This window comes from Erythrobacter sp. SG61-1L (genome assembly GCF_001305965.1).
Classification (GTDB): domain Bacteria; phylum Pseudomonadota; class Alphaproteobacteria; order Sphingomonadales; family Sphingomonadaceae; genus Andeanibacterium.
In genome coordinates, this window is the sequence record NZ_JXQC01000003.1 from 1,688,229 (window position 1) to 1,918,914 (window position 230,686).

201 protein-coding genes and 1 tRNA gene (2 of these 202 only partly in view) are annotated in these 230,686 nt (G+C 62.8%); 110 read left to right on the forward strand and 92 right to left on the reverse strand.

Annotated features, from left to right (window positions below; genetic code table 11):
* The 7 genes from SZ64_RS08670 to SZ64_RS08700 form a co-directional block, all read right to left on the reverse strand.
* A protein-coding gene (locus SZ64_RS08670) for a LuxR C-terminal-related transcriptional regulator (protein WP_054530447.1) crosses the window boundary here: on the reverse strand, nt 1–276 show its 5' portion. 366 nt of this gene lie to the left of the window's left edge; 276 of the gene's 642 nt are visible here — the first part of the coding sequence; its start codon is at nt 274–276; its stop codon lies beyond the left edge, outside the window.
* 195 nt (nt 277–471) lie between these two features.
* Nucleotides 472–1,212: a proteasome-type protease gene (locus tag SZ64_RS08675; RefSeq protein WP_054530448.1), complete on the reverse strand. Its 741-nt coding sequence runs from the start codon at nt 1,210–1,212 to the stop codon at nt 472–474.
* A 77-nt stretch (nt 1,213–1,289) separates the two neighbouring features.
* Nucleotides 1,290–2,105: a transglutaminase family protein gene (locus SZ64_RS08680; RefSeq protein ID WP_054530449.1), complete on the reverse strand. Its 816-nt coding sequence runs from the start codon at nt 2,103–2,105 to the stop codon at nt 1,290–1,292.
* 5 nt (nt 2,106–2,110) lie between these two features.
* Nucleotides 2,111–3,055 (reverse strand): alpha-E domain-containing protein, encoded by a 945-nt coding sequence (locus tag SZ64_RS08685; RefSeq protein WP_054530450.1) that lies wholly within the window; start codon nt 3,053–3,055, stop codon nt 2,111–2,113.
* Between the two features lie 17 nt (nt 3,056–3,072).
* Nucleotides 3,073–4,470, reverse strand: a complete 1,398-nt coding sequence (locus tag SZ64_RS08690; protein WP_054530451.1) for a circularly permuted type 2 ATP-grasp protein — start codon at nt 4,468–4,470, stop codon at nt 3,073–3,075.
* A gap of 103 nt (nt 4,471–4,573) precedes the next feature.
* Nucleotides 4,574–5,320: an alpha/beta fold hydrolase gene (locus SZ64_RS08695; protein WP_054530452.1), complete on the reverse strand. Its 747-nt coding sequence runs from the start codon at nt 5,318–5,320 to the stop codon at nt 4,574–4,576.
* 465 nt (nt 5,321–5,785) lie between these two features.
* Nucleotides 5,786–6,343, reverse strand: coding sequence for a DUF3617 domain-containing protein (locus tag SZ64_RS08700; protein WP_162225088.1), 558 nt, complete (start codon nt 6,341–6,343; stop codon nt 5,786–5,788).
* Between the two features lie 122 nt (nt 6,344–6,465).
* Between SZ64_RS08700 and uvrB the strand changes: the two genes are divergently transcribed.
* The 3 genes from uvrB to SZ64_RS08715 are packed head-to-tail and all read left to right on the forward strand — an operon-like array spanning nt 6,466 to nt 9,901.
* On the forward strand, nt 6,466–8,655 hold the full coding sequence (gene uvrB, locus SZ64_RS08705; RefSeq protein WP_054530454.1) for an excinuclease ABC subunit UvrB: 2,190 nt from the start codon (nt 6,466–6,468) through the stop codon (nt 8,653–8,655).
* The gene (locus SZ64_RS08710; RefSeq protein WP_054530455.1) at nt 8,643–9,317 is read left to right on the forward strand and encodes a hypothetical protein; all 675 of its coding nucleotides are present in this window, start codon (nt 8,643–8,645) and stop codon (nt 9,315–9,317) included. Before uvrB ends, SZ64_RS08710 begins: the two co-directional genes overlap by 13 nt.
* A 59-nt stretch (nt 9,318–9,376) precedes the next feature.
* Nucleotides 9,377–9,901 carry a hypothetical protein gene (locus SZ64_RS08715; RefSeq protein WP_162225089.1) on the forward strand — a complete coding sequence of 175 codons (525 nt, stop codon included), beginning with the start codon at nt 9,377–9,379 and terminating at the stop codon, nt 9,899–9,901.
* Here SZ64_RS08715 and SZ64_RS08720 read toward each other — a convergent pair.
* Nucleotides 9,876–11,954: a thioredoxin family protein gene (locus tag SZ64_RS08720; RefSeq protein ID WP_082384491.1), complete on the reverse strand. Its 2,079-nt coding sequence runs from the start codon at nt 11,952–11,954 to the stop codon at nt 9,876–9,878. The genes SZ64_RS08715 and SZ64_RS08720 overlap by 26 nt on opposite strands.
* Before the next feature lie 48 nt (nt 11,955–12,002).
* Between SZ64_RS08720 and SZ64_RS08725 the strand changes: the two genes are divergently transcribed.
* The 3 genes from SZ64_RS08725 to SZ64_RS18800 all read left to right on the forward strand — a co-directional run bounded on the left by SZ64_RS08725 (nt 12,003) and on the right by SZ64_RS18800 (nt 14,783).
* The gene (locus tag SZ64_RS08725) at nt 12,003–13,217 is read left to right on the forward strand and encodes an FAD-dependent monooxygenase (RefSeq protein WP_054530458.1); all 1,215 of its coding nucleotides are present in this window, start codon (nt 12,003–12,005) and stop codon (nt 13,215–13,217) included.
* 258 nt (nt 13,218–13,475) lie between these two features.
* Nucleotides 13,476–14,555 carry an MBL fold metallo-hydrolase gene (locus SZ64_RS08730; protein ID WP_054530459.1) on the forward strand — a complete coding sequence of 360 codons (1,080 nt, stop codon included), beginning with the start codon at nt 13,476–13,478 and terminating at the stop codon, nt 14,553–14,555.
* A 51-nt stretch (nt 14,556–14,606) separates the two neighbouring features.
* Nucleotides 14,607–14,783 carry a hypothetical protein gene (locus SZ64_RS18800; RefSeq protein ID WP_193391517.1) on the forward strand — a complete coding sequence of 59 codons (177 nt, stop codon included), beginning with the start codon at nt 14,607–14,609 and terminating at the stop codon, nt 14,781–14,783.
* A gap of 120 nt (nt 14,784–14,903) precedes the next feature.
* Here the strand turns inward: SZ64_RS18800 and SZ64_RS08735 are convergent, their stop codons facing one another.
* The 6 genes from SZ64_RS08735 to hemC form a co-directional block, all read right to left on the reverse strand.
* The gene (locus SZ64_RS08735) at nt 14,904–15,164 is read right to left on the reverse strand and encodes a hypothetical protein (protein WP_054530460.1); all 261 of its coding nucleotides are present in this window, start codon (nt 15,162–15,164) and stop codon (nt 14,904–14,906) included.
* A 174-nt stretch (nt 15,165–15,338) separates the two neighbouring features.
* The gene (gene map / locus SZ64_RS08740; protein ID WP_054530461.1) at nt 15,339–16,115 is read right to left on the reverse strand and encodes a type I methionyl aminopeptidase; all 777 of its coding nucleotides are present in this window, start codon (nt 16,113–16,115) and stop codon (nt 15,339–15,341) included.
* Entirely contained in the window at nt 16,112–16,339 is a 228-nt protein-coding gene (locus SZ64_RS08745) for a ParD-like family protein (protein ID WP_054530462.1), read from the reverse strand. Before SZ64_RS08745 ends, map begins: the two co-directional genes overlap by 4 nt.
* 83 nt (nt 16,340–16,422) lie before the next feature.
* A complete protein-coding gene (locus SZ64_RS08750) occupies nt 16,423–17,352 on the reverse strand; it encodes a hypothetical protein (RefSeq protein ID WP_054530463.1) in 930 nt (309 codons plus the stop codon).
* A 64-nt stretch (nt 17,353–17,416) separates the two neighbouring features.
* A complete protein-coding gene (locus SZ64_RS08755; RefSeq protein WP_054530464.1) occupies nt 17,417–18,109 on the reverse strand; it encodes a uroporphyrinogen-III synthase in 693 nt (230 codons plus the stop codon).
* 5 nt (nt 18,110–18,114) lie between these two features.
* Nucleotides 18,115–19,059: a hydroxymethylbilane synthase gene (gene hemC / locus SZ64_RS08760; protein WP_082384492.1), complete on the reverse strand. Its 945-nt coding sequence runs from the start codon at nt 19,057–19,059 to the stop codon at nt 18,115–18,117.
* A gap of 46 nt (nt 19,060–19,105) precedes the next feature.
* Here hemC and tsaD point away from each other — a divergent pair, with 46 nt between their 5' ends.
* The 8 genes from tsaD to recQ all read left to right on the forward strand — a co-directional run bounded on the left by tsaD (nt 19,106) and on the right by recQ (nt 29,232).
* On the forward strand, nt 19,106–20,140 hold the full coding sequence (gene tsaD / locus SZ64_RS08765; RefSeq protein ID WP_054530466.1) for a tRNA (adenosine(37)-N6)-threonylcarbamoyltransferase complex transferase subunit TsaD: 1,035 nt from the start codon (nt 19,106–19,108) through the stop codon (nt 20,138–20,140).
* Entirely contained in the window at nt 20,137–21,150 is a 1,014-nt protein-coding gene (locus SZ64_RS08770; RefSeq protein ID WP_054530467.1) for an NAD(P)H-dependent glycerol-3-phosphate dehydrogenase, read from the forward strand. The genes tsaD and SZ64_RS08770 overlap by 4 nt, the downstream gene beginning before the upstream one ends.
* Entirely contained in the window at nt 21,147–22,667 is a 1,521-nt protein-coding gene (locus SZ64_RS08775; protein WP_054530468.1) for a polysaccharide biosynthesis protein, read from the forward strand. The genes SZ64_RS08770 and SZ64_RS08775 overlap by 4 nt, the downstream gene beginning before the upstream one ends.
* Nucleotides 22,668–22,765: 98 nt before the next feature.
* A complete protein-coding gene (locus SZ64_RS08780) occupies nt 22,766–24,583 on the forward strand; it encodes a VWA domain-containing protein (protein ID WP_054530469.1) in 1,818 nt (605 codons plus the stop codon).
* Nucleotides 24,584–24,605: 22 nt separating this feature from the next.
* Nucleotides 24,606–25,346 carry an OmpA family protein gene (locus SZ64_RS08785; protein ID WP_054532174.1) on the forward strand — a complete coding sequence of 247 codons (741 nt, stop codon included), beginning with the start codon at nt 24,606–24,608 and terminating at the stop codon, nt 25,344–25,346.
* Nucleotides 25,347–25,517: 171 nt separating this feature from the next.
* Complete coding sequence (locus SZ64_RS08790; protein WP_054530470.1) at nt 25,518–26,006, forward strand: hypothetical protein; 489 nt, start codon at nt 25,518–25,520, stop codon at nt 26,004–26,006.
* Between the two features lie 74 nt (nt 26,007–26,080).
* Nucleotides 26,081–27,256, forward strand: a complete 1,176-nt coding sequence (locus SZ64_RS08795) for an acyl-CoA dehydrogenase (RefSeq protein ID WP_054530471.1) — start codon at nt 26,081–26,083, stop codon at nt 27,254–27,256.
* A gap of 206 nt (nt 27,257–27,462) precedes the next feature.
* Nucleotides 27,463–29,232: a DNA helicase RecQ gene (recQ, locus tag SZ64_RS08800; RefSeq protein ID WP_054530472.1), complete on the forward strand. Its 1,770-nt coding sequence runs from the start codon at nt 27,463–27,465 to the stop codon at nt 29,230–29,232.
* A gap of 22 nt (nt 29,233–29,254) precedes the next feature.
* Here the strand turns inward: recQ and SZ64_RS08805 are convergent, their stop codons facing one another.
* From SZ64_RS08805 to SZ64_RS08815, 3 genes are read right to left on the reverse strand one after another with little or no spacing between them, the layout of a single operon-like run.
* On the reverse strand, nt 29,255–29,788 hold the full coding sequence (locus SZ64_RS08805; protein ID WP_162225090.1) for an OmpA family protein: 534 nt from the start codon (nt 29,786–29,788) through the stop codon (nt 29,255–29,257).
* Complete coding sequence (locus SZ64_RS08810) at nt 29,775–30,992, reverse strand: diguanylate cyclase (protein ID WP_054530474.1); 1,218 nt, start codon at nt 30,990–30,992, stop codon at nt 29,775–29,777. The genes SZ64_RS08805 and SZ64_RS08810 overlap by 14 nt, the downstream gene beginning before the upstream one ends.
* Before the next feature lie 3 nt (nt 30,993–30,995).
* Nucleotides 30,996–31,478 (reverse strand): YfiR family protein, encoded by a 483-nt coding sequence (locus SZ64_RS08815; protein WP_162225091.1) that lies wholly within the window; start codon nt 31,476–31,478, stop codon nt 30,996–30,998.
* Between the two features lie 340 nt (nt 31,479–31,818).
* Here SZ64_RS08815 and SZ64_RS08820 point away from each other — a divergent pair, with 340 nt between their 5' ends.
* Complete coding sequence (locus tag SZ64_RS08820) at nt 31,819–32,610, forward strand: hypothetical protein (protein WP_054530476.1); 792 nt, start codon at nt 31,819–31,821, stop codon at nt 32,608–32,610.
* Nucleotides 32,611–32,697: 87 nt separating this feature from the next.
* Complete coding sequence (locus tag SZ64_RS08825) at nt 32,698–33,558, forward strand: hypothetical protein (protein WP_054530477.1); 861 nt, start codon at nt 32,698–32,700, stop codon at nt 33,556–33,558.
* Nucleotides 33,559–33,571: 13 nt separating this feature from the next.
* Here the strand turns inward: SZ64_RS08825 and SZ64_RS08830 are convergent, their stop codons facing one another.
* The 4 genes from SZ64_RS08830 to SZ64_RS08845 all read right to left on the reverse strand — a co-directional run bounded on the left by SZ64_RS08830 (nt 33,572) and on the right by SZ64_RS08845 (nt 39,114).
* Nucleotides 33,572–34,453 (reverse strand): alpha/beta hydrolase, encoded by an 882-nt coding sequence (locus tag SZ64_RS08830; RefSeq protein WP_162225092.1) that lies wholly within the window; start codon nt 34,451–34,453, stop codon nt 33,572–33,574.
* Between the two features lie 162 nt (nt 34,454–34,615).
* Nucleotides 34,616–35,818, reverse strand: a complete 1,203-nt coding sequence (locus SZ64_RS08835) for a transaldolase family protein (protein ID WP_054530479.1) — start codon at nt 35,816–35,818, stop codon at nt 34,616–34,618.
* Between the two features lie 184 nt (nt 35,819–36,002).
* A complete protein-coding gene (locus SZ64_RS08840) occupies nt 36,003–38,126 on the reverse strand; it encodes an acetate--CoA ligase family protein (protein ID WP_054530480.1) in 2,124 nt (707 codons plus the stop codon).
* 127 nt (nt 38,127–38,253) lie between these two features.
* A complete protein-coding gene (locus SZ64_RS08845) occupies nt 38,254–39,114 on the reverse strand; it encodes a p-hydroxycinnamoyl CoA hydratase/lyase (protein WP_054530481.1) in 861 nt (286 codons plus the stop codon).
* Between the two features lie 104 nt (nt 39,115–39,218).
* Between SZ64_RS08845 and SZ64_RS08850 the strand changes: the two genes are divergently transcribed.
* From SZ64_RS08850 to SZ64_RS08885, 7 genes are all read left to right on the forward strand, one after another.
* Complete coding sequence (locus tag SZ64_RS08850; RefSeq protein WP_054532175.1) at nt 39,219–39,629, forward strand: MarR family transcriptional regulator; 411 nt, start codon at nt 39,219–39,221, stop codon at nt 39,627–39,629.
* A gap of 51 nt (nt 39,630–39,680) precedes the next feature.
* Nucleotides 39,681–41,648: an acetate--CoA ligase gene (acs, locus tag SZ64_RS08855; protein WP_054532176.1), complete on the forward strand. Its 1,968-nt coding sequence runs from the start codon at nt 39,681–39,683 to the stop codon at nt 41,646–41,648.
* Nucleotides 41,649–42,081: 433 nt separating this feature from the next.
* Nucleotides 42,082–42,735 (forward strand): hypothetical protein, encoded by a 654-nt coding sequence (locus SZ64_RS08865; RefSeq protein ID WP_156313586.1) that lies wholly within the window; start codon nt 42,082–42,084, stop codon nt 42,733–42,735.
* A gap of 69 nt (nt 42,736–42,804) precedes the next feature.
* A complete protein-coding gene (gene ligA, locus SZ64_RS08870; protein ID WP_054530484.1) occupies nt 42,805–43,206 on the forward strand; it encodes a protocatechuate 4,5-dioxygenase subunit alpha in 402 nt (133 codons plus the stop codon).
* A 2-nt stretch (nt 43,207–43,208) separates the two neighbouring features.
* Nucleotides 43,209–44,051 carry a class III extradiol dioxygenase subunit beta gene (locus SZ64_RS08875; protein ID WP_054530485.1) on the forward strand — a complete coding sequence of 281 codons (843 nt, stop codon included), beginning with the start codon at nt 43,209–43,211 and terminating at the stop codon, nt 44,049–44,051.
* Between the two features lie 71 nt (nt 44,052–44,122).
* Nucleotides 44,123–45,163 (forward strand): hypothetical protein, encoded by a 1,041-nt coding sequence (locus SZ64_RS08880; protein WP_054530486.1) that lies wholly within the window; start codon nt 44,123–44,125, stop codon nt 45,161–45,163.
* A gap of 133 nt (nt 45,164–45,296) precedes the next feature.
* Nucleotides 45,297–46,196: a hypothetical protein gene (locus SZ64_RS08885; RefSeq protein ID WP_054530487.1), complete on the forward strand. Its 900-nt coding sequence runs from the start codon at nt 45,297–45,299 to the stop codon at nt 46,194–46,196.
* Between the two features lie 121 nt (nt 46,197–46,317).
* Here SZ64_RS08885 and SZ64_RS08890 read toward each other — a convergent pair whose 3' ends face one another.
* A complete protein-coding gene (locus tag SZ64_RS08890) occupies nt 46,318–47,442 on the reverse strand; it encodes a CaiB/BaiF CoA-transferase family protein (RefSeq protein ID WP_054530488.1) in 1,125 nt (374 codons plus the stop codon).
* A gap of 115 nt (nt 47,443–47,557) precedes the next feature.
* On the reverse strand, nt 47,558–48,592 hold the full coding sequence (locus SZ64_RS08895) for an amidohydrolase family protein (protein ID WP_054530489.1): 1,035 nt from the start codon (nt 48,590–48,592) through the stop codon (nt 47,558–47,560).
* A gap of 125 nt (nt 48,593–48,717) precedes the next feature.
* On the opposite strand from SZ64_RS08895, the gene SZ64_RS08900 reads away from it, so the two are divergent.
* The 3 genes from SZ64_RS08900 (at nt 48,718) to SZ64_RS08910 (ending at nt 51,730) form a co-directional block, all read left to right on the forward strand.
* Nucleotides 48,718–50,175: an NAD-dependent succinate-semialdehyde dehydrogenase gene (locus SZ64_RS08900; protein ID WP_054530490.1), complete on the forward strand. Its 1,458-nt coding sequence runs from the start codon at nt 48,718–48,720 to the stop codon at nt 50,173–50,175.
* 86 nt (nt 50,176–50,261) lie between these two features.
* The gene (locus SZ64_RS08905) at nt 50,262–51,137 is read left to right on the forward strand and encodes an XdhC family protein (protein WP_054530491.1); all 876 of its coding nucleotides are present in this window, start codon (nt 50,262–50,264) and stop codon (nt 51,135–51,137) included.
* Complete coding sequence (locus tag SZ64_RS08910) at nt 51,134–51,730, forward strand: NTP transferase domain-containing protein (protein WP_054530492.1); 597 nt, start codon at nt 51,134–51,136, stop codon at nt 51,728–51,730. Before SZ64_RS08905 ends, SZ64_RS08910 begins: the two co-directional genes overlap by 4 nt.
* Nucleotides 51,731–51,833: 103 nt before the next feature.
* Here SZ64_RS08910 and SZ64_RS08915 read toward each other — a convergent pair whose 3' ends face one another.
* Nucleotides 51,834–54,044 carry a molybdopterin cofactor-binding domain-containing protein gene (locus SZ64_RS08915; RefSeq protein ID WP_054530493.1) on the reverse strand — a complete coding sequence of 737 codons (2,211 nt, stop codon included), beginning with the start codon at nt 54,042–54,044 and terminating at the stop codon, nt 51,834–51,836.
* Nucleotides 54,037–54,522, reverse strand: coding sequence for a (2Fe-2S)-binding protein (locus SZ64_RS08920; protein WP_054530494.1), 486 nt, complete (start codon nt 54,520–54,522; stop codon nt 54,037–54,039). The genes SZ64_RS08915 and SZ64_RS08920 overlap by 8 nt, the downstream gene beginning before the upstream one ends.
* A 304-nt stretch (nt 54,523–54,826) precedes the next feature.
* Here SZ64_RS08920 and SZ64_RS08925 point away from each other — a divergent pair, with 304 nt between their 5' ends.
* Genes SZ64_RS08925 through dhaK form a run of 4 tightly spaced genes read left to right on the forward strand, consistent with a single transcriptional unit; the run spans nt 54,827 to nt 58,154 of the window.
* Complete coding sequence (locus SZ64_RS08925) at nt 54,827–55,705, forward strand: class II fructose-bisphosphate aldolase (protein ID WP_054530495.1); 879 nt, start codon at nt 54,827–54,829, stop codon at nt 55,703–55,705.
* Between the two features lie 12 nt (nt 55,706–55,717).
* Nucleotides 55,718–56,443: an HAD-IA family hydrolase gene (locus SZ64_RS08930; RefSeq protein WP_054530496.1), complete on the forward strand. Its 726-nt coding sequence runs from the start codon at nt 55,718–55,720 to the stop codon at nt 56,441–56,443.
* 15 nt (nt 56,444–56,458) lie between these two features.
* On the forward strand, nt 56,459–57,124 hold the full coding sequence (gene dhaL / locus SZ64_RS08935) for a dihydroxyacetone kinase subunit DhaL (protein WP_054530497.1): 666 nt from the start codon (nt 56,459–56,461) through the stop codon (nt 57,122–57,124).
* 34 nt (nt 57,125–57,158) lie between these two features.
* Nucleotides 57,159–58,154 carry a dihydroxyacetone kinase subunit DhaK gene (gene dhaK / locus SZ64_RS08940; RefSeq protein WP_054530498.1) on the forward strand — a complete coding sequence of 332 codons (996 nt, stop codon included), beginning with the start codon at nt 57,159–57,161 and terminating at the stop codon, nt 58,152–58,154.
* Between the two features lie 86 nt (nt 58,155–58,240).
* Here dhaK and SZ64_RS18565 read toward each other — a convergent pair whose 3' ends face one another.
* Complete coding sequence (locus tag SZ64_RS18565) at nt 58,241–58,711, reverse strand: HNH endonuclease (RefSeq protein WP_199797071.1); 471 nt, start codon at nt 58,709–58,711, stop codon at nt 58,241–58,243.
* 199 nt (nt 58,712–58,910) lie between these two features.
* Here SZ64_RS18565 and SZ64_RS08945 point away from each other — a divergent pair, with 199 nt between their 5' ends.
* Nucleotides 58,911–59,999: an FUSC family protein gene (locus tag SZ64_RS08945; RefSeq protein ID WP_054530499.1), complete on the forward strand. Its 1,089-nt coding sequence runs from the start codon at nt 58,911–58,913 to the stop codon at nt 59,997–59,999.
* A gap of 9 nt (nt 60,000–60,008) precedes the next feature.
* Here the strand turns inward: SZ64_RS08945 and SZ64_RS08950 are convergent, their stop codons facing one another.
* Together SZ64_RS08950 and SZ64_RS08955 are read right to left on the reverse strand one after the other, a co-directional pair.
* Complete coding sequence (locus SZ64_RS08950) at nt 60,009–60,848, reverse strand: hypothetical protein (RefSeq protein ID WP_054530500.1); 840 nt, start codon at nt 60,846–60,848, stop codon at nt 60,009–60,011.
* 56 nt (nt 60,849–60,904) lie between these two features.
* Complete coding sequence (locus SZ64_RS08955; protein WP_156313587.1) at nt 60,905–61,924, reverse strand: hypothetical protein; 1,020 nt, start codon at nt 61,922–61,924, stop codon at nt 60,905–60,907.
* Between the two features lie 155 nt (nt 61,925–62,079).
* On the opposite strand from SZ64_RS08955, the gene SZ64_RS08960 reads away from it, so the two are divergent.
* Together SZ64_RS08960 and SZ64_RS08965 are read left to right on the forward strand one after the other, a co-directional pair.
* Nucleotides 62,080–63,360, forward strand: coding sequence for an amidohydrolase family protein (locus SZ64_RS08960; protein WP_054530502.1), 1,281 nt, complete (start codon nt 62,080–62,082; stop codon nt 63,358–63,360).
* 319 nt (nt 63,361–63,679) lie between these two features.
* Entirely contained in the window at nt 63,680–64,219 is a 540-nt protein-coding gene (locus SZ64_RS08965; protein ID WP_054530503.1) for a hypothetical protein, read from the forward strand.
* Here SZ64_RS08965 and SZ64_RS08970 read toward each other — a convergent pair.
* Together SZ64_RS08970 and SZ64_RS08975 are read right to left on the reverse strand one after the other, a co-directional pair.
* On the reverse strand, nt 64,201–65,802 hold the full coding sequence (locus SZ64_RS08970) for an NAD(P)/FAD-dependent oxidoreductase (protein ID WP_054530504.1): 1,602 nt from the start codon (nt 65,800–65,802) through the stop codon (nt 64,201–64,203). The genes SZ64_RS08965 and SZ64_RS08970 overlap by 19 nt on opposite strands.
* 24 nt (nt 65,803–65,826) lie before the next feature.
* Nucleotides 65,827–66,996 carry an aromatic ring-hydroxylating dioxygenase subunit alpha gene (locus tag SZ64_RS08975; RefSeq protein WP_054530505.1) on the reverse strand — a complete coding sequence of 390 codons (1,170 nt, stop codon included), beginning with the start codon at nt 66,994–66,996 and terminating at the stop codon, nt 65,827–65,829.
* 36 nt (nt 66,997–67,032) lie between these two features.
* Here SZ64_RS08975 and SZ64_RS08980 point away from each other — a divergent pair, with 36 nt between their 5' ends.
* Nucleotides 67,033–67,632, forward strand: a complete 600-nt coding sequence (locus SZ64_RS08980) for a TetR family transcriptional regulator C-terminal domain-containing protein (protein ID WP_054530506.1) — start codon at nt 67,033–67,035, stop codon at nt 67,630–67,632.
* 61 nt (nt 67,633–67,693) lie between these two features.
* Here SZ64_RS08980 and SZ64_RS08985 read toward each other — a convergent pair whose 3' ends face one another.
* The 7 genes from SZ64_RS08985 to SZ64_RS09015 form a co-directional block, all read right to left on the reverse strand.
* Nucleotides 67,694–68,980: an amino acid permease gene (locus SZ64_RS08985; RefSeq protein WP_054530507.1), complete on the reverse strand. Its 1,287-nt coding sequence runs from the start codon at nt 68,978–68,980 to the stop codon at nt 67,694–67,696.
* A 23-nt stretch (nt 68,981–69,003) separates the two neighbouring features.
* Nucleotides 69,004–71,406 carry a TonB-dependent receptor gene (locus SZ64_RS08990; protein ID WP_054530508.1) on the reverse strand — a complete coding sequence of 801 codons (2,403 nt, stop codon included), beginning with the start codon at nt 71,404–71,406 and terminating at the stop codon, nt 69,004–69,006.
* A 137-nt stretch (nt 71,407–71,543) separates the two neighbouring features.
* Nucleotides 71,544–73,343: a tetratricopeptide repeat-containing sulfotransferase family protein gene (locus SZ64_RS08995; protein ID WP_054530509.1), complete on the reverse strand. Its 1,800-nt coding sequence runs from the start codon at nt 73,341–73,343 to the stop codon at nt 71,544–71,546.
* Nucleotides 73,344–73,389: 46 nt separating this feature from the next.
* Nucleotides 73,390–74,016 (reverse strand): response regulator transcription factor, encoded by a 627-nt coding sequence (locus SZ64_RS09000; protein WP_054530510.1) that lies wholly within the window; start codon nt 74,014–74,016, stop codon nt 73,390–73,392.
* Nucleotides 74,013–75,704, reverse strand: a complete 1,692-nt coding sequence (locus tag SZ64_RS09005) for a histidine kinase (protein ID WP_054530511.1) — start codon at nt 75,702–75,704, stop codon at nt 74,013–74,015. The genes SZ64_RS09000 and SZ64_RS09005 overlap by 4 nt, the downstream gene beginning before the upstream one ends.
* Nucleotides 75,705–75,737: 33 nt before the next feature.
* Entirely contained in the window at nt 75,738–77,105 is a 1,368-nt protein-coding gene (locus tag SZ64_RS09010) for an MFS transporter (protein ID WP_054530512.1), read from the reverse strand.
* A 49-nt stretch (nt 77,106–77,154) separates the two neighbouring features.
* Nucleotides 77,155–77,358 carry a hypothetical protein gene (locus SZ64_RS09015; RefSeq protein WP_054530513.1) on the reverse strand — a complete coding sequence of 68 codons (204 nt, stop codon included), beginning with the start codon at nt 77,356–77,358 and terminating at the stop codon, nt 77,155–77,157.
* A gap of 151 nt (nt 77,359–77,509) precedes the next feature.
* On the opposite strand from SZ64_RS09015, the gene SZ64_RS09020 reads away from it, so the two are divergent.
* The 23 genes from SZ64_RS09020 (at nt 77,510) to SZ64_RS09130 (ending at nt 92,604) form a co-directional block, all read left to right on the forward strand.
* Nucleotides 77,510–78,220: a flagellar hook basal-body protein gene (locus SZ64_RS09020; RefSeq protein WP_082384494.1), complete on the forward strand. Its 711-nt coding sequence runs from the start codon at nt 77,510–77,512 to the stop codon at nt 78,218–78,220.
* A complete protein-coding gene (locus SZ64_RS09025; RefSeq protein WP_054530515.1) occupies nt 78,217–78,999 on the forward strand; it encodes a flagellar hook-basal body protein in 783 nt (260 codons plus the stop codon). The genes SZ64_RS09020 and SZ64_RS09025 overlap by 4 nt, the downstream gene beginning before the upstream one ends.
* A 3-nt stretch (nt 79,000–79,002) precedes the next feature.
* Nucleotides 79,003–79,440: a hypothetical protein gene (locus tag SZ64_RS09030; protein ID WP_054530516.1), complete on the forward strand. Its 438-nt coding sequence runs from the start codon at nt 79,003–79,005 to the stop codon at nt 79,438–79,440.
* Nucleotides 79,437–80,012: a flagellar basal body L-ring protein FlgH gene (locus SZ64_RS09035; RefSeq protein WP_054530517.1), complete on the forward strand. Its 576-nt coding sequence runs from the start codon at nt 79,437–79,439 to the stop codon at nt 80,010–80,012. Before SZ64_RS09030 ends, SZ64_RS09035 begins: the two co-directional genes overlap by 4 nt.
* Entirely contained in the window at nt 80,012–81,133 is a 1,122-nt protein-coding gene (locus SZ64_RS09040; protein ID WP_054530518.1) for a flagellar basal body P-ring protein FlgI, read from the forward strand. The genes SZ64_RS09035 and SZ64_RS09040 overlap by 1 nt, the downstream gene beginning before the upstream one ends.
* A gap of 11 nt (nt 81,134–81,144) precedes the next feature.
* On the forward strand, nt 81,145–81,489 hold the full coding sequence (locus tag SZ64_RS09045) for a hypothetical protein (RefSeq protein ID WP_054530519.1): 345 nt from the start codon (nt 81,145–81,147) through the stop codon (nt 81,487–81,489).
* Nucleotides 81,489–81,908 carry a flagellar basal body rod protein FlgC gene (gene flgC / locus SZ64_RS09050; RefSeq protein WP_054530520.1) on the forward strand — a complete coding sequence of 140 codons (420 nt, stop codon included), beginning with the start codon at nt 81,489–81,491 and terminating at the stop codon, nt 81,906–81,908. Before SZ64_RS09045 ends, flgC begins: the two co-directional genes overlap by 1 nt.
* Nucleotides 81,905–82,225, forward strand: a complete 321-nt coding sequence (gene fliE, locus SZ64_RS09055; protein WP_054530521.1) for a flagellar hook-basal body complex protein FliE — start codon at nt 81,905–81,907, stop codon at nt 82,223–82,225. Before flgC ends, fliE begins: the two co-directional genes overlap by 4 nt.
* A gap of 3 nt (nt 82,226–82,228) precedes the next feature.
* Nucleotides 82,229–83,413, forward strand: coding sequence for a flagellar basal-body MS-ring/collar protein FliF (gene fliF / locus SZ64_RS09060; RefSeq protein WP_054530522.1), 1,185 nt, complete (start codon nt 82,229–82,231; stop codon nt 83,411–83,413).
* A 10-nt stretch (nt 83,414–83,423) separates the two neighbouring features.
* The gene (locus SZ64_RS09065; RefSeq protein WP_206742903.1) at nt 83,424–83,783 is read left to right on the forward strand and encodes a hypothetical protein; all 360 of its coding nucleotides are present in this window, start codon (nt 83,424–83,426) and stop codon (nt 83,781–83,783) included.
* Complete coding sequence (locus SZ64_RS09070; RefSeq protein ID WP_054530524.1) at nt 83,780–84,487, forward strand: hypothetical protein; 708 nt, start codon at nt 83,780–83,782, stop codon at nt 84,485–84,487. The genes SZ64_RS09065 and SZ64_RS09070 overlap by 4 nt, the downstream gene beginning before the upstream one ends.
* Nucleotides 84,484–85,806, forward strand: a complete 1,323-nt coding sequence (locus SZ64_RS09075; protein WP_054530525.1) for a FliI/YscN family ATPase — start codon at nt 84,484–84,486, stop codon at nt 85,804–85,806. The genes SZ64_RS09070 and SZ64_RS09075 overlap by 4 nt, the downstream gene beginning before the upstream one ends.
* Nucleotides 85,799–86,254, forward strand: a complete 456-nt coding sequence (locus SZ64_RS09080) for a hypothetical protein (protein WP_054530526.1) — start codon at nt 85,799–85,801, stop codon at nt 86,252–86,254. The genes SZ64_RS09075 and SZ64_RS09080 overlap by 8 nt, the downstream gene beginning before the upstream one ends.
* Nucleotides 86,251–87,177, forward strand: a complete 927-nt coding sequence (locus SZ64_RS09085; protein WP_054530527.1) for a hypothetical protein — start codon at nt 86,251–86,253, stop codon at nt 87,175–87,177. The genes SZ64_RS09080 and SZ64_RS09085 overlap by 4 nt, the downstream gene beginning before the upstream one ends.
* Entirely contained in the window at nt 87,177–87,623 is a 447-nt protein-coding gene (locus SZ64_RS09090; protein WP_054530528.1) for a flagellar hook capping FlgD N-terminal domain-containing protein, read from the forward strand. The genes SZ64_RS09085 and SZ64_RS09090 overlap by 1 nt, the downstream gene beginning before the upstream one ends.
* 1 nt (nt 87,624) lies before the next feature.
* Nucleotides 87,625–88,800, forward strand: a complete 1,176-nt coding sequence (gene flgF / locus SZ64_RS09095) for a flagellar basal-body rod protein FlgF (RefSeq protein ID WP_054530529.1) — start codon at nt 87,625–87,627, stop codon at nt 88,798–88,800.
* Nucleotides 88,797–89,549 (forward strand): FliM/FliN family flagellar motor C-terminal domain-containing protein, encoded by a 753-nt coding sequence (locus SZ64_RS09100; protein WP_054530530.1) that lies wholly within the window; start codon nt 88,797–88,799, stop codon nt 89,547–89,549. The genes flgF and SZ64_RS09100 overlap by 4 nt, the downstream gene beginning before the upstream one ends.
* Nucleotides 89,543–89,821 carry a FliM/FliN family flagellar motor switch protein gene (locus SZ64_RS09105; protein WP_054530531.1) on the forward strand — a complete coding sequence of 93 codons (279 nt, stop codon included), beginning with the start codon at nt 89,543–89,545 and terminating at the stop codon, nt 89,819–89,821. The genes SZ64_RS09100 and SZ64_RS09105 overlap by 7 nt, the downstream gene beginning before the upstream one ends.
* 1 nt (nt 89,822) lies before the next feature.
* Nucleotides 89,823–90,185 carry a hypothetical protein gene (locus SZ64_RS09110; RefSeq protein ID WP_054530532.1) on the forward strand — a complete coding sequence of 121 codons (363 nt, stop codon included), beginning with the start codon at nt 89,823–89,825 and terminating at the stop codon, nt 90,183–90,185.
* Between the two features lie 104 nt (nt 90,186–90,289).
* Nucleotides 90,290–90,901 (forward strand): flagellar type III secretion system pore protein FliP, encoded by a 612-nt coding sequence (gene fliP, locus SZ64_RS09115; protein ID WP_241773013.1) that lies wholly within the window; start codon nt 90,290–90,292, stop codon nt 90,899–90,901.
* Nucleotides 90,898–91,659 (forward strand): sigma-70 family RNA polymerase sigma factor, encoded by a 762-nt coding sequence (locus SZ64_RS09120; RefSeq protein WP_054530533.1) that lies wholly within the window; start codon nt 90,898–90,900, stop codon nt 91,657–91,659. The genes fliP and SZ64_RS09120 overlap by 4 nt, the downstream gene beginning before the upstream one ends.
* An 11-nt stretch (nt 91,660–91,670) precedes the next feature.
* A complete protein-coding gene (locus tag SZ64_RS09125; protein ID WP_156313588.1) occupies nt 91,671–92,240 on the forward strand; it encodes a hypothetical protein in 570 nt (189 codons plus the stop codon).
* 13 nt (nt 92,241–92,253) lie between these two features.
* Entirely contained in the window at nt 92,254–92,604 is a 351-nt protein-coding gene (locus tag SZ64_RS09130) for a hypothetical protein (protein ID WP_054530535.1), read from the forward strand.
* Between the two features lie 26 nt (nt 92,605–92,630).
* Here the strand turns inward: SZ64_RS09130 and SZ64_RS18570 are convergent, their stop codons facing one another.
* From SZ64_RS18570 to SZ64_RS09150, 5 genes are all read right to left on the reverse strand, one after another.
* A complete protein-coding gene (locus SZ64_RS18570) occupies nt 92,631–92,924 on the reverse strand; it encodes a hypothetical protein (protein WP_156313589.1) in 294 nt (97 codons plus the stop codon).
* Nucleotides 92,925–93,065: 141 nt separating this feature from the next.
* Nucleotides 93,066–93,833 carry an arsenical resistance protein ArsH gene (gene arsH, locus SZ64_RS09135; protein ID WP_054530536.1) on the reverse strand — a complete coding sequence of 256 codons (768 nt, stop codon included), beginning with the start codon at nt 93,831–93,833 and terminating at the stop codon, nt 93,066–93,068.
* Nucleotides 93,833–94,906, reverse strand: a complete 1,074-nt coding sequence (arsB, locus tag SZ64_RS09140) for an ACR3 family arsenite efflux transporter (RefSeq protein ID WP_054530537.1) — start codon at nt 94,904–94,906, stop codon at nt 93,833–93,835. Before arsB ends, arsH begins: the two co-directional genes overlap by 1 nt.
* 10 nt (nt 94,907–94,916) lie before the next feature.
* Nucleotides 94,917–95,339 carry an arsenate reductase (glutaredoxin) gene (gene arsC / locus SZ64_RS09145; protein ID WP_054530538.1) on the reverse strand — a complete coding sequence of 141 codons (423 nt, stop codon included), beginning with the start codon at nt 95,337–95,339 and terminating at the stop codon, nt 94,917–94,919.
* A gap of 15 nt (nt 95,340–95,354) precedes the next feature.
* Nucleotides 95,355–95,684, reverse strand: a complete 330-nt coding sequence (locus tag SZ64_RS09150) for a metalloregulator ArsR/SmtB family transcription factor (RefSeq protein WP_054530539.1) — start codon at nt 95,682–95,684, stop codon at nt 95,355–95,357.
* Between the two features lie 130 nt (nt 95,685–95,814).
* Here SZ64_RS09150 and SZ64_RS09155 point away from each other — a divergent pair, with 130 nt between their 5' ends.
* Both SZ64_RS09155 and SZ64_RS09160 read left to right on the forward strand, forming a co-directional pair.
* The gene (locus tag SZ64_RS09155) at nt 95,815–96,627 is read left to right on the forward strand and encodes a TauD/TfdA family dioxygenase (protein WP_054530540.1); all 813 of its coding nucleotides are present in this window, start codon (nt 95,815–95,817) and stop codon (nt 96,625–96,627) included.
* Entirely contained in the window at nt 96,627–98,051 is a 1,425-nt protein-coding gene (locus SZ64_RS09160; protein WP_054530541.1) for an amidohydrolase family protein, read from the forward strand. Before SZ64_RS09155 ends, SZ64_RS09160 begins: the two co-directional genes overlap by 1 nt.
* An 858-nt stretch (nt 98,052–98,909) precedes the next feature.
* Here SZ64_RS09160 and SZ64_RS09165 read toward each other — a convergent pair.
* From SZ64_RS09165 to fliQ, 7 genes are all read right to left on the reverse strand, one after another.
* Nucleotides 98,910–99,842, reverse strand: coding sequence for a hypothetical protein (locus SZ64_RS09165; protein WP_054530542.1), 933 nt, complete (start codon nt 99,840–99,842; stop codon nt 98,910–98,912).
* Nucleotides 99,843–99,895: 53 nt separating this feature from the next.
* Complete coding sequence (locus tag SZ64_RS09170; RefSeq protein ID WP_054530543.1) at nt 99,896–100,591, reverse strand: hypothetical protein; 696 nt, start codon at nt 100,589–100,591, stop codon at nt 99,896–99,898.
* Nucleotides 100,592–100,982: 391 nt separating this feature from the next.
* Complete coding sequence (locus tag SZ64_RS09175) at nt 100,983–102,095, reverse strand: tetratricopeptide repeat protein (RefSeq protein WP_054530544.1); 1,113 nt, start codon at nt 102,093–102,095, stop codon at nt 100,983–100,985.
* Between the two features lie 11 nt (nt 102,096–102,106).
* Nucleotides 102,107–104,131: a flagellar biosynthesis protein FlhA gene (locus tag SZ64_RS09180; protein ID WP_054530545.1), complete on the reverse strand. Its 2,025-nt coding sequence runs from the start codon at nt 104,129–104,131 to the stop codon at nt 102,107–102,109.
* On the reverse strand, nt 104,124–105,212 hold the full coding sequence (locus tag SZ64_RS09185; RefSeq protein WP_054530546.1) for an EscU/YscU/HrcU family type III secretion system export apparatus switch protein: 1,089 nt from the start codon (nt 105,210–105,212) through the stop codon (nt 104,124–104,126). Before SZ64_RS09185 ends, SZ64_RS09180 begins: the two co-directional genes overlap by 8 nt.
* A 2-nt stretch (nt 105,213–105,214) precedes the next feature.
* A complete protein-coding gene (locus tag SZ64_RS09190; RefSeq protein WP_082384497.1) occupies nt 105,215–105,982 on the reverse strand; it encodes a flagellar biosynthetic protein FliR in 768 nt (255 codons plus the stop codon).
* Between the two features lie 9 nt (nt 105,983–105,991).
* A complete protein-coding gene (gene fliQ / locus SZ64_RS09195) occupies nt 105,992–106,261 on the reverse strand; it encodes a flagellar biosynthesis protein FliQ (RefSeq protein WP_054530548.1) in 270 nt (89 codons plus the stop codon).
* Between the two features lie 216 nt (nt 106,262–106,477).
* Between fliQ and SZ64_RS09200 the strand changes: the two genes are divergently transcribed.
* Genes SZ64_RS09200 through SZ64_RS09210 form a run of 3 tightly spaced genes read left to right on the forward strand, consistent with a single transcriptional unit; the run spans nt 106,478 to nt 110,803 of the window.
* Nucleotides 106,478–108,079 (forward strand): carotenoid oxygenase family protein, encoded by a 1,602-nt coding sequence (locus SZ64_RS09200; RefSeq protein WP_054530549.1) that lies wholly within the window; start codon nt 106,478–106,480, stop codon nt 108,077–108,079.
* Nucleotides 108,076–110,175, forward strand: a complete 2,100-nt coding sequence (locus tag SZ64_RS09205) for a PQQ-dependent dehydrogenase, methanol/ethanol family (RefSeq protein WP_054530550.1) — start codon at nt 108,076–108,078, stop codon at nt 110,173–110,175. The genes SZ64_RS09200 and SZ64_RS09205 overlap by 4 nt, the downstream gene beginning before the upstream one ends.
* A gap of 19 nt (nt 110,176–110,194) precedes the next feature.
* The gene (locus SZ64_RS09210; protein ID WP_054530551.1) at nt 110,195–110,803 is read left to right on the forward strand and encodes a nuclear transport factor 2 family protein; all 609 of its coding nucleotides are present in this window, start codon (nt 110,195–110,197) and stop codon (nt 110,801–110,803) included.
* Nucleotides 110,804–110,854: 51 nt separating this feature from the next.
* Here the strand turns inward: SZ64_RS09210 and SZ64_RS09215 are convergent, their stop codons facing one another.
* Complete coding sequence (locus SZ64_RS09215; RefSeq protein ID WP_054530552.1) at nt 110,855–112,147, reverse strand: sugar MFS transporter; 1,293 nt, start codon at nt 112,145–112,147, stop codon at nt 110,855–110,857.
* Nucleotides 112,148–112,602: 455 nt separating this feature from the next.
* Here SZ64_RS09215 and SZ64_RS09220 point away from each other — a divergent pair, with 455 nt between their 5' ends.
* The 3 genes from SZ64_RS09220 to SZ64_RS09230 are packed head-to-tail and all read left to right on the forward strand — an operon-like array spanning nt 112,603 to nt 118,442.
* Nucleotides 112,603–113,805: an efflux RND transporter periplasmic adaptor subunit gene (locus tag SZ64_RS09220; RefSeq protein ID WP_054532178.1), complete on the forward strand. Its 1,203-nt coding sequence runs from the start codon at nt 112,603–112,605 to the stop codon at nt 113,803–113,805.
* Between the two features lie 6 nt (nt 113,806–113,811).
* Nucleotides 113,812–117,009, forward strand: a complete 3,198-nt coding sequence (locus SZ64_RS09225; RefSeq protein ID WP_054530553.1) for an efflux RND transporter permease subunit — start codon at nt 113,812–113,814, stop codon at nt 117,007–117,009.
* On the forward strand, nt 117,006–118,442 hold the full coding sequence (locus SZ64_RS09230; protein WP_241773014.1) for an efflux transporter outer membrane subunit: 1,437 nt from the start codon (nt 117,006–117,008) through the stop codon (nt 118,440–118,442). The genes SZ64_RS09225 and SZ64_RS09230 overlap by 4 nt, the downstream gene beginning before the upstream one ends.
* A 26-nt stretch (nt 118,443–118,468) precedes the next feature.
* Here the strand turns inward: SZ64_RS09230 and SZ64_RS09235 are convergent, their stop codons facing one another.
* From SZ64_RS09235 to SZ64_RS09255, 5 genes are all read right to left on the reverse strand, one after another.
* On the reverse strand, nt 118,469–119,518 hold the full coding sequence (locus tag SZ64_RS09235) for a LacI family DNA-binding transcriptional regulator (protein WP_054530554.1): 1,050 nt from the start codon (nt 119,516–119,518) through the stop codon (nt 118,469–118,471).
* Nucleotides 119,519–119,626: 108 nt separating this feature from the next.
* Nucleotides 119,627–120,070 carry a response regulator gene (locus SZ64_RS09240; protein ID WP_054530555.1) on the reverse strand — a complete coding sequence of 148 codons (444 nt, stop codon included), beginning with the start codon at nt 120,068–120,070 and terminating at the stop codon, nt 119,627–119,629.
* Nucleotides 120,070–122,412 (reverse strand): ATP-binding protein, encoded by a 2,343-nt coding sequence (locus SZ64_RS18580; protein ID WP_156313591.1) that lies wholly within the window; start codon nt 122,410–122,412, stop codon nt 120,070–120,072. Before SZ64_RS18580 ends, SZ64_RS09240 begins: the two co-directional genes overlap by 1 nt.
* 7 nt (nt 122,413–122,419) lie before the next feature.
* Nucleotides 122,420–124,240, reverse strand: coding sequence for an EAL domain-containing protein (locus SZ64_RS09250; protein WP_054530556.1), 1,821 nt, complete (start codon nt 124,238–124,240; stop codon nt 122,420–122,422).
* A gap of 213 nt (nt 124,241–124,453) precedes the next feature.
* Nucleotides 124,454–126,949 (reverse strand): EAL domain-containing protein, encoded by a 2,496-nt coding sequence (locus SZ64_RS09255; protein WP_162225096.1) that lies wholly within the window; start codon nt 126,947–126,949, stop codon nt 124,454–124,456.
* A 504-nt stretch (nt 126,950–127,453) separates the two neighbouring features.
* On the opposite strand from SZ64_RS09255, the gene SZ64_RS09260 reads away from it, so the two are divergent.
* Nucleotides 127,454–128,077, forward strand: coding sequence for a GAF domain-containing protein (locus tag SZ64_RS09260; protein ID WP_054530558.1), 624 nt, complete (start codon nt 127,454–127,456; stop codon nt 128,075–128,077).
* Nucleotides 128,078–128,085: 8 nt separating this feature from the next.
* Here the strand turns inward: SZ64_RS09260 and SZ64_RS09265 are convergent, their stop codons facing one another.
* Nucleotides 128,086–128,556 (reverse strand): Lrp/AsnC family transcriptional regulator, encoded by a 471-nt coding sequence (locus SZ64_RS09265; RefSeq protein ID WP_054530559.1) that lies wholly within the window; start codon nt 128,554–128,556, stop codon nt 128,086–128,088.
* 95 nt (nt 128,557–128,651) lie between these two features.
* Here SZ64_RS09265 and SZ64_RS09270 point away from each other — a divergent pair, with 95 nt between their 5' ends.
* Entirely contained in the window at nt 128,652–129,236 is a 585-nt protein-coding gene (locus SZ64_RS09270) for a MarR family transcriptional regulator (protein ID WP_054530560.1), read from the forward strand.
* Nucleotides 129,237–129,353: 117 nt separating this feature from the next.
* On the opposite strand, the gene SZ64_RS09275 is transcribed toward SZ64_RS09270, so the two are convergent.
* Entirely contained in the window at nt 129,354–132,512 is a 3,159-nt protein-coding gene (locus SZ64_RS09275; protein WP_054530561.1) for an autotransporter outer membrane beta-barrel domain-containing protein, read from the reverse strand.
* Between the two features lie 327 nt (nt 132,513–132,839).
* On the opposite strand from SZ64_RS09275, the gene SZ64_RS18745 reads away from it, so the two are divergent.
* The 6 genes from SZ64_RS18745 (at nt 132,840) to SZ64_RS18250 (ending at nt 138,161) form a co-directional block, all read left to right on the forward strand.
* The gene (locus SZ64_RS18745; RefSeq protein WP_162225097.1) at nt 132,840–133,439 is read left to right on the forward strand and encodes a sigma-70 family RNA polymerase sigma factor; all 600 of its coding nucleotides are present in this window, start codon (nt 132,840–132,842) and stop codon (nt 133,437–133,439) included.
* Nucleotides 133,436–134,206 (forward strand): hypothetical protein, encoded by a 771-nt coding sequence (locus tag SZ64_RS09285; RefSeq protein WP_054530563.1) that lies wholly within the window; start codon nt 133,436–133,438, stop codon nt 134,204–134,206. The genes SZ64_RS18745 and SZ64_RS09285 overlap by 4 nt, the downstream gene beginning before the upstream one ends.
* A gap of 98 nt (nt 134,207–134,304) precedes the next feature.
* Nucleotides 134,305–134,391, forward strand: a tRNA-Leu gene (locus SZ64_RS09290).
* A gap of 121 nt (nt 134,392–134,512) precedes the next feature.
* On the forward strand, nt 134,513–136,342 hold the full coding sequence (locus tag SZ64_RS09295) for a DUF6538 domain-containing protein (protein ID WP_054530564.1): 1,830 nt from the start codon (nt 134,513–134,515) through the stop codon (nt 136,340–136,342).
* A gap of 143 nt (nt 136,343–136,485) precedes the next feature.
* The gene (locus SZ64_RS09300; RefSeq protein WP_054530565.1) at nt 136,486–137,073 is read left to right on the forward strand and encodes a hypothetical protein; all 588 of its coding nucleotides are present in this window, start codon (nt 136,486–136,488) and stop codon (nt 137,071–137,073) included.
* Nucleotides 137,074–137,097: 24 nt separating this feature from the next.
* Nucleotides 137,098–138,161 (forward strand): IS630 family transposase gene (locus tag SZ64_RS18250; protein ID WP_193391501.1). Its coding sequence is split into 2 segments (ribosomal slippage): nt 137,098–137,589 and nt 137,592–138,161, totalling 1,062 coding nucleotides; the frame shifts between segments, so codons are not numbered across the junction.
* A gap of 164 nt (nt 138,162–138,325) precedes the next feature.
* On the opposite strand, the gene SZ64_RS18255 is transcribed toward SZ64_RS18250, so the two are convergent.
* Entirely contained in the window at nt 138,326–138,676 is a 351-nt protein-coding gene (locus tag SZ64_RS18255; protein ID WP_082384500.1) for an excalibur calcium-binding domain-containing protein, read from the reverse strand.
* A gap of 3 nt (nt 138,677–138,679) precedes the next feature.
* Nucleotides 138,680–139,162: a hypothetical protein gene (locus SZ64_RS09315; protein ID WP_054530566.1), complete on the reverse strand. Its 483-nt coding sequence runs from the start codon at nt 139,160–139,162 to the stop codon at nt 138,680–138,682.
* 897 nt (nt 139,163–140,059) lie between these two features.
* Here SZ64_RS09315 and SZ64_RS09320 point away from each other — a divergent pair.
* The 3 genes from SZ64_RS09320 (at nt 140,060) to SZ64_RS09325 (ending at nt 143,282) form a co-directional block, all read left to right on the forward strand.
* Complete coding sequence (locus SZ64_RS09320; protein WP_162225098.1) at nt 140,060–140,350, forward strand: hypothetical protein; 291 nt, start codon at nt 140,060–140,062, stop codon at nt 140,348–140,350.
* Between the two features lie 311 nt (nt 140,351–140,661).
* Entirely contained in the window at nt 140,662–140,820 is a 159-nt protein-coding gene (locus tag SZ64_RS18920) for a hypothetical protein (protein WP_241773016.1), read from the forward strand.
* Between the two features lie 317 nt (nt 140,821–141,137).
* Nucleotides 141,138–143,282, forward strand: coding sequence for a hypothetical protein (locus SZ64_RS09325; protein ID WP_156313594.1), 2,145 nt, complete (start codon nt 141,138–141,140; stop codon nt 143,280–143,282).
* A gap of 441 nt (nt 143,283–143,723) precedes the next feature.
* Here SZ64_RS09325 and SZ64_RS09330 read toward each other — a convergent pair whose 3' ends face one another.
* From SZ64_RS09330 to SZ64_RS09340, 3 genes are all read right to left on the reverse strand, one after another.
* Nucleotides 143,724–144,221, reverse strand: a complete 498-nt coding sequence (locus SZ64_RS09330) for a hypothetical protein (RefSeq protein ID WP_156313595.1) — start codon at nt 144,219–144,221, stop codon at nt 143,724–143,726.
* 2 nt (nt 144,222–144,223) lie between these two features.
* Nucleotides 144,224–144,484, reverse strand: coding sequence for a hypothetical protein (locus tag SZ64_RS09335; protein ID WP_156313596.1), 261 nt, complete (start codon nt 144,482–144,484; stop codon nt 144,224–144,226).
* A gap of 725 nt (nt 144,485–145,209) precedes the next feature.
* Nucleotides 145,210–145,890: a recombinase family protein gene (locus SZ64_RS09340; RefSeq protein ID WP_082384735.1), complete on the reverse strand. Its 681-nt coding sequence runs from the start codon at nt 145,888–145,890 to the stop codon at nt 145,210–145,212.
* Between the two features lie 400 nt (nt 145,891–146,290).
* Between SZ64_RS09340 and SZ64_RS18260 the strand changes: the two genes are divergently transcribed.
* From SZ64_RS18260 to pal, 6 genes are all read left to right on the forward strand, one after another.
* Nucleotides 146,291–147,163 carry a restriction endonuclease gene (locus tag SZ64_RS18260; protein WP_082384501.1) on the forward strand — a complete coding sequence of 291 codons (873 nt, stop codon included), beginning with the start codon at nt 146,291–146,293 and terminating at the stop codon, nt 147,161–147,163.
* A gap of 640 nt (nt 147,164–147,803) precedes the next feature.
* Complete coding sequence (locus tag SZ64_RS09350) at nt 147,804–151,019, forward strand: type ISP restriction/modification enzyme (RefSeq protein ID WP_054530573.1); 3,216 nt, start codon at nt 147,804–147,806, stop codon at nt 151,017–151,019.
* A 73-nt stretch (nt 151,020–151,092) separates the two neighbouring features.
* Complete coding sequence (locus SZ64_RS09355; protein WP_054530574.1) at nt 151,093–152,115, forward strand: restriction endonuclease; 1,023 nt, start codon at nt 151,093–151,095, stop codon at nt 152,113–152,115.
* A gap of 303 nt (nt 152,116–152,418) precedes the next feature.
* Complete coding sequence (locus tag SZ64_RS09360) at nt 152,419–153,882, forward strand: ATP-binding protein (protein ID WP_054530575.1); 1,464 nt, start codon at nt 152,419–152,421, stop codon at nt 153,880–153,882.
* Nucleotides 153,873–154,565 carry a response regulator transcription factor gene (locus SZ64_RS09365; protein ID WP_054530576.1) on the forward strand — a complete coding sequence of 231 codons (693 nt, stop codon included), beginning with the start codon at nt 153,873–153,875 and terminating at the stop codon, nt 154,563–154,565. The genes SZ64_RS09360 and SZ64_RS09365 overlap by 10 nt, the downstream gene beginning before the upstream one ends.
* 124 nt (nt 154,566–154,689) lie before the next feature.
* Nucleotides 154,690–155,211, forward strand: coding sequence for a peptidoglycan-associated lipoprotein Pal (gene pal, locus SZ64_RS09370; RefSeq protein ID WP_054530577.1), 522 nt, complete (start codon nt 154,690–154,692; stop codon nt 155,209–155,211).
* A 169-nt stretch (nt 155,212–155,380) separates the two neighbouring features.
* Here the strand turns inward: pal and SZ64_RS09375 are convergent, their stop codons facing one another.
* The 3 genes from SZ64_RS09375 to SZ64_RS09385 are packed head-to-tail and all read right to left on the reverse strand — an operon-like array spanning nt 155,381 to nt 159,369.
* Nucleotides 155,381–156,877, reverse strand: a complete 1,497-nt coding sequence (locus tag SZ64_RS09375) for a CoA-acylating methylmalonate-semialdehyde dehydrogenase (RefSeq protein WP_054530578.1) — start codon at nt 156,875–156,877, stop codon at nt 155,381–155,383.
* 20 nt (nt 156,878–156,897) lie between these two features.
* Entirely contained in the window at nt 156,898–158,016 is a 1,119-nt protein-coding gene (gene ald / locus SZ64_RS09380) for an alanine dehydrogenase (protein WP_054530579.1), read from the reverse strand.
* Between the two features lie 36 nt (nt 158,017–158,052).
* Nucleotides 158,053–159,369 (reverse strand): aspartate aminotransferase family protein, encoded by a 1,317-nt coding sequence (locus SZ64_RS09385; RefSeq protein ID WP_054530580.1) that lies wholly within the window; start codon nt 159,367–159,369, stop codon nt 158,053–158,055.
* 267 nt (nt 159,370–159,636) lie between these two features.
* Between SZ64_RS09385 and SZ64_RS09390 the strand changes: the two genes are divergently transcribed.
* Genes SZ64_RS09390 through SZ64_RS09410 form a run of 5 tightly spaced genes read left to right on the forward strand, consistent with a single transcriptional unit; the run spans nt 159,637 to nt 165,748 of the window.
* On the forward strand, nt 159,637–160,341 hold the full coding sequence (locus tag SZ64_RS09390; RefSeq protein WP_054530581.1) for a TorF family putative porin: 705 nt from the start codon (nt 159,637–159,639) through the stop codon (nt 160,339–160,341).
* Between the two features lie 47 nt (nt 160,342–160,388).
* On the forward strand, nt 160,389–161,738 hold the full coding sequence (locus SZ64_RS09395) for a glutamine synthetase family protein (RefSeq protein WP_054530582.1): 1,350 nt from the start codon (nt 160,389–160,391) through the stop codon (nt 161,736–161,738).
* A 1-nt stretch (nt 161,739) separates the two neighbouring features.
* On the forward strand, nt 161,740–163,011 hold the full coding sequence (locus tag SZ64_RS09400) for an FAD-binding oxidoreductase (protein ID WP_054530583.1): 1,272 nt from the start codon (nt 161,740–161,742) through the stop codon (nt 163,009–163,011).
* Nucleotides 163,008–164,354, forward strand: a complete 1,347-nt coding sequence (locus SZ64_RS09405; RefSeq protein WP_054530584.1) for an aspartate aminotransferase family protein — start codon at nt 163,008–163,010, stop codon at nt 164,352–164,354. Before SZ64_RS09400 ends, SZ64_RS09405 begins: the two co-directional genes overlap by 4 nt.
* A 5-nt stretch (nt 164,355–164,359) precedes the next feature.
* The gene (locus SZ64_RS09410) at nt 164,360–165,748 is read left to right on the forward strand and encodes a glutamine synthetase family protein (RefSeq protein WP_054532181.1); all 1,389 of its coding nucleotides are present in this window, start codon (nt 164,360–164,362) and stop codon (nt 165,746–165,748) included.
* Between the two features lie 12 nt (nt 165,749–165,760).
* On the opposite strand, the gene SZ64_RS09415 is transcribed toward SZ64_RS09410, so the two are convergent.
* Complete coding sequence (locus tag SZ64_RS09415) at nt 165,761–166,660, reverse strand: LysR family transcriptional regulator (RefSeq protein ID WP_054530585.1); 900 nt, start codon at nt 166,658–166,660, stop codon at nt 165,761–165,763.
* Between the two features lie 177 nt (nt 166,661–166,837).
* Between SZ64_RS09415 and SZ64_RS09420 the strand changes: the two genes are divergently transcribed.
* The 7 genes from SZ64_RS09420 to SZ64_RS09450 all read left to right on the forward strand — a co-directional run bounded on the left by SZ64_RS09420 (nt 166,838) and on the right by SZ64_RS09450 (nt 174,636).
* Nucleotides 166,838–167,950: a spermidine/putrescine ABC transporter substrate-binding protein gene (locus SZ64_RS09420; protein ID WP_054530586.1), complete on the forward strand. Its 1,113-nt coding sequence runs from the start codon at nt 166,838–166,840 to the stop codon at nt 167,948–167,950.
* 37 nt (nt 167,951–167,987) lie between these two features.
* The gene (locus tag SZ64_RS09425) at nt 167,988–168,890 is read left to right on the forward strand and encodes an ABC transporter permease (RefSeq protein WP_054530587.1); all 903 of its coding nucleotides are present in this window, start codon (nt 167,988–167,990) and stop codon (nt 168,888–168,890) included.
* On the forward strand, nt 168,887–169,735 hold the full coding sequence (locus SZ64_RS09430) for an ABC transporter permease (protein ID WP_054530588.1): 849 nt from the start codon (nt 168,887–168,889) through the stop codon (nt 169,733–169,735). Before SZ64_RS09425 ends, SZ64_RS09430 begins: the two co-directional genes overlap by 4 nt.
* A gap of 4 nt (nt 169,736–169,739) precedes the next feature.
* Nucleotides 169,740–170,867 (forward strand): ABC transporter ATP-binding protein, encoded by a 1,128-nt coding sequence (locus tag SZ64_RS09435; RefSeq protein WP_054530589.1) that lies wholly within the window; start codon nt 169,740–169,742, stop codon nt 170,865–170,867.
* A gap of 109 nt (nt 170,868–170,976) precedes the next feature.
* Nucleotides 170,977–172,407 (forward strand): gamma-aminobutyraldehyde dehydrogenase, encoded by a 1,431-nt coding sequence (locus tag SZ64_RS09440; RefSeq protein WP_054530590.1) that lies wholly within the window; start codon nt 170,977–170,979, stop codon nt 172,405–172,407.
* Nucleotides 172,408–172,411: 4 nt separating this feature from the next.
* A complete protein-coding gene (locus SZ64_RS09445; RefSeq protein ID WP_054530591.1) occupies nt 172,412–173,143 on the forward strand; it encodes a gamma-glutamyl-gamma-aminobutyrate hydrolase family protein in 732 nt (243 codons plus the stop codon).
* 116 nt (nt 173,144–173,259) lie between these two features.
* Nucleotides 173,260–174,636 carry an aspartate aminotransferase family protein gene (locus tag SZ64_RS09450; protein ID WP_054530592.1) on the forward strand — a complete coding sequence of 459 codons (1,377 nt, stop codon included), beginning with the start codon at nt 173,260–173,262 and terminating at the stop codon, nt 174,634–174,636.
* On the opposite strand, the gene SZ64_RS09455 is transcribed toward SZ64_RS09450, so the two are convergent.
* Nucleotides 174,603–175,583 carry an FAD-dependent oxidoreductase gene (locus tag SZ64_RS09455; RefSeq protein ID WP_054530593.1) on the reverse strand — a complete coding sequence of 327 codons (981 nt, stop codon included), beginning with the start codon at nt 175,581–175,583 and terminating at the stop codon, nt 174,603–174,605. The two genes, SZ64_RS09450 and SZ64_RS09455, sit on opposite strands and share 34 nt — an antisense overlap.
* A gap of 150 nt (nt 175,584–175,733) precedes the next feature.
* On the opposite strand from SZ64_RS09455, the gene SZ64_RS09460 reads away from it, so the two are divergent.
* The gene (locus SZ64_RS09460) at nt 175,734–176,324 is read left to right on the forward strand and encodes a PAS domain-containing protein (protein WP_054530594.1); all 591 of its coding nucleotides are present in this window, start codon (nt 175,734–175,736) and stop codon (nt 176,322–176,324) included.
* 217 nt (nt 176,325–176,541) lie between these two features.
* Here the strand turns inward: SZ64_RS09460 and acnA are convergent, their stop codons facing one another.
* Both acnA and SZ64_RS09470 read right to left on the reverse strand, forming a co-directional pair.
* Nucleotides 176,542–179,055, reverse strand: a complete 2,514-nt coding sequence (gene acnA, locus SZ64_RS09465; protein WP_162225100.1) for an aconitate hydratase AcnA — start codon at nt 179,053–179,055, stop codon at nt 176,542–176,544.
* 8 nt (nt 179,056–179,063) lie between these two features.
* A complete protein-coding gene (locus SZ64_RS09470; RefSeq protein ID WP_054530596.1) occupies nt 179,064–180,023 on the reverse strand; it encodes a hydroxymethylglutaryl-CoA lyase in 960 nt (319 codons plus the stop codon).
* Nucleotides 180,024–180,119: 96 nt separating this feature from the next.
* On the opposite strand from SZ64_RS09470, the gene SZ64_RS09475 reads away from it, so the two are divergent.
* Entirely contained in the window at nt 180,120–180,821 is a 702-nt protein-coding gene (locus tag SZ64_RS09475; RefSeq protein ID WP_054530597.1) for a helix-turn-helix domain-containing protein, read from the forward strand.
* A 58-nt stretch (nt 180,822–180,879) separates the two neighbouring features.
* Here SZ64_RS09475 and SZ64_RS09480 read toward each other — a convergent pair whose 3' ends face one another.
* The 5 genes from SZ64_RS09480 to SZ64_RS09500 all read right to left on the reverse strand — a co-directional run bounded on the left by SZ64_RS09480 (nt 180,880) and on the right by SZ64_RS09500 (nt 187,626).
* The gene (locus SZ64_RS09480; RefSeq protein ID WP_054530598.1) at nt 180,880–182,079 is read right to left on the reverse strand and encodes a CoA transferase; all 1,200 of its coding nucleotides are present in this window, start codon (nt 182,077–182,079) and stop codon (nt 180,880–180,882) included.
* Nucleotides 182,076–183,272, reverse strand: coding sequence for an FAD-dependent monooxygenase (locus SZ64_RS09485; protein WP_054530599.1), 1,197 nt, complete (start codon nt 183,270–183,272; stop codon nt 182,076–182,078). Before SZ64_RS09485 ends, SZ64_RS09480 begins: the two co-directional genes overlap by 4 nt.
* Before the next feature lie 51 nt (nt 183,273–183,323).
* A complete protein-coding gene (locus SZ64_RS09490; RefSeq protein ID WP_054530600.1) occupies nt 183,324–184,283 on the reverse strand; it encodes a cupin domain-containing protein in 960 nt (319 codons plus the stop codon).
* On the reverse strand, nt 184,280–185,194 hold the full coding sequence (locus tag SZ64_RS09495; RefSeq protein WP_054530601.1) for a fumarylacetoacetate hydrolase family protein: 915 nt from the start codon (nt 185,192–185,194) through the stop codon (nt 184,280–184,282). The genes SZ64_RS09490 and SZ64_RS09495 overlap by 4 nt, the downstream gene beginning before the upstream one ends.
* 122 nt (nt 185,195–185,316) lie before the next feature.
* On the reverse strand, nt 185,317–187,626 hold the full coding sequence (locus tag SZ64_RS09500) for a TonB-dependent receptor (protein ID WP_054530602.1): 2,310 nt from the start codon (nt 187,624–187,626) through the stop codon (nt 185,317–185,319).
* 230 nt (nt 187,627–187,856) lie between these two features.
* On the opposite strand from SZ64_RS09500, the gene SZ64_RS09505 reads away from it, so the two are divergent.
* Nucleotides 187,857–189,329 (forward strand): carotenoid oxygenase family protein, encoded by a 1,473-nt coding sequence (locus SZ64_RS09505; RefSeq protein ID WP_054530603.1) that lies wholly within the window; start codon nt 187,857–187,859, stop codon nt 189,327–189,329.
* A gap of 69 nt (nt 189,330–189,398) precedes the next feature.
* Here SZ64_RS09505 and SZ64_RS09510 read toward each other — a convergent pair whose 3' ends face one another.
* From SZ64_RS09510 to SZ64_RS09545, 8 genes are all read right to left on the reverse strand, one after another.
* A complete protein-coding gene (locus tag SZ64_RS09510; protein WP_054530604.1) occupies nt 189,399–190,892 on the reverse strand; it encodes an aldehyde dehydrogenase family protein in 1,494 nt (497 codons plus the stop codon).
* 13 nt (nt 190,893–190,905) lie between these two features.
* The gene (locus tag SZ64_RS09515; protein ID WP_054530605.1) at nt 190,906–192,522 is read right to left on the reverse strand and encodes a GMC family oxidoreductase N-terminal domain-containing protein; all 1,617 of its coding nucleotides are present in this window, start codon (nt 192,520–192,522) and stop codon (nt 190,906–190,908) included.
* A 13-nt stretch (nt 192,523–192,535) separates the two neighbouring features.
* Entirely contained in the window at nt 192,536–193,000 is a 465-nt protein-coding gene (locus tag SZ64_RS09520) for a hypothetical protein (protein ID WP_054530606.1), read from the reverse strand.
* A complete protein-coding gene (locus SZ64_RS09525) occupies nt 192,997–193,398 on the reverse strand; it encodes a cytochrome c (protein ID WP_054530607.1) in 402 nt (133 codons plus the stop codon). Before SZ64_RS09525 ends, SZ64_RS09520 begins: the two co-directional genes overlap by 4 nt.
* On the reverse strand, nt 193,398–194,942 hold the full coding sequence (locus SZ64_RS09530) for an FAD-binding oxidoreductase (RefSeq protein ID WP_054530608.1): 1,545 nt from the start codon (nt 194,940–194,942) through the stop codon (nt 193,398–193,400). The genes SZ64_RS09525 and SZ64_RS09530 overlap by 1 nt, the downstream gene beginning before the upstream one ends.
* 98 nt (nt 194,943–195,040) lie before the next feature.
* A complete protein-coding gene (locus SZ64_RS09535; RefSeq protein ID WP_054530609.1) occupies nt 195,041–195,772 on the reverse strand; it encodes a sulfite exporter TauE/SafE family protein in 732 nt (243 codons plus the stop codon).
* On the reverse strand, nt 195,769–197,046 hold the full coding sequence (locus SZ64_RS09540) for an MFS transporter (RefSeq protein WP_054530610.1): 1,278 nt from the start codon (nt 197,044–197,046) through the stop codon (nt 195,769–195,771). The genes SZ64_RS09535 and SZ64_RS09540 overlap by 4 nt, the downstream gene beginning before the upstream one ends.
* A gap of 122 nt (nt 197,047–197,168) precedes the next feature.
* Nucleotides 197,169–198,728, reverse strand: coding sequence for an FAD-binding oxidoreductase (locus SZ64_RS09545; RefSeq protein ID WP_206742904.1), 1,560 nt, complete (start codon nt 198,726–198,728; stop codon nt 197,169–197,171).
* A gap of 219 nt (nt 198,729–198,947) precedes the next feature.
* Here SZ64_RS09545 and SZ64_RS09550 point away from each other — a divergent pair, with 219 nt between their 5' ends.
* The 4 genes from SZ64_RS09550 to SZ64_RS09565 all read left to right on the forward strand — a co-directional run bounded on the left by SZ64_RS09550 (nt 198,948) and on the right by SZ64_RS09565 (nt 203,090).
* Entirely contained in the window at nt 198,948–200,396 is a 1,449-nt protein-coding gene (locus tag SZ64_RS09550) for a 4-hydroxyphenylacetate 3-hydroxylase N-terminal domain-containing protein (RefSeq protein ID WP_054530612.1), read from the forward strand.
* 5 nt (nt 200,397–200,401) lie between these two features.
* A complete protein-coding gene (locus SZ64_RS09555; protein WP_054530613.1) occupies nt 200,402–200,917 on the forward strand; it encodes a flavin reductase family protein in 516 nt (171 codons plus the stop codon).
* The gene (locus tag SZ64_RS09560; RefSeq protein WP_054530614.1) at nt 200,892–201,569 is read left to right on the forward strand and encodes a TetR/AcrR family transcriptional regulator; all 678 of its coding nucleotides are present in this window, start codon (nt 200,892–200,894) and stop codon (nt 201,567–201,569) included. Before SZ64_RS09555 ends, SZ64_RS09560 begins: the two co-directional genes overlap by 26 nt.
* Before the next feature lie 120 nt (nt 201,570–201,689).
* The gene (locus SZ64_RS09565) at nt 201,690–203,090 is read left to right on the forward strand and encodes an aldehyde dehydrogenase (RefSeq protein WP_054530615.1); all 1,401 of its coding nucleotides are present in this window, start codon (nt 201,690–201,692) and stop codon (nt 203,088–203,090) included.
* 27 nt (nt 203,091–203,117) lie between these two features.
* Here the strand turns inward: SZ64_RS09565 and SZ64_RS09570 are convergent, their stop codons facing one another.
* Nucleotides 203,118–204,101, reverse strand: coding sequence for a hypothetical protein (locus SZ64_RS09570; RefSeq protein ID WP_054530616.1), 984 nt, complete (start codon nt 204,099–204,101; stop codon nt 203,118–203,120).
* 173 nt (nt 204,102–204,274) lie between these two features.
* Nucleotides 204,275–207,310, reverse strand: coding sequence for a TonB-dependent receptor (locus SZ64_RS09575; RefSeq protein WP_082384507.1), 3,036 nt, complete (start codon nt 207,308–207,310; stop codon nt 204,275–204,277).
* Nucleotides 207,311–207,720: 410 nt separating this feature from the next.
* On the opposite strand from SZ64_RS09575, the gene SZ64_RS09580 reads away from it, so the two are divergent.
* The 6 genes from SZ64_RS09580 to SZ64_RS09605 all read left to right on the forward strand — a co-directional run bounded on the left by SZ64_RS09580 (nt 207,721) and on the right by SZ64_RS09605 (nt 214,826).
* Nucleotides 207,721–208,497, forward strand: coding sequence for a hypothetical protein (locus SZ64_RS09580; protein WP_054530618.1), 777 nt, complete (start codon nt 207,721–207,723; stop codon nt 208,495–208,497).
* Between the two features lie 26 nt (nt 208,498–208,523).
* Nucleotides 208,524–208,910, forward strand: coding sequence for a DUF6152 family protein (locus SZ64_RS09585; RefSeq protein ID WP_054530619.1), 387 nt, complete (start codon nt 208,524–208,526; stop codon nt 208,908–208,910).
* Nucleotides 208,911–208,968: 58 nt separating this feature from the next.
* Complete coding sequence (locus tag SZ64_RS09590) at nt 208,969–210,192, forward strand: cytochrome b/b6 domain-containing protein (protein ID WP_054530620.1); 1,224 nt, start codon at nt 208,969–208,971, stop codon at nt 210,190–210,192.
* Between the two features lie 302 nt (nt 210,193–210,494).
* A complete protein-coding gene (locus tag SZ64_RS09595) occupies nt 210,495–211,238 on the forward strand; it encodes a response regulator transcription factor (RefSeq protein WP_054530621.1) in 744 nt (247 codons plus the stop codon).
* A gap of 173 nt (nt 211,239–211,411) precedes the next feature.
* Nucleotides 211,412–214,144 carry an outer membrane protein assembly factor BamA gene (bamA, locus tag SZ64_RS09600; RefSeq protein WP_054530622.1) on the forward strand — a complete coding sequence of 911 codons (2,733 nt, stop codon included), beginning with the start codon at nt 211,412–211,414 and terminating at the stop codon, nt 214,142–214,144.
* A gap of 478 nt (nt 214,145–214,622) precedes the next feature.
* The gene (locus SZ64_RS09605; protein ID WP_054530623.1) at nt 214,623–214,826 is read left to right on the forward strand and encodes a hypothetical protein; all 204 of its coding nucleotides are present in this window, start codon (nt 214,623–214,625) and stop codon (nt 214,824–214,826) included.
* A 31-nt stretch (nt 214,827–214,857) separates the two neighbouring features.
* On the opposite strand, the gene SZ64_RS09610 is transcribed toward SZ64_RS09605, so the two are convergent.
* The 3 genes from SZ64_RS09610 to SZ64_RS18265 all read right to left on the reverse strand — a co-directional run bounded on the left by SZ64_RS09610 (nt 214,858) and on the right by SZ64_RS18265 (nt 220,324).
* Nucleotides 214,858–215,214: a hypothetical protein gene (locus SZ64_RS09610; RefSeq protein ID WP_156313597.1), complete on the reverse strand. Its 357-nt coding sequence runs from the start codon at nt 215,212–215,214 to the stop codon at nt 214,858–214,860.
* A gap of 520 nt (nt 215,215–215,734) precedes the next feature.
* The gene (locus SZ64_RS09615; protein WP_156313598.1) at nt 215,735–218,863 is read right to left on the reverse strand and encodes a TonB-dependent receptor; all 3,129 of its coding nucleotides are present in this window, start codon (nt 218,861–218,863) and stop codon (nt 215,735–215,737) included.
* Nucleotides 218,864–219,260: 397 nt separating this feature from the next.
* Nucleotides 219,261–220,324, reverse strand: a protein-coding gene (locus tag SZ64_RS18265) for an IS630 family transposase (RefSeq protein ID WP_193391501.1) whose coding sequence is annotated in 2 segments (ribosomal slippage) — nt 219,261–219,830 and nt 219,833–220,324 — 1,062 coding nt in all. Because the reading frame shifts where the segments join, the coding sequence is not laid out codon by codon here.
* Between the two features lie 110 nt (nt 220,325–220,434).
* On the opposite strand from SZ64_RS18265, the gene SZ64_RS09630 reads away from it, so the two are divergent.
* The 3 genes from SZ64_RS09630 (at nt 220,435) to SZ64_RS09640 (ending at nt 223,241) form a co-directional block, all read left to right on the forward strand.
* Nucleotides 220,435–221,691 carry a TetR family transcriptional regulator gene (locus tag SZ64_RS09630; RefSeq protein ID WP_082384509.1) on the forward strand — a complete coding sequence of 419 codons (1,257 nt, stop codon included), beginning with the start codon at nt 220,435–220,437 and terminating at the stop codon, nt 221,689–221,691.
* A 214-nt stretch (nt 221,692–221,905) separates the two neighbouring features.
* Nucleotides 221,906–222,145: a hypothetical protein gene (locus SZ64_RS09635; protein ID WP_054530627.1), complete on the forward strand. Its 240-nt coding sequence runs from the start codon at nt 221,906–221,908 to the stop codon at nt 222,143–222,145.
* A 385-nt stretch (nt 222,146–222,530) separates the two neighbouring features.
* Entirely contained in the window at nt 222,531–223,241 is a 711-nt protein-coding gene (locus tag SZ64_RS09640) for a Crp/Fnr family transcriptional regulator (protein WP_082384510.1), read from the forward strand.
* 22 nt (nt 223,242–223,263) lie between these two features.
* On the opposite strand, the gene cobA is transcribed toward SZ64_RS09640, so the two are convergent.
* The 5 genes from cobA to SZ64_RS09665 all read right to left on the reverse strand — a co-directional run.
* Nucleotides 223,264–224,049 (reverse strand): uroporphyrinogen-III C-methyltransferase, encoded by a 786-nt coding sequence (cobA, locus tag SZ64_RS09645; RefSeq protein WP_054530629.1) that lies wholly within the window; start codon nt 224,047–224,049, stop codon nt 223,264–223,266.
* The gene (locus SZ64_RS09650) at nt 224,046–226,628 is read right to left on the reverse strand and encodes a nitrate reductase (RefSeq protein ID WP_054530630.1); all 2,583 of its coding nucleotides are present in this window, start codon (nt 226,626–226,628) and stop codon (nt 224,046–224,048) included. Before SZ64_RS09650 ends, cobA begins: the two co-directional genes overlap by 4 nt.
* Nucleotides 226,629–226,633: 5 nt before the next feature.
* Nucleotides 226,634–226,987 (reverse strand): nitrite reductase small subunit NirD, encoded by a 354-nt coding sequence (gene nirD, locus SZ64_RS09655; protein ID WP_054530631.1) that lies wholly within the window; start codon nt 226,985–226,987, stop codon nt 226,634–226,636.
* Nucleotides 226,984–229,482 (reverse strand): nitrite reductase large subunit NirB, encoded by a 2,499-nt coding sequence (gene nirB, locus SZ64_RS09660; protein WP_082384511.1) that lies wholly within the window; start codon nt 229,480–229,482, stop codon nt 226,984–226,986. The genes nirD and nirB overlap by 4 nt, the downstream gene beginning before the upstream one ends.
* A gap of 233 nt (nt 229,483–229,715) precedes the next feature.
* Nucleotides 229,716–230,686 carry the 3' portion of an alginate export family protein gene (locus tag SZ64_RS09665; protein WP_054530633.1) on the reverse strand. Its footprint extends 247 nt past the window's final position, so only the last 971 of its 1,218 coding nucleotides appear in the window; the start codon falls outside the window, past its right edge; it ends in the stop codon at nt 229,716–229,718.

Genomic DNA, 230,686 nt, shown 5'->3' on the forward strand with positions numbered 1-230,686 from the left:
TGCCTCGACCACGCGCGAAACCGATGCGTCTTCAGAAGCGATCACCAGCGGCAGGCACACACCGAGCATGTCGAGCGCAGCAAGGATCTCGGCCGCGCCGCTCCCCAGCTCGTCGTCACGCACGATAAGGATACCCTCGCGCGGCGGGTGCTTGGCGATTTCCTCAAGGCTCGCATACACTTCGGCATGATAGCCGAGTGCAAGCGCCAACCGGGCAGCCTCTGCCCGCGCCTTGATGTCGCGTTCGACGAAGTGGATGGTAAGAACCTGTCCCATGCCCTCAAGGATGTGGGCATGCCCCCCTGGCATGCATTCCGACTTGGCGCCGATTCAGGGCAATAAGATACCGTAAATTCGCACCAATATGTCAGAACAAGAGTAGAAATCGGTCCGAACCGGATTTGAATTACGGAATTGCCCTTAAGGGCCTGCACGAAAGCAGGGTTTCGAACGGTCGTTCGGGGACAGGAGTCAGGCTTCGAAGCGATAGTCCGGCAGGGCGTGGACAGCTTCCTTGAGCGAGTCGCCCCACCTCGAAGAGATGGACAGGAAGTAGGGATCGTCCTTGTCGATCCGCTTTTCGTGCAGCGGAACAAAGCTGTCGCGGGCGATCACCATCAGGTCCAGCGGCATGCCGACCGAGAGATTGGCCTTGAGGGTCGAATCGAAGCTGACCATCAGCAGCTTCACCGCATCCTCGAAATCCATGTCGCTTTCATATCCGCGCAGCAGGATAGGACGGCCGTATTTTGTCTCCCCGATCTGGAAGAACGGCGTGTCCCAACTCGCTTCGATGAAATTGCCTTCCGGATAGAGCATGAACATGCGCGGCTGCATGCCCTTGATCTGCCCTGCCAGAATCATCGAGGCGGTGAAGCGCCCCTCCCCTTCCATGCCGTTTCCAGCCTGGGAAGATTGGATCGTGGCGCGCAACAAGCGGCCGACTTCCACTGCAACCTGGAACATCGTGGGAGCTTCCAGCAGCGAGTTCTGCCGCTGGTCCGGCGCCTTGTTGCGTTCCTCAAGCTGGCTGATGACGGCCTGCGTAGTGGCAAGGTTGCCGGCGGTCATCAGGGTGATGATACGCTCGCCCGGGACTTCCCAGTGAAACATCTTGCGGAAGGTGGAGATGTTATCGACGCCCGAATTGGTGCGGGTGTCGCTCATCAACACCAGCCCCTTTTCCAGCATCATACCCACGCAATACGTCACTTCGAATCCCCTGACTCTGTTCCTTCAACAGCCATTGCGGGCGAAATGACCCGTGGCAATGCCCCTGCTTTTGAAGATTACTGTTCCATGCTCTGCTGTTCCACAGCCAATGCGACGTGGAGTTCTTCTTCCGCCGCACCGAAACTGATCCCGGTAACCGGCGCAGCCTCGCCATAATCGCGACCGGTGGCGACACGCACATAACGCGGATCGGGCGAAATGCCGTTCGACACATCGAAGCCTACCCAGCCCAGCCCTTCGACATGAGCCTCCGCCCATGCGTGGGTCGCCTCCTGATGGACCCGATCATCCATCATCAGATAGCCCGAGACATAGCGTGCCGGAATATCCAGCGCCCGTGCCGCCCCGATGAAGATATGCGCATGGTCCTGGCAGACGCCCATGCCTTCTGCCAGCGCCTCCTCGGCGGTGGTATAGACGTGGGTCACACCGGTCTCGTACCGCACCGTGTCGCGGATCGCGTCCGAAAGCCCGTGGAGCATAGCCAGCGTATCGCCATCTTGGCGACGAACCTGTGTGACGAGGGAGCGCATCTTCGCCCCCGGCTTGGTCCGTTCGGTCTGCGAGAGGAACGCCCAGAGCGGCAAATGCCCGGCATGCCAGCCGATCACTCCGGCCTTGTCCTGCGTCTCGACCATGCCCTCGCAATGGATCACCACTTCCTGAGTGCCCGGCAATACCGAGATCAGCGTGGTGTGGTTCCAGTTCTGGTCGTCATATTCCAGTTCCAGATTTGCCCCGTCATAGGTCATCGACCACGACAGGATTTCCTGCCCATGGGTAGCCTTGGGCGTGAGGCGCAGCCGCTGGAGCCCGTGTGCGACCGGCTCTGCGAAACGATAATGCGTGGTGTGGCGGATGGAGAGGCGCATGGCTTTCAGGCGATGAATCGATAGTCGTCGGAAATGGCGGTGGCGATGGCCTGGTTCTCGCTGATGAAGGCGGTCAGGAATTCATGCAGGCCCTTGTCGAAAATGGAATCGATGGTTGCCTGACACAATTTCCGGTCCGCCTCGCGCATCAGCGCATGGCATTCACCGCGGTCATGGTGAAGCTCGGCCAAAGCGCCAAGATTGCCGCGAAGCGCATCGTAGCAGAATGCCAGGCTGCGCGGGAACCGGCGGTCGAGGATCAGGAACTCCGCAATGCCGCGCGGGTCCATCCGTCCGGCATTGAGCCAGCGATAGGCACGCTCGGCCGAGAGCGAGCGGAGCACAGTATCCCATTGCCCGGTGTCGAGGCTGGACCCGACATAGGCAAGCGACGGCAGCAGCAGGTAATATTTCACGTCCAGAATGCGCGCGGTGTTATCAGCGCGTTCCAGAAATGTGCCTGCCCGCGCGAAATGGTAGATCTCGTTGCGCAGCATGGAGCCATAGGTTGCCCCGCGCACCAGGGTCGCCTCACGCCTGATGGTCGCGAGGACATTGCCGAGACTAGCCTCGCGCACCGGACGGTCCAGCAACTCGCTCAGCATCATCCAGGCTTCGTTGACCGCTTCCCAGACTTCGGCAGTGATCGAAGTACGCGCGCTGCGGGCATTGGCCCGAGCCGCCTCGATCATACCCAGCACGTTTTGCGGGTTTTCCTTGTCGCGCAGCACGAAGTTGCACACTTGTGCGCCGGCATATTCGCCATGCAAGGCTTCATATTCCGCCCGTTCACCCAGAGTGACAATGACGGAGCGCCATTCTTCATTTGCGGCATCCGCCCCGCGAGTGAGCGCCATGCGGAAGCCCGCCTCCAGCAGGCGCGCGGTATTCTCCGCCCGCTCCAGATAGCGGAACATCCAGAAGATCGAATTGGCTGTTCTGCCCAGCATCCTCTTCGTCGCGCCCCTCAGTCTTCCAAAACCCAGCTGTCCTTGGTCCCGCCCCCTTGCGAGGAATTGACCACCAGCGAGCCTTTTTTCAGTGCCACGCGGGTGAGCCCGCCCGGTGTAATGTCCACCCCATTGGGCGAAACCAGCACGAAGGGCCGCAAATCCACATGGCGCGGGGCCAGCCCGGCCTTGGTGAAGATCGGCACGGTGGAAAGCGCCAGCGTCGGCTGGGCAATGTAATTGTCCGGCCGGGCCTTCAGCTTGTCCTTGAATTTGGCGATCTCGCGGCTCGACGATGTCGGGCCGATAAGCATGCCATAGCCGCCCGAACCGTGGACCTCTTTCACCACCAGCTCGGCGATGTTGTCCAGAACGTAGGCGAGGCTGTCGGCCTCAGCGCAGCGCCAGGTGGGCACATTGGGCAGCAGCGGCTTCTCGCCAGTATAGAACTCCACGATCTCCGGCATGAAGCTGTAGATCGCCTTGTCATCCGCGATTCCGGTGCCCGGAGCATTAGCGATAGTGATCCCGCCGGAGCGATAGACATCCATGATCCCCGGCACGCCAAGCATGGATTGCGGATTGAAGGTCAGCGGATCGAGGAAATCGTCGTCCACCCGGCGATAGAGCACGTCGATCGGCTGGAAGCCCGCCGTAGTGCGCATCTGCACCCGGCCGTCGACCACACGTAGATCGCTGCCTTCGACCAGTTCGGCCCCCATCTGGTCTGCCAGGAAGGCATGTTCGAAATAGGCGGAATTGTAGATGCCCGGCGTCAGCACCGCCACAACCGGCTTATCCGACGCTGCATCTGGCGCGCAGGCGGCGAGGCTCTTGGCGAGGCGGCGCGGATAATCGGACACGGGCTGGACGTGGATCTTGGCGAAGAGTTCCGGGAACATCGCCATCATCGTCTCGCGGTTTTCCAGCATGTAGGAAACGCCGCTGGGCGTGCGGGCATTGTCTTCCAGCACCATGAACTCGTTAGGCCCGGTGCGGACAAGGTCGATGCCGACGATATGCGTGTAGACCCCGCCCGGCGGTGTGAACCCCACCATCTGCGGCAGCCACGCGACATTGCTTTTGAACAGGCTTAGCGGGATACGGCCCGAGCGCAGGATTTCCTGCCGATGATAGAGATCGTGCATGAAGGCGTTGAGCGCCCTCACCCTCTGCTCGATCCCCCGGGAAAGGCGTCGCCATTCTCCGCCAGTGATGATCCGTGGCACCATGTCGAAGGGGATCAGCCGCTCTTCCGCGTCATCGTCGCCATAGACATTGAAGGTGATCCCGGTTCGTCGGAAGAACTGTTCGGCCTCACGGCTCTTGCGCCGCATGAGGGCCGGATCCTGTTCATCCAGCCAGCTTACGTAGTCCCGGTAAGCCGGACGGATTGACCCGTCGGCCTGCCGCATCTCGTCGAAATTAGGCTCCGGCTTTATGCTCACTGCCCCTTATGTTGCAGCGCAACACTTGCACGGAACTTTGTGCCTGCCAAGGGGGCAAAATGGAATCGGATCAGATGTTTTCGAGCTCGGCCAAAACCGCCTCGATCGCCTCGTCCGAATAGGCGAAACCCATGTGGCCGCAGCGCAGGGCAACGGCCCGGTCCCGCTCTCCGGGGCGGCCGCAGGAACTGCGCGGAGAGACAATCCCGTCGCGCGCGCTCCACAAGGCCACAGTGGGCACAGGCGGCTTGGTCGCAATGTCTGCAACGACCGGCGGCGCCTCCACCGAATGGCCGGTGATCAAATGATAGATTCGCCAGACATTATTGGCCTTGGGATTGCCCGAGAAGGGCGAACCCATCGTCACGACCTTGGCGATGGCATCGGGATGGCGCTTTGCCACTTCGCGCGCAAAAATGCCGCCAAGGCTCCAGCCGACCAGCACTACCTGCTCGCCATAACGGCGATGGAGATCGAGCACGCGCTGGGTGACCACGTCGAAATTCTCGGGCGACGGCCCCATGTTGAAGCCGAGGCCCCAGTTCTTCACCGTATGCCCCGCCATTTCGAGATGGCGGGCCAGCCGACGCAGGCGCACCGGGTGAGTCGCGAAGCCGGGCAGCAGCATCACCACGCGCGGACTGGTGCTGCGAGGCACGGCAAGACCCGGCTCCTTGCGCTTGAGCGGGCGGGTGAGGAATTGCAGTTCGCCCAGCAGGTGCTTCAATGGCGGGCCGTGAATACCGCTCGGCTGCGCTTCAGCAACCAGTGCTGCCCGCGCCTTGATCGTATCCAGCCACTCACTGGCCACAGGCATGCGCAAGGGTCGGTGCCCGATGGCACCCCGGCGCGGCAAGGCGCCCGCATGGCTTCGACTCAGCGAGTTCATGCAGGCAATGTAACAGAACTGACTTATTGTAGGCTGAATGAAATCTGCCGCAGTCACGAAACTGTAGCATTCCCCCTCACTCGGCGCGCAGCACACGACGGGCCTGAAGCGGGGGTGTTACACATGTTACACTGCTCACACTACCGAGCGGGTTTGAGGCGATAAGGCAATATTTGAATATTTTTATTTATATTCAAATACTTATGTTACTTTCCAGACATCCGGACGAGGCAACCGCACCACCCTGCCCTTACCCGTTCCGCATGAACCATAGCCCGGCCTGTCGCGTGACACTGCATGTCCTGCGACAGGCTCAGGGCGAATTGACAAGGGGGAGTTACATGCCCCTGCGTCGGAGTTCAGCGCACCCGGCGGGTCACTCTCACTCAGTCATCAGCCTTTGCATTCGCCGATGCGTTCGGAAACCATATGCATCTTCATGTGCATCTTGCCGCCCGGCATATCCGGCACGACCTGATCGCCTTCCACGGTCATGTCGCTGCCGGTGGAACTGAAACTGCCGCTGAGCTTGAAGGTGCCGCTGCCGCCATTCTCGCCATCGCACTTCATCACAGCGTCAATCGCACCGCCGGACACGTCAAACTTGTCGTAAGTGCAATTGCTTTCCTTGTTCATGCCGCGCGAAGTCAGCTGCTTGACCGCTTCCTTCGCCTCTTCGGGCGTGAGGCAATCGGTAAGTTCCATATTGGCTGACATGGACTGTTTCATCTGCGCCGCCATCGCTGCGGGCATTCCGGGGATGCTCATCTCCAGGACTTCCACAGTCTGCTTGTAAAGGCCCGGCTGCGGCGTATCGAGGCCCGCCGCCACAGCTTCCGCCGGCTTCGCCGCTTCCCCACCTGCCTCGCCGCCAGCTGGCGCTTCTTCCTTCTTGCCGCACCCGGCAAGGGCGATTGCCGCCACGATCGGCAGGAGAACCAGTTTACGCATCAAATCGATCCCTTCGAAAAACGGAATAAATGACGCGACCCATCGGGCCGCGAATACCAAGCCAGTGCCTTCCTGCCAACGCCCCGTTGCGGAACGCATGTAGAACGGCCATATATCGCGCCATGGCCGAACTCGTCATCCGCAGGGGTCTGGAAGAGCCCGACACGTCGGGCACTTTCACGCCCCACAAGCCCACGCGCCCGGAAAAGTCCGATGGGGGGCGGCCGTTCAAGCTCGTCTCGGATTATGAACCAGCCGGCGACCAGCCCACCGCGATTGCGGAACTCGTGGCGGGCATGCGCGAAGACGAGAAGACGCAGGTGCTGCTGGGCGTGACCGGCAGCGGCAAGACCTTCACCATGGCCAAGGTGATCGAGACCTTGCAGCGCCCCGCGCTGATCCTGGCACCGAACAAGATCCTCGCCGCGCAGCTCTATGGCGAGTTCAAGAGCTTCTTTCCGGAGAACGCGGTCGAATATTTCGTCAGCTATTACGACTATTACCAGCCCGAAGCCTATGTGCCGCGCAGCGACACCTATATCGAGAAGGAAAGCTCGGTAAACGAGGCGATTGACCGGATGCGCCATTCGGCCACCCGCGCCCTGCTGGAACGGGACGACGTGATCATCGTCGCCTCGGTTTCCTGCCTTTACGGTATCGGCTCGGTCGAAACCTATTCGGCCATGATCTTCGACCTGAAGAAGGGGCAGGAAGTCGACCAGCGGGAAATCATCCGCAAGCTGGTGGCCCTGCAATACAAGCGCAACGATGCGGCCTTTGCGCGCGGCAATTTCCGCGTTCGGGGGGACAGTCTGGAAATCTTCCCCAGCCATTATGAAGACATGGCCTGGCGAGTGAGCTTCTTCGGCGACGAGATCGAGGAAATCAGCGAGTTCGATCCCCTCACAGGCGCCAAGGGGGCCAGCCTCAACAGCGTGCGCGTCTATGCCAATTCGCACTATGTCACGCCCGGCCCCACGCTGAAGCAGGCCAGCGAGGCGATCCGGTTCGAACTGAGCGAGCGGCTCAAGGAACTGGAAGCCGAAGGCAAGCTGCTGGAACATCAGCGGCTGGAACAGCGCACCAATTTCGATCTGGAAATGATCGCGGCCACCGGCAGTTGCGCAGGGATCGAGAATTACAGCCGCTTCCTGACCGGGCGCCTGCCGGGGGAACCGCCGCCGACCCTGTTCGAATATCTGCCCGAAAATGCCCTGCTGTTCGTGGACGAAAGCCACCAGACCGTGCCGCAGATCGGCGCCATGGCCAAGGGGGACCATCGCCGCAAGCTGACGCTGGCCGAATATGGCTTCCGCCTGCCGAGCTGTATCGACAACCGCCCGCTGCGCTTCAACGAATGGGATGCGATGCGCCCGCAGACCGTTGCCGTATCGGCCACTCCCGGCAATTGGGAAATGGAGGAATCGGGCGGCGTCTTTGCCGAACAGGTGATCCGCCCCACCGGCCTGATCGACCCGCCAGTGTTCATCCGCCCGGTGGAAGACCAGGTGCAGGATTGCATCAACGAATGCCGCGAAACCGCGGCACAGGGCTATCGCACTCTCGTTACCACGCTGACCAAGCGGATGGCGGAAGACCTTACCGAGTTCATGCATGAGGCTGGGCTGCGCGTGCGCTACATGCATTCCGACGTGGAGACGCTGGAGCGCATCGAACTGATCCGCGACCTGCGCATGGGCGTGTATGACGTGCTGGTGGGCATCAACCTGCTGCGCGAGGGGCTCGACATTCCCGAATGCGGCCTCGTCTGCATTCTGGATGCGGACAAGGAAGGCTTCCTGCGCAGCGAGACTTCGCTCGTCCAGACCATTGGGCGCGCCGCCCGCAACGTGGATGGCCGGGTGATCCTCTATGCCGACCGCATGACCGGCAGCATGGAACGCGCCATCGCCGAGACGGACCGCCGCCGCGAGAAACAGCGCGCCTATAATGAGGAACACGGCATCACGCCGCAGACGATCAAGCGCCAGATCGCCGACATCGTCGCCCACACGGCCAGCCGTGACGGGGTGCTGGTGGACATCGAGGCGGAAGATGGCCGCAACAACCTCGTGGGCCACAATCTGCGCGCTTATATCGAAGACCTGGAAAAGAAGATGCGCGCCGCCGCCGCCGATCTCGAATTCGAGGAAGCCGGCCGCCTGCGCGACGAAATCCGCCGACTGGAAGCCGAAGAACTTGGCCTGCCGGACGAGGAAAAGAAGGCACCGCTGGTCGGACGCAGTAATGAAGGCAAGCCGGGCACTCGCAAGACCCGCTATGGCAAGAGCCAGCGGAAATGGGGGCGGTGAATCCGGCGCGGCCGGAAGGCCCGCTTTACCGCAGTTGGGTACTTTCCTGCGGTCTAGGCGAATTTATCGGCATCGGCTGTGCCGGGATCGTCGCACTGGCCGCAAACAGCCTGATCGGGGAGCCTGACAGCCCGGCAGCGGCATGGACGATCTATCTGGCGATGGTCTCCGTGGGCGCGGTTGAAGGCGGCGCCATCGGCTTTTTCCAGTGGCGTATCCTGCAACGGCTTTTTCCGAATTTGCCGGCACGCCATTGGATCGGCGCCACCGTGGCCGTCGCCATACTCGGCTGGGCCTCGGGAATGCTTCCGTCGACCTTGAGCGCGGGGTCTCCACCCGCTGGCGCAGAGGCAGTTGCAGAACCTGGCATGGCTTTCATTCTGCTCGCCTCGGCGGGAATGGGGGCTGCGGGCGGCCTCATCTTCGGCTTTGCGCAATGGCTCGTCCTGCGCCGCCACACTTCGCATGCAGTGCTGTGGCTGCCTGCCAATATTCTCGGCTGGGCGATTGCGATGATGTGGATTTTCCTTGCCGCTACATGGCCGGACATGACCACGCCGCCTCTGTTCATCGCGCTGAGCGCGCTGGCAGGCGGTGCGGCTGCGGGCTTGTCCATCGGCGCGGTTACCGGCATCGCGCTGCTGCGCCTTGCGAGACAATGATGAACCGGATTCTACTGCTTCCCCTTCCCCTCCTGCTCACCGCCTGCGACCGGCCACCGGTGCAGCGGATCGATCTGGACGAAACCCAGAGCGCCGCCGCGCTGGCGCTCAGTGCCTCGCCGAACAGCGAAGGCGCGAGTTGGCGTGTTTCAGCAGATGGCGCGGGGCTGGATTTCGGGCAGGAGAAGCAGGCGCCTTTCCTCACCCTGCATTGCGTGCTGGCGAAGGATAGCGCACCGCAGCTTGCGGTGATCCGCAATGCCCAGTCCCAGCCCGGTGCAAAGGCGCTGTTCGCCGTGTTGGGCAATGGCATCACTGCCCGGCTCAAGCTCGACGCAACGCTGTCCAAAAGTGCAGGCTGGCGCTGGGAAGGCCTCTATCCCGCCAGCGCGCCGGAACTGGATGTGTTCACTGGCCAGCGAGACATCGAGGCTACGCTGCCCGGCGCCGGTACGCTCAAGATAGCGGGCAGCCCGCTGCCGCGTGAATTCCTGGGCTGGTGCCGCCGGGGCGGCGTGGCCGAGCCAAAAGCCGAACCGAAGGCCGAACCGAAGGAAGTCAGTTCCCCTCCGCCAGCTGAGTAAGGCTGGATGGCGTCAGCACCTGCGGCAATTGCTGCGGCTCGCCCCCGCCTGCCGGATACCACAGATAGAGCGGCACCCCGCCTGCACCGCGGGCGGTCAGGAAACGCGTGATCGCCGGATCGCGACGGGTCCAGTCCCCCACCAGCGCGACGACGCCTGCCTTCTCGAAGGCCTGCTTCGTTTCCTCCCGCTCGATCGCGACGCCTTCATTGACCTTGCAGGTCAGGCACCAGTCCGCCGTAAACCAGACGAACACCGGCTTGCCCGATGCCCGCGCCTCCGCCAGCGCGGCCTCGCTGAAGGGCTTGGCCGCGATCAGGCTGGATTCCGATACGGCAGCAGGGGGAGCAAATTCGCGCGGGGTTATGACCAATAGAGCAGCCAGCGCGATGACCTCGACAGCAAGGACGCGCCAGTTCGCGCGTTGATATGTGACGATGATGAGCACAATTTGCACCGCGATCCAAAGTGCAAGCACAGCAAACGTGCTTCCCCCAAGCCGCCAGCAAAGCCACAAAAGCGCCAGCGCCGTCAGCGCCATGGGAACGGCCATCACCTTACGGAAGATGTTCATCCACTTGCCCGGCCGCGGAAGCCGCCGCCGCAGCGCAGGAATGAAGCCCAGCGCGAGGAACGGCAGCGCTATGCCAAGGCCCAGCGCGGCAAACAGCAGCATCGCCTCGATAGGCGGCAGCAGCAGAGCCGCGCCCATCGCTGCCGCCATGAAGGGGCCGGTGCAGGGCGTGGCGACGAAGGCTGCCAGCAGCCCTGTGCCGAACGCGCCCATCGGCTGCCCGCCGCCCGATACCGAGAGCGAGGGCAGTTCATAAAGCCCGGCGAAATTGGCCGTGATCGCCACTGCCAGCACCAGCAGCGCGGCGACTACGCCCGGCTCCTGCAACTGGAAGGCCCAGCCGATCTCCGCCCCGCCTGCACGCAGGGCCAGCATCAGCGCACCAAGGCCCAGACAGGCGAGGATCACGCCTGCCGTATAGGCCAGCCCTTCCCGCCGCGCCTCGGCCTCGCTCTCCCCCGCCCGCGCGAGGCTGAGCGCCTTGAGGCTGAGGATCGGGAACACGCAGGGCATGATGTTGAGCAGCAGCCCGCCCGCCAGCGCCATGGCCAGCAACAGCGGAAAGGCCGGAAGCCCTTCGACCGTTTCCCGCCCTGTATCGAGCGGAATCCCGCCCTTGGGGACATCTCCCGGAACGCCCGCAAAGCTGACCCCATTGCCGGAATCGTCCAGCTTGAGAATGCCCGAAATCGCCTGAGCGGAACGATCTGCACCCTCTGCCAGAGCCAGTTCGGCCACCAGCATATCCCCGTTCCGGCGGAAGGTCTGGGGGGCGGCATAGTCGATCAGGCCGGTTTCGCTGAGAAACAGGTGCGGCGCGGCGATTTCGAGCGATGAGGGCAGCGGAATACCGATGCGCAGCTTGTTGTTTCCAAAGGAGAAACTGGCCGCCTGATCGATCAGCGGGGGAACTGCCGCCCGCCAGCCGTCAAAGCGCGGCTCGTTGGGCGCACCTGGGCCGACCTTGATGCTTGCCGCCAGAAGTGCCTGTTCCGGAACGCAAATCTTGTCCGTGCAGGCCAGCCAGTTAGCCTCGACTGAAATCGGCACAACGGTGCCAGAAGGGACACCGGCAGGCACCGACAGCGGCACGAGCACGGCATAAGGCCCTTCATAGACATGGTTCATCATGCCGGAGATCAGCAAGGTCTGCGGCACGGGATAGGTCAGATCACCGGCGCTCCATCCCTGCGGCAGCGACCATGCCAGTTCCATCCCGTAACCCGCATCGCCGGGATTGGCCCAATAGCCGTGCCAGCCTTCTTCCGGCTTCATCACGAAGGCCAGTTCCACCGTGCCGCCCGGCGTGGCGGGCCCTTCGGCCACCAGTTCCGCCGCGATATGGTTCGCCCGCACCTGCGCCGCTGCGAGCGAAGGCATGAAGATGGCGGCAAGAAGGGCGAGCAGCGAGGCAATGAACCGGATCACCGGCATGGCGAAGTGTCTTTCCTGTCGGGCAATGTTGCACTTGTCTCGCATGGGACTCACGGCGTAGGGCCTGAGTTCCCAACCCGCAAGGAATGCACGATGGACGAGAGGCGCGAATTGCTGATCCTGGGCGGTGGCCTGGTGGGCATGACCCTGGCCCTCGCCGCCGCGAAACAGGGCATTGCCAGCCATGTGGTCGACCGCGCGGACCCGGCGGAGCTGACGGCTGACGACTTTGACGGCCGCGCCAGTGCGATCTCCACCGCCAGTTGGAACCTGTTCAGCAATATCGGCCTGGGCGAGCGGCTGGAGCCTTATGGCTGCCCGATCGATTCGATTGCCGTCACCGATGCGATGCGCCCCGGCCGGATCGACTTCCGCCCCAAGCCGGAAGAAGGATCGCTCGGCCGCATGTTCGCCAATCGCGACCTGCGCCTCGCCCTGTTCGAAGCGGCGAAGGACGAGAAGCTGATTTCCTGGCACGCGCCCGTCGATGTGGTGAAGCGCGAGCGCGGCGAACATGGCGTGTCCGCCACCCTGTCCGACGGGCGAGTGCTCCACGCCAGCCTGATGGTCGCTGCCGAAGGCCGCCGTTCCCCCACGCGGGACGAGGCCGGGCTGAAGCTGGCCCATTGGGATTACCAGCACCGCGCGATGATCGTCGGGCTGAACCATGAAAAATCGCACAGCAATGTCGCGTGGGAAATCTTCTATCTCACCGGCCCCTTCGCCCTGCTGCCCATGCGCGACGGGCCAGATGGCCAGCACCGCAGCGCGCTGGTGTGGACCGTGGCGGAAAAGGACGCGGCGGGCACGCTGGCCCTGTCCGAACGGGCATTCCTGGCCGAAGTGGACAAGCGGATGCAGGGCATCTTCGGCAAGATCAGCCTGAACAGCCGGGTCTCCTCCTATCCGCTGGGCTTCCAGCATACCGCACGGATGACCGGGCAAAGGCTGGTGCTGGCAGGCGATGCTGCCCACGGCATTCACCCGATTGCCGGGCAGGGCCTCAATCTGGGCCTGCGCGATGTCGGCGCGCTGGTGGAAGTGCTGGTGGACGGAATGCGGCTGGGCCTCGATCCGGGCGATGCGCAGATTCTGGAGCGCTACGAACGCTGGCGCAGCCTCGATAATTTCACTGTCTCTGCCACTTGCGACAGCATCACCCGCCTGTTCGGCGTGAAAGGCCGCGCCGCATCCGCCATCCGCCGCTTCGGCATGGCCGGGGTGCAGCGCCTGCCTGCCCTGAAGAACTTCTTCATGGACGAAGCACGCGGGATGAGCGGCAAGCTGCCTTCGCTTTTGCAGGCTTAGGTGGGTCCGGCCAGCGACTGATTGGGAATGCGGCCGGAACAAGCCTGTTTCAGCCATGCCCCCAGCCCTTCGTCATTCCCGCGCAGGCGGGAATGACGAGGAGGATAGCTCCCTTCCCCTTCAGAAATATGCGGAACACAAACGCCCCGCCACCGTTGCGACCTTTCGCTACACTTGCAGGCCTATGCCTGCATTGCCGCGCGGGCTAGGCAAGGCTCGCACAAGATCGAATCGAATATCGCGATCAGGGAGAGACACATGAAGTTCAAGGCAGTTCTGGCGATCTTCGTCGCCGGCGGCATGGCCGCATCGGCCGCCGCGCAGCAGACCGGAACCGGCGGCCCGCCGCCGCGCCCCGCAGCCCCGCCGCGCGCAGGCTCGCCCCTGCCCCCGCCGGAGCCGATCGAACACATCACCGGCAACGTCTACAAGATCTTCGGCGGCGGCGGAAACACGCTGGTTGTCGTGCAGCATGACGGCGTGATCCTGGTGGACACCAAGATGCCCGGCAACGGCCAGGCGATCATGGATGAAGTCCGCAAGATCACTGACAAGCCGATCAAGACCATTATCTGCACCCACAGCCACCCGGACCATACGGGCAGCACCGACTTCATTCGCGATCTTTACCCCGATGTCCGCATCGTGATGAGCGAAGGCACCAAGACCGAACTGGCCGCCAATCCGCAGGTCAATCCCAAGCTGCTGCCGACCGAAACCTACAAGGATCGCCTGACCATCGGCGAAGGCGACGAGCGGATCGAACTGTTCCACACCGGCGTGGGCCACACCGGCGGTGACACTTTCGTGGTCGTCCCGGCGGCCAAGCTGCTGTTCATGGGTGACGTGATGGCGTGGAACATGGCGCCGTTCCTTCCCGCAGGCGGCGCGGAGGCCATTGCCACCGAAACCGAAAAGCTGGTGGATGCCGTGAAGGGCATGGGCATTGAAATCGTGGTCGAAGGCCATGGCCATGTGAACAACTGGGCCGGGCTCACGCGCCTGTCGCACTTCAACCGCGCGCTGGTTAATGCAGCCAGGGCCGCTTACGATCGCGGCGACGCACCGGGCGTGGCCGTGGCCGAACTGCAGCGCAATGCGGAATTCGCGCCCCTGCTCGACACGCATATCAAGAAGGGTCTGGAATACGGCAATACGCCGCTGGCCCGCGCGCATATGAACGTGAACGTCGCCTACACCGAATTTTCCGGCGAACAGGCCGGCTTCGGCATCGCCAATGGCGCGCCGCTGCCTGCGACCGACAAGCACAAGGGTTCCGACCCGAAGGACACTGCTCCTCCGACGCCGGAAATGCTGGCGGCCGCAGTCGACAAGTAAACCATTATCGCCGGGCGGCGCGCCATTCCGCGCCGTCCGGCCCACCCTGCCATGCGCACCAGACTGAGCATCTGCCGGAAGAAGGCTTCCTACCGGACTCAGGACGAGGCGCTGGCGGCCATCGTCCAGTCAGGCCTCGACCTGCGCCTCTATCGCTGTGACCGATGCTGGCAGTATCACCTGACCAGCCGCCGCAAAGGCAAGCGCCTGCCGAGGCTCGGCCAATAATCGTCATTGCGAGCGGCAAAGCCGCGCGGCAATCCAGGGCAATTACACTCAGAGGCTCTGGATTGCCACGGGGCCTGCGGCCCCTCGCAATGACGAGCGCGTTTTTGAGAGCAGCGGGCGTTAATCCCCTTCGGAAGCAGCCATCAGATCCATCAGGTTGCGCGCGGCATCCCGGTCCGCCTCGTCCTTGAAGGCCACGTCGAGATCGGGTGCCTGCCCCAGCATGTAAAGCAGGCTCCATAGCGCGAAGCGCCGCGACCGGTCTTTCTCCAGCCCGAAATCCACCCGCATCCGGTCAAGCCCGTCCGCCTGAACTGCGGGCGAGACTTGCGAAAGGTCCGAAGTGCCGAAATAGCGGCGAAGCTGGTCGTCCAAATCCATGGCGCCAGCCTAGCGGTTTGGCCAGTGAAAGGGAATGGCGCCCGCCCGGATCGTCATCCCAGCGAAAGCTGGGATCGATTTCGGTGAAGCTCCAGGTTCTTGAATCGAGCTTTTCAGATGAAGGGCCCAGTCTCCAGCGATCCCAGCTTTCGCTGGGATGACGAGGGAGAAGCCTTACTTCTTCCCCACCATTCCCCGCTCGTCTGCTCGAAGGGTGAGCACTTTCACACCCGTCGCGGTGACGGCAACGGTATGTTCGAACTGCGCCGAAAGCGCGCCGTCGCAGGTCACCACGGTCCATCCGTCATCTTCGGTGCGCACGCTGCGGCGGCCCTGATTGAGCATCGGCTCGATGGTGAAGGTCATGCCTTCGCGCAGGACCATGCCGGTTCCGGGGCGGCCGAAATGAAGCACTTGCGGATCTTCATGCATTTCCCGCCCGATACCGTGGCCGCAATATTCGCGCACGACCGTATAATTGTTCTTCTTCGCATGGCGCTCGATCGCGGCGCCGATGTCGCCCAGCCGCGCGCCGGGACGAACGGTGCGGATGCCCTGCCACAGCGCCTCATAAGCCGTGCGGACCAGCCGCTGCGCCGCCGGATGGACATCGCCCACCAGATAGGTCTTGCTGGAATCCGCCATGAAGCCATCCTTTTCCAGCGTGATGTCGAAATTCACGATGTCGCCATCGGCCAGCACATCCGTTGCGGATGGAACGCCGTGGCAAACCACATGGTTCACCGATGAATTGAGCACGAAGGCAAAGCCATATTGCCCCTTGCTGGCAGGCCGGGCCTGCAGATCGTCCTCAATGAAACGCTCCACCAGAGTGTCGATCTCCAGCGTGGATTTCCCCGCCAACGGCGTGCGGTCCAGCATCTCGAAAACGGAGGCGAGCAGGCGGCCGGATTCGGCCATCAGCGCCAGTTCTTCAGGCCCCTTGATCATGCGGCGCATTCACCGGAGGCAGCGGATGCAAGGGGCGGCGGCGCAACGCCCGCGGCGTTCAGTTCCCGCTCCATGATCTGGTTGAAGCTGAGCGTCGGATTGGTTTCGCACAACATGCCCAGCCTGATCCAGAAGGCGGCCTGTGCGTTGATCGAACGGCAGGAAACCTTGCTCGCCCGGCGGAGCTGATCGTGCAGCTCCTCTTCGATATTCACGATGCCCATGGGGCCTCCATATACGATTCGTATATGGTTCATATATTCAGAAGGCCTGCCTCTGCCAAGGCCGGGCGAGGTGGAGCTTGCCCCTAGGGCTGAATGGGGCTGCGCTGCTGCACCAGCCTGCCCTGCCCGTCACGCAGGCGAACCTCGTCGGAAATCGCCGCCGTCTCCAGTCGGTCCAGCGCATCCTGCGCGGCGGCATAGCGGCGGGCATCGGCAATCCAGCGCAGGGCATCGGGGCTATCCGCGCCGGGAAGGTTGCTTACTTCCGCAGCAGCGGCAGCCACTCGGCCGCTTTCCATGAACAGGTGCGCCCGCTCCATTCGCTTGACCGGCTGCGGCGACGGCGTCGCCTCGTGGCGAATGACGAAGAGTTCCGCGAATTCGCGCTTCAACCGCCCCCAACTCAGCTCAGGCGAGGAACTGGTGGTCAGTTCGGGCGCAAGTCCGTCCAGCCGCGCGACAAGCTGATCCAGCGTAACCGGCGATTTCGCCGCTTCGATCACCGTGCGCACGGCATTGGGGTGGGCATCGCCGAAACGCAGCTTGAGCTGATCGGCCAGGCTACCCAGCGGCTGCCCACGCTCGATCGAGCGGCGCGAGGCGAAGGCCACCAGCAGCGCCTCGGACCGCGCGGCATTGCCCGCGACCGATTGCGCCTGAAGCGAGAGCTGGTCCAGCCGCTGTTCCATGGCGACCACGCGCGCCTCGATCCCGCCCTGCTGCTGGGCGACCTGCTCCACCTTCTCCACCGCCTGCGCGGCGGCCTTGGATTCGCTGGCACTGGCGCTTGGCGAAGGCTCTGAAGCAAGCAGAGGCTGACGATCGAGCGGTGCGGGCGTTTCCTGAACGGCTTCGCCAGTGCCGGGCAGGAAATCCAGCCCGCCCTTCCACGCGATATAGCCCGTGCCCGCCACGCCGACGAGGAACGAGGCCAGCACCGCGCCGATCAGCAAGCCGCTGCCACGACGCTCAGGGCTGCGCGAACGCGCCCGGCTGAGGAAATCTTCTTCCATAAAGTCCCTAGTCGACCCGGACAGTCCGCACCGTTTTCATCTTATGGCACGGAACAACACGGTTTCAATGGCACATGTCCTGCGCGAGTGCCAATAGCGCCGGCTCGTTCGGGGCCGCCGCGCTTCGTATCTGCGCCCAGCCTTCCCCCGCTGCCTCTGCGATACGCGGGCCGAGCGCGGCGAGCGAAATCACGGCCTTGTTTACGCCAAGCCGTTCGCATTCGGCGGAAAAATGCCGCGCGGCCTCTGCCGAATAGAGCAGCACCACCGGCCCTTCCCCGCCATCGGCCTTCAGCGCCTGTTCCAGTTCCGAAGGCATCGGCAAGGCCACGCTTTCGTAAACGGTGCGCGTCACCAGCACGATTCCAAGCGGGGGATTGAGCGGCACGCGCTTTTCCCCGGCAAGGCGCAGCAGCGTCAGTGGCCGTCCCGCCAGCCCGTTGAGCACTTGCTGCAATCCGCCCGATCCGATCGCTCCCTGCGCGAAGCCGGCCTTGCGCGCGGCCTCGCCCGTCGCTGCGCCGACGGCGTAAACCGGCTTGCCCCGGAAGGCTTCCAGCGCGGGGCCACCCAGCCGCAGGGCATTGGCGCTGCCGATCAGCAATCCATCGATCCCTTCAGGCGCGGGGGCATCCCATTGTCGCGCGCGAACCTCGAACAGGGGCCAGCCTGCAATTGCCAGCCCGGCCGCACGGCCTGCGGCCAGCGTATCTTCCATGCCCCTTACGGGGCGGATCACGATGGCCCGCTTCGCCATGCGGCTCAGCCGGCCGAGCCGGTGAAATGCTGGCGGATCGCAGGCGAAGCGCGGCGCAGCAATTCGGCCGCCAGCGCACCGGGCGCATCCTCGTCCCCCGGCACGAAGCGGGCTACGAATTCCACCCGTTCCACCCCGTCAGGGCTGAAGATCGCCGCGCGCATGCAGAGCAGCCCGCCTTCTTCTCGGCACAGCACCGCGATGGGGCTGTGGCAGGTGCCGCCCAACCCGCTGAGCAAGGCCCGCTCCGCCATTACCTGCGCACGGCTGGGCGCATGGTCGATAGCGGCGATCAATGCGCAGGTTTCGACATCGTCCGTATTGCATTCGATCCCGATGGCGCCCTGAGCCGGTGCCGGGAGCCATTGGCCTGCATCGAGCGGCGTGCCCACATGGCTTTCGCCCAGACGGTTGAGGCCAGCAGCAGCGAGCAAAGTGGCGTCAGCCTCCCCGGCTTCCAGCTTGCCGAGCCGGGTGGCGACATTGCCGCGAAAGCTCACCACGCTGCAATCGGGCCGCAAATGGAGCAATTGCGCCGCACGGCGCGGGGCGCTGGTGCCGATGCGCGAACCGGGCGCGAGATCGGCAATGGAGCTTGCCCCGACCAGCACATCGCGCACATCTTCACGCGGGAGGATCGCGGCGATGGTCAGCCAATCGGGCCGGACAGTCTCCACATCCTTCATCGAATGGACTGCCGCATCGATCAGCCCTTCATGCAGCCAGGCATCCAGTTCCTTGGTCCACAGCGCCTTGCCGCCGATTTCCGCCAGCGGCCGATCCAGCACCTTGTCCCCGCTGGCGAGCACGGGAACCAGTTCCACGTCGGCCTCTTCCCAGCCATGGGCGGCGCAAAGTCGGCGGCGGGTTTCTTCGGCCTGCGCCATCGCAAGCGGAGAACGGCGAGTGCCGAGGCGGAGCTTCGGAGAAGGTGTTGCAGGAGCGTTCATGGCAGTGGGTTGCCCTAAAGCGCATTTGCGTCCAGTGAAACCCCGGATGAGGAGGATCCTTGGCATCGAATCCAGCTGCGACGAGACGGCGGCTGCACTGGTCGCGTCTGACCGGCGCATTCTTGCGCAACGTATCGCCAGCCAGGACGAGGAACATCGCCCCTATGGCGGCGTAGTGCCCGAGATCGCCGCGCGCGCGCATGCCGAAAAACTCGCTCCGCTGATCGAAGCCACTCTGGCCGATGCGGGAATGACGCTGGACGATGTCGATGCCATTGCCGCCACGGCCGGGCCGGGCCTGATCGGCGGCGTGATGGTGGGGCTGGTTTCCGCCAAGGCGCTGGCCATGGCCACGGGCAAGCCGCTCTATGCGATCAACCATCTGGAAGGCCATGCGCTCAGCCCGCGACTTGCGGATGAAAACCTGAAATATCCCTATGCACTGCTGCTGGTTTCCGGCGGGCATTGCCAGATCTTGAAAGTGGAAGGCGTGGGCGAATATCGCCGCTATGCCACCACGATCGACGATGCGCTGGGCGAGGCTTTCGACAAGACGGCCAAGATCCTCGGCCTTGGCTATCCCGGTGGGCCGAAGGTGGAAAAGCTGGCGCAGGAAGGCGACCCGAAAGGCGTGCCCCTGCCCCGCCCGCTGGTGGGCAGCGGGGAAGTCCATTTCTCCTTCGCCGGGCTGAAAAGCGCAGTTCTGCGCGCCAGAGACAGCGGGAAATACTCCGATGCGGATATAGCCGCCAGCTTCCAGCAGGCGGCTGTCGATTGCGTTGTCGACCGTTTGCGCATCGCCCTTCGGGAAATGGATGAGGTGACGGCGCTGGTCGTGGCTGGCGGAGTCGCCGCCAATTCGGCGATCCGTACCGCGCTGGAAGGCGTGGCGGCGGAATTCGGCCTGCCCTTCACGGCCCCGCCCATGGCGCTGTGCACCGATAATGCGGCGATGATTGCATGGGCCGGGATGGAACGGTTCGAACCGGGCTATTCCGATCCGCTGGATATTGCCGCGCGGCCGCGCTGGCCGCTAGACCCCTCGGCGGAGCCGGTACGCGGCGCGGGGGTCAAGGCGTGACGTCAGCCAATGTTCAGGGCGCGCGCACTATCGGCGTGATCGGCGCGGGCGCCTGGGGCACTGCGCTGGCCCAGATGCTCGCCAGCGATGGCAGCGAGGTGCTGCTTTGGGCACGCGAGGCGGCACTGGCTCTGGAAATCAATTCGGCGCGCATCAACAGCGCCTATCTCCCTTCCGCCACGCTCTCCTCCACGATCCACGCCACCAGCGAGATCGCGCAGGCGGCAGAATGCGACATCCTGCTGATCGTCACCCCGGCCCAGCACATGGGCACGGTTCTGCGCAAACTTCCACGCGCCCCGCGCGATCTGGTGCTGTGCAGCAAGGGGATCGAGGCCGGAACCGGCCGCCTGATGGCCGATGTGGCCCGCGATGCCGCGCCCGGCGCGGAAATTGCCGTGCTTTCCGGGCCAACCTTCGCGCATGAAGTGGCCGCCGGGCTGCCTACCGCCGTCACGCTGGCCTGCGGCGGCGGCGAAAGCCAATGGCACAGGCTGGCCCCTGCCATCGCCCGCCCGAGCTTCCGCCCCTATTACACAGACGATGTCGTGGGCGCCGAAATCGGCGGGGCGGTGAAGAACGTGCTGGCCATCGCCTGCGGCGTGGTGGACGGGCTTGGCCTTGGCCAGAATGCCCGCGCCGCCCTGATCGCGCGCGGCTATGCCGAGATGCTCCGCTTCGGGGAGGCGCTGGGCGCCAATCCCCATACTCTGGCGGGCCTGTGCGGGCTGGGCGATCTTGTCCTGACCTGCTCTTCCACTTCCAGCCGCAATTTCTCGCTCGGCAAGGCTCTGGGCGAAGGGCAGCTTCCGGCAGCCCTGCTGGCCAATCGCCGCACCGTGGCCGAAGGCGCCTCAACCGCCCCGGTTCTGGTTGAGCGCGCAGCCCAGCTCGGCATCGCCATGCCGATTGCCGAAGCAGTGGAACGCCTGCTGGCGGGCGTGCCCGCGCCGGAAGTCGTCTCCGACCTGTTGGCCCGTCCGCTCCGTGCAGAAGGACAGCCTGCTTGAGCGCCGCCGCCAATAATGCCGCGCCCGAGGGCGGCGATATCGCCGCGCTGGCCAAGGGTGGGCGAACCAATTTCTTCGGCTTCCTGTTGCGCCTTGCCGCGCGCATGCCCTTCCTGTTCATCGCCGGCCGCCTCTACGGGGCCGATGCCCTGGGTCGCTTCGCCTATGCGCTGGTGGCCGTGGAACTGGCCGCGCAGCTTGCCGCACTGGGCCAGAAGCGCGGGCTTGCCCAGCAGCTTTCACGCGGGGAGCAGCCGCCTGCCCACATCATTGCCGATGGGATGGTGCTGAGCATCATAACCGGCTCCATCCTTGCGACATTGCTGATGCTGTTCCCGCATGTGATGTTCCCATCCGGCGGATTTACGCAGATCGACTGGCTGCTGCCGCTGGCAGTGATCCCCTTCACCCTGACCGACATTGCCCTGTCCGCCCTTGCCTATCGTTACGACATCGGCACGACGGTGAAGGCGCGATCCGTGGTGGAACCCTGGACCCTGTCCATCGCTGCGGCATGCGGGTTCTTTTTCCTGCCGCATAGCGGGCTGGCGCTAGCCTATATTGCCTCGATCTTCGCGGCCGCGCTCACTGCCCTTATCCCGCTGTTCCGCGCCTATGGCCTGCCCCATGGCTGGACCCCGCACCCCTTCCGCATCTGGAAGCTGGCCATGGGCAATATTCCCCTGGCCGCCGCCGACGCGGTGGAATGGGGCACGCGCCGCATCGACATCGCCATTCTGGGCCAGTTCGCCAGCCCTTCTGCCGTGGGTGTCTATTGGGCGGCGCAGCAGGTCGCCAGCCTGCCCTCCAAGCTCAAGAGCAGTTTCGAGCCGATCCTTGGCCCGGTCATCACCCGCAACCTGATCGAGAAGAACTTCAGCGCCATTGCCAAGCAGGTTTGCCAGGTGGGCTTCTGGATCACCGCTATGCAGGCAGGCGTGGCACTGGCGCTGGGCATTCCGGGCGAGGCCGTGATGGGCCTTGTCGGGCCGGAATTCGTCGGCGGCACCGGCGCGCTCGCCTTCCTGCTGATCGCGGAAGTGGTCGCCGCCACGGCCGTCGTTTCCGAAGCCGCGCTGATCTACGTCGCGCGGATGAAGAACCTGTGGGTCTCGCTCACCACCATTTCGCTACAGGCCGGGCTTACCGTGGCCTTCATGGTGGCAGTGGACCGCTATCACTTGCCAGATCATTATTCGGCCAGCGGCGCGGCGCTCGCGCTCGCCCTGGCACTGGGCTTCGCTTCGATCGTGAAGGGCTTCATCCTCTCGCGCCTGCTGCGCGAGCCGGTCAACAACTGGCGCTGGGCACTCGTCTGGGCGGCAGCCCCGGCCATCGTGGTCGGCTGGATCGCCATTCAACTGCCCGAATGGCTGGAACTCAGCCTTGGCGTGCCGCTGATCCTGGGCGTCTATGGCTGGATGATCTGGAACAAGGGTTTCGGCCCCGAAGATCGCCTGTTGTTCCGCCGAAATGTCGGCAAGAAAACGAGCGTAAACGCCGCAGAAGATAAGTAGTTTCCCATTTCATCGCTTGCCACGAACGTTCAGTCGCAGTTCAACCGGCGAACGTGAATTTCCTCTCTGACAAAGCAACTGCCGGAGAGGACTGACCGATGCAGAATGCCCCCCGCGTTTCAGCCCGATTTGCTTTAAGGGCACTGGCCGCCACATCGCTGCTGGCAGTGCTTGCAGGCTGTGCCCAACGGCATGGCGAGGACATCGCCTCGCTCGATCCGGCGAGCTTACCGGCACCTCCCGAAATGGCTCCGCCGCCACCTCCTCCGCCACCCCCACCTGCCCCGCAGCCGACGATGGCCGCCGATGGAGCTTCGGTTTCGCTGCGCGGCCCGGGTGCAAACCGGGATCTTGTCCCGGCGAGCAAGGTGGCAGCGGCGCCGCCGCCTCAGGGCATCGTAGTCACCGGCACGAGAGTTCAGCGGAGCGAATATGAAAGCTCAACTCCGATAGTGACCGTCGAAGGATCTGCCGCCGCCGCCCCGGTCTGGGTGCCCCCGGTGATGATCGCCACCGATCCCGGCAATGAACGCTATGACGGGAAAGACGTCTCGGCCGTACACATCGCCGCTGCGGAGCCGGTTTCCACCTTCTCTGTCGATGTCGATACGGGCGCCTATGCCAATGCACGGCGCTTCCTTTCCAGCGGCCAGCTTCCTCCGAAGGATTCCGTGCGCACGGAAGAGCTGATCAACTATTTCCGCTACGATTACGATGCACCGAAAAAGCTGGATGCGCCCTTTTCGGTATCGACCGACATGGCAGTGACACCGTGGAACCCGAAGACCCGCCTGCTGCGCATCGGCCTGCGTGGTTACGATCTGCCGCGCGATGCCCGCCCCCCGGCCAATCTGGTGTTCCTGCTGGACGTTTCCGGATCGATGAATTCCCGCGACAAGCTGCCGCTGGTCAAGGCCGCCATGGCGCGTCTCGCAGACGGGCTGACGAAGAAAGACCGCGTCTCGATCGTGGTCTATGCCGGGGCCGCAGGCATGGTTCTGGAACCCACGGCAGACAAGGCGAAGATCCGCGCAGCCCTCGATCGGCTTTCGGCGGGCGGCTCCACTGCCGGTGGCGCCGGGATCGAACTTGCCTATCGCATTGCGGAAGACAACCGGATCGAAGGCGGCGTCAACCGCGTGATCCTGTGTACCGATGGCGATTTCAACGTCGGCATCAGCAACAATAAGGCGCTGATCGAGATGATCGAGCACAAGCGTGACAGCGGCATCACGCTCACCACGCTCGGCTTCGGCACCGGCAATCTGAACGACGCGATGATGGAGCAGATCGCGGATCACGGTAACGGCAATTACGCCTATATCGACAGCGCCCTGGAAGCGGAAAAGGTGCTGGGAGAGGAAATGTCCTCCACCCTGTTCACCATCGCCAAGGACGTGAAGATCCAGGTGGAATTCAACCCCGCCAAGGTCAGCCAGTATCGCCTGATCGGTTATGAAAACCGTGCCCTGCGGGACGAGGATTTCAATAACGACAAGGTCGATGCGGGCGATATCGGCGCGGGCCATCAGGTGACGGCCATTTACGAGATCGTCCCGGCCGGAGGCGAAGGCTGGATCAGCCCGAGGCGTTACCAGATGCAGCCCGATGCCGAAGCCATGGCGTCAGACGAAGTCGCCTTCGTGAAGCTGCGCTACAAGCTGCCGGACGGGACGACCTCGAAACTGATCGAGCGCGCCGTGTCCTCCCGCACGATGGACTTCGCCCGCGCGCCGAGCGGCGACATGGCCTTTGCCACGGCGGTTGCCGCCTATGGCCAGAAACTGCGCGGCGATCCGCTGATGGGCGAATTCAGCTATGCCGACATCGTGACGCTGGCCGACGGGCAGAACGATTTCTGGCGGCAGGAATTCCTGCGGCTTGCCAGCCTTGCCGGCGGACTGGACGGAAGCTGAATCGATTGCCTATGAGGCAGGGGTGAAACGCTCTCCCCTGCTTCCGCTTGCCCTGGGCCTTGCCCTTGTGGTGCTGCTCGCCCTGTTCGGCGCGCGGATGACCGGCCCCGCGCTGGCAGAGGGCCTTTCGCACAAGGCGCAAGCCGCGATTGCCGAGGCAGGCGGAACCGGCATCACGGCGCGCTTCAGCACGGCCAGGGGCCAGCCAAGCCGCCATCCACTGCTGCAAGGCGGCAGGAAGCTGGACGACGCCACCCGCGCCCGCGTGGCCCGTGCAGTGGCCGCCATTCCCGGCGTGGGCGGCGTGCGCTGGGAGGACGGCTCCACCCTAGCCTCACGCGCGGCGCCTGCCGAACGCCCGGTTCATTGCGAAAACGACGTGGCCGCGCTGCTACATTCCCGCTCCATCAGGTTCGAGGAAGGCTCCAGCCGGATCGACGCTTCAAGTGTCGGCCTGCTTGACGAGGTCGCCTCAGCACTTCGCCCCTGCCTGGGCGCAATCATCGCCATCACGGGCCATACGGATTCATCCGGGCCGGAACCGGGCAACCTCGCCCTCTCGCGCGAAAGAGCAAATGCCGTGCTGGCCGCTCTTGTCGGGCGAGGCATTCCCGCCGACGGGTTGAGGGCCAGCGGCGTCGGCTCCACCCTGCCGGTCGCCGGGCTGGACCCGGCCGACCCGGCCAATCGCCGCATCGAATTCGCGGTCATCGAAAGCATACCGCTCAAGCCGACGCCGGTCGACACGCCAGGGCCGCGTTAGCGCCCTTGGCGAGAGGCCGCGCAGCCCTTAGAGCCATCGCGAAAGGAATTATGCGCCCATGCCGATCTGGCTTGAATTGCTGGTGCTGCTGCTGATCGTCTTCGCGGCGGGCATGGCACTTGGCTGGGCGCTGTGGGGCGGTGCGCCGGCCCCTGTCAGGGAGGACAAGGAATGATGGAACTGGTTGCCGCCAATTGGTGGCTGTTCGTGATCGCGCTGATCATCGGCATCGCGGTTGCATGGTGGATCTTCGTCGCCAACCGCAAGACCCGCGTGGTCACTACCCGCCGGCCCGACGTGCTGGATGAAGGCGCAGCGCCTGCCCAGCGCAATCAGGCCCTGATCGATGCACCCGCAGCCAATGCGGCCGCCAAGGCCGAGCCGGCGCCTACCCCCGCGCCTGCCGCTACGGCCTCCGCTGCCGGAGACGATCTCAAGCGGATCAAGGGTGTCGGCCCCAAGCTGGAAAAGCTGCTCCATTCGCTGGGCGTGACGACCTATGCCGAAATCGCGGGCTGGAACGATGCGGATATTGACCGGATCGACGCCCAGCTTGGCACTTTCGCCGGCCGCATCCGGCGCGACAACTGGCCCGAACAGGCGAAGTTACTCGCCGCCGGGGACGATGGAGGTTTCAAGGCCAAATTCGGGGCAGTCTGACCTTCGTAACCGATCCCTCTTGCTAGGCTTTCCGCGGCCCGCTAGTTGACCGGTTTCAGAGGAGACTATCCCTTATGGTTCCCTTCGACTGGGCCGATCCTTTCGATCTCGACAGCCAGCTTACCGAAGAAGAACGGATGATCCGCGATGCCGCGCATGGCTTCGCGCAGTCCGAACTGCAGCCGCGCGTGATCGACGCGTTCCGCGATGAAGTGGACGCGCCGGAACTGTTCCGCCTGTTCGGCCAGTCGGGCCTGCTGGGAGTTACGATCCCTGAGGAATTTGGCGGCGCAGGCGCAGGCTATGTCGCCTACGGCCTTGTCGCGCGGGAGATCGAGCGGGTCGATTCCGGCTATCGGTCGATGGCCAGCGTCCAGTCCAGCCTCGTGATGTATCCCATTTACGCCTATGGGTCCGACGAGCAGCGCCGCAAATATCTGCCCGGCCTCGCCTCTGGCGAACTGATCGGCTGCTTCGGCCTGACCGAACCCGATGCCGGCAGCGATCCGGGCGGTATGCGCACGGTCGCCAAGCCCGACGGCGACGGCTACGTCATTTCCGGCAGCAAGACCTGGATCAGCAATTCCCCCTTCGCCGATGTCTTCGTAGTCTGGGCAAAGAGCGAGGCCCATGGCGGCAAGATCCGCGGCTTCGTGCTGGAAAAGGGCATGGCCGGGCTTGAGGCGCCGAAGATCGAAGGCAAGATCTCGCTGCGTGCCAGCACCACCGGCATGATCATGATGGACGAGGTGAAGGTGCCGGGCGATGCCCTGCTGCCCAATGTGGAAGGGCTGAAGGGGCCTTTCGGCTGCCTCAACCGCGCACGCTATGGCATCTCCTGGGGCGCCATGGGTGCGGCGGAGTTCTGCTATGCCGCCGCACGCCAATATGGCCTCGATCGCAAGCAGTTCGGCCGTCCGCTGGCGGGCACGCAGCTGTTCCAGAAGAAGCTGGCCGACATGGCGACCGAAATCACGCTGGGCCTGCAAGGCTCCCTGCGCGTCGGCCGCCTGATGGAAGAACACCGCTTCGCGCCCGACATGATCAGCATGGTGAAGCGCAACAATGTCGGCAAGGCGCTCGACATCGCCCGCATGGCCCGCGACATGCATGGCGGCAACGGCATTTCCGAGGAATATCAGGTGATCCGCCACATGGTGAACCTCGAAACCGTGAACACCTATGAAGGCACGCATGACATCCACGCCCTGATCCTGGGCCGTGCGATCACCGGGCTGGCTGCGTTCTAGAAATCCCTCCCCATCGGGGGAGGGAGACCATGCGCAGCATGGTGGAGGGGCACCTGGCGCTACGTTCTGCCGAAGGGCCGTGCCCCTCAGTCAGCCCTACGGGCCGCCACCTCCCCGAAGCGGGAAGGATCGAACCGTCCCAAATCTGCGGAAAGCCTCCCCCGCCCCATAGGCACGCCCTGCCCGGCCACCTATAGCCTCTGGCCATGCGCCCATCCCCCGCCACGCTGCTGCACGATGTGTTCGGCTTCGAACATTTCCGCGGCGTGCAGGAACAGGTGGTGGAGCGGGTTCTGGAAGGCCGGGGCACGCTGGCGATCATGCCCACCGGCGCGGGCAAGTCGCTGTGCTATCAGCTCCCCGCCATTGCCCTGCCCGGCTGCTGCGTCGTCATTTCGCCGCTGATCGCGCTGATGCACGATCAATTGCGCAGCGCCCAGGCACTGGGCATCCGCGCCGCGAGCCTCACTTCTGCCGATGCAGACTGGCGCGAGACGCAGGACCGGCTCGTCGCAGGCGAGTTGGACCTGCTCTATGTCGCGCCTGAGCGGGCCAGTGGCGAGCATTTCCGCAATTTGCTCGAACGGTCCAAAATCTGCCTCTTCGCCATCGACGAGGCCCATTGCGTTTCCGAATGGGGGCATGATTTCCGCCCCGATTACCGCCTGCTGCGCCCGCTGCTGGACGCCTTTCCGCAGGTGCCGCGCCTTGCACTGACGGCCACGGCGGATCACCACACCCGCACGGACATTCTCGCCCAGTTGGGTATTCCGGACGAAGGCCTGATCGTATCGGGCTTCGACCGGCCGAATATCCGCTATGCCGTGCAACCGCGTGACGGGCTGTCGCGCCAGCTGGCCGATATTCTGGCGGCCAATTCCGGCCCCGGCATCATCTATGCCCCTACCCGTGCGCAGACCGAGCGGCTGGCCGAAAGCCTTGCAGCCAAGGGCGCGCGCCGCGTGCTGCCCTATCACGCCGGGCTGGACCCGGAAGTGCGCGCCCGCAATCAGGCTGCCTTCATCGCCAGCGAAGATATGGTGATGGTCGCCACGGTCGCTTTCGGCATGGGGATCGACAAGCCGGATGTGCGTTTCGTGGTCCATGCCGGCCTGCCCAAGAGCATCGAGAGCTATTATCAGGAAAGTGGTCGCGCCGGGCGCGATGGCGATCCGGCGCAGGCCACCCTGTTGTGGGGGCCGGAAGACTTCGTCCGCGCCCGCCAGCGCATTGCAGAGGCGGAAGAGGCGCGCCAACCGGGCGAGCGTGCCCGGATCGGTGCACTGGGGGCGCTGGTCGAAACGGCAAGCTGTCGCCGCGCCGTGCTGCTGCGCCATTTCGGCGAACACCCGCCCGCCACTTGCGGTAATTGCGACAATTGCCTCAGCCCGCCCAAGGGCGTGGACGGCACGGAAGTGGCCCGCAAGCTGCTCTCAGCCGCCTATCGCACAGGGCAGAGCTTCGGCCTTGGCCATCTGGAGGCCGTGCTGCTGGGGCAGGAAGACGAAAAAGTTATCCAGCGCGGGCACAATGCCCTGTCAGTCTTCGGGATCGTCGAAGGGGATGAAGCCGCGCTGATCAAGCCCGTGGCCCGCGCCCTGCTGGTGCGGGGCGCGCTGGAGACGACCGAACATGGCGGGCTGATGCTCGGCCAGTCCGCCCGCGCGATCCTGCGCGGGGAGGAAAGCGTGGAACTGATCCTGCCCCCGGCACGGGTGCGGCGCGGCAAGCGCGGCGGCAGCACGGCCAATCCGGTGGACGATCCGCTGTTCAATGCGCTGCGTGAATTGCGGCGCGATCTGGCGCGCGACGCAGATGTGCCGCCCTATGTCATCTTCCATGACAGCACTTTGCGCGAACTGGCCGCGCGGCGTCCGCGCAACCAGGCGGAACTGGCGGACGTGCCCGGCATCGGCACCCGCAAGCGCGAAGCCTATGGCGATGTGTTCCTGCGGGCGATTGCGGCCTTCACCTGAGCGGGCCGCTCCCGACGGGCACCTATTCCGGCAGCACGTCATCCGGTGAGACGATAATCACCACACGCCGGTTTTCCTGCCGACCTTCTTCCGTTTCATTGCTCGCTATAGGCTGGGTTTCTCCCAAGCCAGCGGCCTGAACGCGTCCTTCCGTCATCCCGCCGGTGACGAGGGACTGCCGCACTGCGTTCGCGCGGCGCAGCGACAGGTCCATATTATAGGATTCCTCCCCAATGGAATCCGCATGGCCTTCCACATCGGCCCCATGAATGCCCACCGCGGCAAGTTCATGTGCCATGGTGCCAATCCGCGTCATCTGGTCAGCGGCAAGGTCCGCGCCATTGGTGGGAAACAGCAATTTGCCATCCAGCCCGAGCAGCCATTGATCGCCTTCTTCGCGGAATTCATAATGCCGCAGCTTGGCAATCTGCTCTGCGGAATAGGGCGAAGCGGGCGCGTCAGGGATCGTCTGGCACGCGAGCAAGGGTAGGAACGCCACGGAAGCCGCGATGCGCTTCAAGGTTCGTCCAACGCCTGCCCGCTCAACCGAATACATCGTTATTCCTCCTGGTCTTGTCGCGATACATGGCCGCATCGGCGCTCCGCACCAGATCGGCCGCCGTCTGCCCATGATCCGGATAGAGCGCGAAGCCGACGCTGATCGAAAAAGCGGCAAAACCACCCTTTCCAAGCTCGATGGCCTCTTCCATCGCATATTCGATACGGTCGACGATCGCCTGGACCTCTTCCGCTTCGATCGGGGCGCCTAGCAGGATGGCAAATTCGTCACCACCTAGGCGGAATACCGTATCGGCATGCCGCACGCATTGGCGCAACCGCATTGCGATGGCCTGCAGCACTTTATCGCCTGCCTCATGGCCGTGGCAGTCATTGATCTGCTTGAACTCGTTCCCGTCGAGATAGAGCAATGCAAAACGCGATCCGGCGGTCGCGCTTGCCTGAATTGCCGCCGCCAGATGCCTTTCGAACAATGCGCGATTGCCGAGGTCAGTCAGCGCGTCGTGCGAAGCTTGCCGGGCGAGTTCCTGATTTTCCTCCGTAAGGCCGTCATACCAGCCTTCCAGTTCCGCCAGCAGGGCATTGAAATCGTCCACGAACATGTCGACTTCCGCAAGGCCCGGTGCAGGAACCCGGCGATGGAACGCCCGCTCCGTCCGCACCGAGCGCGCTACTTCGGCCACGTGGTTCAACGGGTCGATCACGCCATGCTGCAGCTTTCGCGCCAGAATGCGCGTGGCGACCAGCGCGATGCCGGTGCAGCAGATCGCGATCAGCAAGGCCTGCAGCAGGAACCGGGCGATGTCACCTGCGCTCCCGGTTACGCGGACTTCACCGATAGTCTCTCCGCCGCGCTCGACAGGAATGACATAGGGCGTCGGCCAGACCACCTTGCCAACCAGCCGCTCCATGCCGGCGGACAGGCCGCTATCCTCGCGCGACCAGCGGCGCAGCACCTCACCCTTCGCGTCGAGGACTTCGATCCGCTCCACCGCGCCGTTGCCGGCAAGCGATGCGATGCTCTCGCCAATGGCCTCGCGATCACCGAACACGATTGCCGGTTCAACCGAATAGGAGAGGGTGTGGGCGATCAGTTGCAGATTGCGCGCCGCATTGTCGCGGATCACTGCCGCCCCGCTGACCATCACGGTCAGGCCAGCCAGCATGACCGCAAAGCCAATCAACTGGCGGTGCGCTCGCGAAAGAATGGAAAATAGCGAAGGGCTTTGCATGTCCGCCATGGATCAGCCTCCCTTCGCCATGCGCAGCACCCGCGGGTCCACCCGCACGCCCGAACGGGCCACCGCGTCTATATTGAGGCGGAAGGTCACCGTTCCGGGCCGGTAGACCAGACAGAACATCGCCTCGCTGCGACATTGGGGATCGCGCTCCGCAATGGTCACAATGGCCGCGCCGCGCGCCCGCGCAGTCCACTGGCGCATCGCCCCCAGGTCCATCGCGCCGAGATAGAAGGCATCGCACCTGCCCGGCATGTCGACGGCCTCGCTGGCAAGCGCGCGCATTACCACCCTGCGGCCGTCCGGCAGGGTGATTGTGTCCAGCCCATCGGCGTTTTGCGCCGTCCCGATCACACAAAGCCGCACAGGATCGGCCCCCTTCGGCCAGCGCGAATATTCCAGTATTGCCCGCACGATACGGGCGGTTGACGCATCGGCCCCGCCATCGCCCTGCTGGGTCGATACGACCAGCACGACATCGTCGCTCATTGCGGCCGCAGGCGGTGACAGGAAGAAGGCAGGCATCAGGGCCACAAGGCAGCAGCAAGAACGCGCAAGATCGTTACAGTCGCCCCCGGCACTGCGATGATGATGCAGCCACCGGTATCGAAGCCCTCATTCCAAAAAACGCATTCTCTCACTCGCGAATGCCATTCGCCCATATCCCAGAATTAGATGAACCGGCAAAGAACAATCCGTTCCACGCAAGAGGAACGCATCCACTGTGCCAGCCGATCAATTTGCAAGCCGCGGTTCATCCGCGAGACTTTAGGGCGCCGGGCTGTTATCGAGCCGCCAGAATATCGTCGCAGCCCCTTCCAGAGGTTCCTTGTCCCAGCCGGCCTACGCATCGAGCACGAGCCTGATCGAGCGGATTCGCGCCGAATTCGGCCGCCGCGCGACCGGCATTGTTGTGGCATTGCTGCTGGAATGCATCATCATTGGCCTGCTGCTGACGCTGAGCATGGGCAAGAAACAGGAAGTCCCCATGGCTTCCGTGGTGACAACGTTCGATTCCGCCTCTGATGACGATACGGATTCCAAGCCGGACGCGAAGCCGGAAGAACAGAAGCCAACCGTTCAACCCAGCGCCCAGCCGCAGGACCAGCCCCAACCCGATCCCCAGCCGGTTCCGCAACCCGTCGTCCAGCCGCAGCCTGCGCCCAGCCCGCCGGCTTTCGTTCCCATCTCCAAAAACCAGATGGCCCAGCTCGACATCTCCAACCTGCCCAAGGCCCAATCCGCTGCGGCACCGGCGAAACAAACTTACGGGCCAGCCAATGTCGGTGGTGCGAATGATTCAGAACGCGTCGGTACCGCGCCTAACGGCAAGCCGATGTATGCCGCCCAATGGTATCGCGAGCCGACCCATGACGAGATGGCAGGCTATCTCTCCACTGCCGATGGCCCGGGCTGGGGGCTGATTACCTGCCGCACCGTACCCGAATATCGTGTGGATAGCTGCGTGGCGCTGGATGAATCGCCGGACCATTCCAACATTGCCCGCGCGGCCCTCGCCGCAGCCTGGCAATTCAAGGTACGCCCCCCGCGCCTGGGCGGGAAATACAAATATGGCGAATGGGTGCGGATCAGGATCGATTACGAGATAAGACGGCAATGAGGGGTAACCCGATCTTTTCTTGAGCTTTCCAGCCGGTTTACAGGTGGGGTGCAATAGGGGGAAGTGATGCGAATTACCTGTATTCCGATGATCGGCGCCATTGTGACCATGCTTGCAAGTGCGCCGGTTCAGGCAACGGAACCGCTCATGCTGGAACCGCTATCCGCGTGGAGCGTGGATGCCCATCCGGAGAGCTGCGCATTGCGCCGCAGTTTTGGCACCTCCGAAAAAGAGATGGTTCTGGAGTTGGACAACTTCACCATGGGCAAGCCCCTGATGGTAACCCTCATCGGCACGGAGATGGAAACTACAAAGTCCTATCCCGCTACCAGTTTCCTTCCCGACGATCAGATGAAAAAGCAGACCGGGGCTTTCGATTTCACTCTTTCCGATGGCAGGAAAGGCGTGTTCTTCGTCGAATGGAACGGGCTGCAACGGCATGCCGCCCCCAATGCCAAGGATGTCCCCACGCCGGGCCCCGGCGCCGACAGCAAACGTGAAGCGGAAATCACCGGACTGCTGGTGAGCGGCGCCTTCCAAAACGATGTAATTCTCCAGACCGGCCCGATGATTGGGCCGATGGATGCCCTTCGCTACTGCCTAGCGAATCTGGCCACGTCGAAGGGGCTTAATCCAGAGGTCCTGTCCAACCTCTCTCGTGAACCAGCTCCCCAAGACCCCCAGAAGAAACTCCAGAAAGCCTTTTCCCATTATCCGTCGGAACTGGTCCGGGCGAACAAAAGCGCGCCCATTCTGGCCCGCGCATTGATTGACGAAACCGGCAAAGCCCAGTCCTGCGAAGTGAAGGATGTCGGGCAGGACAAGCGTTTCGACAAACTGGTTTGTGGGGCCCTGATGGCTGTCGACAGCTATGATCCAGCCCTGGATGCCGAGGGCAAACCGGTGAAAGCGTATTACAAGACCCTACAGGTTTTCCGCCTGCACTGAGCGGAAGCGCAATTCAGTCTGCCGCCACCTTCTTCACCCACTCCAGCACCGGGCCAGAGAGCAAGGTATCGTCCGTGCCAATGGCCATGCCTTCGGTGAAGTGATTGTGATCGGGCAAGTCCACGCTGGCAGAGCAAGGCCCAGTGGGCGTGCATAGGCCAGCAATCATCTGCTGCGCCGTGTGACGCATCGGATCGGGATCGAACTCGGCGAAACCGATAAACAGGGGCGTGGCGGCATGATGCAGGCGGGCGATTGCGGCGGGAAGGGTCTGAAGCGAGGCATCGGCGCCGTAATAAAGATGCGGTTCGGCAGGCGCTTCATCCGCATAATTCGGCGATAGCAGGATCGCGCCTTTCAGGCCCTTTGCCTCATCGCCATGCAGTTCCGTATGGCCGACATAATCCGCCACATGGTTCGCCCCGGCGGAATGGCCCCACAGGACGATCCTGTCGGGATCGCCACCATGCTTCGCAATATTGGCGCGAACCCAGCCGAGCGCCGCGCGCAAATCCTCTACCCCGCCGGGCCAGGGATGATCCGGCGCGAGGCGGTAATTGATGCCCACGCCCACCATGCCATGCCGCGCGGCCCAGGCGGTGATGTTATCCGGATAGAATGTGCCGTGCTTGTCCCCCCGCACGAAACCGCCGCCATGGACGAAGACCAGCACCGGCAGCGGGCTCTTGTCCTTTCCGGGAACAAAGAGGTCTTCCGGCACATAGAGATCCAGCTTTTGCAGCGGATCGGCGCCAAAGGCGATGTTGCGGGTGAGGAGGATGCCAACATAGCTCTCATCGGCGAACAGAGGCTCGTAAAGCTGGCCCACCGCCGGGTCCATCGACTGCCCGCGCTCGCGAAGCTGGGCCGCGATATCCGGGGGAACCTGTGCCATGGCGCTTCCTGCCAGCAATAGGGAACCGAGGCCTGCGGCCAGTTTCAGAAGCATCGCTTTCTCCCCGGCGCGGGCATTATGGGCTGCCCTTCGCCAAAATCCCTTCCAGCCGATCCGGAAAGGCCGCCCCTCCCCCGCCTAAACGGGAGAGGGGCTGCGCGATTACTTGTCCATCACCATGGCAACGAAGTCCACCGTCTGGCGGGTAGCCGCGGCGAATTCGGTTTCGGTCGCCTTGAACGAGCCGAAATGGGCGAACTGGTCAGGACGCATGCCGTCGAATTCATAGGCAGCGCGGAAGCTGGGCAGCTTTAGCAGCTTTTCGATGCTCGCCTTGTTCGGCTCGCGGTCGATCGCCTTTGGATCGAAATCGGCCAGTTCGTCTTCGGCATTCATCAGGCCGGCGATGTAGCTCGGCGGGCAGGTATAGACCATGTCCGAACCGGCGTAGTCTTCGATATGGCGGCTGACCAGCTTGCCGGTGCGCTCGTCCTTTTCGACGCGCATGGAGCACTGCAGCATCTTCGACGGATGGTTTTCCGACTTGCCGAAGTGATAGGCGCGCTTGAGGATCGCTTCCTCGCCGTCGCGGATTTCCGGCAGGGTCAGTTCGATGCCGCGGGTCTTGGCTTCGACCTTCCAGTCCGACAGTTCGCCAAGGCGGGCCGACATATGCGTGATGACCGAACGCCACTTGGACAGGTCCACACCGGCGGCGCGGGCACGCAGCAGGCCGGCACTGACGGCGGACATGCAGCGCATATACTGCGGCACTGTGAAGCTGGTGGTGTTGTTGGTGGAAATGCCGCGTGCGGTCAGTTCTTCCAGAACCTCGTAGCCTTCCTTCGAGCCGGGTAGCTTCACCATCACGTTAGGTGCCTGTTCGTAGATCGAAAGCCCCTGCGCCAGCATCTTGTCGCCATCGCGCACGAAGCGCGGATCGACCTGGCCGGAAAGCATGCCATACTTGCCGCCCGACTTTTCATAGACCGGCAGGATCGCTTCCGCGCCCTTCTTCACCAGTTCCAGATAAAGCGTCCAGTACACGCCTTCCACGTCCATGCCCGGATTGGCGCGGGCAATGTCACGGATGTGGTTGGCCCAGCGTTCCGGCGCCAGCTTGATCGCCTGCAGCGAAAGCGGCGGATTGGTGGTGACGCCGCGGAAGCCCATTTCGCCCGTGGTTTCGATGGTTTCATGGTCCATCAGGCGGGTCAGCTGGGTTTCCCATTCCGCCCGCTTGCCTTCCGGCGCCTTGGCGAGGGTTTCTTCCTTCCAGCTGGGGTAGATCAGGGGCGAGGAATCCCACCAGATTTCGGCTTCGGGATTGGTCGCGGCGAGCTTTTCGAGAATGTTCTGGGTCATAGTGGCGCCCCTCTAGGCCTGTTTACACGCGCGCGGCAATGGCTGGTTTGCTTTGCAGACGTGAGAAAAATCTGGACCGCGAAGCCATAAAGGCCGCGCGGTCCAGATCAATTGATTGATAATGTCCGAAAACCGCGCTCTGCCGCTCCGGTTCCCCGAAAACGGCATGGCGCAGAAAAAGGGATCAGTGCTGGACGAGCATCAGCGCATCCAGTGCGACGACGCCCTGCCCCTTGGGGTGGACGATCACCGGATTGAGGTCGATCTCGCGAATCGAAGGGTTGCCTTCCATTACGCGGCCGATCTCCACGATCAGCTTGGCCAGCGCCGGAACGTCCAGTTCGGGCGAGCCGCGATAGCCCTTCAACAGGGCAGCCTGCTTCAGGGTGAGCAGCTTGGCGACAACCTGTTCTTCCGAAAGATCGGTGGTCAGCAGGACGACGTCCTTCAGGATTTCAGCCGTCACACCGCCGAAACCGGCCAGGACAACCGGGCCCCATTCCGGATCGGACTTGGCGCCCACGATCATTTCCAGGCCCATCGTGCCCATCTTCTCGACCAGCACGCCGTCGAGCTGGATCGAGGCATCATAGGCCGCGACATTGGTGAAGATCTTGTCGAAGGCAGCCTTCACCGCTTCGGCACTGTCGAGCTTCAGGATCACGCCGCCCGCATCGGACTTGTGACCCAGCGCGGCAGCCTGCGCCTTGAGCACCACCGGGAAGCCGATTTCCTCGGCAGCGGCGGCGGCATCGTCAGCCGTGGCGGCAAACTTGCTCTGCGGGAACGGGAAGCCCAGCGGCGCGAGAAGTTCCTTGGCCTTGTATTCCGGCACCACGCCCGACACGCCCCGAAGCGCGGGAACGGGTAGCGGAGCCTGCGAATTGTCGACAAGGTCACGCTTCGCAAGGTCAGCCAGACGCGCGATGGCGCGATAGGCACGTTCGGTCGACGGGAACCAGGGGATACCCACGGCGCGCAGGCCGTCGATATATTCCTGCGGAACCCGTGCGCCTTCGTCCACGCCAGCAAAGACCAGCGGCTTGGCGAAAGTGCCGTCTTCCAGCACCTTGATGATCGCCGGGAACTTGATCTTCGAAGTGATCGGGTCCGACTGGATGATCGAGGCGACGACCGAACCGACGCGTTCGTCGTCCAGCAGCGCGGTCAGCACCTTGGTGTAGATTTCCGGTTCGGAAAGACCGGCCGCAGTGATGTCGGTGGGGTTGGACACCGGCACGAAGTCCGGCAGCACGGCGCGCAGGGCCGGGCTGTTGTCATCGTTGAGGTCGATCAGGTCCAGCCCGATATCCTCGGCAATGTCGAAGGCCAGGCCGCGCAGCGCGCCCGATTCACCCAGAACCGCCATGTTGGCACCCGGCAGGCTGGGGCAACGCAGGGCGATTTCGGTGATGTCTTCCAGTTCTTCCAGCGTATCGGCGAAGATCACGCCTTCGCGGCCGAGCTTGGCCTTCATCAGCGCATAGTCACCGGCCATGGCGCCAGTGTGGGTCGCCGCCGATTCCTGCGCCTTGTTGGACTTGCCGGGGTGCAGCATGATGATCGGCTTGCCGGCAGCGCGGGCGCGGCGGGCAGCAGCGATGAAAGCGCTGGGGCGACGCAGCGATTCCACATACATGGCGATGACGTGGGTATCCTCGTCATCGATCAGCCATTCGACGTAATCTTCTACGCCGGAAGCGGCTTCATTGCCGGTCGAGACCGAGGTGGAGACATAGCAACCGCGCGGATGCAGCGCAGTGGCCAGAACGGCGGCCAGGGCGCCCGACTGGCTGGCGATGCCCACGGCGCGGGCGCCCTTGGGCGGGCTGACCATGTTGGTTTCCACGAAGGTGAGCGGCACGCGCTCGACATAATTGGTGCAGCCGAGGCAGTTCGGGCCTTCGATCACCATGCCGTATTCGGCAGCGATCGCACCGAGTTCGAGCTGTTCCTTCATGCCTTCCTCGCCCGCTTCGGAGAAGCCGGCCGAGTAGATCACCACGGCGCCGCAACCACGATTGGCAAGGCCGCGCACGGTATCGAGCACGAAGGGACGCGGAATGGCGAGAACGGCACAATCGATGCCCTCAGGCAGCTGATCCACCGAAGCGTAGCACTTGAGGCCCGCGATTTCCTCGCGCTTGGGGTTCACGGGATAGATATCGCCCGCAAATTCGTACTGGACGAGGTTGTTGAGCAGGGTCGCGCCCAGCGCGCCGTGCCGGTCGGATGCACCGATAACCGCTACGCTCTTGGGGCGCAGCAGCCGGTCGATCTGCTTGTTGGTGAAGCGCTTGCCGCTCATCGCTCGAAACTCCCATGCAGGCAATGGCCCCGACTCCCCACGAGCGGGGATCGGGGCCTATTTCGGTTCGGCTCCCTAATTGGGGAGCGCCGCGCGGACAAGTGCCCGCGCGGCTATTTCAGGCTGATCAGTCCTTGCTGACCTTGGTCTTGTCGAATGCGCCAAGGCCGGGCTTGAAGGTCTTTTCGTCAAGGAACTGCTTGGTGGCTTCCTTGCGGGTTTCCCAGCCGCCAAAGTCGTTCAGCGCTTCCTGCGTGCGGATCAGGTAGTCTTCCGCATTGTCGTAGGTCATTTCCATGACGCGGCGCATCGCCCACTTGGTGGCGCGCAGGGCATGGGTGTCCTTCTTCTTCAGATTGTCAGCGATTTCCTGCACGCGGGCCTTGAGCTGATCAGCGGGGACGCTTTCGGTCACCAGACCCTGTTCGGCAGCCTGCTTGCCCGACAGGTTTTCACCCATCATCGCGTGATACATCGCCTTGCGGTAGGGCATCAGTTCAGCCGCAACCTTGGAGGCGCCGCCGCCGGGCAGGATCGCCCAGTTGATTTCCGAAAGGCCGAACTGCGCATCGTCAGACGAAATGGCGATATCGCAGGCGAACAGCGGGCCGTAAGCACCGCCGAAGCACCAGCCATTGATCATGCCGATGGTGGCCTTTTCATACCAGCGCAGGCGTTCCCACCAGCTATAGGCTTCGCGCTGGGCCTTGCGGACTGCACCGATGCCGCCAGCTTCGTTCATGCGGAAATATTCGAGAAGGTCCATGCCGGCCGACCAGGCAGAGCCTTCGCCGGTGAGGACGAGCACCTGCACGTCGTCACGGAATTCGAGTTCGTTCAGCACGCGGCCCATCTGGCGGTTGAGCTTGGGGCTCTGGCAGTTGCGCTTGTCGGGACGGTTGAAATAGACCCATGCCACGCCGTCGATGATCTCATACTTGACGGTTTCTTCTTCGGGACGCGGATCGGGTTGCGACGGCATGGCCATTTTACAGACTCCTCTAGGAACGGGGGAATTCCCACACTCAACGATTGTTATTGCTCATAACGATCCAGATTGTTATACGCAACAACAATCTTGAAGGTTCAATCATGCGCGATCCACTCGTAAACCGCCCCGGCTATTCGCTCAGGCGCGCTTCCAGCGCGATGACGGCAGAGCTTACCCAGCGGCTGGGTGAACAGGATCTGCGGATCGTGGATGCGACCGTGCTGATGTGGATCGACGAGAACCCCCAAGTCACAGCCAGTGCACTTGGCCGCGCACTCGATATCCAGCGCGCGAACATGGTCCCGCTGCTCAAGAAGCTGGAAGACTCGGGGCTGGTCGAGCGTGCACCCATCGATGGCAAATCGCAGGGACTCAGCCTGTCGGAACTGGGCCAGCAGCGCGTAGTGGCCGTTCGCGACATCGTAGACCGCTTCGAACAGGAGCTTTTGGCGCGAATTCCCTTGCAGCATCGCGAACATTTCATCCCCGCGCTCGACGCCCTCTGGCGCTAGTCCCGATCGCTCGTTAAGCCGAGGCCGCAATACAGGCTTTGGGAGCGAATGATGCACGAGGTGTCCCTCCACCCGGTTCCGGCGGAATGGTCCGAAAAGGCCCTGATCGACGCCGCGACCTACGAGGAGAAATATCGCCGCTCGGTTGAAGACCCGGAAGGCTTCTGGCGCGAGGAAGCGCTGAAGCGCATCGACTGGATCAAGCCCTTCACTCAGGTGAAAGGCACCAGCTTCAACGAAGACGATTTCGGCATTCGCTGGTTCTGGGACGGCACGCTGAACCTTGCCGCCAATTGCCTTGACCGGCACCTCGAAACCAAGGGCGACACCGTGGCCCTGATCTGGGAGCCGGACGATCCGGCCAACCCCGTCCGCACCCTCACCTACAGCCAGTTGCACGAACAGGTCTGCCGCTTCGCCAATGCGCTCAAGGCCAATGGCGTCGAAAAGGGCGACCGGGTCACCATCTATCTGCCCATGATCCTGGAAGCGGCCGTGGCGATGCTCGCCTGCGCGCGGATCGGGGCGATCCATTCCATCGTCTTTGCCGGTTTCAGCCCCGAGGCGCTGGGCGGCAGGATCGACGATTGCGCCAGCACCATCGTCATCACTGCAGATGAAGGGCTGCGCGGCGGGAAGAAAATCCCGCTCAAGGCCAATGTGGACGAGGCGCTGGAACATCACGCCAAGAATGTCAGCCGCGTGATCGTGGTGAAGCATACCGGCGCCATGGTTCACATGGAACATGGCCGCGATGTGTGGTGGCACGATGCGCTGGCCGCAGGCAGCCATACCTGCCCGCCGGTGGAAGTGAGCGCGGAAGATCCGCTGTTCATCCTCTATACCAGCGGCTCCACCGGCAAGCCCAAGGGCGTGCTGCACACCACCGGCGGCTATGCCGTGTGGGCGGGCATGACTCACGAATATACTTTTGACTATCAGCCGCATGAAGACGGCAGCAATCCGATCTATTGGTGCGCGGCCGACATCGGCTGGGTCACGGGCCATTCCTATGTCGTCTACGGCCCGCTGCTGAACGGCGGCACTTCGCTGATGTTCGAAGGCGTGCCCAATTTCCCTGACTTCTCCCGCTTCTGGCAGGTGGTGGACAAGCATCAGGTGGAAATCTTCTACGCCGCCCCCACGGCCCTGCGTGCCCTGATGCGCGAGGGGGACGAATGGGTGGCGAAGACCAGCCGCAAGTCGCTGCGCCTGCTCGGATCGGTGGGCGAGCCGATCAATCCCGAGGCGTGGAACTGGTATTACGAGGTAGTGGGCGACAGCCGCTGCCCCATCGTGGACACCTGGTGGCAGACCGAGACGGGCGGCCACATGATCACCCCCCTGCCCGGCGCCACTGCACTCAAGCCCGGCAGCGCTTCGACGCCGATGTTCGGCGTGCAGCCGGCCATTGTCGATAATGACGGCAATATTCTGGAAGGCCCCTGCGAAGGCGCGCTGGTAATCACCGACAGCTGGCCCGGCCAGATGCGCACGGTCTATGGCGACCATGAACGCTTCTTCCAGACCTATTTCAGCACCTTCCGCGGCTATTACTTCACCGGAGACGGCTGTCGCCGCGATGAGGATGGCTATTACTGGATCACGGGCCGCATCGACGATGTGATCAACGTGTCCGGCCACCGCATGGGCACCGCCGAAGTCGAAAGCGCGCTGGTGGCCCACGATGCCGTGGCCGAAGCCGCCGTGGTGGGCATGCCGCACGACATCAAGGGACAGGGCATCTACGCCTATGTCACCTGCGTGGCAGATGTCGAACCGAGCGAGGAACTGCGCAAGGCGCTGGTCGCATGGGTCCGCCGCGAAATCGGCCCCATCGCCACGCCCGACGTCATCCAGTTCGCCCCCGGCCTGCCCAAGACCCGCAGCGGCAAGATCATGCGCCGCATCCTGCGCAAGATCGCCGAGAACGACACCGGCAATCTGGGCGATATCTCGACACTGGCCGATCCATCGGTAGTGGACGATCTGCTGGCGAACAGGCCCGTCACTGCATGAAAGAGGTTGCGGGCAGGCCAGTGAATGGGAGCTGCTTGTGCGGTGCTTTCCATTTTCAGGTTCTGGGCACATTGGACAATGTGCGCCTCTGCCACTGCGATCTGTGCCGCCGCGGGAACGGAAGCGCCTTTTCGGCCAACTGCCGGGTTCCCCGCAGCGGCTTTACCGTCTTGAAGGACGCGGGAACGTTGCGCCGGTACGAATCCTCTCCCGGTGCGTGGAGAGTATTCTGCGGCCAATGCGGTTCACCGGCCTATTCCGAGGTCGAGAACGATCCCGATCACATCCGCATTCGTCTCGGCACCCTCGAACGTGAGGCAAGCGCGAAAATCGTAGCGCATGTCTGGGTTGGCTCGAAGGCCGCGTGGGATCTGATTGAGGATTCCCTTCCGTGCTTCCAAGAAGCGGCCGACCCGCCCATGGAAGCACGGCAATGTTAGTGTCGGCGGCCAATCGTGCAGTGGGCATCCGGGCGACCAGCGCCACTCTCGCCTTCAGCCTGGCCTATATCGTCGCGCAATTCTTCGAATGGGCAGGCCTGCTTGGTTCTGCCGGCGGGCCAAATTCGGCCAGTACGCCCCTGGGCATTGCCCTGTTACTCACGCCGTCGCTGCTGCTCGGCCCGGCCTTCGTGGTGACAATGGCGGCGCTGCATCAGGCAACGCCGGAGGATCGCCGGGTGTTTACCCTTTCCGGCCTCGCCTTTGCGGCGATGTATGCCACGCTCACCGGGCTGGTCTATTTCGTGCAGCTCACTTTCGTCGGCCCGAAGATCGCGGCGGGCGATACGCTGGGCATCGAGCTGCTGCTGTTCGTGCCATACAAGTCCTTCCTCTTTGCGGTGGACCTGCTGGGCTATGCCCTGATGAGCGCGGCAACACTGATCGCCGCCTTCGGCCTGCCGAACGCGCCCGGCACCCGCGCCGCCAGATGGGCGATGATCGCCAATGGCGCGATCCTGCCCTTCCTGGCCTTCCAGATGTTCATTCCTGCACTGATATGGGGCGGAGCGGCCTGGGGAGTGACCTTTCCGCTTGCCATGGCCCTTCTCCTGCGCCACTGGCGCGGCCTTCCCACATCCACTTGAGGTTGATCGTGCTCTGGCAGGGCGCGCCCACCTCTGGTAACTTTCCTATCCCCCTACAGGAGAGGCCCCATGCGTGAACGCCTTTATCCCCTCGAGGATCTCGAGGACATTCCTGGTACCACTGTCTTCACTGCCCGGCGCTCGCGCCAGGCCTATCACCTGCACAAATTCTGCATGTCGCTGATGGACGCGGAAAACCGCAAGCGCTTCAAGACTGACGAGCGCGCCTATCTCGACACTTTCCGCATGTCCGAAGCCCAGAAGCAGGCCGTGCTGGATCGCGATTTCAACCAGCTCATCGAATTGGGGGGCAACATCTACTTCCTGGTCAAGCTCTCCAACACTGACGGCTGGAGCACGCAGAAGGCTGTCGGTTCGATGACCGGCATGACGGCAGACGAATATGCCGCGATGATGCGTTCCGGTGGCCGCAGCCCCGAAGGCCAACGCTCCAAGCGGGGAGGCAACTGACCATGGCGAAGATTACTGCAGGCATCGCCACCAGCCACGTCCCCGCCATCGGCGCCGCCTTCGATCAGGGCCGCGATCAGGACGAATATTGGAAACCCGTTTTCGACGGCTACGAATGGGCCAAGGAATGGATCAAGGACAACACGCCCGACGTGGTGATCCTGTGCTACAACGACCACGCATCGGCCATGATGCTGGACATCGTGCCCACCTTTGCCCTTGGCTTTGCCGAGGAATTCGAACCAGCCGACGAAGGCTGGGGCCGCCGCACCGTGCCGATGGTGTACAACAACACCGATCTGGCCGGCCACATCGCCGAACAGCTGGTGATCGACAATTTCGACATCACCATCATGAACCAGATGGATGTGGACCACGGGCTGACCGTGCCGCTTTCGCTGATGTTCGGCCATGTCAGCGAATGGCCCTGCAAGGTCATTCCGCTGGCCGTGAACGTCACCCAGTTCCCCACCCCTTCGGGCGAACGCTGCTGGCAGCTGGGCGCCGCCATCCGCGATGCGGTTGCCTGCTTCCCTGAAGACCTGAACGTGCAGATCTGGGGCACGGGCGGCATGAGCCACCAGTTGCAGGGACCGCGCGCGGGCCTGATCAACCCGGATTTCGACAATGAATTCCTCGACAAGCTGATCGACGGCACTGACGATCTGCGCAAGATCACCCGCCTCGACTATCTGCGCGAATCCGGTTCGGAAGGTATCGAACTGATCATGTGGCTGATCATGCGTGCGGCACTGGGCGAGAAGGTGGAAGAACTTCACCGTTTCTACCACGTTCCGGCATCCAACACCGCCGTTGGCCACGTGGTTCTCAAACCTCTGGACTAGGCCGCATCCCCTCCGGTAGGACTTAGTCAACGACCTCCAGAGACGAGGTCCTACCGGGAAGAGGGGAAATCATGAACCAGCCTGTCCGCAGGGCGCTCGCCGCGCTTGCCCTTACCGCCAGTTGCCTTGCCTTCGGCGCACCCGCGCAGGCCGATAATGTCGGGGGTGTACCCACCCCGGTGCAGGCCTGCCAGCGCGAATGCCTCGAAGGCTTCGTCAACCGCTATCTCGCAGCCATGGCCGCCCATAAGGTGGACCCGGAGCTATTTGCCCAGAAGGTCCGCTTCACCGAGAACGGAATCGAGCTGCCCTTCGGCACGGAAGGCCTGTGGGCTACCGCCAGCGGTGTGGGGCAATACAAGCTTTATGTTCCCGATACGGAAACGCAGCAGGTCGCCTTCCTCGGCACAGTGAAGGAAGTGGCCCGCAGTTCCGCCACGGGCACCGCGCGCGACCCCGAACTGGTCGGGCTGGCCCTGCGCCTGCGGATCGAAGGCGGCAAGATCACCGAAGTGGAACAGATTGCCGCGCGGCCTGACCGTCCGCTTGGCGCAGGCCCGGCCACCTCATCCAGCAATCCCTTCCCCGCTACGGGCGAAGCGGTGGAGAAGATGGGCGCCCCTGCCCCGGTCTTCACACAGGCCATTCCCGAAAAGGAACGGATGAGCCGTGCCGAGCTGATCGCAGTGGGCAATGCCTATTTCGAAGGGCTGCAGCGCAATGACGGCAAGGGCTATTACCCCTTCACCGACGATTGCATCCGCTTTGAAAACGGCATGGATGTGCTGGCCAACTATCCCAATCCGGATACCGGCAAGCGCGAGCGAATGAGCTGCAAGAAGCAGTTCGAAGTGGCGCTGAAAGGCACCGTCACCGGCATTCGCGACCGGCGCTTCGTTGCCGTGGACCGGGAACGCGGCATTGTGTTCGCCTTCGGCTTCTTCGATCACCGCCCGATCAACTGGACATGGCAGCTGGGCGAATTGTTCAAGATCGAAAAGGGCGAGATCAGCCGAATCGAGGCGATCTTCATTCGCGGGCCCTATGGCATCAATTCGGGCTGGAGCACCTATGAACAGGGCCGCTCCGAAGAGATTCAGGACATCAGGTAACGGATGATGGAAGGCCCCTTCCGTTTGTGCTGAGCCTGTCGAAGCACAGCCTTTTTCCTCGAAAGGGAAGAACGGCCCTTCGACAAGCTCAGGGCGGACGGAGTGAGAGGCTGGGATTCGGGAGATTTTCACGATGATGAAGCGCATTCTTTCCGCCGCCGCCTTGCTGGCAGTGGCCGCCACCGCCACACCCGCCATGGCCCAGAACGGCCCGCCGCCCAGCCCCTGGGCGCGCCTGCAGGACAGGCCCAGTTGCACGCGGGACGAACTGAAGGCCGCCACCGCCGCTTATGTCGAAGGGCAGAGCAAGGGCAGCCTTGCTGGCTTGCCGCTCGATCCCAAGGCCCATTACCTGCAGGACATGCAGACCGTGGAGCAAGGCGCAGGCCTGTGGAACACCGCCCTGCCCGTGGCCCATTCGCTGAGCTTCCATGACGACAAGCGGTGCAAGACCTTTACCGAACTGGTCATCACCGAAGGGCCTACCCAATACATCATCGGCACCCGGCTATACATGCATGAGGGCAAGGTGATCCGGGTGGACAGCCTCGTCACCAAGAAGGGCGACTGGCTGTTCAACGCCAATGCCTTCCTCAAATATTCGAAGCAGGAAGACTGGGAGCCGCTGTTCAAATATCAGAAGACACCGCCTTCCGAAATGATCCGCGGCGCCAATGCCTATCTGGATGGCTTTGCCGACAAGTTCACCGATATTCCCTGGGGCACGCCCTGCGCGCGGCTGGAAGGCGGCGCCTACACCAACCGAACCAATGATCCGCACGCTTCCTGCGAAATCGGCATGCCGCCGGGCGTGCTCTATATCACCAATCGCGACTATCTGGTCGACGAGGAAAAGGGCGTGATCAACATCTTCTGCCGCTTCGGCGACAGCAAGAACGGCGGCCCGGACTCGCACAGCTTCCGCTTCATCGACGGCAAGATCCGCGCGGTCCACACCCTCACAGTCATCCCCGGCCCCCAAGCCGACGACAATGGCGCGATCCTGAGCAATCCGGGGATCAACCTGCAGTAAAAACGCGCGGGAAGGTAAACTCACACAAAGGCGGGAAGGGTCGCACCGGCCTCTTCCCCCCGTCCCCTCACACTTCGTCATTCCCGCGAAAGCGGGAATGACGACCGATTGAGAGCGCCCCCTACCCCTCTCCCAGCATGGGCGAAGGCTTGCCCAGCGCAAGGTCGGCGTCGGAAAACACGATTGGCGTCCTCAGCCCCGGCACATGAGTGCCGTCCGGCCTCTCCATATCCAGCACCATGCCGCGCGCCTGTATCTGCTCATTGCGCAAGGCCTCGCCCACATCGAGGATCGGCCCGACGGGCACGCCCTTCTGTTCCAGCGCCGCCAGAAGCGCGTCGCGCGTCCACTGGCGGGTCTTCTCGATGATCTGCGGCACCAGAGTGGTACGATGGGCCACGCGGTCCGGGTTGGTGCGCCATTCCGGCCGCACTTCCAGCCCCACCACTTCGGCGAAGCGTTCAAACTGCCCGTCATTGCCCACAGCCACGATCAGCCAGCCGTCGCTGGTGGGATAGCCTTCATAGGGCACGATATTGGGATGGCTCATCCCGATCCGGTGCGGCGCATTGCCGGTGAGGAGGTAATTCATCGCCTGATTGGCCATGGTGCCCACCATCACGTCGAACAGGGCAAGGTCCACATGCTGCCCGCGCCCGGTTTGCTGGCGCTGGTGCAGTGCGGCCTGAATGCCGATCACCGCATAGAGCCCGGTCATGATGTCGGCATAGGCCACGCCGATCTTGGTCGGCGGGCCATCCGGCTGGCCGGAAAGGTCCATGATCCCGCTCATCCCCTGAACGATGAAATCATAGCCGGGACGCGGGGCATAGGGGCCGGTCTGGCCGAAGCCGGTGATCGAGCAATAGACGAGGCCCGGGTTGAGCTTGCTCAGGCTCTCATAATCGAGGCCGTATTTCTTCAGCCCGCCCAGCTTGAAATTCTCGATCACCACATCCGCCTCGCGGATCAGGCCCAGCACCATCTCCAGGTCTTCTGGCTTGTGGTAATCGGCGGTGACCGAACGCTTGCCGCGATTGGCGGAGTGGAAATAGCCGGCATCCTTCGTGCCATCGGCATTCTCGATGAAGGGCGGCCCCCATTCGCGCGTATCGTCGCCCTGCGGGCTTTCCACCTTGACCACATCCGCGCCGAGATCGGCAAAGATCTGCCCGGCCCAAGGCCCGGCCAGAACACGGGCGAGTTCGACTACCTTGATGCCTTCAAGCGGCGCGGGTCTGGTCATTCAGTAAACCTCGTCATTGCGAGGGGCGAAGCCCCGAAGCAATCCAAAGCGTCACGCGTTGCGCCCTGGATTGCTTCGCTTCGCTCGCAATGACAATTCAGGCAAGCCCGGAACTTCAAAGCGGATCGATATGGAAGATCCGCTCCGCATTGCCGTGGCACAGGGCGTGCATTTCTTCCTCGGTACAGGGGAAGCTGTCGATGAAGTCCACGGCCGGCTGCTGCGGCTGGTATGGATAGTCGATCGCCCACATCACATTGCTGACGCCGATCTTGTCGATGGCGTAGCGCAGGGCCAGCGGGTCTTCCACGCCGCTGGTCGTGATGACGAAATTGTCCTGGAAATATTCCGCCATGCTGCGTTCGGTCTTCTTCGCCCGGCCGACCACCTGCGCGCGGCTGTTCATGAAGTTGATGCGCCACAGCCAGAAGGGCACGGCTTCGCCCATATGGCCGATGCAGATCTTCAGCTTGGGGAAGGCATCGAACACGCCGCCCGCCATCATGCGCACCGCATGAGTGCCCACTTCCACGCCATAGCCCCACATGGCGCTGTCCATCCCATAATCCTGCAGCGGGCCCTTCAGCGTATCGCTGGCCGCGCGCGGGTGGATGTAGATGCAGCGATCCAGCGCCTCCGCCGCTTCGAGGATCGGCCAGAACTTCGGATCATCCAGATATTCGCCATTGGTGTGGCTGTTGATCATGAAGCCGTTGAGGCCCAGCTCGTTCACCGCGCGCTCCATCTCCTTCGCGGCGCGCTTGGGGCTGTGCGGGGCGAAGCTGGCAAGGCCGGCAAAGCGGGTGGGCCATTTCTGGCACACTTCAGCCAGCCGGTCGTTAGCCAGCCGGGCAAGGTCCATCGCCGTATCGGCATCGAACATCTGCACGCCCGGCGCGGTGAGCGCCAGCAGGTGCATGTCCACGCCATATTCGTCCATCTGCGGCAGGCGGTGTTCCTCAATATCCGTAAGTCCGGTGAGGAAGTCGAGCTTGCCATAACCGCTCGTATCGGCAGGCGCGTCGTAAATGCCCTTCACCAGCAGCTTGTCGAGGCTCTGCGTGGGCGAATTGGCGACCTTCCTCAGTTCTTCGGCGACTTCGGGGATCGACCATGCTTCTTCGGTGGCAATCTTGCGGATCTTGGCCATTGGATTTCCTCTCCTCTTTCCCGCATCACTTATGGGCACTGCAGGGCGAAGCGCAACGGGCCTTTATGCGCCGCCGCCAAAGGGCTAGACCCGACGCCTGACACTACACGGAGCTGGAGAGGCCCATGAACGCGACACGCGGTAAACTCGACAATGCAGACCTGCTGATCGAGGAGGCGCTGGTCGGCGGCGAATGGCAGCGGGGCAGTGCCGCGCCTATCCCGGTGGACGATCCCTATGCGCTGGAAGTGATCGGCGAAGTCCCCTCGCTCGATCAGGCGCAGGTGCGGCAGGCCGTGGATGCCGCCGCCGATGCCCTGCCCGGCTGGGCCGCCCGCCCCGCGACGGAGCGCGGCAGGTTACTCAACCGCTGGCACGATCTGATCGTGACCAATCGCGAAGACCTTGCCCGCATCATCACGCGCGAGAACGGCAAGCCCATCCGCGAGGCACGCGCCGAGATCGATAATGGCGCGGGCTATATCAAGTTCTATGCCGACCATGCCGATACCGCCCTGGGCGAGATCATCCCCTCCCCCCTGCCGGGCAAGCGTTTCACCGTGGATTACGAGCCGGTAGGCGTCTGCGCCGCGATCACGCCGTGGAACTTCCCCTTCGCCATGCTGGCGCGCAAGCTCGGCCCGGCGCTGGCGGCGGGCTGCACCGTGGTGGCCAAGCCCGCCGACCTGACGCCCTTTTCCGCGCTCGCCATCGCGCGGCTGGCGCTGGAGGCAGGCGTGCCCAAGGGTGCCCTCAGCATCGTGACCGGCAAGGCCCAGCAGGTGGGTGAAGTGCTCACCGGATCGCCCGTGGTGCGCAAACTGTCCTTCACCGGCTCCACCCCGGTCGGCGCGATGCTGGCCGCCGCCTGCGCACCCACGGTCAAGCGCATGAGCCTTGAACTGGGCGGCAATGCCCCGCTGCTGGTGTTCGACGATGCCGACATCGACATCGCTATCGAAACCGCGATGATCGCCAAGTTCCGCAATGCCGGGCAGACCTGCATCGCGGCCAATCGCATCTATGTGCAGAGCGGCATTCTCGACCGCTTCGTGGCCGCCTTCAAGGCGAAGATCGAAGCCCTTCGCCCCGGTGACGGGCTGGAGGAAGATACCGACATCGGCCCCCTGATCGACGAGCGGGCCGTCGCCAAGGTGGACCGGCATTTTCAGGACGCGCTGGAACGCGGCGGGCATCTGCTGGCCGGTGGCGGCACGGCCAACAGCCGCCTTGCCCAGCCCACGCTGGTGGCAGGCGTGGCACGCGATGCGCTGCTGACGCGGGAAGAAACCTTCGGCCCGCTGGCGGGCATCATCGCCTTCGATACGCTGGAAGAAGGCGTGGCCATGGCCAATGACACGCCCTTCGGCTTGTGTTCCTATGTCTGCGCGCAGGACGCCGCGACCATCGCCCGCGCAAGCCGCGGCCTGCAGACCGGCATGGTGGGCGTGAACAACGCCGTCATCTCCCTGCCCAGCACGCCCTTCGGCGGCATCAAGATGTCCGGCATGGGCCGCGAAGGCTCGCTCCACGGGCTGATGGAATATCTGAACCTGAAATATGTGGCGCAGGGCGGACTTTAACTTTTCCAGACTTCGTCGCCCGGCCACCCATCCTGTGCAATTGCCTGTAGCGGGAACCACCGGAGCCAACTATCGCTTGGAACACCATGTCCAGCGATCATGACGCCCTTGCCTTCGCGGCACAGCAGCCTGCCGCCCTGTGCACTATCGTGGCGATTGACGGCAGCTTTTCGCGCCGCAATGGGGCGCAGCTGGCCGTGGCCCCGGACGGCACGATTGCGGGCGATCTGGCGGACAATTGCCTGAATGCCGAACTCGCCAATCAGGCCATCGAGGCAATGGGGAGCAGCGGGGACAATGGCGGCGCGCGGCTGCTGCGCTATGGCAAGGGTTCGCCCTTCATCGACTTCCGCCTGCCCTGCGGTTCCGGCCTCGACATCTTGATCGAGCCTGCGCCGGATCGGGCGGCACTGCAAAGCTGCATGGCTTCCCTCGCATCGCGGCAGGCTGCCGAGCTTGCCCTGCCCTTGCCGCAAGGCGCCAACCCCGCCTTTCTGGACCAGCGCCGCTATATGCCGCCGCTGCGCCTGCTGGTGCTGGGCGCGGGGTCCGAATGTTCGGCGCTGGTGAAGCTGGCGCAGACGCAGGGGATCGAGGCCGAATGGCGCGAGGCGGGCAATCACCTCTCGCTCGACAAGGTGCCGGCGGACCTGCTGGACGGCACATGGGCCGCCGATCCCTGGACTGCGATCCTGCTGCTGTTCCACGATCACGAGTGGGAATATGCCCTGCTCAAATGGGCGCTGGCCACCAATGCCTTCTATATCGGCGCGCAGGGCGGCGCCCCGGCGCGCGCGGCGCGGCTGGAGCGGCTGAAGGCTGGCGGGGTGAGCGAAGATGCACTGGCCCGGCTGCGCAGCCCGGTCGGCCTGATCCCCCGGGCGCGCGATTCCTCCGTGCTGGCACTGTCCGTGCTGGCAGATGTTGTCGGCGCCTATGAGGCGCTGCACCCCCACGCATGAGCGGCCATGTTGCCATCGCACTGCTGGCGGCCGGAAGCGCGCGGCGCTTCGGCGGGGGCAAGCTGGACGCGATGCTGGGCGGCAAGCGGCTGGGCCGCTATGCTCTGGATGCGGCACTCGCGCTGGGCCGGGGCACGCCCCTGATCGTTGTCGGGCCGGAGGCTGCCGCCTTCGCGCTGGAGGCGCGGGCCGAAGGGCTGGCCACGCCGATTGTCAATCCGCTGGCGCAGGAAGGGCTTGGCACATCGGTCGCCCTTGCCGCCCGCCACGCGGCGGACGCCGGGGCGGACAGGTTATTGCTGCTTGCGGCGGATATGCCGCTGGTGAGCCCAGCGACGCTGGCGGCATTGATCGAGGCCTGCGGCAATGCGCCCGCCTGTGTGCGCCATGCTGACGGCCATCCCGGCATTCCCGCCTGCTTCCCTTCCGCAAGCTTTGCCGCCCTTGCCGCGCTGGGCGGAGACAAGGGCGCAGGCGCGCTGCTGCGCACGGCCGAGGTGGCGGTGCTGGAAGTGAGTCTGCGCGAATTGCGCGATGTCGATACGGTGGCGGAGCTGGAGCAACTGGCAATGGAAACTCGCCCGTCCAGCTAATCGTCATTGCGAGCGGAGCGAAGCAATCCAGAACCCGGTACCCGGCGACCTGGATTGCTTCGTCAACTCTGCCTCCTCGCAAGGGCGAGGAGGCATGTTTCCATCAGACCAGCTGCTTCACGTCGATCGGCAGGCTGCGGATGCGCTTGCCGGTCAGGGCGGCCAGCGCATTGGTCAGGGCCGGGATCACCGGCGGCAGGGCCGGTTCGCCAAGGCCCGTGGGCGAATTGTCGCTCAGCACGAATTCCACTTCGATCTTCGGCGTCACGGGGATGCGCGGCACCGGATAATCGTGGAAGTTCGACTGTTTCACCGCGCCGCCTTCGATCTCGATAGCGAGCGACAGCGCCTGGCCGATCCCGTCGATGATCGAACCCTGCACCTGATTCAGCGCCCCATGCGGATTGATGATCTGGCTGCCGACATCGCCTGCCGCCCACACATTGTGGACATTGACGCGGCCGCCTTCGAGGCTGGCTTCCACCACTTCGGCGAAATAGCCCATGTGGCTGTAATAATAGCCGAAGCCCAGCGCGTGCCCTTCAGGCATGGCCTTGCCCCAGCCGGACATTTCCAGTGCCTTCTTGGTCACCGCGCGCAGGCGGCCGGGATTGAAGCCGGGCTGCGGGCCGGTGAAGCCCATCGAATCCGGCTCCTTTTCCGCCCCGTCGACGATTTCCAGCATCAGCGTGGGCAGATCCTTGCCGCTGGCCTGCGCCACTTCGTCAAGGAAGCTCTGCATCACGAAGGCCATCGCGTTGGACGTGGGCGCACGCATGGCCCCCATCGGCACGCGTGTTTCCAGCTTGGTCTGCGCATAGCGCATGTTGGGCACGAATTTGCCGGGGAACTCGTCCTTCGACATGGCCGCCGGATTATAGGCGCCCGGTCCGGGGATTTCGAAGGTGATAAAGTGATCTTCAAGACCGGCGATATTGCCCTTCTCGTCCAGCGCCGCGCGCAGGCGGTGCCAGCCGGCAGGGCGATAGAAGTCGCTGCGGACGTCGTCCTCACGGCTCCAGATCAGCTGCACGGGCTTGCCCTGCATCTGCTTCGCGATGGCCGCGACCTGGTGCATGTAGTCATTGTTCAGGCGACGGCCGAAACCGCCACCCATGCGGGTGATATGCACCTTCACCTTGTCAGGCGTGAGGCCCAGCATCTTGGCCACGCCGCCCTGTCCGCCCTGCGGCGTCTGCGACGGGGCCCACATTTCCATGGAACCATCGTCATGGCACAGCGCGGTGCAGTTCATCGGCTCCATCGGCACGTGGGCGAGGAACGGATAGGAATATTCCGCATCCAGCACCTTGGCCGCCGAAGCGAAGGCCGCATCCACATCGCCCTGGCTGGCGAAGACTTCCTGCGGCTTGGCATCGGCCATCAGCTTGCGCGCCGTCTGGTCATAAAGCTTGGTCGAATGGCCGGCCCATTCGCCATTGTCCCATTCGATCGTCAGCTTCTTGCGCGCCTGATCGGCCAGCCACCAGTTCTTCGCGATCACGGCCACGCCGTCCACGAGTTCCTCGGCATTGCCGTTGCCCTTCACGATGAAGGCATCGATCACGCCCGGCTGGGCCTTCACGGCATCGAGATTGGCCGAAACCAGCTTCGCACCGAAGACGGGCGCCCGTTCGAACGCGGCATAGACCATGCCCGGAAGCTGGGTATCCACGCCGAAGATCGGCTCGCCCTTCACGATCTTCGGGCTGTCGATCCCGCCGATGGCGCGGCCGATGATGTGGAAGTCCTTCGGGCTCTTCAGCGGAACCTTCGCAAGATCCGGCACAGCAACAGTGGCCGCATCGCTCGCCAGTTCGCCATAGGTCAGCGAACGGCCCGAAGCCGGGTCGATCACCTTGCCCAGCTTGGTGGTGAGCTTGGCACTGTCGATACCCCAGCGGCGCGAGGCTGCTTCAAGCAGCATCTGGCGCGCGCCCGCGCCCACCTGGCGCATGGGGAACCAGTTCATCGGCGTGGCGAAGCTGCCGCCAGCCAGCTGCGGGCCGTATTTGGCCGCATCCGTATCGCCCTGAACGATCTTCACCTGATCCCAGTCGGCATCCATTTCATCCGCGATCAGCATGGGCAGCATGGTCTTGATGCCCTGCCCGATCTCGGGATTCTTGCCGACGATGGTGATCGTGTTGTCCGCCGCGATGGTGACGAAGGCGTTCAGCGTGCCTGCGGCCTCGCCGGAAACGGCAGCCGCGCGGGCAACCATGGGAATCGCCGCGCTCAGCGCGAAACCGCCACCGGAAAGGGCGCTGACCTTCAGCAGGGTGCGGCGCGAAAGAGTGACTGCCTCAGGCATTGGCCTTCCCCTTCTTGGCAACGCCGCTCTCGGCCACCTGGGTGATCGCGGATTTGATGCGGGTGTAGCAGGCGCAGCGGCAGATATTGCCGCTCATCGCCGCGTCGATCTGGCGGGCGCTGGGTTCCGGGTTACGCAGCAGCAGCGCGGTTGCGCTCATCAGCTGGCCGGCCTGGCAATAACCGCACTGCATGACGTCTTCTTCCAGCCACGCATCCTGCAGGGCGCGGCCCAGCTCGGTCTGGCCGAGCGCTTCGATAGTGGTCACTTCCCCTTCGCCGATCGAACCGATGGGCGTGGAGCAGGAACGCATGGCCACCCCGTCCACATGGACGGTGCAGGCGCCGCACAGGGCCTTGCCGCAGCCGAACTTGGTGCCGACCATGCCCAGTTCCTGGCGCAGAGCCCACAGCAGCGGCATTTCTTCCGGCGCGTCGATTTCGCGCACTTCCCCATTGATCTTGACCTTAACGGCCATCGTGCTTCTCCCTAGAAACGGCGGCCTGCCCCCAGCCAGACAGCCCGTGCCGCGCGGGCGCACAGGCGCCCCCACAGCGGTAACGGCCCAAGACTAGCAACGTTCCACGATGGCGCAACACAAGATGCCGATCCGGAACACCTGCCCGGCCCGCCTTATCCCTTAGAGTCTGGACAAAGCGGACTCAATCAACCACTGGGCGGCAATACGAGACAGCAGGCACCCATTCCGGCTAACAAGGCCGGCGCGAATCGCTTGTCTGTGCGCGCCAAGAAGCTTTGCAAATCTGTAGGGAGACACCCGAATGCCCCTGGTGAACATGAAGCCGTTGCTCCGCCACGCGATGGACAATGGCTATGCGGTCGCCGCTTTCAATCTTGTGGACTACAACACCACCAAGGCGATGGTGAAGGCCGCTGAAGAGCTGAACGCTCCGGTGATCTGCCAGACTTCCGCCAAGACCATCAAATATTTCAGCCACAAGGAAATCGTGAGCTGGGTACGCACCGTGGCTGAAGATTCGCCCGTGCCGGTGGTTCTGCATCTCGATCACTGCAAGGACATCCCGATGATCGAAGCCTGCGCCAAGGCGGGCTGGACCTCGATCATGATCGACGCATCGGAACTGCCCTTCGAACAGAATCTGGAAGAATCGCTGAAGGTCCGCGAAATCGCCGAGAAGTACGGCGTGGGCATGGAAGCCGAGCTGGGCCAGATCATGGGCGTTGAAGACGACATGGTGGTGGACGAGGCCGATTCGGTCCTGACCGACCCTGCCGATGCGGAGCGCTTCTGCGCCGCGCTCGACCTGTCGGCCTTCGCCTGCGCTGTCGGCACCGCCCATGGCTATTACAAGGGTGAACCGGTGGTGGACTTCGATCGCATCGCCGCGATCAACAGCCTGACCAAGACCCCGATGGCGCTGCACGGTGGCACCGGCCTGTCCGACGAAACCTTCGCCAAGGCGATTGAACGCGGCGCGGCCAAGGTGAACATCTCGACCAACCTCAAGCACGTCTGGGTGCAGAGCTTCGTCGATTACCACACCGCCAAGCCGACCGATTTCGAACCGCTGCGCGTGATGGATGCGCAGTATCAGGCCTGCAAGACGATGTTCGGCGGCTTCATCGAGAAGTTCGGCGGCAAGGGCCGCGGTTCCGAATTCCTCTCCACGCTGGGCTGAGGATCGTCGGACATGGTCAAGGCACTGATTTTCGATTGCGACGGCGTGCTCGTCGATACTGAACGTGACGCGCACCGCGTGGGCTTCAACCGCGCCTTTGCGGAACATGGAATCGACGCCGAATGGGATGTCGATCTCTATGGCCGCCTGCTGCTGGTGGCCGGCGGCAAGGAACGCATGCGCGCCTATTTCGACGAATTCGGCTGGCCCGAAGGCGCCGATACGGATGAGGCGAAGGACGCGCTGATCATCGATCTGCACAAGACGAAGACGCGCATCACTTCCGAAATCGTCACAGAACTGCCGGTTCGCCCCGGCATCCTGCGCATCGTGGACGAAGCGATCGAAGCAGGCGTGCGCCTGGGCGTGTGCACCACGTCGAACCCCAAGTTCATCGACGCAGTGCTCGATCTGTTCGGGGCCGAACGCAAGGCCGCCTTCGAATTCGTCCATGCAGGCGATGTGGTGGCCAAGAAGAAGCCCGCGCCCGATATCTATCTACTGGCGCTGGAAACGCTGGGCCTTCCGGCCGGCGATTGCATCGTGATCGAAGACAGCCGCAACGGCTTGCTGGCCGCAACCGGCGCGGGCCTGCCCACGCTGATCACCACCAGCACCTATACGATGGAAGAAGATTTCGCCGAGGCGGTGCAGGTCGTGCCCGAACTGGGCGATGCGCCGAACATCAACATCACCATTGAAGACCTGGGCCGGCTGGCCGCACAAGCCGCCGCCTGAGGGGGAGAAGGACACATGACGGAAATCACGATCGAGCAGGTTGAACAGGCAATCGACGTCGCGTCGGACACGGTCATCCGCAACGAAATCTATTTCTCGGACCTCGACGGCCTTGCCGGCGACGGCGATTTCGGCACCTCGCTGGCCACCGGCTTCAAGGTCATCAAGGCCGACCTGCCGACCCTGGACAAGAGCGCCATCGGCGCCATGCTGCTCAAGATCAGCATGCTCTGTTCCAAGCATGTCGGCGGCAGCTCCGGCCCGATCTGGGGCACCGGCTTCATGAAGGCGGGCATGGCCAGCAAGGACAAGACCAGCGTGTCGCTGGAAGAACTGGCCGCCATGGTCAATGCGGCCGTTGAAGGCATCATGGCCCGCGGCGGCGCCAAGCTGGGCGACAAGACCCTGCTCGACGCGCTGATCCCGATTGCCGAAAAGATGAAGGAACTGGCCCCCGCAGGCGACGCTGCCGCCATGCTGAAGGCTGTAACCGAAGTGGCCGACAAGGCCATCGACGAAACCCGCAATCTGGTGGCCCATCGCGGCCGCGCCAGCCAGGTGGGCGAGCGTAGCGCCAACACCCCCGATCCGGGCATCGTGGGCGTCGCCACCATCCTGTACGACTGGTGCAAGCATTACGGCGTGGATTACACCCCCACCGCCGCAGAACTGAACCGCTGATCTCATTCGTCTATTCCACGGAGAGGAATATCTCATGAAGAAATTCGTCAATGAACCCGCCAACTTCGTGCCCGAATTCATGAAGGGCGTGCTGCTGGCCAATCCGGGCCTGCTCGAATTCATCCCCGAATTCCAGCTGATCAAGCGCACGGATCGCCCAGCGGAAAACAAGGTTTCGGTGGTTCAGGGTTCCGGCTCGGGCCACGAACCGGCACACATCATGGCTGTCGGCCCGGGCATGCTCTCGGCCGCGTGCCAGGGCCCCGTCTTCGCCGCTCCGCCGGTGGATGCCTGCTATGAAACCATCAAGTCGGTTGCCACCGATGCCGGCGTGCTGGTTCTGGTGAACAACTACCAGGGCGACCGCATGGCATGGGACATGGCCTGCGAAATGGCCGAAGCCGAAGGCATCAAGGTCAAGCAGTTCATCATCAACGATGACGTCTCGGTGGAAGACAGCCTCTACACCGTGGGCCGCCGCGGCGTGGCCGGCAACTTCTTCGTCATCAAGGCTTGCGGCGCCGCCGCCGAAGCCGGTGCCGATCTCGACACCGTGCTGGCCGTTGCCGAAAAGGTGAACGCCAATGTCCGCACCATGGGCGTTGCGCTGACCAGCTGCATTCCCCCGGCAAAGGGCACCGCGATCTTCGAAATCGGCGACGACGAAATGGAAGTCGGCATCGGCATCCATGGCGAACCGGGCCGCCGCCGCGACAAGATCAAGAACGCCGACGCCATCACCGACGAACTGTTCGACGCCGTGGCGCAGGATCTGCCCTACACCTCGGGCGACCGTGTGGCCCTGATGATCAACGGCCTGGGCGGCACGCCGATCAGCGAACTCTACGTGCTCTATGCCCGCGCGCATGAACGTGCAGAGCAGGCCGGTCTCACCGTGGTCCGCAACTATGTCGGCGAATATTGCACCAGCCTCGAAATGGCCGGCGCCTCGCTGACCCTGCTCAAGCTCGACGGCCAGCTCGAAGAATATCTCGACGCTCCCGCCGAAGTGGCCGTGCGCATCTTCTGATCCAGCCCAAAGGCTGAAAGCAAAACGCCCCGGGGGAAACCTCGGGGCGTTTTTCGTTTGGGGACGGAAGAAGGCTCAGCAATGGGTCAGCCAGACATGCTCTGGCTTTGCCTGGCGGTTGGAATGTCGATGGGGCAGGCCTCCGGCGAAATGCTCGCACTGCCCCCTTGTGCTTCGAACGGAAGCACGAGCAGACCATGCCACTTTCCCTTTGCCAGACGTGCGCGGACCTTGCGGGCGTAACTTTCAGGTGCCAGCGCAGTTCGGCCCCAGTGCCTTCGCGAGTTACAGAAATGGCAGGCGGCAACAATGTTGGAGGCAGAATTACCTCCACCCTCTGACCTTGCGACGAGATGTTCCGCTGTCGAGCGAAGAAACTCGGCCTGCCTGTGTGAAAGATGATAGTCCCGGGCGAACACCTCAGGATTGCCTTCCCACATCGGCTGCTGACAGTAGAAGCACTTGCCCTGCTGCGAAACAAAACGACTGTGCCTGATTTTCTGAATTTTTGCCATAAATGCACACCACAATTGATTGAAAATCAATGCGGTACGCACCGACGCAATTGCCGGCCAAGGCGGGAGCTGATGCTCGCGTACAAGCGGCTATTGCCGCACCCACAATCCTTACAGGATAGCTATTGCCTATCCATTCGACGTGACTAATTGAGCCGGGCGCCATCCGCAAGCCTCTGCCGAAGGACGCATCTGTTGGCCACCATGGACCCCGGCGTCCTTCCCGCATAAACCACCCCCAATGCCCGATGCCGAAACCCCGCGCCCGTCCCTCCCCTCGCTGCTGCGGCGCGAGGTGGCGGATGTATTTGCCGGGCGGGAGAGTGACAGGCCGTGGGAACTGCCTTTCGCTATTGCGCTCGCTTCCGGCATGCCGGTGCTGGTGGGGGCACTGATCGGTGAGATCGGCTTTGGTGCGCTGGCTTCCATCGGGGCGATGACCATCGTCTATCTGCCGCGCACGCGGCTGGACCTGCGGATGGTCGCCGTGATGTCCGCCGCCTGCGCCATGATGGCCTGCTATGCCTTCGGGCAGATCGGCCATGTCGTGCCTGCCGCGCGTGTGCCGCTGATCGCGGCTGTGGCGCTGCTGGTGACCATGGCCTGCCGCTATTACCGGGTGGGGCCGCCCGGCCCGCTGTTCTTCGTGATGACGGCGGCCATCGGCGCCTATGCGCCCGGCACTCTGGCCGAACTGCCGCAGCATCTGGGCGTCTTCGCGCTGGGCAGCATCGGGGCCGTGTGCATCGCCTTCTTCTATTCGCTGCATATCCTGCGCCATCGCGATCCGCTGCCGCTGCAACCGCCGCCGGAAGAACTGATGGGCGAAGTGGTAGTGCCTGCCGTGATCGTGGCGGCCTTCGTGGGCCTCTCGCTCGGCCTTGCGGAGCTGCTGGGGTTCGAGAAGCCCTATTGGGTGCCGATCAGCTGCATCGCCGTGTTGCAGGGGGCGACGCTGCGCGCGGTGTGGCTACGCCAGTTGCAGCGCATCGTGGGCACCTTCGCCGGGCTGGGCGCGGTATGGCTGCTGCTGCATTTCATCTCCGAGCCATGGCATCTGGCGCTGGCCATCGCGCTGCTGACCTTCTGCGTGGAGACGATCATCGTGCGCCATTATGCGCTGGCGGCCGTGTTCATCACCCCGCTGGCGATCCTGCTGGCAGAGGCATCCACACTGGGCCACACCAACGCCACTCCGCTGATTGTGGCCCGCTTTGCCGATACAGTGCTGGGCGCGGTGATCGGCGTGGCGGGCGGCTTCTGCCTCCACCGCGAACCCCTGCGGAACTGGCTGGGGCGGATGCTGGGCAAGCTGGCGCCGAAGCGGTGAGCTTGAAGGTTAGGGCCGTGGCTCGACCTTGGAACTGCCCAACACTTCGTTGAGGAACGGAATCAATTCCTTTCCTGAACCCTCAGGCTCTGCAAGGAAGTAGGTATTGCGGGCCTTGGGCAGGAACGCCGGCAGTTCCACGAAACGAGCATCCGTCCCCTGCTCCGCCAGCATCTGGGCCATCTTTGTCGACTGTTCCGTCGCCTCCTTGAAATCTTTCGAAGCCATGAAGAGGAAAGCCGGGGCATTCGGTTTTTGCACATGGGACGCGGCCGAAAAGCGGACGAGGCGCGCCTGATCCTTCCCGTAAATCCTGCTATACCAGTTCTTCAGATAATCGCTTTCTGCCGCCTGTGCGGGAAGATCGAATGCTTTGCTTTCGGGAATCACTGCCGCCCTGACGGAATCGAACGGTATGCCCGCAGAAGTCAGGAATTCGGGATCGGTTGCCAACAGTGCGGCTGTCTGACCGCCGAACAATGCCGTATTTTCAGGATCAATGTTCAGTTCCGCAGCGTGATCCCGCAGATAGGAGATTCCATCGGTGAAATTACCGATCGTCTCTTCCGGCTTGGGCCAAGGCGCATTCACATTCGGCAGAACCGCAAGAGCGTATCCTGCTTCCACAAGGCGATAAGGAAACCAGTCGCTACCCACACCTCCGAGCGCGATGACCACAGGGTGTGGCCCGGGAGACTTCGGGGTGAAAAACGTGATCTTCTGCCAGTGTTTCTTCCCGTATTTCTTATATTTAGGATAGACTGGCGGCGGTTCGAAATAGCTCTTCGGCCGCTCCCATGGCTTGAGAAACTGGGTTGCAACCCGCTCCGTCTCGGTCTGTGCGCTCACTCCCGTCAACGCGATGCTGCCCGCACATAACGCCAAAAGCCCCCTATACTGCATTCTCACTCCCCGCCCCGCTCCCGCCGGTATTCCGCATAACGCGGGCTGGTGGACAGGATATAGCCGCGCACCAGCGTATTGCCTTCGTGGCAGGCATATTCGAACGGCTGGTAGCTGTCGTCGCGCCGCCAGGGGAAGCCCATCTTGAAGGGCTGGGCCAGCACTTCCGGGTCCTCGATCCAGGCTTCGTAATAGATCTGGTCCGGCGAGACGGGAGTGAAGCGTTCCACCATGCTCATGGAGGTGCTGGTGGGCACCGGCTGATTGGTCGGCCCCACGATCACCATCGGCACCTTGCCGTTGAAATTGCGCGTTTCCACCACCAGCGTATCGCCATCCCAATGCCCGCGGGAAGAGCCGAGCCAGGGGCGCAGCGCGCCGGGCAATTGCGGCGTGCCGTCCACCGGGATGATCCGCGTTTCATGCACCAGCTCCAGATTGATCACCACATATCCGGGCGACTGGAAGATGCGCACGCCATTATTGTAGGGGAACGGGATCATGCTGGAAGGCAGGCCGCGCGTGATGCAGTGATCGAGCGAGTTGAAATCGTCCAGCCCGTCGAATTCCTTTTCCGACCAGCTGCTTTTCATCCCCGCCGCCCGGCGCTGGCCTTCCTCGTTCATATGGATGCGGCCATCGGCGGGTTCGACGATCAGCGATGTCTGGCGCAGGGCGCGCCCTCTTTCGAACCAATTGCCGGAACCCAGCTTGTTGGCCTGATCTTCCTGATCGGCCAGCCCGCGCAATTGGGTGGCGGTTTCATCCGCCTGCTGGAATTCCTCCTCGGTCATCAGCTTGCGCGTGCCGAAACGGGGGGAACGTTGCATCGGCGTATTGCCGAGATCGAGCGGCCATGTCCCGCGCAGGTCCGGATCGCCCCATGATGTACGCGGCACTTTCCACCCGGCCTGCTTGGCGGGCGGCACGCCCACTTCCTCCTCGCTCTGCTGGGCAAGGGCCGGAACGCCCGCCGCAAGGCTGGCGAATGCAAGCAATGTAACCAGTGTCCTGCCAGACATGGCACTCTCCCCTTTTGTTTTGCCGGGGAGCTTAACCGAAATCCGGGGGGAGCCAAGCGCATTTGACAAAGTCCAAAATGCCCGCAGCGCATGCTTTGTTGAACAGTCGTAAAATAACTGGCCCTGCACGGCACTTCGCGATAGCCTCCGCCTTCATGAAGCACAGCATTCTGGCGCTTGCCGCATCCGCCCTGCCCTTCCTCGCTTCCCCGGCTGCCGCCCAGCCGCTCTACGTGGCCGCGGGCAAGCTGCTGGATGTCGAAAGCGGGCAGGAACTTTCCGGCCAGTGCATCCTGACCGATGCGGGCAAGATCGTGCGGATCGAAGCCTGCGGGGCCACCCCTGCCGGGGCCGAGAAAGTGGACTGGAGCGCCTATACGGTGCTGCCCGGCCTGATCGACCTGCACACGCATCTGGCGGACGTTACCGAAAGCGCGGACACTGCCGCCCCGATCAAGACATCGCCCCCGGCCACGGCCCTGCTGGGCGCGAACCATGCCTGGACCACTCTGCTGGCGGGCTTCACCACCGTGCGCGACGTGGGCACCTATCGCGGGCTGACCGACGTTGCCCTGCGCGACGGGATCGAGGCTGGCTGGGTGCCCGGCCCGCGCATGTTCGTGGCTGGCGGCTATATCACCACGCCCGGCGGCGGGGGCGAGCTGAACGGCGTGATGCCGAACGACCAGCTTCCGCCGGACATGCGGCTGGGCGTATCTTCCACGCCTGAAGAAACGCGGCAGAAGGCGGAATATCTGTTCGACCATGGGGTCGATTTCCTCAAGCTGATCGCCACCGGCGCCGTGCTGGCGCTCAACACCGATGTGAACGCCCCGGAATTGACGGAAGACCAGATGCGCGCCGCGGTGGAAGTGGCGAAGGCCCACGGTTCCTACGCCACGGCCCATGCCCATGGCGCCGAAGGGCTGAAGGCCGCGATCCGCGCCGGGGCCCATTCCATCGAACATGCCAGCCTGATCGACGATGAAGGGCTGCAGATGGCCAAGGACAAGGGCGTCTGGCTGGTGATGGACGTGTTCAACGGCGATTATATCGACGAGACCGGCACGGCCGAGGGCTGGCCCGAGGAAGCCCTGCAGAAGAACCGCGACACCACCCTTGCCCAGCGCGAACGCTTCGCCAAGGCCGTGAAGATGGGGGTGAAGATCGGATATGGCACCGATGCCGGCGTCTATCCCCACGGCATGAATGCGCGCCAGTTCGCCTATATGGTCAAATGGGGGATGAGTCCGCTGCAGGCCATCCGCTCCGCCACGGTGGATGCGGCCACGCTGATGGGCAAGGAAGCGGAATTCGGCACTATCGCGCCGGGCAAGTCGGCGGATATCATCGCGGTGCAGGGCGATCCGCTGCAGGATGTGCGGGTGCTGGAAAGCGTGAGCGGGGTTATCAAGGAAGGCGTGCGGTATAAGTAGGGGTAGCTCGCCCGCTTTCGTCATTCCCGCGAAAGCGGGAACCCAGTTCGACGGTTGCTGCTGGGTTCCCGCTTTCGCGGGAATGACGAAGATGGAAACGCACCACTCCAACCCACCCACACCCGCTCATCCTGAGCCTGTCGAAGGACACGGGAAAGGGTTGGGCTGGGCACCTATCAACCAGCGCTCGAGGCAAGTGCCAGCGCGCGTCCTTCGACAGGCTCAGGACGAGCGGGGTTTGTGAGCACTGGGCCTCACTGGCCGACCCACCCTCAAAAACCATTTTCCTACATCGCCAAAATCTGCCCTAGACTGGCGGATGAAGCATTATCCCCGCAGATCGCCCCGCCGCGCCCGCCATGCACGGGTTCCGGCCTTCTCCCCCGTGCCGCTGCGCGCGCGTGCCGATGGCTGGACGCCTGCCCGGCAGGCTGCCTTCCTTGCCGCTCTGGCCATCACGCGCTGCGTCGCCAAGGCCGCGCAGCGCGTGAAGATGGCGCGGGAGACGGCCTATCGCCTGCGGGCAAGGCCCGGTGCGGACAGCTTTGCCGCCGCATGGGATGCCGTGCTGCGCCGCAGGCTGCGCGGCGCGCCGGAGGGCGGCAGGCGGAAGGTCACAATCGAGGAACGCGTGCAGCGCGCCCTGTTCGGCCTGCTGAAACCGGTGACCTATCGCGGGCAGCATGTCGGCACGATGCGCAAGGCGGACAATTCCGCGCTTCTGGGCCATCTGGCACGGCTTGACCGGGCCTCGCTTCCGCCCCGCGACGGGGGCGGAAGGTCACAGGGTTTCGCGGGCCTTTCCGCGTCACCCTTGCCCGGACTTGGTGGCGCCTCCGTTCAGAGGAACCGGCCGTAACCGCCCTTGTCGCCGATCACCACCTGCGCGCAATTATGGCCCGGCGCGCCGGTCACCCCGCCGCCCGGATGAGTGCCCGCGCCGCACATATAGAGGCCCTTGATCGGCCCGCGATAGGAACCATGGCCCAGCACCGGACGGGCCGACCACAATTGGTCGAGGCTCATATTGCCATGCATGATGTCCCCGCCGATCAGGCCGAACTTGCGTTCAAGGTCCAGCGGCGAATGAATCTGGCGGGCGATAACGCTGGCCCTGAAGCCCGGCGCATGGGCTTCCACCGTATCGATGATGCAGTCCGCCGCGGCTTCCCGCTCGTCGTCCCAGCTGCGGCCATCGGGCAGTTCGGGCGCGAATTGCTGGCAGAACAGGCTGGCCACATGCTGCCCTTCGGGCGCCAGCGTCGGGTCCACGGTGGAAGGGATCAGCATTTCCACGATCGGCTTCTTCGACCAGCCGTAACGCTTCGCATCGAGGAAGGCCTCGTCCATGTAATCCAGCGTCGGTGCCAGGATAATGCCGGACTGGTGATGCTCCCCCACACCCGGCAGGCAAGTGAAGTTGGGCAGTTCGGACAGGGCCACATTCATGCGGAACGTGCCCGAACCGGCCTTGAAGCCCTTCATCCTTCGGCGGAATTCCAGCGTCAGGTCAGACGGGGCGACCAGCCGGTCATAAAGCAGACGCGGGCCGACATTGGCGATCACGCGGGATGCTGCGATTTCCTCGCCGCTTTCGAGCCGCACGCCAGCCGCCTTCTCGCCATCCACCAACACTTGCGCCACGGGGCTTTCGAGGCTGATCTCCACCCCGCAGGCCTCGCAGACCTTGGCCATGATCTGGGTGATCTGGCCCATGCCGCCCACCGAATGGCCCCATGCGCCCTTCTTGCCGTTCACTTCACCGAAGACGTGGTGCAGCAACACATAGGCGCTGCCCGGCGTATCGGGCGAAGCGTAATTGCCCACCACAGCGTCAAACCCGAAGGCGGCCTTCACGGCCTCGCTCTCAAACCAGCTGTCCAGGAAGCTGCGGGCGGATTTGGTGAACAGGTCCAGCACGTCGCGCTTCTGGCTGAGCGTGAGCTTGGCCAGCCCCCTGCCCTGCAGGGCGCCGTCGATCAGGGTGCGGAAGCCTTCGCCGACATTTGGCGGGGATTTCAGCGCAAGGCCGCGCAGCACTTCGGCCACGGTTTCCAGCGCATCGTAATAATCGGGCAGGACATTGGCATCATGTTCGGAAAACTTGCGAAACTCCGCCTGCGTCCGTTCCAGCCCGCCGCCCAGCTTCAGATAGTCGCCATCTTCCTGCGGCAGGAAATTGGAGATCGGCCGTTCGATCACGCGATAGCCATGATCTTCCAGCCGCATGTCGCGGATGACCTTGGGCTGCAGCAGGCTGACAGTGTAGCTGGCCACCGAATTGCGGAAGCCGGGGTGGAACTCCTCGGTCACCGCCGCGCCGCCCACTACGTTGCGTCGCTCCACAATGCGCACCTTCAGCCCCGCCTGGGCGAGATAGAAGGCACAGGTCAGGCCATTATGGCCCGCGCCGATGATGACGGCATCGTAACGCTTGGTCATTCGCTTCTCCGTAGGGTGCCGGCTTTACCGGGCGTAGCTCCAGCCTCGTTCGGGCTGCTGTTCGAGGCGGGCCTCGGGGATGATGTCACGCATGCGGGCGCAGAAATGGCGCAGGCACACTTCCTTGTCGGACAGCGGGCCCATGGAGAAGCTGCGCGAGCTCATCCCTTCCTGCACGCGGGTGATCAGGGCAGTGTCTTCCGCATTCACCAGCCGGTTGATGCGCCAGTTGAGATAGCGCGCGGCGCGCATTTCCCGCCGGTCATCGTCCAGCACATAGCTGATTTCGCGGATCAGGCTGGTGGTGGGACTGATGGGCAGCCACTGCATGAAGTCCACCTGATCGGGGTAGATGTCGAACGCCACGTTCGGCCAGAGCTTGAAATAGAGCCAGTGGCGCTGGTTCGCTTCCGGCAAATGCGGCACGGGCGGCAGCAGGCGCTGATAGAACCGTTCGGACCAATTGTCCGAAGGGCGTTCCTCCATATCGCCCCACATGCGATCCACATGGGTGCTGGCTTCCACGCCATAGCTCTTGCCGAACAGCCGGGTGAGGCCGGGATGGGCCACCGGGATGTGCAGGCCATCGGAGTAATTATCGCCGATATTCTTCCAGTTCACATCGCGCGGACGCATCGTCACACGGCCAAGCGCCTTCAGTTCCTCAAAACGATAGGGCGCAACCATCGCTTCGTAAGGGGCCATCATGTTTGCGACCGAAGGGCCCTCGTCTTTGAGACGGACGAAAATGAAGCCGCGCCAGATTTCCATGCTCACCGGCGCGAGGCCGTGGCGGCTCTTGTCGAGGCCGGGATAGGAAGGGCTGTCGGGCACGCCGGTCAGCTTGCCGTCCAGTTCGTAAACCCATGCGTGATAGGGGCAGACCAGCTTCTTCGCACAGCCGCTCGATCCATCGACAATGCGCGATCCGCGATGGCGGCACACATTGGTGAAGGCGCGCACCTGCCCATCCTTGCCGCGCACCACGATCACACTTTCCCCGATATAATCGAGGCCGTGCCAATCGCCGGTATTCGGAATGTCGCTTTCATGGCAGACCACCTGCCATGACGATGCAAACACGCGTTCCTTCTCCAGCTCGAAGAATTCCTGATCGTGATAGGTCCAGGCAGGCAGGCTCCAGCCTTCCAGCGGATCGTCATTACGGCTTTGATCGAGGGAGAGAGTTGCCATGCCACCTTCCTTGCTATACGTTCGTATAACAAGCCTATGAGTGCCCGGCAAGCCACATTCACCCGCGCCGCGCCCGATGAACGCCGGCAGAGCCTGATCGAGGCGACGGCCCGCTGTCTGGCGGAAAAAGGCGCGGCGGGCGTATCGGTGCGGACCATCTGCGCAGAAGCGGGCGTCTCCCCCGGCCTGCTGCGCCACTATTTCGCGGGCGTGTCCGATGCGATCGCGGAAACCTATCGCTGGACCGGGCGCCAGATCGCCGATGCGCTGGAAGCCGCAGTGGCGGATGCCCGAGCCGATCCGCGCACAAGGCTGCTGGCCTATCTCACCGCCAGTTTCCGCCCGCCCATTGCCTCGCCCGAATTGCTGGCCAGCTATGTCGCCTTCTGGAGCCTGACCCGCAGCGATCCGGCCATCGCCGGCGTCCGGGCAGAGGTCTATGGCGATTTCCGCGCCGGGCTGGAGGGGTTGATCCGCGAATACCGCCCCGCCCTGCCCGATACGCGGCTGGCCTCCGTCGCGCTCACGGCGCTGATCGACGGGCTGTGGCTGGAACTCTCGCTGGGCGATGCGCCCTTCACCCGATCCGAGGCGGAGGAACTGGCGGAAAAGTGGCTGGACAGTTTGCTGGGGTAGAAAACCCTCTCTCAACGCCCGCTCAGGATGGCGGCCTTGGTGGGTGCCGCAATGGCGCCCCTTAAGCCGCCCTTCCCTCCCGCCGGGACCACCACCAGACCGGCAAGCCCGCCAGCATCAGCACGAGGCTGAGCGCACTGGCCTCAACCCCGGCGCCCCACAGGGTCCAGAGCGAATAGGCAATCCCCACCACGGCAAAGGCGCGGGCGACGCCCAGCTTCAGGGCCGCCAGCGAGCAGGCGAGGTAGAGCCATAGCGTTGCGGAAGTGGCCAGCAGCAGCAGGAACTCGAACAGGCCCTGCATGGACTTGCTGGCATTCATCAGCACGAACAGGCTGGCCAGCACCGATGAGACAATCAGCGCCCTGCGCGGCGTGCCCCGCGCGTCGGTTGCGGCAAAGCGGCGCGGCAGCAATCCGCGCGATGCCATGTCGCGCGGCAATTCACCCTGCAACAGCACCCAGCCATTGAGCGCACCCACGCAGCTGATCACCGCAAACACCGCCACCGCCGCCGCTGGCCCCGGCGCCCAGTACCGCTCGACAAAAGTGGAAAACGGCGCGGGCGATGCAGCGGCTATGTCCGCCGGCAGCATCAGTGCGATGGCCGAACAGACCAGCAGATAGAGCACGCCCGTCAGCCCGGTGCCCCACAGCGTGGCGCGCGGAACATTGACTTCCGGGTTCTCCACCCGCGCCGCGGCCAGGCTGGCGCATTCGAAGCCGAGCAATGCCCAGAGGGTGAGCGTCGCCGCCCCGCTCACCTGCCCGAAGCTGATCGCCTCTGGCTGATAGGGTGCGATCTCGCCGCCGCCGAACAGCAGCAATCCGCCCGCAATGGCAATCACCACCACCAGCGGCACGACCTTGAGCGCAAGGGTGACGATCTGGAAACCGCCCGCTGCCCGCGTGCCGCGCAGGTTGATCAGCGTCATCGCCCAAAGCAGTACCAGAGCCGCAATGGCGGGGCGCCCCGTCCCGGCGGACAGGGCAGGCACGATGCTGGAAAGATAGCTCACCGCCGCCACCGCAATGGCGACCACGGTGGTCCAGATCGAGACGAGATAAATCCAGCCGATCAGGAAGGCAGGCACTTCGCCAAAGGCTTCCTCGACGAAGCCGGTTGCCCCGCCCGCATGCGGCACGGCGCGGGTAAGGCGGGCAAGGAGAAAGGCGAGGACGAGCGCCCCGCCGATCGTGAAGATCCACCCGCCCACGGCATTCCAGCCATAGGGCGCGAGGCTTGCAGGCAGGAGGAAGACGCCCGAACCGATCATGTTGCCCATGACCAGCGCGATGGCTGCCATCAGGCCGAGCTTGCGGCCCGGCCCCGGGCTATCCTGCGTCATTCCCCCTTCCCGTTACGGCTGGATTAGAAATCGGCACCTACCTTGATGCCGACCAGCCGGGGCTTGATGACGTAATCGTTGAACACACCGCCGCCGGCCGTCAGGCCGAGGGCATCGCCGCAGACGCTTTCGAGGCAGGATGTGCCGCTGTTGATTACGCCATGGGCGTTGAACAGATTGGTGGCGAACAGTTCCACGCGATAGGAATCGTTCTTCACACCGATGCTGACATCCGCCGTGGTGTAAGCGCCAAGATCGCCCAGGAAGGCGTTCTCCGCAGTGCGCAGATCGTTCCGCCGCTTGCCGATATGGCTCGCCGCGAATTGCACATGGCCATCCCAGCTGCCCAGCGGGAATTCATAGCGGACGATGGCATTGCCCTTGAATTCCGGCGTCACCGGCAGGCGCGTTCCGGCCGGAGCCAGCAGATCGTTGCCGACCGGCACAGTGCAGTCGAAGTCCTCATTGGCGATCACGCAGAAGTCCCGCGTGATCTGGGCATCATTGTAGCTGCCGCTGAGCGAGACGGTCAGGCCCTTGTGCGAATAGGTGAAATCGCCTTCGATGCCGCGAATGCGGGCAAGGCCGGCATTGCGGATTTCGGTAAGGCCGTTCGCACCCAGGAAGGACAGCTGAATGTCGGTCCAGTCTTCCTGATAGATCGCACCGTTGAAGGTGACCGGGCCGAACTGGGTCTTCCACCCGATTTCATAATTGTCGAGCGTATCCGGGCCGTAAGGCGGCAGCGTACCGCGACGGTTGATGCCGCCCGGACGGAAACCGCGCGACCAGGTGGCATAGACCATCACATCGTCGCTGATCTTGTAGGTCGCGTTCAGCTTGTGGATGAAGTCCGTGTCGGAAGTCGACTTGTCGAGATTGTTGCAGGGCGCGCCCGGCACGGTGGACGGTGCGGCACAGAGATATTGCGGGTTCGAGCTGAAGCCCGGATTATTGTAGCCGAAGAAGCCTTCGAGCGAGTTCTTGTAGTAATAGACGCGGATGCCGCCGGTCAGCGTCAGCCGGTCGGTTACGTCATAGCTCAGTTCGCCGAAAGCGGCCACGTCGCGATCGACACGCTTCTGCGCGGTCAGCCAGATATTATCGTCCGTACCGGGCACCTGAATGTCATCGGCAATATCGTCGATGATGTAGTGCTGGGTGATGTAGTGGACCTGACGCTGGCCGAAGATGCCGCCGATGAAACGCAGCGGAGCGTCGGCAGGCGAGGCGACGCGCAGTTCGCCGAACAGGCGGCGGTACTTGTCCCCGCCCTGAATATACTGGTTGGGGCTGACCTGATCGCCATTGTTGTCCGTGACGATATAGCCCGACCCGTAGAGTGCGTAATAGAGCGAGTCGTAGAAGTACGCGTAGTCGGAATAGTCCGACACCACTTCATCGTCGCGCCACAAATGGCCACCGGTCGCGACCAGATCCCAGCTGCCGATCTTGCCTTCGATGGTCAATGCCGCCTGGAGCCACTTGTCCTCGCTCCATTCCGGATTGTACTGCACCGTCTGATAGTGGCCGGTCACCGCGCTGCTACGCTCTTCCGCGAAGCTGCCATTGGTGTTCTGGACCTGGCCCATCACGGTCGGGCGGATGGTCCAGTTATCGTCCAGTTCGATACCCAGCGCGAGGCGGGCACCGTAGGTTTCCGCGTCGTTATAGTCTTCCTTCACATAGGGTGCGTTGGTCTGCGTAGCAGCAGCCGTGCCGTAATTGGCTTCCAGCGAGGGATAGACGCGCGAGCCGGGGATATTGTCGATATAGCCGGCATCCTTGCGATACCATGCCACGAGGCGCGCGGCCGCATTCTCGGCAAGCGGGAGGTTCACGAAGCCTTCGGCAATCCCGCCGACGCCGCCGCTGGTCACCGTGTTCAGCTCCAGATCGACCGCACCATAAGTGGCGCCGTAATCGGGCTTGTTGGTGACCATCTTGATCGTGCCGGCCATCGAGCTGGCGCCGTAGAGCGTGCCCTGCGGCCCGGCGAGCGCCTCGACACGGGCAAGGTCATAGGCGTGAATATCCAGCGCGCCCTGAATGGTCGTGATGGGCATTTCGTCCAGATAAGTGCCCACGGTGGGCAGCGAGGACGAGTGGTTGGCGTTCTCACCCGAGGCAACACCGCGGAAATAGACCTGCGAGAAGCCCGGCCCGGCGCTCTGCACCGTGACCGAGGGGAGGAACTTCACCACGTCCTGAAGATCGTTCACCTGCAGCTCGTCGAGCTTTTCGGTGCCGAGCGCAGTGACCGAGGCAGGAACGTCCTGCAGGTTCTGTTCGCGCTTCTGCGCGGTAACGATGATGGCACCGCTATCGTCTTCCTGAGCGGCAACCGGAGTCACCGCGACCAGCGAAGTGGTAGCGAAAAGCGCGATAGCCATATGGCGGCGGCTGGATGTAGCGAGAATACGCATCTTAGACCCCTCTTGAGCGGATGCTGCAGGAGCGAATGCGCCAGTTTTCCCGGCCGTTGACAATAGTGCAATCGAAGGCAGTCGTCGCAGGCGAAACCAATTCTTGGGAACTATGACATTTCTGCCACAGGAGGTCTTCAGGGCGTAACAATGCCCCCGGTGCGCTGAGCGTAGGTTTCCGTAAGGTCACCCAGCGAATCCTTCAGCGGATCGAGCCATTTTTCATAGGGAAGCCACTGCCCCACACCATCGCGATTGATCGGGCGGCGAACCTGTTCGCTGGAGGCCGTGCGCACCGCCCGGCGGTTGCGATGGAACTCCAGGCAGGCTTCCTCGAAGGGCAGACCGAGATAATCGAGCATGGCGCGCACCTGTCCTTCCGGGTCGTCCAACAATTCCTCGTGAATCACACGGTGGATGCGGCCCGGCAGCACCCGGTCATAATGGTCCATCGCCCTGACATAATCCGCATAATAGCGGCCGATATGCTCCAGATCGTAGGTAAAGCCCTGCCCCTTGGCAAAATGCTGGCGGTAGTTGGAGAAGCAGCAATCCATCGGATGGCGCCGCGCGTCGATGATCTTCGCATTGGGCAGAATCAGATGGATGAACCCGGCATAGGCCCAGTTGTTCGGCAGTTTGTCGATATAGAAGGGCTTGCCCGTCTTGCGCTGAATGCGGGTGCGATCAAGGAACTCGGCGCCCAGTGCAGCCAGCTTCTTTTCGTCCATCGCCGCAGCAGCTGCAGGCCAGTCCGCCGGACGCAAACCCGCCGCGCGCGCTTCGCGCATGGCCATGGCGGGGATGTCAGGCAGTTCCATCGTGCCCTCCACCTGCGAGTGGCTGGCAAGGATCTGCTCGATCAGGGTGGAGCCGGCGCGCGGCAAGCCCAGGATGAACACCGGATCGGGAGACGGATCGCCCATCCCGCGCCGCGCTTCGAGGAAGGCAGGCGTGAAGGTCTCGATCATGCGGTCGACCTGTGCGGAAACGCTTGACGGATCATGGCCGATACGCGCCGATTGCAGGGCGTTGCCCAGCGCATAGTGGCCGAAGGCCGGCTCCGCATCGCCCCGGTCCGCATAGGCCTTGCCCAGCGCGAAATGGAGGTGGAGCAAATCTTCCTCGGCCGGGGGCGGGTCACTGGCCAGCGCCGCTTCCATGGCCGCCACATCGCCATCGCTGAAGCTCACTGTCTTAAGATTGGCGAGGCTCCACCAGACTTCGCCAAGGTCTGCCTGGCAATCCAGCGCCCGGCGATAGGCGGCAATCGCATCGTCCTGCCTGCCGATCGTCTTGAGGACGTGGCCATAGCTCATCCAGATTCGGGCATGGGTGGGGAATGACTGGGTCAGTTCCTCATACAGCCGCGCTGCCTCTTCATAGTCGCCTGTCCGGCCGAGCACGGCGGCGCGCAGATTGCGGCTTTCCAGTTCCTCCCCGGCGGCGGCCAGCGCGTCCAGTTCGCCAATGGCTTCGGCATAGCGGTGCTGCTTGTTCAGCACGCTGGCCAGATTGGCCCGCGCCACCAGAAAGCCCGGCGCGAGTTCCAGCGCGCGGCGCAGCAGTGCTTCCGCATCGCGCAGCCGCCCGATCCGCGCGGCGAGTTCAGCCATCAGACGGATTGCTGCAACGTCGGTGGGCTGTGCCTTCAGCCGTTGGCGCAGGCGTGCTTCGGCCTGGGGCAGATCGTTTTCCAGCATGGCAGCGGCGATGGCCACCATCTCCGGCTCATAGGCAGTGGCGCGAACACCGGCGAGTTCGGCCTCGGCCGCGTCTTCTTCCTGCCCGCTGGCCCGCAGCGCACGGGCGAAGAGGCGCCATGCACCGGCATTGCGAGGTTCGGCGGCCAGCACTTCGCGCAGGCGCCGGGCGGCTTCGGCAGGGTTCTGCTCCACAAGGCGGACGGCTTCTGCCGGAGTAAGCGCGGCGGTCATGCCCGAAGCGATAACACGGTGCAGTCCGGGCGGTAAGCCCCGCTGCTCAGCCGCCCTTTTCCTTCAGCACCAGCACCGCCAGTTCCGTGCGCGACCCCACGCCGAGCTTTTCGTAGATGCGGTGGAGGTAGACCTTTACCGAGCCTTCGGTAGTGCCGATTTCCTCCGCAATGTCGCGGTTGCGGCGCCCGGCGGAGACCGCTTCAGCGATCTGCTGTTCCCTTGGCGAAAGGCGAGCAAGCCGCGCCTGCTGCGGCGGTTCGATCGCAAGGTCCAGCGCGCGTTCGATCAGCGGCTGGTCAATATAGCGGGTGCCTGCCAGCACGGCCTTGATTGCATCGCTGAGCGAGCTTTCAGCCCCGTCCTTGAACACGATCCCGTCCACCCGGGCCTTCACGGCCGAAAGCAGCGATGCATCGGTGAGTTCCGCCGTCAGCAAGATCACTGGCCGCTCGTCTCCACGTGCCCGCAGGGTCTCCAGCACCGCCACCCCGCCCATTCCGGGCATGCGCACGTCAAGGATCACTACATCGGGGTTTTCCTTCTCGACCGCTTCCAGAGCGGCCGCACCGTCATTTACAGAGGCGGCAATTTCGATCCCGCAGCCGCGCAGAACTTCTTCCACGCCGGCGCGCAGGAACGGATGATCGTCCGCCAGCACGATCCTGGTCATTTACGCCCTCCCACAGGCAATTCGATCTCGATCCTGGTATCGCCCTTCATGGAGGCGATCCTTATGGTCCCACCCAGCGCGTCCACTCGCTCGGCCAGAGAGCGCGGCATGCGCGTTTCATCGCCTGCTGGAAAGCCTTTTCCATCATCCGCGACAGCAAGCGCGATCGAACTGCCCTGGCGGGTGATACGCACCAGCACATGCCGCGCCGCGCCATGGCGGATCGCATTGGCCACGCCCTCACGCACCAACTGCTGGATTTCGAACGCAAGCCACGCGGGCAGCACCAATGCCTCGACACTGTCCTCGAACCGGACGGCTACGTCCCAATGGCGGGAAAGCGCGCCCGTCAGCCGCGCCAGTTCCGTTCCCAGATTGCGCATGCCGGGGTTGACCTCGTCGCTACGCAGCCGGTCGATAATGTCGCGGATATGGGCCTGCTCGTCCCGCAGGCTGAGCGACACCGCCTCCAGTTCCGGGGCAATATCCTTGCCTTCCTTCGCACGGTGGCGCAGCGAGGCGAGGCGATAGCCTGCCCCGGCGAGCGACTGGGCCACACTGTCATGCAGATCGCGCGCAATATTGCCGCGCAGGCGATTGGCGGAAGCCTCGCGGGCGAGCGAGGCGATTTCCTCCTCGTCGATCCCGTATCCGATCTCGCGGGCGAGCGCGCGGCACAGTTCGAGGTGATCGCGGCACAGGCCGGGAATGCCGGTCAGCACCACCTGCCCGATGCCGGTGGTGCCGGAAATCGGGAAGCACAGCCCTTCGGACAGACCAAGATGCCGCGCCAGTTCAGGCCCCACCGAGTTGCGCAGGGGTTCGAACCTGCCACCGGGCAGCAGGCGCAGGACGCGCCGGTGCAGACAGTCGAACAGAGCTGGGGCAACGTCTGCGCCGAGGTCCAGCGTGTCAGGCGGCAAATGCCGTACTCCGCCAGCCAGTGTCCCGGCCGCATGCAGGGTCGCGCCCGGTTCCTCCACGCTTTCCCAGGCGATTGCCGCGCCTGTCGCCCCGCTCGCCTCGATCACGTAGATCAGCGCAGCCTCGAACGGAGAAAGCGCCTGCGCCGCCGGTGCAGGCGCGAACCGGGCGACCATGGGCGCGGCCCGCTGCAGGGTGAACCATGTGACCAGTAGCGAGAGAACCATCATGTAGCTCGCCCGGCGGATGTAAGTGGCGACGATCCCGTCCGGCTCATCCGCATGCAGGAACAGGCCCATCGCCAGATAAAGCAGGCTGAGGCCAGCGGCCGTGGCCAGAGTGGCTCGCCAGTTCCAGCGCAAGGCCGCCGAAATGGTCATGAAAGTGAAGAAGGCGAAATAGCCGCTGACGAAATCGACCGATCCGCCTTCGGTGCAATAGAGCGCCGCCATGAACAGGCCGACGTCCACCAGGAAGGAAGGCATGGTGAGCCGATAGTCGCTCCACCAGTCCACCCAGGCGATGTGGAACATGGCGACGGCAAAGGCCAGATAGGCCGCCAGTAGTGCATAGCTCAGCGAACCGCCCCGCACCGGCTGTTCCGCATCGAGCCAGACCCACAGGGTGAACAGCAGCGCCAGCGCAATGCGCCCCGCCGCGATCACCCGGCTGGATCTGTTTTCGAATAGCTTGCCGATCACGCCCGCCGCCTTGCCCCGTTTGTGCAAACCGATGGCACATTCTGCCTTGCCGTCAATCGGCATGGCCCGGCCACGGCAGAAGTGGGGGCAAGACTGTTACCGCGCTGCATCTTCCGCGTTCAGCCGCTCCACTTCCTGCCTCCAGGGCTTCCACCCCAGCCAGGTGACGGCCAGCGCCGCAGGCAGGAACACGATGTGCAGCAGCATGATCGACCAGCGCAGATCGTCGGGTGAGGTGAAGATGAAGTCCGTGGTCACGCCCGTCACCACCGGACCCAGCCCCTGCCCGATCACCGTGAAGATGAACAGATAGAGCGCCATCACCTGCCCGCGGATCTGGCTGGGCGTCACGATCAGCATCACCGCGTTCAGCATCGGGCCGCTCATCCCCAGTGTCAGGTCCGCCACCACGTTGAAAGCCACGGCCAGTTGCGGCGTGGGCATCATCGGCATCAGTATGGCGAAGGGGATCGCGAAGCACCGCGTATAGATGATCACGCGAAAGGCCCCGTCGGCCTTGCCGCGCGCCTGAAACCATTCCACCCATTTCGCGCCGAGATAGAGGCCCGTCAGCATCGCCGCGAGCGAAGCCACGCCCGAGACGATGCCGTAAGTCGCCGGCGACCAGCCATAGGTCCGCTCGAAAAAGGCAGCGCCCCACGCCCTGCCGCCTGTGTCCAGCGAGCCGAGCGTCAGGCCAATGAACATCGGGCCGAAAATGGCGAAATGGCGCCAGAGATAGGAGATCGCACCCACCAGCGGCACTTTGGAAACTTCTGTGCGGATAGCAGTGCGGGGCGGTTCCTTCACCGTCAGCAGCAGAAAGGCCACCAGCACTCCGGGCAGGCCGACGCCAAGGAACACTACCTGCCACGGCCGCAACTCACCCAGCAGCGGCAGGCTGGGCGTGCCGATGGACGCAACCAGCCAGATCATCCCCCCGCCAAGCAGCAGCGAGAGGCCGCGCCCGGCAACCGATCCGATCTGCAGGGTGGCTACGGCACGCGGCAATTTGTCGCGCGGGAAATAATCGGCCACGATCGAATAGGCCGCAGGGCCGTTCACGGCCTCGCCAGCGCCAACCACGAAGCGCGCGACGAAAAGCTGCACGAAATTGGATGCTATGCCGCAGGCGGCAGTAGCCATGCTCCACACGAAGATGCCGATCGAGATGATCCAGGTCCGCTTCCAGCGGTCGATCAATGTCGAAAGCGGCACGCCAAGCACCACGTAGAACAACACGAATGCCGGGCCGAGCAGCAGGCTCGCCTCTGTATCGGTAAGGCTGAAATCGGCGATGATCTGTTGGATCAGCAGGCCCAGAATGCCCTGATCCAGCAGGGCAAAGGTCGTCGTCAGCGCCAGAATGGCAACGGCATACCATCCCTCCCGCGTGGGCGGATAAGCAGCTGTTGCAACAGGCGCGGATGCAATCGCGCCCCCAGTGGCATTCGTGGCCATCATGTCTCCCCATCGGCGGCCTTCCCCTGGCCGCCTTGTGTTGTCCCCGATTTCAGAAACCGGCCCCGGCAAACGCCAGGTAAATCCATTCCGGTGCGATCACGGCCACGATGGCCGATCTTCGTATTTCCGGGCCAAAAAGGCCGATTTTCGAGGTTTGGGAAGTACGGCCGGGATGAAGCCAGGCTTCCATCCGGGCACGGGACTGGACCGTCCGCCGCCTTCCCTGCGCGCCTGTTTTGCGGCGCTTGAACAAGGTCTAGGGTCGCCGCCAACCGCTGTCAATTTCATCGCCGTGCGGCGTGCAGGCAGCCTGCCTAAACCTCCGGAGTGGAGGTGTCGCACCTTTCCCCCGACCCGCCAGATGGGCTTTTTCGAAGCCCTAACCAGGCCGTCCAGGGGGAACCATGCCGGGTCTTGTCGACTCCGCCACAGCAATATTGGCATCTGCGGAGCGTCGCCTCGAAGCCGCTGCGCAGAACGTCGCCAATGCGTCCACACCGGGCTTCAAGCGGCAGGCTAGCTTTGCCGAAGCCGTGACGCTGGCGGATCGCGCGGACGAGAGGCTGCCCGCGCAGAAGATTTTCGTGGATTTCACGCAAGGCCGCCTGAGCGAAACCGGCCGGGCATTCGATCTGGCAATCAGCGGCCCGGCCATGCTCCGCCTGCGGGATGGGGATGGCTTCGTCTATGCGCGGGGAGGTTCCTTCGCCCCGAATGGCGAAGGGCTGCTGGCCGATCCCGCGGGGCGCGTGCTGCAATTGGCGGGCGGCGGCGATCTTGAACTGAAAGGCGCATCTTTCGAAGTGCTGGAAGACGGCACCGTGCTTGAAGATGGCCTGCCCACTGCCCGCATCGGCCTCTACGATGCAGGCCACCCTGCGGCGCTGACCGCACAGGGTGGGTCAACCTTCACTGCGCCCGACGGCGCGATGGCCGAAGCCGAAGGATCGCAGATCCGGCAGGGCTTCCTCGAAAAATCCAATGTGACGATGAGCGACGAGATGGTCGCCATGATGTCCAGCCTGCGTCAGGCCGAAAGCGGCGGGCGCGTGATGCAGTTTTATGACGAGCTGATCGGACAGGCGATCACCACCTTCAGCAGGAGCGGCCAGTGAACGGCGCATTCGAAGTCGGCGCCGCGGCGCTGCAGGCACAGCAGCGCGCGCTGGAAGTGCATGCGAACAACATCGCCAACGTCAACACGCCCGCCTTCAAACGGACGGAAGCCCGCTTTGCGGAGGTTCTGGCCCGCAGCGCGCAAGGGGCGGAAACAAGTGCGCCGCAATCTTCCGCTCCGCTCTCAACGCTCGCCAGCTTCGGCGGGGTGCGGATGGTGCCGGGCGAGATGCTGTTCGCGCAGGGCACACTGAAGCCCAGCGGCAATGCACTGGACCTTGCGATAGACGGGCGCGGCTTCGTGGAACTCGCCGGGCCCGGTGGCGAAACCCTCTATTGGCGCGGCGGACGGCTGCGGGTGAACGAGGACGGGTTGCTCGCCACTTCCGCCGGAACTCCGCTGCTGGCGGGCATCGTAGTGCCCACAGATGCGGAAGAACTGGCCATTGCGCAGGACGGCGTAGTCAGCGTTCGGACGGCAACGGATGAGAATATAGAGATCGGGCAGATCTCGCTCGTCCGGCCGGAACTGGAAACCTCCTTCGAACGGCTCGATGACGGGCTTTACCGCGCAAGGGATGATGCTCGTCTTGTCGATGCCCGTCCCGGCGAAGATGGTGCGGGCCGGATCGTGCAGGGCAGCGTGGAACAGTCCACGGTCGAGCTGTCGGCCGAAATGGTCGAGATGCTGATGGTCCAGCGTGCTTTCGCCGCGGATGCCCAGATCGTCCAGGCGGCCGACCAGCTTGCCTCCATCACCAACACGCTCAGGCGATAGGCCATGATCAGGGGGGCATCCATCATGGTGCTGGCCATGGCCTGTTGCCTGAGCGAACCCGCTTTCGCGGGCGAGGCACAATGTCTCGCACTGGCGGAAGATGTGGCAGCCGGGGAATTTCTCACGGCGGAAATGGCTGAGGCCACGCCCTGCCGGGAAGAGCGCCCCGGCCTGCCGCTCGCCTTCGATCACGATGCTGGCGCCCCCTTGGCAAGCGCAGCCATGCCATCTGGCACCTATCTCGGCCGCATCGCGCTACGTCCGGGCGCCATCGCCGGGGCCGGTCAGAAGCTGCAACTGGTGGTCCGCGAAGGCCCCGTCATCATCACCCGCGAAGTCAGCCCGGTCCGGTCCCTGCGCGCGGGCGAACGCGGCTTCGTGCGCAGCGCCGATGGCGAAGTCCTGGCGGCGCGCTTCCTCGACACGGGCAGCGCCGAATGATCCGCCCTGCCCTCACCTTCGCCGCGCTGGCCTGCCTCACCGCAACGCCCACGCAGGCCGAACAGCTCTATCGCGGCACCCGCTGGCCCGCCGTCGCCGCCGACCGCAAGGCGATGGGCATTGGCGATGCCGTGACGATCCTGATCGTGGAAACCACCCGCGCCAGCAGCAGCCTGCAGAACAATTCCTCGCGCAAGTCGCAAACCGGCGGTTCCTTCCAGGCCGGCGGAATCGACGAAGGGGCCTCGCTCCAGTTCGGCGGTTCCTATGCCGGGCGCGGCGAAGTTGTTCGCGCCGAGCAATTCGTTGCGCAAATCTCCGCGAACGTCGCGGAACTCGCCCCCAATGGCGATTTCGTGATCGAGGGCCGCCAGCAGATGCTGATCAATGGCGAGGCGACCACCATCGCCGTACGTGGCCGCATCCGCCCGCAGGACATCAGCGCGGATAACCTCATCCCATCATCCCGCATTGCCGACGCGCAGATCGACTATGATGGCAAGGGCTTCGTCAGCCGCAGTGCCAAGCCGGGCCTGCTCAATCGCATCTTCAGCTTCCTGGGGATCGGCTGATGGGCTGGCGTGTGGCAATCCGTGTGGCCCTTCTGGCCAGTCTGTGTGCCCTTTCCGTGCCCGTCAGTGCGCAGGAAGTGCCGCTGAAGGGACTTGGCCGGTTCGACGGCTGGCGGGACAATGCGCTGATCGGATATGGCCTCGTCACTGGCCTTGCCGGGTCCGGCGACACGCGCCGCAACGAAGTGACGCGGCTGGCGCTTCGCAATGTCCTCTCCCGTCTCGGCACTGCCGTCAGCGAAGAACAGATCAACAGCCGCAACGTCGCTGTGGTGATCGTGACGGCCACCCTGCCCGCTTCCGCCAATCCGGGGGACCGGATCGACGCCGTCGTTTCCTCCATTGGCGATGCCCGCTCGCTTGCCGGGGGCACATTGCTGATGACCCCGCTGATGGGGCCGGACCAGCGCCCCTATGCGCTGGCGCAAGGCGCATTGACGGCTGGCGGCTATGATTTCGAGACGAACCTCAACCGCCAGCAGCGCAATTATCCCACAGCGGCGGTTCTGCCCGGCGGCGCCACGGTGGAGGCCCCGGTGGATGCCCGCCTGCTCTCGGCACAGGGCACCGTTTCGTTCCTCCTGACAGAGCCGGATTTCACCACCGCCCAACGTGTGAGCGAAGCCATCAATGCCCGTTTCGGCCATTCCATCGCCACGGTCCGCAATGCGGATGAGGTCGTGATCGCCTATGATCGCGGCCCGGCGGAACTGGCGGGTTTCCTCTCGCGCATAGAGAATATCGCGGTAACGCCCGACACATCCCCCCGCATCGTGATCAACGAACGCACCGGCACTGTGGTGGCCGGGTCCGGCGTGCAGATTTCCAGCGTCGTGATCTCTCAGGGCGACATCAAGGTGACCATCGTCACCGAGAATTACGCTTCGCAGCCCAGCTTCATTTCCGGCTTCGCCAATGACGTTTCCAGCCTGATCGTGACCAACACGAAGCTGGATGTCGAACAGGGCGCCAATGACGCGGTGATGAGCTTTCCCAACACCACCGTAGGTTCGCTGGTGCAGGGGCTTGCCCGGGCGAAGGTAGATACCAGACGCATGATCAGCATCCTGCAGGCCATCAAGGCTGCCGGCGCGCTGCATGCCGACATCGTGGTTCAATAGGAGGATCGGGGATGGATCAGCTTTCCGCCCTGCTTGTCGTCAAGGCACTGGACGGGCTCGCCCTGCGCGCCTCGGCCATTTCGCAGAATGTCGCCAATGCCAGTTCGCCCAATTACACGCCCCTGCGCGTGAATTTCGAAGGCCAACTGCGAGACGCTGCAAAGGCCGGGCCGGAAGCCGTGCAGCACTTCCAGCCGCAATTTGTTCAGGATGTCAGCCGTGCCGGACAAGGCGGGATGCGCCTCGATCTGGAACTGGCAAGCGCCTCGGAAACGGCTTTGCGCTATGCCGCGCTGGTCGATGTGCTGAGCCGACAGATGCAGATTTCCCGCCTTGCCGCGACGGGAGGCCAGTGATGGACGCGATTGCGATCAGCCGCACAGGTCTCGATGTCGAATGGCGGCGCATGGAAATCATCGCGCTCAATCTGGCCAACATGAATTCTGGAAGCTCGGCGGATGGCATTGCCTTTCAGCCACTGCGGCTTGTTTCCGGCCCGGCCGAAAGCTTTCGCGCCGTGCTGGACGGGCAACAGATGCCCGGAGGCGTGCGCGCCTACGGCGTGGAGCCGAGCGGTGCAGGTCAACGCAGGGTCTACGAACCCGGCCACCCGCAGGCCGATGCCAGTGGCTTCGTGACCTATCCCAATGTCAGCCACGCGGAAGAGATGTCGCTGATGGTGAAGACCGCGCGCGCCTATGAGGCGAACCTCGTCGCGCTCGCCGCCGCGCAGCAGATCTATTCCAGCGCGCTGAAGATCGGGCGGCAGGCATGAGCGCGCTCGACCCCATCGCCGCACTCGGGCTTTCGGATGCCGCGCCGCAGATCATGCGTGTTGGACTTCCGGCCATGCCGTCTGTCGATACGCCTGGCGCGAGCTTCCAGTCCGTGCTGTCCGCCGGTCTCGACACAGTCAACCAGAAGGTCGCCCATGCGGACGAGTTGGTGCGGCAATTCGCGCTCGACGATTCCGTGCCGGTCCATCAGGTGACCATCGCGCTTGAGGAAGCCCGCCTGTCGGTGGAACTCGCCATGCAGGTCCGCACCCGGCTGGTCGAGACCTATCGCGAACTCATGAACATGCAACTCTGACGCATGGAACGCAGGCAACTCATTGTCTTCGGCGGTATTTTCGCAGCCATCCTGGCGGGCTTGGCGCTCGTCTGGTTCGCATTCCTGCGGCCGGGCTATGCCGTGCTCTACGAAGACCTGCGCGAAGCGGACGCGGCCGAAATCGTCGCCGTGCTCGACAAGCAGGGGATCGAATACAGGCTGGAAGATGGCGGCCATCGCGTGATGGTGGGGCAAGGCGATGTCGGCCGCGCCCGCGTGCTGGTGGCCGGATCGGGCGCTGCCACTGGCGGCACAGTGGGGTTTGAACTGTTCAACGAGGCCGATATGGGCCTCACCGAATTTGCCCAAAAAGTGAACTATCAGCGCGCGCTGCAAGGGGAACTTGCTCGCACCATCATGGGCATGGACGGGATCGCCTTTGCCCGCGTTCACTTGTCCCTACCGGAACGCACCCTGTTCCGCGCCAACCAGACCGGGCCGAAAGGCGCAGTCACCCTACAGACCGAAGGCAATGCCGCGCTGGACGCTGCCCGCGTCACGGGCATCCAGCAACTCGTCGCCTCTGCCGTGCCCGATCTGCCTGCCCGGGAAGTCGCCGTACTGGATCATCGCGGCCGGTTACTAAGCGCCTTGCCGGTGGAAAGCACCGCCATGCCCGGCGAGTTGGACGAGCGTTCCGCGCTGGAGGAATATTACCGTGCCAGAGTACGCGGTGTGGCGGAAAAGCTGATCCCCGGCGTTCCCTTCGACGTGCGGGTTCTGGCCTTGCCCGGCGGCACAGGCAGCGGCGAGACAGCCCGCAATTTCAGCCTGCGCATTGCCCTGCGCACCGAAATGGAACTGGCTAGCGAAGACCAGCAAGCGCTGCAGGGTGCCATCAACGAAGCCGCCGGGCTTACGCCGCAAAATGGTGACATTTTGCGCTTCGAGACCGGAACTCTGGAGGAAATAGTTCCGCAGGGACAGGCTGCGCCCGTTGCTGCCGAACAACCTCCTTTAGCCCCCATTCCCACACCCGCGCCGTTTGCCCTCTCTCCAAGCATATTGGCCAGCCCGTGGCTGTGGGGCCTGCTCAGCGTGCCCTGCGTCCTGATCCTCATCGCACTGCGCCGCCGCAGCCGCATGACACCCGAAGAACAGCAGAGTTTCGCCGAGTTGCTGGGAGAGAAGATGGCACTCGCGGAAGGCCAAGCCGATGGACGGTGAGGCTAACGATATGAACGCATTGCTCAAACGCTGGCACGCTCTGCCCGTGGGCGACCGGACAGGAATTCTTGCCCGCATGGAACACGCGCAGCGGCAGGCGTTCGAACGCCTGGTGGTAGCGGGCGAGCGCGAGAGAGCCGAGGCAGAGGCACGCAGCCGCCGGTTTCAGGCCTGTTCTCCCTGGCTCGCTGACCTGCTGGATGCCTGCGAGAAAGACGCCCCACTCGCCCATCAACTCACGCCGCAAACACGGGCCGCACTAATCGCCGGGCATGAGAAGGCCGCCGGATTAACAGTAGCACCTGCGGGTCAGCCGACACTGGTGTCCCTCGCCCGAACCTTCTTCAATGGCTGGAGGGCACGGGTATGAGCCGCCTGCTAAAGGCGGGCGATGCCCGCATGGATTCCAGCGTCCGCCCGCTTGCCGTGGCCTGCGCGGCCCGGCTTCATACATCGCCCGTCCCTGCCCCCACATTCACGGAACCGCCTGCAGCCGAAGAAGCTCTGGACCGCCAATGTATCGAGCTTGAAGCTACCATCGCCGACCTGCGCCACCGCATTGCGCAAATGGAGGAGGAAGCGGACCACCGTGAAGATGCCGCGTTTGAGCGGGGCAAGCAGGACGGGCTGGATCATGTCGCCGGAGAAGAAAGCCGCCGCCTCGAACTGCTGAGCGCTTCGCTCGCCAAACTTCAGGCTGACAACGCAAAAATTATCTCGGAATGCGAAATCCTCGCCGTCCAACTCGCACGAACCGCATTAGGACGAATCTTCGGCGACGAGACCCTCCATGCCGAATTGGTGGGAGAGACACTGGCTCATCACCTCGCCCTGATCCAGCAGGACTTGGTGCGCCGGGTGCGCGTCTCGCCTCGCGACTTCCACTCGCCCGAAGACCTTGCTGCACTGTCGGATCGTCTCCCGGGCATCTCGGTAATCACGGATCAGACGCTCGTTTCCGGCGAATGTGCTGCCGACCTGATGCTCGGCACACTGGACACGGGGCTTTCGGGCCAATGGAAGCGCCTGAGCCAGTTCTTTGACCGGTTGACCGAAGAGGAAGCCGCATCATGAGAGCGCATCCCTTCCTCGTGCGCCTCGGACAAGCGGAATTCGCTCGTGCCACCGGTCGTCTGACTCGAATTACCGGCGAATTTCTGGAAGCCGATGGCCCCATCGCCAGCGTGGGTGATTATTGCGAGGTCGGCGCGGCCGATGCGTCGGATAGGCTGCTCGCTGAAGTTGTGGCGGTCGAGGCTGAGAAGCTACGCCTCGTGCCGATAGGCCCACTTCCTCGGCTGGCACTCGGCGCGGCACTCGCCCGGGCGCATCACGTTGAAGACATCCCGGTAGGGTCAGGCTTCGGCGGTCGCGCAGTAGACGCTCTGGCTCGCCCATTGGACGGCAAGGCTCCCATCCATCACGAAGCCCGACAGAAGCGCGCTGGGCGCCCGCTCCCGCCGCTGGATCGCGTATCGCCTGCGCAGCGGATCGAGACCGGCATTCGTGCCATCGACGCCCTGCTGCCGTTGGGCGAAGGCCAGCGCGTAGGCATCTTCGCCGCCGCCGGCGTAGGCAAGACCAGCCTGCTGGAACAGATCGCCCGCCAGTCTGCGTGCGACCGGGTGGTTCTGTGCCTGGTGGGCGAGCGCGGGCGCGAAGTGGATGTGCTTTGGCAGATGCTGCGTGAGAGCACCAATTCCGCCCGTTCGACCCTGATCGCCGCGACCGCCGATGAAAGCCCCAGCCTGCGGCTACGCGCCATCGAACAGGCAGTCGGCCTTGCCGAGCATTGGCGCGACGAGGGCGAGCACGTATTGCTGCTGGTCGATTCCATCACGCGTGTTGCCCATGCCCTGCGTGAACTTGGCTTGGCCGCCGGCCTGCCTCCAAGTGTGCGCGGGCTGACCCCCAACGTATTTTCCGCGTTACCGCGCCTTGTTGAACGATGCGGCGCATCTCGCAGCGGCGGCGCAATCACCGCCGTTTTCACCGTGCTGAGCGAGACGGACGATGTCGATGATCCGGTAGTCGAACTGATGAAGTCAGTACTGGACGGCCACATCGTGCTGTCGCGTCAATTGGCAGAAAAACGCCATTTTCCAGCCATTGACCTGTCGCGCAGCGTCAGCCGGCTCGCCGGGGACTTGCTCGATGAGGCGGAAAGCTCCTCATGCGGCGAGGCTCATGCCCTGGTCGCCACCTATGAAGAGGCCCGCCCGATGATCGAAAGCGGCCTTTATCGCAGCGGGGCGAGCGACCGGATCGACCGCGCAATTGCGCTTCAGCCCGCGCTCACGGCTTTTCTGGGCCAAGGCACAAGGGAGCATTGCGGGCTGCAGGAAACGCATGCCGCGCTGACCCGCATCCTTTCAGGAGGCAGCCATGCGTAACAGCCGGCACCTCCACCATCGGCTCGACCGGATTGCCGTGCTTCAGGCGCTAAAGACGTTGGCCAGCCGGGGCGAACTGGCCGAGGCTCAGGCCGCAACGATTGAGGCTCAGGCACGGCTCGATGACGGCCAACGCAATGTCGCTGCGAAAGAACGCAAAGTGCACGACATGCAGGCAGCCGAGGCCCTCGACTTCGCGGGCTGGCGGGTCGCGCTGGCAGTTCTGCGTGATCTCTCCGACCGCCGTGACCGCGCAGCCGGGATCGCTCGGGATTGTGAGAGCCGTGAGGCCGCACAACGCGAGCAATGGCGGCGAGACCATAAGCGGGAAGAGCTTGCGACTGCTTTGCTGCGCAAGGTCGGCAAGCGCCTCGCCGACAAGAACGACGAAGCGGCGATCCTCGAAGCGGCAAGCCTGCGTTTCCTTCTGACGGCGATCGCGGAATGACCATTACACTCGTAACCCAGCCCGCGTCCCAGCAATCGTCCAGCGCTCCTACGCCAAGGCGTGCGGCAGCCGATGAATTGACAACGTCTGGCGATTTCGCGGAACTGCTGGCCGGCCTGCTCAGCGCGCGGCAGGAAGCCGGCGATCATAGGCTGCCAGTTTCCAGATTGCTGGATGCCAAGCAGGAAGAAGCGGCCAGGCAGGCGGCAGCGCTGGCGCCCCTGCCCGGGACCCCGGCAGAGGCATTCAGTGCGGCAAGGTTGCTGGTCGATCTGGCGCTGGATTTCCCGTCCGATCACATGGCGCACGGCGACAATACGAGCATGCGCGTCGGCGAATTGGACTCGAAGACGGCAACACCACTCGCAGAACGCCTTGGTGCAAGGCATCCGAAAACGCACGCGGGCATGCCGTCTGCGACTGCCTCTACAGCCGGCCCCCCTGAAATGCGGGCGCGGCCTGCGCAGTCGACACTATTAAATCGGCCAGCGTCGGTCGCATCGCTCCTGAATGCTTCCGGCACCATCGTGCAACCTGTCGGAAGAATGACCGCCGATGGGACAGCCTTGCGCATCCAGAGATCGGCATGGAATGCCGCCCTGCCGCCTGCCATACCCGCCCGACCAGCGATCGTTTCTGGCTCGTCGTTCGGTCAACAAATCCCGTCTCAACAAAGCGCCACAGCCGGACCACAATGCGGATCCGCACCCGATCAGGCACAAGGCGCGCCTGCGGGCCGCACATCGCCATTTGGGGCACAGCTCATCTCGGCAGAGGGCGGACTGCGGCTGGTGCTGCGCTTGCCGAAACTGGCCGAGGGAGAACGCGCCGGGCTCGAAGCGGCACTGAGCCAGCTGCTCGAACGCCACGGCCATCGCCACACAGCCATTGTCATCCATGAAATCACCGCAGGGCAAGACTGATGGCCAGTAATCCCATCGACGCATTGGGCGGAAGTGCGACCGGCACATCGGGCACACAATCGACGCAGAGCGCCACCGATGCCTTCGGCCTCGGTTTTGAGGACTTGCTCAAGATTGTCCTGACACAGCTGACCTATCAGGATCCGCTGAAGCCCATGGACAACTTCCAGTTCGTCTCCCAGCTCGCCCAGTTTTCGCAAATTCAGCAGACACAGCAGATGTCGGAAAGCCTGCAAGCGCTGGTTTCCGCCCAGTCGACTGCCCAGGCCGCCAGCCTGCTCGGCCGCACAGTGGAAATCCCCGCCGGCTCGGTGACGCTGTCGGGCAAAGTCACTGCCATCGCCTTCAGCACAAACGGGCCGAGCCTCACCATCACTACCTCCAGCAACCAGACCATCTCGGACATCAGCCTGAGTTCGGTCTCGAAGATCAGGGAGACCAACTGACATGTTCGGATCAATCTATATCGGGCTGAGCGGCCTGAATGCCTATTCCGAGGGGCTCAAGACCGTCAGCAATAACGTCAGCAACCTCAACACCACGGGCTTCAAGGCGTCGGAAGTCAGCTTCTCGGACGTCTATGGGTCCGGCAGTTCGGGCGGACTGGATTATACCTCTTCCGGCGGCCAGGCGGGCCACGGCGTCAGCCTCGACGACATTGCGCTCAATTTCGGACAGGGCGAATTGCGCCAGACCGATCGCGACCTCGATCTCGCGATCGACGGGGGCGGCTTCTTCGTGCTGCTGGACGGTAGCCAGACGCTCTATACGCGCACTGGCAGCTTTGCGGTGGACGATGACGGCTACATCGTCCTTTCGGGCACGGATTACCGGCTCGCAGTGCTGGACAATAGCGGCCGTCCGGTCAGCCTGAACATTGATGCCGCACGGACCAGCCCGCCGGAAGAAACCACGAAGATCACCTTTGCGGACAATCTCTCCTCCACGGCCACGGAATACACCATCGCCGATGTCAAAGTGTATGACGAGCGTGGCGAACAGCACTTGTGGACGCTGAAATTCACACGCGAAGAGACTGTTTTCGACGAATGGACTCTCAAGGTCACAGACGGAACAGGAGCAGAGATCGGCACCGAAACGCTGAAATTTCTGGCGGGGATCGCCGATCCTACCACCCGCACGCTGACCTTCACGGAAGGGTCCAGTGGCCTGTCGGTGGACTTCGATTTCAGCGCGGTGAATTCCTATTCTTCCGGCTCCGTCAGTTCGCTGCGCGCAGCCGATGTGGATGGCCATGGCACCGGGTCCGTCACCAGGCTGGCAGTCAACGCCAAGGGCCAATTGGAAATCGCCTATAGTAACGAGGAAACGAAGGAACTCGGTGCCATTGCGCTGGCGGACTTCCGCGATCCGCAGAAGCTGGAACAGCGCAGCAGCGGGCTGTTCGCCCATAATGGCTTCGGCCAGGTGCAATACCTTTCCGCGGAAGACAGCCGCGTCGGCACGATCCTCAGTCGCCGGCTGGAAGCCTCGAACGTCGATCTGGGATCGCAATTTGCCGAACTGATCCTGATCCAGCGCGGTTTCCAGGCCTCGTCGCAGATTATCAGCGTTTCCAATGACATGATCCAGCAGCTCTTCGGCATCAGAGGCCAGGGATGAGCGGCACGCCGACTCTCTGGTTGCCGGAAAGTGCGCTGCTGGATGCCCGCACGGCCGGGCAGGCAGTGCGCTGTATTCAGGAATGGGCAGGCGAATGGTGCGCTTCCGCACAGCCGGACCTGCCACCGCGCTGGGAGCAAATCGAGCCGGGCGCCCTGGGGTTTGCCGCCGCCTATCGTGGCCGTGGTTTCCGGCTGACACTGCGCCAAGATGGACGGTTGGCACTCGCCTCGCTCTTGCTCGGCCGAAACCTGAGCGCGGGCGATCTGCGAACCGCTCAAGATCGCGCGGTGATCGACTACCTGTTGGACAAGGCCATGGGCGCACTCGGCGCGAAGCTCGATACAGCCCTGCCGGATGCTCGGGAGGCAGAGGGCGATTGTTTCGGCCTGCCCGTCCTCTCCGCAAGCGGTGAAACTCTGATGCGGATCGAGGCCGGAAGGGGATTGCTGGCCGCATTGGCGCTCGGCTGGGCGGGATCACCCCGCAGGCGCCCGCCTCTGCCTGCCCGCAGGCCTGCCCTTGCACCGCAAGGCCTGCGCCTGTCTGCCCGGCTGGGCACGAGCAGACTCAGCTTGCCGCAGATCGAAGCGCTGGAGGCCGGTGACGTGCTGACGCTCGACACGGCGCTCTCCGCCCCGCTCGACGCATTGATCGACGATGTCTCAGCCGCCACTGGCGCCCTTGGCCTGATAGCGAGCGAAAGCGGCATCCAGTTCCAGCTCACAAGGCCCGCAACCCAATGGTAGACGACGATACCGCGATTTCCGCCCAGACCGCCCCCGCCGAGCTTCCCACCCGGCTGATCGACCATGTCGAAGTGGATGTGGAAGTGATCCTGGGCGAGGCCCGTGTTTCAGTCGCGCAATTATCCGCCCTGTCGACCGGCGACCTTGTGCCGGTCGATCGCCAGCTTGGCGAAGCTGCCGAAATCCGCGTGAACGGCCGCGTAATCGCCCGCGGAGAAATCGTCAGCGTGGACGACAAATACGCGATCCGCATCACCGAGATCGGCGGATAGCATGCCGCGCATCGCCGCCATTGCCCTGTTACTTGCCTTGCCTGCGCCTGCTGTCGCGCAAGGTTTGACAGGAGGTTCTGCGCCGGATGTTCCCTGGCTGAGACTGGTGCTGGCCTTCGCATTCTGCATTGCCGTCGCCTTTGGCGCTGTGCTGCTGTTGCGGCGGCACCAGCGCGGCGGCGGGCCGGTTTTGCCAATCGCCCTGCTGGAACGACGCACCGGTGGCCCGGCAAGGCGCCTCAGCGTGATTGAAACCCGCCGGGCAAGCCCCAACGGTGATCTGTGTCTGGTGGAGTGCGATGGCGAGACATGGCTGCTTGTCCTCACTCCGGCTGGCACCACGGTTCTGAAAGGGCCGCAATGATGCGCCCTGGTCGACCAATCCTTTGGGGGATTGCTGTGTGTGCCGCAGCCACGGCCAGCCCTGCATTCGCTGCCACTGCGGCAGGCGGACAAACGACGGAAGCCGTGCGGATCGCTGTGATCCTGGCCGTGCTGGCGGTCATCCCCGCACTTCTGATCAGCACCACCAGCTTCATCCGCATCGTGGTGGTTCTGGCCATGGTCCGCCACGCATTCGGCATGCCGCAGACGCCGCCCAACGCGGTGCTGACCAGCCTCGCCCTGTTCATGACCGCCTTTGTCATGGGTCCAACGCTCACCGAAGTGAACCAGAAGGGCCTCCAACCGCTGCTGAACGGCACACAGGAGCTGACACAGGCCATTGACGGGGGCTCTGGCCCGCTGCGCGATTTCATGCTGGCCCACACGCGCGAGAGCGACCTTGAAATGGTCTATCGCATGTCAGGCAGCCCCCTTCCCGCCACGCCGCAGGATGTCGAACTGCTGAAGCTGACGCCCGCCTTCATGCTCAATGAACTGCGAGTTGCCTTCACCATCGGCTTCGTGATCCTGCTGCCCTTCCTGCTGATCGATCTGGTGGTGGCCAGCATCCTGCTGTCGCTGGGCATGATGATGGTGCCCCCGGCAACCATCTCGCTGCCGGTCAAAGTCCTGATGTTCGTGCTGATCGACGGCTGGAGCCTCGTGCTGGAAGGGTTGCTCGGCAGTTTTACATGACGGTGCGCAGATCAGGCGGCCGCAGGGACGCTCTGCGAGGCGTGGACCTGCTGCTGCAGCCTGATCGTGTGGAAGCCGCCCTGTGGCGCCATTTCGCACAGGCGCGCAGTCAGGAAGGCCGCCAGCGGCTGTTCGAGCATTATCGGCCTTTTGCAGCCCAACTCGCCGCCCGGCAATTCACTCGCCGGGCACCCGGCAATTACGATCGCGGCGATGTGGAGCAATTGGCTTATGAAGCGCTGATCCAGTCGATTGAGCGTTTCGAGGCCGTGCGTGGTGTGCCTTTCGAGGCATTCGCCCGCATCCGTATCAACGGCCATATCGCCAATCACCTTGGGCAGGCGAGCGAAGCGGCAGCCTATTATCGTTTCCGCCAGCGCGTGGAGCGCGATCGGCTGAAATCGCTGCAACAGGGGCAGGACGCCATTTCCGATCCCATCGCGGCCCTGTCTGCCCTTTCCGCCACAATCGCGCTGGGGCTGATGCTGGAAGGGGACCGGGCGCGGGAAATGGAGGAAGTGGCCGATCCTGCCCCTACGCCCTATGAAAGCCTCGCCTGGCGGGAATTGCAGGGCCGGGTTCGCGATCTGATGGATAGCCTGCCCGAACGGGAGGCATTCGTGATCGGCCAGCACTACCGCAACGGCGTGAGCTTTCAGCAGATCGCCCTGCTGATGGGCATCAGCAAGGGGCGCGTATCGCAAATTCACAAAGCCGCGCTGGACAGGCTCCGGGGGCTGGCGGCAAAACTGCGCTAGGAGAAGTGAAGATGGAATTATGCGGCGACGAAGATATGGCTTTGCTGGTCAGGCAGATGCAGGCCAGCGATACGGAGGATCTGGCCGCAGTTGACGCCATGCTGAAGCGGTTTCCCCAAGATCCGCGGCTGCACTTCATGCGCGGATCGATCCTTGCGGGGCGCAAGCCGCCGCAGGAAGCTCATGCAGCCTTGGCCCGCGCGGTGGAACTGGCGCCTGACTTCGCCATTGCCCGCTATCAACTCGGCTTCTTCGAACTGACGTCGGGCGAGGTGGACAAGGCGCTTTCAAGCTGGGGCCCGCTCATGCGCCTGCCGGAAGATTCCTATCTGCGCAAATTCGTGGAGGGGCTGACCCATCTGGTGCGCGACGAGTTCGAACCAGCCCTTGCCCGTATGCGCGAAGGGATCGCGCTCAACCGGGAAAACGAGCCGCTCAATGGCGACATTCGCCTGCTGATGGCCGAATGCGAAAGGGCGATGAAGTCCGGCGGCGCGGCGGCTTCCGAGGGCGAGGAATCCGATCTGTCGGCCACGTCCCTGCTGCTCGGCCAGTTCTCCGGCGGACCCACCCGGCACTGACGGGGCGGAAGAAATGACCCGCATCTCCAATGTCGATCAGGTGCTGTTGCTGCTTCGCGAGCAATTGCAACGCCTCGACAAATCCTCCCGCTCCCGCAAGGGCAGCGCACCTTCCGCCAGCGGCCCTCAGCGCCGCCCGCCCGCCGCCGGGCGCGTGGAAGCCGTGCTGCGGACCGACGATCTCTCGGACGAAGACCTCGCCCGCACTCTGGTAACCGCTCTGCTGGTCGATGAATTCGGCGAGGGTGCAGCAAACGATCCAGCCTTCCAGCGCATGGCGAGCGAGGTTCACCGTATCATCGCGAGCGATCCGCAAGCGGCGGGGATGCTGGCCGAGGCGCTGAAGGGGGTGCGAGGGGCTTAGGGGTGTGCGGAGGCTGTTTGGGGTGGCTAGCGGGCGTTTGTCACATCATCCGTGTTGTCGGCTATTCTGCCTCGATATTTGAAGTCCGGTTGATCCATGTCCTGCCCACAGTCGCTCCAGCGCAGGGAAGAGGCGTCAACAACTTCGCCACCCATGTGTGCCACAAAGGCGGCAGTAAGCGCGGCTTTGTGACGGCTATATTCGGGCAGGTTTGGATTAATGTTGTCTGCCAACAATAACCACTCGACAAATTGAGAAGCGTGAACAGGTCCGCTTGGAGGAATGAGCGTCGTAACATGAAGGCGCTGCCCGTGCTTCATGCACCCGCAGAAGCCCCAAACAACACACGATGTATGCATTAGAGCGTCGAAACCCGTCTTATTCATCGGCTAGCTTTAGCTGGTCGAGCCAGTATCCGCTATGCTGTCGTCAGCAGACACCCCTTTCGCCCTTCGACAGGCTCAGCGGGAACGACTAGCCTGCCCAGCACTCCCGCCAGCCAGCCCCGCAGCCTCCACTGGGGTATCAACCGGCTCGCCGCGATCTTTTCGCTCGGAATAGCGGTCCACCAATTGCTCCGCATGGGGGCGCATCAGCACGGTGAAGCGGACCAGTTCCTCCATCACGTCCACGATACGGTCGTAATAGCTGGAGGGTTTCATCCGCCCCGCCTCGTCGAATTCCTCATAGGCTTTCGCCACGCTCGACTGATTGGGGATCGTCACCATCCGCATCCAGCGGCCGAGGATACGCAGGCTATTCACGCTGTTGAAGCTCTGCGATCCGGCACAGACCTGCATCACAGCGAGCGTGCGCCCCTGAGTGGGGCGCAGGCCCTTATAGGCGAGCGGCAGATGGTCGATCTGAGACTTCATCACCCCGGTGATCTGGCCATGTCGTTCCGGGCTGCACCACACCTGCCCTTCGGACCAGAGCGAATGCTCGCGCAGTTCATGCACCGCAGGGTGATCGTCCCCCGGCACCTGATCGGGCAGAGGCAGATCGGACGGGTCAAAAATCCGCGTTTCGCAGCCGAACAATTGCAACAATCGCGCAGCCTCTTCCACCGCCAGCCGCGAATAGGAGCGTTCGCGCAGCGAGCCATAAAGCAGCAGGATACGCGGCGGCGGATCGAGGGCGCCCAGCCCGGTTGCGGGCGAGCGGTGGAGATATTCCGGCTTCAGCGCCGGGAAGCTTACCGGATCGGGCAGGTCACGCAGGCGGTTCATTATGTGCGCCCTCCATCCGGCATCGTATCGGCGAACCAGCGGCGGCCGATCCACAAGGCGACATTGACCAGCGCGATCAGCACCGGCACCTCCACCAGCGGGCCGATCACTGCCGCAAAGGCAACCGGCGAAGCGAGGCCGAAGGCCGCGATGGAAACCGCGATCGCCAGCTCGAAATTGTTCGACGCCGCCGTGAAGGACAGCGCCGTGGCGCGCGGATAATCGGCCCCCGCCAGTTTCGAGAGAACGAAGCTGAGCAGGAACATGGTGACGAAGAAAATCACCAGCGGCACGCCCACTTTCACGGCGTCCATCGGCAGGGCCAGAATCTCTCCGCCCTTCAGGCTGAACATGGCGACGATAGTGAACAGCAGCGCGATAAGCGTGACCGGGCTGATCGCCGGCAGGAAGCGCTGATCGTACCAATCGCGGCCCTTACGGGCGATCAGTGTGCGCCGCACCAGATAGCCTGCCGCGAAGGGCACGCCCAGATAGGTCAGCACTGCCTTGGCGATAGTGGCGAATTCCACATTCACCACATGCGCCTCCAGCCCGAACACGGGCGGAAGCACAGTCAACAGCAGCCATGCATAGGGCGTGTAGAAGAAGATCTGGAACAGCGAATTGAACGCCACCAGCCCGGTGACATATTGCGGATCGCCATGCGCCAGCTGGTTCCACACCAGCACCATGGCAATGCAGGGCGCGATGCCGATCAGGATCAGGCCCGTCATATATTCAGGCGAATTGCCAAGGAAGGTGACCGCCAGCGTGAACATCAGCGCGGGGCCGACGATCCAGGCCAGCAGGAAAGACAGACCCAGAATCCGCGTATCGCGGAACACCCGCCCCAGTTCCTCATATTTCACCTTCGCAAGCGGCGGGAACATCATCAGGATCAGGCCGATGGCGATGGGTATATTGGTGCTGCCCCATGAAAGTCTCTCGATAGCCCTGGGCAGCCCTTCAAAAGTCGATCCCAGCGCCACGCCCAGCGCCATGGCAAGGAATATCCACAAGGTGAGATAGCGATCGAGGAACGAAAGGCGTTCCCGCCCGGCAATTGCAGTCATGACGTGTCCCTCAGCCGGAAATGCGATTACCGGCGGCGTCCACCACCTGTTCGCCATCTTCCTTGGTGAAGGCGCCCTGCTGGGCAGGCAGCAGGTCCAGCACCTCTTCCGAAGGACGGCACAGCTTCACCCCCAAAGGCGAGACGACCAATGGGCGGTTGATCAGGATCGGATGCTCCATCATCGCATCGATCAGCTGGGCATCGGTCAGGCCCGGATTGCCAAGCCCAAGCTCGGCATAGGGCGTGCCTTTCTCGCGAAGCAGGGCGCGCGGGGCGATCCCTGCCCGCGCGATCAGCCCTTCCAGCATGGCGCGCGAAGGGGGCGTCTTGAGATATTCCACCACATGCGGCTCGATCCCTGCATTGCGGATCATGGCCAGCGTGTTGCGGGACGTGCCGCATTCGGGATTGTGATAGATCACGACGTCCATTTGGGTTTGCATCCTTCAGCAATAATCCAGTTCGGCCAGCAGCGGGCGGCACAATTCCGCATTCCCGCCGCAACAATCCTTCGCGAGATAGACCATCAGCGCACGCAGCCCCGCCAGATCGGCGCGATAGCGGATAGTGCGGCTCTGCCGCTCCGCGGTGACCAGGCGGGCGCGGGCAAGAATGGCCAGATGGGAGGAGAGCGTATTCGCCGGCACATCCAGCTTCTGCGCGATCTCGCCTGCAGGCAGCCCCTCAGGCTCATGCCTCACCAGCAGGCGAAACGCCTCCAGCCGGGTCTGCTGAGCAAGGGCCGAAAGGGCATCGAGCGCATCTAGCGAATCCATATTTCGAGAATTATCGAATCTTTCGACATGCGCAAGCCCGGCGGCCGAAAGAATTTGAGCGCGGCCCATCAAGATAGGTCAGAGTTTCAAAGGCAAGTTCGCCGCCGGACATAATGGAGTGCGCCTGGCGATGGACCTGCCTTTCGACGTCGAACTGCTCACCCCCCATATGGGCGCCATCATCACCGGCGTGGACATCACCGGCCCGGTGAGCGAGGAAATGGCGACTGCCCTGCGGCAGGCGCTGGCCGATTATCTGGTGATCTTCTTCCGCGATCAGGTGCTGAGCCATGAGGCGCATCGCGATTTCGCGCGGATTTTCGGCCCGCTGCATATCGGCAAGGCGGCGGCGGCCTGGGCGATGAAGGACTATCCCGAAATCGTGGCCATCCATGCCGATGCGGATTCCAAATATGTCGCGGGCGAAGCCTGGCACAGCGACATGAGCTGCGACCCGGAGCCGCCGCTTGGTTCCGCGCTCTATCTCCACACCGTGCCGCCCACCGGCGGGGACACGGCCTTTTCCAATATGTTCGCCGCCTATGATGCGCTATCGGACAAGATGAAGGCCTATCTGGAAGGGCTGACCGCCACGCATGATGCCCGTCGCAATTTCGGCGACATCGCCCCGCCCGGATCGGAACTGCCCAAATCGTCCCACCCGGTGGTGCGCACTCATCCCGTTTCGGGCCGCAAGGCGATCTTCGTGAATGACGACTTCACGACCAAGATCGACAACCTCCCCCGCGAGGAAGGCGATGCGATCCTGGCCTATCTCTACCAGCATGTGCAGCAGCCGCAGTTCCAGTGCCGCTTCCGCTGGAAGCCGCATTCGGTGGCCCTGTGGGACAATCGCTCGGTCCAGCATTCCGCCATCTGGGATTACTTCCCGCAAACCCGATCCGGCTTCCGGGTCCAGATCGCAGGGGACAAGCCGTTCTGATGACCGACACCACCGCCCCCACGCCCACCCCGGTCGACACCCTCATCCGCAATTGCATGGTGGTGACGATGAATGCCGAAAGGCAGATCATCACCGATGCCGCCATTGCCATCACGGGGGACCGGATCAGCCATGTCGGCAAGACCTCCGACATCCTGCCCCTCGTCACGCCAAGGGAAGTGGTGGACGGCAGCCGCTTCGTGATGACGCCGGGCTTCGTCAACGGCCATATCCACATCACGGGCGAGCCGATCACGCGCGGCTTCGTGCCTGACGATACGGGCTGGCACGAGAATGTCTGGCAATGGCTCGTCCCCCTCTATCAGGCGCAGGAGCCGGAGGAGGAGGCAACTTCCGCCACGCTCGCCGCGCTGGAGATGATGCGCACCGGCACGACTTCCTTCCTCGAAGGCGGCACGGTGCGCCATATTGGCCCGGTGGCCGAGGCCCTGCACGCCAGCGGCATTCGCGGTCGCATCGGCAAATGGACGGAAGACCGCGCCTTCGACCCGTCCGAAAGCCAGACAGCCAAGACCGACGCCGCCATCCGCGCCATGGAAGAAGCCGTGGCCAGCCTCACCGGCAGCGATGGCACCGGCAGCGATGGCCGGATCGACGTATGGCCTCTGCTGGTCGGCCACGTCACCGCGACCGACGAGATGTGGCAGGCCGCCGTCGCGCTGGCCAAATCCAAGGGCGGGCGCGTGGCTGCGCATATGAGCCCGGTCGAGGCCGATCCCGAATGGTATCTGGCCAATGTGGGCCGCCGCCCGATCATGCATCTGGCCGAAATCGGCGCGCTCGGCCCCGAAGTCTGCCTCACCCACGCCGTCCATCTGGACGATGCGGAAGTGGCCGCCCTCGCCAGCTTCGGCGCCAATGTCGCCCATTGCCCCATGTCCGGGCTGAAAGGCGCCTATGGCCTTACCCCGGCGGGCAAGTTCCCCGAATTGCAGGCCGCGGGCGTGAACCTGATCCTGGGCACGGACGGCAACAATAATTCCAACAGTTCCGACCTGATGCGCGCCTCCTACCTCGTTGCGGCCCTGTTCAAGGACGCAAGGCGCGACACCGCCGCCTTCCCCGCGCATGAGGCGCTGACCATGCTGACCCTCAACGGCGCAAAGGCGCTGAACATGGCGGACAGCATCGGATCGATCGAGGTGGGCAAGAAGGCCGACCTCGTCCTCCACGACACGCAGCGGCCCGAATGGCAGCCCCTGTTCAACGTGGTGAACCAGCTGATCTGGTCAGCCGACGGCAGGGGCGTCCACTCCGTATGGATCGACGGCAAGCGCGTGATCGACAATCACCGCTCCACCACTATCGACGAGGAAAAGCTCTACGCCGAAGCCACCCGCGCCGGCAAAGCCGTGATCGCCCGCACCGGCCTGCCGGACAAGCAGGTCTGGCCGGTGGTTTGAGGCGCGAGTGATCCGCCCCCCCTTATCCGGGGGGTGAAGTGTCACCCAAAAGTGACGCAGAACGACCGGTGAAACTTTTCGCCCGATCCTCCCGCAAGGCCCGGTTTCGAGCGGTTTTTCGGCCTTGCCTGTTGGATTGGGTGTGACCTTTCGTTTTGCCGTTTCGTGCAGCCTGCGCGCGGCCCGGAAATCCGGGCTGCTGCGGCCGCGAGAGGCGTTCGGCGAGGCGAAAATGAGGCTGTCCATCGCGCAGGATAAACGCGATTTTGGGGTGTGTAGGAAAGGATTTATTGCAACATTTCAAATATCGCGTTTCCTAAGGCAGCCTGCGCCGACATTTTGGATGTTCAGGCTCCCGATCCAGCCCCCCATGAGCAGCCCATCGTTCATCCCCGTTTCGATGACGCGAACAGGGACGTTCCTGCCGGTCACCGCCATTAATGGAAACGTCCAATTTCGCCGAAACCGATCATCGATGGAGCTTGGCCTGCCCTCCGAACGTCCCCCGACCATAATGAGTGTCAGCGGTTAGATACGATGGGCCCCGCGCCCTACCAGTCTGTACGATGCCGGGCACCAGTCGAAGCATGCATGCAGCCTCCGCCATTGACATTTTCATTATAATGGGCATTTAGGGCACATATCTAATGCCCCTATGGGCATCGCGCGGATTCTAACGGCAGTTAGGAAAAAGCGCTGGAGCTACGGCTTCAAGATCCGCTGGTCCTTTCATGGACCTTTCGCTTCGGTTGCGACCTGAGCGAAACGATGGGCTTCCGGTCCATCGACCGGCTGATGAGCGATAGGGTGTTGATTGGATAATCGCCGCACACTCGCCTTAGAGTGTCGGCGGGTTATCTATTCTACCGCCGTAAAATTGCCAACGCGAACGAAGTCATTTGGATAGACGTTGGCATATTCGCCCTTGGCGCTGATCCTGCCCTTTGTGCTGCATTCAAAAACTGCCCCATCCAGCGCCGCGCCATCGCTACGCTGTGCGTCATGATGCAGTCCCGGCATGACCGCTCCACCAAATCTGTAAAGCGCCCGTAAGGTATCGAGCAACTCGTCAGCATTCTCGCCGTCCTCAACTTCCCGCGGCGGGCCGTCATAAGCCTGCGGATGGGCAATGAAGAAGGCCATGCCCCGACCATCGACAAATACCCGGCGAGTCTGCTGTCCTCGGATGCGCTTGGGAACGTCGTCATGGGTTAGTGGCGTTGGTCCCAACTCTGTCAGCCGGTCCGTCCAGGGCCGATGGCCCCGGCGGATCGCGGTGAAGGCAGGCACGAGATCACCATCCTGCGTCATGAAATTTCTTGGAGGCAGGAGCAGCGCCTCATTGTCCGACTGATAGCCAAGGCGCCGCACGACCTCATTGAGGTTCATGCGCGCTTCTCCGGCGGCCGCGACAGCCGCGACTAGAGTCTTCTCCACTGCATCCCGGTCGTGCCGCAGTTGCTTGGCGTGCTCGTCCCGCGCGACAAGCGCTGACAGCGGTGCGGACATCAGTGCGAAATCGAAGCGCCGGAGCAGTACCTCCTGATCCGGTGCCGGCACGAACAGAAGCGTGATGGATGCCGGAGTGGGCTGGGCGTTTCCGTTGGTGCGCCGACGCACGGCGAACTCACCTATGGAGCGAGTCAAAAGGTTCACCAGTGCAGTCGAATACAAGGCTCCATCCGGCGTCGGGGAAGGCACACCCTTCACGATGGCGTGCGGCAACCTCGCTTGCAGGCGATCGATCGCCTCTTTGTGAATGGCCTTGGGGAGGCCAGCAATAACGTACATGGGCTGAGGGCCGCGCGATTGCACAAGCCGACGCCGTTGGTGACGCTTAGCCATCAGGGCATGCGGCTCAGTACAAGCGCGATGTCGATCGGGACGGAAAGGCGCTTCGCGACCTCGGGATCTTGCGCCGCATAGAGTCGCTCAAGCGCACTGGATTGTGTTGTCGACAAGGCCTTGGGTGCCGTCGATGAGGGTTTGCTGTGAACCCGGCTGAGCGAATCGGGATCGACATGATGACGCTCACACCAAGCGCGAATGTTCGTGTCGAGCTTCTCCACATCAGCCTGTGGCAACTCTCCAAGGTCACTCACATCCAGGTCGGGCAGCCGAAGATCCTGATCGACGACGATTGTCCCTTCTTCTGCGACTGGACCGGCCAGATAGCTGATCTTCGCCCCCAGTCGGACGCTCATGACCTGCCCATCTGCGATGTCCAGAGTGAAGGCGAGCAGGAAGGCGCGAGGAAGTGTGCGCAAAAAATAGCGCTTCTGGCGGTCAGCAATAGCGCGAACAGCTCGTTGCTCTTCCCCCGCCTTGACGACAGCAATGAATGACTTCGCAGACTCATCGCGAACCACCGCAATATCAGGCGTTGCCTCGGCCGCTTCATAAAGCGTGCGCTTGTCATTTGCCGGCGGCCACAAGCCTTCTTTGGTCAGTCGCATGCCGATCTGGGACAGCAGCAATATGCCTGCTTCGCCGCCTTCATAATGCTCTTCGACAAGCTTCTTGATTTGGTCTTCGATCATCTGCTCTTCTTATGCGTTTTACTGGCCACCTGTCACCAACATCTCGATCATAATGCAGGCGGATTGATCAAAAGACGGAAACGATCCGCTTCCGCGCCTCCCTGCATGATAAACTCGGCAACCTTACGAATCAAAGCGTCGTCACCATCTACTGTGAGGGCATCGATCTCGTCGCAAAATCACGGAAGCGCAGCAGCGATCCGAGACCCGATTGGCAGTTCGCCGCGCTGTGCCCAAACATATGCCGAAAGCAGGTTTCAGCGGGAGCTGACGTCGATCGTATGAAGGCGAACGTTGTAGTCTGGTCGACGGCGGGTCATCACGCTTATCGCGCTTAAGTGCCCGCTTCGACCTGCGCAGCACTAAAAAGCGGACAGTTCAGAATGCCCCCTCACCGCGCCATCCGCGCAATCGCGTCCGCAATCGTCCGGCCATCCGCGCCTAGCGGCTGCTTGAGCGCCATTTCCATGATCCGCTGGGCGCGCTCGGGATTGCCGTCGGCGGCATTCAGCAGGATCTGGACGAAGGCGGCGGAGAAGCAGTGGCGGTCCAGACGGAGGGCGACTTCGGCGCGGCGGGTGGCCTCTTCGCGCTGGCCCGTCAGCAGTTCCGCCACGGCGAGCGAGCCTTGCGCTTCGGCGAAAGTGCCGTCCAGCGCCACGGCCTGTTCGAAGCGGGCGCGGGCCGTGGGCAGGTCTCCCGCGATCAGATAGGCCCAGCCCGCCGCGATCCAGCTGCCGAGGTGATCGCCGAAAATCTCCGCACCCTTATCCAGCCGCTCCCCCGCTGTGGCCGCATTGCCTTGCAGCAGATCGGCCAACCCCAGCCCCACCCAGGCGCGGGGGGAATTGGGGCTGAGCGCGAGGGCCTGTTCGAACATCGCCCGCGCCTCTTCCGGCTGCTGATCGCCCAGAGTGAGCGTGCCGAGCGTGGTGAGCGCATCGGGATGGGTGCCGCCCTTTTCCGCCATGGCGCGGGCCAGTCCCTCATCCTCCACATCCAGCGCGAGGACGGAGACGGCGGCGGCGAAGGGCGGATAATCGCCATGCTGCGCGAGGTGTGCGCGGGCACGGTGCTCTGCCTTATCGAAGAGGCCACTCGCGTGGAGCAGATGGACTTCGAGCTGGGCGGCCTGCGGCAGCGCCTCGGTCAAATCCTCGCTCAGCAGGGCCAGCGCCCCTTCATTGTCCCCCGCCAGCGCCCTGGCCCAGGCGAGGTTGAAGGCGAGGCCGTGATTGCCGGGATTGCGTTCCAGCAGGCCCGCGAAAGTCTCCGCCGCCAGTTCCGGCTCCCCACTGCGCATGGCGGCGATGGCCCAGAGATTGCTGTCGGCATCGGTAAGCTCGCCAACATCGCGCAGGCGGGCGAACAGGTGCTTCGCCTTGGCCAGATCGCCCAGTTCCATCGCGGCGGCGGCGCAATCGCGCAGCAGGTTGGGATTATCGGGATCGTGCCCGAGGTAAGAGAGCAGAAGCTCCAGCCGGGATTGTGTTTCTGCCTGCATCGCCCTTCCCCTTAGCCTTCCACCTTAACAACATCGAATGAATGGAGCGCAATGCGCATCGGCACTTCGTCCACCGAGAGGACTGAAAGCTGCGGGATGGAACGCTGGGTCAGCCTCACCAGCAGCCGCCGGATCGGCCCGGCGCAGAGCAGCACCGGCGCCTTGCCCTGCCGCATCATCCCTTCCGCCAGCGGGGCAAGGCCGCGCAGCAATTGTTCGGCAAGGCGCGGTTCCATGCCCAGGGCCGCCGCCTCTGCCGTGCCGGCGCCCGCGATGATCCGGTTTTCCAGCCTTGGATCGAGGCTGAGGACGGAAAGCTGCGCGTTCTGGCCTTTCAGCCCGTTGCAGATGGCGGTGCTGAGCGCCTGGCGGACCTTCTCGGTCAGTTCCAGCGGATCGCGCTCGGCCCGGCCGACATCCACCAGCGTTTCCACGATCAGGTCCAGATTGGCGATGGACACCCGCTCGCGCAGCAGGTTCTGCAGGATGCGCTGCACATCGGACAGGGTCATGATGTTGGGCACCAGTTCCTCCACCAGCCCCGGCTGGCGTTCCCGCAGGGCGTCGAGCAATTCGCCGGTTACCGCGCGGGTCAGCAGGCTGGGCGCCTCCATCCGCACGATCTCCACGAAATGGGTGATCATCACCGTTTCCGGGTCAATCACGCTGTAGCCCGCCTGCCCTGCCTCGTTCGCCATGGCGGGTTCAATCCAGGTCGCGGCGATGCCATAGGCCGGATCGCGCACCGCCAGCCCGGCAAGGCGCGGGGCATTGTCGCTCTGGGCGATGGCCAGCATCCGGTCCGGGTGAAGCTGGCCCGTGCCATAGGTGGTGCCGTGGATGTTCACGCGGTAATCCAGCCCGCCCAGATCGTCGCTCTCCACGAAGCGCACTGCCGGGAAGGCAAGGCCGAAGGCGCGTTCATGCGCAATGCGGCTGGTGGAGATACGTTCCAGCAGCAGGGCCTTGCGATGCGCCCATGCCTCCGCCAGCCGGGCACCGAAGGCGATTTCCAGCGGCGGCTGGGCCGTGGTGCCTGCGGGGGCCTGTTCCTCCTCGCTCTCCCGCCCGATGTCCTCCGCCTCTTCCCGGCGCAGCCTGCGGATGCGCAGCCAGGCGAACAGGGTGATGCCCAGCAGGATCGCGATGGGCCATTTGGGCATGCCCGGCAGCAGCATCAGCAGGCCCATTACCGCCATCACGATCAGCGGAATGCGCGGTTCGGAGGCGAGCTGGCGGAAAATCTCGGTGCTCAGCTCCTTGTCCGCCGCCGAGCGGGTGACGATGATGCCGGTGGCGATGGAGATGATCAGCGCGGGCAGCTGAGTGGCGATCCCGTCCCCGATGGTGAGCAGAGTGAACCGCTCCAGCGCCTCGCCCCAGCCCATGCCCATCTGCGCCACGCCCACGATCAACCCGGCCACGATGTCGATCAGCAGGATGATGATCCCGGCAATCGCATCGCCCTTCACGAATTTGGACGCGCCATCCATCGCACCATAGAAGCTGGCTTCCTTCTCCAGCTCCTCGCGCCGCTCAATCGCCTGTTTCTGGTCGATCAGGCCGAGGTTGAGATCGGCATCGATGCTCATCTGCTGGCCTGGCATGGAATCCAGCGTGAAGCGCGCCGCCACTTCCGAAACGCGCTGCGCGCCGGAAGTGACGACCACATATTGCACCACGATCAGGATGAAGAAGACCACCAGCCCGATCACGAAATTGCCCTGCACGGCATAGTGGCCGATGGCGTCGATCACGTCGCCCGCATCCGCGCCGGTCAGGATCAGGCGCGTGGCCGCGACGTTGAGCGACAGGCGATAAAGCGTGGCGACCAGCAACAGCGAGGGGAAAGTGGAAAATTCCACCGGCTTCCTGACATAGAAGGTCAGCAGCATGATCGTCAGACCGAAGCCGAAATTGATGATGATCGCCAGGTCCAGCAGCGCCGGAGGAATCGGCGAGAAGAGGATCAGCAGGATCATCACCGTGCCGATCACCAGCACCAGATCCTTGTTCTTGCCGAAGAGCTTACCCATTATTTCCGGTCTCCTGCCGCTGGGCGGCATCTCGCCTCAATCTGGCGTAATGGCGGGCAACGCCGTGGAAGTGGCGGGCGCCGATGGGCTGCCCGGCCTCGCATTCGCGGAACAGGGCGCGGGCCAGCGCCGGGTCCGCGATGACAGGCAGGCCCAGAAGGCGGGCCTTGCGCTTCAGCAATTGCGCGAAGTGATTGCGCCCCTTGGCCCGCACCACGGGTGCCTCCATCTCATCCGGGCGATATTGCAGGGCGACGGCGAAATGCTCGGGATTGACGACGAGGAAGTCCGAGCCGTCGAGCTTGCCCAGCCCTTCGGACTGTTTGCGCATTTCCTCGTGCAACTGGCGGCGCTTCTGCTTGAGGCGCGGCTCCCCTTCCCGCTCCTTCGCCTCGCGCGTGATCTCCCGCCGGCTCATGCGCATCTGTTTGCGAAATTCGCCCCGGGCGATGACCTGATCGATCACCATGAAGAAAAAGGCCGCACCCAGGAACGCCAGCAACAGGCGCGTGGCCGTGCCGGCCATGGCACGCGCCAGCATCCCCGCATCCGCCATGCTGTCGCCATGGGTGCGCACTGCCCAGTCGATCAACAGCCAGGTGATCGCCGTATATGCCGCCAGCTTGACGATGTTCTTGGCCGTTTCCTTCAGCATCCGCAGGGAAAACAGCCGCTTGAGGCCCTTGGCCGGATTGAGGCGGCTGAAATCCGGCTTCAGCGGGGCAGTAGTGAAGATGAAACCGCGCAGTTGCAGCACTTCCAGCAGCACCAGCACCACCATGGCCACCAGCCCGAGAATGATGATCGGCTGGAAGGCGGGCCAATAGATCGCCCCGATAGTGGCCAGCACATCGGCCGGATCGCGCGTGCGGTCTATTCCGGAAGTGAGGCTGAGGCGCATCAGCTGCGCAAGGCGGGCGGCGAAGCCCTGCCCCGCGAACAGCACCACCACGGCCAGCGCAGCAAGGCTGCCCATGAAGCCGAGGTCCATGCCGCGTGCGACCTGCCCCTTCTCGCGCGCCTTGCGCAGCTTGAACGGGGTCGCTTCCTCGCTGCGGTTCTGTTCCTGCCCTTCCGCCATGCTCAGCCCCCGGCCCCCAGCAGGCGCGGCGCGCTTTCAATGGCCAGCCGCAGCAGGCGCAGGGCAAGCGCGGTGGAGAGCGCCAGCGCCACCGGGAGAGTGGCCAGCATGGCGATGGACTTCACCTGAAAGCCCAGCAGCAACATGTTCATCTGCGGCAGGGTGCGCGACATGAAGGCGATGGCCAGATCGAGCAGGAACAGCACCAGCATCACCAGCGCGAAGAGGCCCATGGCAATTGTGAAGCTGGCGCCCAGCAATGTGCCCAGTGCCGCCATGTCCCCGCTGCGCAAGGCATGGCCAACCGGCAAAGCTTCCAGCGAGGCAGACCACAGCGCCAGCAGATCGTAAGGCCCACCGGAAGTGAAGAAGATCAGGGCCGCGGCGTAGGAGAATACCGTCCCCGCCAGCGGCATCTGCGCCTGTGTGGTCGGGTCTGCCACGGTCGCAAGGCCGAAACCCGCCTGAATATCTGCCGCGCCGCCCGCCCATTGGATGGCAGCAAAGGCGATCTGGAGGGACAGCGAAATGGCAATCCCGACCAGCAATTCACCCGTGGCGAGCGACAGCTGAGATTGCCCCTGCCGCAAGGCGCCCAGCGCCGCTTCGGGATTGCCTGCCACCAGCGCCATGCCCAGTGCCAAGGCCAGCAGCAGGCGGATCGGCACGGGCAGGCGCAGCAAAGTGAACGGCGGCGCGAAAGCCAGCGTGGGCACGATCCGCAGGCTGACCAGCAGCACTGCCTCAAGAGTAAGGGCCAGATCCTCCACTCCGCCCGCCTAGTGCCCCAGGCTGGGGATGATCATGTAAAGCGAGCGGGCAAAATCGGTCAGCCGCGCCAGCATCCACGGGCCGAGCGCAACCAGCGTGAAGCCCGCCGCCAGTGTCTTGGGCACATAGCTGAGCGTGATTTCCTGTATCTGGGTGGCGACCTGAAAGATCGAGATCAACAGGCCCACAATCAGAGTGACGAGCAGCACCGGGCCGGCAATCACCAGTCCGGTCCACAACGCTTCATACAAAAAGCCCAGCGCCCGATCCGCGCCCATGCCAAATCCCCCTTCTCGGGCGAATGCCTATGGAGCGGCGGCGGGCCTGCTCAAGCAGGGAAAGGACGCCTTTCGTTCTATCTACCTCCAATTTGGAGGTGCCGGACTGGCCCGATACAAAAAACGCCCGGCCTTCCCCGAATTTTCCGCCAGCTTGCGGTTGTCAAACGAGCGAGGCGGGATAATGAGATCGCATAAATTCACGGGGGAGAAGCCATGTCGAAATTTCGCGATGAGTCGCAGGCGCCGGTCAATCCGGGCCGGCGCGATTTTCTCGGTGCTGCGGCGCTGGGAACGGGCGCGGCCCTTGCAGGCATGGGCGCCGCCGCCGTACCGGCCAGTGCGGCCGCTCCTTCCGGCCCCGCGCCGCAGGTAGACTTCCCCAGCGATCCGCGCGCCTTTGCCGGTGGCCCTCCGGGCACCAATATCCGCGCCGAGATCGACCTTTACGATTGCGAAGTGGAAGGCGCCCTGCCCTCCGGCCTTAACGGCACTTTCTTCCGCGTCGGCCCCGATCCGCAATATCCCAAGCCGAAAGAGCATGAAGGCGACATCATGTTCGACGGCGAAGGCCATGTCTCGATGTTCCGCATCAAGGACGGGCATGTCGATTACCGCACGCGCTATGCCAAGACGCAGCGCTGGAAGGCGCAGCACGAGGCGCGCCGTTCGCTGTTCGGCATGTATCGCAACCCGCTGACCGACGATCCCAGCGTCGAGGGCCTCAGCCGCGGCACGGCCAACACCCAGCTGTTCGTGCATCACAAGAAGCTGTTGGTGTTCAAGGAAGACAGCCCGCCGGTCTATATGGACCCCAACACGCTGGAAACGCTGGACGATTACTACACTTTCGGCGGAAAGCTGGACAGCCAGACGCACACGGCGCACCCGAAGATCGATTCCGAGACGGGCGAATATATCGGTTTCGGTTACGAAGCTAACGGCCTGTGTTCCAAGGATATCTGCGTGTTTTCGGCGGACCGGAACGGCGCCATCAACTGGCAGGTGAAGGTGCAGGCGCCCTATGCAGGCATGATGCACGACTTCGCGGTGACGCAGAAGCACGTGATCCTCTACCTCACCAACATGATCTCCGACATGGACCGGATCAAGGCAGGCGGCGTCCACTTCTCTTACGACAGCAAGACGCCCTGCTATCTGGGCATCATGCGTCGGGGCGGCGACGGCAAGGATCTGAAATGGTTCACCGGCCCCAACCTCTTCTGCACCCATGTGATGGGCGCTTGGACCGATGGCGACAAGGTGACGGTGGACATGGATGGCGGCGAAGGGAACCAGTTCCCCTTCTTCCCCAGCCTGCATGAGCCATTCGATCCGGTGAAGGGCACCGGCTATGTCCGCCGCTTCACCGTGGACCTCTCCAGCAAGACGAATGACCGCTATCAGGTGGAAACGCTCTATCCGCAGATCACCGGCGTGCTGGCCCGGCAGGATGACCGATACCACACCCTGCCCTATCGCTATGGCTTCCTGAACACCACCGGCGCGCGGGGCGGCGGCGGTGGAGGCTGGGCCATGTTCGATCACCACACAGGGAAGGTCGAAGTGGCGCAGGTTGCCGATTATTCGCTGTCCGAAATGACTTTCGTGCCCCGCAGGCAAGACGCGCCGGAAGGCGACGGCTACCTGATCGGCATGGGCAGCAGCCAGAAAGAATCCGGTCGCAGCGACTTGATCCTGTTCGACACCAAGGACATAGGCGCCGGGCCCGTGGCCCGCGTGAAGATGCCTTTCAAATGCGTCGGCCAGGTCCATGGTTTCTGGGCGGATTCAAGCGACCTTCCAACTCCTGCATGAGTGCGATGAATATGAAGATGATCTGGCGCGGCACGGCCGCTGCCCTGCTGATGCTGGCCGGTGGTGCGGCCATTGCCGGCGCAGACCATGGTTCCACACCCGCATGGGTGGACGAGGCGCGCATGGCCGCGCCCGAGGACGGCCAGTGGCTGAGCGGCGGGCGCACTTATGACGAGCAGCATTTCAGCCCGCTCACCCAGATCAACGATGGCAATGTCAGCCAGCTGGGCCTTGCCTGGTATGCCGACATCGACACCGAACGCGGGATGGAAGCCAGCCCGCTGATGATCGACGGCGTGCTCTACAACGTCCAGCCGTGGAACATCGTCACTGCCTATGACGCGAAGACCGGCCGCCAGCTGTGGCGTTTCGATCCGCAAGTGCCGCTGCGCTTCGGCCGCCTGGCCTGCTGCGACATCGTCTCGCGCGGGATCGCGGCGTGGAAGGGCCATATCTATGTCGCCACGCTTGACGGGCGGCTGATCGCGCTCGATGCGAAGACGGGCAAGCAGGTCTGGTCCACGCTGACGGTCGACAATTCCAAGAACTACACCATCACCGGCGCCCCGCGCGTCTATGAAGGCAAGGTGGTGATCGGCAATGGCGGCGCCGAAAAGGGCGTGCGCGGCTATGTCAGCGCCTATGATGCCGAAACCGGCGAGATGGCGTGGCGCTTCTACACCGTGCCGGGCGATCCCTCGCTGGGCTTCGAGGACGAGGCCATGGAACGCGCGGCCGAAACCTGGACGGGCGAATGGTGGAAAGCCGGTGGCGGCGGCACCGTTTGGGATGCCCTCGCCTTCGATCCGGAAACCCATCTGGTCTATATCGGCACCGGCAACGGATCGCCCTGGGTGCGCAAGTGGCGCAGCCCCGGCGGCGGCGACAATCTGTATCTCTCCAGCATCGTGGCGCTGGATATGCGCACCGGCAAATATGTCTGGCACTACCAGACCACGCCGGGCGAGGAATGGGACTATACCTCCACCCAGCAGATGATCCTGGCCGACCTCCCGCTGAACGGGAAGACGCGCAAGGTGATCATGCAGGCGCCGAAGAACGGCTTCTTCTACATCCTCGACCGGGTGACGGGCGAATTGCTCAGCGCGGAGAAATTCGTGCCGATCAACTGGGCTACTCATGTCGACATGAAGACCGGCCGCCCGGTGGAAAATCCGGCTGCCCGCTATGGCGAAAAGCCTGTGCTGGTCTCGCCCGGCGCGGGCGGCGGCCACAATTGGAACCCGATGGCCTACAGCCCGCTGACCGGGCTGGTCTATCTGCCGGTGACCGAAACCTACATGGGCTATGCCGCGGCTTCCAGCTTCGATCCGGCCAACCCCGGCACGGGCGCGAGCTACACCGGCTATGAGGAAGAGCGCAAGGCGATCACCGAATATGCCGACAAGCATTCCAAGGCCTGGCTCTCCGCATGGGACCCGAAGACCCAGAAGGAAGTCTGGCGCGTGCCATCCCCACTCAAGGGCAGTGGCGGCGTGCTGGCGACGGCGGGCAATCTCGTCTTTGAAGGCACCATCGGCGCGACCTTCGCCGCCTACAACGCCAAGACGGGCGAGAAGCTCTGGGAATTGCCGGTGCAGAACGTGCCCATCGCGGCGCCGATCAGCTATTCGGTTGATGGCGAGCAATATATCGCGGTGAATGTCGGCTGGGGCGGCGGGCTCGCCCATGTGGAACGCTCTGCCTATGCGGCGCTGTTCCTGTCCAAGCCGCGCCTGCTGGTGTTCAAGCTGGGTGGCAAGGCCACTCTGCCCCCGCTCCCCGAACAGTCGCGCGAAGTTCCCGAACTGCTGGCCCCGCCCAAGGTGACCGGCAGCCCGGACATGGTGGCCAAGGGCGAGCAGCTCTATGGCGCCAATTGCGCCCTGTGCCACGGCGTCGCCGCGCGCGGCGGGGTGAAGGATCTGCGGCATATGTCGCCGGAAACACACAAGGAATTCCTCGACATCGTGATCGGCGGCAAGCGCGAGGCGAACGGCATGGCCAGCTTTGCCGACCTGCTATCCACCGAGGATGCCGAAGCGATCCACCAATATGTGATTTCGAGAGCCAATGCCGACTGGGAAGGCAACTGACATGAGAGGGGAACGCATTATGGGCATCCGGCCCGCAAAGACGATCTGCCGGGCCGCGCTGGCCGCTGCACTGCTGCTGGGCGCCGCCGCGCCTGCCGCGGTAAGCGCGGAAGGCATCTACGCGCGTGATTACGCCGAAGACCGGGCCGAGATCGAGGATCTGATGGCCCGCTATCTCTTCGCCATCGATTACTTCGACTGGGATGCCTATGTCGCCACCTTCGCGGAAGACGGCGAACTGGAATTTGCGCGCGGCACGTCCAAAGGGCGAGATGCGATCCGCAAGACAGTGGCGAGCTTCAGCGAGAATATCGGAAAGTTCTATCACACTGAAGACGGCAAGCCCGCACTGCTGCGCCACGTGATCCTGCAATCTTCCATCCGCGTGGAAGGCGAGCGTGCCTGGGCTCGCTCGCTGTGGGTCGAAATGGCCAATGACGGGCCAGGCGACACCATGAAGATGGGCACTTACGGCATCTATGAGGATGAGTTGAAGCGCGTGGACGGCCACTGGCTGTTCGCCAAGCGCCGCGTTCTCAACGAATTCCTCCCCAATCGCCAGTCCGGGCCGAAGAACCCGGTACGCGAAATGGACGAGGCGGCCGAGGCCTATCTCGGCGGGAAGTAAAACCGGCTGCGCGGCCGCAGGCGTTTACTGACGCCTGCGGCCGCCTGCTATTCACGCAGGCTTGCGTGCAAAGATCCCGAAACTTGCGATAAATGCATAGCAGATCGCGGGCAGCGTCAGGGCCACAGCCAGGCTGCCGCTGACATCCGCCACCACACCCGTGGTCAATGGGATGACGGCCCCGCCCGAAATCGCCACGTTCAAAATGCCCGAGCCGTCGGCCGCGCGTGCCCCCAGCTTTTCGCAGGCGAGCGTGAAGATGGTGGGAAACATGATCGAATTCATCAGGCCAATCGCCAGCAGGCTGTAGCCGGAGACCTCGCCGGTCGTATTCGCGGAAATCAGCAGCAGGCTGATTGCCCCGGCAGCGGCAATGGCCAGCACCTTGCCCGGGTTCATGACCCGCAGGATCGCAGAGCCGGCAAAACGCCCCACCATCGCACCGAACCAGTAAATGCCGATCAGCTTGCCCGCGGCCTGCTGGTCCAGCCCCATGACATGCGCCTGCTTGAGATAGCTGACGATCAGCGAGCCGACCGAGACCTCTGCCCCGACATAAAGGAAGATGCACAGCGCGCCATAGCCGAAGCGCGGGCGCTTCAGCAGGTCGAACCCGCCCAGCCCCTTGCTCTCCTCATGGCTCTCGCCCTTCAACCGGTTGCGGAACAACCACACCGATCCCGCCACCAGCGCCAGCGCGATAGCCAGCGTGCCATAGGCCTTCACGATGGTTGCCGTCCCCTCCGTACGATAGGCATCCAGCGCCGCCCCGCTGAGATCAGACGCGCTCACGCTCGCAAGCCCACCAAGGATCACGATGGAGCCGACATAGGGGAAGATGGTGGTCCCCACCGAATTGAAGGCCTGGGCAAAGGTCAGCCGGCTATGCGCGGTGCTCGCCGGCCCCAAAAGCGAGATCAGCGGATTGGCCACCACCTGCACGATCACCACCCCGCTCGCCAAAACGAACAGGGCGAACAGGAACAGGCCGTAGGTCGCGGTCTGCGAAGCGGGAATGAACAGCAGGCACCCCAGCATCATGGTCAGCAGCCCCGCCACCGCGCCGCGCATATAGCCTATCTTCTTCACCAGCCGGGCGCCGGGAATGCCGATCACGAAATAGGCAGTGAAGAAGCAGAACTGCACCAGCATCGCCTGGGTGTAGTTCAGCGTGAACAGTTCCTTCAGTTTCGGAATGACCACGTCGTTGAGCGACGTGATCCCGCCAAAGATGAAGAACAGCGCGAAAACGAAGCCCTGCAAGCCCGGCGCGTCGATCGGCGGGCCGGCCTCCTCGATCGGGTTGGAATCCGTGCTGCTGGCAACATCGGGTGCAAGGGACATGGCTCGCGTTCTTTCCTTACAGCTCTTGAAAAGACGCGGAAAATCCCCCCTGCGTCCATCTCTGGTTCGGACGGGAAACTGTGAACGGCAGGCAGCACAGTCAATCGCCGGACAGCCCCAATTCCTTGACGGACGGCGCATGTCCTCCGCCGGATGCCCAAAAGGTCGGGAACGGTATGCATTGCGGGCCGTTATGCAGCCATTCCGCCGGACGACATCCTCCGGCGATATCAAAATTCAACGTGCCGGAAACAGGGCAATTCGTCACATTGGGGGCTACCAATATGACAAATGCAATATTTCCCGCATTTGGGGGGAAGTTTGCTGGTGCCAGAAACAAACTTGCTGCAACGGCAATGTTTCGAATCGGGGCCGGCGATCCGGCGGCCCGGCCGTTGAACGAGGCAGGCCGGGCGGGATCGCAGACCATCTCCGGCAAGAATGAAGGGCACCAGATGAAGACTATTCGTGCGGCCATCCTCAGCGCAGGCCTGTGCCTTGCCGCGACAGCGATTGCCGGCTGCTCTTCGGGCGAAAAGCCGTTCGAACGCCCCGCCCCGCAGGTTGGTTTCGTGGTTGTCGCGCCTTCGGCTGTGCCGGTCGCTGTGTCGCTGGGTGGCCGCACCGTCGCCTATGAGACGAGCGAAGTGCGCCCGCAGGTGACAGGTATCATCCAGAAGCGCCTGTTCACCGAAGGCAGCTATGTCCGCGCCGGGCAGCCCCTCTACCAGATCGACGCGAGCCTCTATCGCGCGGCCGTGCGCCAGGCCGAAGCGAACCTTGCGGCCGCGAAGGCTTCGGCCGACGCCGCAACGGCCAAGGCGAACCGCTACAAGCCACTTGCCACGCAGGAAGCCATTTCCCAGCAGGATCTGACCGACGCGGAAGCACAGGCCCGTCAAGCGCAGGCCTCTGTCGCCCAGGCATCCGCCGCGCTTGAAACGGCGCGGATCAACCTGCGCTTCTCCACCGTCGCCGCGCCGATCAGCGGCCGTATCGGGCGCTCGCTGGTGACCACCGGGGCGCTGGCCAGCGCCGCGCAGGCCCAGCCGCTTGCCGTGATCCAGCGGCTCGATCCGATCTATGTCGATATGCAGCAGTCCAGCGCGGAACTGACCGCGCTCAGGCAAGCGCTGGCCAAGGGCGAAGTCAGCCCCGGCAGCACCAGCGTGCGCCTGAAGATGGACGACGGCAGCTTCTATGCCCTGCCCGGCACAGTCGAATTCTCGGAAATCTCGGTGGATGAAAGCACGGGTACCGTCACCCTGCGTGCCCGCTTCCCCAACCCGCAGGGCCTGCTGCTGCCCGGAACTTTCGTGACCGCCGTGTTCGAACAGGCCGTGCAGCCCGCCGCTTTCCTGGTGCCGCAATCGGCCGTGCAGCGCGATTTCGATGGCAGCGCCTTCGTCTATATCGTCGGCAAGGGTGAAAAGGGCGGCGATCAGGCCAAGCGTGTGAAGGTAACCGCAGACCGCACCAGCGGCACGGACTGGGTGGTCACCTCCGGACTCAAGAAGGGCGACAGGGTCATCACGCAGGGCCTCGCCAATGTGCGGCAGGATGCCGACATTCGCCCCGTTCCGGCCAGCGCACCGCAGCGCGTCGGCCCGCCTCCCGGCAAACCCGGACAGAACAGCCAGCCCGGAAAGCCGGGGTAAGGCCGAATGTCGCGGATCTTCATCGACCGGCCCATCTTCGCATGGGTGCTTGCGATCATCGTGATGATGACGGGCATCGGCTCGCTTACGGCCCTGCCGATCGAGCAATATCCCGACATTGCGCCCACCACCGTGAATGTCCGCGCCTCCTATCCTGGCGCCTCGGCGGAAACGGTCGAGAACAGCGTTACCCAGATCCTGGAGCAGCAGCTCACCGGGATCGACGGGTTGCTCTATTTCAGCTCGGATTCCAGCTCGCGCGGGCAAGCGAGCATTACAGCAACCTTCGTGAAGGGCACCGATCCCGACATCGCGCAGGTGCAGGTGCAGAACAAGATTCAGGCCGCGATCTCGCGCCTGCCTGCCGATGTGCAGCAGCAGGGCGTGCGCGTGACCAAGTCCAATGCCGACACGCTGCTGCTGGTGGCCGTGTATGACGAGACCGATACCCGATCCTATCAGGACGTGTCGGATTACCTTTCGTCCAACATTCAGGACACGCTTTCGCGCGTGGAGGGCGTGGGCGATGTGAATGTGTTCGGCGCGCCGCACGCAATGCGCATCTGGCTCGATCCGATCAAACTGGCCGCCTTTTCGCTGATGCCGGGCGATGTCATCACTGCCCTGCGCAACCAGAATACCGAAATCCCGGCGGGCGAAGTAGGCGGCTTGCCCTCGCCGCAGGGCCAACTCCTCAATGCCACGGTGACAGCCCAGTCGCGCCTGCAAACGCCCGAACAGTTCCGCAACATCGTGCTCAAGACCCTGCCGAGCGGGTCGAGCGTGCGGATTGGCGATGTCGCCCGGGTCGAGGTCGGGGCGGAAAACTACAACATCCTGCTGCGCATGAACGGCCATCCCGGCGCTGGCATGGCGATCCAGCTCTCGCCCGGCTCCGACGCCCTGCGCACGGCGGACCTCGTGAAGGCCAAGATGGACGAGTTGGGCGCGAACCTGCCCGATGGGCTGGCCTATGCCTACGCCAACGATGCGACAAGCTTCATTCGCCTTTCCGTGAGCGAAGTGCAGGTGGCCCTGCTCGAAGCGGTCGCCCTCGTCGTGATCGTGATGTTCGTGTTCCTGCAGAGCTGGCGCGCCCTGCTGGTGCCCGTGGTTGCCGTGCCCGTGGTGATGCTGGGCACCATGGGGGTGTTCTATCTCGCGGGCTTCTCGCTCAATACGCTCACTCTGTTCGGCCTCGTGCTGGCCATCGGCCTGCTGGTGGACGATGCGATCGTGGTGGTGGAGAATGTGGAGCGATTGCTGGAGGAAAACCCCGGCATGTCCCCGCGCGAAGCGACCATCGAATCCATGAACGAGCTGCAGATCGCCCTGATCGCCATCGCGCTCGTCCTTTCGGCCGTGTTCCTGCCGATGGCGTTCTTTGGCGGGTCGACCGGTGTGATCTACCGCCAGTTCTCCGTCACGATCATTTCCTGCATGGTGCTGTCCGTGCTGGTGGCGCTGATCCTCAGCCCGGCGATCACCGCCAGTGTGCTGAAGCAGAAGCACCATCGCGGCGAGGACATGGAGTTCCACCGCCATTACGGTCGCTTCGCGCGGATCGAAAACGCCCTGGAAGGCGCCAAAGTGTGGTTCAACCGCAATTTCGACCGCATGGTTGGCCGCTACCTCAAGGCAGTGGAAGCCGTGGTGGATCGCAAATGGCGCTTCCTTGGCCTTTATATCCTGATCCTGGGCCTGCTGGCCGGCCTCTTCCTGCATCTGCCCGGCGGCTTCCTGCCGAACGAGGATCAGGGCCGCATCATGGTGCAATTCCGCCTGCCCCCCGGCGCCACGCAGGTGCGCACGATCGAACTGCGCGACCAGGTGGAGAAATATTTGCTCGAACATGAGAGCGCCAATGTCAGCACCATGTTCCTCGTCGCCGGCGGCGGCGGTGGCGGCCAGAACAGCGGACAGGGCTTCATCAACCTGAAGCACTGGGACGAACGCCCCGGCCCGGAAAACACCGCCGATGCCATCGCCCGGCGCGCAACCATGGCCTTCAGCGGCCTGCGCGATGGGCAGGTGTTCTTCATGGTGCCCGGTTCGGTGCGCGGCCTTGGCGACAGCGCGGGCTTCAACATGAACCTGCAGAACATCACCGGCATGAGCCGCGAACAATTCGTGGCCGCGCGCGACAAGCTGGTCGAAATGGCCAGCGCCAGCCCGCTGCTCACACAGGTCCGCTCCAGCGAACTGCCCGACAATGCGACGCTGAAGATCGACCTCGATACGCAGCGCCTCACAGCTTACGGCCTGAATTCATCGGACGTGAATACCACGCTCTCCACCGCTTGGGGCGGCCGCTACGTCAACGACTTCATCGAGAATGGCCGCGTGAAGCGCGTCTATGTCCAGGGCGAGCCGGAATATCGCGCCACGCCGGAAGACCTCTCGCAATGGTATGTCCGCGCTGCGGACGGCAGCATGGCGCCCTTCTCCGCCTTCTCGAAGATCGGCTGGGCCACCACGCCCAATTCCAACAGCCGTTTCCAGGGCGTGCCCTCTTTCGGCATCACCGGCCAGACCGCGCCGGGCGTCAGCTCGGGTGAGGCGATGGCGGAAATGGAGCGGCTGGCGGCCGAAATCCCCGGCACCGCCGTGGGCTGGACCGGCTCTTCCTATGAAGAACGCCAGTCTTCCGGGCAGGCCCCGCTGCTCTATGCCCTGTCCGTGCTGGTCGTGTTCCTGTGCCTTGCCGCGCTTTATGAAAGCTGGTCCATCCCGGTGGCCGTGCTGCTGGTGATCCCGCTGGGCCTTGTCGGCGCCGTGTTCGCCGCCACGCTACGCGGGCTGGAAAACGATGTGTTCCTCCAGATCGGCCTGCTCACCACCATGGGCCTAGCCTCCAAGAACGCGATCCTGATGATCGAATTCGCGGAGCAGGAAGAAAAGAAGGGCAAGCGCATCATCGAAGCCGTGCTGGCCGCCGCCCGCATCCGTCTGCGCCCGATCCTGATGACCAGCTTTGCCTTCATCTTCGGCGTGCTGCCGCTGGCGCTGTCCACCGGCGCGGGCGCCAATAGCCGCATCGCCATCGGCACTTCGGTGATCGGCGGCATGCTGACCGCCAGTGTACTGGCGATCTTCTACATCCCGCTGCTGTTCGTGCTGGTCCGCCGCAGCACGCGCGACAGCCTGAAGGCCCTGCATGAACGGTTCGGCCGTCGCCGCCGTCAGGAAGGGGCGCAAGCATGAGCAGGCCGCTGGACATGACCATGCGTAAAACCGCCCTCGCCTTCCTGCCGCTGGCCCTGCCGGCACTGCTGGGCGCCTGTTCGATGGCGCCCGACTATGCCCGGCCCGAGGCCCCGGTTCCGCGGAGCTGGCCGGTGGGAGACGCCGATCCGGTGGCAGGCGAGGCGGAACTGCCTGCCCTGCCCTATACGGCGATCTTCCGCGACGCCCGGCTGCAGACCCTGATCGGGCAGGCCCTGGCCAATAACCGCGACCTGCGGATCGCCGCGGCCAATCTCGCCTCCGCCCGCGCGCAGGTGCGCGTGACGCGGGCCGCGCAATTCCCGGAAGTTTCCGTGCGTGGTTCGGCCGATATCAGCGACAATGGCGGCACCAGCGGCGAAAGCTATGCGCTGCAAGGCGGCATTTCCGGCTTCGAGCTGGACCTGTTCGGCAGGCTGGCCAACGCCACGGCCGCCCAGCGCGAACGCGAACTGGCGAGCGAGGCTTCGGCCCGGTCAGTCCGACTTGGCCTTGTGGCCGATCTGGCCAGTGCATGGGCGACCTACGCCGCCGATCGCGACCTGCTGGCCATTGCCGAACAGAGCGCGGCCAATGCCCGCCGCAGCGTGGATCTTACCCGCGCCCGGCTGGAGGGCGGCATTGCCCCGCGTACCGACCTGCGGCAGGCCGAACAGATCCTCGCGACGGCCGAGGGTGACCTTGCGGCGCAAAAGGCCGCACTGGCCGAAGATGCCAATCTGCTGCGCCTGCTGGTGGGGGCAGATGTCGACCCCACCCTGCTGCCCGCCGGGCTGGACGAAGTGCTGTCCAGCATCGAAAGCATGCCCGCCGGCACCAGTTCTGCCGTGCTGCTGCGCCGGCCGGACGTGGCACAGGCCGAATTTCTGCTACGCGCAGCCAATGCAGATATCGGCGTCGCGCGCGCCCGCCTGTTCCCGCAGATCACGCTTACCGGCCTGCTGGGCTTTGCCAGCGACGCGCTTGGATCGCTGTTCGACAGCGGCGCCTTCAGCGCCACGGCGGGCGCCGATGCCAGCTATGCCATCTTCTCCGGTGGTGGGCGGCAGGCAGGCGTGGCCGTGAGCGAGGCCAGCCGCGATGCGGCCCTCGCCACTTATGAAAAGGCGATCCAGTCCGCCTTCCGCGAAGTGTCAGATGCGCTGGCGACCAAGGGCACGATTGCCGATCGCCAGAGTGCTGCCCGCATGAACACGCAGGCTGCCGCCGATACGGCCAACCTGACCGATGCCCGCTATCGCGGCGGGGTGGACAGCTTCCTTGCCAATCTGGTCGCCCAGCGCAGCCTCTACAGCGCGCAAAGGCAGGAAGTGGCGATCTCGCTGATCGCTGTCCAGAACCGGATCGAACTGTATCGCGTTCTGGGTGGAGACGAGGAACTGGGCCAGAGCGCCTTCGCACTACCGCAATAGGACTGCCTGACCGGGTGGGAACGCCCTTAACGTGAGGCCGGGCCGGTCGATCCGCGTATCACCAGTTCACTATCCAGTTCTGCGTGCCGCGCAGGCAATTCCCGCCCGCCAGCTTGTGCGATGAGATAATCCACCGCCGCGCCCGCCATATTACGGATCGGCTGGCGCACGGTGGTTAGCGGCGGCCACAGGAAGCGCACCACCGCGGAATCATCGAAACCGGCAAGCGAAATGTCCTCTGGCACTTTCAGTCCATGCCGGGTTGCCGCCGTAACCACGCCAGCCGCCATGAAGTCATTCGTGGCAAAGATCGCGCTGGGCCGGTCGCCCATTGCAAGCAATGCCTCGCCCGCCGCCAGTCCACCTTCGAAGGTGAAGTCCCCGGGATGGAAGATCACTTCCGCCCTGCCCTCCACTGCCTCGCGAAAGGCCACTACGCGCCCGGCAGCAGCCAGGTGGTCCTGCGGTCCGCCGATCAGCCCGATACGGCGATGGCCAAGGCCGATGAGATGTTCCGCCATGGCGCGAACGCCGCCATATTCGTCGCTCGCCACCGATGGCGAACGGTCCGGATCCAGCCCCGGCGCGAAACGGACATAGGGCATGGCCAGATCGTCCAGCGCATCGAGCAGCTTCAACCGGTCCGCCGAGGGCGGCGCGATCATCACCCCGTCCAGCGCAATACGCGACAATTGTGCGCGCAACCCCTGCGGCCAGCTTTCGGCTGCAAAATCATAAGGCTCGACGAAGAAGTGGTAGCCCTGCTCGCGGCAGGCGATCAGCGCCCCCGCCTGCAGATCGACCAGATAGGGCGAGAAATAGGCATTGGCGTCCCCTTCGCGGAAGAATTCCGTCTGGTCCACCAGCAGCGCCACCGCATAGCCTCGCCGCCCGGCCAGTGCGCGGGCCGCAAGATTGGGCTGGTAATCCAGCTCGCCCATCGCCTTGAGCACGCGCGCGCGCAATTCCGAGCCGACGCGAGGATTTTCGTTCAACACGCGCGAGACCGTCTTGAATGAGACTTCGGCCTTTTTTGCAATGTCTATGATTGTCGGACGCCGCTTGTGGGTCGCCATTTTGGGCTCGCTTCTGCTTTGCCCCTATCATTGGCAGGAAATGCACGCCGCTGCCAGTGTTGCGGGCACTGGCAGCACTGGCAGCGGCGGCATGCCGCCCTGAAAAGCTCAGGCCGGTTGGGGCAACCGCACGATCGAGAACCAGAAATTCTCGATCCGCGATACGATGTCGAGGAAGCTGGAGAAGTCCACCGGCTTCGAAATGAAGCAATTGGCGTGTTCTTCATATGACTTCACGATGTCTGCTTCGGATTCCGACGATGTAAGGACCACCACGGGAATGGTCAGTAATGTCGGATCACCCTTGATCTCTGCCAGCACGGAATGGCCACTGATACCCGGCAGGTTCAGGTCCAGCAAGACGAGGTCTGGCCGGGGGGAGTTGCCATAGTCGCCACGCCGATAAAGAAAATCGAGCGCATCCTTGCCGTTGGTGACGGCATGCAGGATATTCGCGACTTTCGCTTCTTTCAGCCCCTCCTGCGTCAGCCGGATATCGGCCGGATTATCTTCTACCAGCAGTATTTCGATCGGGGATTGCGCTTGGTTCATCAGGCAGCCTCCTCTTGCTGATGCTCGGGCAGGGTGAAGCGAAAAACTGATCCGCCATCCGGGCCTGCTTCAACCCAGATCAGCCCGCCATGCAGTTCGACGATGCGCTTGCAGGCGGCCAGGCCGATGCCCGTGCCTTCATATTGCTCCCGGCTATGCAGGCGGGAGAATATCTCGAATACTTTCTCATTGAACTCCGGATCGATACCGATGCCGTTATCGGCAATGATGAATTCCCACAGCTTGCCGTGCTGCTGCGCCTCAATGCGAATATGGGGGCGGCGATCGCTACGGAATTTCAGTGCATTGCCGATCAGATTGGTAAACAAACGTTCGATCTGGCCGGGATCCCCTTCGATCCGGGGCAGCGGTCCGATCTCCACCGTGGCGCCGGTTTCCTCGATCTGCGGCTGGAACAGGGCCAGCACGCCCTCAAGCTCGGCCCGAAGGTCAATTGACTTGACCTTGAGCGGCCGGTTGCTGACGCGCGAATAGGTCAGCAGATCGTTGATCAGCCGCTTCATGCGGCGCGCGCCGTCCACGGCAAAGCCAATGAACTCATCGGCGTCGGCGTCGAGCTTGCCCTTATAGCGTCGCTCGATCAGGCCCATATAGCTGTCCACCATACGCAGCGGCTCCTGCAGATCGTGCGAGGCAACATAGGCGAACTGCATCAGTTCCTGATTGGAACGGGCGAGTTTCTCGTTGGTTTCCCGCAGCATGTCCTGCCCGGCCTTGCGACGGGTTATGTCTGCCACGGACACCACGATCCGGCTGTTGCCGCCCTTCGCTCCCAGCGGCGCCAGCGCGACTTCCACCGGCACTTCACTGCCATCCTTACGTCGCGCGTAAAGGTCGCGCCCGGCGCCCATCGGGCGGATTTCCGGGCGGGCGGCATAGGCTTTGCGCTTTTCGGGATGCCCTTCGTGGAACCGCTCGGGGATCAGCAGTTCCACCGGCTGGCCCAGCAGTTCCGCAGGCTCGTATCCGAAGATTTCCTTCGCCCGTTCATTGACCCTGGTGATGTTGCCCTTGCGATCGGTCACCAGGATTGCCTCGGGCATCACATCGATCACGCGCGCAGTCTGCGCTTCGGCCTCGCGCAGGTCGTCCTCGCGCGCCTCCACTTTTTCGACCATCGTCTCGAAGCTGCGCGCCAGCGCCCCCACCTCGTCAGAACGGGAAGCGATCTGCGCGACATCCACCGACCGCTCGCCCGCGGCGACGGCCGCGGCAGTCTCGCTGATTTCCTTGAGCGGGCGCGAAAGCGTGCGAGTGAAATAGGCCATAGCCGCCAGCCCCAGCAGCAGGATCACACCCGCCCCGATCAGCGCGCGATTACGCACGGTTACGAGGCTCGATGCCAGTGCGCTTGACGGAATAGTCTCGGCAATCACGGCAAATTGTGTCGTATCCCGGGGATCGTAATCTACCTTCGTCGCGGCGACGAGCACGTTGGAATCGCCTGACGAAATGAAGCCGGTGAAGCGCTCTGCATTGCCCTGCAGGAACGGCCCAAGGCGTGGGAACTCAGCCTGAATGGTATGGCGCTGGCCCAGATCGAAGCCAAATGCGCGAGCAGGGTCGGGGTGAGCCAGATAATCGCCCGACTGGTTCGTGACGTAATAGGCCGCCTGTTCCTGGTCCGCCCCCTGCACGATCTGGAAGACCTTGCCCATATCGACATTGATCACGACCATGCCGAGCTTCTCGCCACTGGACGAAACCACAGGCGTAGCGGCGCGGATGACTGCGAGGTGAGGCACCTCTACCTTCCCGTTCTCGCGATTGAGATCAATGGGTGAAAGATAGACCTCGCCGCTTCCCAACTGCTGGGTCTCGCGAACATAGGGGCGGTCAATCTTGACCTGTAACTGCTCTTCGGAAGTGCGGCGGACCGACCCGTCGCGCAAGCGATCTACCCGCACGATTTCACGCCCGCCATTGCCGAATCCGATCAGGCGGACCTGCACATATTCCGGCCGTGCTTCCAGCATTCCGGCGAAGATGGTGGCCAGCCGGTCACGCCACAAAGTGGCGGTCGATCCGTCCTGAGGGTCTAATCCGCCGCTTGCCAAGGCCCGGAACGTGCCCATTGTCGGCGGTACCTTGGTGAGCAGCAACGTGTCCTGCCGGGCGAATTCGATACGCGAACGCAGCCGCGTGGCGGAAACCTCGACATCGCCGGCAAGGTGCTGCGTGTCACGGTCGATCAGTATGTCCTCGCTTCCGCGATAGAAATACCACGTCAGCGCCATGACCGAGAGCAGGCCCACCAGCCCGGCGGCCAGCGCGATCTTTGTCGCAAGGCCAAGGCCGCGCAGATCGAAGCGTTCCGTCATGCCCGGCTCAGCGGCTCGCCGCTCTGACTTGCCCAGCACTGTCGTGCTGGGTGGCGATGATCGCCTCGTCCGGGCCGAAGATCACCAGTTCCTCGCTAAGCCGTGCCGCGCTGATCGGCGGGGAAAAGTAATAGCCCTGCAGGTAGTCGATCCCGATCCGGGTGAGCAATTCAGCCTGCTCCGCCGTCTCCACCCCTTCGGCCACGGTCTTGAAATCCAGCTTGTGAGCCAGATCGGACACCGCCTCGGTAATCTTGCGAGTGCCGGAATCGTCGATCAACTTGGAAACGAAGCTGCGGTCCAGCTTGAGGTGCTTCAGCGGCAGGTCGCGCAGCAGGGAAAGCGATGAATAGCCGGTGCCGAAATCGTCGATATGCACGCCGATGCCGACGTTCATCAGAGCCTCCAACCCGCGTCGGGCGGAATCGATATTCTGCATGAAAGTCGATTCCGTGATCTCGATATTGAACAGGTCGGGCGTCAGGCCGTGGCGGTCGATCGCGTCGGTGAACAGGCCTGCAAAGCCATTGTCGCGGCACTGGATCGGGGAAACGTTGATCGAAATCGGCACGACAGGTGCGCCTGCCGCGAGCGAGCCTGCCAGGAAGCCACAAGCCTGATCGATCATCTGCATCCCCAGATCGGAGATCCAGCCATTCTCTTCGGCAATGGGAATGAAATCACCAGGCATGATCACCCTGTCGTCACGCTGGCGCCAGCGCGCGAGACCCTCGGCACAGACGATGCGGTGGCTGCGGCAGTCGACGATTGGCTGGTAATCGAGATAGAAGCTGGGCGTGGAGATGTCGCGCAGCATCGCCCGTTTCAGTTCCAGCTTCCGGCTCAGTTCGCGGTGCAGGGAATCGTCATAGAGGCAGATCGTGCGTGCGCCCTCCTTCTTGGCCTTGTACATGGCCAGATCGGCGTGGGTCAGCATATCGCCGGAGCTGACCGCTCCAGACGGATAGAGTGCGATACCGATGCTCGACCCGATGTCGATCGGGCGGCCATCCAGCCTGGTGACCGTGCCGATCGCCCTGGCGATCTTGTGGGCCAGTTCCATCGCGCCTCGGGGATTAGGCAGATTGGTGGCGATTACCGCGAACTCGTCACCGCCCAGCCGGCCGACAATGTCCGTGCGGCGCACAGTCTCGCTGATCCGCTCCGCCACGCGCACCAGCAATTCATCGCCCGCGTCGTGGCCCAGCAGATCGTTGATCTGTTTGAAATTGTCGATGTCGATCACCAGCACCGCGCAAAACAGCTTGGTACGGTCGGCATGTTCCATGCTCAGTTCCAGCCCTTCGATCAGGGCGCGACGGTTCTTCACCGAAGTGAGCGGATCGGTGATGGCGAGCTGGACCAGTTCCTCCTGGAACTTCTTACGTTCCAGCGCATAGCTGATCGACCGCCAGAGCGAACGCGGCCGGATGTCATCCTTCTCGAGGTAGTCAGCCGCTCCGTTGGTAAGCGCACTGGCCGCAGTATTGGCCTCGTCGAGGCCAGTCAGGATGATGATCGGAACATCCGGACGCAGTATCTTGAGAGCCTGCAGCCCATCGAAGCCGGAGGCATCGGGCAGGCCGAGATCGAGCAGGATCGCATCCGGCCCTGCGGCTACCAGTGTCTCGAGCAAGGCCGCTCCATCGGCCAGACTGCCGGCCAGCAGAACGTCACACTCCGCGCCGGCATCGTGCGACCCGACCTTAAGCGACATCTCAGCCAGGCGGCGGTCGCCCGGATTGTCGTCGACGACAAGCACGGTCAACCGCTGCCGCCTTGGCACGGCGGCAGGCCCGCTTTCGCCCGACAATCGCACATCGACCATAAAAGTCTCCGCAGGGAGCAGTGCCTTGCGTAAGACACCCGCATGGTCTCTTGATAAATAGATATATATAAATTCGACTTAAGATCGGCTGTAACGGTAGCGTATATATGAATTTTCGGATTCACGAATCCGTCAATTATATGAATGATTCCCATGATTATTTCACGGAACATCGCGCCGATACGGCCGGTTGCCTAAGTAGACTTCCGCATCTTATCCGACAGCTCGTAACGGGTTGGACAGAGGGTTTGCCATGGGCAGATTGACCTGCTCTTCCGAGACATTGTCCGGCCCATAGCCAAGCTCGTCAAACTGCACGCCAAACCGGAACCCGTCCACCCAGCGGACGATGCCCTTGCGGGGCCGGTCGTGATCCATGTGGATCTCCACTCGACTGCCAACGGCGGCCTGCCATTCGGCCTCCACCATTGCCCCGCTGGAAGATACGTTGCGCACCGTGCCGTGCAGCTTCTCACCACGATAGATCACGTCCGCGCTACGCAGCACCACCATGCGCTGTTCGCGCCTGGTGACTTCATAACCTTCGGTGGCAATGGGCAGGCGACTGCGTGCCAGCGTGCGCGCCTCGCGCGCATCGAGCTTGGGCCCATAGACAAAGCCCTGAATCTGGCCGCAGCCAAGCTCGCGCACGGCCTTGAGATCCTGATGGGATTCCACTCCTTCGGCAGTGGTTTCCATGCCCAGATTCTCTGCCAAGGCCACGATTGTCGCAACGATGGGGCGTTTCTGGCTACCCGGCACCGACAGGCCGCTGATAAACTCGCGATCGATCTTGATCTTCGAAAACGGAGCCTTGAGCAGATATTTGAGGCTGGAATAGCCGGTGCCGAAATCGTCCAGCGTCCAGCGCACACCCAGATCGTGAAGCTGGCGCAGGATGGTCTGGGTGCTTTCCGCCTCGTCAAGAAAGACGTTTTCGGTAATCTCCATCTCCAGCCGGCCGGGAGGCATACGGCTCTGGGCCAGGCTGTTGACCACTACCGAGGTTAGACCGGGACTGGCGAATTGCGACGGCGAAAGGTTCACCGCCAACCTGATATGGGCCGGCCATTGCGCCGCCTCCAGACAAGCTTCGCGTAACACCCATTCGCCAAGGCGATTGATCAGGCCGGCAGTCTCGGCCAGCGGAATGAACTCGTCGGCAGCCACTTCTCCGCGCACGGGATGGCGCCAATGGACCAAAGCCTCGAAGCCCGACAGCTTCTCGCTCGCGGCATCGACGATGGGCTGGTATTGCAGCATCAGTTCGCCATTCTCGATCGCCCTGCCAAGGTCGATCTCCAGTTGGCGCCGCTCCAGCGCATGGTCGAGCAGTGTCGTATCGAACATGCGGTGACAATTGCCGCCGCGAGCCTTGGCCGAATAAAGCGCAAGGTCAGCATTGCGCACCAGCGAGTCCACCGTATCACCATGTTCGGGGCCGATCGCGATACCGATTGCCGCGCCAATGGTGACCTTGATGCCCGAAATCTCGTAAGGCGCGCTCAGATAGCGGACCAGTTCGCAGGCCAGCGCTTCCAGCCGGCGCACTTCGGTTGTTTCATGCAGCACCACCCCGAATTCATCGCCGCCCAGACGGCCGACAAAGCCGCTGCTGTTGATGAACATCCGCAGGCGTTCGGAAAACTGGCGCAGCACCTGATCGCCCACCTGATGACCCAACGTGTCATTGGCCTGCTTGAATTTGTCGAGGTCGATCAGCAGCAGCGCGGTCGCGCACCGCCCGCTTTCCGAACCGTTGAGCAGTTCCTCCAGGCGGTCGTTGAAGCAGGCCCGGTTCATCAACCGCGTCAGCGCATCGCGTTCGGCCGAGGCCAGCAGCCTTTCCTGCACGCGCGTGAACTCTGTAAGGTCAAGGCCGATGCCCATGAAGCCCACGAAATTGCCCGCCGCATCGTATCGCGGCTGACCGGATAGAGAGAGGCTGTGAATGCCGTCACGCGCACGGGCACATACGGTGAGGTCGCCAAACGGGGCCTGCATAACCTGATGACGCCGCAGGATGTCTGTCCCGAACGCGATCTCGCGCTGTTGGCGCTGGTTGCAATTCGCCTCCGGCCCCACCAGCCCCCAGACATATTCCCCGACCATCTCCGATGCCGGGCGGCCGAGCACTTTGAACATGCCCTCGCTCGCACGGGTAAGGCGCCCATCACTGTCTGTTTCCCACACGAAGCTGCCGGTCTGCTCCGACATGCGCGAAAGGCGTTCGTTCTGCAGATCCATACGTGCACTCGCCCGTATGAAGCGAGCCTGCGAAGACGCCCAGATCGCCACGAAACTGAATGCGAGCGAGAAAGCCACCACGCCAGGTGGCAAGGCATCGGCGCCCAACAACAGTTCAGTGACCGCAAAACTGGCGGCAAAGATCATCTGCGAAAGCGGAAATGCGGCCAGAATGACCATTCCGATCATCACGCAAGCGAGCGTTACCGCTACGCTGTGCGGATGGGCCAGCACCGCGCCCTCACTGCCCAGCAGGATTCCGCACAACGCTCCGCCCAGGCAGATAATGCGCGCAGTGCTGATCTGATTGGCGCGAAGCGTGCGCGACAGAGTGATCCCGCCCACCAGCAACGGCAGGGCAAGCCCCAACGCTCCAGCAAACCAGATCGCGCCCGCAAGGCTAACTTCCCTCCAGTTCTCCACGACAAGCAGCGCGGTGTAGATCAGCAGCATTCCACCCATGAGCGGAAACAGCGGACGCAGCACCTCAACGCATTGCGCGGTGTAGGAAAGTTCGTGTTTCGAATTCTCCCTCGGGATCCGGATACCAGACGACCAATCGGCCTTGTTCAGCCCGGCCCCCTGAAGGGAAAGTAGCTTTCTTACTGTTGCCATGCCCACCCCACGTTCGCTGGGAGCCAAAGCATCCACTCAAGCATGTGTCACAATTATGTGGTTTGGGAGTAAAATATTCGTTCACTTCCAAATTACGTATTAATTAGTAATCGAACGACTTATTTTTTTCTTAGTTTTCCATTCTAAACCGTTGATGAGTTTCAGGATTTCAGATTTGCGCATTTTCCGGGCCTGCCCGCGCTCAACCGCCAGCAACTGAATCGATACACGAAGCGCACCCCATGCGCGCTCAGACAAAAATCATCAAATCTGGTGCCAATTCCCTTCTGAGTCTCTTTGCAGGCTCAAGAATTGATTTAAGTTGTTTGGGGATATGGACGGAATTTACCTATGCCGCATTCGGTACTGGAACAGAAGATTGCCCGCCTGAAAGGCGCGCTAACTTCCGACTTGCCCGCTGCGCTGCACGCCAAGCTCTCTCGTCTGCTGGCAGAAGCTGAGGCGGATCTGGAGATGGCCATGCAAACCGGCGCATCGACCGATCCACCGCTTCTGGAGCCACCTTCTGATTTGCTGACCATCGCCGATCATGCGGTTATCGAGGCCATGCGCCTGCTCGGTGCCCAGTTCGGCAGCCTGCAACTCTACGATCCGGAAAGTGAGACGCTACAGATCGTCGCTCAGAGGAATTTCCAGGAGCCGCAACTCCAATATCTCGCATTGGTGCGACCAACCGATAATCTGGCCTGCTCGCGCTGCATTGTCAAACGTCAGCGCATCATCATCGAGGATGTGGTGGAGGAACCCTCCTATCAGCCACATCTCACCCTTGCCGCACAAGTCGGCATTCGGGCAGTGCAATCAACGCCGTTGCAGGATTCGGCGGGCAGACTGCTGGCGGTCCTGTCGACCCAGTTCACGGCGCCAAGACGGTTCAGTCAGAGCGAATGCGAAGCGCTGGACCAGCATGCGAGCTGGGCTACCGGCGCCCTTGCCCGCTGCCTCTATGCCTGAATGACAGATCAAACCGGCAGTTCAGTGGTGTATTTCAGCGTTTCAAGCGCAAAATGGGACGAGGCGCCCGCCACGGTCGGATGGCGCAGCAGCTTGTCCATCAGGAAGCTGTTATAATCCGCCACATCGGAAGCCACGATCCGCAGCAGAAAATCCCAGTCACCCGACATGGAATAGCATTCCACCACTTCCGGACTATCGCGCACAAATTCTTCAAAGGCCTGCGAGGCCGCCGGAGAGAAATCCTTGGCGCGCACGTTGCATATCACCGTTACGCCTCTGCCCACTCGATCCGGGTCCACCAGCCGCACACTGCCGATGAGATAGCCAGCCGCTTCCATTGCCTTGATGCGCCGCCAGCAGGATGCACTGGAAGCGCCTACCCGTTCGGCGATTTCAGCATGACTGAGCGTAGCATCGCGCTGCACCAGCGCGAGTATCTTACGATCTACCCGATCTAGATCGATATTCTGTTTCATATTTTCCGCCTTATGCGAAACGGAGTCTCACATTTCCTCGCAGCTTAGTCAATTCTGAAACGATCTTGCACGCCAAAAATGGCATAAGGCGCGATATGGAAAACACGAATCTCCGTCTGGCTGAAAACGGCACCGGCGTCGCACCCCACCTGCGCTCTGTGACGCAGGATCCTTTTCTCCACCGCATCTGCGCGGTTTCCGCCCGCATGCGCAGCATTGCCAGCCGCGATGTGCTGAGCCGCCACGGGCTGGACCTGCGGGACTGGCTGGTTCTGTCCGGCCTGTTCGAACTGGGCCTTGGCTCGCAGCGCGACATCGTGGACCTGACCAAGCTGGATAAGGTGGCCGTGAACCGCGCCGCAGCCCGGCTGAAGGAAACCGGTCTGGTCGGCACCCGGCCAAACCGCCTCGACGGCCGTTCGCACCTGCTTGAACTGTCGGAGCAAGGCCGCAGGGTCTATTTCTCGCTCGCCTCCGCGATTGAAGAGATGGAGCGGCAGGTTCTGGCCCAGTTCGGCAGTGCCGAGACGGATCAGTTCCGCTGGATGCTCGCCCGCCTGGAGGCCTCGCTGGAAGACATCGACCGCGCTGGCGCGGAAATGGCCGAAGCGGATGGTCCTGCCCCGACGGCCTATGGCCAGGATCAGGCTGACACCGCACCTCGCTCGGTAGCGGCCTGACAGCACCACTTGAACAGCAGGAACCGGAGGGCCGGCCGCAGCGCGCGCCGGCCCTTTTTTGTTATCCGTCGGAGGCCCGGTCGCGCGCCTGCAATGAAGCGGCCGCCTCGGCGCGCCCTAGAATGCGATGCTGAGGCCCGCGCGCGCCGAAAGGTCGACATCTCCCTGTGTCTTCTCAGCCCCGATGCCGATCAGCCAGGTGTAGTCGAATCCGCCCGCCAGCAGCCGCGCCTCTGTGGTCCAGCCGCTCTTGAGCGTGCCCGGAGTCAGGGTGAAGCTCTCGCCGTCCTCGAAGGCCGCCGTGGTTGAACCGAGCTGGCTCTGCAGCACGGAGCGCCGGCCGCCTTCCAGTTCCAGAGTAAGCGGCGTCTCATCCGGCGTAGTGCGGCCGAAGCGATAGCTGGCCGTCAGCGTCGTGATCGCAGTAGAGGCCTTGCTGGTGCGCCCGCCAACCGTCAGGTCGATCATGTCGGCGCCGTCCTCCACGTAGCCGTCTTCCTTCAGCCAGTAATAGTCGACTGAGGCCTTGGGCCGCAGCGAGAATCGCGATCCGATTGCCAGATCGTAGGTGACGCCCGCCATGCCCGAAAGCGCCCAGCCACCCCAGCTTCCTTCTGTCGAGTAGCTGTAATCCGTCTCATCGACCGTCGTCTCGAAAGTGCGGGTAGAGGAAAGCTTGGCATGCATGCCAGAAGCCCGCGCAAAGGCCGCGAACGGCCCCTTGCGCAGGCGCCAGTGTCCCGCGATTTCGTAGATTTCCGAGCCGATGTCCTGCAAATCGCCATTCTTGATAGAACCGCCGACATAATCGAAGCTCAGGCCGAGATAGCCGATGCCGAAATCCCGCTCGAGTCCGAGCGACAGGCCATAGCCCTGCGTCTTGAATCCGGCCGTGTCATCGGCTGACTTGCTGCCCTGGAAATAGAGCGGTTCGATCCAGCCGCTCACGGGGCTGACATCGTAAGTGGTCGATGGGTCCGAAATATGCCGCGCGGCGAGGCGCGACGCCCGAGTCACGAAATCGAACACCCCGCCCGCATAATCCGGCATCAGCCCGTCGAACTGGCCGAACAGGGAATCGAAATCCTCTGCCTCCAGCAGGCTGGCTTCCAGCAGCGAATATTCCCCCGCCTGCGCGAGCGCGGCGTCGAATATCTGCGATTGCGGCCCGGTGAGGCCGAGTTCTTCCGAAGTGCGACGACGAATGTCGAGCGTGATGGATGTATCGCTCTGCGTCAGCGTGCCGGTGTAGAGCAGCGGCAGAGCGAACCCGTCCGACAGGTCGAGGTCGGGCGAACCGCTCAGGCTTTCGGCCGTCAGCACTTCGTATGTGCCATCCACCCCGGCAAGCGAGGTAACGCCCACAGTGAGGATCGACCCATCGGCGAATGTGGCCTGATTGACGTCGAAGGAAGAGTTGGTCCCGCTGTCACTGTCGATGATGATGCCGATGGAGCCATCCGCCGCGACCTGCAGCGTGTCGAACGACACAGTCTCGCCTTCGGTTGCCACCAGCGTGCCGCCATTCACATCGACCGAGACATACTCTCCATTGGCGAACGAGCCGCTGAAGACGGCACTGTCCGTCAAGGTGATCTGCGCGGCCTCCCCGGCAGCGTCGACTGCGCCGTAATAGCCGGAAGTGCCTGATAGGCTCATCTCCAGCGCGCCGCCGGCCGAATAGATATCGCCAACATAGATCGCATCGTCGGACAGCAGCAGCCGGTCGTCCCCGGCGCCGAAATAGGTATCACCCGACACGGAACCAGAGGAAATATCGAACAGATCGTTGCCGGATCCGGTGACGATGTCGCCGACCATTGCGGTGTAAATGGTGGGGCTGGAAGGATCGTAGTCCTCCTCGGCCTCTTCATCCTCTTTCGACGCCAGATCTATATCGTTGAGATATTGGCGGATCGTCACACCACTGGTGTTAGCGCCAAGGTTAAGCGCGATGCGTTCATCCTCATTCGAACCGGTGGCATAGATATAGCCTGTGTTGTTCACCGTGGAGAGCGTGCCGGATGCGTCTTTAACCGCCGTTACATGCCCCTCGCCGCTCGACTGGACATAGGCCTTGATCGTGCCGCTGTTATCCAGCGTGGGCACGATGGAGCCGGCATTGATCAGCAATGCGGTGGCCGAGGCATCGTTGGTTGTAGCCTGCACAGTGCCGGAAACGCCTATCCCGTCCGCCATAGTGACCGAGCCGCCCTGCCCGCCGATCACCACTGCTGTAGTGTCGAAGCTGCTGTAATGGGTATTGGACTGCACTGTACCGTCGATAACGAGCGAGTAGGTTCCGTCACGACCGGTGGCCGAACCGATCTCCGTATCGCTCGTCCCGCCAATCACCAGCGCCGGGCTGGCACCGTAAGACGCGATGGCGCCTGCGGTTTCCTCATCATCGTCCACTCCGTCATCGTCCTCATCCTCGTCGGTCGAGCTGAGGTCATAGGGCCGGTTGGCCACGATGATGCCGCCTTCGACATTGCCTTCAATCGACACGGCCGGCGCTTCCACGCGCAGGTCGGAACGAGACAGGGTCAGCGTATCGTCATCGTCGGTGGTATAGGATCGCGCTTTGTTTATCGTCCCGTCGATCGTGACCGTGCCACTGACATCGCCGTTAATGTCCACGCCCGCAGCACCTTCGCCGACGGCCGTAATCGTGCCGCCCAGGCGAATATCCCCAGCGACAGACTGCGTGAAGAGCGCCGTGCTGTAATCGCCCGTCACCGTGATCGTGCCGCTATTGTCGATGTCTCCGGTGAAGTTGGAATCTATCGCGATGCCATAGGAATTGAGCCCTTCGACCGTGATCGCGCCGCTGTTGTCGATTGCTCCGCTGGAAGACGCGCCGGACTGCACATGAATTCCATACCGGCCCGTCGCTTCCGCTATCGGCCCGTCAGGAATGGAATTGCTATCCTCGTCATCAGGCACGAAGTCCTCGAGCACTTCGATCGAACCGACATTATCGATCGAGAAATCCGTCCCATCCCGCACCAGGATGGCCGTGCGCCCATCGCTGTCATCAGCTTCCACCACGGCATCTTCGCCGATGGAGACAGAGCTGTTGCTGTCGATAGTGATTGGCGTGGTACCACTCACATCCAGCACCACATCCTCATTCACCGCGATGTCCCCCGCCGTGGACGTGGCAAGGGCCGTAGTACTGTCGCTGGAGACAACCGTATCGGCCAAAGCCGGGCCGGCGATGGCCGAAGAAAGCATCGTGGTCAGGAGGATATGCTTGCGGACTGCGTGGATCATCGGGTTCGTCACCTGAATTGGGTGGCGCCCGGCGGCTCTGCGGACCACCGGGCGCCTGTTTTTCCGTGGCTGCAAGGATTGGACTTGCAGACAGCAGAGGAACGGCCGCCCGGTGCTGGAGCGGGGACGCTGCGGGAAGCCGTTCACAGGACTAAACGGGGTGGTGGGGCGAACCCTTCGGACCGGTCCGGAAAAAAGTCCGGTCAGCTTGCGTTAAGCCGACTGACGGGATTTCTACAGGCTCCGGCAGCAAAGCAAATTCAACGGGGCGCCTTGAGACTCTTCAGGCAAGACGGCCAGCATGGCGACAGCCCGCGCATCGCGCGCATGGCTCAGAACGACGATCGCCGCGCAGGCTGCCCGTCGGATGACGATACGCGCCTCGTCGCCCTTGCCGGCAAAGGCAGCGTGGATGCCTTCACCATCATTGTGGAACGGCACAGCTCCGCCCTCTATCGCGTCGCCTACCGCATGCTGGGCGACGGGGCCGAGGCGGAAGACGTCGTGCAGGAGTGTTTCGCCCGCCTGTGGACGCAGGCCGCCAACTGGAGCGCGCGGGGCGCCGGGCTGGTCGGCTGGCTCCACCGGGTGACAATGAACCTGTGCCTCGACCGGCTGCGCAAGAGCCGTCCGTCGTTCTGCGATACGCTCCCGGAAGTCCATGACGCTGCCCCGCTGGCGGATCGCCGTATCGAAGGATACGAAGCTCGCCTGGCGATTGAACGGGCGCTGGATGCCCTGCCGCCCCATTACCGTGCCGCCCTGGCGCTCAGCTATTTCGAAGGCTTCCCAAATTCTGTAGCCTGCGACGCCATGGACATGAACCTGAAGGCCTTCGAATCCTTGCTCGTGCGCGCGCGGCGCCAGTTGCGCGGCCTGTTGGAATCGAGTGAGTTCTCGCTGGCCGACGTGGAATTCATGCCATGATCCCGCGTCAGAACGAGGCAGAGGCTGCGCTCGACCGGGCACTTTCACGCGCTTCGACCCCGCAGGTTCCTCCTGGCCTTGCCGGGCGAATTGTGGCCGATGTTACCCGCCTGCCCCAGGATGCGCCGGGCCTTGCCCGCGCTGACGCGTCCCGCTCACACGACGCAGGACGTGGACGGCTGGCGACCGCCTTCGCGATTTCAGCCGTACTGGCAATCGGCCTTCTGGGTACGGCGCTCATCACCCGCAGTGGCGAACGCGGAATGCCCCCGCCGGACCGGCTGCTGGCGGCAGACGCGCCGCGCCCGGCAGAACCCGGTCCACTCGTGCCCGAGGGCCAGCCCTCCCCTCTCGCCTCCGCGGACACGGTCTCCCCGAGAACTGCGGCTGCAAATAGCCGGGACAGCAGCTTGCCCATCGAAGCTGCGCCACCGGAAACCGCTGCTGCCCAGCCGAAAAGCGCCAGCCACACCACGCAAGTGTTGGCCGCCCAACCCGCGATTACCGCGCCGGCTTCCCTATCGCCGCCCCTCAAGGCACAGGAACCCGTGGAGCTTGCGCGTCAGGGTGACGCTGCCGCCCCATCCGCGATTGGCCCGGTGGATCCCTCCGCTTCGCCCGCTCCGGTCTATGGCCCACCGGCCACACAGGGGCTTGGTGTGGCAGGCGGCAAGGCAAGCCCCCCCGCCACGCAAGGCCCACCGCGCGGCGAACCTGCTCACTCCGGCCCCGGCCCCAATCCGAGCGGCCCCGCCCACCCGTGGTAAGTGGCCGTTGCGGGAANAGCTGTTGACAGCCCGCCCACCCCCCCGCTATCGGCGCGCTCCTACCTGCCGAAGCGGATCAAGCATCCGAAGCGGCCCGTGCCCAGATGGCGGAATTGGTAGACGCACCGTCTTCAGGTGGCGGCGCTCGCAAGGGCGTGGAGGTTCGAGTCCTCTTCTGGGCACCATTACTCTCGCGGATGGCAGAAATCCGCGAAAGTCCCCTGAAATCCGTTGTTTACGGGCGCTTCACGGTACAAAGAGGCGGTACAAAACGCCTCGCGAGTGAGGCGTCGAATCGTGGGCATAATGACCAAGCACTTGCAGCGCGATCCCCGGACCGGGCGGCTGTCATTCCGCCGCGCTTTCCCGGACGAGTTGCGCCCCTTCATTCCCAAACAACCCCGCCAGTTGAAGCGGTCGCTCGGCGCGAAATCCCTGCATGACCGGGAAGCCTCACGGCGTTTCGCTGAGGCCCAAGCCGAATATGAGAGGATCGTGGAAGCGGCACAGTTGCGTGCCAACGGCACCAGTCGCCAGCTTGCCAGTTCCGACATTGGGTTCCTCGTGCAGACCTACGCCCATAGGCTCCGCAAGAACCTCACTGAGACCCACTTCGATCCCTCAGACGATCAACGCGAGTGGCTTGCAGCCTCCGCATGGCGCTTCGCTCCCTTCGCCTTCATGGACAAGGTGGGGGCAGAGTTGGCGGGCCGGGCAATTCCGTGGACCAATTCCGAAAGGGTCCGCGAAGCGCTGCCGGACCTCCTGTCCCACTGGCGCAAGCTGATTAGCGATGGTGACAGGGCAGGAATTATCAGCGCCGAAGGTCAGACCGGAGAAAACCTGCTCGCGGAGTTTGCGCTTACAGCGGAATTGGACGCTACCGTTTTCTTTGATCTATGCCTTGCCCTCATCAGGGCAGACATAGCGGCGGGGGTCCAGTTCTTACGCCTCACTGACAGCGGCGAAGAGATTGAACCGATTGAGATTCCAGTAGCCCCCGCGTCCGCTTCCCCCGAGAGGGATGTAGTGCGCTGGAGTGCATCTGGAACGGGCCACACTCTCACCTCATTGGCCGAACGCTTGTTTGCCAATAAGGTGGCTCCCATCGGCAAGGCTACGGAGCAGGCATGGAATACCGCTCTCAGGTTCTGGCGGGAAGTGTATGGCGAGATACCTTGCAGTGACATCACACGGCGGAAGGCCTCCGAATGGTCGAATCTGCTTTCCCAGCGCCCTCGTGGGCTTCCCAAGCGAATGGAGCGGCTTCCCCTCCCTGCACTTGTCGAACGATATGCGGGCAACGCTCAGGCGGCCCGTATCGCTGGAAAGACTGTGCGGCAGCACTTGGGGTCCCTCTCAGCCATCTGGAACAAGGCGGAGAAACGCGGGCTCATTGAGAATATGGCCAATCCCTTCGCTGGCCATGACGTGAAGGTCCAGCATAAGACTGGCGGGCAGCCGCTCACCACCGGAGAGCTAAATGCCGTCTTTCGGCTCCCCGTGTTCACAAGCGGCGAACGCCCCAAGCAGGGGCGGGGAGAAGCCGCGTATTGGATACCGCTACTTGCACTGTTCACAGGGGCAAGGCCCGGTGAGATTGCCCAGCTTATCGTCTCCGATTTCTGGCAGGACAGCGCAGGCAAGTGGCACATGCTCTACACAGACAAAGGGGAACACCCTGCCATCGGCAAGCGGCACCTCAAGACCAGTCGGCATGGGACCGGCGAACGGCAATTTCCAGTGCCGCAAACACTCATAGACCTTGGCCTGCCCGCCTATCTGGCGTGGCTTGGAGAGCGAAAAGAGGTCGCCCTGTTTCCCGAGCTACGCGCGACCTCCAAGGGCCTGCATGACACTTGGAGCAGATGGTGGGGCCCTTATGTGCGCGAACACGGTGCCATCCCCGAAGGGAAGCGGCAGACCCGAGAGTTCCGCCACAACTTTATGACCGCACTCCGGGCGTCCGGCGTGTCAGATGAAGCTATCTCCTATCTTGCCGGGCACTCTGTCCGTGGGGGTAACACCACGCGGACCTATGGTGACCGCTCACCCTATGGTGCGGAGATCGAGAAGCTACGCTTTGAAGGCTTGGACCTGAGGGGCGTTAAGCGCTGGAAAGTACCGCCCCTTTAAGGTTCCGCTTGTTTGAGCCGTCTGACAACGGCCTAACCCATTCAGGATTGTCACTAAAAAACCCACGACCGCCCTGTAATTAGTTCTAGTTTGGATTAGAATTGCGTTGTCCAGCATCGCGAAAAGCCAACAGGGGGACCTGCATGAACAATGAATTCTGGGCAGCAGTGGTAGGGGCAGTTATCGGCGCACTTGCTGGGGGTGGGGTGACTTGGTCATTGCAGCACTTTCAAGGCAAGGCCGACAAAGCCGAGCGGGACAAAGGCCTAGCCCGTTCCCTGATATTTAAGCTCATGCGAATTTCTACCGATTTAGACGGCTTCCGCAAGCACGTAGCGGAGTGCGAGGAAAGGGCCACAGAAACAAAATTGGCGGTCGGCTGGCAGTCACTCCGCGCCATTGCAAATGGCCCTGACAAAGTCGCGTTCACATCGGACGAAATGGGCTACTTGCTCGGCCTAGGAGATTTTTCACTTTTCAACAGGGTACTATCTCTTGATGCAATTCATGCCTCTAGCGTCGACATATTCTCTCTATATGCAAATCGTCGGTTAGAACTTACGAACATGTTACCCGCGCAAATGAATGGGATGGTTGGCGAAGTTGCGTTAAACGATAACGCCTATGCCGTAGTTGCGCCGCGAATGGCAGAACTAGACGACTTATACCAACTTGTGCGGCCGCTGACTCACGATGGGGATTCCCAAGAGCCTGAAAGTCTGAATCTATGACGCCCTGTTCTGGAGGGTAGTTTGATGGGTTCAGCGATCGGCTTGCGTGATGATTATGATGGCGCTGCCTTGAGGCGATTGGCGCGTGCGTCGAAGAGCGCGAACCAGACGCGGCGGCTTTTAGCCTTGGCCGAGATCTACGACGGTGGCAGCCGGACTGCGGCGGCGCGGATCGGCGGGGTGGGTCTGCAGATCGTGCGAGACTGGGTGGTCCGGTTCAATACCCGTGGCCCGGATGGCCTTCTGGATGGCAAGGCACCCGGTCCTCGATCCCGGCTCAATGATATTCAGCGCCGCGCGCTTCTGGAGGTTGTCGAGCGTGGTCCGATCCCGGCGGTGCATGGCGTCGTGCGCTGGCGGCTGATCGATCTGGTGCAGTGGCTTCATGATGAGTTTGCGGTTTCGCTCGATGTGAGCACCGTGTCGCGCGAACTGAAGAAGCTGGGCTACGTCAAGCTCACGGCTCGGCCTCGCCACCATGCCCAGAACGAACTCGCCGCGGAGGCCTTCAAAAAGGGGGTTTTGCCGCCGAGCTGGCAAAGGTCAGAGCAACCCTCCCCAAGGGCACGCCCATAGAGATATGGTTCCAGGACGAAGCGCGGATCGGCCAAAAGAACAAGATCACGCGGCGCTGGGCCAGACGCGGGACCCGGCCATCAGCGCCCAAGGATCAGCGGACGAAATCGGCCTACATCTTCGGCGCGATCTGCCCCGAGCAGGGCAAGGGTGCCGGCCTTGTTCTGCCCTTCTGCAATACAGAGATGATGTCCCTGCATCTTGCCGAAATCTCCCTCGCCGTCGCCCCCGGCGCTCACGCGGTCGTGCTGATGGATCAGGCCGGTTGGCACATGACCGGAAAGCTCATCGTGCCCGACAACATCAGCATCATCGCGCTGCCAGCCAAGTGCCCAGAGCTCAACCCCGTCGAGAACATCTGGCAGTTTATGCGCGACAACTGGCTCTCCAACCGCGTGTTCACCTCCCACGATAACATCGTCGATCACTGCTGCGAGGCGTGGAACAAGCTCACCGATCAGCCATGGCGCATCATGACCATCGGCCGCCGCAAATGGGCCCGTGGGTCATGATCAATGCAGGTTGGTATTAGTTCGCCAAATCCGAGAACGCGTTGTCGAGGATTCCGCCACTGCCCGGCAGGCCTTGGCGGACACTGCTGTTGCCGTAAAAGTGACGTTGGGAGAGAAGTTTGAAGTGGAATTCGTGAAGCCGGACGCCCCTATTGCGGCATAGGCTACTCACAGCCCTTCCCGTCCCCATCGCGGTCCAAGTGCTTCCCGTAGCCCGGTTGGCCCCGATAGACAGGCGCGGCCCCAGCCGCACGGGCTGCTGAACAGTTGGGATAGTAGACCTCTCGCCCACTGCCACCACCGTTCCCGCTACCCCGCAGGCTCTGCTTGGGCACAGAGGTTGCGCCAGCATTAGGCCCCCTGTGACAATGGCGGGTCCCTGTCTTGCGGTCCATGTGGCAACCGTCAGCAGCGAGACCCCCACCGTGGGCACTGAGCGGCGCTGGGCTGCTTATGGCTACAAGCGCAAGGCCTGCCGCTGCCCCTAGCCACCTTGAGACGTTCTGCCTCCACATAGCTCAGAACCTCCGCTGGACGGTGCTAGGATCGTAAGGCTGGCAGGTGCCGACATAGTCGCCCGCCTTCCCTGAGATACTGATAGCGCCAGTCAGCCGATCAATTCGCAGCTTAGGGTTGTTCATCACGTTCACGGCCACAGAGGCAGTGATTTCGTTCTCGCCAATCTTGATGGACTTGATTTTGAACCACCCATCCTCGCCCCCACGAATGACAGGCAGCATGGCGCGAGGCATACGAATGCGCCCTTCGCCTCCCTCAATCCAGAGGTTCACTTGATCGTCAAAAGGAACGCTCCGGTTCCCCACGACATTGGCCGACGCATAGCCGCCATTGCTGTCCCATGCGTTCGCCTGAGCGTAGGTCGCTTTGTTCGCAGCGCCTCCCCCCAAACAGACCAAATCAAAGCGTTTGGAGTCCGACTGGCCAGCGGCTGAAGTCGCCACACATAATGCCAACAGACCAAAGATGGCTCTCGGTTTCATGTTGCCCCCTCGCAATCACTATCGCAGCTATCCGGGGAAGCGGTGACTAAATCGCTAACCGAACAGGAAGCCCCAGCACGTAATTGCGCCAAAGATGAGGGCCACAAATACCATTAAACCGACCGCGAACGCCTCCACGTAGATACCCTTATCGTCTGGGGCGTCTCTGTCTTCCCACTCGCAGCGCATGGCGTTTCGTCTCCTTGGAGGGGCCGGAAGTGGGCGTGGTGTCTCCGTGAGTCAATCGGGTCCGCGTTTCACCCAAAGATCAACATTGATAGCTTGCTATGTAGCCAAGGCCAAATGCCGCCCAAGGGGCTGATATTGCACCGAAATTGCTCTCTTAGAAAAAGGCAATATTTTCAAAGCGTTGCGCACGTGTTGCGCACGTTTTGGAATATACCGCCACATTTAGGAGAGAGACCGCAACAACGCCCTCCGTTCGTCACCCTCTGCAATAAAGGGCCACCATATCCAGAACCGCAACAACATCCTCCGCTCGCCCCCCTCTGGAATAAACAACCACCATATCCAGAGACCGGCACATTTTCGCCGTTTTCGGCACTCCACCGAATAAAACCCCCCCATATCCAGAGCCGCCTGCAACGTGTTGCGTTCGGCGCCTCCGCATTCTCCAATCCCAGACCCAACACCACCACCATGAACAAGCCATCATTCGCGGCCCCAACACGTAAGGGCCGTCCCTCTAACCGTGCGTCCGACGCGGACCCCGCAACTATCGCGGAGTTTGTCGCCAAAGCACTCGAAAACCCTGCAACGCCTCCACCCCCAACGCCTCTCGCCCCTGAGCCGCCGACTGACCGCAAACGCTACAGCGGCGTGTGGCACGACATGACGCCCGAAGAACGAAGCGCCTACGCAAAGAAACTTGCGGCTATGCGCCGCCCTGAGAACATGCGCCGTGCTTACAAGCGCACTCGCGGCCCGAAAGGGTGGAGTGCCGAAGATGCAGCAGCGGCAAAGGTCGCGGCCCGCCTAGCAGCCGAAAGGCTCGTGGAACGCCTAATCGCCAATGGCACCATTCCCCGCTCTGACATTGACGGGGCGAACGCCACTGTCGCCGCCCTTACGCTCCTAGCCGCTCCGGGCGGCGCGAAGGCAGACAAACTAGCAGCCGCACGAAAGTTGCTGCGCCACTACCATGCCGATCTGGCGGGGATGGTATGACAGACCCTCTCTGCCGTTCGTTTCGCCAAGCCCGCGCCATGCGTTTTGAAGCGTTACCCTCGCCCAACCCTGAGCTTGAGAAGCCATGCCAAGTTTGTGTCTCCCATCAGCCGAACACAGACGGGTATCTCCACAAGACTTGGACCGTAGAGGGGCGCAAACTCAAGGAACCCTTTCACCGCTTCATTCTCCGAGCCCATCGGGGGTGGGAGCAATGGCCTGAGGGTCTCGAATGCGACCACCTGTGTCGCCACCGCTTATGCGCTGAGCCCAGCCATCTTCGCCCCCTTGAACGCTCCGAACACAAGAGCGTGACAAACGCCACGCGCTATTCCGAACGGCACAAAGACGCCCGCGACTACTGGCTTGCGACCGGCTGCACCGGCACGGCCTTAGGCGAGCGTTTCAACGTCTCATATTCGTCCGGCTGTCGCTGGATACGCCAGTGGAAGGCGGACTTGCTCGCCTGAGCACCACCTAACCCTTTTGGTCGCCCTGCATTCTGTAGGCGACCCTTTCCCCAATGCCCCCGCACGTCCGACCATGTGCGCACACTATCCCCCGGACGCTGCACCGTGGGGGCAATATCCAATTGGAACCCAAAACACCTATGCCAATCATTGAGATTGAAGGCGTAGGACGTGTTGAAGTTGACGACACGTTCCTATCGCTTCCCCCTGCCCAACAGGACGCTGTTGTGGCTGACATCATGGCCTCTGCCGGTCCCCGTCGCTCGCCTCAGCGCCCTCAGCCTCCGCAGGCCCCTCCCGCTGCCCCTGCCTCCCCCGTGGTGGACACAGGACAGGCAGCTATCGACAACGCAACGCCTCGCCCAGTCGTCTCCAATCCCCACTTTTCAGACGAGTGGCTGGCTCAACAAGAGGCAGCATATCAGCAGCAGCAAGCCGCCAGCGCCCGGCAGGGCCTCACCCCGGACGGCTACCCGCTGGACGAGACGCCCAACGCTGACCGCACGTCTGCATTTGAGGCTGGCGTTCTAGGCTTTGCCGACGCCCTCACTTTCGGCTTTGGCGATGAAATAGACGCTGGGCTGGGGGCATTCATTCCCGGCGATGGTCGCAAGACCGTGTGGGACGGCAATGGCTTTTCCGCCGCATACGACGCCAATGTTCGCTACAATCGAGACTTGTTGGCAGCAGCCCAGGACGAACACCCGTGGGCCTATGGCGCTGGGGCAGTAGGCGGCAGTCTTGTCCCCATTACTGGCGCTGCCGGTGGGGCCGCAAAGGCCGCTGGCGCTCTGGGCAAGCTGAAGTCTGCCGCAAAGACTGGCGCGGTCTACGGCGCTGCATACGGTGCCGGTTCTGACGAAGGCAATCCGCTGGAACGGCTAGACGGTGCCGCCTATGGCGCTGCCACAGGTGCCGTGGGAGGCGTTGCGCTGCATGGTGCTGCGAAGGCCGGGAACGCTGCCCTCAGCCCCGTAGCTCGCAAATTGCTGCCCAAGCTGGCGGACGCCCAATTTGCTCGCGAGCAGGCTGCAAATCCCCACGTCCTTACAGATGCACAGGTTGCCGACGATCTGGACCGGATTGTGCAGACCATGATGGTGGACGGGGCCAAGCGGAAGCTCTCCAAGGGCCAGCATTCCACACTGCTGAATAGGGTCTCAGACTTGGAAGCTAGCTATCTCCCGGCAGACGAGATTAGCACTCTGGACCTCCCCCCTTCCCTCAAGGCCAGCCTGAAGTCCGCAATGGCCCGCCGCCACCTGCTGTCCGACGCTGAGGTCCAGTCGCTACGCGATGGCACCCCAGCCGGTGAAGCGGTAGCGGACGGGATCGAAAAGGCCCGTCGCCTTCGCGCCTATGTTTCCGAAACGTCCGGTAGCAGCAACGGCGTCACCAAAGCCCTCGCGGAAGCTCTCGGCTCTACGGCAGGCTGGAAGGCTGGCGGTCCGCTTGGTGGAGCTATCGGCGGACGGCTGGGCCGCGCGGCTGTCTCTCGCTCCGAAGGGCGAGCAGCACAGGACGCAATTGACCTTGCCGCCAATGCCAAACGCTTCGCCCAGTTGCCCGATGTCGCTACAGCGATGGAAGCAAAGGGACCGACCGACACAGGCGGTCTCTCCCGCGCCATGGCTGAGGCTCTGGACGCCCCCTATCTGGCCAAGGCGAAAGCTGACCGCTTGGAGGCTGAAGGGCGCAAGGTCGCTATTCGCAACGCCCGCGACAATGTCACTCCCTCTGGTGGATGGCGAGGCCTGATTTACGAACGCACGGGCCTACGGCCAGCCGAGCAGGACGCTGGGGCACTAGCCGCCCTCAAGGATGGGGCTATCTCCCCTGCCCAGTTTGAGGCCTACCTTTCGGACCCTTCCAAGCTCACCGCTGGCAATGCAGGCAACGCCCTCATTGACCGGCTGGGGTCCTATGCCGAGAGCGGGAGATTCCCGCGAGACCCCAAGTGGAAGCCTCGCCCCCTGCTGCCTCGTGAAGCTGAGTTGCTCAAGGAACTGGACACGGTTGACCCTGAGCGCATGACCCTGTCCGATGGTGTCCCCATCCGGGATAGCGAGATTCCCGAGGGATACGTGGGCGAGTGGATCACTCCCGCGAACAGGAAGCGGTCAGAGGAAATCAGGGCAGAGCTTGAACGGCTCCGGTCGCCATCCTCGCAGGTCCGCAACCCTCTCGCCTACACGGCCACAGCGAACGCAAATCAGCAGCGTGTGACGGACGCCCTGTCTGCTGTTCGTTCCCGCGAGGGACTGGCGGACACTGACCGGGAGACCATTGCCACCGCTCTGGCGGCTATCGGCAACACGTCCAGCCGCGAGGAAGCCCAAGCCATCGCTACGGACGCCCTAGACCGGCTGGGGCCTGAGCAGCGAGACTATGCTCGGTCTCTGCTGTCTCCACTCGTGGCCCAAATCAGGCACCAAAGGCCCCTACGTCCTATAAGGCGCTAGGAGAGTCACTGAGAGTCGAAACGTCTTTTGCTAGGCCCAGTGCCCGGCAGACCCCTATCGACTCTCAGCAGCCTCCTGAGGGCAAAATAGAGGCATATCAATGACCTCCATCTACCCAGACCGAAAGAACGGCCAGCTCACTGGACGCTATCGCGTTGAGGTCCAGCTTAACGGCCAGCGGAGGCGAGGGCGGGCGAATAGCCTTGCGGACCGCGTGACGCTGGACCGATAGGCGGGGGACTTTTCGTCCTAGAATAGCGTTAGGACAGGATGGGGACGTGCAGATTGCTTTAAGCTCACTTAAGTTCACTAATAGGAGACAGAGAGGATAATCTTATAGGAGACTTAAAGTAGGGCCTGAGTGGAAAAGGAAAGACCCTTCCCAGTCATTGCTTGGGTCTCCCATTCCTGTCTCCCTTCAAGGGTCTCTCAGCAGTCTGTTCAGCCGAAATGCTGCCCTACGTTACCAATCGCCACCCCAAAGCCCTCAGCGATCCGCAGTGCCTCCCCGGTCAGCCTCAGGCGTGTGTCCACCCCCGGCTTTCCTGTCTGGGCAGCGTCACGGCCACGAAAGCCTCCCACACGGTCTAGCATTCCAGCCCGTTCCAAAGCCCCCAGCACCTTCAGGAACTGAGTGCGGCCCACCGTCTCCCCGGTGAAGCTCCCATTGGACAACGGACGGCTACGCCACCCCTCGCCCCACTCGGCCTCTTGTGCCGCAAGCAAACCGGCAAGCAGTGCCTCCACGGCCTTGCGCATGTTCGCGATGCTAGTGGGACGCTGGGGAGGCAGGGAGGGCAACACAATCGTATCCAGCACATGGGAGACGAGAGCCTGTGCCTCAGACGATACCGCCCGCCCATCCAGTCGCAAGACAGGCTGGCGGAGGCGTAGCGCCCGCGACACGTCCGAAAGGCTCAGGTCTCCCATTGCACTCACTCTCAAATATCCAGCATCGCACAGTCACCATGCGGCTCTGTGTTTTTCGCGTCGGCATAACGTGGCGCAACGCTGGCCAGTGCCGCAAGCAACTGTTCGCGGCTCACTGCCACCTGCTCCACCTTGCCCGCTTCATTCTGTTGGGAAAGCACAAGGCCGCCCTCGCCCATGTCGGCAACGCTCAGCAGCCCATAGCCTTCGGCTGCAATCTCAAAATCCAAATGAACCACAAGGCCCCCGTTATTTTCTGTATGGGGCACCATTGCCCCGCCCCATTGATGACACAGAGCCAAGACCCTGTGAATCCATATAATCTATGATTTTCAATTATTTAGTCCACGATTTGGGACATTCACACGCCTGAGAACGAAGGATTTAAGCATGACAGAAGCAAGCTATGAGTGACATCAAAGCAAAGGTGCGACTCGGAAAAATATGGAGGACTGAGCAGAAGAGTATCGCGTCCACCTCTGAGCAATTCTCGATTCGATTGATTCAAAGCCCTGAAAAATAAAACTTCACAACAAAGTTTTTGCCCGGATTCATTTTGAGTCTTGCGCTGCACACCGACCGAGCTTTGACCATGCGTCGCGCCGTGTTGCTCACCTAAATCACCGAGTCTTGACGGTGTAATATATGGTGAATCCAGAATTTAGGGTCTTGCGCCGGATTCCCGGTAAACGCACTATGCCTAGGAGTTGAGAGAAACGGCGGCCCCAAAGGCCTCCGGGACCTTCAACTGGGGACAGGCGGGGGAAAAGTATTTCTCTGCGTAGCCCCGAGTGCCGCTATATTGGCGGTAGGCGATCCGCGCGGGCATCCACCCCTGTGCGGAGGAACGGTGAGCGCGACGGCCTGAGAACCCCGCCCCCCTTCCAAAAGGGAGTGTGCACCGCTCACCGTTCCATGCCGCCATAGTGCCTCAGCAGCGTCGAGCCTGCAATGGCATAGGTTACGAAAATCGTCACAGTGCACAGGTGCCGATCCACTAGTTGGCAGACAGCCGTGCCAATAGGTTTCTCACAGAGCTAGGGTGCCACTTGCCCCCGCGAGGCGTCACGATCCCCCGCACGTTCAATTCGCTGGCGATAGCCTGAAGCGACGTTGCCCCGGTGGCCTGAATATCGGCAATCACAGGCGCAAGGTCCGTCGCCCGCTCGGCAGCGCCAGCCTTCACCGCTTCAATTGCGGCAACATTGCCCTTGGCGGCTCTCCGAAGCGCAGCGGCACCGTTGGGATTGCCCAGTCGCGTCCCCCGCGCCTTGGCGGCTGCAAGCGCCTCAATGGTGCGGCGGGATATGGCCTTGCGCTCAGCCTGTGCGACCGCTGCCATGATATGCACCGTTAGTTCGTTCGCCTCCGGCATGTCAGCAGCAAGGAAGCGCCCGCCGCTGTCCTGAAGGGCGGACAGGAACGCAACGCTACGCGAGAGACGGTCCAGTTTCGCCACCACAAGGGTTGCGCCTGTCACCTTGGCCCTGTGCATCGCTGCCTGAAGTTGGGGCCGGTCGCTACGCTTGCCGCTCTCAACCTCTGTGAACTCTGCCACGATCTGCCAGCCTCGCGAACTGCACAGGCTGGACACTGCCTCGCGCTGGGCTTCAAGCCCCAGCCCTGAGCGCCCCTGCCCCTCAGTTGAAACGCGATAATAGGCGACAACCCTGCACATGCTCTGCCTCATACACAACTGCGTAACGTCCGTTAGTCCGATTTGTATGGAGTGGCAAGCGCAATGTTCAGGCCACCAATCTCCCCACCGTTCGCGCCCAACCGCTCGCCCAGCGCGGACATATGGGAGACAGCGCCGCACGGTAGATCGTAGCCGGGAAGCGTGACGCGGAACGGGAGAGAGTGGGACGGAAGCGGAGGGCAAAGGCGATTGTCTCGCGAGCGGGTCCCCTTTCCGGGTTCGGAGGGTTCCCCCGACGCTTGCGAGCATTCGGTTTTCAAAAGGCAGCTAAAGCGGCGGGTTGTTAGTTGTTGTTTGACAGCCGAGGTTCGCGCCCACCGTGGAAATCTAAAATTGGTAATATTGGGAAGACAAATGCGCCATGGTATAGTCCGGCAACATGTCTAAGATTGACAGGCCGGGAAAGAAACTTGAACGCCTCATCGCGTCCCTTGAGCGCGTATTAGACACAAGCGGCGCAAAGATCGAGGCACCTAGCCGCCGCCTTATTGATCGCGACACGGGGAGGCCCCGCGAACATGACGTCCTAATTATTTGGGATCATGGCCACCATCAAATGGTAACCGCGATTGAATGCCGCGACCGCTCTCGTCCAGTTGGCGTTCCAGATGTAGAGGCATTTGCTCACAAATGCGACCGGACTGGCGCCAATGGCAAAGTAATTGCTTCATCGACAGGTTTCCGCAACACTGCTCGTCGCAAAGCAGATGCCTTGGGCATTCAGTGCATGGACCTCACCGAAGTAGATAGGTTTGACTGGCTCCTCCCTCCGGCACTTGAGCATTTTGTAAGAAAATTTGGCCCAGTAAGTATCCAAATTCATTTCTTTCCAGAGGTGCCGCCTGAGGCAGGAAATATATTGGTCGACAGCGCAGGAAACGAAATTTCTAAGGAGGAATTCCTTAAATCTGCCCTTTCCAGTATCCCCTACTCTGAAAACCCCGAGGCCATCGTCGACAAGACAATTCCCGTCAAGGTCAAAGCAGAATTTTCTGGCTGGAAGATGCGGGACAAAGAGGGAAGGCACTGGGATTTCGACTTTATCGAGATTGCGACCAGCTATGTTACGAAGAAAACGGTTACCCCATTCACACTGCATAAGTACAGTGGCGGAGGAAAAGATTACGACATTGCCAGCGGGGAATTTCCTCCCACTACATTGCCCGGCCATATTGTGGCCATGCGGAACGAAGACCACTCCATCTCGTTCCATATTGTCCCCGACAAGGTAAATCAGCCCGGCAAGAAATAGGCAGCCCCAGCAGCCGCGCAACCCTCGCTTGGACAGTCTGGCACGCCGTTTCCGCGCGGCAAGCTTCAAGGCTATCCAAGGCTCACCCCACCTCTGCCACAATTCGAGTCCCTGTTTAGGACTCACATCGCTATCACGGGTTGCGTAAGGTACAAAAACAGGTACAAAACAGAGCTGAAGCGCAAGGGATAAACCGCAGAAACCCTAGAGTTTTAGGCCTTCTGAGGCCAATCCTCTTCTGGCACCATTTACCTATCCCAAGGTATCCCCAATGTATCGACGAGGTGGCAGGAAACTGCCACTTGTCGTGCCAGTTTGCCGCTGGGCACGCGCACTTGTCTCCCCGTAATTCGCCTAATTTGGGGGTATCATTGGGGGCAAGGAGAAGCGGCTGGCGCGGGGTGCCTGTCCTGAAGCCAGCTTAGCCGAAGCGCGCAAGTGCCCCGATGCCGCCTGCGCCATGATCGAACAAGCGCGCAGGCGCTTGGCAAGCATGGAAAGTGACGCACGAAAAGCTCACATGCCCATAGCCCTCCAGCCGCTTCAAACAGGGCAAATCCCCTAATGATCCAGGAAAATCTTGGCGCTGGCCGTTAGCCGGTCTAGCCTTGCGCGCACCGATTGGGGGACAGTTTCATCAATGGACATCGCGGGCTATCTTTCTGAAATCCGGGCGCTCTATGCCAGCGGACAGTCAACCGAGCATAGCTTCCGGCCCGCTTTGGCTCGGCTGTTCGCATCGATCGATCCCGCGCTGACCGTCATCAATGAACCCAAGCATCTGACCGACGTTGGCGCGCCCGATTTCGTGTTCAATCGCGGGGATGTTGCCATTGGCTGGTGCGAGGCAAAGGACTTGGGCAAAGATGTCCGCAAGTTCGCCTCAACAGACTACAGCAAGGCGCAGAAGGAACGCTACAAGAAGGGCCTGCCCAACCTCATCTACACCAACGGGCTGGATTTCGAGTTTATCCGCGAGAGCGAAGTGCTGGACTTTGTCAGTATCGCAGAACTGGCACCCGGCCTGCCCGCGCGCACTGACAGTTTCGCCATACTCGAAAACCGGCTGCGCGATTTCGCCACCACCACCCCGCTGAGCATCACATCGTCCAAGCGGCTGGCGGAAATGATGGCGGGCAAGGCCGCCATCATCAAGGACATCATGGGCCGCGCTCTGGTGGCGGACTTCAAGGCGCAAGAGGCAGGCAAAGGCATCACGGACCTCGTCGGCCAGTATGAGGCATTCAAGGCGAACTTGATCCACGACATCACGGTCGAGGAATTTGCCGACATCTATGCCGAAACCATTGCCTACGGCCTGTTTGCGGCCCGGCTGCACGATGAATCGCCTGCCACCTTCACCCGTTCCGAAGCGCTGGACCTGCTGCCCAAGTCCAATCCATTCCTGCGCGAATTGTTCATCTACATTGCGGGGCCGAATCTGGACGACCGCCTGCGCCGGGTGATCGATGAATTGTGCAACGTGTTCTGCGCCACAGACATGGCGAAGGTGCTGCGCAATTTCGGGAAAGTATCCGCTAAACAGGATCCCTTCCTGCACTTCTACGAAGTGTTTCTGGCCGAATATAACCCGTCAAAGCGCAAGGCGCGGGGTGTTTGGTATACGCCCGAGCCGGTGGTGAATTTCATCGTCCGTGCGGTGGACGATGTGCTGAAAGGTGAATTCGGGCTGGCGGACGGGCTGGCCGATACCAGCCGCATCACTATCGATTGGGATACCGGCCAGCACGGCAAGGATGGCAAGCCCGCCACGATCAGGAAATCGGTCCACCGGGTGCAGATTCTCGATCCCGCCACCGGCACCGGCACCTTCCTGGCCGAAGTGGTGAAGCTGGTGGCAGAACGCGTGAAAGGCGTCGCCCCCGGCCAATGGTCGAATTATGTCGAACAGGAATTGATCCCCCGCATCCACGGCTTCGAACTGCTGATGGCCAGCTATGCCATGTGCCACATGAAGCTGGACATGATCCTGACCGGGCTTGGCTATAAGCCATCGGCCAACCCGCCCCGCCTTGGCGTCTACCTCACCAATTCGCTGGAGGAAGGCGAGCGGGTGGACCAAACCCTGTTCGGCCTTTCCCGCGCCATTGCCGAGGAAGCCAAGGCCGCCAGCGACATCAAGCGGCAGACCCCCATCATGGTGGTGATCGGCAACCCGCCCTATTCGGGCGAGAGCGAGAACAAAGGCCCTTGGATCATGGGCCTGATGGATGCCTACAAAAAAGAACCCGGCGGCCAGCAAAAACTGCAGGAACGCAATCCCAAATGGATCAATGATGATTACGTGAAGTTCATCCGCTTCGCCGAACACATGATCGAGAAGACCGGCGAAGGTGTGCTGGGGTTCATCACCAATCACGGCTATCTGGATAATCCCACGTTCCGGGGCATGCGCTGGCATTTGATGCGGAGCTTTGACCGGATTTACGTGATCGACCTTCACGGCAATTCGAAGAAGAAAGAGGTCAGCCCTGACGGTTCGCCCGACAAGAACGTGTTCGACATCATGCAGGGTGTGGCCATCATCGTAGCAGTAAAACACAAGCATGAAGGCAAGGCGTCAAAACCGCTGGCGGAAGTCCGCCACGGTGAACTGTGGGGAAGCCGCGAGGCGAAGAGCAATGCGCTTTGGGAAAGCCCGCTGAAAGGGCTGGCCCACACCGTATTGCCACACAAGGCCCCGCAATATCCCTTTTTGGCACGCGATTATGATGTGGAAGAGGAATATTCCAAGGGCTTTTCCGTGGCGGAGCTGATGCCCGTCAACTCTGTGGGTATCGTCACCGCACGAGATGAACTTACAATCGACATGAACCGGGATGCTCTTTGGCAGAGGGTGCTGGATTTTTCGGAGACAGACAGTGAAACTCTGCGCGCCCGTTATGATCTCGGCAAAGATGTTCGTGATTGGACGGTCAGCGGCGCGAAAGCCGATGTGGCAGCAAATTTGTCCCAATCCCGCCTGGTGCCCATCGCTTATCGCCCGTTCGATATCCGCTGGACATTCTACACCGGAAAATCGCGCGGTTTTCAGTGCTATCCTCGAAACGAGGTTATGCGCCATTTGATGAGCGGTGCCAATCTGGCATGCAATTACACCCGCACGGTTGAGGGAGATCGAAAGTTTGCGGATTTCTTCGCTTGCGTCTTCCCCATTACCCATCACACGCTGAGCATCAAAGAGGTCAACGCGTTAGCCCCCCTCTACCTCTACCCCGACGAAGGCACCCTAGACCAATCCATCCGGGTCAACTTCGAACCCAATCTCTACGCCCGCATCCGCGAAGTGGCCGGTCTCTCCGGCCCGTCCACCACGCCCGATGGCAGCGATGCCTTTCGCCGCGCCACGGGCGATGCCCGGCCCGATGAAGTGAAGGTGTTCGATTACATCTATGGCGTGCTGCATTGCCCGGCCTATCGCGCGACCTATGCCGAATTCCTGAAAATCGACTTTCCGCGCATTCCCTTCCCGCCCTCCCCCGAAGTGTTCAGGGCTGTGAGCGAGAAAGGCGAGCAATTGCGCCGCCTGCATCTGATGGAAGATGCGGCCATCGGCGATACGCCCTATCCCTTCGAAGGGGACGGCAGCGGCGAGGTGGAGAAGCCCGCCTTTGCGGAAGGCAAGGTGTGGATCAATTCTCACCAGTATTTTGGCCATGTGCCCGCCATCGCATGGGAATTCCACATCGGCGGCTATCAGCCCGCGCAGAAATGGCTGAAAGACCGCAAGGGCCGAACGCTCGGCTGGGACGACATCCGCCACTACCAGAAAATCATCAAAATCCTGACCGAGACGGACCGGATCATGAAGGAAATCGAGCTGCCGCTGGACTAACACGACCGGCAGCACAGGGCAGGCCGGAAGCGTGGACTTCTTGCATTGCAGGCAGGCCATTCGAGGGAAAGAAATGACAAAAATCTGGGGCATACACATGCCGGAATGGGTGGGCGATGATCCCATAGAGCACGGCTATGCCTGTGTCGGCTGGCCGCATGTAGGCGATATCTTCGCCCTCCCGCCCAATCGCGAGACATACAAATCCGCATTGGCCGAAACCTATCCAGACAAGAAGCCCGGCTCCATCCCGGTCGATGCCGGAACCCTGTTTCGTTTCGCCCATGAAATTCAGTCTGGCGACCTCATCATCTATCCGTCCAAGCACAACCGCATGGTGAACCTTGGACGCGCCACCGGGAAAAAATGGCATGCCCCCAACGATGCAAAGGGCGACGATGATCTGCCGAACTTCATCGGCGTGGAATGGATAGGGCATTTCCCCCGGAGCAATTTCACCCAAGCCGCGCTCAATGAAATCGGCTCTTTCATTACCCTGTTCCGGGTTCGGGAGCACGCCGCTGAGTTCATCGCCAAGGTCGACCCCAGTCAGGCCGCAAAGCAGAGCGAACCCGCCGACGAGGAGGCCGTCCCCGACGATGTCGCCTCGCAGAACGCGTCGCAGCTGGCGGAAGAGAACACCCAGGACTTCGTTATCCGTCGGCTCCATTCGGGGCTGACCGGTTACGAGTTCGAGCATTTCACAGCGCATTTGATGGAATGCATGGGCTACACCGCGCGCGTTTCCGAAAAGTCCGGCGATGGCGGCGTGGATGTTATCGCACATACGGACGAACTGGGTTTCCAGCCGCCCATCATCAAAATCCAGTGCAAGCGCCAGACATCACAGGTTGGCGAGCCGGAAGTGAGCCAATTGCTCGGCACACTTGGCGAAGGTGAATTCGCGCTCTTCGTGACGCTCGGCTCCTACTCTCGCCAAGCGCGAGTGCGGGAGAGAAATACGCCGCGCCTTCGACTGCTTGATGGCGAAGAACTGGTCGAACTTATCCTTGAGCACTATTCGCAGCTTTCGCCGCGCTATCGGACAATGATTCCTCTCAAGCAGATTTATGTCCCCGATTTGATTGGGGATTAATGCGCGTTCCAGATGGCAGTCACAATGGGCCGCCTCGCGGCGTTTGGGGAACGAATGAAATAGGGGAACCTAGTCCACATGCGGGCATCATTGGGGGCAAGCGGAAGCGGCTGGCGCGGGGTGCCTGTCCTGAAGTCAGCTTAGCCGAAATGCGGCCGCCTGCGCCATGATCGAACAGAAACCGTTCCAAATCCCGGATCGGCAGGAACCTCGCTTCGGCGGGGTTTTTGGCTTTAAGGCCGGGATTGCGGGTATAAAAAACTCGTAGGCCCCCTGCCTCAATTACCGTGCTAGATCGGGCGAATGGTCGATTTGACACAGCGGCAACGTTTCATCGGGTATTTCCGCGATGGGAACGCAGTGGCGGGCGATGTGATGATATTCTCGCTCGCCACCGCAGGCACTTACCTTGCCCAGTCGTGGGAACGGCCGATCAGTGCCGTGCTGATCTATCTGGTGGGAGTGATGGCCATCGGTGCCCGCTCCGGCCTCACCTGGGGGCTGGCGGCGGCGCTTTCCGCCTCGCTGGTCTATAATTTCTTTCTGAGCGAGCCGGTCTTCAGTTTCAGCACCCCTTCAGCGGACGAATGGATCCCGTTGATCGCCTTCAATGCCAGCGCGATCCTTTCTGGCGCAATGGCCGGGCGGCTGAAGGACAGCGTGAAGCTGGCTCGCAGCGCGGAGGAAAAGAGCGCCCATTTGCTAAGGCTTAGCGACGAATTGCAGCGCGCCATCACGGTGGACGACGTAGCCCGAATTGCCCGGCGCAGCCTGCCCTTCGGGCGCCTGCTCGATCTGGAAATCACGCTAGCGCGCGATGTCGACATGAGTACCGCCATGATCGACCCTGCCCTGCCCGACACCGGCTTCCGCATCCTGCCCCTGATCGGTGCGGAAGGGATCATCGGGACGGTCCGCTTCGAACTGGACCGGCGGCCCAATATCCCGATCATCCTGCCGGACCTGCAAGGCATCGCAATCATTCTGGGCCTTGCCATCGACCGGTGCCAGTTGCTGGAACGCCTTTCCGAGAGCGCCGCACTGCAAAAATCCGAGGAACTGAAGACGGCGATTCTTTCATCCGTCTCGCACGATCTGCGCACACCGCTGACCGCAATCGAGGCCGCCGCCACCAGCCTGCGATCCTTCGACAAAAGCCTGACGCCGAGCGACCGCGAGAAGATGCTGGATACGATCAGCCAGCAATGCCGCAAGCTGAACCGCTACACCGCCAATCTGCTCGACATGGGCCGTATTCAGGCGGGCATTCCGGATTTCCTGTTCATCGAAGTGGACGTGATCGAGATACTGGGCGTGGTGCTTGGCGCCATTCGCGAGGCCTATCCCGGGCAGGAGATCGAGAAGCAGATTCAGCTGGATACCGCAGTGGTCAAGGCCAACCCCGCCATGCTGGAACAGGTGATCTTCAACCTGATCGAGAATGCCATTCTCCACGGGGCTAGCATCCGGCCAATCTATGTCGTGATTACCAGCGCGGCGGGGAATTGCGTGTTGGAAATCGTGGATTTCGGCCCCGGCATCACGCTGGATGAGCAGCCGCTGGTGTTCAACAAGTTTTACCGTTCCCGCACCTCCGCACACCGGGAGGGCAACGGGCTGGGTCTGCACATCGCCAATGGCTTTGCCGAGGCCTTCGGCGGCACTATCCGCATCGTCAGCCCGCATTTCGAAGGGCACGGCACGAAGATCGCGGTGGAACTGCCGCTAGCCGATGTCGCACTGGACCGGGTCGGCACATGGGGATGAACATTCTGCTGGTGGATGACGAGCCGGCCATCGTCACGGCGCTCAGCCCGGTTCTGCAATCGCAGGGCTATTTCATCACCTCTGCCCCTTCCGCCGCCAGCGCGCTGAAGACGGCCGAGATGATGCAATTCGATCTGGTACTGCTCGACCTCGGCCTGCCCGACGCGGATGGGGTGGAAATCATCGGCAAGCTGAAGCAGCTGTGCCACGCCGTGATCATCCTTTCCGCGCGCCATCAGGAAACGGAAAAGGTCCGCGCGCTGGACGAAGGGGCGGACGATTACGTCAACAAGCCCTTCGGCATCGAGGAACTGCTGGCCCGTATCCGCGCGGCTGGCCGCCGGACCGGCATCGGCAATGCGGGCAATGCCGCCCGCTTTGCCTCACGCGAACTGTTGGTGGATTTCGCAACGCGCGAAGTGCGGCTGCTGGGGGAGGACATCCGCCTTTCCCCCAAGGAATTCGCTCTGCTGGAAACCCTGTGCCGCCATGCCGGGCAGGTGGTGACGCATCGCAAACTGCTGATCGCCGGGTGGAACGATCCCCATGCGGACAGCCAATATCTGCGCAGCTATGTCGCCCTGCTGCGCCAGAAGCTGGAATATGATGCCTCGGAACCGCAACTGATTCTGACCGAGCCGGGCGTAGGCTACAGGCTGGGTGCGACGCCGCTGACGGACTGAACGCAGCCCGACATCCGCCCGTGTAAAAAAGCCATGGTAACGCGCTGCGGCGCCCGGGCCTAACCTGCCGTCGGAAACTGGCCGCACCACGCAACACCGGTCTGGCCGGACATGGAGAAAACGCATGAAGAACGCCATTCGCCTTGGCCTGATCCTCGCCGCGACCACCGGCCTTGCCGCCTGTTCGAAGAAGGCCACTGTCGAAGACCTGCCGCCGCCACCCGCCACGGTAGCCACAGCGGCGCCCACGCCCACCCCTGCACAACCGGCTGGCCCGGTTCCGGGCAGCAATGCGGACTTCATGGCGCATATGCAGGGCCGCAACGTTGTCTATTTCGACACGGACAAGTTCGACATCGACGCAACCGACATGGCCGCCCTGCGCGCTCAGGCGGAATGGCTGAAGCGTTACCCGGCCAAGCGCGCCACTATCGAAGGCCATTGCGACGAACGCGGCACGCGCGATTACAATATCGCGCTGGGCGAACGCCGCGCTAATGCGGCCAAGAACTATCTGGTCAGCATCGGTGTCGACGCTTCGCGCCTGTCCGTTGTCAGCTATGGCAAGGAACGCCCGGTCGCGCTCGGTTCGAACGAAGCGGCATGGGCGCAGAACCGCCGCGCTGCCACGATCACGATCGACTGACCTTACGTCTCACCGAGATTGGCAGGCCTTCACCCTCGCCCCTCGCGGGTGGAGGCCAGTGGATCAAAATGGGGCCGGTGCTTCGCGCACCGGCCCCATGGTTTTTCTGAGACAAGCTGGTTCGGGCGGGCGGGTTCCAATCCGTGCCAAGGCCCGGCAGGCCCGACGCCTACTTCATGGTCGGCATAGTGAATTCGGCGCCCGCGCGGATGCCCTTGGGCCAGCGCGTCGTCACCGTTTTCAGCCGGGTGTAGAAGCGCACGCCCTCCGGCCCGTGCATGTGATGGTCGCCGAATAGCGAGGCCTTCCACCCGCCGAAGCTGTGGAATGCCATGGGCACCGGGATCGGCACATTCACGCCCACCATGCCAGCCTGAATGCGATAGGTGAACTCGCGCGCGGCATCGCCATCGCGCGTGAAGATGGCCGTGCCATTGCCATATTCATGTTCGTTCACCAGCCGCACCGCTTCTTCGAAATCGGGGCTGCGGACCACCGACAGGACGGGGCCGAAAATCTCCTCGCGATAGATCGCCATGTCCGGCGTCACATCGTCGAACAGGGTTCCGCCCAGGAAATAGCCACCCTCATAGCCCTGCAATTCCAGCCCGCGCCCATCGACCACCAGCTTCGCCCCATCGGCAAGGCCGCTGTCGATATAGGCTGCCACCTTGTCGCGATGGGCTGCAGTGACCAGAGGCCCCATTTCGGCTTCCGGATCCGTCCCCGGCCCCACCTTGAGCGCGCGCACGCGCGGGGCAAGCTTTTCGATCAGGGCATCGGCGGTTTCCTTGCCCACCGGCACGGCGACAGACACCGCCATGCAGCGTTCCCCGGCAGAGCCATAGGCCGCGCCCATCAGCGCGTCGCAGGCCTGATCCAGATCGGCATCGGGCAGGATCACCATATGGTTCTTCGCCCCGCCCAGCGCCTGACAGCGTTTGCCGTTCTGCGCCGCCGTCTCGTAAATATAGCGGGCAATCGGGGTGGAGCCGACAAAGCTGATCGCCTTGACCAACGGATCGGTCAGCAGCGCATCCACCGCCTCCTTGTCGCCATGAACAACGTTGAACACGCCTGCCGGAAGGCCTGCTTCGCTCAGCCATTCGGCAATCAGCAGCGAAGCGGACGGATCCCGTTCCGAAGGCTTGAGGATGAAGCAATTGCCGCAGGCCAGCGCCACGGGAAACATCCACATCGGCACCATAGCCGGGAAGTTGAACGGCGTGATCCCCGCCACTACGCCCAGGGGCTGGCGGATCGCGTGGCTATCGATATCGCGGCCGACATTTTCGCTGATCTCGCCCTTCAGCAATTGCGGTGCTGCAGTGGCGAATTCCACCACTTCCAACCCTCGCTGGACCTCGCCCAAGGCGTCAGACAGCACCTTGCCATGTTCGGCCGTGATAACCGCCGCCAATTCCCCCGCTCGGCCTTCCAGAATGCGCAGGAAGCGATTGAGGATGCGCGCGCGCTGCAGAGGCGGCGTGGCCGCCCAGGCCGGAAAGGCGGCCTGGGCGGCGCGCACCGCCGCACCCACTTCCGCCGCCGAAGCCAGTGGCACCCGGCCACTCTGCTCACCGGTGGCGGGATTGAATACGGGCGCGTTGCGTCCGCTGCCGCCCGCCACCCGGCGTCCGGCAATGTAATGGGTAATCTGGGCCATTCGCGCGTGTCTTTCTTCTGTCAGGCCGCCAGCATGTCGGCAGGATCGGTATAGGCAAGGCCAAGCGCATCGGCCACCGGGCGGCAGGTGATTTGCCCGGCACAGACATTGAGGCCCGCCAGCAGATGGGGATCGCGCCGCAGTGCCTCCTGCCAGCCCAGCGCGGCCAGCCGCAGGATATGCGGCAGGGTGACGTTGCCCAGCGCATAGGTGGAGGTGCGCGCCACGGCGCCGGGCATGTTGGCGACGCAATAATGGACGATGCCGTCCACCACATAGGTGGGATCGGCATGGGTTGTCGGGTGGCTCGTCTCGAAGCAACCGCCCTGATCGATGGCCACGTCCACCAGCACGGCGCCGGGCTTCATCGTGTGAAGCATGGCGCGCGTCACCAGCTTGGGCGCTTCCGCACCGGGGATCAGCACGGCCCCGATAACCAGATCTGCCTCCGCCACACAGGCGCTGAGATTGGCCTTGTTGGAAAAGCGCGTCTTCGCCCGTGCCTCGAAATGGATACCCAGCCGCTCCAGCACTTCTGCGGAACGGTCGAGAATGGTCACGTCGGCGCCCAGCCCCGCGGCCATCTGCGCAGCGTTGAAGCCCACCACGCCGCCCCCTATCACCACCACCTTGGCCGGCAGCACGCCCGGAACGCCGCCCAGCAGCACGCCGCGCCCGCCATGGGCCTTTTCAAGCGCGGTCGCCCCCGCCTGCACCGCCATGCGCCCGGCCACCTGGCTCATCGGCTTGAGCAGCGGCAACCCGCCGGAACTGTCGGTCACCGTTTCATAGGCGATGCACACTGCCCCGCTGGCAATCAGGTCCGCCGCCTGTTGCGGATCGGGCGCGAGGTGGAGGTATGTGAACAGGATCTGCCCTTCGCGCAGCATGGCCCGCTCGCCCGGCTGCGGCTCCTTCACTTTCACCACCAGTTCGGCCCGCGCGAAAACTTCTGCCGCTTCGGCCACGATTTCCGCACCGGCGCGGACATAGGCCTCGTCAGCCGATCCGATGCCCAGCCCAGCGCCGCTTTCCACCAGCACGTGATGCCCGGAATGGACCAATTCCTCCGCCCCTTCGGGGGTCAGCCCCACCCGGAATTCGTTGTTCTTGATCTCGCGAACCGTACCGACGATCATGATCGCACTCCTTTGGCGGGACTTGTGAAGGGCAGTCTACTCTACTTGCGCGAGCACTTCGGCCAGCTTGCCGAAGATCTCGTCAATGTGGGATTTTTCCAGGATCAACGGCGGTGAAAGGGCGATGATGTCGCCCGTCACGCGGATCAGCAGCCCGCTGTCGAAGGCGCGGTGGAACACATCCATCGCACGCCTGCCCGGCGCATCGGGGCGCGATGCCAGTTCGATCCCGCCGATCAGGCCGATATTGCGGCAATCGATCACGTGACGGGTGCCTTTCAGCGAATGAACGCCGTCGGCCCAATAGTCCTCAAGCTCGATCGCCTTTTCGAACAGGCCCTCGCGCTCATAGATGCCCAGTGTGGCAATCGCGGCGGCGGATGCCAGCGGATGGCCCGAATAGGTATAGCCATGGAACAGGTCGATCGTGCCTGGCGCGGCGCTGTTCACGATGGTGTCGTAAACTTCGCGCCGCACTGCCACTGCCCCCATCGGGACGGAGGCATTGGTCAGCCCCTTGGCCATGGTGATGATATCGGGCGTGACGCCGAAGCGTTCGGAAGCAGTGGCCTTGCCCACGCGGCCGAAGGCTGTGATGACCTCGTCGAAGATCAGCAGCAGATCGTGCCTGTCGCAAATTTCGCGCAGGCGTTTCAGATAACCGACCGGCGGCACAAGTACCCCGGTGGAGCCGGAAACCGGTTCCACGATCACCGCCGCGATGGTCTCCGCCCCGTGCAGCGCGATCAGCCGTTCCAGATCGTCCGCCAGTTCCGCCCCATGCAGCGGCTGGCCCCGGGTGAAGGAATTGCGCGCCGGATCATGCGTGTGGCGCAAATGGTCCACGCCGGGCAGCAGGGTCGGATAAGGGCGGCGATTGCCCACGATCCCGCCCACGGAAATGCCGCCGAAGCCCACGCCGTGATAGGCCCTCTCACGCCCGATGAAGCGATAGCGGCCGGCCTGCCCGCGTGCCTTCTGATAGGCCAGCGCGATTTTCAGCGCCGTGTCCACGGATTCGGAACCGGAATTGACGAAGAATATCCGGTCCAACCCTTCCGGCATGATCAGCGCAAGGCGCGACGCCGCCTCGAACGCCAGCGGATGGCCCAGTTGGAAGGTTGGCGCGAAGTCCATTTCCCCGGCCGTCTTGCGGATCGCCTCCACGATCTCCGGTCGGGAATGGCCGGCATTGACGCACCACAGCCCACCTGTGGCATCCAGCACCTTGTGCCCGGCCGCCGCGGTGTAATGCATCCCCTCTGCCCCCACGAACATCCGCGGATTGGCCTTGAAACCGCGATTATCCGAAAAGGGCATCCAGAATGCAGAAAGGTCGTTCGGCTCGCTCATGGAGACTCCTGAGTGGGAATTTGGGCTTTGCCGGACAGTAACCGGCCATGCTGGCAACCGCTATTCGGTTCGCATCGTTTTCACCTATCGGAAAAGCTGATAGCCATAGCCCCAATAAATCCCATTGGCTTAACCGGCCGATGACCGACACTATACAGCATGGGACAATGACGCTTCACCGGCGGCCGCCAATACAGCACCGGCGCACCGCTTCAGAACCCGGCCGAACCCGCACCCGTGGGGAAGGCCCAATAAAGGGGGTATGTCATGAAGATGCTCAGACTGATTGGAGTTGCAGCCATCGCGCTCGCCGCTGTGCCCGGCACTGCCTATGCACAGGATGAGGAGGAATCCTCCGGCGCGTGGGAAGTGGATGCCGGGATCGCCGCACTGACCGACTATCGCTTCCGCGGCATTTCGCTGTCCGGCAACGATCCGGAAGTCACCGCCGAACTGACCGTTTCCCATGAATCCGGCTTCTATGCCGGCACCTGGCTTTCCAACGTCGATCTTGATGACGGCGCCGACGATCTGGAAGTAGACCTTTCCGCCGGCTTCGCCACCGATCTTGGCGGTGCCAGCATCGACATTGGCGCGATCTATTACCTCTATCCCGGCAATGACGATTTCAACTATATCGAGTTTACCGGATCGATCGGCACCACCATTGGCCCGGCCGACATCACTGTGGGCGTGGCCTACGCCCCCAGCCAGGATGCGCTGGGCAATGTCGACAACACCTATGTCTACATCTCCGGCGAAGTGCCGATCGAGGGCACGCCCCTCTCCCTGCATGGCACCTTCGGTTATGAGAACGGCGGCTTTGCCGACAACAAGAAGGACTGGCTGGTAGGCGCCAGCTTCGACATGGGCGCAGGCTTCACTGCCACGCTCGACTACGTGGACACCGCCCATTCTCTGACTTCGCTGGGCGATGCGACTGCGGTATTCTCCATCAGCAAGTCATTCTAGGCACCTGGGCGGGGGGCCATGTCCCTCGCCCGCAACGCGAGATATGCATGACCACCGACATTGCGAGCTGGATCAGGGAACGAGGGATAGCCGAGGTCGAGTGCATCGTGCCCGACATGAACGGCATCCAGCGCGGCAAGGTTCTGCCCGCCAACAAGTTCCTCAAGAGCCTGACCGACAAGACCCTGCGCATTCCGGGCAGCGTCTTCATGGTGACGGTGACCGGCGATTATCCCGAGGGGATGGACGGGATCATGCCGGGATACGATCCCGATCTGGTCCTGATCCCCGACGCGACCACTATCCGCGAGGCGCCCGGCTTCGCCACACCCACTGCCTATGTCATCGCCGATGCCTTCGATGGGGATGACCATCCGATCGAGATTGCCCCGCGCCAACTGCTCAAGCGCGTGCTGGCCCTTTACGAGAAGCGCGGCTGGCGGCCGGTGATCGCGCCCGAGCTGGAATTCTACCTCGTTTCCAAAAACCTCGACGCGGATTTGCCGCTGGTTCCCCCGGCAGGCCGTTCGGGCCGCGCGGAAACCGCCAGCCAGCCCTTCGGACTTGAGGCACTGAGCGAGTTCGAGGACATTATCGAACAGATCTATGACTGGTGCGAAAAGGCCGATCTGAACATCGATACGATGATCCACGAGGCTGGCGCCGCCCAGCTGGAAGTGAACTTCATCCATGGCGATCCGCTGGCGCTGGCCGATCAGGCCCTGCTGTTCAAGCGCATCGTCCGGCAGGTGGCGCTGGAACACGGCGTCTATGCCACCTTCCTGGCCAAGCCCATGTCCGACCAACCGGGCAGCGCCATGCACATCCACCAGTCGATCCTGGACGTGGATACGGGGCGGAACGTGTTTTCCACCCAGAACGGGCGCGACAGTGCCCTGTTCCGCAGCCATATCGCAGGGCTGGTGCGGCTGATGCCGCAAGTGCTCCCGCTCTTCGCGCCCAACGTCAATTCCTTCCGCCGGATGCAACCCGATACGGCCGCGCCGATCAATGTCCATTGGGGCACGGACAATCGCAGCTGCGGCCTGCGCGTGCCGGTTTCCGGCTACAAGGATCGCCGGATCGAAAACCGCCTGCCCGGCGCCGATGCCAATCCCTATCTGGCCATCGCCGCTTCGCTGATCTGCGGCTATATCGGCATGGTTGACCGGATGCAGCCGCCCAAGGCCATCACCGGCAGCGCCTATAACAGGGCGCGCACCCTGCCCCGCACGCTGGAAGCCGCGCTGGACCGGTTCAGCCATTGCCGCCCGGTGAAGAACCTGCTTGGCGAGGATTTCTTCGACCTGTTCTACGCGATCAAGGAGACCGAGCTGTTCGCCTATCAATCGGTGATCAGTTCGTGGGAACGCGAACATCTGCTGCTGAAGGTGTAAGGTGACGGACCACGCGCCGTCCTATTACGCGGCGACCGCCAATTCCTTTCCCGAACAGCCCCCGCTGGCGAGAGAGGTTTCGGCGGATGTCGTGGTGGTTGGCGGCGGCTTTACCGGCCTTTCGGCAGCCTTGCATGCGGCAGAGGCCGGATTTTCCGTTGTTCTGGTGGAGGCCAACCGCATTGGCTGGGGGGCATCGGGCCGCAATGGCGGGCAGATGATCCCCGGCATGCGCTGGGGCGCGGCCGATCTGGCGGAAAAGTTCGGCAATGAGAATGCACGGCGGCTGGTGGCTGTGGCGAACCGTGCGGGTGACCGGGTGCGCGATCGGATCGCGCGCCACCGCATAGACTGCGCGCCCCGCCTGGGCCATTTCCACGCCGCCGCGAAGCCCGGCCACCTCTATGACATGCGCCGCGAGCTGGACTGGCTGGAACGCAATCTGGGCTATGAAGGCGCACGCATCGTCCGCATGAGCGATGTGGAAGAATTTGTCGCCAGCCCGATCTATCACGGCGGGGTGTATGACCGGAATGGCGGCCATCTCCACCCGCTGAACTATGCACTGGGCCTGGCCAGGGCTGCGCTGGATGCAGGGGTGAGGATATTCGAGGGCACACCCGCGCTCGACGTCGATCACGGCTCCCCGGTGATCGTCACGACGCCGGCGGGCACGGTTTCGGCAAGCCATGGCGTGCTGGCCTGCGATGCCTTCATGGCCTCGGTCGACAAGGCCCTTGGCCGGATGACCATGCCGGTTGCCAATTACAATGTCGCAACAGCGCCCCTCTCTCCCGAACATGCCGCCGCGCTGATCCCTTCCGGCGCTGCCGTATCGGACAGCAAGTTCGTGCTGAACTATTACCGCCTCAGCGCCGATAATCGCCTGATCTTCGGCGGGGGCGAGAAATATACCCCCACGCCGCCACGCGACATCCGCAATTTCGTTCGGCCCTATCTGGAGCAGGTATTCCCGCAATTGCAGGGTGTGCGGATCGATTATGCCTGGGGCGGTCTGGTAGGCGTCACACTCAATCGGCTTCCCGATCTCGGGCGGCTGGGCAATTGCTTCTATGCTCATGGCTGGTCCGGCCACGGCGTGCTGCTGACTACGCTGGCAGGCGAACTGATCGCAGACGCGATGCGCGGAACGGCCGAGCAATTCGACATGTTCGCCAACCTGCCCAAGCGTCCATTCCCCGGCGGCGCGCTGCTGAGCCACCCGCTCTATGTTCTGGGCATGTTGTGGTACGCCCTGAAGGACCGGTTATGATCGCCGACAGTTCCATCAAGGCGATGATCGCCGCCGAGCGTGACCTTTTCGTGGCGCGCAATCCCCGTTCGGCTGCCCTGGCGATGGAGGCCGCGCGGCACTGGCACCGGGGCGTACCGTTCCACTGGATGCTCGACTGGGGCACGCCCTTCCCGCTCTTCGTGGACCGCGCGCAGGGCGCAGAATTGTGGGACGTGGACGGCAATCGCTTCGACGATTTCTGCCTTGGCGACACCGGCTCCATGTTCGGCCACTCCCCTGCCCCAGTTGCCGAGGCGGTTGCCCGGCAGGCCGGGCGTGGGCTGACCTATATGCTGCCTTCCGAAGATGCGGTGGTAGTGGCCGATGAGCTGGCAACGCGGTTCCGCCTGCCCTTCTGGCAAGTCACCTCCAGCGCCAGCGAGGCCAATCGCGCGGTGATCCGCTGGTGCCGGGGCATCACCGGACGCAAGCGCATTCTGGTGTTCAATGGCTGCTATCACGGCGCGGTGGACGATGTATTTGTCGATCTGCGAGACGGCGTGCCCGAACTGCGCCGCAGCCTTGTCGGGCAGGTCTATGACGTGCGCGAACATACTGCCGTGATCGAATTCAACGATCTCGCTGCGCTGGAGGCCGAACTGGCGAAGGGCGACATTGCCTGCGTCCTGACCGAACCGGCGCTCACCAATGTCGGCATGGTGCTGCCCGATCCCGGCTATCTGGAAGCCATGCGAGGCCTGTGTACGCGCCACGGCACCCTGCTGGTGTTCGACGAGACACATACCATCTCCTCCGGCTATGGCGGCCATACCGGCACCTATGGCCCGCTGCCGGACCTGTTCGTCCTCGGCAAGCCGGTGGCGGGCGGCGTGCCTTGCGCGGTATTTGGCTTCACCGCCGAAGTGGCAGACCGGATGGAACGGGTCCGCGCCGAAGGGGAAACCGGCCATTCCGGCATCGGCACCACCCTTTCGGCCAATGCGCTGGCCCTCGCAGCCATGCGCGCCTGCCTTACCGAAGTGATGACGCCCGCCGCCTATGCCCACATGCTGCCGCTGGCCGCCCATCTGGCCCGGCGCCTGCGCGAAGTGATCGAAGGGCGCGGCCTTGACTGGCACGTGACCCATATCGGCTCTCGCGGCGAGTTCATTTGCGCGCCCGAAGCGCCGCGCAACGGTACGCAGGCCCGCGCGGCGATGCAGGGGCCGCTGGAACATGCCCTGCACCTGTTCCTCGTCAATCGCGGCGTGCTTATCGCCCCGTTCCACAATATGACGCTGGTCAGCCCCTATACGACCGAAGCCCAGGTCGAGCGGCTGGCAGACGTACTCGACGATTGCCTCAAGACACTGATCGGATGACCCGGATGACCAAGCCACCCTACAGCTCGAACAAGATCGCTTCCGCTGCGGAGGCCTATGATTTCTTCAAGGCCAATCCGGATATCGACGCGGTGGACATCATCTTCACCAATATGTGCGGCGTGCCGCGCGGCAAGAGGCTGCGCCAGCATGAGGTGATCGCAGTGTATGAATCCGGCCGTTTCCTGCCCGGTTCGGTGCTGGTGGTGGACATTACCGGGCGCGATACGGAAGAGACCGGGCTGGTCTGGGAAGATGGCGATGCGGATCGCTATGTGAAGCCCGTACCCGGCACGCTGGTACGTGCTCCCTGGCTGGGCGACCGTGCGGCGCAGTTCCTCACCAGCTTCTACGAGTTGGACGGCACGCCCAACGATCTCGACCCGCGCCATGTGCTGGGCCGCGTGATCGACCGGCTGGAGGCGGACGGCCTCACTCCGGTGGTTGCAGTGGAGCTGGAATTCTATCTGGTCGATGTGAAGGGCGGCAAGATCGAGCCTGCCGCCGGGCAGCTGACCGGCCATCGCAGCGATGACATCCAAGTCTATGGCCTGCGCGAATTGCAGGAATTCAAGCCCTTCTTCGACGATCTTTATTCCGCTTGCGATGTTCAGGGCCTGCCGCTGGAATCCGCCATCTCAGAATTTGCGCCCGGCCAGTTCGAACTGACCCTGCGCCACAAGGCCGACGCCCTGCGCGCCACGGACGAGGCGGCGATGTACAAGCGGCTGGTGAAGGCCATCGCCATGAAGCACGGCTTCGAGGCGACCTTCATGGCCAAGCCCTTTGCCGATCAGGCCGGCAATGGCATGCATCTGCACATCTCCATGGCCGACGGGCAGGGCAACAATGCCTTCGCCAGCGAAGACCCGGAAGGTGCCCCGCTCCTGCGCCACGCGATTGGCGGCATGAAGGCACTGCTGGCGGATTCCATGGCGATCTTCGCCCCCAACGCGAACAGCTTCCGCCGGTTCAAGGCCAATTCCTATGCCCCGGTCGCGCCGACATGGGGGGTGAACAATCGCACGGTCAGCCTGCGGGTGCCCGCCGGGCCGCCGCCGTCGCGCCATGTCGAACATCGCGTCTGCGGGGCGGATGCCCATCCCACGCTGGCAACCGCTGCGGTGCTGGCCGCGATGCATCACGGCATCGTCAACAAGATCGATCCCGGCCCGGCCGTGGTCGGCAATGGCTATGCCGATTCCGCGTCCGAAACGCGCCTGCCCAATCACTGGGCCGCCGCAATCGAGGCCTTCGAGAATTCTGACCTGCTGAAGGACTATCTGGGCGAACGCTTCGTAAAGAACTACGCCATCGTGAAGCAGGTGGAGATGGCGAACTTCATGGGTCAGGTGACCGAACTGGATTACGCCTGGTATCTGCGCAGCGCATAAGGCTGGCTTCGTTCACTGCCGACGGTGGTTATGCGCCGTTTCCATGAACATGTTCGCCGCATCGCTATGGCGTGTCAGGCGGCGCCAGCCGATGCCGATATCCACCGTGGGCAGGCTTTCCCGCGTGCGTTTTGACAGGATACGGTCGCCTTCAAGGCTCCATGGGCGATAGACGAGGTCAGGCATCAGGGTGATCCCCGCCCCGGTGCCGACAAGGCTGCGCACCCCCTCCATGGACGATGTGCGGAACGCCACGCGGGGCGGATGATCGAATTTCGACCAGATGCCTTCCACCAGCCCTTCCAACTCGTCGAGCGAGAGCATCACGACCGGATCGTTCTCCAACTGGGCGAGCGAAAGCCCGTCCACATTGGCCAGAGGGTGTGACGGGGCAAGCCATGCCCTGCATTCGCTGCGCAACAGCACTTCGTGGTCGATCGCGCTTCTCTGCTCCAGATTGGAGACGATCAGCAGCGCCAGATCCAGCTCTCCATTGACCAGCATGTGTTCGATATAGGCGCGCTTGTCCTCCACCAGAGAGACCTGGATGCGCGGAAACAGGCGCTGGAAGCGGGAGAGGAGGTCGGACAGGAAATAGCCGGTCACCAGCGGGGTAACGCCGATGCGGATATGCCCTTCGGTATGATCCTCGCCCTTGCCCACCCCGCCGGCCAGATTGGAGATCGCATCCACGATGGAGCGTGCGTGGCGCAGGAACTGGCTGCCTTCGCGCGTCAGCGTCACGCCCTTGGCATGGCGGTGGAACAGGGTGACGCCGGTTTCCAGTTCCAGCGTGCGGATCGCATCCGTCACGGCCGATTGCGAAATCCCCACCGCGCTCGATCCGCCGGACACCGAACGCGCTTCCGCCACGGCGATGAAATAGCGAATCTGGCGGAAGGTGATGTTCATCTGTCTTTCCGATAGCTCTCGCTTTGCATAATCGACTGGCGCGAAAGGCGATAGAGAGGTTTCTTATTTTCGCTCGGGCTGAATTGTGCACTTGCAGCATTTTCAACCTGAGGTAGCATCCCTTCCATGGGGAACAGCACCGGATCGCAACCGGGCACGAAAAAGGGGTCAGTCCAGATGAACGACTTCGAACTTCCGGCAAGTAAAGGGATGGGCCGCCGCTCTCTACTGCAGGCATTGGGCGTCGCGGCAGTTGGCATCAGCTTCGGCGGACTTGCCGCCTGCAGCAAGTCTGGCGGCGACAAGCTGGCCGCGACTGGCGAAGAGGCTACGCTCAACTTCTACAATTGGGACACCTATATCGGTGAGACCACGCTGGACGATTTCAAGGAAGCCAGCGGCATCGAAGTGAATATGAGCCTGTTTGCGACCAATGACGAATTGTTCGCCAAGCTGCGCGCGGGCAATCCCGGCTTCGACGTGATCGTGCCTTCCAACGATTTCGTGGAGCGCATGATCAAGTCCGACCTGATCGAACCGCTGGACCACGCGCAGATCCCGAACATCAAGAACATCGATCCCACCTTCATCGATGTCGCCTATGATCCGGGCCGCAAGTTCTCCATGCCCTATACCTGGCTGACGCTGGGCATCGGCTATCGCAAGTCCAAGGTGAAAGGCGTTCCCGACAGCTGGAAATATCTGTTCGATTCGGCCGAATATGCTGGCCGCATCGCCCTGCTTTCCGAAGCGGGCGACGTGATCCGCCTCGGCGCGAAATATCTGGGCCATTCGGTGAATGCGATCACGCCCGAGATCATCAAGCAGGTCGAAGCGATGATGATCAAGCAGAAGCCCAACATCAAAACCTTCCACGAGGACAACGGGCAGGATCTGCTGCTTTCCGGCGAAGTGGACCTGGTGCTGGAATATAATGGCGACATCGCCCAGATCATGACGGAAGACGACGACATCGACTTCGTGCTTCCCAAGGAAGGCAGCCAGCTCAATTCGGATACTTTGTGCATCCCCAAGGGCGCGCCGCATCCGAAGAATGCCCATGCCTTCATCAACAATCTGCTCGACGCGGAAGTGGGCAAGAAGATCACCGAAACGATCCTCTACCCCACCCCCAATGCGGCAGCGAAGGCGCTGATGCCGGATTCCTACAAGAACAATCCGGTAATCTTCCCGCCGGCGGACCTGCTCGCGAAGTGCGAATACGCTTCCTACAACGAGAAGCTCCAGCCGCTTTACGAAGAGGCCTTCACCCGCATCCGGGCGGCCTGAGCAACCAGATAGTCAGCCAGCAACCGGGGGGACGCGAATGGAGAGCTGGAAGAACCACAAGGCACTGTTCGCAACCATTGCGACAGCGCCGCTTACGTGGCTCATCCTGTTTTTCCTCGCCCCCCTGGGCATAGTCTGGCTCTACAGTTTCGGCACCAATCTGGGCCTGACCGAGATCGAAATCTCGGGCACTTTCTCCAACTATGCCCGCGCGCTGGAGCCGCTCTATCTCGGCATCCTGTGGAAGTCCGTGCTAGTGGCGGCGGCCACCACGGTGATCTGCCTGATCGTGGGCTTCCCGGTGGCACTGGCGATCGTCTTCGCGACCGACAAGTGGAAGCCATGGCTGCTGATGGGCATCATGCTGCCCTTCTGGACCAATCTGCTGATCCGCACCTACGCGCTGATGGCCGTGCTGCGCACCGAAGGCTATGCCAACCAGACAATCGGCTGGCTGCATGACAAATTCGGCTGGCTGATGACACTGGTGGGCCTGCCGCCACCCGGCGCCTATGAGCCGATGCACCTGCTCTACAACAATTTCGCGGTGATCTTCGGGCTGGTCTATGTCCACCTGCCCTTCATGGTCCTGCCGCTCTATGCCGCGCTGGACAAGCTCGACAAATCGCTGATCGAGGCCAGCCTCGATCTGGGCGCCGGGCATTTGCGCACCCTGCTGATGATCGTCGCTCCGCTGGCCGCGCCGGGCATCATTTCCGGCATCATCATCACCTTCGTGCCCGCACTGGGCGCCTATCTCACGCCGGACCTGCTGGGCGGGCCGGACAGCCAGATGATCGCCAATGTGATCGAACGCCAGTTCAAGCGCGCCAATGACTGGCCCTTCGGCGCGGCCCTGTCCTTCATCCTGATGTATGCGACCTTCATCGCCATTGCATTCCAGGCCATGAAAGCGCGCCAGGCGGAGGCGCGCCAATGATCGGCCTCGGCAAGCGCACGCCCATCGCGCCGCTGGAATATACCCGCCGCCTGTGGATGCGGGCATGGGTCGGGCTGGTGCTGTTCTTCCTTTACGCACCGCTGATCACGCTGGTGGCATTCAGCTTCAACGACAGCCGCCGCAACATCGTGTGGCGCGGCTTCACCTTCAAATATTACGAGAAGGCGCTGAACAACGACAGCCTGATGGAAGCGCTGGTGAATTCCATCACCATTGCCGCCCTCGCCACTATCGTCAGCGTCATTCTGGGCGCGCTGGCGGCGGTGATGCTGTGGCGCTTCCGCTTCCCGATGAAGGCCGCGGCAGAAGGCGCGATGGCCCTGCCCATCGTAGTGCCGGAAATCTGCATGGGCGTGGCCATGCTGGTGTTCTTCGCCAAGATCGGCTTTCCCAGCGACCTTGTCTGGCCGTTCAATCTCGGCGCGATCACTATCGCGCATATCACCTTCTGCTTCCCCTTCGTGACGATGGTGGTCCGATCCCGGCTCACCAGCTTCAACCGCGAGGAGGAGGAAGCCGCCAAGGATCTGGGTGCCAACGAATTTCAGGCCTTCCGCGATGTGCTGCTGCCCCACATGAAGCCGGGGCTGGTGGCGGGCGCGCTGCTGGCCTTCACGCTCAGCCTCGACGATTTCGTCATCACCTTCTTCACTTCGGGGCCGAACACCGTGACCTTCCCCGTGAAGGTCTATTCCATGGTCCGCTTCTCGGTGACTCCGGAAGTCAACGCGGCTTCCGCCATGGTCATCGCCCTAACCGTCATTCTCACCACGATCACGCTCAAGATGCAGAACCGCATGGGCACGATCGCGCAAGGTCACTGATCGCATGGAAGACAAGCAACCGATCATCCAGATCCGCAATGTGTCCAAACGCTTCGGGCAGGTCACTGCGGTCGACAATGTCTCGCTCAACATCATGCCGGGCGAATTCTTCGTACTGCTTGGCCCGTCAGGCTGCGGCAAGACGACCCTGCTGCGCATGATCGCCGGGTTCGAAATGCCCACTGAAGGCCAGATCCTGATCGACGGGCAGGACATGGCCAAGGTGCCGCCCAACAAGCGGCCGGTGAACATGGTGTTCCAGTCCTACGCCGTGTTCCCGCATATGAGCGTGGCCGATAATGTCGGCTACGGCCTCAAGATTGCGGGTGTCGGCAAGGAAGAACGGGAAAGCCGCGTGGCCGAGGCACTGGCACTGGTGAAACTTGACGGGTTCGGCGCCCGCAAGCCCAACCAGCTTTCCGGCGGCCAGCGCCAGCGCGTGGCTCTCGCACGCAGCCTCGTCATGCGGCCCAAGGTGCTGCTGCTGGACGAACCGCTTTCCGCTCTGGATGCCAAGCTCCGCGCCCAGATGCAGTTCGAACTGGCCGATCTGCAGGATCAGGTCGGCATTACCTTCATCACCGTGACCCACGATCAGGACGAGGCCTTGTCCATGGCCGGGCGCATCGCAGTGATGAACAAGGGCGACGTGGCCCAGCTTGCCACACCTTCCGACCTTTACGAATTCCCCGCCAATCGCTTTGTGGCGGACTTCGTCGGCTCGGTGAACCTGTTCGAGGGCCGGCTTACACTCGATGAGCCTGACCGCGCCTCGGTCGATTGCGCGGGACTCGGCAAGGTCTATCTCAATCACGGCGTCACCGGTCCGCATGGTGCGGATGTGTGGGTCGCGATCCGGCCAGAGAAGATCTATCTTCACGTGCCTGGCGAAGGCCGCGCCATTCGCGGAGCCGCCGAAGATGCGCCCGACGGGCACAATTTCGCGCGCGGGCAGATCAAGGGGATGAGCTATCTGGGCGACATCACCCTGTATGACATCCGGCTCGATTCAGGCGCCATGCTGCGCGTATCCCGCCCCAACCTGTCCCGCCGGGATCAGGAAGATTTCACCTGGGACGATCGCGTATCCATGCACTGGCGCGCAGACAGCCCGGTGGTCCTGCTTTCCTGACCATCCCCGCTGCCTATCGGTAAATTCGATGGCCCGCGCTTTTCTTTTCGTATTTCCTCCTGTGCGGCGCGGAGCCTAACTTCGCCTGACATAAGCAAGGCAGGAACCCATGGTAGACCAGTATAGCCAGTTCATCGCCGGCCAGCCGGTGAACGGGGACGAAGCGCCCGAAAAGGTGTTCAACCCTGCCAATGGCGGCGAGATCGCCAGCCTTGCCAGCGCCAGCCGGGCACAGGTGGAAATTGCCGTGGCCGCTGCGGAGAAGGCTTTCGCCGTCTGGTCACGCATGACGCCGGGCGAACGCTCGCGCCGGATGCTGAAGATCGCGGACCGGATCGAGGAACTGGCCGAAGAATTCGCCCGGATCGAAATGATCAATTGCGGCAAGCCCATCGGCACGGCTCTCGCAGTGGATGTGGGCAACACGGTCGATGTGTTCCGCTTCTTCGCCGGGGCCGCGCGCACTGTGCCCGGCGTGCCTGCGGGCGAATATCGCCCCGGCCATACGTCCATGCTCCGCCGCGATCCGCTGGGCGTATGCGTGGGCATCGCGCCGTGGAACTATCCGCTGATGATGGCCAGCTGGAAGATCGCCCCGGTAATCGCCGCCGGCAATTCCGTGGTGCTCAAGCCGTCCGAACACACGCCGCTCAGCGCGCTGAAGCTGGCGGAGGTCTGCGCGGAATTCCTGCCCGAGGGGGTTGTCAACGTCGTGACCGGCAATGGCTCCAGCGTGGGCGCCCAGCTTGTCGCCCATCCGCGTGTGCGCATGGTCTCGCTGACGGGCGATGTCGCCACCGGGCGCAAGATTCTGGAGGCCGTAGCCCCCACCATCAAGCGCACCCATTTCGAACTGGGCGGCAAGGCCCCGGTGATCGTGCTGGAAGATGCGGATATTCCCGCTGCTGTCAGCGCCATTGCCGAAGGCGGCTATTACAACGCGGGGCAGGACTGCACCGCCGCCTGCCGCGTCTATGCCCATGCCGCCGTGCATGACCGGCTGGTGGCCGAGTTGCAGGCAGCCATCGAGGCGATCCCGATGGGCGATCCGGCAGAGGCCGGCACGCAGCTCGGCCCGCTGATCACGGCCCGCCAGCGCGACCGTGTGGACGGCTTCGTCGCCCGCGCTGCCGCGGATACTCCGGCAGAGATCGTCACCGGCGGCTACGTGCCTGAAGGGCCGGGCTTCTTCTATGCCCCCACCCTGATCGCAGGCGCGCGCCATACGGATGAGATCGTGCAGAAGGAAGTCTTCGGCCCGGTCGTATCGGTCACCCGCTTCTCGGAAGATGCACAGGCGCTCGATTGGGCGAATGACTGCGAATATGGCCTCGCTTCGTCCGTCTGGACCACCAATGTCGGCAAGGCAGCGCAATTCGCCGCGCAGCTCCAATATGGGGTGACGTGGATCAACACCCATTCGGTCAACGCCACGGAAATGCCGCATGGTGGGGTGAAGAGTTCCGGCTATGGCTCGGACCTGTCGATCTATTGCCTCGAACATTACATGACGACGCGCCATGTGATGATTAAGCACTGATCCCATGTCGCGCCCCGTACTCGGAGTCATCGCCTGCCAGCGCACGGTGGGCATCGAACCGGCCCAGACCGTGATCGAACGCTATATTCGCGCGGCCATGAAATATGCCGATGTGGCGGCGCTGATCATTCCCTCCCTGCCCGATCTGATGACGGCAGGCGAAGTCGCCTCGCGCCTCGATGGCGTGCTGCTGACGGGCAGCCCCTCCAACGTGGAAAGCCATCGCTATCAGGACGAAGGCGGTGAAGGCCCCTTCGATCCCGGCCGGGACGAAATCGCACTCTCCATGGTCGGCCGCATGACCGATCTGGGCAGGCCCGTCTTCGGCATCTGTCGCGGCTTTCAGGAGATCAATGTCGCCCTTGGAGGCACGTTAAGGCGCGATGTGTCCACCGTAGGTGCTTCTCTCCACCACCACGCGCCCGACGAAACGCCCTTCAACGCGATGTTCGACCATATGCACCCTGTCCATCTGGCCGATGGGGGAATGCTGGCACAGGCGCTCGGCAAGCAGGACATAAGGGTTAATTCCGTTCATTTTCAGGGCGTTGGTAGATTGGCAGAAGGGCTGAACGTAGAAGCCACCGCGCCTGACGGTCTGGTAGAGGCCTATTCCACCCGGATTGGCAGCGCCCCGGTACTTGCGGTACAATGGCACCCGGAATGGCACCCTGAAGGCAATGCCGACAGCCAGGCCTTCTTCCGCCTTCTCGGCAGGATGTTGCGAGGGGAATGATGCCCATCACGCGCACCAATCGGTTTCTCGCCCGGATCGGGTTCTCACCCTGAAGGGGTGTTACGCATCCGTGTAACAGGCACGGCCAGCCCCCTTCTATCCGAGAGAGAACCGACATGCCCCGCAATTACGACATCGCCGAACTCAAGCGCCTCGACGTGGCGCACCATCTGCCTGCCCAGCAGGATTACAAGCTGATCGAGGACATCGGCGGCAGCCGCATCGTGACCCATGCGGAAGGCTGCTACATCCACGATGGCGACGGCAACCGCATTCTGGACGGCATGGCTGGCCTGTGGTGCGTCAATGTCGGTTACGGGCGCGAGGAACTGGTGGAAGTCGCTGCCGAACAGATGCGCGAACTGCCGTTCTACAATACCTTCTTCAAGACAGCCGCCCCTGCCACCGTGCTGCTGGCCCACCGCATTGCCGGTCTGACCGGCGGCAAGCTGCAGCATGTGTTCTTCAACAGCTCCGGCTCCGAAGCGAATGACACCGTCTTCCGCATGGTACGCCACTACTGGAAGTTGAAGGGCGAGCCGAAGCGCCAGATCTTTATCAGCCGCTGGAATGCCTATCACGGCTCTACCGTGGCGGGGGTGAGCCTTGGCGGCATGAAGTTCATGCATGAACAGGGCGATCTGCCGATCCCCGGCGTCGAACATGTCCGCCAGCCCTACTGGTTCGGCGAAGGCTTCGGCATGGACAAGCGCGAGTTCGGCAAGCTCTGCGCCGCTGCGATCGAGGAACGCATCCTTGAGGTCGGACCAGAAAACGTCGCGGCCTTCATCGGCGAGCCGGTGCAGGGCGCGGGCGGCGTGGTGATCCCGCCCGAAGGCTATTGGCAGGAAGTGGACGCGATCTGCCGCAAATACGGCATCCTGCTGGTGGCGGATGAAGTGATCTGCGGCTTCGGTCGTACCGGCGAATGGTTCGGCCACCAGACCTTGGGCTTCACACCCGATCTGGTCCCGATGGCGAAGGGGCTATCGTCAGGCTACCTGCCGATCAGCGCCACCGCCGTATCCAGCGACATTGTGGAGGTGTTGAAGACCGGCGGCGATTTCGTTCACGGCTTCACCTATTCCGGCCATCCGGTGTCCGCCGCGGTCGCCCTGCGTAATATCGACATCATCGAACGCGAAGGGCTGGTTGCCCGCACGCGGGACGAGACCGGGCCATATCTGGCCGAGGCGCTGGCCCGGCTGGAAGACCATCCGCTGGTGGGCGAAGCCCGCTCCATCGGTCTGCTCGGCGCAGTTGAGATCGTCAGCAAGAAGGGCACGAATGAGCGTTTCGGCGGCAAGGAAGGCACGGTCGGGCCGATCGTGCGCGATCACTGCATCGCCAACGGCCTGATGGTTCGCGGCATCCGCGATACGATCGTGATGTGCCCGCCCCTTACGATCACGAACCAGCAGATCGACGATCTGGTTGAGATCATCCGCAAGTCGCTCGATCAGGCAATGCCTGAACTGCGCGCCATCGGCTGATCGCAGGAAGCGCCGGTCGCACCGGACAATATCTGCTCCGCAAGGCGGCGGCCGGAAAGCCAGGCCGCCTCCACGCGGGGGCCGATCAGCCAATCCCCGCAAACGCCGAGGCTGGATGCGCCATCCCAGATCGCGCCGCGCCCGGCGTTGCCGGACAAGGCAAACCGCCAACGATGGCCGACGACTGCGACAGGCCGCTGCGAGGTCCCCGACGCGGCGAGAAACGCGCGGGACAATACCGCCGCCGCCCAATCGGGATCGCGTTCCAAATGTTCCCGCGACCACTCGGGCGTTGCATGAAGGGTCCACGCCTCTGCCCCTGAGCGTCCCGGCTTGGAATTGTTGCGCGCCGCCCAGGCGACGATGCCGCTGTTCGTCACCACGGGTGGGCCTTCCACCGGCCGGGCAAAGGTCAGCATGGCGGCCCAGCAGGGCGTCGAAGGAGCGGAAACCGCCACGCGCGCCATGTCTAGGCAATAGAGGCCCAGCAACGGGGCAGCCTGCTCGGCGGGCAAAGCAATCACAAGAGCATCGAACGGGCCGGCCCGTCCTTGCTCGAAGGCGATATGCCAACCATCTGAACTGCGAGCGATCCCGCGCACATGTGTGCCTGCAATGACATCGAGCTGTGCGGCAATATGCTTGGGAATGGCATTCATTGCCGGCACACCGACCCACGCGTCATCGCGTGCTTCGTTCCAGCGGCAGACCACGCCAGCGGCCTCCCACTGGCCGATCTGCCTGATGAACTCCGGATCACGCGCCACCAGAAACTGGGCGCCGTGATCGAAAACGGCATTGCCGCAATCTGTTTCCATCCGGCGGGACGACATTCGACCGCCGGGCGCACGACCTTTGTCAAAAAGGCTTACTGCATGCCCGTTCCGAGAGAGCATCTCTGCACAGGACAGACCTGCAATTCCGGCCCCGATAATCCCCACTCTCACCAGTGCGCACCTTTGCGTTCCGAGAGGTAAGTGGGCTGAGGGCTGGGAATAGTCATGGGCTCATCTGCGTTGCCAAGAACGCGTGCCCGAGCCAACATGGCCGAAGGGGCAGAGTCTTGCCCTCGGCAAGGGAAATGCTAACTTCCGATCATGGCCATTCACGACATAATCGAAGCCAGCCCGACCGCTGCAGTCATCAGCGATCCGCGTCAGCCCGACAATCCAATCATTGCCTGCAACGACGCGTTTGTGAGGCTTACCGGCTATGAGCGCGAGGAAATCGTAGGCCGCAACTGCCGCTTTCTAAGCGGGCCGGAGACGGAGCCGGAACTGACCGAACTGCTGCGCAACGGCATTCGCCGCAAGCAACCGGTAATGGTGGAAATCCTGAACTACAAGAAAGACGGCAGCCGCTTTCGCAACGCGGTAATGGTCGCGCCGATCTTCGACGATGCGGGGGAACTGGAGTATTTTCTCGGGTCGCAGATGGAAGTGGTCCTGTCCTCAGGCCTTTCCAGCGCCGACCGCTCCAGTCAGGCGCAGAACAAGATCGCCATGCTGACCGGGCGCCAGCGGGAAATCCTTGAAATGATGTCCGCAGGCCAACTCAACAAGCAGATCGCCTATGCGCTGGGCCTGAGCGAACGCACCGTCAAGATGCACAGGGCCGCCCTGCTCAAGGCGCTCGACGTGAAAACCAGCGCAGATGCCATCCGCCTTGCCGTCGAGGCCGGGCTTTAGCAGAAATCCCCATTATGCACCAAAGGACAGGTCGCGTTCGCTTCAGCGATACCTAATATGGCTTGTCTTCTCTGGACTATCATATCTCCACACGAAGTCGGACAGCTACCGGGTAGCAGCCATCTGCGCCTGAGTTGTCCTGTCAGCCTTTTCTTTGGCTGATCGAGGGCCTCGTCGCACTATCCCCCTTTTGCGGCGGGGCCCGCCACCCAGGGTGTCAGTTGGACGGAAGCGCCGAGGCGAGCATCCGAGGGATTCCGCCTGCACGGTAGACAGCGACATCTTGTGGAGTGACCAGTTCGGCCAGGGCCGTGAATTCCCCGCCACCCGAACCGCTGACTTCGATCCATAAGGGCGCGTGAACGTCTGCCTGATCCAGCCCGTGGATCGTCACGCGGCTTGCAGGATCGAGCACCGGCTCGCGCGTGTCCTCCAGCCGGATGGGCAGTACCCCCATGGCGATGAGGTTGCTGCGATGAATCCGTTCGAAACTTCGCGCGATCACGGCGCGCACGCCCAGCAGCGCCGTGCCCTTTGCCGCCCAGTCCCGCGCCGAGCCGCAACCATAGGCTTCGCCTGCCCAGATCACCATCGGACGCGCTTCGGCACGGTGCGACATGGCCGCATCGAAAATGCTCGTTTCTTGCCCGGCGGCATCCAGTGCCCGATTGCCTTCCGTGGATGCAAAGCGGTTAAGCAGGCGGCGATTGTCGAATGTGCCGCGCAGCATCACTTCGTGATTGCCACGGAAATCGCCATAGCCGCCGAAATCCGAGCGCTGCCAACCATTGGCACGCAACCATTCGGCCGAGGGTGATCCGGCAGAAATCGCCCCGATGGGCGAAATGTGATCGGTAGTAATGCTGTCCCCCAGCCAGAGCAGCACCGCAGCCTCGCGAATTTTCGGGGCGGGCTGTTCTTCCTGAGTGTCGAAGAAAGGCGGGCGCCGGATCAGAAGCGATCCGGCATCCCACGGGAACAGTCCTCCTTCCGGCGCGGAAAGACCGTCCCATCGCTCGTTGCCGAGCGGGATCGCGGGCTGGCTCTCGATCTCAAGTTGCGCCAGCAGCCTGCGCGCCTCGCCCGGTGCGGGCAGAATATCGCTCAGGCGCACAGCCTTGCTCTCACGATCGGAACCGAACGATGCGGCCTCCAGATCGACGGCCACGCTGCCCGCCAGCGCGGCAGCCACCACCAGCGGTGGAGAAGCGAGGTAATTTGCCCGGAGGCGCGAATGTATCCGGTTGGGGAAATTGCGATTGCCGGAAAGCACAGCCGCACCGACAAAGCGCGGATCGGCCTCCAGCATGGCGTCAGCCGTCGCCGTCAGCGCGCCGGAATTGCCGACACAGGTTGTGCAGCCGAAGCCGACCACCGAAAAACCGATCTGTTCCAGATAGGGCATCAGCCCGGCGCGGATCAGCAGATCTGCCATGGCGCGCGATCCGGGGGCCAGGCTGGCCTTGACCCATGCCGGAGGACGCAGCCCCAGTTCCACGGCATTACGAGCAACAAGCCCCGCTTCCAGCATCAGCAGAGGATTGGCGGTATTCGTGCAACTGGTGATCGCGGCAATGAACACTGCGCCATCCCCACTGCCTTCCACCCCTTCGCGCGCGAGCAAGCTTGCCGGAACCTGATCCAGCGGCAGGACATCCTGCGGGCGGGCAGGCCCCGCCATCACTGGCACCACGCTGCCCAAGTCGTAACTCAGAGTGCGACTGTAGCGGCGTTCCTGGCCGTCCTGCGCCCAAAGCCCGCTCCGCCTTGCATAGGCCTCGTAGAGCGCCAGTTCCTCCTCGCTGCGGCCCATGGACCGCAAATAGCGCAGAGTCTCGCCATCCACTGCGAACAGCCCGGCAGTCGCCCCATATTCGGGGCACATATTGGCGATCGCGGCCCGGTCCGGCAGGCTAAGGCTGGTCGCGCCGGGGCCAGTGAACTCGATCACCTGATCGACCACGCCTTGCCCGCGCAGAAACGCCGTAAGGCTCAGGGCGGCATCGGTCGCGCTCACGCCCGGTGCGAGCGCCCCGGCCAGTACGACCTGCGTCACCGGGGGGATCGGAATGTCGGAAATCTGGCCCAGAGCCGCGACTTCAGCCTCGATCCCGCCAACGCCCCAGCCCAGAATGCCCAGCGCATTGATCATGGTAGTGTGGCTATCGGTGCCGATCACCACTTCGGGCAGGATAAGGCCGCTGCCATCCCCCGCCGGGCGGGCAATGGCCGAAAGGCGCTCAAGATTGATCTGGTGGCAAATGCCATTGCCCGGCGGCACCACCCGCAGCGATGCGAAAGCGCCCTCGGCCCATTTGAAGAAGCCGTAGCGTTCGACATTTCGTTCGAACTCCAGCGCGATGTTGCGTTCGGCCGCATCCGCAACCCCGCTGAAATCGACCTTCACCGAATGATCGATCACCAGATCGATTGGCACTGCGGGATCGATCTGCCTGCCCACCTGCGCCGCCTTGTCCCGCAGGGCCGCGAGATCGACCAAAGCGGCGACGCCTGCCGTATCCTGCATCAGGATACGCGTCGGGGCGAAGGGAACGGTCAGCCCGTCCCGCCTGCCGTCCAGCCATTTGGCGAAGCCTTCCGCAATTGCAGGATCGGCCCCGTGGCCCAGCGCATTTTCCAGCAGCAGGCGCAGCGAGCGCGGCAAGCCCACCAGCCGCTGCCGCATGGGGCCGTCCAGCCTGTCCCAAGCCGTCAGGAGCTGATCCGTCATGGTCCAGCTCAGCCCGCGATCCTGCTGCGCAGACGGGCCAGCGTGCCGCCCTGCTTCACCTTGCCGGGCAATGGGTGGCCGACGATGTCTTCCGCCAGCAGGGCACATTCGATCAGCTTTTCCAGATCGACCCCGGTGGCAACGCCCATTTCCTCGCACATCAACACGAAATCCTCCGTGCAGATATTCCCCGCCGCGCCCTTATGCGCCGCAAAGGGGCAGCCCCCCAGCCCGGCAACGGCAGCGTCGAAATGGCGCACGCCCATCTGCAGGCCCGCATAGGCATTGGCGAGGCCCAGCCCGCGCGTATCGTGGAGGTGGAGCGACAATTCGAGCTGGGGATAGGCATCGCGCACCATGCCCACCACGCGGCGGATACGCTCCGGCGTGGCCCAGGCCATGGTGTCACCCAGCCCGACGATCTCCAGCGCCTCGCCTTCTGCGGCCGCGATGGCGAGCAACTGGCCGACCAGTTCCACCACGCGTTCCGGCGCCACATCCCCGGCGAAATTGCAGCCGAAGGCAGCTGTGACGAATCCGGTGCGCACCGGAATGCCGTGATCGCGATACATGCGGATCAGTTCCGGCTGTGCCGCCAGTTGCTGATCCGGCGTGCGGTTCTGGTTGCGCTTCAGGAAGGCATCGGAGGCATAGAGCGTCAGCTTGCCGTCCAGCACCAGCCGCCCGGTGGCGATAGCGCGTTCCAGCCCCTTTGCGTTGAGCCACAAGCCAGCATAGGCAACATCCGGCTGCGGCGTGAAACCGGCGACGACCTGTTCGGCATCGGCCATGCCCGGGACCAGAGAGGGGTTTACGAAGGACACGATCTGGATATGACGGAGCCCGGTCTGCGACAGGGCATCGATCAATTCGATCTTGCGCGCCGTGGCGATATCGCCGCCTTCGATCTGGAAACCTTCGCGGGGGCCTTCTTCCTTGATGAAGACGCGATCGGGGAGTTGGGTCATTTGTACCATTTTACTGCAATGCCTTGTTGACAAGGGGCACTAACGTTCCGCTATGTAGAACGCGGGTTCGAATTGGGACGTAAGAGAGGGGTTGGTATGAATTCCAAGGGCGGCGTGGCCGCAGTCGATCGGGCGTTTGCGATCATGCAGGCGTTCACACATCAGCGTCCGGTCATGACGCTGGCCGAAATCTCGCGCGTGACGGGGCTCTACAAGAGCACGATCCTGCGCCTGCTCGGATCGCTGGAGAAATCCTACTTCGTGGTGCAGCGCGCCGACGGCAGCTATCAACTTGGCCCCGGCCTGCTGGAACTGGCCAGCATCTACCAGGATTCCTTCGACCTGCGGCAGTTCGTGCATCCCACGCTGGAACGGCTGGTGGCCGAAACGGGCGAAGGCGCCAGCTTCTTCATCCGCCATGCCGAAATGCAGATGTGCCTGTTCCGCGTGGACGGCAACCAGACCATTCGCGACTACACGATCCGCCTGGGCGACCGTCGCCCGCTGGACAAGGGAGCCTCTGCCGAAGCCTTCCGCAAGTTCGAGGACAAAGGCGGCCCCTATACGGTGGACGATCTGGTCGTCGGATCGTTTGGCGCGGTGACGCCGGAAATGGCCGCGCTGGCGGCTCCGGTCTTCGGCCAGGGCAATGACCTTGTAGGCGTGATCACCCTGTCCGGCCCGCTCTCGCGCTTTGACGAGCCTGCGGTCGCGCGATTGAAGCCGATCCTTGCCGAGCAGATCGTGACCTTGTCCCGTATGCTCGGCGCACAGCCCGGGCTGTTCCGGGGCGTCTGACGCCCCGGCAGGAGCCGCCCGCCAGCCGGGTGGCTCGCCCTGCCCGGCCGTTTCATCTTCAGACGACACCGGCATCCCGCAGACGTTCCAGTTCCGCCTCGTCAACGCCCAGTGAGCCGAGAATTTCAGCACTGTGTTCGCCCAGGCGAGGCGGCGGGCAGGCCGCTTCGGGGCGTGAATCCGCCATCACGAACCCGCTTCGCGCCACTCTGATCCCGCCGGTTTCCTGCAGGAAATCGCGCTGGCGGGTCTGCGGATGATCGAGGATCTGGGGGATCGTGAGAATCCGCCCGGCAGGAATATTTGCCCGGTTCAGCAATTCCTCCCACTCGGCACCCGGCCGCGTGAGGAAGACTTCGTTGAGAATGGCGTTGAGTTCGGCCCGGTTGCGCTTGCGTGCCTCGCGCTCGGCAAAGCGGGGATCAGCGACCAGTTCCGGCAGCCCCATCGCCTCGCACAGAGCCTCGAACTGTTCCTGCTTGTTGGCCGCGACATTGATCTGGCCATCCGCGGCCGTGAAGGCGCCCGAAGGGGCGGCAGTCATGTTCTGGTTGCCCAGCGGCCGCGGCTCGACCCCTGCGATCAGATAGTTCGAGACCGCCCAACCCATGGCCGAAAGCGTGGCATCGAGCATGGACACGTCGATGAAGGCGCCCTTGCCCGTCCGGTCCCGCCCATAGAGCGCGCTGGAAATGGCAAAGGCCGCCATCAGCCCACCCAGAGTATCGCACAGCGGATAGCCGACCCGCAGAGGCGCGGATTCAGCATCGCCGGTGATGCTCATCACCCCGGAATAGCCCTGGATGATCTGGTCATAGGCCGGATTGCCGCTGAGCGGGCCTTCCTGCCCGAAGCCGGAAATGGCGCAATAGATCAGGCCCGGATTATCCGCAGCCAGAGTCTCGTATCCCAGACCCAGCCGGTCCATCACACCGGGCCGGAAATTCTCGATCAGCACATCAGCCGTGGCGGCGAGCTTGCGGAACAGCGCGCGCCCTTCCGGCTTCTTCAAATCCAGCGTGACGGACTTCTTCCCCGCATTCTGGGCGAGGAAGGAAGTGCCCATCATCTGTTCGTTCAGCGCAGGATCGGCGCCCAGCTTACGGGCCAGATCGCCCCCGTCCGGCCGCTCCACCTTGATGACTTCCGCCCCCAGCAAGGCCAGTTGGAAGGCGGCATAGGGGCCGGACAGGATATTGGTGAGGTCGAGAACCCGGACGCCTTCCAACTGCCGTGCGGGCGACGGCGCGGCGCTCATATCTCGGCCGTCTCCACGTCATAGCGATAGAGCCAGTCATAGCGATCGTTGATCGGATCGCGGCTCCATTCGTTTTCCATATAGGTGACGGCACCCTCCTCGGTCTTGAGGGCGGATTCATGGAAGCGAGCCGTGTTGTCCTTGGCCCCGCGCACCATCTTGCTGGTGCGTTCCACCCGCGCCTGCTCGTATTTCTTGAGCGCTTCCACCGGATCGGCATATTTATCGAGGCAGCGGCCGAGCACGACGCCATCCTCGATCGACATCACCGCGCCCTGCGCCAGGAACGGCAGCGTGGCATGGCAGGCATCGCCCAGCAGGCTGGCGCGGCCTTTGCTCCAGATCTGGCGCGGCGGGCGTTCCATAAAGGCCCATTTGAGCACCTTGGGCGCGGCATGGATCAGTGTCTGCACATCCTCGTGCCAGCCCGCAAAATCATTGGCGCATTCCTCGATGGAACCTTCGGCATACCAGGATTCCACCTGCCAATCGTTACGCTCGATCGTGCCGATCATGTTCATCAGCTTGCCGCCGCGCAGCGGGTAATTCACCAGATGGCCGCCCGGCCCGATCCAGGTCCAGCCGACCATTTCGTGGAACCGCTCAGGCAAGCGGTCCATCGGGATCACGGCGCGCCAAGCGATCATGCCGGTAAATTCGGTGTGATCGTCTCCGAACAGGCTCTTGCGCACGGTAGACTTCACCCCGTCTGCGCCAATCAGCACGTCGCTTTCGATCCGGCGCCCATCCTTCAGGGTCAGCACGGCCTTGTCGTCATCCGCTTCGGCACCGGCCACTTCGCAGCCAAGCTGCACGGCATCGGGATCGATTGCCCGCACGGCATCGAAGAGCGTGCCCAGCAGGTCAGGCCGGAAGACGGTGAGATAGGGATAGCCGTATTTCTCGATAGCCTGCGGCCCCAGGTCGAACATCGGCCAGGCGCGGCCCGTGTTCCACAGGCGGAATTCCTTGCGCTTGGGCGCGCAGGATTGCGCACGCAGCGTTTCGAACACGCCGAGCGAGTCCAGCGCGCGCGAGCCGTTAGGGCTGATCTGCACCCCGGCACCGACTTCACCGAGTTCGGGCGCCTGTTCGAAAACCTGCACGGGATAGCCGCGCCGCAGCAGCGAGAGGGCGGCAGCCATGCCGCCAATTCCGCCGCCGGCGATTGTGATGCGAGGCTTATCGGCCATAAATAACTCCAGACTTGTGTGGGGGGCGAGGCAGAGGCGAAGCGGAGGCGGTCATGCCGCTTCACCGGCACCGGCATGGCGGTACCACCCGAGCTTTTTCATCAGTGGCCGGTCGGAAACCTTCAGGAGCTTTGCCCCCTTCGGCCCCGCCGACAGCGAATGGGCGCGCCAAGCAGGCACCGCGACAGTATCGCCGAAGGCCCAGGCCATGCGCTGGCCGTCGATGTCCACCGCGCCTTCACCGGCCATCACGGCATAGATCGCATTGCTGGTTTCGCGGACTTCGCCGCCTGTCTGGCCGGGATCGAGCGCGATCACGTCCAGCGCGATGGAATCCAGTTCCACCGGGCCGAGCGTGATGGCCATCAACCCGCCCTGCGCGGGATCGGGTGCAGCGGCAGCGAGATCGCGGTCTATGTCTTCGGCGCGGAAGGCAATCGGCGCGCTCTCAACCCGTTCGGGCGCCGGCTCCACCCCATCGGGATGGGGCTGATAGAACATCGGTTCGAGCAGGTGCACCAGCGGCACATCGAGGAAGTCCATCCAGTAGCAATTTTCGCTGCCCAGATTCTCGTGCGAGTGCCACGCCCAGTTCGGCGTAAGCAGCACGTCGCCGGGCCGCATTTCCACCTGTTTGCCGTTCACCACCGTATAGGTGCCGCGTCCTTCCAGGATCAGGCGCAAGGCGTTGGGCGTGTGGCGATGCGCACGAGCGACTTCGCCTGGCTTCACCATCTGATAAGCCGCCACCAGGGTCCGCACGGTGGAATAGATGTTCCCTTCCACCGGGTTGAACATGGTCAGGTTGCGGCGTTCGGCAAATTCGGTGTCGACCAGTTCGCCCGCCCGGTCGAGGATCGGGCGGACATCGGCGTAATGCCAAATATGGGGCACGAAATTGGCGCGCGGCTCCGGCCACAGGGCGGGCACCTTGCGATGCCAGCCACCCTCCATATTGAGATTGGAGAACGAGGCGTAGAGCGCCTCCAGATCGGCGGCCGCAGCGCTCATTTCGCGGTAAGCTCCTGCTTGACGATCGGCGGCACATAGGGTTCGGCGAAAACTTCGGTCATGCCGCGATTGCCCTGCACCACCGGCACGTTCATCTCGCCCACGCCTTCGATCACGATGCGGATCGTGTCGCCATCCTGCACCGGGCCGACGCCTTCGGGCGTGCCGGTGGCAATGATGTCACCCGGATAGAGCGTCATGACGGCAGAGGCCGTCGCGATCATGCCGGGAATATCCAGCACCAGATCGCGCGTATTGGCCGCCTGGCGCAGTTCGCCGTTCACCCACAGCTTCATCGACAGCGCGTCGGGATGCTCGACTTCGTCGGCGGTCACGACCCACGGGCCGACCGGGCAGAAGGTGTCGTAGGCCTTGCGGAACACCCGTTCTTCCCGCCCGCGCACAACCATGTCGAGCAGGCAGGCATAGCCGAACACCGCCTCGTGCCAGCGCTCGCGCGGCAGGTCGCGGCATTCCTTGCCGATGATGATGCCCAGTTCCGCCTCGTGGTGGACTTCGCGGCCCGGCACGTTCGGCAGTTCCACCGGATCGTTCGGCCCGCTGACCGAGGAGCTGGGCTTCAGGAAGAAGCCCTGGTTCTTGGCGCGGTAATTGGCGCCCATTTCCTTGCCATGGGCGTGGTAGTTCACCGGATAGGCAATGACCTTGTTCGGCCAGGGAACCGGCGTTTCCAGCCGGACGCTGTCCAGAGGCACCGGCGCCCGCTCACGCATGGCAGCTTCGAGCGCAGGCCGAAGCTTTTCGAAATCGCGGATCAGGCGCAGCGGTGCCGTATCGGGCCATTGCGGCGCCGATCCATCGGTGGCTGCCCCGGCAATGTCGGAAACGTCGATGACGCCGCCATCCACGACCAGCCCTATCTTGCCCCCATCGTATCGTGCCAAGCGCATATGAAACCCGTTGTTCTGTTGAATAGAATATCGTTCGACTTGATACTTATGCTTCGCCCTTGGGCGACGGAAGAAACCGGTATGCTTGCACCCCGTCCCTCCCGCCGCCCGCGGGAGGAACCTTAGAAGCCGTACCGGACGCGCACGCCGTAAGTGCGCGGCGGCTGGATATCGAGGCCGGTATAGTTGGCGATGAACGGTGCCTGCTGCGAACCTGTGTAGACCGCCTCATTGGTGATGTTGCGGATGAACGCCTGGATCGAGAGGTTCTCGTCAGCCGTGCGATAAGTCAGGCTGGCATTGAACACGGCATAGCCCTTGGCCCGCGCATTCTCGACGAATTCGGCCGACAGCCAGCGCGAACTGGCGAAGGTCATGTTGGGCGAGAAGTCGATCGTGGCGCCATTGGCCAGATCGAAAGTATGGTCATAGCTGACCGAACCGGACCATTCGGGCGTGCGCGGCAGCTGGAAGCCGTTGCAGTCGATCTGCCAATAGCCGATCTGCGCATTGCCGTTGGGCACTGCCGAAACGGCGCAGGCCGTGCGCGCATCGGGGTTGGACGTCTTGTAATTGTAGTAGGTGAAGTCCTTGTACTCGCTGTCGACATATTCGGCGCCGACGCGGAACGAGTCATTGGGCGAAGGATCCCACGAAAATTCGACGCTGGCGCCCTTGGCAATCGCCTTGCCCGCGTTGAACAGCGAGGAAACCTGCGCGCCGCCACGGTCGAGCGAGGCGAAGTTTTCCTGACGGTCCTTATATTCGTAATAGAAGCCTTCGACGTTGAAGGTGATCGTGCGGCCGAGGAACTGGTTCTTCGACCCCACGGCAAAGGCCGTCACGTCTTCCGGCTTGTAGGGATCGAGGTCGGCATTGGCCTGCCCGCCCGATTTGAAGCCGCTGGTGACGTTGGCGTAAAGCAGATTGTCCTGCCCGGCGTCGAATTCGAAGCCCAGCTTGTAGTTCAGGCGGTCGGCCGAATAGGTCCCCTGCACCCAGGTGCCGCCGGAAGTGAGCAGTTCGCAGCTGTCACCGGGGCCAGTGCCCCCAGCCATACAGGCAAGGCTGCCCTTCTTGGCATAGCGGTGCGCGTCGACCGTCTTGGTCTCATCCGTGTAGCGCAGGCCCGCCGTCAGGCGGAAGCTGTCGCTCAGCGAATAGGTCGCTTCACCGAAGGCCGCGTAAGCGCGAGTGTTGAGGTCCGCCACGAAGGCCGTGTCGCTGGCAAGGCCGAGCGAGACTTCGTTCAGGCTGTCCTGATCCTCGTTGAAGAAATAGCCGCCCAGCACCCAGGTGAGCGCTCCGTCCGAATTGCCAAGGCGCACTTCCAGCGTCTGGGCATCGGAGGTCGTCGGCTCACCGGTATAGGGGTTGATCGAATTGTAGCTCAGCGCCGGGTAGGACTGGCTGTCGTTCACCACGCGCTGATAGGCGGGGATGATCGTCAGGGTCGCCGGGCCAAGATCCCAGTCGAGATGGCCACTGATGCCCCAGGCGTCGATGTCCTGCTGCACCTTGCTGGTGTCGATCAGGGCAGGCCCCGGAGGCGCCACGAGCTGGCTGGTCAGATCGTTGAAGCTGTCATTGATCGAGGTCCAGCGATCGTCCGGCATGATCGGCTGCGGATTGGTGATCCCCGGGCCGTTCGGCGCGGTTTCGGCATAGATAACCTGCCCATGGCCACGGCCACCGAGATGCTGGTAATTACCGGCCAGACGCAGCGTGACGTCGGGCGTCGGCTCATACTTGATCTGCGCGCGGACCGACTGGTGCTTGTCGTCATCGGTGCCGTCGCTGATGTAACCGTCGCGCCAGGAACCCTGATAGGCCAGGCGCACAGCAGCCTTGTCGCCGATCGGCACGTTCACGGCGCCTTCGGCCAGGAAGCCGTCATAGTTCTGGAGGCCGGCCATCACATAGCCAGAGGTTTCGCCAAGCTGGGGCTGCACCGGCAGGATGTTCAGCACGCCGCCAGTGGAGTTGCGGCCATACAGGGTGCCCTGCGGCCCCTTGAGCACTTCCACACGTTCCAGATCGAAGAAGGTGCCAGCAACCCACTGGGTGCGGGCCGAGAACACGCCATCGAAGCTCTGCGCGACGGCCGCATCGTTATAGGACGTGGTCGAGAAATCGCCCGCGCCGCGAATGAAGATCTGCAGCGCCGTACCGCCCTGGCTGACCTGCACGCCGGGCGCGACGCGGTTGAGATCGGTAAGCTGCGTAACGCCTGCCTTGGCCAGATCGTCAGCCGAAAGCACTTCCAGCGAGATCGCCGTGTCCTGCGCGCTCGCCTCGCGGAACTGCGCGGTCACGATGATTTCATGGGTATTCTCGGCGTCCTGTGCCCCCGCATCCTGCGCAAACGCAGGAACGGGAAGCAGGGCAGCAACCCCGACTCCGGCAAGCAGTTTCAAACGAAGATCGCACATTCGCATCACTTTTCTCCCGAATAACGCCGACTTTCAAGTCAGTCGTTCTCTCTAGCAGAACCTCATTCTTTTTCCGTTTAGGCGATGATTCTGCCCTTTGTCAAATCCGTGTTGCGATGTCCGCCCGCCGCCCCTTCCCGCACGGCCCGGAAGGCCCAACGAATGCTGGACAAATCCATTTTTCATTAATAGAATGATGTTCTGTCAATTAGAACAATCTAGGAGGATGTGTGACCAGTTTCCCAGACGTTCCGGCATTCACGGGCTTCAACAAGCCGTCGCGAGTCGAAGCCGATGTGCAGGATCTCAACGTGCGCGGAACGATTCCGCCGGAACTCGACGGCGCGTTTTATCGCGTGCAGCCCGAACACCAATTCCCGCCCAAGCTGGGCAATGACATCGCCTTCAATGGCGACGGCATGATCTCCATGTTCCGCTTCAAGGACGGGAAGGTCGATTACCGGCAGCGCTGGGCCAAGACCGACAAGTGGAAGCTGGAAAACGCCGCCGGGCGCGCCGTGTTCGGCGCCTATCGCAACCCGCTGACCGACGATGAAGAAGTGAAGGGCAAGATTCGTGGCACGGCGAACACCAATGCCTATATCCATGGCGGGCGCCTTTATGCGCTGAAGGAAGATTCCCCCGCCCTGCTGATGGACCCGGCTTCGCTCGAAACCTTCGGCTACACCGATTTCGACGGCAAGATGACGGGCGAGACCTTTTCCGCCCATCCCAAGACCGATCCGGCCACCGGCAATCTGTGCAGCTTCGGATATGCCTCCAAGGGCGTGCTGACCCGTGACATGACCTATTACGAGATCGACACGGACGGGAACCTGCTGTTCGATATCTGGTTCGAAACGCCCTATTATTGCATGATGCATGATTTCGCGATCACGCCGGATTATGCGCTGTTCACCGTGATGGGGATGACCAGCAGCTGGGATCGCCTGAAGGCAGGCAAGCCGCATTTCGGCTTCGACACATCCCTGCCCAGCTATCTGGCCGTGGTGCCGCGCAAGGCCGGAACGACCGCCGAAGACATCCGCTGGTTCAAGGGGGCAAGCTGCTTCACTGCCCATGTGATGAATGCCTTCCAGGACGGGACGAAGATCCACCTCGACCTGCCGGTAGCCGCCAACAACATGATGCCGTTCTTCCCCGACATTAACGATGCCCCGTTCGATCCGGTGGCCGGCGCGACTTACCTCACTCGCTGGACCGTCGACATGGCCCAGAATACCGAGGAATATCAGTCACAGCGCCTCTCAGACATGATCGGCGAATTCCCGCGCTATGACGACCGCTATTGCGGGCAGAACTACCGCTATGGCTGGCTGGTCGTGATCGACCCCTCGCAGCCGGTAGAACTCAAGGGCGGCAGCGCCGGCGGCTGGGTAATGAACACGCTGGGCATGGTGGACCATGAAACCGGCAAGGAACAGAAATGGTGGTGCGGCCCCGTTTCCAGCATCCAGGAACCCTGCTTCATCCCGCGCACGCCGGATGCTGCCGAGGGCGATGGCTGGATCGTGATGGTCTGCAACAGGCTTGAAGAACGCGGCAGCGAATTGCTGCTGTTCGAAGCCACCAATATCGAACAAGGCCCGATCGCCACGATCGACATTCCCGTGCGCCTGCGCTTCGGCCTGCATGGCAACTGGGCCAATGCGATGGACGTCCCCGCGCTCGAAGCGGCCTGAGGCCACTTCAATTAACGGTCCTCTCCAGCCCCCTGCGGTCCCGCCGCAGGGGGTTTCCTTTGAGGGCGATCAGTAGCCCAGCATCACCGACTTGGTTTCGGTAAAGGCCAGCACGCCGTGGCGGCCGTTCTCGCGGCCGAGGCCCGACTGACCGAAACCGCCGAAGGGCAGCGTGAATTCCATGCCGGAGCCATTGATCTTCACCGATCCTGCGCGAAGCAGGCGAGCCATGGACTGCGCCCGTTCCAGATCGGTCGTCCAGGCATAGGCGGACAGGCCGTATTCGCTGTCATTGGCGCGGGCGGCCAGCGCCTCCAGTTCCTCGTCATCCGAGAAGCGCTGGACGCACAGCACCGGCCCGAAGATCTCCTCCCGTACGGCGCGCATATCGGGCGTAACGCGGTCGAGGATCGTCGGCGGCACGAAATAACCCGGCCCGCCGGGAACTTCTCCGCGAAAGGCCAGGCGGGCGCCTGCTTCCACCGCGCCGGTTACGTAACCTTCCACCTTGTCGCGCTGGGCGGCAGAAATCAGCGGGCCGAGCGCGCTGCCCTCCTGCTCGCCGGGGCCGAGGGTCAGCCTTGCCGCAAAGGCGCAGAGCTGCTCCATGAAGCGGTCATAGATCGCATCGTGCAGGAACAGGCGCGATCCAGCCGCGCAGACCTGCCCGCTATTGGCGAAGATGCCCATGGCAACACCGGGAACGGCACGGGCCAGATCGGCATCGTCGAACACCACCACGGGGGATTTCCCGCCCAGTTCCAGCGAGATACGCGTTACTCTTTCGGCCGCCTGCCGCATGATCGCCTTGCCGGTCATGGTCGATCCGGTGAAGGAAATCTTGTCTACGCCGGGATGGGCGGCCAGCGCGGCCCCGGCGGACTGGCCAGTGCCGTTCACCAGATTGATCGCCCCGGCGGGGAAGCCTGCCTCATGGGCCAGTTCGATCAGGCGGATGCAGCTGAAAGGCGCCAGTTCAGCAGGCTTGAGCACGGCGGTACAGCCGGCCGCCAGCGCGGCGGAAACCTTGTTGCAGGCAATGGCCAGCGGTGCATTCCACGGCACGATCAGCCCGGCCACACCCAAAGGCTCGTTCACCGTATAGGCATGCCAGCGGCCCGGCACGGAAGGCTCTGCCGTTTCCCCGCCCAAACGGCGGACCCAGCCCGCATTATAGCGGATCGCGGAAGGCCCGCCCTTGCCTGCCATCATCAGCGCCATGGGCCATGGCACGCCATTGTCCAGCGTTTCGATCGCGGCCAGTTGGGCGGAGTTTTCCTCCACCAGCGCGGCAAAGCGCAGCAGCAATTCCTCGCGCCGGGCAGGCAGCATCTCGCGCCACTCACGGGAACCGAAACAGGCCCTGGCGGCACTGACGGCAGCCTCAACGTCCTCTACCGTGCCCTCGGCCACGCGGCCCAGCACGGTTTCGTCGGCAGGGTTCAGAACCTCCACCGCCGCGCCCGTAATCGCCTTCGTTTCCCCGCCGATAATGTGCCCGCCCACACCCGCGATCCATTCGCGCGCGGAACGGAAGGCAGCTTCACGCGCCATGTCGGTCATCTGTAAATCCCTTTCAGTTGCGGGCGGCGGCGCGGATCATGTCCGCGCCCTTCTCGCCGATCATCACGGCAGCGGCATTTGTGTTGGCGCCGACCAGCAGCGGCATCACCGAAGCATCGATCACGCGCAGGCCCTGAATGCCGCGCACGCGCAGTTCCGGGTCCACCACTGCTTCTGCGCCCATGCCCATCGCACAGGTGCCCACCGGGTGGTGCACCACGCCGAGCAGTTCCGCGCGCATGGCGTCGATCTGTTCTTCCATCGTGCCGCGCGGGCCGGGGATCGTTTCTTCCAGCACATGGGCCGCGAGCGGTTCCTGCGCGAAGAGCTTGCGGGACAGGGCCAGCCCGTCCTTCAGGCGGCGCCAGTCATCCGCATCGTCCAGCATATTGAGATGGATCTTGGGGTTGGAGCGGAAATCGGCATCGCGCAATTTCACTTGGCCCCGGCTGCGCGGGCGCAGCAGGCAGACCGAGCTGTAGAAGCAATCCTGCTTCGCCTTGCGAATGCCGGGAAACCAGATATTCGCATCCACTCGCACCGGGCTGACCATGATCTGGATATCCGGCCGGTCCAGCCCGTCACGGCTGCGCAGCAAGAGACAACCCGCCGCGATCTGGTTAGTGAAAGTGCCCTTCCCCCGGAAATACCAGTTGAGGAAGGACATGGTCGCCCGGTCGAAGCGCAATTCCTGCGCGAAACTGTGATTGAGCCGCGCATCGTATTGATTGGCCACGCGCGGATGCTCCTGCAGGTTGCGCCCCACGCCCGGCAGGTGATGGACCGGATCGATCCCCAGCCCGCGTAGTTCCTCCGCATCGCCGATGCCCGACAGCATCAGCAGTTGCGGCGAATTATAGGTGCCGCCGCTCAGCACGATCTCGCGCCGGGCCGTCACTTTCATGCGCTGCCCGTTGCGTTCGAACTCCACCGCGCGCGCCCGGCCATCGGCAATATCCAGCTTCGCGGCCAGACTGTCGGTCCACACCGTCAAATTGCGCCGTGAAGAGCGGATCGGCTCCAGATAGGCGCGCGCACTGCCGCAACGGCTGCCGTCTTTCAGGGCAACGTGGACATCGGCCAGGCCTTCATTCGTCTCGCCATCGTAATCGCCGACATAGGCGATCCCCATGGATGCGGCGGCCTTGCGCAATTCCTTGCCCATCAGGCGGCTATTGTCGACCGCGCGCACCGCAATCGGTCCGCCCTCCCCGCGCCGATTACTGGCGCCCTGCCAGAAATCCTCTGACCGCTTGAAATAGGGCAGGACGGATTCATAATCCCAGCCGGTGCAGCCCAGCTGCGCCCAATCGTCGAAATCCTTCGGATGCCCGCGGAAATGCACCGTCCCGTTGATCGAGGACGATCCGCCCAGCACCCGCCCGCGCGGCAGGGGGAACACACGGCCATCCAGATGCGGCTCCGGCTCGGAAGCGAATTGCCAGGTGAAGCGCGGATTGCGCAGCGCCTGCAGGAAGCCCAGCGGCATGCGGATATAGGGATGGCTCGCTTCCCCGCCCGCTTCCAGCAGCAGCACAGTGCAGGTGGGGTCTTCGCTCAGCCTGCTGGCAACGACTGCCCCCGCGCTGCCCGCGCCCACGACGATGTAATCGAATTCCGCGTTGCTCACGCCAGCCTCACTCTCAGGAATTGCGGGCCGGCAGGGCCACCCAGGCAAAGGCAGTCTCGGCGCTCTGCGCGCCCTTCCCACCCGTCAATCCGGCCAGCAACGGCCGCCATTGCTCTTCCGTCGCGCTGCCAAGCCAGCGATCCTGCCGCCCAAGCTGCATCAGCGGAACGACCCGCCGCCCGCCCATCCGGGCGATGTCGGCGGCGAGCAGATATTCGGAATGGCCAGTAATCCCCAACACCGGCCGGGCATCGGCAAACAGCCGTTCACGCAGCAGCAGGGCGGCAATCTCACCGCCGGTCGCGCGGGCTTGCACCCCGCCCGCCGTCGCCAGCTTCGCCGCCCGTGCAGCGCGCGGCATCCGGCCATTATAGAGCAGCAGCACAGGCTCCGCCGCCCATGCCAATGTTCCGCCAAAACCCAGACCGAGTGCGGCAGGCGCGGCCAGCGCTCCGGCCAGAACCTCGCGCCGCCTCACTTGCTCTTGTCCTTCGCCAGATAGGCGGCGATCTGCTCCAGCTCCGCATCGCTCAGTTCCGCGCGGGAGAAAACGGGCATGTTCATCAGCCCGTTCCGCACCACGGCCTTCACATAATCCGCGCTCAGATCCGTGCGCTGGTGAAGCTGGGCAGGCACGTCTTCCGGCAGGCGCTTCTGCAGCATGATCGTGCCGGTGTTCCGGCCCACATGGCAGAAGGCACATTCCTTGCCATAGAGGCGTTCACCCGGATCGGCGGATTTCTGGCCGAAAGTCACGGCCTCGATCTGCGAAGGCAGGGCGGGCCTGGGCTTTTCCTCCCCGGCATCCGATTTGGCCGAGCAGGCCGCGATCAGGGCCATGGCGGCAAGGGCCAGGAACTTGCGGTCGTTCTTCATCACTTCGTTCCCCCGATGCCGTTGCGCCCGGGGGCGATGATGTTGTTGGGATCGAGCGCGGCCTTCACCTTGTTGTTCAGCCGGTTCAGCGCGTGGTCGTTGAAGTCATAGGTCTTCGCGATAGTGTCCATATAATCGATATGGCCGCGATATTCGGTGTAACCGTCCTTCGCCGCTTCCACGACAAGCCGCCCGAACAGATCGTTCGCCCGCCCGGTGCTGGCCGGATCGTCCCGATCGTAGAGGATCAGGCTGACATTGTTGATGTGCCGCCGCCCGATGGTGAAGGTGGAATAATAATCCTGCCCGATCTCGCGATAGATGCGCTTCACCCGCTTGGCATAGTCCAGCACGCGAGCGCCATCCTGCGGCATGACCGGCGCGAAGCTGAGATGCCCGCCGCGCCCGCCATACCAGTTGACCGATTGCAGCCCCAGGGTGGACGGCACGCCGCGCGCGGAATTCTCATAGGGTTCGCCCTGATGCCAGGTGCGGAACTTCAGTTCCTTGCCCAGCTTCGGTTCGAACAATTCGCGCATCTGGCGCATATTGCCTTCGACCTGATAGGCCGGGCCGAAGAAGCTGATCTTGGCGTTCCACCAGCCAAGGCCGTATTTCTCCATGATCGCCCGCTCTGCCTCTTCAGGCAGGGCGCCTTCGCCTTCGTACCATTCCGCCCGCTGGGTCAGCGTGGAAGCAGCGCGGACCGGGCTGCCGAAGACGACATTGTGCTGGATGATTTCGCGGCGGCGCAGATCGGCCAGAATGTCGATGGCCCAGCCTGCATCGTCGAAATTGGGAAAGGCGATCTCGACCGAGGCAGTCATTTCAGGTTCGGGCTGCAGCCACAGGCCCGCCTTGGTGACGATGCCGAAATTGGACTGCGCGAACATCTGGTCCCAGCCGGGGCCATAGCCGTATTTATAGTTCCGCCAGGTTGCGCCCTTGCCCACGGCACCCATGCCGGTGCGGACCAGTTCGCCATCGGGCATCACCACTTCCAGACCGCACAAGGCCTCGCAATTGTCGCCCAGCGGCGTGTAGCCGATCCCGCGATCCAGTGCGTTCCCCAGCACGCTGCCCCAGCTATTGCCGGGCACCGACATCCATAGCGGGATGTTGTTGGCCCAAAGGTGATCGAACAGGTCGAAGAAGCTCACCCCCGGTTCGATCAGGCAATTGGCCTGCTGCGCGTCCACTTCCAGCACGCGGTTCATGCGGCTGAGATCGAGGATCACGTCACCCCGGCGCACGGGCGCTGCCGAGCCATAGCCGAAGTTCTTCCCCCGGCTGACCGGCCAGAGCGGAATGCCGAAGCGATTGGCGATGCGCACCACTTCCTGCACTTCGGCCACTTCTGCCGGGGCAAGGATCGCGGAGGATTCGTGATCCAGCCCGTCACCGAAGGCATAGGGATCGAGATAGGCGGTGCGATCCTCGTCACCGTCCAGGACGCCATCTGCGCCGAGCGCGGCACGAAATGCCGCCAAAGCCGCGCGGAAGCCTTCCGCGCCAACGCCCATCGGCAATGTACTGGATTGCATATCTTCTCCCCTCGGCTGACGGGAAGGGCACCCGATGCCGATATTGTTCTGTCAGACAGATTGCTATTCTGTATTTTTTAGCATGCGTGATTGCTGAGTCAATCTGCCCCCACGATGCCGGTCCAGATCAACCGCAACGCCAGGGCGCTGACAAGCAGACGCATGATAATACGGAACTTATCCTCGGATATGTGGCCGATCAGCTGCTTGCCGCACCAGGTTCCGGCAAAGCCCGCAATCGTGGCGATGCCGATGGCCATGGCGAATGGGCCGTAGGCAAAGCCGGTCACAGCGTATCCTCCGGCCCGGATCGCTTCCAGCACCAGCAGGCAGGTCGCGAAGGTGCCGACCAGTGCGCGCCGGTCGATCCCGGAATTGAGCAGCACCGGCTGCAGCACCGATCCCATGCCCAGCACTGTCCCGCTGACCGCATGGGCCACGCCCACACCCGCCATGCCGGGCTGCGTATGGACATGGCGCATGGGCAATTGCGCCCAGGTGAGTGCCAGCATCATCAGCCCAACGCCAATGGCCAGCGCCCGTTCCGGCAGGGCGTGATACAGCATCAGGCCCCCGCCCACACCCGCCAGCGACCCCAGCGTAAAGGGCCGCACGATCCGCCAGGCAATCGCCTCGCGGAAGGTAACCGCACGGGCCACCAGCGAGGCATAGGACAGGGCCGGTTGCAGGGCGATGGCGCTGGGCAGCGGGTAAAGCAGTGTCGTTGCCCCGAACAGCACATAACCGCCGCCGATAGAGAGGCTGGCGCTGACCAGCGCGGCCATGAAAGAGGCCGCCGCCAGCAGCGCCAGCGTCAGGGCGTCACTCACCCCTTGGGCCCGCGATAGCCGCTCCAGTAACGAGGCTCGAACTTCAGGGCGAGCAGCGCGGAAGCGAAGGCCACCACCATCACGATTGTGAACGGCACGGTGAAGCCGCCGGTCCAGTCAACCGCGAGGCCGATCAGGCCGATGCCCGCTGCCGCGCCGATGTGGAAGGTAGCATTGAGCACCGCGATCAGCTGCGCGATGGAGCGCACGCCATAGATGTGCCGCCCGAGGATCGGCGCCTGCACCACGATGCCGCCATGCGACAGGCCGCGCACCACGGTGAACAGCATGAAGGTGACGATGCCCGAAACCGGGAAGGCCAACAGCACGGCAATGCCGCACAGCGCCCAGCACATCGCCACGCCGCGCGTGGAGAACTTGTCGAACAGCCAGCCGAACAGCAGCTTGCCGAGACCGGAGAGCACGATCACGATGGTGAAGCCCAGCGCCGCCATATAGCTGCCGAGGTTGGTCTGCGTTTCGATGAACAGCGGGATATATTCGTTGATCCCGTTGCTGATCACGCCGGAAAGGCCGGTGGCGACCACCAGCAGAATGAACGGGCCGGTGCGTACGATGTCACGGAATTCCGGCCCCGGATCGCGTGCGGCAGGCGGCGGGCCGCCCTTGCCGTCAGCGCGGGTGCCGTGGTCGAGTTCCTCTGCCGTATATCCGTAATCTTCCGGCTTTTCATGGACGAGGAACATCACGACGAGCGAGAGGGTGACGAGCACGATCAGGCCGGAAATCCCCGCCGTGGCCTGCCAGCCGAAATGCTTGAGGCCATAGGTCGTGGCCAGCGGCACGATTGCGCCGGCTGCCGCCCCGCCCATCATCGCCACGCCGGTCGCCCGGCCCAGCTTGTTGTCGAACCACCGCGCCAGAGTAAGCTGGATGGCAATGAGGCACAGGATCGAGGCAAAACCCGAAACTGCGGCCAGCACATAATATTCCCACAGGCTGTCGATGAAATAGAGCCCCACCGAACTGAGGCCCACGGCCCAGATCGACGGCAGGTAGACCCGCTTCACCCCGAAGCGCACGAAGATGGCGCCCGCAAACAGCCCGGCCACGGCCGAGACAGTGGATTTGATGACCATGAAACTGGTCGTCTGCGCCACGGTCCAGCCCATGTCTTCAGAGATGGTGGCGTACATCACCGGCATCATCATCGAGATGCCTGCCAGCGCGATACCCCAGACGAGGAAGCCCGTGACCACATTGGCCCAGGCATAGCGCTGCATCTTGCCGATGGAGGGGCGATCTTCTCCCATTACCTGCTTTTCCTTTTTCGGATTCTGGCGAGAAACCGGCGCGCCTGACTGCCTGCGTGCCACATCGCCACAATGTTCTTTTCTACAGAATGACGTTTTCTTATTTTTCGATCATGACAGAGTCAACCAGCCTCCGAGGCCCGAAAACCGGGCCAGATGCCGTGATTGCCGGGTGACAGAATGCCTGCCGGATCGAGCGCATCCTTGATGCGCGAATAGGTCTGCCCCAGCGCGTGGCCATTGAAGGAGAACTTGCCCGCCACATGATCGGCCAGGCAGATATGCGAACGGTAAGGCGCACAGCCCCATTCGGCGATGCGATCGTACATCTCGCGCACGGCTTCGCGCGCCAGCTGGACGCGGGCTGCGTCCGAAGCATCGAACATCACCATGCAGGCGCTGACCATGCTGCGCTGGTTGAGCAGGAAGCCCACCGGCGCGATCAACCCGTATCGGGCCATGGTCTCGCGCACCAACCGGTCTACCCGCTGCGCCGCCTCCCCGGTGAGGGGAACGACGGGCGAGAAATCCATGTGCCCCAGCGTTTCTCCGAACACGCCCTTCAGCCGTTCAAGCAACACCTGATTGGGAATGCCCGCAGGAATGAGATCGCGCGGCTCGACTGTCTCCGGCCCGACATCGCCGGGATAGGTCCGCAATTCCAGTTCTGCACCGCTTAGCGCGGCAACCGCGCTCTCCAGAATGGCCCGACGCGCCGCGACCATCCTTGCATCGCCATACAGGCCCAGCCGCACGCTCCACCGCCCCGGGCGCAGCACCTGCTTGAGATTGGCCAGAGTGAAGCGACCAAGCCCGGCCTCATCCGCTTCGGCCTCGTCAGGCGTGCCTACGATCATCGGGACGCCCTGCAGCACGCCCTCGCGCAGCAGGCCCCGGATCGTGTCGACCAACGGCACGATGTCATCCTCGCCCCGGCAGGTGATCGTGCCGGTGACGAAGATCTCCGGGCGCGGCATCAGCCACAGGCCTGCCTTGGTGACCACACCGAAATTGCTCTGCATGAACAGGCTGTCGAGCGAAGGGCCATAACCACGCCGGTGACAGGCCCAAAGGGGGCTGCCCGGCAAGCCGCCCTGCCCCGTGCGCAGCAAGGTGCCGTCGGCCAGCACCGCCTCCATCCCGCAGATGGCGGAGGCATGATCGCCCATGACGTTGTAGCCATAGCCATGCTCCAGCGCATTGCCGATAATGCTGCCCCAGCCGAGATCCGGCACGGACATCATCAGCGGCGCGTTCTGTTCGCGCAGGGTCGCATATAGCTGGGCGAAGCTGACGCCCGGCTCGATCAGCGCGTAACCCTGCGCCACGTCGATCTCCAGCACGCGGTTCATCCGCCGCAGATTGAGCACCACCCCGCCATCGACCACCGGCGCCGATCCGCCATAACCGAAATTGCGCCCCATGCTGGAGGTCCACAGATGGACGCCCAGTTCCGTCGCCAGCCGCAGCACGGCCTGCACTTCCTCCACGGAAGCGGGCTGCACCACCAGCGAGGGCTGATGCCCCACCGGGTCCGGCCCCTCGAAGGGATCGTGGAATTCAGCGAAAAGCGGCCCTTCGGCCTGCACACCTTCAATGCCAAGCAAGCGGGAGAATCGCTCCCGCGCATTTTCGAGCACATCCGCCGATGGGCGCGCCCACGGCCTGCCTTGTGGCTGCATCACATTCTCCCAGCCGGTTGCACCGGCATTCATTGCAGGCCGGCGACCCGGCTCATCGTTCTCTATAACAGAACATCATTCTTTTATTGTGCAAACCGCCAGCCGTCAACGGGCTGAGGATGCACACAGGTCCGTCCAACAGAACAGTAGTCTGTTTTTCTTGCATGTCTCACGAATCGTGAATACAGGCGTTTTCAACAAATACCAAGGAGAGGCGACATGGCCGCAAGAACTGGACAGGAATACAAGGCATCGCTGGCTGACGGACGCGAGGTCTGGCTCGGCAAAGGCAAGATCGATGTAGCAACCGATCCCAAGCTCGCCGGCTCGATTGACGGCATGGCCGGCTATTTCGACTGGCAGCACGAATATGCCGACGAATGCCTCATTCCCGATCCGGAGCGTCCGGACGAAAAGATGAACGTCAGCCTGATGCTGCCGAAGTCCGCGGAAGACCTGGCAATCCGCCATCGCGGCCTTGAACGCCTCTCCCGCTATTCCAACGGCATGCTGGGCCGCACGCCGGATTACGTGAATGTCGTGCTGTCGGGCCACACTGCCCGCGCCGACATCTGGGCCAAGGGCGCACCGGAAGGCTACGACCGCCTCAAGAAGTTCCACCGCGAGGTGATCGAGGGCGACCTTTCGATGACCCACACCATCGTCCATGCCAATATCGACAAGTCGGCCCCGCCGCTTGCCGGCATGAACTCCGAACTCACCCTGCGCGTTGTCGGCCGTAACGAAAACGGCATCATCGTGCGCGGCGGCAAGGTGCTGGCCACCCTCGGCCCGCTTGCCGACGAACTCTACGTCTATTCCTCCGCCCCGATCCCCTCGGGCGCCGAGGAATATGCCCTGATCTTCTCGATCCCGGTCAACACCAAGGGCGTGATCCAGATCTGCCGCGATCACTATGGCGTCGATGCCAGCGTGGCCGATGCCCCCTTCTCCTCCCGCTTTGACGAGCAGGACGCCTTCGTGATCTTCGACGATGTCGAAGTGCCGTACGAACGCGTGTTCTGCGACGGCGACCTTGCCGTCTACAACAACCTCAACGCGGGCGTTTCGCCGGGCAACACCCTGCAGCAGACCGCCATCCGCGCGATGGTGAAGCTCGAATTCGCCTATGATCTGTGTTCCAGCATCGCCAAGGTGACGAACAGCCTCGCCTATCCGGAAACCGCCGAAATGCTGGGCGAGATCCACTCCTATCTCTCGCTCACCCGCTCGGCCATCGTCGCTGCCGAAGCACGGGCGCATGATTGGGGCGCGGGCGCGTTCTTCCCGCATCGCGACCTGTCCGTGCTGCGCTGCGTGATGCCCGGCTGGATGACCCGCGTGAACCAGATCATCCGCGTGATCGGCGGGCATAACCTGCTGTGCACCCCCTCGCTCGACCTGTTCGAGAACCCGGAAATCGGTGACAAGCTGCGCAAATATCTGCCCGGCTCCAACGGCATGGCCGCCGAAGACCGCGCCCGGATCATGCGCATGGCCTGGGACTTCGCCGGCTCCGCCCTCGGCAGCCGCGTCGAACTCTACGAGATGTTCTATCTCACCAGCCAGACCCGCGCCCGCATCGGCGACCATATGATCGCCCAGCGCGACGGCGAATGGAATCAGGTGCGCGACTTCATGCAGAAGTCCGGCATCCTTCCGGCCTGAGCGCGATGACGCAGGCTCTGCCGGTCGAACAGCCGGGCTTCGAACTCGACAGCTTCCGCCAGGCGCTCCGGCGTCTGGCGGGCGGTGTCACCGTGGTGGCGAGCCGGGGCAGCGACGGCTCGCCCCGCGGCATCGTGATGACGGCAGTCATGTCGCTCAGCTTCGATCCCCCCTCGATGCTGATCGCGATCAACCGCAACGCCTCGCTTCTGCCCGCAGTGATGGAGAGCGGGCGCTTCAGCATCAACATGATCGGGGCCGAGGGCGAAGACTGGTGCCAGGCCTTCTTCACCGCCGATCCGGGTACCCGCTTTTCATCCGAAGACTGGGAAACCCACCCTCTGGGCGTGCCGGTCTGCCGCAAGGCAATCGCCAGCGTGGTTTGCGAAGTGGATCATGCCGAACCTTTCGGCAGCCATATGGTGATAAGGGGACTCGTCCGCGACGCGTCGTTCCGCCAAGATGCGGACGGCCTGATCTACATGGACGGACGCTATGCACGCCCCGAATATTGCGCTTGAACCGAAACCCGCCGCCGCGAACCGTTCCAGCAAGGACCGGTTTATCGAGGCGGCGGCCAGCGAGTTCATCGAGGCAGGTTACGATGGCTGCACCATCCGCGCCATCGCCGCACGCGCCGGGACGAGCATTGCCTCCCTCAGCCGCAACTGGACCGGCAAGCGCCATCTGTTCGAAGATGTGTTCGGCCACCATTTCGGCATCATCAATCAGGCCCAGCTCGATAATCTCGACGCAGTAAGCCAAGCGGACGCCCCGGCGCTGGTGGATGTGCTGTTCGCCTTCTACCGCCCCGTCCTTGCCCCTGCCCGGCAGGACGGAACTGCTCCGGCCAGCCATCACGTCTATTGCAAGGCCCTGTCCGACCCTTCCGAGGAAGCGAAGGAAATCGTCCGCCCGCTGGTGGCGGAAGTCCGCACGCGGATGATCGGATTTGCCCGCCAGTGTCTGCCCGGCCTTGCGGAACAGGAATTGTTCCTTGCGATGACGGTGATCAACGGCACCTATGTCTATCCCCAGATACAGGGCGCGAGGCTTGCCTCCGTCATGGGACTGAAGCAGGCCGACATGGACTGGGATGCTGCGGCCCTCAGCCTCGCGCAGATGGTTTCCGGCGGGCTTTCAGCCTTCCACTCCGCCCGGATCGGGCAATAGGATCGGCGCATTCGCGCTGGCTCCGAAGGTTTCGGCCCAACCCCATTGCGTCTTGCGCCGCTTTGCGCTCTGTAGCGCCCGCGGTGGCTAACAAGCTCTCGAGCTAAAAGGACAGGAAAGATGAAGTTCGAACGTTTGAACCCGATGACGGGAGAGGTCGCATCCAGCGCGGATGCGATGCAGGCATCGGATATTCCGGCGATTGCGGCAAAGGCGCAGCAGGGCTTTGCAGTGTGGTCGCAGATGGGCCCCAATGCGCGCCGTGCGGTTCTGATGAAGGCCGCCGCTGCGCTTGAGTCGAAGAAGGACGATTTCGTAGCCGCGATGATGGGCGAGATCGGCGCAACTGCCGGCTGGGCCATGTTCAATCTCGGCCTTGCTGCCTCCATGGTGCGTGAAGCAGCGGCCCTGACCACCCAGATCAATGGCGAAGTGATCCCGTCAGACAAGCCGGGCTGCCTTGCCATGGCCCTGCGCGAGCCGGTTGGCGTGCTGCTGGGCATTGCCCCGTGGAACGCGCCGATCATTCTGGGCGTGCGCGCCATCGCTGTGCCGCTGGCCTGCGGCAATGCCGTGATCCTCAAGGCCAGCGAAAGCTGCCCGCGTACCCATGCCCTGATCATCGAAGCCTTTGCCGAAGCAGGCTTCCCCGAAGGCGTGGTGAATGTCGTCACCAATGCCCCTGCCGATGCAGGCGACGTTGTGGGCGCGCTGATCGATGCGCCGCAGGTGAAGCGCATCAACTTCACCGGTTCCACCACCGTGGGCCGGATCATCGCCAAGCGCGCTGCCGAGCACCTCAAGCCGGTGCTGCTCGAACTGGGCGGCAAGGCTCCGATGATCGTTCTGGAAGATGCGGACCTTGACGAGGCTGTGAAGGCTGCGGCCTTCGGTGCCTATATGAACCAGGGCCAGATCTGCATGTCGACCGAACGGATCATCGTGGTCGATGCCGTGGCCGATGCCTTCGCCGCGAAGTTTGCCGAGAAGGTGAAGTCCATGCCGGTGGGCGATCCGCGCGAGGGCAATACGCCGCTGGGCGCGGTGGTGGACCGCAAGACGGTGGATCACTGCTATTCGCTGATCGAGGATGCCGTGGCCAAGGGCGCCGAACTCCTTACCGGCGGCGAGACGACGCAGAACGTACTGATGCCCGCCCATCTGGTGGACAAGGTGACGCCGGACATGAAGCTGTTCCGCGATGAAAGCTTCGGCCCGGTCGTCGGCATCGCCCGCGCCCGCGATGAAGCCCATGCGATCGAACTGGCGAACGACACCGAATATGGCCTGTCGGCCTCGGTCTTCACGCGCGATACGGCGCGCGGCCTGAAGGTTGCCCGCCAGATCCAGTCCGGCATCTGCCACGTCAACGGGCCGACCGTGCATGACGAGGCCCAGATGCCCTTCGGCGGCATGAAGGCTTCCGGCTATGGCCGCTTCGGCGGCAAGGCCGGCATCGACGCCTTCACCGAACTGCGCTGGGTCACGGTGGAAACCGAACCGGGCCACTACCCGATCTGATGCATGGCAAGAGGATCAGGTGCGGCCTTACAGGCCGTGCCTGTCCTCCTGCTCTCCGGACATTCCCGCCATTTCGAGTGCATTGCCGATCAGCAGGTTGAGATAGCCCTGCAGCCTGCCGCGCTGGGCATTCTTAAGCCCCGCGGTAAGGATCGTATGCCGCTTCAAGGCATCGTCGCGCATCAGGGCGTAATAGGCCTGCCCCTTCTCGGTCAGTTCGATCAACACCTGTCCGCTGGCAGCATCCTTCGCCCGGCATATCAGGCCGACGCCGACCAGCGCATCCAGCGTGCGGCTGACCTGCGCCTTGTCCGCATCGACGTGATCCACGATCCCCATGAAGGTGATCGACGGGCGGCTGGCCACGTTGACCAGAACCCGCCACTCGAAATTGGAAACACCCGCCAGCCGCTTGAAGGCCGCCGTGGCGGAACGGGAAATCGTATTGGCAATATTGAATACGGCCGCCTGCACGCGGTTTGGCGGATCGGGATAGGCGGGCACCGTGATACCCTCTTCTCCGGCATCTTCCGTCTTGGCCTGAAGCAGTTCTTCCGCGAGTATCTGGGAAGCGCGGTTTTGCAGGCTCATCAGCATTCCGCCCAGTTCGAATGCCTCCACCGGCTGCAAACCGCGAATGAGCCTCTGCTCGCGCTTTTCGGCGACGGCATCCAGCTCCTGGCCGAACTTCAGGCCCTTCGCAGTCAGCGTATAGGGGTCGCGCTGGCGTTCCCGATGGACCATTCCGACATTGCGAAGGGAGGCGAGCGCCCTGCTGATCTGGGCGACATCGTTGCCCATGGAATAGGCCAGTTCGGAAACCCGGCTTTCTTCCATGCGGAACAATGTGAAGATCACGCGCCGCTCCATCTGGTTTTGCGGCATGAAACCCTGAAAGTCCGTTCGCGCACTTTTCAGCAGCACGCGCCGCAGCAGCAGGAAATGCGCTGAAATCAGTTCCTGCTGGACGCCGGCCAGCGGCGCATCATTGCCGTTCAGCTTTTCTGCCACGCGCTCCTGTCCCGTCCTTTGCGCTGCGTCTGCAGTCTGTTGAAGCCAACCCCCATTGGCTGGCGCCATTCCTAAGATCATTGGTCCGCCAAGGCAAATGGCCAAAAAAACGCCGGCGGTTTCCACATGGGAAGCCGCCGGCGCCGCATTGACCCCTGCGAGGGACCGCCCGATCAGAAACGCGCGCGCGCGCCGATCGTGTAATAGCGGCCGATCGTGTCGAAATAGGCCGGATTGGTGGGATACTGGAATTCCGGCACGATCGGCGGTTCCTTGTTGAGCAGGTTGTTAATGCGGAAGAACAGTTCGAAGCCCTTCTCGTCATCCGCGCCCCAACGCGGACCGACCTTCGCGGTACCCGACAGGTTCAGATAGAACCGGCTGGGCACGCTGTTGTCGTTGATGGAGTTGGGCAGCTTCGGATCGTAATCGGGATCGCTGGGATCCGTGTAGAGCGCATCCAGAACGCCGCTGTCGATGTAACGGCCCTGCAGCGTGAGGGTGAAGCGCGGATTGACGAAGGTGACGAAGGCATTGGCCGTCCACTTCGGCGCACCGATGGCTGCCGCGCTGCCGGTCTGGCCAGCACGGTTGATTTCCTGCCCGTAAGCGACAGTGGTCAGTTCGTCAGTATAGGTGGCCAGGCCGCGCAGCATCAGCTGGTTCTGCGAACCGAGATCGATCCGGTAATCGGCTTCGAAGTCCAGCCCGCTCGTGCGCAGTTCTTCCAGATTGACCGAGACGTTGCGGATTTCCGTGATGTTCTCACCGGCGGAAATCGTACCGTCGTTGATCAGGGCACAGGCCTCTTCGCGGCCCGCGTAGCATTCGTTGATGATGTTCTGGAAGCCGCCCGGAGGCGAGCCGATATAGTCCTTCACCTTGATGTTGAAGTAATCGACCGAGAACCGCAGCCCGTCCAGCGCGCCACTTGGCTGCAGGATCATCCCCGCGCCCCAGGTATCGGCCTTTTCAGGCTTGATATAGGGGCTGCCGCCATTGAGCAGGTTCGGGTTGAACGACTGGCTCGGGTTGAACAGATTGTTCACTGTGGTGAAGGAACTGGCCGAAGACAGGAACAGTTCGGCAAAGTTCGGCGCACGGATATCGCGCGAACGGCTTACGCGGAAGCGCAGCCAGTCGGTCGGCTCCCAGTTCATGCTCAGCTTCCATGCCGTGGCATCGAAGGAGTTTTCGGCCTGGGTGCGCAGATAGCTGCCGAAGCCGGTGATCTTGTAATGCGTCTGGCGGATTGCACCGTTGAGGGTCAGCGCCTCTGCACCCGGCACGTCGGACAGCAGCGGAACTTCAAGCTCGGCATAGCCTTCCACCACTTCGGTCTTGCCGTTGTAATCGGCACCGAAGTTCTGGAAATAGGCATAGAGGTTCGACAGATCGTCATGCGTCACGTCGATCTTGTCGACGCGATATTCAGCACCGAAGGCAAGGCCGACAGTGCCGCCCGGTGCCTCGAACAGCTCACCGCTGACATTGGCTGCCAGCACATGCTGTTCCAGCGTGATGTCTTCCACCAAAGTGCCATAGACATAATCGCGCGCGGCCGGATCGTAGTTGTTCTCGCCGAACAGGTTCAGCGGAACGCAGCCCTGCGCGGCAGCCACCAGCGCCGGATCGTCGCTCAGCAGGGCGCGGCAGGTCGGGTTGCCGGTATCGGGATCGATCACCGCATCGGTCGCGAAGTAGAAATAGGCGTTGCTCTTGGCGATGGTGGCAGGGTTGCCGACCGGATAGATCGCCGCACCGACGACCAGATTGTCCTGCACTTCCTGCAGACGGTCGGTCCGGCTGTACTGGTAATATCCGTCCCACTTCCAGTTGTCGCTGAACGAACCGCTGATGCCCGTCGCGATGCGGTAGGTGTCCGCTTCGGAGGTGCTGTAACCACGGGCGAAATCGTCGAACATGCGGGCCATCGAGAAAGCCGCAGCGGTGGGGCGAACCAGCGAGTACGGGCCGGTCGGCTGGGCCTGCTGGTCTACAGGCAGCTTCGCGCGCACTTCATCGGGGATGAAGGGATTGTCTGCGTAGATCGGAATGCCGGTGCTGAAGAACGATGTCTGAAGCAACTGGCCGGCGACATGACCATAGGTGCCTTCAAGGAAGACCTTGATGTCATCGGTCACGTCGTAGTCGAGATGAGCGTTGAAGGAATAGCGTTCCACCGGAACGGTGATGTTGGAATTGATATAGGCCGGGATGATGTCGCCGCCATTCTGGAACAGCGCGAATGCCGGGGTGCCGGTGTGGAAGGCTACCGGATTGCCGCTGGAATCGAAAGTCGTGCCCCCGGTACCGAATAGAGCGCCGATGCCGTAAGTATCGGTCGGGCCACCATAGACTACGCCCGCATTGTTGAACCGCAGGCCCGCGCCGTCATTCACGCGCACGAGGTTGGGCATGCCGTTGCCGCCCGCATAACCCAGATTGGTGATAACCGCGCCCGGCGTACACCAGTCGCGCGTGAAGCAGTTGCCGATGCCCTTCTGGTCGGCATATTCGCCGCCGATCACCAAATGGCCGCGATCGCCCAGAGCCGTGCCGAATGCGCCGGCGATATGGAACCTGTCGCCATCGCCCTCGTCTGAAACGCCGTAATCGACTTCGGCCTTGAAGCCTTCCAGATTGTTATTGAGGATCACGTTGACGACGCCGGTGATCGCGTCCGAACCATAGGCTGCGGAGGCACCGCCGGTCACGATTTCTGTCCGGTCGAGCAGGATCGAAGGCAGAAAGTTGAGGTCAACCGAGCCTTCGCGAGTCGAGGGCGCGAAGCGGCGTCCGTCCACCAGGATCAGGTTACGCGTCACGCCCAGGCCGCGCAGGTTCATGATGCGCGCACCCACGTTGAAGCTGCCGAAGCCCTGTGTCTGCGGGCTGGTGCTGTCACGGAACGAGGGAAGTTCGGCGATTGCTTCGGCCACGTTGGTCACACCGCGGCGGGCAAGGTCATCGCCGCCCAGCGTGGTGACGGGCGAAGGCGCGTCGAACGTGGTGCGCTGGATGCGCGAACCGGTGACGACGATCGGGCTGGTGTCCTGCGAAGCTGCACCGTCCGCTTCGGTAGTGACGTCCTCTACCGAGACGGTCTTGCCATCTGCCGCTTCGTCCGCAGCCATCACCGGCGCGGCGCACAGGGCGCTGGCCGTGAGCAGCACGGAACGGAATACCAATTTACGTGATTTAGACATGACTCTCCCCTTGGTTTTCGCGTGCTTTCGAAACCGCAGGGGAAAGACGGCACCCGGTTACCGTCCACGGCGCAGCAATGCTGCGTCCATGCCATTCGCAACGGAAACCCGAATGCCGTTGCCGCCTCTCCCACTGTGCCTTCGGGCACTTATTGTGCCGCTAATTGCCTCCTTGATTTCATCAAAGTCAAGCAGCAATTCAATCTGGAATAACGACTGAAGAAAGTCGGAAAATCCCCACTTTTTGAAGCCAGCCTCGGCCGAGGAATTGAAAAATTCGGACAAAATTGGCGGATACGCGCCATCGTCTTGCTTAAGGGTGCCGCAATCTTAAAATTGACATTATCAACGCATTTCTCTATCCGATGGGGCAACCCAAAGAGCGTATAACGCCGGGGAAAGGGGAGAGGATGTCACATAAATTCAAGCTGATGGCGGCTGCCCTTACAGCAGCGGCCATGCTGGGCAGCGCTGCACAGGCACAGAACCCTACAGTCGAGGCAAGCCGCGAATCGCGCTACGCCGCCATCGCCCGGCTTTCAGCTTTCGAAGGCGTGTGGCAGCCAGACTGGGCCGCAGTCACCAACCTGCGCGCCGCCGAAGGGCAGGCCCCGATGACCGCCAGCGCCCGTGCGACTGTGGATGCATTCAATGCTGCCAAGGCGGACGGCCAGAACCTGCAGACCGAAGGGGCCAATTGCATGCCGGTGGGCATGCCGGGCGTGATGCGATACCCCTACCCCATCGAGTTCATTTATTCACCGGGTAAGGTGAACATCGTTATCGAAACGCACAGCCAGGTGCGTCGCATTTTCACAGACGGACGCCCCCTTCCCGAAGATCCGGACCTGCTGTTCAACGGTTCTTCCGTAGGCCATTGGGAAGGCGAGACACTGGTGGCCGATACGGTGGGCCTTTCCCCGTTGATTTCGCTGCTGCCCGGCCTCCACCCGACCGAGAACACCCGGATTCATGAGCGGATCAAGCTCGACGGGCCAGGCAAACTGGTGGTGGAAACGACCATCACCGATCCCGAATTGTTCACCCAACCGTTCGTGACCTCGCTGTCTTACCGCCTCGAGCCGGACTGGGATATTCGCGAATATATCTGTCAGGAAAACAACCGCGACGCAGCGGATGCCGAAGGCCGGCCGAGCATGGATCTCGGCTTCGACGAAATCGAATAACGGCACGCTATTCCAAGGAGCCCGACATGAAGCGTTTCTTCTCCGGCCTCGCGGCAGCCGCCCTGATGGCCGTCATTCCTGCGGCCAGTTCGGCCCATCATTCCACGGCGATGTTCGAATGGGGCAAGGAAGTCACCTTGAAGAAGGCCACCGTCCTGCGGTGGGAATGGACCAATCCGCACACCTTCATCTACGTCACCGCGCCGGGCGCCGATGGCAAGGAGAAGAAGTGGGCCTTCGAAGGGATGAGCCCCAATCACCTGACCCGTGCAGGCTGGTCCAAACGCACGCTGAAGCCGGGCGACGTGATCGACCTCACGTACTACCCGCTGCGCGACGGCCGCAGCGGCGGATTCAACGTCACGGTCACACAACCCAATGGAAAGACGCTGAAACAGCTTTCTTTCGATTGATCCGGCGAAGATCACCTGAAATGTAACGTCAGGGATCGACGGTGAATTGGGAGAGAGCATGACCCGATATAGTACCGGCGCGATCGCGCTTCACTGGCTGATAGCCTTTGCCCTTGCATTCGAACTGGCCCTTGGCTTTGCCATGCCGCGCGGGGTGGAAGGCTTTGCCCTGTTCCAGCTGCACAAGTCGGTGGGGATCGCGATCCTTGCCCTTACTGTGGTGCGGCTGGGCTGGCGCCTTGCCCATCCACGCCCTGCCCCGCTGGAGCGCGGGCTTGCCCATGCCGCGGCCCATGGGGTGCATGTCGGCTTCTACGCCTTCATGGTGCTGGCCCCGCTCACCGGCTGGGCGCTGGTCTCCACGGCCCCGGTCAACGTGCCCACGGTGCTGTTTGGCATTGTGCCGCTGCCGCATTTGCCGCTGCCCGGTTCGATCAACGAAATGGTCGAGGAGACGCATGAACTGCTGGCATGGTGCGGCATCGCCCTGTTCCTGCTGCATGTCGCAGGCGCCCTGCGCCACGAGATTCTGCTGCGCGACCGGCTGCTGGAACGCATGGCGCCGGGCGGCAGCAGGCCGCTGGGCGGGCTGCTGGCCCTGGGCGTGATCGCACTGGGCATTGCCGCATTCCTTGCCATCGGCAGTAGGCAGGCCCCCGCCTCAGAAGCCGAAGCACTACCCCCACAGGCTGAGCAGACGGCAGAGGCCGTGCTGCCCGAAGCCACGCCTTCCCCGAGCGAGGAAGCCACAGCAACAGCCGAAGAAGAACCGGGCGCCATTCCCCAATGGAAGATCAGGCCCGGCGGGCGTCTGGCCTTCTCCGTGGGCAATGGCGATGCGGGAACCATCGATGGCAGCTTCGCCAAATGGCAGGGCGCCATCGCCTTCGATCCCGACCGTCCGGAGACGGCGGATATCCGGATCACGGTGGACCTTGCCAGCGCCAGCGTGGGCGATGCCACGCAGGACGGGATGCTGGCAGGCGACGAGTTCTTCGCGGTCAGCCAGTTCGGCAAGGCCGTGTTCAGTGCAAGCTCCGCCCGGCAGACAGCGCCCGGCCGCTACACAGCTAAGGGCACGCTGCAGATGAAGGGCATGACCCTGCCGCAGACGATCAGCTTCCGCCTGGCGGGCGAAGGCCTGCACCGCAAGGCGCAGGGCAGCGCCACCATCGCACGCACCGCCTTCGGCATCGGGGAAGGCAGCGCGGCCGAAAGCCTGGATCCCAACGTGTCCGTCAGCTTCTCCTTCGAGGCAGATGGAACAGTTCCGGCAAACTGACGCGAATTTCACAACACTGAAATCGGCCACTTTCCGCCAATTCCCGCAGTTTCATTTCTGAAACTGACGGGGCTTGGCGCGAGGGTGGCAATTTTTTCCATTTCTTTTCGAAGGGAAACAGCACGGCGCACGTTGAGAAGAGAGCGACAGGGAAAGCGAATAGCCGCCCCCGGATCGGTCCATCGGTTCGGGTGCGGTGCAGGGATGACCTCCCTGTGTCTGAAACCGAAACTCTCACGAGGCCGCGCATGCTCGAATCCGCCGTCCCCCAGCAGCCTACGCCATCCGAATGGATTGGAGCCATGGCCAGTGGCGCCCCCCTGCCGAAACCATCCGAAGCGCGCCCCCGCATCCTGATCGTGGACGGCGATGGCGATTACCGGACGGCCACAGGCCAGTTCCTTGCCGATCACGGTTTTCTTGTTCTGGAAGCGGAGAATGCAGGCGCGGCGCGCGACCTGCTGAGTCAGTACACGATCGACATCGTGGTGCTTGACGTGAACATCTCGGGCGAGGACGGGCTTGCCATCACCCGCGCACTTTCCGTCCATCAGGACGTATGCGTCATCATCGTTTCCGAACTGGCGAGCGAGATCGACCGCATCGTGGGGCTGGAGGCCGGGGCGGACGATTATCTGCCCAAGCCTGCCTCCGCCCGCGAATTGCTGGCGCGAATCCGCGCGGTCAGGCGGCGCCTCTCCAAATCCGCCCGGCTCGAACAAGCGACCTCGGTCTGCTACCTGTTCAGCGGATGGAGCCTGGACATAGACCGGCGCCAGCTGCGCGACCAGCTTGGCACGATCACCAGCCTGTCCGATGGAGAATTCACCCTGCTGCGCGCCTTCGTCGAGCGGCCCCAGCGCGTGCTGACGCGCGACCAGCTGCTGGAATATGCGCGCGGCGCGAATTGCGATGCCTATGACCGGGCGATCGACACCCAGATCAGCCGCCTGCGCCGCAAGCTGGGCATGTCAGGCAATAATGACCTGATCCGGACCGTGCGGAACGAAGGATATATGTTCGTGGCCAAGGTGGTTCAGCGCTGAGCGGCTCGGCCCCGCCCGCCTGCTGTCCCGCGCCCTGAATTTCCCGACCAGCCCCCGCCGCCCCCGCGCTTGCGGGCCGAAGGATTGTGTCCTTGGGCCAGTGCCGCCGACATGTCCCGACATTCGGCAGGCAAGTTCGCGTCCTAGGCGGCCACCTATCGAGGTGCCATTTGATGAAGCGTCCCCTTTCCCTTGCCTCCACGGCGCTTGCGCTCGTGCTGCTTGCCGGTCACGCGCCGTTGTTCGCCCAGACGGAAATCCTTCCCGAGCCTGAGCCGTCCGAAGCCCGCAGCCCCGCCGCTCACGAAAGTGGCGCGCTGGATACGATCCGCAGCGTTGCCGTCACCGGCTCTCAGCGATTGGAGGCTCAGACGATCCTGAGCTACATCCAGCTGCGGGTGGGCGGCCAGTATACGGAGGCTGCGGCCGACCAGGCGCTGAAGGATCTCTACGCGACCGAGTTGTTCGCCAATGCCAGCATCCGCAACGACAATGGCAATGTGACGATCGACGTGCAGGAGAACCCGGTGGTCAACCGGATCATCCTGGAAGGCAACAAGCGCTTGAAGGAGGACAAGATCCTCCCCGAGATCAAGCTTGCCCCGCGCCAGATCTTCACCCGTTCCAAGGTGCGCGCGGACGTGGCCCGCATCATCGAGCTGTACAAGCGGCAGGGCCGCTTCGCCGCAGTGGTGGAACCCAAGAGCGTGCAGCTGGCGCAGAACCGCGTCGATATCGTCTACGAGATCACCGAAGGGCCGAAATCCAAGGTCCGCCAGATCAACATCATCGGGAACGAGAAGTTCTCCGATGATGCGTTGAGAAGCGAGATGATCACGAAACAGGCCAGGTCGTTCCGCCTGTTCAGTTCGGGCACCAGCTACGACCCGGATCGCCTGGCCTTTGACCAGCAGAAGCTGCGCCAGTTCTACCTGACCGAAGGCTATGCCGATTTCCGGGTGGTCTCGGCCGTGGCCGAACTCACGCCCGACAAGCGGGACTTCATCATCACTTACGTGGTGGAGGAAGGCGAGCGCTACAAGTTCGGCGATGTGAAGGTGGAAAGCCAGCTGCGCGACTTCGACGAAGGCGTGCTGACCAGCTCGCTCGCGGTCAAGCCGGGCGGCTGGTACAATGCCAAGATGGTGGAAGACACTGTCGAGGGCCTGACCGAGACGGCCGGGCTTTACGGCTATGCCTTTGCCGATGTGCGGCCCGAATTCGACCGCAACCGCGACGATCTGACCATGAACGTGAAGTTCGTGATCAACGAGGCGCCGCGCGTCTATGTCGAGGCGATCAACATCAACGGCAACACGCTGACACAGGACAAGGTGGTGCGGCGTGAGTTCCGCCTGGCCGAAGGCGATGCGTTCAACTCGCTGGCGGTCAAGCGTTCCACCGCGCGCATCAATTCGCTGGGCTATTTCCAGGAGAACTTCCAGATCGAGCAGAGCCAGGGCTCGGCCCCGGACCGCATCGTGCTCGACGCCAATGTCCAGGAACAGGCCACCGGCGAACTCCAGCTCTCCGCAGGCTTCTCAAGCCTTGAGAGCTTCATTCTGCAGGCATCGGTCAAACAACGCAATTTTCGCGGCAAAGGGCAGACTGTCGGGCTGAGCGCAAACATGTCTTCCTATTCGCGCGGTGTAACGCTGAGCTTCACCGAACCCTATCTGTTCGACAACAATGTCTCGCTGGGTCTCGACGTCTACCGGCGCGATTCCAACAATAATTACTACAACACCGACAATGCCACGACCTTCCGGCAGGTAACCACCGGCTTTCAGGTGCGCGCCGGCGTGCCGCTTTCCGAGAATGCCTCGCTCATCGGGCGCTATACGCTGAATTTTGACGACGTGACGCTGGACGAGAGCACCTATTACAGCGACCGCGTCAATCCCGGTACGCTGGAATGCGATCCCCTGCTCGCCAGCCGCTATCTGTGCGAGGCAGTGGGAACCCGCACCAGCTCGATCCTGGGCGCCTCTCTGGTCTATGACACGCTCGACAACCGGATGCGCCCGACGCGCGGCGACAGCGTCACCGTCAGCCTCGACGTCGCCGGGCTCGGAGGAAGCGAGCGCTATGCCAAGTTCCGCATAAACGCGGCCAAATACTGGCAACTGGCACCCGGCTGGGTCTTCTCGCTCTCCGGCGAAGGCGGTTACGTCAAGGGGCTGGGGCAGGAAGTCCGCCTGACCGACCGCTTCTTCCTGGGCGATCCGCAGATCCGCGGCTTCGACATTCGCGGCGTCGGTCCGCGCATCCTGCGGGAATATTACACGCTCGACGACGATGGCGTGCCCGTCTGCGGCGATGGGACTTCGGCCGAAAGCTGCACGAACAATGGCGGCTACACCTATTACAGCGATCCCGATAATCCGGTGGACGATCCGCTGGGCGGCAATGCCTATTATCTGGGCCGTGCCGAATTGCAGATTCCACTTGGCACCGGCGCGCGCGAAATGGGCCTGCGGCCTTCGATCTTCCTCGATGTCGGATCGGTCTTCGACCTCAAGGCCCCTGCCCTGTCTGACACGGGATCGACCTATTTCGTTGCCACGCGCGACGATGACGGGAACCAGCTCTACACCCAGATCGATTCCGCATCGATCGTGGACGGCATCTGTACGGCCGAGAGCACGTCTTATGTGACCAATGCGGTCAACCCCAACCCGCCGACCTGCCTCGAAAGCGCGAGCAATACGGCACTGGGCACGACCTATCCGGGCTTCCGCGAAACCTATCTGGGCAATTCCGCCCTGCCGCGCATTTCCGTGGGCTTCGGGGTCAACTGGAACTCGCCCTTCGGCCCGTTCCGGATCGACGTCGCCAAGGTGCTGTGGAAGCAGCCGGGTGACGACACCAAGACCTTCACGTTCAACGTCGGCACCCAGTTCTAGGCCGCGTGGACAAATTCCAGCGCGAGCTTCCATAACCGCTTGTCAGAATTTCAACCGAGAAGCCGCCATTCCGGACACGATGACATTGCGGACATCCCCAATCTCCGCTCGTCCTGAGCTTGTCGAAGGACACGGCAAACCGTCAGCCCCATATCCCTTTGTTGGGCAAGCGCTGGCGCGTGTCGTTGGCCTTCGGCCAGCTTCGCTTCCGACAAGCTCAGGATGAGCGGTTGTGGCGAGTGGGATTAGGCTTTTAGTCGATTACCATCGTCATTCCCGCGAAGGCGGGAACCCAGCGGCAACCGTTGATCTGGGTTCCCGCCTTCGCGGGAATGACGAACTGGGGACTGGCAGTTCCCCCAACAGATATGCCGAGTGCCGCCAGTCCGGACACGACGACTTGACTGCCATTGTGACCTTGCGGAGGCCGCCCTATCAGCGGACGATCGTGCAGTGCGGAAAGCGGGGGAAGAGGTTGATGAAGTTCATGCCGATTTGGGCGCAGCGCTACATGAGTTTCGTTGGGGGGCCCGCGTTCGTGATTAGCATCGCGTCTTTTATGTTGAGCAAGGACCCGTTTGCCGACTCAACGCTCACCGTTTCCGCGTTCATGGTATTCGCATCCGCCTGTGCGATCAGAGCATATTTCATGCTGCACGCAATGGGTCGGGGCGAGCTATGAGGATTGGCTGACTGCGACAACTAAGCAGACTCTAGCTCAATCTTTTGATCCGCCTTTCGGGCACAATCCATCCTAATATCACCGGCACCAAGCTGATGATTGATCCGCCGATGTTGAAAGTTACATGATCCGAAAGATGCCACGTTGGCCCGATGCCAAACTGGAGGATCATCAAAAGCAACCATGCAGTGGATAGGTTCGCATCGCGAAGGCGATGATACGTCATTATCGTCAGGGCAATCTCGGCAGCGACCGCGACGAGAAAGATAAGCCACGCGGGAATGCCGATATTTACCGACGCTAAAGCAACGCAAATGATTGCTACAAGCGCTGCCGAACCAATCCGGTAGCGCGACCTCTCCCTGTATCGTGTCATATTCAGCGGCATCAACAACAGCCTAAGATACGGTCCGTCCGCTTACCACCCCATTCCTGCCATTCAGGCCGCAGGCCGTCCTCCCGGGTTTCAGACGCTCATTCAGGTCCGAATTTGTCCACGCTGCCTGGGTCGGCTGGACAAACCCGACCTTTAGACAGCTTGTCCACCTTCACCATTTCCGCACATGCGCATGGCGAAAGTGGGAGGAAATCACTTTCCTACATACCGGCAAATGGCGTTTATCCTGTGTGATGAACTGCCTGGTCTCCGCCCCGCCATGCGCCCCCGCAATCCCGGCTCGCGACCGCCTCCTTGCGAGACGGCTCACAGCCCGCGCGACTGCCCAAAATGAAAAGTCACACCGAAGATCGCGTCCATCGCTGAAAAACGGCTCGAAACCGGGGCTGACGAGGCCATTGCGCCAAAAGTTTCGCAGGCCTTTTCGTGTCAACATTCACCCCTGTTCCAGACAGGCAAAAGGGCCCTCCTCTGCGCGAGAAGGGCCCCTTCCCTGTTCAGCTCCGGGGCGTCAGAACTTGACGTTGGCACCCAGGAAGAAGCGGCGACCATTGGTGTCGTAATAGGTCGACGTATAGCTGCCGCCCTGCAGCAGGCCGTTCGTCGCAGCGCTGGTGTTGGCGGGGTTATAGTTGGTCAACGGCGGTGCCCGGTTAAACAGGTTTTCCACGCCGAAGCGGATCGTGAAATTATCCGCCACGGCATAGCTGCCGTTCAGATGGAAGATGTCATAGGCCGGAGCGCCGACAGTGGTCGTCGCGATGGTGGCTTCGGAAGAATCTTCCACAGAAGGCAGGTGCTGCCACTGCAGGCCAAGCTGAACCTTACCGACGCTGTAGTTCAGGCTGGTCAGCATGCGGTAGCGATAGGCACCGGAGTTCAGCCCGTTCTCGGTCGTGCCGAAGGTGCCGACATAGTCGACCATCGGCAGGGTAGGCAGCGCCGCGCTCTTGTACTTGAGCAGGTAGCTGAACACGACGTTTGCCGACAGCGTGCCCGGGCCTACGTCCATGCCCCAGTCGAGCTGGGTATCGATGCCCTGAACCCGGAAGCGACCGTTATTGGTATAGGTGGTGTACACCGTTCCCTGCTGGCCGGTCTGGTTGCGCTGGATGTTCTGGCAGAAGGCCGTATCGGCCGCTGCCGAAGCATCGGTGAGCACCAACGGGTTATAGTTCGGATCGAGACATTGCTGGAGCGCGGCGGCTACGGTCAGCGGAGCGATCGCGTCCTTCACATAGATGTCGTACCAATCCACCGAGAGCCGCAGGCGCGAAAGCGCCGGGGTTTCGAAGGGCGAGTTGAACACCACGCCAGCAGTCCAGGTATCGGACTTTTCCGTCGTCAGGTCAGCATTGCCCACCAGCGTCGGCCAGGCATAGCCGAAGGTCGAATTCGACTGGGTGCCCGCATAATACTGCGTCTTGGCCGTGGAATCGCCGGAGCGATCCATCAGCTGTTCGCAGACCGCGCGCACGGCATTGCCATTGGTATTGGCGGGGTTCGCCGACCACGAAAGCGGGTTGGCGAGCGAGCAGGGATCGCCGGCGTAGTTCACGCCGAAGGTTTCCTGCGACGCCAGATAGAGCTCGCCGATATTCGGCGAACGCTCCGCCCGGTTGTAGCCGCCACGAATCCGCATCCAGTCGTTCACTTCCCAGTCGCCCAGCACCTTGTAGGTGTAGCTGGTGCCGGTGGTGCTGTAGTCAGAGATACGGCCGCCGATTTCGAGGCTCAGCGACTTGGCAAAGGGCTGATCGGCCAGAACCGGCACCAGCAATTCGCCATAGACTTCCTTGGCATCGTAATAGCCGTAGGAATCCGCGCTCGGATAGATGCCCAGCGCCTGATCCTGGAACGATGTGCCCTGGCTGGTCAGCGTATCGTTGATGAACTCATATTCCTGCTCACGATAGCTGGCACCCAAAGCCGCGCGCAGTTCACCAGCCGGAAGGTCGAGCAGCTTGCCCTGAAGGTTGGCTTCCACGATGGTCTGGCGCATCGAGGAACGGTTCTTCAGGTCAGCCTTGATCGCATCGAGGCAGTCCTGCGAGAAGCCGCCTTCAGGCTGGATGAAGAAGTTCAGGCCGCTGGTGCAAGTGGCAGTGGAAGCGCCGAAGCCGCCATCCTTGGAATTGCCGGTGGCGGAGAAGCCCTCACCGAAATTGCCGGAATTGAGGACGGTGCGCAGGCGTTCCAGCGAATAGATGCCGGTCTGGCGCGAGGAGGTGACCGAAACGCCGTGATTGACGAAGGCTTCCCAGGTCCAGTCCGTGCCGGGAATGGACCCTTCAAGGCCCGCCAGCATGTTATAGGTCATCACATCGGTGAAGCCTTCGCGGTCTTCCGGCATCATGGTGCGCAGTTCGAACGGCGCATCCGGATCGGGGCGGCTGTTCAGCAGTTCCCACATATCCGCCGGAAGCTGATCGGCATCCAGCGTGGTCGGGTCAATCGCCACGCTCCAGCCGGATGTGACCGGCCCCGGTTCCTGACGTGTATAAGTGCTCACATGGCTGAAGAGGCCCTGTGCGAATACGCCGATCCAGTCATTGATCTCGTAATTGCCGCGGGCGAAGAAATTGTAACGGGTCAGCGGCAGGATAAGGTAGGAACTGGTGTTGTTCTGGCCCATGGTCCCGGCTTCGGTGACCTTGTATTCATAGCCATCGACATCGCCGTTGAAGCCCTCGAAATAGGGCGTGTAAACCCCGCCATTATACCAGGAGCCGTTGACGAAGGCAGAGCCGTCGGTGTTCGTATAGGCCGTATAACCGCCGGCCGGCAGCGACGAATTGGGGAACATGCTCGAGACGGCCGTCGGCAGATTGGCATAGCCGAAATAAATGCCCGGGGATTCGATGAAGAACTGGGTGCCGCTCACGCTCGTATCGGCCCACAGGTCGCGATACCAGGACCGGTCACGCTGGTAGCTGGCCTCGCGGGTGTTCATCGACATGGCGATGCTGACATTGCCGCGCCCATCATCGAAGTCGGCACCCATAATGCCCGAAAGCTGGTATTCCAGCCCGTCGCCTTCCTGCGTCAGGCCAACCTGGCCGTCGAGTTCGAGGCCCTGGACATTCTTCTTCAGGATGAAGTTGGTCACGCCCGCGATGGCATCGGCACCATAGGTCGCCGAAGCACCACCGGAGATGACTTCCACGCGTTCGATGGCCGCGCTCGGGATCGTCGAGATGTCGACCACGCCCGAGGCATTGCTCGGCGTGGACCGGCGGCCATCAAGCAGCACGAGGTTGCGGTTGGCGCCGATGCCGCGCAGCGAGATCGTGGCCGCGCCGGGCGTGTTGGTCGCAGTCGGCTGAATGTCGCCACCCGCTGTCGGCGTCTGTGCCGGAACGAACTGCGGCAGTTTGTTGAGGTTCACTTCGAGCGCAGCGGTGGCAGAGTTCTGCAGCAAGCTCTCATCTACGGTCACAGTGGGGCTGTTGGATTCGAAATCCTTGCGCTGGATGCGCGAGCCGGTGACGATGATGGCATCGGCGGGCGAGACTTCTTCTTTCCCATCCTCGTCCTGAGCCATGGCAGGCTGAGCCATCACGGCAATCAGCGCGACAGACGCGCACGACGCGAGGAGCCTGCCGCAATTGGCGACAAGCATGCCTGGAGCAATTCGCATATTTTACCTCCCAGATTTGTATTCTTTTTGAGAATCATTCGTCCGGGACGAACCCTCACGCCCCGGAAGGTTCGCGTTTGGCCCGGCATTTTTTCTGGGATTTTTCCGACGTTTGCAGGAAGTTGCCTGCAGGCAATGCGGCCGTCAAAGGCGGTCAGATTCTGCCACGAATGGTCGCGGCACCTGCTGTCCACATGGCACCTACCCCACCAGCAAGCCGCACCCGGTGGGCCGGATCGCCCGGTTTTCCTGCGCCTCGACAGCCCCGTGCCGTGCCGGAACTCTGCCAATTCTAGAACATTTGTATGATCCTTTTCCTTCTGGACAGAGGGCATTCCCAAATGGCGCCTGATCGTGCATCTTGTCTGGTGGGAGACGTAATACCAACCTGCATTGATCATGACCCACGGGCCCATTTGCGGCGGCCGATGGTCATGATGCGCCATGGCTGATCGGTGAGCTTGTTCCACGCCTCGCAGCAGTGATCGACGATGTTATCGTGGGAGGTGAACACGCGGTTGGAGAGCCAGTTGTCGCGCATAAACTGCCAGATGTTCTCGACGGGGTTGAGCTCTGGGCACTTGGCTGGCAGCGCGATGATGCTGATGTTGTCGGGCACGATGAGCTTTCCGGTCATGTGCCAACCGGCCTGATCCATCAGCACGACCGCGTGAGCGCCGGGGGCGACGGCGAGGGAGATTTCGGCAAGATGCAGGGACATCATCTCTGTATTGCAGAAGGGCAGAACAAGGCCGGCACCCTTGCCCTGCTCGGGGCAGATCGCGCCGAAGATGTAGGCCGATTTCGTCCGCTGATCCTTGGGCGCTGATGGCCGGGTCCCGCGTCTGGCCCAGCGCCGCGTGATCTTGTTCTTTTGGCCGATCCGCGCTTCGTCCTGGAACCATATCTCTATGGGCGTGCCCTTGGGGAGGGTTGCTCTGACCTTTGCCAGCTCGGCGGCAAAACCCCCTTTTTGAAGGCCTCCGCGGCGAGTTCGTTCTGGGCATGGTGGCGAGGCCGAGCCGTGAGCTTGACGTAGCCCAGCTTCTTCAGTTCGCGCGACACGGTGCTCACATCGAGCGAAACCGCAAACTCATCATGAAGCCACTGCACCAGATCGATCAGCCGCCAGCGCACGACGCCATGCACCGCCGGGATCGGACCACGCTCGACAACCTCCAGAAGCGCGCGGCGCTGAATATCATTGAGCCGGGATCGAGGACCGGGTGCCTTGCCATCCAGAAGGCCATCCGGGCCACGGGTATTGAACCGGACCACCCAGTCTCGCACGATCTGCAGACCCACCCCGCCGATCCGCGCCGCCGCAGTCCGGCTGCCACCGTCGTAGATCTCGGCCAAGGCTAAAAGCCGCCGCGTCTGGTTCGCGCTCTTCGACGCACGCGCCAATCGCCTCAAGGCAGCGCCATCATAATCATCACGCAAGCCGATCGCTGAACCCATCAAACTACCCTCCAGAACAGGGCGTCATAGATTCAGACTTTCAGGCTCTTGGGAATCCCCATCGTGAGTCAGCGGCCGCACAAGTTGGTATAAAAGGGACGGGAAATATAATGGCACCTAATGCCGGGGATTCTTCTTTTATTGGACGAGACACTGCCACCAACGATACTCAAAGCCGCTTAATACGCACACTCTGCAAACTCTGGAGCCAGCACAGCCAGGCAGAGATTTCCGTGCGCATGGTTGCTCGGGAAGCCGATGCTTCGGTTTCTGCGATCGATTATCATTTTGGCAGTCTGGAACAATTGTTCACTCATGCGCAAAGCGTCGCGCTGCAGCGCGCCAGCGACTGGATGGAAGGCGTTTTCAACGAATTGCGCGACTATCCGCTGGCAGATTTGCCGTTGGCGACCCATGCATCGCTTATGGCTGCGCTGATCGAACAGTGGACCGGCGAGCAGCGGCCGCTGGCGCTGGCGTGGCGCGAAGCCCATGCCGCCGCGCTGACCCAGCCGAACCAGCTTGAGCCACATGCGAAATGGACAGCCTTGTGGCGCGGCTTCTGGGAAAGGATGTGTGGCGAGTTCCACTTCGCCGGCAGTCCCGAACTTCTCTGGCTGTTCTTCGATGGAGAGGCCAGCCAGCATCTCATCCGCTGGCACAGCCTGCTGGATCGTGCATTGCTGGATGAGACAGCGCTGGCTTTGTTCCAGTTCATCGAGCAGCCCTGCGTTACGTGCTCGTCAGTGAGGGTCGCCTATCAGGATCTGGCTGAGCGCGACTATCGGCGCGTCTTCGGCGCGAAGGAGGAGTTTACCGCAATTGACGATGCGGCAGCCGCCCTCCTTTCCGAAAGCGGCCTTGCCTCGCTTACGTTTCGGTCGGTCGCCAGCCGCGCCGGGACAACACTTGGCGCGGTGTCGTATCATTTCGGCTCGAAGTCCAAGATGCTGCGCCTGGCACTCCAGCGCATCTATGAGGGCAGTTCGAGCCGGCCGACCATAAGCCAGATCCACGCCATGCCAACCGATCCCATGGATGCCAGGCAAGCCGTGATCCGCGGAGTAATCGGCGGCAGGGAACCCCTGTTGAGAGCGCTCGACGAGATCATCCTCAACCTCAGCCGTGGCGAGAGTGACAAGGCGCTGGGCGGTGTGATCCGTGCATTTCGCGATCCGGTGGGAGTCGGCGTTCTCGGCAAACTGCTGGCCGCGCCCGAACTGGTTACGCCAGCACTCGTTGCCGTCCTTTCATCCGCAATCCGTGGCTTCGGACATTGCAGTGCGGGGATGGCTCATGATGAAGCCACGGCGCTTGGCCAGAAGGCGTTCGAAATGTTCGTTATTGCAGCGCGCAGTCCTTCATGACAGCGCAGGCAGATTAAAAGTTCGCCGGTCACGCGGGGGTAGCTCCCCCGCTCCCGGCGAACCGCCCGCGCAAGCAATTCCGTTGTGGAACAATCGTTCCGTTTCAAGACTCGGGCAGGCCAACCCACTTGCGCCAAAGTCCCAACTGTGAACATGCTTTTTCCGGAACCGAATTCACCAAGTTCATAAATCTGGCAGAGACTTTGGCGTTCAGATGCTCAATCAACCGGTCTATATCGGCGACGCCCAAGGCGAAGGTCATCACATTACGTTGACGCTTTTCGACACCGGCGCACTGGTGATCGCATCGTTCAATCCGGATACGGGCAATCGCGGCCAGATTGTGATGCAGCCCGACCAGTGGCGGGCCGCCATGAAGATGCTGGTCGATTCCTATGGGATCGCCGCGTGCCCCTATTATGACGGCCATCAGGCCTGCCAGGCCCCCGAATAGGTCGGCGAGACCGACCATTTGCTTCACCTGTGAAGTTCCGAAAGCAGGTTCGCATTTGGCTGTTGCTCAAACAGCGCCAGAGGCTTCCCGCGCTCTGCCGACCATCAACAAACTGAACAGCCTGCAAGAACGTCTCGACTTGAATCCGGCATCTATTCGTAATTTCTATTAGTTCACCGCCCGTTTCAATCCGGCAAGCGGCACTTTATCGCCCAATAAATTTGAGTTATCTTTTCCATATTCTCGTTATACGTCCAGCGCGATCATCCCGATGGCGCCATCTGATTGATACGTTATCGTATATATGAGCCTCTAACTGCTTGTTATTCATACGGAGGCAGAGTGTTCACTTGTAAACGGCGGGACGCACTCTTAGGCTGACGGGATGGTTGAGAACTGGATAATCCGGAATCTGGCCCCGAACTGCCGGGATTTTCTCGCAGACCGCACCATGGTGAAGCCGATTCACTCTGGTGAAGTGCTTTTCGAATGCGGGGCGCCGATTCAAAGCGTCATCTTCCCGCTGGACGGGCTGGTTTCCTTGCGCAGCGTGCTCAAGGACGGCCGGATGATCGAAAATGTCGCGGTCGGGCGTGATTCCATGATTGGTGGCCTGTCCGTCCTTGGCCAGAAGCGGTCGGGCGGCACGGCTCTGGCTGCCATTTCAGGCAGGGCCGCGTGGCTGTCGCTCGGTGATTTTCAGGCCGCTATGGAAATGGACCCGTCGTTCCGTCCGGCGGTTTTCAGCTGCGTATCCCAGCTCACGCGGCGCCTGATGCAGAATGTGGTCTGCGCCGCAGCGCATTCCGCCACTCAGCGGATCGCCAGCTGGCTGCTCCACGCGGATGACCGGATGACGGAACGCAGCTTCGACATCACTCAACGCATGCTGGCAGACATTTTCAGCCTGCGGCCGGCCACGGTCAGCGATTCCTGCAACAAACTGCTTTCGGCAGGCGCGATCCATTATTCGCGCGGCAAATTGTCCGTGATGGATCGCGGACTGCTCGAAGCCCAAGCCTGCGAATGTTACGAAGCCGTCCGGGCACAGGAACCGCAAGAATGCGTGCATCACGTTCACGCCCAGAGCGCCTGACACCCCGTTTGGCCAATCCCACTCACAATGCTGCGGGAACGAGGCCGGCTTCCGCTGGCATCCTGGAACCAATCTCCCTGCTACCGGCGACTGCCTGACCTACAAGAATCAGGGCCGGGCCGTCGCCCAGCCCGGTGCCCGCGGCAAGCGGCAAGAGGTCGAGCCTGGTGGACAGGCTGCGCCCCTGTGGCAGGCTGGCATTTTCCACCAGCGTGACCGGCGTATCGCCGGGCATGCCCGCCGCGATCAGCCGAGCGGACACTTCCTTCGCGGCGGCCTTGCCCATGTAAATCGCCAGAGTCGCCTGCGGATCGGCAAGGCCTGCCCAATCGAGATCTAGCGCTTCCCCGGCACGGGAATGGGCAGTCACGAACACGAGCTTGCGTGCCATGCCCCGCAAAGTCAGCGAAATGCCCAGATCGGCCGCTGCGGCGCTGGCTGCGGTAATGCCGGGGCAGATGCGGACCGGAATGCCATGTACGCGGCAGGCCAGCATTTCCTCCGCCGCCCGGGCGAAGATTGTCGGATCGCCGCCCTTCAGCCGGACCACCCTCTCCCCGGCCAGCGCCGCTTCGACGATCAGCGCGTCGATCGTCTTCTGGTCTTTCGAATGGCGCCCGGACCGCTTGCCCACGGCGACGCGCCGGGTGTCGCGCGGGATCAGGTCGAGAACACCCTGCCCCACCAGAGCATCGAAGAAGACGATACTTGCCTCCCGAAGCAGCCGCTCCGCCTTTCGCGTCAACAGGTCCGGATCGCCCGGCCCCGCCCCCACCAGCCAGACACTGCCTTGTTCGAATTCAGTCATTGGGCAGCCTCCTTCATGGCCGAGCGGGCTTCTTCCAGCAGGCGGGCAATCGCGGGCCGGCACGAACCGCAATTCGTGCCCGCGCCGGTGCAGCTTCCCACCTGCGCGACGCTGGAAGCACCATCGGCAATTGCCCGGAACACTGCCTGTTCACCCACATCGTTGCAGATGCAGACCGTCGGGCCCTTGTCGTCCATCGGTGCAGCAGGGCGTCCGGCCAGCAATTCCGCCACATTGGCGCCACTCTGGCCCAATTGCCGTTCCAGCCAGTCACGCGGAGGCAGTTCGCCGCTGCGAGTAACGAACAGCGCCGCCAGAAGGGCGCCTGCATCGTCCAGCACCACCATGCGCTGCATTCCCCGGGTCAGGTCTGCCGCCTCGCAGCGATTGCCTTCGGGCAGAAGCCCACCGAGATCGGCAGTGCCGTGCCCGGCAAGCTCGGTCAGCCAACCATCCTTCACACGCGCACGGACCCAATAGGGCGCCGGAAGGGTCACCGGATCGCGCGTGAGCAGGAAGGCCCGCCAGTCTGGCTGAACTGCCTCCACCCGCGCTGGCCCATCCTTGAAGCCCGGCTGGCCCGAGACCGGATCAACCCGGGCATGAACCAGCCTGCCAGTGCGGCCTGATCCGGCCATCGTATCCGTCCAGTGCATCGGCACGAATATCTGGCCTGGCGCCTGCCCCTCGCTGAAAGCAACCCGATAGGTGCTATCCCCTTGGGGCGTCTCGACACGGGCCAACCCGCCATCCGCCACCCCAAACCGGGCCGCATCCACCGGATGGATTTCCAGCAGCGGCTCGCGCCGATGGAGCGACAGTTTCGCGCTGAGTCCAGTTCGGGTCATGGTGTGCCACTGGTCGCGATAGCGCCCGGTATTGAGGCGCAGAGGCCATGAGTCATCGGCCTGAGCCGCCGTAACAGGCGCCGCCACTATCAGCCGGGCTTTCCCGTCCGGTGTGGGGAAGCCGCTTTCGAAGGGATGGCGCCCGCCCCACTGGAACGGCTCCATTGCGCCATATTGCATCCTCGTCGCATCGGACCAGCGGGTGAGGTCCAACAGCTTGCCATGCTTGCGCGAAATCGCCGTCATGGCGGCATATTCGCGGAAGATCGCCGCCGGATGGGCATAGTCGAAGGCATCGGCATGGCCGAGCCGAGCCGCCACGTCGCACACAATCCGCCAATCCGCCCGCGCCTCTTCTGGCGCAGCGAAGAGCGGGCGCTGGCGGCTGATGCGGCGTTCCGAATTGGTGACAGTGCCGTCCTTCTCCCCCCAGCCAAGCGCGGGCAGGCAGATATGGGCGAAGCGAGCCGTATCGGTATCCGCGATCGCGTCGGAAACGACCACGGTGGGGCAGCGCGCCAGTGCCTCGCGCACGAAGCCTGCATCGGGCATGGAGACGGCCGGATTGGTGGCCATGACCCAGAGGAATTTGATCTGCCCATCATGCACGGCGCGGAACAGGTCTACCGCCTTCAGCCCCGGTTCTGAACAAAGCGCAGGCGCCTGCCAGAACCATTGGACATCGCGGCGCTCGGCTTCGGAAAAGCCCAGATGGCAGGCCAGCATATTGGCCAGTCCACCCACTTCACGCCCGCCCATCGCGTTAGGCTGGCCGGTGATGCTGAATGGCCCTGCCCCCGGCTTGCCGATGCGACCGGTGGCAAGGTGGAGATTGATGATGGCATTGCCCTTGTCGGTTCCGCCCACCGACTGGTTCACGCCCTGGCTGAACAGGGTGACCATGCGCGGATTGCCAGCAACGAGGTCTGCCAGAGCCACGAACTGCGCCGGGGCGATACCTCCGGTCGGATTACCGCCGCCCAGTCCTTCCCAGAAGCCTTCCGGCACTGCACAACGATCCGCGAGGAAGCGGCGATCAAGCTTACCCCGCATGGCCAAATCGGCGAGCAAGGCATTGAAAAGCGATGCGTCTCCGTCTGGGGATATGGCGATGTGCAGGTCTGCACGCTCTGCCGTCTCCGTGCGGCGGGGGTCGATCACGACCAGCTTCGTGCCGCGTTGCTGGCGCGCCTTTTCGATCCGCTGCCAGATTACCGGATGGCACCATGCGGTGTTCGATCCGACCAGCAGGATCAGGTCCGCCTTGTCCAGATCGTCATAGGAACTGGGCACTACGTCCTCGCCGAAGGCACGATTATGCGCGGCAACGGCGCTTGCCATGCAAAGGCGGGAATTGGTGTCGATATTGGCGCTGCCGATGAAGCCCTTCATCAGCTTGTTGGCGACGTAATAATCCTCGGTCAGCAATTGCCCGGAGACATAGAACGCCACGCTGTCCGGCCCGTGTTCCTCGATCACCGCCTTCAACCGCCCGGCAACTTCGCCCAGCGCCTCGTCCCAAGTGGCCCGGCGATCCCCGATCATCGGATGAAGCAGGCGCCCCTCCAACCCAACCGTTTCGGCCAGATGGGTTCCCTTGGAACAGAGCGCGCCACGATTGGCCGGATGGTCCGCATCCCCTTTAATGGTGACTTTGCGCCCATCACCCACGCGGGCGGCGATGCCGCAACCCACGCCGCAATAGGGGCAGGTGGTGCGGATCGCGCCCATCCCGCTCAGGCCGCCTTCGCCCCGGAGGCATGTCCCATTACGGCCTCGCGCAGCAGGAACATCCGCCCCGCATCGACTTTCAACGGGATGGTGGGCACGCAGCCCTTGTCGTCCCCCAGTGCTTCCCCCGTCTTGAGCGAGATATTCCAATTATGGAGGGGACAGGTCACCACCGCGCCATGGACGATGCCCTGGCTGAGCGGCCCCTGTTTGTGCGGGCACTTGTTGACCAGAGCGTAACAATCGCCCGTCATGGTGCGGAACACCGCGATCTCCTCGCCGCCATCCACCGGCAGAGTGCGGGCGGTGCCGGGCTCGATCTGGGTGACCGGGCCGATATCCAGCCATTTTCCGATCATTGGGCGGGCTCCATCTGCAAGGGGCGAACCTGGGCGATATGAGCGTGGAGGTCGGCACGCTTACCGCGCGCCCGCTCCGCCCAGGGATCGTGTTGGGAATATTTCTGGGAAATGCGGAACCGCGCGGCGAGCTTGCGGACCTCTTCCGGATCGGCGAGCCGCAAACGCACGCTCTCGATACCCACCCGCTCAATCCAGGAGGCGGTCCGCTCCAGATAATGCGCGTCTTCGCGGTAAAACTGGATGAAGGCGGCGCACATCTCCATCGCCTGCTCTTCCGTCTCAACCTTGGTCAAAAGGTCCGTTCCGCGCAAATGGATGCCGCCATTGCCGCCGACATGGAGTTCGTATCCGCTATCGACGCAGATCACGCCGAAATCCTTGATCGTCGCCTCGGCGCAATTGCGCGGGCAACCGCTGACCGCGATCTTGAATTTATGCGGCATCCAACTGCCCCAGGTCGCCTGCTCGATCTTAACTCCCAGCCCGGTGGAATCCTGCGTGCCGAAGCGGCACCATTCGCTGCCCACACAGGTCTTCACCGTGCGCAGGGCCTTGCCGTAAGCATGGCCGGAGACCATCCCCGCCGCGTTGAGATCGGCCCAGATCGCGGGCAGATCTTCCTTGTGGATGCCGAACAGGTCAATCCGCTGTCCGCCCGTGACCTTCACCGTGCGTGCGCCATATTTCTCGGCGGCATCGGCAATGGCCCGCAGTTCTTTGGGGTTGGTCAGCCCGCCCCACATACGGGGCACGACGGAATAAGTGCCGTCCTTCTGGATATTGGCGTGGAGCCGTTCATTGACGAAACGGCTCTTCTGATCGTCCTCATATTCGCCGGGCCATGCGCAAAGCAGATAATAGTTCAGCGCCGGGCGGCATGAAGCGCAGCCATCGGGCGTGGTCCAGTGCAGTTCCTGCATCACTTGCGGGATCGCCCGAAGTTCCTTCTCCAGGATCAGGCGGCGCACATCGTCATGAGTGAAGCTGGTGCATTTGCACATCGTCTTCGGACCGGACTTCACATCCCCGCCCAGCGTCAGCGCCAGCAGGCTTTCCACCAGCCCGGTGCAGCTGCCGCAGCTGGCCGAGGCCTTGCAGCCGGAACGGACCGCATCGAGGCTGTGTGCCCCACCCGCGATACAGGCGACGACCTGCCCCTTGGAAACGCCATTGCAGCCGCAGATTTCTGCATCGTCCGAAAGGGCGGCAACGGCGGCGTTAGGGTCCGCTAGGGCGCCCCCCATCGCAAAGGCCTGTCCGAAGATCAGCGCCTCGCGGATATCGGAAATGTCCTCGCCCTTCTTCAGCAGGTCGAAATACCAGCTGCCATCGCCCGTATCGCCATAGAGCACGGCGCCGATCACGCGGCTGTCGCGCACCACTACCCTTTTGTAGACCCCGCGCGCGGCGTCGCGCATCACGATGTCCTCGCTGCCGTCGCTGCCGGAGAAGTCCCCGGCCGAAAACAGGTCGATTCCGGATACCTTAAGTTTAGTTGAGGTTACCGATCCAGCATAGCCAGTCGGCTGATTTACAAGGAAATCTGCCAGAGAACGGCACATGTCCCACAGGGGAGCGACGAGGCCGTAGCAAGTGCCGCGATGTTGCACGCATTCACCCACGGCCATGATCGCAGGGTCGGAAGTGACCATGTGATCGTCCACCACGATACCGCGTTCGACTTCGATCCCGGCCAATTTCGCCAGCGTGGTGCTGGGCCGGATGCCCACGGCCATCACCACCAGCTCGGCCGGAATTTCCCGCCCGTCCTTCAGGCGGATACCGGCGACATGTCCGTCAGCTTCGAGGATCGATTCCGTATCCGCGCCGGTCAGGATCGTCTGGCCGCGGCGTTCCAGTTCCTCTTTCAGCAGCCAGCCCGCCGCCTCGTCCAGCTGGCGCTCCATCAGGGTGGGCATCAGGTGAACGACGGTGACCTTCATGCCGCGGAGCGAGAGGCCATGCGCTGCCTCCAGCCCCAGAAGGCCACCGCCGATCACGACTGCCCGTCCTGCCTTTCCATCCGGCCCGCCTGCATCTGCGGCGGCCAGCATCTTCTCCACATCGTCCAGATCGCGGAAGGTAACGACGCCCGGCAAGTCCTTGCCCGGCACCGGAATGATGAACGGATCGGACCCGGTGGCAACGATCAGCCGGTCATAGGGTTCGCTGCGGCCCGAAGCGGCGATTACCGTCTGCGTTTCGCGGTCGATCCGTTCCACCGGATCGCCGGATACCAGCGTGATCCCATTATCCGCGTACCATTCCGCGGAATTGATCACGATGTCCTCGAACTGCTTCTCGCCCGCAAGAACCGGTGAGAGCATGATCCGGTTGTAGTTCACTCTCGGCTCGGCGCCGAAGATCGTGATCTCGAAGCCTTCGGGATCGCGGGCGAGCAGTTCCTCGACCGCACGGCATCCGGCCATGCCGTTGCCGATCACGACCAGCCTCTCGCGTCCTCCCCTGTCGAAATTCTGCGGTGCGTTCACTCTTCCGGTCCTCCAGCCCGCCCGGGGCCAAAAGCGCACGCAAAAAAGCCGCCAGGTCGCGCCCCGAAGGACAAGACTGGCGGCACCGTTGCCACGCTATGTTGAGTTTGAAACGATTGCGCTGGTTCGCCCTTCCTTGGGCGGCGCGATTCCGTTTCAAACAATGTCTAACTCACAAAAACGGCGCCCGGCAAGAATTTTTTGCAGTGCAGCATCCCGCCGGGCGCAAGCAGTCACATCGAATAGGTGGCCTGCAGCCACATCCTGTCCGTATCGGCACCGAAGCCGTCCGCATTATAGCTGGCATATTTTGCCATCAGGCCCACCTTGCCCAGCTTGAAGCCCAGCGACGCATCCCATTCGCTGCCGTAATTCGCCCCGCCGAAATCGCTCTCGAAACTGTGCCAGGTCACGGCGGCATTGAGGCCGGGCAGCGCCTTTACCTTCGCAAATTTGTAGCTCGCGCCAATGGAGTAATCCCGCAGCCCCGCGGCCGGGGTGGTCAGGAACAGATCCGCCCAGCCATTGAAGGCGTGGAGCGTCGCCAAAGGCGTCTGGAAAGCTGCCACACCCCCATCACTGCCCAGTTCCTCGTAACCGGCCTTGAGCGTGAAGCCCTTCAGTCCCAGCCCGGCTTCGACATTGTAATATTCGGCCGTGTAGGGCGTGGGATTGCCGCCAAGGTCGGACTGAGTGGCAAAGGTGCCCGCAATATCCAGGCTGACGCCGCCGCTCAGCTTGAACCCGGCAGCCGCGCGCAAGCCATAGGTCTGGCTGCTGAAGGCCAGCCGCGTGTCGTAATCGATCAGATAGGCAAAGGCACCCAGCTTCACCGGCTTGATGTCCGCCGCGGCATTGAGCAGCACCAGATCGCCGTCGAAATGCTCGTTCGGGCTGTCCGTGCCGAAGATCGTACGTTGCGAAATGGCATAGGCCGCATCCAGCTTCACTGGCCCCAGAGTGGCCTGCGCCCGCACGGCATCGAAAGTCTGCTCGTTCTGGCGCCAGCCGACATTGCCCACGAAGCGTGCGTTATCCTGCACGATGCGCTGCCGGCCCACCGTAATGCCGAACCCCTTGCCCGCGTAAGCGACCTGCAGGCGGTTGAGTTCGATATTCTCCGGGTCTGCCACAGTGGGATATGGTTCCGCGCCGTTGCCTGGCAGCGTGTCGTTGTAATTATCCGCAATGGCGCCCGTTCCTT

What these genes read in the sequence shown, in the direction of transcription:
- bamA (WP_054530622.1), top strand. Translation starts at nt 211,412, where the DNA reads ATGAAGCGTCCCCTTTCCCTTGCCTCCACGGCGCTTGCGCTCGTGCTG.
- SZ64_RS08845 (WP_054530481.1), bottom strand. Translation starts at nt 39,114, where the DNA reads ATGGCCATGCCGTCGCAACCCGATCCGCGTCCCGAAGAAGAAACCGTC.
- SZ64_RS09020 (WP_082384494.1), top strand. Translation starts at nt 77,510, where the DNA reads ATGCCGGGTCTTGTCGACTCCGCCACAGCAATATTGGCATCTGCGGAG.
- SZ64_RS09100 (WP_054530530.1), top strand. Translation starts at nt 88,797, where the DNA reads ATGAGCGGCACGCCGACTCTCTGGTTGCCGGAAAGTGCGCTGCTGGAT.
- SZ64_RS09065 (WP_206742903.1), top strand. Translation starts at nt 83,424, where the DNA reads ATGAACGCATTGCTCAAACGCTGGCACGCTCTGCCCGTGGGCGACCGG.
- SZ64_RS09040 (WP_054530518.1), top strand. Translation starts at nt 80,012, where the DNA reads ATGGGCTGGCGTGTGGCAATCCGTGTGGCCCTTCTGGCCAGTCTGTGT.
- SZ64_RS09530 (WP_054530608.1), bottom strand. Translation starts at nt 194,942, where the DNA reads ATGCAATCCAGTACATTGCCGATGGGCGTTGGCGCGGAAGGCTTCCGC.
- SZ64_RS09070 (WP_054530524.1), top strand. Translation starts at nt 83,780, where the DNA reads ATGAGCCGCCTGCTAAAGGCGGGCGATGCCCGCATGGATTCCAGCGTC.
- SZ64_RS18800 (WP_193391517.1), top strand. Translation starts at nt 14,607, where the DNA reads ATGCGCACCAGACTGAGCATCTGCCGGAAGAAGGCTTCCTACCGGACT.
- SZ64_RS08920 (WP_054530494.1), bottom strand. Translation starts at nt 54,522, where the DNA reads ATGGCCGTTAAGGTCAAGATCAATGGGGAAGTGCGCGAAATCGACGCG.
- SZ64_RS09075 (WP_054530525.1), top strand. Translation starts at nt 84,484, where the DNA reads ATGAGAGCGCATCCCTTCCTCGTGCGCCTCGGACAAGCGGAATTCGCT.
- arsH (WP_054530536.1), bottom strand. Translation starts at nt 93,833, where the DNA reads ATGAACCGCCTGCGTGACCTGCCCGATCCGGTAAGCTTCCCGGCGCTG.
- SZ64_RS08965 (WP_054530503.1), top strand. Translation starts at nt 63,680, where the DNA reads ATGAAGCATTATCCCCGCAGATCGCCCCGCCGCGCCCGCCATGCACGG.
- SZ64_RS18570 (WP_156313589.1), bottom strand. Translation starts at nt 92,924, where the DNA reads ATGAAGCACGGGCAGCGCCTTCATGTTACGACGCTCATTCCTCCAAGC.
- tsaD (WP_054530466.1), top strand. Translation starts at nt 19,106, where the DNA reads ATGAGGAGGATCCTTGGCATCGAATCCAGCTGCGACGAGACGGCGGCT.
- SZ64_RS08875 (WP_054530485.1), top strand. Translation starts at nt 43,209, where the DNA reads ATGGCGAAGATTACTGCAGGCATCGCCACCAGCCACGTCCCCGCCATC.
- SZ64_RS09480 (WP_054530598.1), bottom strand. Translation starts at nt 182,079, where the DNA reads ATGAGCGCCGCGCCGTCGCCCGCACGGCAGTTGGAAGGCGTCCGGGTT.
- recQ (WP_054530472.1), top strand. Translation starts at nt 27,463, where the DNA reads ATGCGCCCATCCCCCGCCACGCTGCTGCACGATGTGTTCGGCTTCGAA.
- fliQ (WP_054530548.1), bottom strand. Translation starts at nt 106,261, where the DNA reads ATGGGCGCGGATCGGGCGCTGGGCTTTTTGTATGAAGCGTTGTGGACC.
- SZ64_RS09105 (WP_054530531.1), top strand. Translation starts at nt 89,543, where the DNA reads ATGGTAGACGACGATACCGCGATTTCCGCCCAGACCGCCCCCGCCGAG.
- SZ64_RS08890 (WP_054530488.1), bottom strand. Translation starts at nt 47,442, where the DNA reads ATGACCAGACCCGCGCCGCTTGAAGGCATCAAGGTAGTCGAACTCGCC.
- SZ64_RS18260 (WP_082384501.1), top strand. Translation starts at nt 146,291, where the DNA reads ATGTCTAAGATTGACAGGCCGGGAAAGAAACTTGAACGCCTCATCGCG.
- SZ64_RS09335 (WP_156313596.1), bottom strand. Translation starts at nt 144,484, where the DNA reads ATGGTGCCCCATACAGAAAATAACGGGGGCCTTGTGGTTCATTTGGAT.
- SZ64_RS09240 (WP_054530555.1), bottom strand. Translation starts at nt 120,070, where the DNA reads ATGAACCAAGCGCAATCCCCGATCGAAATACTGCTGGTAGAAGATAAT.
- SZ64_RS09390 (WP_054530581.1), top strand. Translation starts at nt 159,637, where the DNA reads ATGAAGATGCTCAGACTGATTGGAGTTGCAGCCATCGCGCTCGCCGCT.
- SZ64_RS09260 (WP_054530558.1), top strand. Translation starts at nt 127,454, where the DNA reads ATGCCGCATTCGGTACTGGAACAGAAGATTGCCCGCCTGAAAGGCGCG.
- SZ64_RS09205 (WP_054530550.1), top strand. Translation starts at nt 108,076, where the DNA reads ATGAGTGCGATGAATATGAAGATGATCTGGCGCGGCACGGCCGCTGCC.
- SZ64_RS09180 (WP_054530545.1), bottom strand. Translation starts at nt 104,131, where the DNA reads ATGGGTAAGCTCTTCGGCAAGAACAAGGATCTGGTGCTGGTGATCGGC.
- SZ64_RS09365 (WP_054530576.1), top strand. Translation starts at nt 153,873, where the DNA reads ATGGGGATGAACATTCTGCTGGTGGATGACGAGCCGGCCATCGTCACG.
- SZ64_RS09225 (WP_054530553.1), top strand. Translation starts at nt 113,812, where the DNA reads ATGTCGCGGATCTTCATCGACCGGCCCATCTTCGCATGGGTGCTTGCG.
- SZ64_RS09500 (WP_054530602.1), bottom strand. Translation starts at nt 187,626, where the DNA reads ATGTGCGATCTTCGTTTGAAACTGCTTGCCGGAGTCGGGGTTGCTGCC.
- map (WP_054530461.1), bottom strand. Translation starts at nt 16,115, where the DNA reads ATGATCAAGGGGCCTGAAGAACTGGCGCTGATGGCCGAATCCGGCCGC.
- SZ64_RS18745 (WP_162225097.1), top strand. Translation starts at nt 132,840, where the DNA reads ATGGCTCAGAACGACGATCGCCGCGCAGGCTGCCCGTCGGATGACGAT.
- SZ64_RS09200 (WP_054530549.1), top strand. Translation starts at nt 106,478, where the DNA reads ATGTCGAAATTTCGCGATGAGTCGCAGGCGCCGGTCAATCCGGGCCGG.
- nirD (WP_054530631.1), bottom strand. Translation starts at nt 226,987, where the DNA reads ATGATCGGAAAATGGCTGGATATCGGCCCGGTCACCCAGATCGAGCCC.
- SZ64_RS09580 (WP_054530618.1), top strand. Translation starts at nt 207,721, where the DNA reads ATGTCACATAAATTCAAGCTGATGGCGGCTGCCCTTACAGCAGCGGCC.
- SZ64_RS08970 (WP_054530504.1), bottom strand. Translation starts at nt 65,802, where the DNA reads ATGACCAAGCGTTACGATGCCGTCATCATCGGCGCGGGCCATAATGGC.
- SZ64_RS09185 (WP_054530546.1), bottom strand. Translation starts at nt 105,212, where the DNA reads ATGGCGGAAGGGCAGGAACAGAACCGCAGCGAGGAAGCGACCCCGTTC.
- SZ64_RS09445 (WP_054530591.1), top strand. Translation starts at nt 172,412, where the DNA reads ATGTCGCGCCCCGTACTCGGAGTCATCGCCTGCCAGCGCACGGTGGGC.
- SZ64_RS09555 (WP_054530613.1), top strand. Translation starts at nt 200,402, where the DNA reads ATGACGCAGGCTCTGCCGGTCGAACAGCCGGGCTTCGAACTCGACAGC.
- SZ64_RS09270 (WP_054530560.1), top strand. Translation starts at nt 128,652, where the DNA reads ATGGAAAACACGAATCTCCGTCTGGCTGAAAACGGCACCGGCGTCGCA.
- SZ64_RS09425 (WP_054530587.1), top strand. Translation starts at nt 167,988, where the DNA reads ATGGAGAGCTGGAAGAACCACAAGGCACTGTTCGCAACCATTGCGACA.
- SZ64_RS09110 (WP_054530532.1), top strand. Translation starts at nt 89,823, where the DNA reads ATGCCGCGCATCGCCGCCATTGCCCTGTTACTTGCCTTGCCTGCGCCT.
- SZ64_RS08790 (WP_054530470.1), top strand. Translation starts at nt 25,518, where the DNA reads ATGATGGAACTGGTTGCCGCCAATTGGTGGCTGTTCGTGATCGCGCTG.
- SZ64_RS09235 (WP_054530554.1), bottom strand. Translation starts at nt 119,518, where the DNA reads ATGGCGACCCACAAGCGGCGTCCGACAATCATAGACATTGCAAAAAAG.
- SZ64_RS09285 (WP_054530563.1), top strand. Translation starts at nt 133,436, where the DNA reads ATGATCCCGCGTCAGAACGAGGCAGAGGCTGCGCTCGACCGGGCACTT.
- SZ64_RS09430 (WP_054530588.1), top strand. Translation starts at nt 168,887, where the DNA reads ATGATCGGCCTCGGCAAGCGCACGCCCATCGCGCCGCTGGAATATACC.
- SZ64_RS09490 (WP_054530600.1), bottom strand. Translation starts at nt 184,283, where the DNA reads ATGAGCGCTGCGGCCGCCGATCTGGAGGCGCTCTACGCCTCGTTCTCC.
- SZ64_RS09045 (WP_054530519.1), top strand. Translation starts at nt 81,145, where the DNA reads ATGGATCAGCTTTCCGCCCTGCTTGTCGTCAAGGCACTGGACGGGCTC.
- SZ64_RS09265 (WP_054530559.1), bottom strand. Translation starts at nt 128,556, where the DNA reads ATGAAACAGAATATCGATCTAGATCGGGTAGATCGTAAGATACTCGCG.
- flgF (WP_054530529.1), top strand. Translation starts at nt 87,625, where the DNA reads ATGTTCGGATCAATCTATATCGGGCTGAGCGGCCTGAATGCCTATTCC.
- SZ64_RS09495 (WP_054530601.1), bottom strand. Translation starts at nt 185,194, where the DNA reads ATGCGCTTGGCACGATACGATGGGGGCAAGATAGGGCTGGTCGTGGAT.
- SZ64_RS09210 (WP_054530551.1), top strand. Translation starts at nt 110,195, where the DNA reads ATGGGCATCCGGCCCGCAAAGACGATCTGCCGGGCCGCGCTGGCCGCT.
- arsB (WP_054530537.1), bottom strand. Translation starts at nt 94,906, where the DNA reads ATGACTGCAATTGCCGGGCGGGAACGCCTTTCGTTCCTCGATCGCTAT.
- SZ64_RS08685 (WP_054530450.1), bottom strand. Translation starts at nt 3,055, where the DNA reads ATGCTGGGCAGAACAGCCAATTCGATCTTCTGGATGTTCCGCTATCTG.
- SZ64_RS08945 (WP_054530499.1), top strand. Translation starts at nt 58,911, where the DNA reads ATGCCCGATGCCGAAACCCCGCGCCCGTCCCTCCCCTCGCTGCTGCGG.
- SZ64_RS08905 (WP_054530491.1), top strand. Translation starts at nt 50,262, where the DNA reads ATGTCCAGCGATCATGACGCCCTTGCCTTCGCGGCACAGCAGCCTGCC.
- SZ64_RS09170 (WP_054530543.1), bottom strand. Translation starts at nt 100,591, where the DNA reads ATGATCGAAGACCAAATCAAGAAGCTTGTCGAAGAGCATTATGAAGGC.
- hemC (WP_082384492.1), bottom strand. Translation starts at nt 19,059, where the DNA reads ATGAACGCTCCTGCAACACCTTCTCCGAAGCTCCGCCTCGGCACTCGC.
- SZ64_RS09540 (WP_054530610.1), bottom strand. Translation starts at nt 197,046, where the DNA reads ATGGGAGAAGATCGCCCCTCCATCGGCAAGATGCAGCGCTATGCCTGG.
- SZ64_RS08990 (WP_054530508.1), bottom strand. Translation starts at nt 71,406, where the DNA reads ATGCGTATTCTCGCTACATCCAGCCGCCGCCATATGGCTATCGCGCTT.
- SZ64_RS09080 (WP_054530526.1), top strand. Translation starts at nt 85,799, where the DNA reads ATGCGTAACAGCCGGCACCTCCACCATCGGCTCGACCGGATTGCCGTG.
- SZ64_RS09030 (WP_054530516.1), top strand. Translation starts at nt 79,003, where the DNA reads ATGATCAGGGGGGCATCCATCATGGTGCTGGCCATGGCCTGTTGCCTG.
- SZ64_RS08975 (WP_054530505.1), bottom strand. Translation starts at nt 66,996, where the DNA reads ATGGCAACTCTCTCCCTCGATCAAAGCCGTAATGACGATCCGCTGGAA.
- SZ64_RS08930 (WP_054530496.1), top strand. Translation starts at nt 55,718, where the DNA reads ATGGTCAAGGCACTGATTTTCGATTGCGACGGCGTGCTCGTCGATACT.
- SZ64_RS08825 (WP_054530477.1), top strand. Translation starts at nt 32,698, where the DNA reads ATGATCGGCGCCATTGTGACCATGCTTGCAAGTGCGCCGGTTCAGGCA.
- SZ64_RS09590 (WP_054530620.1), top strand. Translation starts at nt 208,969, where the DNA reads ATGACCCGATATAGTACCGGCGCGATCGCGCTTCACTGGCTGATAGCC.
- SZ64_RS09485 (WP_054530599.1), bottom strand. Translation starts at nt 183,272, where the DNA reads ATGGCCGATAAGCCTCGCATCACAATCGCCGGCGGCGGAATTGGCGGC.
- SZ64_RS08695 (WP_054530452.1), bottom strand. Translation starts at nt 5,320, where the DNA reads ATGCCTGTGGCCAGTGAGTGGCTGGATACGATCAAGGCGCGGGCAGCA.
- arsC (WP_054530538.1), bottom strand. Translation starts at nt 95,339, where the DNA reads ATGGACGTCGTGATCTATCACAATCCCGAATGCGGCACGTCCCGCAAC.
- SZ64_RS09420 (WP_054530586.1), top strand. Translation starts at nt 166,838, where the DNA reads ATGAACGACTTCGAACTTCCGGCAAGTAAAGGGATGGGCCGCCGCTCT.
- cobA (WP_054530629.1), bottom strand. Translation starts at nt 224,049, where the DNA reads ATGACTGAATTCGAACAAGGCAGTGTCTGGCTGGTGGGGGCGGGGCCG.
- acnA (WP_162225100.1), bottom strand. Translation starts at nt 179,055, where the DNA reads ATGACGGATCAGCTCCTGACGGCTTGGGACAGGCTGGACGGCCCCATG.
- SZ64_RS08835 (WP_054530479.1), bottom strand. Translation starts at nt 35,818, where the DNA reads ATGACCCAGAACATTCTCGAAAAGCTCGCCGCGACCAATCCCGAAGCC.
- SZ64_RS08885 (WP_054530487.1), top strand. Translation starts at nt 45,297, where the DNA reads ATGATGAAGCGCATTCTTTCCGCCGCCGCCTTGCTGGCAGTGGCCGCC.
- SZ64_RS18255 (WP_082384500.1), bottom strand. Translation starts at nt 138,676, where the DNA reads ATGTGGAGGCAGAACGTCTCAAGGTGGCTAGGGGCAGCGGCAGGCCTT.
- SZ64_RS09435 (WP_054530589.1), top strand. Translation starts at nt 169,740, where the DNA reads ATGGAAGACAAGCAACCGATCATCCAGATCCGCAATGTGTCCAAACGC.
- SZ64_RS09475 (WP_054530597.1), top strand. Translation starts at nt 180,120, where the DNA reads ATGAATTCCAAGGGCGGCGTGGCCGCAGTCGATCGGGCGTTTGCGATC.
- fliF (WP_054530522.1), top strand. Translation starts at nt 82,229, where the DNA reads ATGGAACGCAGGCAACTCATTGTCTTCGGCGGTATTTTCGCAGCCATC.
- SZ64_RS09155 (WP_054530540.1), top strand. Translation starts at nt 95,815, where the DNA reads ATGGACCTGCCTTTCGACGTCGAACTGCTCACCCCCCATATGGGCGCC.
- SZ64_RS09460 (WP_054530594.1), top strand. Translation starts at nt 175,734, where the DNA reads ATGGCCATTCACGACATAATCGAAGCCAGCCCGACCGCTGCAGTCATC.
- SZ64_RS08795 (WP_054530471.1), top strand. Translation starts at nt 26,081, where the DNA reads ATGGTTCCCTTCGACTGGGCCGATCCTTTCGATCTCGACAGCCAGCTT.
- SZ64_RS08960 (WP_054530502.1), top strand. Translation starts at nt 62,080, where the DNA reads ATGAAGCACAGCATTCTGGCGCTTGCCGCATCCGCCCTGCCCTTCCTC.
- SZ64_RS08755 (WP_054530464.1), bottom strand. Translation starts at nt 18,109, where the DNA reads ATGGCGAAGCGGGCCATCGTGATCCGCCCCGTAAGGGGCATGGAAGAT.
- SZ64_RS09035 (WP_054530517.1), top strand. Translation starts at nt 79,437, where the DNA reads ATGATCCGCCCTGCCCTCACCTTCGCCGCGCTGGCCTGCCTCACCGCA.
- SZ64_RS09125 (WP_156313588.1), top strand. Translation starts at nt 91,671, where the DNA reads ATGGAATTATGCGGCGACGAAGATATGGCTTTGCTGGTCAGGCAGATG.
- ald (WP_054530579.1), bottom strand. Translation starts at nt 158,016, where the DNA reads ATGATCGTCGGTACGGTTCGCGAGATCAAGAACAACGAATTCCGGGTG.
- SZ64_RS08680 (WP_054530449.1), bottom strand. Translation starts at nt 2,105, where the DNA reads ATGCGCCTCTCCATCCGCCACACCACGCATTATCGTTTCGCAGAGCCG.
- SZ64_RS08980 (WP_054530506.1), top strand. Translation starts at nt 67,033, where the DNA reads ATGAGTGCCCGGCAAGCCACATTCACCCGCGCCGCGCCCGATGAACGC.
- SZ64_RS08745 (WP_054530462.1), bottom strand. Translation starts at nt 16,339, where the DNA reads ATGGGCATCGTGAATATCGAAGAGGAGCTGCACGATCAGCTCCGCCGG.
- SZ64_RS08710 (WP_054530455.1), top strand. Translation starts at nt 8,643, where the DNA reads ATGGGGGCGGTGAATCCGGCGCGGCCGGAAGGCCCGCTTTACCGCAGT.
- SZ64_RS09250 (WP_054530556.1), bottom strand. Translation starts at nt 124,240, where the DNA reads ATGGTCGATGTGCGATTGTCGGGCGAAAGCGGGCCTGCCGCCGTGCCA.
- SZ64_RS08910 (WP_054530492.1), top strand. Translation starts at nt 51,134, where the DNA reads ATGAGCGGCCATGTTGCCATCGCACTGCTGGCGGCCGGAAGCGCGCGG.
- SZ64_RS08900 (WP_054530490.1), top strand. Translation starts at nt 48,718, where the DNA reads ATGAACGCGACACGCGGTAAACTCGACAATGCAGACCTGCTGATCGAG.
- SZ64_RS08850 (WP_054532175.1), top strand. Translation starts at nt 39,219, where the DNA reads ATGCGCGATCCACTCGTAAACCGCCCCGGCTATTCGCTCAGGCGCGCT.
- SZ64_RS09615 (WP_156313598.1), bottom strand. Translation starts at nt 218,863, where the DNA reads ATGCGAATTGCTCCAGGCATGCTTGTCGCCAATTGCGGCAGGCTCCTC.
- SZ64_RS09415 (WP_054530585.1), bottom strand. Translation starts at nt 166,660, where the DNA reads ATGAACATCACCTTCCGCCAGATTCGCTATTTCATCGCCGTGGCGGAA.
- SZ64_RS08895 (WP_054530489.1), bottom strand. Translation starts at nt 48,592, where the DNA reads ATGGCCAAGATCCGCAAGATTGCCACCGAAGAAGCATGGTCGATCCCC.
- acs (WP_054532176.1), top strand. Translation starts at nt 39,681, where the DNA reads ATGCACGAGGTGTCCCTCCACCCGGTTCCGGCGGAATGGTCCGAAAAG.
- SZ64_RS09350 (WP_054530573.1), top strand. Translation starts at nt 147,804, where the DNA reads ATGGACATCGCGGGCTATCTTTCTGAAATCCGGGCGCTCTATGCCAGC.
- SZ64_RS09410 (WP_054532181.1), top strand. Translation starts at nt 164,360, where the DNA reads ATGACCAAGCCACCCTACAGCTCGAACAAGATCGCTTCCGCTGCGGAG.
- dhaK (WP_054530498.1), top strand. Translation starts at nt 57,159, where the DNA reads ATGAAGAAATTCGTCAATGAACCCGCCAACTTCGTGCCCGAATTCATG.
- SZ64_RS09130 (WP_054530535.1), top strand. Translation starts at nt 92,254, where the DNA reads ATGACCCGCATCTCCAATGTCGATCAGGTGCTGTTGCTGCTTCGCGAG.
- SZ64_RS09610 (WP_156313597.1), bottom strand. Translation starts at nt 215,214, where the DNA reads ATGCCGCTGAATATGACACGATACAGGGAGAGGTCGCGCTACCGGATT.
- SZ64_RS09640 (WP_082384510.1), top strand. Translation starts at nt 222,531, where the DNA reads ATGGTTGAGAACTGGATAATCCGGAATCTGGCCCCGAACTGCCGGGAT.
- SZ64_RS09630 (WP_082384509.1), top strand. Translation starts at nt 220,435, where the DNA reads ATGGCACCTAATGCCGGGGATTCTTCTTTTATTGGACGAGACACTGCC.
- SZ64_RS09300 (WP_054530565.1), top strand. Translation starts at nt 136,486, where the DNA reads ATGAACAATGAATTCTGGGCAGCAGTGGTAGGGGCAGTTATCGGCGCA.
- SZ64_RS09360 (WP_054530575.1), top strand. Translation starts at nt 152,419, where the DNA reads ATGGTCGATTTGACACAGCGGCAACGTTTCATCGGGTATTTCCGCGAT.
- SZ64_RS09340 (WP_082384735.1), bottom strand. Translation starts at nt 145,890, where the DNA reads ATGTGCAGGGTTGTCGCCTATTATCGCGTTTCAACTGAGGGGCAGGGG.
- SZ64_RS09545 (WP_206742904.1), bottom strand. Translation starts at nt 198,728, where the DNA reads ATGCAGCCACAAGGCAGGCCGTGGGCGCGCCCATCGGCGGATGTGCTC.
- SZ64_RS09165 (WP_054530542.1), bottom strand. Translation starts at nt 99,842, where the DNA reads ATGTACGTTATTGCTGGCCTCCCCAAGGCCATTCACAAAGAGGCGATC.
- SZ64_RS09230 (WP_241773014.1), top strand. Translation starts at nt 117,006, where the DNA reads ATGAGCAGGCCGCTGGACATGACCATGCGTAAAACCGCCCTCGCCTTC.
- SZ64_RS08810 (WP_054530474.1), bottom strand. Translation starts at nt 30,992, where the DNA reads ATGGCGGACATGCAAAGCCCTTCGCTATTTTCCATTCTTTCGCGAGCG.
- SZ64_RS09585 (WP_054530619.1), top strand. Translation starts at nt 208,524, where the DNA reads ATGAAGCGTTTCTTCTCCGGCCTCGCGGCAGCCGCCCTGATGGCCGTC.
- SZ64_RS08995 (WP_054530509.1), bottom strand. Translation starts at nt 73,343, where the DNA reads ATGACCGCCGCGCTTACTCCGGCAGAAGCCGTCCGCCTTGTGGAGCAG.
- SZ64_RS08735 (WP_054530460.1), bottom strand. Translation starts at nt 15,164, where the DNA reads ATGGATTTGGACGACCAGCTTCGCCGCTATTTCGGCACTTCGGACCTT.
- SZ64_RS08730 (WP_054530459.1), top strand. Translation starts at nt 13,476, where the DNA reads ATGAAGTTCAAGGCAGTTCTGGCGATCTTCGTCGCCGGCGGCATGGCC.
- dhaL (WP_054530497.1), top strand. Translation starts at nt 56,459, where the DNA reads ATGACGGAAATCACGATCGAGCAGGTTGAACAGGCAATCGACGTCGCG.
- SZ64_RS09150 (WP_054530539.1), bottom strand. Translation starts at nt 95,684, where the DNA reads ATGGATTCGCTAGATGCGCTCGATGCCCTTTCGGCCCTTGCTCAGCAG.
- SZ64_RS08880 (WP_054530486.1), top strand. Translation starts at nt 44,123, where the DNA reads ATGAACCAGCCTGTCCGCAGGGCGCTCGCCGCGCTTGCCCTTACCGCC.
- SZ64_RS08955 (WP_156313587.1), bottom strand. Translation starts at nt 61,924, where the DNA reads ATGTCTGGCAGGACACTGGTTACATTGCTTGCATTCGCCAGCCTTGCG.
- SZ64_RS08720 (WP_082384491.1), bottom strand. Translation starts at nt 11,954, where the DNA reads ATGCGAGACAAGTGCAACATTGCCCGACAGGAAAGACACTTCGCCATG.
- pal (WP_054530577.1), top strand. Translation starts at nt 154,690, where the DNA reads ATGAAGAACGCCATTCGCCTTGGCCTGATCCTCGCCGCGACCACCGGC.
- uvrB (WP_054530454.1), top strand. Translation starts at nt 6,466, where the DNA reads ATGGCCGAACTCGTCATCCGCAGGGGTCTGGAAGAGCCCGACACGTCG.
- SZ64_RS09275 (WP_054530561.1), bottom strand. Translation starts at nt 132,512, where the DNA reads ATGATCCACGCAGTCCGCAAGCATATCCTCCTGACCACGATGCTTTCT.
- SZ64_RS08725 (WP_054530458.1), top strand. Translation starts at nt 12,003, where the DNA reads ATGGACGAGAGGCGCGAATTGCTGATCCTGGGCGGTGGCCTGGTGGGC.
- SZ64_RS09395 (WP_054530582.1), top strand. Translation starts at nt 160,389, where the DNA reads ATGACCACCGACATTGCGAGCTGGATCAGGGAACGAGGGATAGCCGAG.
- ligA (WP_054530484.1), top strand. Translation starts at nt 42,805, where the DNA reads ATGCGTGAACGCCTTTATCCCCTCGAGGATCTCGAGGACATTCCTGGT.
- SZ64_RS09215 (WP_054530552.1), bottom strand. Translation starts at nt 112,147, where the DNA reads ATGTCCCTTGCACCCGATGTTGCCAGCAGCACGGATTCCAACCCGATC.
- SZ64_RS09255 (WP_162225096.1), bottom strand. Translation starts at nt 126,949, where the DNA reads ATGGGTGGAATGCTGCTGATCTACACCGCGCTGCTTGTCGTGGAGAAC.
- SZ64_RS08830 (WP_162225092.1), bottom strand. Translation starts at nt 34,453, where the DNA reads ATGGCACAGGTTCCCCCGGATATCGCGGCCCAGCTTCGCGAGCGCGGG.
- SZ64_RS09385 (WP_054530580.1), bottom strand. Translation starts at nt 159,369, where the DNA reads ATGAGCGAGCCGAACGACCTTTCTGCATTCTGGATGCCCTTTTCGGAT.
- SZ64_RS09650 (WP_054530630.1), bottom strand. Translation starts at nt 226,628, where the DNA reads ATGGGCGCGATCCGCACCACCTGCCCCTATTGCGGCGTGGGTTGCGGC.
- SZ64_RS09450 (WP_054530592.1), top strand. Translation starts at nt 173,260, where the DNA reads ATGCCCCGCAATTACGACATCGCCGAACTCAAGCGCCTCGACGTGGCG.
- SZ64_RS09405 (WP_054530584.1), top strand. Translation starts at nt 163,008, where the DNA reads ATGATCGCCGACAGTTCCATCAAGGCGATGATCGCCGCCGAGCGTGAC.
- SZ64_RS08925 (WP_054530495.1), top strand. Translation starts at nt 54,827, where the DNA reads ATGCCCCTGGTGAACATGAAGCCGTTGCTCCGCCACGCGATGGACAAT.
- SZ64_RS09565 (WP_054530615.1), top strand. Translation starts at nt 201,690, where the DNA reads ATGAAGTTCGAACGTTTGAACCCGATGACGGGAGAGGTCGCATCCAGC.
- SZ64_RS09090 (WP_054530528.1), top strand. Translation starts at nt 87,177, where the DNA reads ATGGCCAGTAATCCCATCGACGCATTGGGCGGAAGTGCGACCGGCACA.
- SZ64_RS09160 (WP_054530541.1), top strand. Translation starts at nt 96,627, where the DNA reads ATGACCGACACCACCGCCCCCACGCCCACCCCGGTCGACACCCTCATC.
- SZ64_RS08700 (WP_162225088.1), bottom strand. Translation starts at nt 6,343, where the DNA reads ATGCGTAAACTGGTTCTCCTGCCGATCGTGGCGGCAATCGCCCTTGCC.
- SZ64_RS08815 (WP_162225091.1), bottom strand. Translation starts at nt 31,478, where the DNA reads ATGAGCGACGATGTCGTGCTGGTCGTATCGACCCAGCAGGGCGATGGC.
- SZ64_RS09295 (WP_054530564.1), top strand. Translation starts at nt 134,513, where the DNA reads ATGACCAAGCACTTGCAGCGCGATCCCCGGACCGGGCGGCTGTCATTC.
- SZ64_RS09550 (WP_054530612.1), top strand. Translation starts at nt 198,948, where the DNA reads ATGGCCGCAAGAACTGGACAGGAATACAAGGCATCGCTGGCTGACGGA.
- SZ64_RS08750 (WP_054530463.1), bottom strand. Translation starts at nt 17,352, where the DNA reads ATGGAAGAAGATTTCCTCAGCCGGGCGCGTTCGCGCAGCCCTGAGCGT.
- SZ64_RS09525 (WP_054530607.1), bottom strand. Translation starts at nt 193,398, where the DNA reads ATGAAGAACGACCGCAAGTTCCTGGCCCTTGCCGCCATGGCCCTGATC.
- SZ64_RS09635 (WP_054530627.1), top strand. Translation starts at nt 221,906, where the DNA reads ATGCTCAATCAACCGGTCTATATCGGCGACGCCCAAGGCGAAGGTCAT.
- SZ64_RS18580 (WP_156313591.1), bottom strand. Translation starts at nt 122,412, where the DNA reads ATGACGGAACGCTTCGATCTGCGCGGCCTTGGCCTTGCGACAAAGATC.
- fliE (WP_054530521.1), top strand. Translation starts at nt 81,905, where the DNA reads ATGAGCGCGCTCGACCCCATCGCCGCACTCGGGCTTTCGGATGCCGCG.
- flgC (WP_054530520.1), top strand. Translation starts at nt 81,489, where the DNA reads ATGGACGCGATTGCGATCAGCCGCACAGGTCTCGATGTCGAATGGCGG.
- SZ64_RS09605 (WP_054530623.1), top strand. Translation starts at nt 214,623, where the DNA reads ATGAAGTTCATGCCGATTTGGGCGCAGCGCTACATGAGTTTCGTTGGG.
- SZ64_RS08690 (WP_054530451.1), bottom strand. Translation starts at nt 4,470, where the DNA reads ATGCGGCAGGCCGACGGGTCAATCCGTCCGGCTTACCGGGACTACGTA.
- SZ64_RS08805 (WP_162225090.1), bottom strand. Translation starts at nt 29,788, where the DNA reads ATGTATTCGGTTGAGCGGGCAGGCGTTGGACGAACCTTGAAGCGCATC.
- SZ64_RS09560 (WP_054530614.1), top strand. Translation starts at nt 200,892, where the DNA reads ATGCACGCCCCGAATATTGCGCTTGAACCGAAACCCGCCGCCGCGAAC.
- SZ64_RS08840 (WP_054530480.1), bottom strand. Translation starts at nt 38,126, where the DNA reads ATGAGCGGCAAGCGCTTCACCAACAAGCAGATCGACCGGCTGCTGCGC.
- SZ64_RS09470 (WP_054530596.1), bottom strand. Translation starts at nt 180,023, where the DNA reads ATGACCCAACTCCCCGATCGCGTCTTCATCAAGGAAGAAGGCCCCCGC.
- SZ64_RS09085 (WP_054530527.1), top strand. Translation starts at nt 86,251, where the DNA reads ATGACCATTACACTCGTAACCCAGCCCGCGTCCCAGCAATCGTCCAGC.
- SZ64_RS09000 (WP_054530510.1), bottom strand. Translation starts at nt 74,016, where the DNA reads ATGACCAGGATCGTGCTGGCGGACGATCATCCGTTCCTGCGCGCCGGC.
- SZ64_RS09220 (WP_054532178.1), top strand. Translation starts at nt 112,603, where the DNA reads ATGAAGACTATTCGTGCGGCCATCCTCAGCGCAGGCCTGTGCCTTGCC.
- SZ64_RS09375 (WP_054530578.1), bottom strand. Translation starts at nt 156,877, where the DNA reads ATGGCCCAGATTACCCATTACATTGCCGGACGCCGGGTGGCGGGCGGC.
- SZ64_RS09595 (WP_054530621.1), top strand. Translation starts at nt 210,495, where the DNA reads ATGGCCAGTGGCGCCCCCCTGCCGAAACCATCCGAAGCGCGCCCCCGC.
- SZ64_RS09120 (WP_054530533.1), top strand. Translation starts at nt 90,898, where the DNA reads ATGACGGTGCGCAGATCAGGCGGCCGCAGGGACGCTCTGCGAGGCGTG.
- SZ64_RS08865 (WP_156313586.1), top strand. Translation starts at nt 42,082, where the DNA reads ATGTTAGTGTCGGCGGCCAATCGTGCAGTGGGCATCCGGGCGACCAGC.
- SZ64_RS09320 (WP_162225098.1), top strand. Translation starts at nt 140,060, where the DNA reads ATGCGCCGCCCTGAGAACATGCGCCGTGCTTACAAGCGCACTCGCGGC.
- SZ64_RS08915 (WP_054530493.1), bottom strand. Translation starts at nt 54,044, where the DNA reads ATGCCTGAGGCAGTCACTCTTTCGCGCCGCACCCTGCTGAAGGTCAGC.
- SZ64_RS09010 (WP_054530512.1), bottom strand. Translation starts at nt 77,105, where the DNA reads ATGATGGCCACGAATGCCACTGGGGGCGCGATTGCATCCGCGCCTGTT.
- SZ64_RS08780 (WP_054530469.1), top strand. Translation starts at nt 22,766, where the DNA reads ATGCAGAATGCCCCCCGCGTTTCAGCCCGATTTGCTTTAAGGGCACTG.
- SZ64_RS09315 (WP_054530566.1), bottom strand. Translation starts at nt 139,162, where the DNA reads ATGAAACCGAGAGCCATCTTTGGTCTGTTGGCATTATGTGTGGCGACT.
- SZ64_RS09355 (WP_054530574.1), top strand. Translation starts at nt 151,093, where the DNA reads ATGACAAAAATCTGGGGCATACACATGCCGGAATGGGTGGGCGATGAT.
- SZ64_RS09510 (WP_054530604.1), bottom strand. Translation starts at nt 190,892, where the DNA reads ATGACCGACATGGCGCGTGAAGCTGCCTTCCGTTCCGCGCGCGAATGG.
- SZ64_RS08985 (WP_054530507.1), bottom strand. Translation starts at nt 68,980, where the DNA reads ATGACGCAGGATAGCCCGGGGCCGGGCCGCAAGCTCGGCCTGATGGCA.
- SZ64_RS09575 (WP_082384507.1), bottom strand. Translation starts at nt 207,310, where the DNA reads ATGTCTAAATCACGTAAATTGGTATTCCGTTCCGTGCTGCTCACGGCC.
- SZ64_RS09175 (WP_054530544.1), bottom strand. Translation starts at nt 102,095, where the DNA reads ATGCAGGCAGAAACACAATCCCGGCTGGAGCTTCTGCTCTCTTACCTC.
- SZ64_RS09440 (WP_054530590.1), top strand. Translation starts at nt 170,977, where the DNA reads ATGGTAGACCAGTATAGCCAGTTCATCGCCGGCCAGCCGGTGAACGGG.
- SZ64_RS09005 (WP_054530511.1), bottom strand. Translation starts at nt 75,704, where the DNA reads ATGCCGATTGACGGCAAGGCAGAATGTGCCATCGGTTTGCACAAACGG.